We start from the raw sequence: 230,686 nt of genomic DNA on the forward strand, positions 1-230,686 counted from the left end.
TGACCATGCCCGGATCAATCATCGCAGTTGCGAATTCCCCTGGCGATTCTGATCCGAGCGGCCGGCGGGCCGCGACCTCGATGAGCCGCCCGTAGCGCGTGGGAGATCGCGGCGCTGCCTTCCGGTGGGGTGGACACGGAGTACGTCCCGCCCCGTGGGTTGATGCCGGACGGGGTCGGTTGTCCGTCAGGGGGACGTGTCACAGCAAGTCTGAAGAACGGAACCTCGCGTGGAGTGCCGGCCTTGAGCGATAAGGAGATTCATCGATGGCGGCCAGCAATCTGGTCCTCGTCCCCGGCGCCGGCGGCGTGGGCCGCGACGCCCTCGGCCAACTGCGCGCCTGGGATCTGCCGGTGCGTGCGTTGGTCCGACGCGACGACGAGCGTGCCGATGAGTTGCGCGGACTCGGTGTGGAGGTGGTCGTCGGCGATCTCACCCGGCCCGAGAGCGTGGCGGCCGCGCTCGAGGACGTCGGGCGGATGTACTTCGGTATGAGCGTGTCGCCGGATCATCTGCTGGCGACGACCGTGGTGGCCACGGTCGCCCGCGAGCTCGGAACGCTCGACGTCCTGGTGGACATGTCGCAGATGACGGTGTCGCAGATGACCGCTACCAGCACCGCGGAGTCGCACCATCAGCGGCTGCACTGGCTGGCGGAGCAGGTCTTCGACTGGTCGGGCCTGCCGGTGGTGCACGTGCGCCCGACGACGTTCCTCGACAACCCGCTCTTCACCACGCTGGCGGCGCGCACGATCCGGGAGAGCGGCACGCTCGCGTTGCCCTTCGGCACGGGGCGCACCTCGCCGGTCGCCGCGGCCGACGTCGCGCGGGTGGTGGCCACCGTGCTCCGCGACCCGGCACCGCACGTCGGTCACGTCTACGAGCTCACCGGACCCCGCACGCAGGACATGAACGGGGTGGCTGAGGAGTTCACGAGAGCACTGGGTCGGACGGTGTCGTATGTGGACGTTCCGGTGGACCGGTGGCTCGCCGACGAGCTCGCACAGGCCGGTCTGCCACCGCACACCGAGCAGCACATCGCGACCATGGCCCGGTTGCATCGGGAGAATCGCTACGACCGCGCGACCAACGATGTCGAGCGCGTGACCGGTGTGCCCGCCCAGACGGTCGAGGCGTTCGTCGCCGCGCGCCGGGACTTCTACCTCGGCTGAGACCGGTCCGGAAGTCGGCTGACCGGTCATCGGATCGTTGCGGTCGGTGTGGCTGACGCAGGAGGCGTATCGACGTGCTCCGACGCGCTCTCGCTGGTCGTTCGCAGATCGACGCGTCGCCCACTGTGCTTGATGCGGATCTGGGCGATGAGGCTGATGAGCGCGAGGACGACGGTCAACGCCGCGTACCCGGAGACGGTGGGCACCTGGCCGAGGGTCTCCGTGAGCTGGCCGGCGATGACGATCGGCACGCCGAACGCGATGTAGGAGACGACGTAGATCCCGGCGACGACCCCTGCACGCTGATGCGGCGCCGCGAGCGGGAAGATGAGGCGAAGGGCTGCGGTGAAGCATGCGCCGAAGCCGACGCCGGCGATCGCTTGGCCGATGAACATGATTGCCAGGCTTCCGGCGAACACGCCACCGATGATGCCGAGGGGTCCGACGATGGACGCGTAGATGCCGATGGTCATCGCGCGCCTGGGGTCGACCTTGGCGAACGCCAGGCCGATGACGGCCGATGTCGCGGGCGCGATGAACCCGGCCACGCCGTTGATGAGGCCGCTATCCACGAAGAAGACACTGCGGACCATGCTCGGGGCGAGACCGCCCGAGAGGCCTGCGAGCATCCAGCTTGCGGCGACCACGGGCGCTGCTGCGGCGAACTCCCGTCGAGTGGCCTGCGGGATGGCGACACGGGGGATCAGCGAGCGGAGCGCGCCCGGTGTACGGCCCACGCTCTCGGGAGACAAGGCGATGACGACGATCCCGAGAATCGTGATGATCGTGAGGACGATGAAGACGATGGCGTTCGCCGTGGCCGTGACCTGGATCGCGAGGCCGGCCAGCAAGGAGCCGCCGGCGAGGCCGCCGGTCACGCTGACGCTGCCGAGGATCGTGGCCAGTCTCTTCCGGTTCTGCGGGGCGACTTCGACGAGGGCTGCGGTCAACGCACTCGATGCCGCGCCGGTGGCGATGCCCTGCACGATACGGCCGGCGATCACCCAGCCGATGTCGGGCGCGACGAGGAACATGACGTTCGAGGCGAGCTGAATGATCAGGGCGCCGATGAGAACCGGGCGCCGGCCGATGTGGTCGGAGAGTGACCCCAGGGTGAGGAGAGCGGCGAGGAAGCCGATCGCGTAAACGGCGAACGCCAGCGTGAGAGACGCCGCTGGGAACTCCCACTGCTCTTTGTAGAGCACGAGCAGCGGCGTCAGTGCTCCCGCCGCGAGATACAGGCTCGTGAACGTGATCGCGCCACCCGTCAAAGCCAGTCCGGCTGGGAGGGTGAGCTTCCTGCGGCTCTTGCTTTCGTGTGCTTCATTCATTGTCATGCCCCAACGCTATGCGCGTGGGAGTGCTGGGATCTGGTCCATTGTTCCGGCGGATTCCCGGGCCAATTCTGCGGCGGTGCCGGGCACCACTGCGAGCGCGTGGTGCGGCCGGGGGCTCAGGTGCCGCGGCCGGGCGAATGCCAGCACGGCGACGAGCGCGATCAGCAGCACCGCAGCGGGTAGCACCAGCGATTGCGCCATCGCCGTGGCGAAACCGGCGCGCAGCGGCTCGGGCAGCCGCGCACCCCAGACCGGCGGGCTGCCGCCGCCGGGTGCCGCCGGGAGGTTCGCCGCGAGCCGTGACCCGATCAGCGCCGCGATGGCCGCGCTGCCCAGCCCCGCCCCGATCTGACGGGTGGTGCTGTAGATCCCGGCACCGCCGCCTGCGTTCGCAGGAGGGAGGTTCCGCATCGCCGTCGTGGCGATCGGGCCCCACGTGAACCCGTTGCCCACGCCCAGCAGCGCGACCGGCAGCAGCAACTGCCAGATCGGGGTGTCCGGCCCGATGATCGCCGCGAGCCACAGCAGCGCTGCGGGTAGCGAGACCATCCCGAACCCGGCGATCCAAGTCGGGTGGAAGCGGTCGGTCCAGCGGCCCACGAACGGCGCGAGCGCGCCGGAGACCACGGCCATCGGCACCAGCAGCAACGCCGAGCCCGTCGGGCTGAGCCCGAGGACTCCCTGGGCGTAGAAGATGATCGGGAACTGCATGGCGGTGACCGCGAAGGCCACCGGCGTGATCGCGATGTTGGCGAGGCTGAAGTTCCGGTCGCGGAACAGCGCCAGCGGCACCAGTGGCTCGCCGCGGTTGCGCGCCTGCCAGAACAGGAAGACCCCCATCACCACCAGCCCGGCGATGATCAGCGACCACACCGAGATCGGGCCGGTGATCGTCCCCCAGTCGTAGGCCTGCCCTTCCTGGATCCCGAAGATCAGCAGGAACATGCCGACGGCGCTGAGCGCCACACCGAGCAGGTCGAAGCGCCGGACATGGGTGGTCAGCTCGGGAACCAGCCGGGCTGCGAGCACGAAACCGACGACACCGATCGGCACGTTGACGATGAAGATCCACTCCCAGCCGAGGCCGTCGACGAGCACGCCACCCAGGATCGGACCGACGAGCGTGGCCACCCCGGCTGTCGCACCCCAGAGGCTCATCGCCTTGCCTCGGCTCTCGGCGGGCAACATCCGCGTGACGATGGCCGACGACTGGGGACTCATCAGCGACGCGCCGAGACCCTGAACGACCCGCGCCACGACGAGTTCGCCGATGCTGCCGGTCAGCCCGCACCACAGTGACGCCAGCGTGAACACCGCGAGCCCGGCGAGGTAGACGCGGCGCGGCCCGAACCGGTCGCCCAGCCTGCCGGTGACGAGCAGCGGCACCGCGTAGGCCAGCAGGTAGGCGCTCGTGACCCACACGACCGAGTCGACGTCGGCGCCGTGGTCGGCCATGATCGCAGGAGTCGCGACCGAGACGATCGTCGAGTCCACCAGGATCATGAAGAACCCGAGAACCAATGCCCACAGTGCGGGCCACGGGTTGAGTGGCCCCTCTCGATTCATGGATTCACGCTAAGCGGCCAGTGGGACCGGATCGTGGTGCACTTCCACGGAAGAATCGCGGGCCAATTTGGTTGACCGCCACACCCCACGGTAGCGGTCAACTGCGGCTTCTCGGGACTGGCGTCGAGCGCGAGCACGGAGCGTGGGCTAGGTGAACGAGCGGGCGGACATTCTGTCGGCGACCCAGATCAGCAATGCCAGCGCGCTGAGGCCGGCCCCGAGAATACAGACCGCGGCCCACCCGAATGCGCTGTACGCGGTGGTCGCCGCGATCGCGCCACCGCCGGTGCCGATGGCGTAGTAGACCACGTTGCCGCCGATGAGCCGGCTGCTGGCGTCGGGGTCGATGCTCAGGATCATGTGCTGGTTGGTGACCTGCATGGCCTGTCCCGCCAGGTTGAGAACGATGATCCCGAGGATCAGCGGGATCAGGGAGTGTGGCAGCCAGGCGATGGCTGCCCAGGAGGCGGTGAACAGGACGAGGGTGATGCCGGTGACCCATTGCCCCCGACCGCGGTCGGCCAGGGCGCCGGCCCGGGAGGCGCCGATGGCTCCCGCGGCGCCGGCGAGCCCGAACAGGCCCACCTCGGTGGTGGACAGGTGCCAGGGCGCGGCTGTCAGCGGCAGCGCGATGGATCCCCAGAGGGCACCGAAGCCGGCGAACATGAACAGCGTGATCAGGCTGCGGACGCGGAACACGCGCTCGTGCACCGTCAGCGTGACGACCGATGTGATCATGCGGCGGTAGGAGACGGAACTCCTGGTGGCGGTTTCCGATGGCAGTGCGCGGGCCAGTACGAGCGCGAGCCCGAGCATGAGGATCGCCGACACCACGTAGACCGAGCGCCAGCCGAGCGCATCGGCGAGCACCCCGGACACGGTCCGGGCGAGCAGGATGCCCATCACGACACCGCTGGTCACGATGCCGAGGATGCGCCCGCGCGTCTCCGGGGCGGCCAGCACGGCCGCGTAGGCGTTGATCACCTGCTGCACGACGGACACCAGTCCGACGACGCCGCTGGCGATGAGGAACATCAGCGGGCTCGGCGAGACGGCCACGGCGACCAGGGCCCCCGCGGCGATCACACTCCCGGCGACGATGAGGACCCGCCGGTTCATCAGGTCACCGACCGGCACGATCAGGACCAGGCCCAGGAGGTAGCCGACCTGCGTCACGGTCGTGACCAGGCCGAGGCCGGCCGGTCCGACTCCGAGGTCGTGGCCGATCTGTTCCAGCAGTGGCTGGGCGTAGTAGATGTTCGCGACTGCCACCCCGGACGCGATGGCCAGCAGGACCGCGAGCCTGGTGCTGATTCCCCGCGATGGTGGGCAGGGGGATTGCCGGACGGCAGGTGCACTCATGGATGGACCTTCAGCGGGACGCGAGCCACTAGAGGGACAGCAGGACATCGTTCGGGAGACCCAGTAGCGCCTTGCCGTAGACCTCGTAGCTCACGCCGGGCAGCAGCGACACATGTCGTGCTGCGACGTTCGCGTCCTGCCAGATCCGCTGCAGCGGGCTGGCATCGACGAGGCCGGCGGAACCGTGCACGTCGAGCAGGATGTTGATCGCCTCCGCCACCTGTCCCGCGGCCCGGCTCGCGTCCGCCCGCACCCGGGCCCGCACGGGAAAGGCCGGCGGCTCACCTCGCGCGGCGTGGTCGTCGAGGTCGTCGGCCGCCCGGCGGGCGTGCAGGTGCGCGGTGTCGATCAGGAGCGCGGCGTTGCCGAGTTGCATCTGGACGCCTGCGGAATCGGCCTGCCGGCTGAACACGGTGCCGGCCATCCGCTTCGTCCCCGCCGCGTCGCGCACGTGGTCGAGCGCCGCCCGCCCCAGCCCCAATAGCGGGCCGACGAGCCCCAGCGTGTGAGTCGCGTAGAAGCCGCTGCGGTAGGTGACCTCGTCCTTGCGCTCGGTCGGGTAGTCGCCCGCGTCCAGGCGTGCCCGCGGCACCACACGATGCCAGGGCACGAACACGTCCTCTGCGGTCAACGTATTGCTTCCCGACCCCCTCATCCCGGCGGTGAACCACGTGTCGGACACCGCGTAGTCCGCGGCCGGGACGGGCGCGATCGCGGCCTCGAGCACAGTCCCGTTCTCGTCGACGAGGGTGAACCCGAGCACTGCCCACCGGGCGTGCAGCGAGCCCGAGACGTAGCCCCAGCGGCCGGTCAGCCGCACTCCTCCCTCGGTCGCGACAGCGGTGCCCGCCGGCGCGAGAGCGCCACACACCAGGGTGTCGGGGTCAGTGCCGAACACGTCGTCCTGCACACGTGTCGGGCACAGGCCGATGTCCCATGCGGAGTGGTTCGCCAGCGACACCACCCAACCCGCGGCGCCGTCGCCGTGGGCGACGGCCGCCATCACGTCGAGACTCGTGCGGACGCCCGCCTCGAATCCGCCGTACCGCCTGGGCAGCATCACCTTGAACAGGCCGGCCTCCGTGAGCGCGGCGATGCTCGCGTCGGTCACCCGTCGGTCGGCGGCACCCTCCCGGGCGTTGTCTGCAAGAAGCGGCCGGAGACGTTCCGCGCGGGCAACCAGTAGCGATCGCTTGTCCAGCGATCGATCCATTGTCTCCGGAAAGGCCGTATTCATCGGGACCATCCTCTTCGTGAAATGTCAAGTCGGGTTCGGTTCCGGTCGTTCCGAACGTCGGAACTCAGGCGCGCAGTGCTGCCGCGAGCTCGCCGATCGCCTCGCTCGCGTACATCTGCATCTCCGGCCCGAACGTGATACGCGTCGCACCCAGCCGGGCCAGTTCGGCCACGGATTCCTTGTCCGGCGACGCATTCATGTTGAGCGGGCCCTCGATGCCCTTCCGCAGTTCCGGGAGCGCCTCGGACGGTGCCAGGAGCGGGTAGACGCAGTCGGCGCCGGCGGCGACGTACAGACGGGCGCGGGCCACGGCGTCGGCCGGGTCCCCCGACCCGTACAGGAAGGTGTCGACGCGCGCGTTGATGAAGAGAGCATCACCGGCCTCCGCGCGGACCTCGGCAAGCCAGTCCGCGTGCCGCCGAGGGTCCTTGAGCGTGGTGTGCCGCTCGGAGTCCTCCAGATTGCAGCCGACGACACCCGCATCCAGGAGCCACGCGACCAGCTCCCCGGGCGTGAGGCCGTATCCGCCCTCGACGTCGGCGGACACGGGCACGGAGACGGCCCGGACGATCCTGGCGACCGCGTCGAACATCTCGTCGGCCGGGGTCGAGCCGTCCTCGTAACCGAGCGAGGCGGCGATCCCGGCGCTCGGGGTGGCGAGCGCGGGGAAGCCGGCGTCGGCGAAGACCCGGGCGCTGGCGACGTCCCACGGCCCCGGCAGGACGAGCGGGTCGTCGCCGGCGCGGCCGTGGTGCAGGGAGCGGAAGGTGGCAGCGGTCATTTGCGCGGGCCGTGTTTCGGGAGGAATTCCCGGATTTGCGGCGGTTTGTTCGTTGTCACGTCCGCAACGCTACGGGCCGGCCGGGACCGCGATCTGGGCCATTTTCCGGAGAACTCCGTGGGCCAATTCCTGCGGCCGGGGGCATGCGAGGCTGCCGAGCGGGCCGGCCGCCCGGCACCTCAAGTGGCCCATCCGATCCGGCCGGAAATGACCCAGGTCGCGCGCCGCGCCGCTCCTAGGTTTGGTGCATGGCCGCTGAATCACCAGTAAACGCGGCCGGCAGGCACATCCGACGATGAACAGGAGAAAATCATGAGAGTATTTCTTGCCGGTGCATCCGGTGTGATCGGGCAGCGGCTGATCCCCCGGTTGGTCCAGGCCGGGCACGTGGTCGGCGGCATGACGCGCTCAGCCGGCAAGGTGGAGGTGCTGGGCCGCCTCGGCGCCGAACCGATCCTGTGTGATGTCTTCGATCGGCCGGCTCTCGTCCAGGCGGTTCGTGACTTCAACCCGGACATCGTGCTGAACGAGCTGACCGATCTCCCGGATGACGTGACGCAGATCGGGGCGCTCGCGGATCTGAACGCCCGCATCCGCACCGAGGGAACCCAGAACCTCCTCGAGGCCGCTCGCCAGAGCTCGTCGCCGAAGATCCTGGCTCAGAGCGTCGCCTGGAAGCTGCCTGATGGGCCCGATGCCGAAGCGGTCGCTGAACTGGAGCGTTCCGTTCTCGCCGAGGGCGGTGTCGTGCTGCGCTACGGGCAGTTCTACGGACCCGGTACCTACAACGAGAAGCAGCTTCCCGAGGAACCTCGGGTCAGCATCGACCGGGCTGCCGAACGGACGGTGGAGGCTCTGGACGAGCCGACCGGCGTCGTCGTCATCACCGACTGAGCTGCCACGTGCTGCCCACCGCACCGGCGGCGCTGCTCGGCGCCGCCGGTTCCGGGTTGGCCGGCGCTGCCGGGACGGTGGTCAGTGCGTCCCGACGGACTCCTCGAGATGGGCCAGCGCCCCAGCACCGTCGTCGGCGAAGAAGACCAATGCGGCCAGGGGGACCGGCAGGAAGCCCTCTGCGTCCATCCGCCGGAGCTGGAGAATCAACCCGTCGTAGAAACCCGCCGTGTTCAGCAGCACCACCGGCTTGTCGTGCAGCCTGTGCTTCTTCAGCTCCAGGATCTCGGTCGCCTCGTCCAGCGTGCCCAGCCCGCCGGCCAGCACCACCACCGCGTCCGCTCCGGCGAGCAGCCGCGCCTTCCGTTCCGCGAGATCCTCGGCGATGACCATCTCGTCGGCGTCCTTCCGGGCAAAGTCCCGGAGGAAGCTGACCGAGATCCCGACGAGCCGCCCCCCGGCCTCCCGCACTCCGTCGGCGACGACCTTCATCAGCCCGGTGTCGGATCCGCCCCACACCAGGGTGTGGCCGCCCTTTCCGATGAGCTCGCCGAACTCGCGGGCCGGCCGCGTGTAGCGCTCGTCGAGGTCGGCCCCGGAGAGGAAGACGCAGATGTTCATGGATCGATTTTAGGACTGAGCAGGGACACCGATTCGCAATGCGTTCCCGGAGTCGGCACCGACGTCAGACGGGGGGTGCGTGCGGCCGCACCACGGGTTCCGGTCGGGGCAGCACGCGGCACAGCACGTCCAGCGCGCCCGACCAGGCGCTGTCCGACGGGGTCGCGTAGCCGACGACCAGCGCGTCCCCGCGCCGCGCGGGTGCGCTCTCCCCGTCCGGTCCCGCGTCTCCGTCCGATGCCGGTGCGGCGGCCTCGTCCCCGTCCCGGACCGGCTCCCGCGTGCCGGTCGACGGATGGGCGAAGCTCCCGAGCCCCTCCAGGGCGAGACCCTGCGAGGCCGCCGAGGAGATCACCGACCGCTCGGTGCCCGGTGGGAGTTCGACGACGGCGTGCAGCCCCGCGGCGATGCCCGACACCCGGATGCCGGGCGCGCGCTCCGCGATCGCCGCGACCAGTTCGTCGCGGCGGCGCCGGTAGCGCAGCCGCATGGCCCGCACGTGCCGGTCGTACTCACCGGACGTGATGAACTCCGCGAGCGTCAGCTGGTCGAAGGCGCCGGGCGCCCAGTCCACGTGGCCCTTGGCCTCGATCACCTCCTGTGCCACCGACCGGGGCAGCACCATCCACCCGAGGCGCAGCCCCGGCGCGAGCGACTTGCTCGCAGTGCCGAAGTACACGACCCGCTCGGGGTCGAGTCCCTGCAGCGCACCGACGGGCTGGCGGTCGTAGCGGAACTCGCCGTCGTAGTCGTCCTCCAGGACCAGGCCGCCCGTGGCACGCGCCCAGTCGACGGCGGCGGCCCGCCGGTCGGCGCGCAGGGCCCCGCCGGTGGGGTACTGGTGCGCCGGCGTCAGCAGGACCGCGCCCACACCCCGGAGGGCGAGGTCCTCCGTACGTGTGCCGCCCTCGTCGAGTGCGAGGGCAGTGGTGCGCAGCCCGGCTTCGGTCAGCAGATCCTGGTACTGGGGGACGCCGTACGCCTCGACGGCGACGCGCCGTACGCGGCGCGCGCTCAGCACCGCGCCGATCAGGCGCAGCCCGTGGACGAAACCCGCGCAGATCATGATGCGGTCGGGGTCGGCGTACACACCGCGGGCTCGGGCGAGGTACGTGGCGAGGGCCGTGCGCAGTTCGATGCGCCCCCGCGGGTCGCCGTAGCCCAATGCCTCGTGGGGCGCGGCCGTCAGTGCGCGCCGGGCCGCCGCGAGCCACTGCGAACGCGGGAAGCTCGCGAGGTCCGGGTTGCCGGGCAGCAGGCTGTAGGTGGCGCCCGCCGTCCGGATCGGCGTGGGCCGCTGGGGCACGACGCGGGCCGAGCCGGTCGCCGGTGCCCTGCGGGGTACGGAGCGCTGGGCGACGCGGGTGCCCGAGCCCTGCTGGGCGGTGAGCCAGCCCTCGGCGACGAGTTCGGCGTAGGCGTCGGCGACGGTGTTGCGGGCGATGGACAGGTCAGCGGCGAGGGTGCGGGACGAGGGCAGCCGGACGCCGGGCGCGAGGCGTCCCGTTCGCACGGCGTCCCGCAGGGCACTCATGAGGGAGGCCCGCAGGCCGTGGCCCTGCAGGTCGAGACGGCCCAGGTGCAGATCGGCGCCGAGGCCCTCGGCAGACCTCGTTTCCCCCCGCGAATTGGGCCGCTCTCCTTTCATGGAAATGCACCTTACCCGGCACCACTGGCCACTTGGCGTGCGATCCATGACGACGAACCGACGCCTTCCGGAAAACGTTCCGATAATTGATCTCGCCCCAGGGTTCGCTCTGCCGGACCGGCGGCCGCAGCCGTGGCTGCCCGGCGGGCGCATCGCGTTCTGGGGCGGGTGGGGTGGCTCGACGGCCAGCGCCGACATCGACCGCCGGATGACCATCAGCTACGTCATGAACCGGATGGACGCCGACCTGCTCGGGTCGAGTCGCGCCGCCGCCTACGTCGGAGCCGTCTACGACGTCGTCCGGGTCTCCCGGTGAGCGGCGGCCCGTGATCGCATGCCCGCTGGTCAGGGCAGGAGCACGACCTTTCCGCCTGCGTGTCCGTCCGCGACGAGGCGGACAGCCGCCTCGGCGTCCGTGAGGGGGAAGGTCCGGGCCACGACCACGTGCAGCGTTCCTGCTGCCGCTGCCGGGAGGAGCTGCTGCCAGGCGTTGCGGCGGATCTCCGTGCCGGGGTCGGCTCCGGGGGCGCCGCCGATGAGCCTGATCCCGGTGTCGCCGCGCCCGAACGCCGCTATCGAGACGATGCGGGCGCGGTCGGCCACGAGTTCGAGCGAGACGTCCACCGCCTCCGCGGTGCCGACGGTGTCGACCGCGGCGTCCACTCCGGACGGTGCGACGTCGCGTACCCGGTCGGCCAGCCCCGGCCCGTAGCGCAGCGGGATCGCGCCGTAGCCGCGCAGCAGGTCGTCATGCTGTGCGCTCGCGGTGGTGACCACGGTGGCGCCTGCCTTGACCGCGAGCTGCACGGCGAGCTGGCCCACGCCTCCTGACCCGCCGTGGATCAGCACCGTGTCGCCTGCGGACACCCCGACGACGGTCAGTGCGTGCACCGCGGTGGCTCCGGTGAGCATGATCCCCGACGCCTCGGCCCACGGCACCTGCGCCGGCTTGTGCACCACATTCGCTGCCCGGAGCGTCACCGCGGCGGCGTACGCGCCGGGGGCGGGGTAGGCGATCACCTCGTCGCCGACGGCCAGTGCTGCGTCGCGCCCGGTGGCGCCCGGTCCGACGGCGGTCACCACCCCGGCGAGCTCGTTGCCCACGGGCAGCGGAAGCAGCGCCGGGTCGGCACCCATGGCTCCACTGAACCGCTTGTAGTCGACCGGGTTGATCCCCGCGGCTCTGACCTCGATGGTGACCTCCCCGTCGCCGGGTGCGGGCACGTCGGCATCGACTGCTGCGAGTACCTCCGGGCCGCCGAAGGCGGTGGCCACGATCCTGGTCGTCATGAGGGGATCAACCGGCCCGCGGTGGGGGTGATTCCGGATCGCCGGGGCGGCGGTCCTGGTGGACACGGCGCGTCCCCGCAGTGGCGCCACCTGCCGTCCGTCCGGTCGTCGCCGCCGGCACCGATCACGCGATCTACCGCATCGGCGACGAACTCGCCGCGCATTTTCCACGGCGAGCACGGGATCAGTGGGTAACCCTCTCCGGGGTCACCGATCGCGATCTTTCCGGCTTCATCGGCGCACTTCGCGCCACGGACAAGCAGGGCCGCACGTTCTCCGGAACCCACCGCGGCGGCGACCTGAAAGATCATGACGACTGGATACAGACGTGCTTCCGGAAGTCCGCCGGGTTGCTCGACGTCGAGCCGCTACGACGGTTGTGGAGCGAGTTCAGGCAGCTTCCTCGTGCCGGGGCCGACGTGATGTCCCACGGGGACCGCATCCCCGGCGACGTGTTGGTCGACGACGGGCGCCTCATAGGCGTCCTCGACGTCGGCGGGTTCGGGCCGGCCGATCCGGCTCTTGCTCTCGTGGCGGCCTGGCACCTGCTGGGTCACGGACCACGAACGGAACTGGGAAAGGCTCTGGGCTCTGGCGACGTCGAACGGTCCCGGGGCATGGCATGGGCGTTCCAGCAGGCCATGGGCCTGGTCTGGTACTACGCCACGTCGAGCCCGCCGCTGAGTCGCCTGGGGCGCCGCACTCTCGATCGGCTCATTCGTGAGATATGCGGCTTGCGTTCCTGCTGCTCCCGTGCCTCGCGCTGAGATGAAATGGCGCAAAACGCATCATCAACGTGATCCGCTGGCGCGGCGGCAAATAGGTACCATCCACCCGGACGCATATCGACTGATCGAACTGCGGACGGGCCGAATACGGTGGTTGTCATGGTGGTGGTGGTGTGAGCCTGATCGGCCGCGAGGAGGAGATTCGCCGACTCGGAGGGCTCCTGGAGGGGGTCGACGTCGGGGGCGGCGCGGTGCTGCTGCGGGGTGAGGCGGGGATCGGGAAGTCCGCGCTGCTCGCCGAGATGGGCGAACGAGCATCCGGTAGGGGTCTGCGGGTGTTGAGGACGGTCGGTATCGAGTCGGAGGCGCATCTGCAGTTCGCCGGCCTGCACCAGTTGCTGCGACCCGTCCGGCGGGACATCGACCTGCTCCCGCCACGTCAGCGTGACGCGCTGCGCGCCGCCCTCGGGCTCGGTCTCGGCGAGGACGCCGTTCCGGACGTCTTCCTCGTCGCCCTGGCCACGCTCGATCTGCTCTCCGAGATCGCCACCCGGGACGCCGTGCTCGTGGTTGCCGAGGACGCTCAGTGGCTCGACCGTTCCAGCGCGGACGTGATCGCCTTCCTCGGTCGCAGGCTGGCGTCCGAACCGATCGTGCTGGCCGCGGCGGTGCGCGAGGGCGTGCCGTCGCGATTCGACGACGCCGGGCTGCCCGAACTCGTCGTGCCGCCGCTGTCACGCGAGCACGCCGGGACGTTGCTGGACGCGCATGCCACCGGGCTCTCCGAGGGTCTGCGTCGGCGACTGCTCGGCGATGCGGCGGGCAACCCCCTCGCGCTGATCGAACTTCCCGTGGCCGCGCAGGGGACCGACCGGGACGCTGTCCTGACCGCCGCCCCCTGGCTCCCGCTGACCGAACGGCTGGAACGAGCCTTCACCGCGCGCGTCGCGTCGTTGCCCGAACTGACCGCGACGGCGCTGCTGGTCGCCGCGCTCGATGGTGGCGGCAGCGTGGCCGAGACGGTCCGGGCCACCCAGGTGCTGAGCGGGCGAAAGACGGGCTGCGTGGACCTCACGCCTGCCGTTGCCGCCGGCCTGATCGAGGTCGACGGCGATTCGCTCCGGTTCCGCCATCCCCTGATGCGCTCGGCGATTCACCAGCTCGCGACCACCGGGCGCCGGCAGGCAGCGCATGCCGCCCTGGCCGAGGTCCTGGCCGACGTACCGGAGCGCAGCGTCTGGCACCGGGCCGCCGCAACGGACCCGCCGGACGAGGTGGTGGCCACCGAACTCGAGACCGTCGCGCAGGAGTCGGTGCGCCGCGGGTCCGTCACCGGTGCCGTCACCGCCCTCGAGCACGCTGCCCGACTCAGCGCCGCCCCCGATCTCCGTGCCGACCGGCTGTTGCGGGCGGCGGACCTGGCGGTCGAACTCGGCAGGCAGGACGTCGTGGACCGGCTGCTGGCCGGCGCCTCCCGGCTCGATCTATCCCCACCGCGGCGCGCGCGGTTGGCCTGGACGCGGGCGTGCCTCGAGGACGGTCTGCGCGACGGCACTACGGACGCACTCACGCTGGTCCGGCTGGCCGAGTCCATGATGACCGACGGCCACGTCGACACGGCAGTGCGGATCCTGTGGAGCGCTGCGTTGCGCTGCTTCTGGACCGAGCCGGGCGGCGAGGCCCGCGATCGCATCGTCGCCGTGGCCGAGCGCCTCCCCATCGACGAGCACGATCCGCGGATGCTGGCGATCCTGGCCTACGCGGCGCCGATCGAGCGAGGCGCCGTGGTCATCGACCGGTCCCGCCGGCTCGCCGCACGTTCGATGCTCGACCCACCGGCGGAACGAATGCTCGGCAGCGCCGCGGTACTGCTCGGCACCTTCGATCTCGCGCAAGGCCGATCCGCCGCCTCGATCGCGGGCCTGCGCGCGGAAGGGCGTCTGCAGCTGCTCGCCCGGGCGCTCGCGGCCCAGGCCTGGAGCGCAGCGCACCTGGTCGACCTGACCACCGCGATTCCAGTCGCGGAGGAGGCGGGAGGACTGGCCCGGGAGACCGGCCAGCCCTACCTGCACGCGCTCGTCCAGGCCACCCAGGCCAAGATCGCCGCGCTGCGCGGCGACGGGGACGCCGCGGAAGCGTTGGCGGCCGCCGCGGTCCGGACGGGGATCTCGGTCGGTGCCCGCCCGGTGCTCGCCACGGCGCAGAACGCCCGTGCACTGGCAGCTCTGGCCGCAGGAGAGTTCGTCGAGGCTTTCGCCCGGTTCGCGTGCATGCACGACGTTGCCGACTCCTCGTATCAGCTCGCGCTGCGGTGCCACACCGTGGCCGAACTCGCCGACGCCGCGGTGCGCAGCGGCGAACAGCGCGCCGCAGCCGGGATCGTCGCCAACCTCGAACACGCGGCGATGGTGACCACCTCGCCGTCACTGCACGCGGGGCTGCGCCTGGCACGTGCCCTGCTGGCCGACGACGAGCAGGCCGAGTCCTGCTTCGCGCAGGCCCTCCAGGCGGCCCTCCACCCCCAGCCCTTCCTCCGCGCGTACACGGAACTAACGTTCGGCGAGTGGCTGCGCCGGCGACGCCGGGTTGCGGAGTCCCGGCAACCGCTGCGCTCGGCGCGTGACACCTTCGACGCACTGGGCGCACTGCCGTGGGGTGAGCGGGCGCGCCGGGAACTGCGGGCCGCGGGCGAACACAGCGGAACGCGCCAGAGCTCCGCAGCCGACCGGCTGACTCCGCAAGAGCTGCAGATCGCCCAGCTCGCCGCGACGGGGCTGACGAACCGGGAGATCGGCCAACGGCTGTATGTCTCGCACCGCACCGTCGGCGCGCACCTCGCGCAGGTGTACCCGAAGCTTCAGATCACCTCTCGGGCACAGCTGCACGGAATCCCCGGCCTCGTGGTCTGAGCCGGTCGGTCGGCACAACTGCTCGGCCGCCGTCCTCGGCTCAGCTCAGGGAACAGATCTACGCCGTTACGACAACAATGCCCGATCTTCCCGGTCGTACCCAGGTCGGTTGACCGATGACGGCGACCGGGCCTGCGATCACGCTCTGAAGACGGACCGGCGACGGCGCGTCTACGGAAGAAGGTGACGGTGGAGGGAGAAAGATGCCGTGTCCACATGATCGATCGGGACGGGAGATGTCATCTCGGGCAGTCGAGCGCTGTGAGGGGTCAGCGCTCCATTGCTCCTGATTATGGTGGCCGCACTGCCGGGACCTTGCCACCGCACCGATCCGGCTCGGTCCGCCGCCCAGCGTGACATGCATCACCCGATCCTGCGGAGCTTTAGATAAGGTAGATAATCTAAAGCTCCGGTCGCCAGAGGCCTCGACTTCGGCTGATGACAGGAGAGGGCACGCCCGGCTGTCGCTGTCAGCGCCCGGGCGGCTGTGGATTCACGTCTCGAGTACGGGCGAGGCGTGAGCCGCTCTCCAGGAGTTCTCTGGCAGGCATCTCGAAGGGAAGCCATGTATTTGACGCAAGGCCTGCACCGCGCTGTCCAGCGGACTCCGGCGCGGCCGGCAACGATCTTCGGCGATCGAGTGCGGACCTGGGCCGAGTCGGGAGAGCGGGTGGCACGTCTCGCTGCGGCACTCAAAGCGGTCGGAGTGCGGACCGATGACCGAATAGGAATGCTCGCCCACAATTCGGACATCTACCATGAGTACTTGTTGGCAGTGCCCTGGGCGGACGCGATCATGAATCCGGTGAACACCAGATGGAGTGTGGCGGAGATCGGCTATTCTCTGCGCGACTGCGACACCCAGGTGCTGCTGGTTGACGGCGCGTTCACCTCGATCGTCCCTCAGCTCCACGCTGCCGTGCCGATGCTGCGGACAGTTATCCACATCGATCCCGGGCCCGTCCCCGATGGCGCGTTGAGCATGGAGGCGCTCATTGCGAAGTACGATCCTGTGCCTGATGCGCGTCGTGGTGGAAATGCGCTGGCCGGGATCTTCTACACCGGCGGCACCACCGGCCGGTCGAAAGGCGTGATGCTCAGTCATGCCAACATGCTCGCGTCGGCCTTCGGGATGGAGGCGACCCGACGGCGGCAGCACAGCAACTCGGGGTCCGGTGGCCGCACTCTGCACGTCGCTCCGATGTTCCATATCGCCGGGTGTGCACCATGGACGGAAGCCATGACGCTGGGGCGAACGCACGTGTTCGTGCCCCGTTTCACTCCTGCTGGAGTAGCGAAAGCGATCGAACGGTTCGACATCACCGACACGCTGCTGGTCCCCACCATGATACAGATGCTGGTTGATTCCCCGGACACCGCGGATGTGGACTTGTCGAGCTTGGAGAAGCTGACCTACAGCGCGTCGCCAATGTCTGATTCGGTCCTCCAGCGGGCCATGAAACGGCTGCCCACCACGGAGTTCACCCAGGTGTACGCGATGACCGAACTGGGGCCGGTGATCACGATCCTGTCCCATGAGGACCATGCGGATGCGCGCCTGCGACGTTCGGTCGGCCGAGCGGCACCCCACTGCGAGGTGCTGGTGGTCGACAAGCAGGACCGAGAACTGCCACGAGGTGACGTCGGGCAGGTCATCTGCCGCGGCGCGAGCGTGATGCGGGGATACTGGGATCTCCGAGACATGACCGCCGATGCACTGCGCAATGACTGGATGCACACCGGCGACGCCGGTTACATGGACGAGGAAGGATACGTCTTCATCGTCGACCGGATCAAAGACATGATCATTTCTGGCGGCGAGAACATCTACTCCGCGGAGGTCGAGAACGCACTCAGCTCGCACCCGGCAGTAAGGTCCTGCGCGGTTGTCGGCGTGCCCGACGAAGCCTGGGGTGAGCGGGTGCACGCGGTTGTCGTGCCGGCTGGTGATGATCGGCCCGATGTCGAGGTGCTGCGGGAACACGTCAAACAGAGCATCGCCGGCTACAAGGCGCCCCGCACCGTGGCGTTCGTCGACGCGCTGCCATTGTCGGGCGCCGGCAAGATCCTCAAGAATGAGCTGCGCGCACGCTACTCGCCGCGGGAACCGTAGGAGTGCGACCAGCCTGCCTCGATTTCATCTCTTCCTACTCTCGAAGTGGAGTTGTCCGGTGAAACTCGGCACCTCTCTGCGATTCCTCTTTCCCGCGTCCTCGTCCACCTTCGCCAGATTCCGAGCGATGCTGGATGCACTGCCGCCGGGTGGCTTCATCGAGCGACCCATGGGGGCGGTCTCGACCGAGACGCAGGCCGCGAACCTGGTCGATGTGGCCGCCGCTGTCCGCGACGCGGATCTCGACATGTTGATCGTCGGAGATCACCATGCCGTGCCGCCGACCTATGCGAACTCCTTCTCGCCGGTTCCGACGCTGGGGCGTCTGATGGCGACGACGGGCTCGATGCCGCTGGGTGCGGTATTCCTCGCCCCCTTCTATCACCCGGTCCTGCTGGCCGAGCAGATCGGGACCTTGGCTGCCTTCGCGCAAGGGCCATTGGTTGCGACGCTGGCGCTCGGTCAGGACGAGCGCCAGTTCACGGCGTTCGGCATGGAAGAACGTAGTCGTGTCGTCCGCCTCGAGGAGACGGTGCGTGCTCTGCGCGGACTGCTTGCCGGTGAGGCCACGACGATCGAGGGGCGCTACCACCGGTTGGACGGCGTCCGGTCCGGCCCCTCGCCTCGCGTGCCGGTGTCGATCTGGCTTGCGGGCACCGTGCGCGCGGCGGCGGAACGGGCGGGCCGACTCGGGGACGGCTGGCTGACCGGACAGAACGTGCGTCGCGGCGAGCTCGTGGAACAGCTGGATACCTACCGGGAAGCCGCTGCCCGCCACGGTCGCCCGGCTCTCCCGGTTCTGCGTCGCGACATCTACGTGGGAGAGTCCGATCACGAGGCGGAGCAGGTGGTGTCCAAGATCCTCGCCGAAGGCTACCGCGGTGGTAGCCGGGACCAGCTGTTGGTGGGTTCTGCTAGTACGGTCACAGAACAACTCGAGGAATATCGAGCACTGGGTTTCGACCACGTTCTGGTGCGCCACGTAGTGGGCGATCATGAGCAGATGATTCAGTCGTTCACGCGCATCGGTGAGACGATCATTCCTCGCCTCCGCGCTCTTGCGCCCCTTGCGTAGTCCTCGACGGGTCCGGCCGCGGAAGGGGTGACGGTCGGGTGAACCGTCCATCTGTGCCGATCATGACGAGTATCGCCTGTGCCACACGATCGCGACAGCGAACCCAAGTAGATGATAATCATCATGTATGGTGTCGCGGGGAGAGGGGTTCTGATGGGTCGGGTGTCACGGGCCGTTGCGGATCAGCACCGGGAGCAGGTGGTGGCAGCCGCTGCCCGCCTGCTGCGGGAGCGCGGGCTCGAAGGTGTGAGCGTTGCCGAGATCATGGCCGAGGTGGGGCTGACAACAGGTGGCTTCTACCGCCACTTCGACTCGAAGGACTCGTTGGCGGCCGAAGCCATCAGCGAGGCGTTCGACGAGACGCTGGGAACGATCGCCCAGTTCGCCGAGCAGCACCACGACCATCGCGAGCGTGCCCGCCAGGAGCTCGCCGAGTTCTACCTATCGACCGAGTCCCGGGACTCTCCCGGCTCCAGCTGTCCCTCCACCGCGTTCGGCAGTGATGTGTCCCGAGAGGAACCGACGAGCGCGCTGCGAGCTGCCTACGTGGCGGGCGTTCGCCGGTTCATCGAGGTGCTCGGTGGGTTCTACGGTGACGACGACGCTCAGCGCCAGGACCACATTTCGACGCTGTGCACTCTCGTGGGGGCCCTGCACCTGGCTCGAGCCACCGCAGGTGACCCGCTGTCCGACGAGATTCTGGACAGTGCACGCGCCCACGTCCTGCGGACAGGACGATAAAGCAGGCTCTCGGCATCGCGAGCCGCTATCTGCCCGAGGATGAGGCTGTGCGCTGAGGCCTGGTCGCCGTTCGCGCAGTCGGAGCGGCTACCTAGCCCGACACGAGCACGAGGATGCCGGAGATGATCGCGAACCCGAGCACGAGCGTGCGCATGAGCGGTCCGTCGACACGGCGGTGGACGGTGCGGCTGAGCGCGGCGCCGATGGCGAGGGCGGGCAGGAGCAGGAGTGCCGTGCGGATCTGGTGAGCGTTCACCTTGCTGGTGGCGGCGAGCAGCCCGAGCGAGAGGACTTCGCCGATCACGAAGCAGATCGCGACGGTGGACCGCAGCACCGGCGCCGGCCGGTGCTGATGGACCAGTGCCAGCGGCGGACCCCCGACGCCGGTGGCCGTCTCGGTCACGCCGGTGACCGCCCCCACGGCGACCAGCGCTCCCCGGCCCGGCACGAACGACGGAACGAGCAGCGACACCAGCGCGGCGAGCACGGTGGACCCACCGATGAGCAGGCTCAGCCCGCTTGTCGACACGGCCGCCAGGACCCACAGGCCGGCCGCCGTGCCGGCGACACGTCCAGCGGTGATCCACCCCGCGCCGCGGAAGTCGATGGCGTGCCGTTCGCGGCAGGCGACGTACACGTTGAGCGGGATCATGAGGACGAGGAGCACCACCGGGAGCAGGGGCGGCTCGATCAGGCCGATCACCGGCGCGACGATCAGCGCGAAGCCGAACCCGGTGGCGCCCTGAACGAACGCGGCGAGCACGACCAGGAGCCCCGTGGCCACGAGAAGGCCCGTGGTCACCCGGAGTCCCTCACCCGGTGTGGCGCACAGCGGAGCCTGCGGACCGGCTCCCGTACGGGGTCCCACGACGGCACAGACACAACGACCAGTATGAGTGTCGCGCCACCCAGTAGGCACGATGCCGCGATCCCGTCCCGCCCCGGCGCCGGAACCCGCGCTCGTCACTGTGTGTCCCTGGCGGGTCGGAGGGATCAGGCGGGCGGATGCCCGTCCATCGTGATGGCCAGGGTGCTCCGGTAGGCGCTCCCGTCATCGGCGGAGGCGCTGTCAGCGGGAGGCTGCGCCGGCTGCCGTGGACGGACGTGGATGGCGCGGTAGGCGTAGCCGTCCTGCTGCGCGGACTCCCATTCCAGCTCGACGAGCTGCCCCGGCTCGAGGCTGCGGAACCCCGGGACCGCGATGTGGCTGAAATGCGTCCAGCACCCGCCGGGCGTCGATGCGGAGTCGACGACACCCCACCCCTTGCCGGCGTCCCAGGTCCGGACCGTCCCTTCGGTCGCCATGCCCGTCATCATGGCTGAGCTCCGACCTCCTCGGGGACTCTCAGAGACCGAACGCCCCGCCCTCGATGAGGATCGCCAGTCCGATCCCGATCAGGACCAGGGGAAGCACGATGTGCCCCCACCTGCTCTGTGCACGGGCGACGAGTGGCCGTGTCGCGAAGAACAGGCCCAGGGCGCACCAGGCCGCCACCAGGACGAGGAAGACGACGCAGTAGACGACCAGGGCGCCGTTGCCGGTGGCGGTGAGGACGGGGACGTAGACGCCGATGTTGTCGCCGCCGTTCGCCAGCGTGACCGCGGCGGCGGCGAGGATCGACGGCCCGCCCGCAGCGTCCGATGTCGGTTCGTCCTGCGGGTCGTCGCGGTGTCGCCAGGCCTGCCGGCCGGCGCGGATGCCGAGCAGAAGCGGCAGCAGCCCCAGGTAGGGGATGGCCGCGTCCGGGAGCAGGCCGGCCCCGAGGGCTCCCACGATCGACACCGCCAGGATCGCGGCGAAACCGAGGTACTGGCCGATCACCACGCGGGTCGCGCCGCCGCGGTGTCCGGCGGCCCGGCCGAAGAAGAGCGCCAGGACCAGGACGTCGTCGATGTTGGTGACGGCGAACATTCCTGCTGCCTGGCCTATCAGACCCAGCGCCACGGGATCCTCCGGCTCCTGGCGACCCTGCGGCACGGTAGCTGTGGGTGTGACTCGCGATGAGCAGCAGGCTGCCGTCGACGGAGCTGAGGAGCACGTCTCAGATGCGACATAGGCAAAGGCGGTACGCTTCCTTCGTTCTGACCGTGTGAGCCAGGTGATCAGGGAGTCAAGGCGATGCGTGCCATCCAGTACGACCGTTTCGGGAGCTACGACGTCCTCGAACTCGTGGAGGTGCCCGAGCCGGTCGCCTCCCCCGGGCGGGTGGTCGTACGCATGACCGTCGCGGGGGTCACTCCGCTGGACGAGACGGTGCGGTCGGGCAAGCTGGCCCCGACCCTGCACAAGCCGCTGCCGATCCGGGCCGGCGGCTCCGGCGTGGGGGTCGTGCAGGAGCCGGGCGTCGCCGGGCTCGCGGCGGGGACGCGGGTGGTGCTGAGCGGTGGCCGCTACGGCGTGAGCGACGACGGCGCCTGGGCCGACTTCGTCGCCGTCGACCCGGCCCACCTGGTCCCGGTCCCGGATGCGATCGACGACGTGACAGCGGCGGCGCTCACCACGGGCGCCGGGTATCTCACCGCCTACCTCGCCCTGACCGAGCTGGCCGGTTTCCGGGAGGGCCGGAGCGTCCTCGCTCCCGGAGTGGGAGGCGCAGTCGGCCAGGGGGGAGTGGAGGTCGCCCGCGTCCTCGGCGCCTCGCTCGCCATCACCACCGCCACCAGCACCGAGAAGGCCGAGCAGGGGCGGGCCGCGGGGTATGAGGTCATCGACCTCACCCGGGAGTCGCTGCGCGACGGCGTCGCCCGGCTCACCGACGGCAGGGGTGTGGACGTCGCCCTGGACGGCGTCGGGGGAGCGGTCACCGGGGAGGCGCTGGGCTCACTGGCCGTCGACGGCACACTGATCAGCATCGGCTACGCCGGCGGCATGCAGGCCACCGTGAACGTCACCGACCTGATCTGGAAGAACGCCCACATCCACGGCTTCCGCTTCGCCCTCTTCACGGCCGAGCAGGTCACCGCGGCCACCTCCGCCCTGCTCGACGTGCTCGCCCGAGGTGATCTGCACCCGGTGATCTCGCACGTCTTCCCGCTGGAGAAGGCGGCTGCGGCGCAGCGCGAGCTTGCGGAAGGCGGCCCCTTCGGCCGCGTCCTGCTCGCGCTCTGATTCCCGGCTCAAAAGGTAGGAGCCGTCATCCGGAGGCCTTCGACGAACCTCCGCGCCTCTCGGTCAAGGAACGATGAGCGCCTTCACCACGCGCTGTGCGGCGACGTCCTCGAGCGCGGTCTGGGCATCGTCGAGGGCGTACTCCCGGCTGATGAGCTCGGTCCAGGGGAACTGCTGCGCGTAGCGCGCCATCACCCGAACCGCGCGATAGACGTGCCCCACATCGCTGCCCCAGCATCCGCGGATGTCCAGGTGCTTCTGGTTGAGGTCCAGGTGGGGATTGAACCTGGCGTCGCCGGCGTCGGTGTACTGCCCGACGACGACGTACCGTCCGGCGTCGCGGGTGAGTCGCATTCCTTCGGGCACCGCTGCCGGCGCTCCGGTCGCCTCGATCGTGACATCCGCTCCGCGTCCCCCGGTCAGCTCCCGGATCGTCGCGAGCCGCTCCTCCGGGGTGGTCGAGCCGATGTCGATCACGGCATCGGCTCCGAACCGGGTCGCCGCGTCCAACCTGATCTCGGGGCCTCCGACGACGATCACGGACCCGGCACCGCGAAGTTGGGCGAGGACGGCGGCGCACAGGCCGACCGGTCCGGCGCCCTGGACGACGACGGTGTCCCCGAACGCGATCTCGCCGAGCGTCACCGCGTGTAGCGCGGTCGGCATTCCGCAGCCGCCTGCCAGGAATGCGCGCCAGTGCAACTCGGCAGGCAGGGGAACCACGTGCACGCCAGGTCGCAGATAGATGTACTCCGACCAGCCACCGAGCAGGCCGTCGTCGGCGGAGAGGGTCACGCCGTAGACCTTCCGTGACGGGCACCGTGTGGTGGCGTGCCCGACCGTGCAGTACCAGCACCGGCCGCACGTGCCGTACACGTCGAGGAACGTCACGACCTGTCCCACCGCCAGCGGCGCCCCCGACACATCAGTCGGGAGCGGCGCCGACGCGTCCGCGGGACCGATCTCGGCGATCTGACCGACGCTGACGTGCCCCGGGATGATCGGGTACGGCACACCCGCGAGTTGGCCCTTCCACAGGTGCGCATCCGTGCCGCAGACCTCACTGCCGAGCGTTCTCACCAGGACCCCGCCCGGTTCGGGCTCGGGCCGGTCGAACTCACGCAACTCGAGCGGCGCTCCGGGTCCGGGCATCACAACTGCGGAGATCACGGGTTCCTCTTCACGTCAGATCCGTCGTGGACGTGGCCTCATGCTAGGTCGGGGGCCACGGCATACCCGGGATCGGCCGGTACCCGCACTCCGTGCCGCGTCACGCCGCCTTCGCGTCCTGGAGCACGAGCCGCAAGGCGCGGAGCGCGTGGTAGGTCCGTGATTTCACGGTGCCGGGGGGAACTCCGAGCCGTCGTGCGGCCTCGGCGATCGAACTGTCCTGGTAGTAGATCGCCACGAGTACGTCGCGGTGTTTGCTGGTGAGTTTGCCGAGGGCGTCGAGGAGGGACCACCGCTGCAGGATCTGTTCGATCTCGTCGTTTGCGGGGACCGCCTCCAACACATGTTCGTTGGTGACGAGGACCGGCCGTGAGGCGTGTGCGCGCCAGGTGTCCGTGACGATGTTGCGGGCGACGGTGAACAGCCAGGCACGCAGGTTGTCCGGGCCGAGATCGATACTGCCGGCTCGGCGCCAGGCGCGTACCAGTGATTCTTGAACCACTTCTTCGGCGAGCGCGTGGTCTCGGGTCAGGCGCAGCACGAACGTGAACAATGGGCCGGTCACGCAGTCGTAGAGTGCTCGGGCGAAGATATCCGCCTCGTACGGGCAGAGCACTGGTTGTGCCGGCTCCTGGTAGCCACTCATGATGCGGTGTTCTCCCTTGGTGGTGTTCGAGATGGAGTGGTTTTTACTGCTCCGGCCCCGCGAGAGCAGTCCTGCTCTTTCCGGCCAGGAGCGCCGATATTTCCATAGGAGCATCGTACGTTTCGGATTGTATGGTGCAAAGGTGGTGCTGCCGCTAGTAGTAGCACTGCCAGGGGCCCTATTGTGCATGCTCCCTACTCTCTTCGGTCCGGGGTGACCGTTGTAGTGTCGGCGGATGGCCATGCTTCAGTTCGATGAGAACGGTGCTCGCGATATCGAGCGCACCTATGCCAGTCCGGAAGTCGTGGCCCAGCGGGAACAGGTGCTGTCATTACTGGCATTGCAACCGGGAGAGCGTGTCCTCGACATCGGATCCGGCCCGGGCTATCTGACGGCGTCCATGGGTGCGGCAGTGGGGCCGACGGGGGCTGTGCACGGGATCGATCCGAGTCCGGCCATGAATTCGCTCGCCGTCGCCCGGAGTGCGGACATGCCGTGGGTCCGTATCGACGACGGTGACGCCGTCGCTCTGCCCTACCGCGACGGCACGTTCGACGCGGCCGTGTCGACCCAGGTCTACGAGTACGTGGTGGACATGCCGCAGGCGCTCGGCGAACTGCGGCGGGTGCTGCGCCCGGGCGCGCGCGCGTTGATCCTCGACACGGACTGGGACTCGCTCGTGTGGCACACGGCCGACCGGGCGCTGCACCAGCGGGTCGTTGCGGCGTGGGAGGAGCATCTCGTGCACCCCCGGCTGCCCCGGACGCTGCCGGGACTGTTGCGCCGCGCTGGCTTCACGGTCACCGAACGGAAGGTGTTGGTGCTGTTCAACCCCCGGTTGGAAGCCCACTCGTTCAGCGCGAGCACGATGCCGACGATCGCCGGGTTCGTCGTCGGCAGGCAGGGCCTCACCGCGGCGGACGTCGAGTCGTGGCTCGCCGACCTCCACGCGCGCAGCGACGAGGGCGACTATCTCTTCAGCGTCAACCGCTACGTGTTTCTCGCGTCGACGCCCTGATCCTCGGCGCTACCGTCCGGCCATGGCCTGGACCCACCAGACGGAGATCGGTGACGGAGAGGTCGCGGCCCGGCCGCGGTGACCGTCTGCCGCATCACGGATCCTGGTTCACCCGGCCTGGTAGCCTCCGAACAGGTTGAGGTGGACCTGTGCATCGGGCCACACGTGATCGTGAAGCGGAGTTCGGCATGACAGGCGGAGAAGGCGACGACATCTCCGGGTGAGCCCGGAGTGTGACGCCATCGGCACCCGCGCACTGCGGTGCTGCTGCCGGCGGCTGTGCCCTTTGTCGAGCCTTCCTGCCCTCCGCCAGGTGTGCCGTCTGCATGCCTGCGCCGAACACGAAAGTCCTTTCATGTCCGACGTCATCGTCTGCTCGAACGTCACCTTCTCCTGGCCTGACGACACCCCGGTCTTCGACAACCTGTCCTTCAGCGTGGGCAGTGGACGCACCGGTCTGGTCGCGCCCAACGGCGCGGGCAAGAGCACGCTGCTCAAGCTGATCGCCGGCGAACACCGGCCCCTCGCCGGATCCATCTCCGTCGAGGGCGTGCTCGGTTACCTTCCGCAGACGCTTCCGCTGGCCGGCGACCTCAGCGTCGCCGAGGTGCTGGGAATCGCCCCGGTGCTGGAAGCGCTGCGCGCGATCGAGTCCGGCGACACCGGCGAGGAGCACTTCACCACCGTCGGCACCGACTGGGACATCGAGGAACGTGCCCTCGCCGAACTCGACCGGCTCGGTCTCGGCGATGTCGCGCTCGACCGCCGCCTGCGGACGCTCAGCGGCGGCCAGGCCATGTCACTCGGCCTGGCGGCGCAACTGCTCCGGCAGCCCGACGTCCTGCTCCTCGACGAGCCGACGAACAACCTCGACCTCGACGCGCGCCGCAAGCTCTACAACGTCCTCGAGGAGTGGAAGGGCCTGCTGCTCCTGGTCAGCCACGACCGCGCGCTGCTGGACCGGATGGACCGCATCGCCGAGCTCGACCGGGGGGAGATCCGTTTCCACGGCGGGAACTACACCGACTACGAGGAGGCGGTGCGGTCGGCCCGCGAGGTCGCGGAGAAGAACATCCGCAGCGCCGAACAGGGTCTGAAGCGGGAGAAGCGGGAGATGCAGACCGCCCGCGAACGCGCTGCCCGCCGGGCAGGCAACGCATCCCGCACCATCAAGTCCGCCGGCCTCTCCCGGCTCCACGCCGGGAACCACCAGCGCCGGGCGCAGGAGTCGGCCGGAAAGGCCAACGACCTGCACTCGCAACGGGTCAGCGACGCCAGGGCGAAGCTCGACGAGGCGGGCCTCGCCCTGCGCGACGAGCAGAAGATCGCGCTGGCACTGCCCGGCACCCACGTTCCCGCCGGGCGCACGGTGTTCGACGGCAGGGCGATGCAGGTCCGTTACGGCGACCGGGCGATCTTCGCGGGTGCCGGGGCCGACCTGACGATCCGGGGCCCGGAGCGGATCGGGCTGCTCGGTCCGAACGGCTCCGGCAAGTCCACGCTGCTCCGTGTCGTCGGCGGTGACATGGAGCCGGAGAGCGGTGACGTGCGGCGTGCGGACGGGCGGGTCGCCTACCTGTCGCAACGGCTGGACCTGCTCGACCCCGACCGCACGGTGGTGGAGAACCTCCGGGCGTTCGCCCCGGAGATGCCGGATGCCGAGCTCATGCACCTGCTGGCCCGGTTCCTGTTCCGGGGTTCCCGGATCCGCCTCCCGGCCCGGGTCCTGTCCGGTGGCGAGCGGCTGCGGGCCACTCTCGCCTGCATCCTCTACTCCGAGCCGGCGCCACAGCTGCTGCTGCTGGACGAGCCGACCAACAACCTCGACCTGCTCAGCGTGGGACAGTTGGAGAGCGCGCTCCACGCCTACGAGGGCGCACTCGTGGTGGTCAGCCACGACGAGCGGTTCCTCTCGCAGATCAGGGTCGACCGCTGGCTCCGGCTGTCCGAGGGGCGGTTGGCCGAGACGGGCGCACCCGCAGGCGGGTGAGCCGGGCGGTCGTCGACCGGCCCTGCACAGATGCGAGGGGAGGAGCCCGGATGCGTGAGCTCGCCGGACGGATACGTTCCGTGGATCCCGACGCCGGGGCGGCGCTCCAGGTGATCGCTCACTTCGACGCGCTCGTCGAGGCACGCGCCGGCCTGGAGGCGACGGTCCGGGCGGCCGCGGTGCTCGCCGGCTGTCCGGCCGGCATGGCCGACCGCGCACGGCGCCTGCGGATCCGGGTCCTTCCCGACGGACAGCGAGCCGACGGCGAGCCCACCGGTGTCGAACTGCCCGTGTCGTCCGACCGCGACGACGCCGTCGTCTGGCTGGAACGGTCCGGCGACCGGCCCGCGGCCGACGGCGCCGGCAAGGCCCGGATGGAGCTCGACAGGATCCTCGTCGAGCGGCTCGCCACCACGGTCCGGATCGTGCTGGACCGCACCTGGTCGGACGCGCCGACGGTCGACCCGGCTTCCGTCGAGCTGCTGGTGGACGCCGCCGTCGACGAGAGCGCCCGCGCCACCGCGGCCCGCCGCCTCGGACTGCCGCCGGACGGCATGTTCGTGGTGACGGTCGGCATCGGCGGCACGCCGGGGCGCCGGCGGGCACTCACGGCGCGGCTCGGCGACCTCGACGTCACCATCGAACCCGACGGCCGGCGCAGCGCACCTCTCGCGCGATGCTCCGCCACCGGGCCGCCCGTCGAGCTGCGGGACCTGCCGTCGTCCTACCAGCAGGCACGGCTCGCACTGCGGTTCACCTGCGCCGGCGTGGACGAACCCGGCCCCGCACACGTCGATGCCGCTGCCCTGGGCGGGCTGCTGGCGCTTGCGGACGGCTGTGACTCACCGGCCGCGATCGCCGAGACGGCCCTGCTCGACCGCGTCACCTCGGCGCACCCGTGGGCGCTGGCCACCCTCACCGCCGTGGCGGCCGAGGCCAGCCTCCGAGGTGCGGCGGCCACCCTCCACGTGCATCACTCCACGGTCCAGGGCCGGGTCGAGCTGCTCGACCGGGCACTGGGGTACCCGGTCGCCACCGCGCTCGGCCGGACGCGGCTCACCGTGGCCCTGGCGCTCCGGCGGCTGCGGCGTAACCGCTGGTAGAACCGGTGGTCCGCCAGACGGCGGGCAACAGCCGCCGCGCGACGGCTACGGGCCACGGCGTCCGGAGGCCTAACGTCCGGTCGATGAGGAGCTGGACATGACGAAGGTGCACCCGCCGTTCGACCCGGAGGTGGCCGCGGCGCTGGTGGCGGTCAACGGGGCACTGCCCTCGTCCATCACCCCGGATCTGATCGGCCTGCTGCGCGGGATGACCGCGGCCGGCTACACGATGGGCCTGGACGAGATCCGGCGGCACGTGCATGCCGACGAGCTGACGGTGCCGGGGCGCACCGGTGACCCCGACGTCGCGCTGCTCGTCCTGCGTCCGAAGGACAGCGACCCCGCTGTCGCTCTCCCCGGGCTGTACTTCATGCACGGCGGGGGGATGGTCGCCGGCACCCGCCGCACCGGCATCGACTGGGCGCTCGGGTGGATGGCGGCGATCCCGATGGTGGTGGTCAGCGTCGAGTACCGCCTCGCCCCGGAACACCCGCACCCGGCGCCCGTCGAGGACTGTTACGCCGGTCTGGCCTGGGTCGGTGAGCACGCCGTCGAGCTGGGGATCGACCCCGGCCGGGTGGTGATCGCCGGGGGCAGCGCGGGTGCAGGCCTCGCCGCCGCCACCGCCATGATCGCCCGGGACCGGGGCGGCCCCCGGCTGAGGGGGCAGATGCTGATCTGCCCGATGATCGACGACCGCGCCATCACCCCGTCGAGCACCGAACTCGTCGGCGAAGGCGTCTGGGACAGCGTCTCCAACGCCACCGGGTGGTCGTCGCTGCTCGGCCCCGCCGCGGGAGGACCGGACGTCTCCCCGTACGCCGCACCGGCACGTGCCACCGATCTCTCCGGGCTGCCGACAGCGTTCGTCGAAGCCGGCTCCGTCGAGACCTTCCGCGACGAGTCCGTCGACTACGCGTCCCGCATCTGGCAGGCGGGCGGCCAAGCCGAGCTGCACGTCTGGCCGGGTGGCTGCCACGGCTTCGACGAGGTGGTTCCGGAGGCCCCGATGTCGCGCGAGGCGCGCGCCGCCCGGGTGAACTGGCTCCGTCGCGTACTTGCCGTATGAATGGCCCTCACGCGCCCGACGCGGGTGGCAGGGGGATGGCGGCGAAGATTCCGTCCGGGTCGAAGTGGGCCTTGGCCGCCCGCAGCCGCGCAGCGTTGGAGCCGTAGGCGTGCGCGATCTGCTCGTCGGCGTCGGAGCCGAGCAGGCCCGCGTAGCCGCCGGGGAGAGCGTGCGGCGCCAGCGCGGCGGAGACCGAGTCGGCCCATGCCACGTGGCGGTGGGCGTCGGCGTCGTCCGGCGCCCACGACGCGATGATCTCGGTCATGAGGTGGTTGCGGCGGATGCCGAACGCGGTGCTGTCGAGGGGCACGCGCGCCGCGGCTCCGTGGAAGTGGTGGAGCAGGATGGCGGACATCGGCGAGGTCCGGGCCGCACCGGTCTCGAGGAGGGCCGAGATGACGTCCGGGCTGTAGCCGGCGACGGTGCGCGTGCGGATCGCGTAGTGGCTGCCGGGGATGATGAAGGGCTCCTGCAGCCCCAGGACTTCGCCGTAGGTCAAGGATGCGACCTGCGACATCAGGGGAGTGCCCAGCCGTTCCAGCTCGGCGATGACGTTCGCGCCCTGCGCCAGGTCGCCGCTCCAGGTCGGGGACAAGAGAGCTGTGGGGTTGCCGTCCGGGCCCGACAGGATCCCGCCCTGCACCGTGAGCTCGTCCGTGTCCGTGGCGAGCACCTCGTTCAGGCCGCGCAGCACGCTGTCGGCCTGTTCCCAGGGAAACACGATGAACCCCGCCAGCACCCGGTCGAGGGGGTGCAGCCGCACGCGCAGCGACGTCACGACGCCGAAGTTGCCCCCACCGCCGCGGAGCGCCCAGAACAGCTCCGGCTCGTGCTCGGCGTCGGTGGTGACCAACCGCCCGTCGGCGAGGACCACGTCCGCACCGAGCAGGTTGTCCAGCGCCAGGCCGGCCCGGCCGCACAACGGACCGTAGCCACCCCCGAGCGTCAGGCCGGCCATGCCGACCGCGCCGATACACGCGCCGGTGACGGCCGCCAGGCCGAAGGGAGCGGCGGCACTGGTGACGTCGCGTGCGTTGGCGCCGCCCGCCACGGTGGCGACCCGCGCGTCGGCGTCGATCGTGACCTCCCGCATGAGCGACAGGTCGATGACGAGGCCGTCGGGCCGCAGCGCCCGGCCGGCCCAGTCGTAGCCACCGCTGCGCACCGACAGTGGCAGGCCGTGATCTTGTGCGGACCGGACCGCGGCCTGTACCTCGGCGGGAGTCTCGGGCCGCACGATCAACGCCGGTTCAGCCGTCACGGCGAAGTTCCAGATCTCCCGGGCCTTGTCGTACGCGGGACCCGAGACGAGGACCCGGTCCGAGCCGAGCTGCCCTGACAGGTCCTTCACGGCGGACGCCGCCGGCTCGTTCGTGCTCATCGTTCCCCCTCGTACCGCCGCAGCGGTGTGCCGACGTGACGGCTCCGCGACGCGGTGGAGCCGCAGTCTCGTTCTCATAGCTGACATCTGTTGATCAGAGTAAGCCTCTGATGAGAAGAGCGGTAAGGTACCTCCGTGACGCAGACCACCGGGAGCGGCCGCCGGGTCACTCGCCGTGCGGAGTACGCCGAGACGACCAGGCGCGCGATCGTCGCTGCGGCGCGGACGCTCTTCAGCGAGAAGGGCTACTTCGCGACGAGGGTGGACGAGATCGCGGCCACCGCCCGCGTCGCGCCGGCCACGGTCTACGCCGTCACCGGCGGCAAGCAGGGGTTGCTCCGGACGCTCGTCGACGAGTGGTCCGACGCCCCCGTGGTCGCCGAGGCTCGCGCGGAGATCGCGAAGCTCGACGACCCGGCGGAACTCCTGCGCTTCCTCGCCGCGCTCACCCGGAGCATGCGGCAGGACTACGGCGACATCATGCGGCTCGTCATCGCGTCGGCCCCGCATGACGCCACCGCGGCGGAAGGCCTGGCCACGGGGACTGCGCGCTACCGCGACGGCATCTTGTTCGCGGCACAGCGCCTCGCCGATCTCGGAGCCCTGCGGGACGGGCTGACCGCCGAGGAGGCGTTGGACGTCCTGTGGTTCTACTTCGGGTACGCCGGGTTCTTCACCCTGGTCGACGACAACGGGTGGTCCTATCCGACGGCCGAAGAATGGCTGCGCGACGCCGCCTCCCGAGCGGTCCTGAAAGAGGTCGCCTCGGAATGAGGCGCTCGACCCGGCGTGGCGGCGATATCACCGCCGCACGTCGTAGACGCGGTTTGTGAGGCTTTCCACGGCAAGTTTCCAGCTGTGCAGCCCGGCGGCGTCGGCGATCCGGCGCATCGCTTCCTCGCCCGCGTGGTTGCCCAACGCCTCGGGGCCCTGCTGAGCCATCGCCGAGGGCAGGCACACGGCGACAGAGGTGGACATGAAGGACCGCCCGATCGGGTTGATGTTGTCGAGAACGTTCGCCGACACGTTCGGTTCGACGATCATGCAGGTGCCGTCCTCGGTCAGTGCCTGCGCGGCGCGGTGGAGAGCGCCACCGGGGTCGCCGAGATCGTGCAGGCAGTCGAAGAAGGTGACCAGGTCGTAGTTCTCACCCGGAAAGTCCTGGGCGGTGGCCACCTCGAAGCTCACCTGGTGGCCCAGTCCCTGCTCGGCCGCCAGTTGCCGAGCCGCTTCGACCGACGGGCCGTGGAAGTCGTAACCGACGAAGCGGGATGCGGGGAAAGCCTGGGCCATGAGCAGCGTGGAGTGGCCGTAGCCGCAGCCCACGTCGGCAACCGACGCGCCTCGCTGGAGCTTCTCCACCACGCCGTCCAGGGCCGGGAGCCACTCGGACACCAGCGCCGCCGCGTAGCCGGGACGGAAGAACGTGGCGACACCCTCGAACAACGCGGGGCCGTGCTGCTGCCAGCCCACGCCGTCGCCGGTGCGGAAGGCTTCCACAAGTGCGTCCTCGGTGCCGTAGAGCGCCTGGAGGATGAGGAAGGAGCCGATCGCGAACGTGGGTGACGTCGGGTCGGCCAGCACCGCGGCATGCTCGTCGGGCAGCGTGTAGGCGTCGGTGGCGGGGTCGTAGAGCACGTACTCCCCGGCCACCTGGGCGGCCAGCCATTCCCGCACGTACCGCTCGACCGAGCCGGTGCGGTCGGCCAGTTCCTGCGACGTCAGGGGCCCGGCGCCGGCCATTGCCGTATACAGCCCGAGCCGGGCGCCGATCGCGGTGGAAACTCCCGCGAATGCTGCAGCGCCGTCGGCGACCACCCGTCCGAGGAACTCCATTACCCGATCCTCATCGAGCATTCCGGCGGAATCTGTCACGATGTACCCTTCCTTGCCGCTATTTCGCGCTCGCGAATACGGGAGCGTCGAGTGGTTCACAGGCTACCCACAGCCGGTATCCCGATGGCAAGGATTGCAGGATCAACGATTTGACAAATCTTCGCAACCTGCATGGATTGTCATCTGCGGGCGCATACGTCGCTCCTCAGCGGGCGAATGCGGCGAAGGTCAGCACGTCGTTCTCGATCAGCCGTGCGGCGATCGCGGCCGGGGCGAGCGCTCCGGGAGTCCACACGCCGCCCGGTCTGTCGTGGAGGTCGTGGAGCACACAGCGGGCGGCCTCGAGGGCCATCGCGGCGGTCGCGTCGTAGCCGGGGTTGCCCTCCCCGGAGACGGTGGCCGTCATCCGGTGTCCCGCGGCGTCCGTGCCGAGCACCAGGATCTTGTAGGAGGGCGCCCCGCCGACCGCCGGACCGGCCTGGTCCACCGCCGGCGCACCGGCCACCCGGGGTGCCACGATCGCCGCCATCACGGCGGTGATCCCGTCGGCGATCTCCCGCCCCGCCTCCCCCGGGCCGGCGAGCATCATCTCGTCGTAGGTGAAGTCCTCGCCCCAGGCGTGCCCCTGCAGCGCGTTCGAGCGGTGCAGGTTCGCCGCGTTGATCGGGGCCATCACCCAGGGCGCGGCCCACATCCCCAGCCGGTCGTCGAACTCGGGCCGGGTCGGCCACGGCTGCTGCGGTCCCTGGAAGCCGCCTGCCAGCAGGAACGGGTCGGCCGCCAGCGCGCCGGTCGCGTGGTCGGCCCGCGCCGCGTCGGCGGACGCGACGAGGGTGGAGATGGTGCCTGCGGTGAACCCGCCGACGTCGGTGAACGCGATCCTGCTGCTCACCCGGGGGAGTGGGGCGTCCCACCGCTTCCGCGCCTGCGTCTCGAGCACGTGCACGCCCAGCTCGAAGGGCAGGGAGTCGAACCCGCAGGAGAAGACGATCCGGGCCCCCGTACGGCGGGCGTCGGGCTCGAAGCGGTCGATCATGTCGCGGACCCAGAGGGGCTCGTTGGTGATGTCGACGTAGTCGGTGCCGCTCGCCGCGCACAGTTCGACCAGCAGCGAGCCGTGCCGGAGGAAGGGGCCGACGGTGCTGAGCACCGCCCGGGTGCGCGACACCAGGGCGTGCAGGGAGTCGGCGTCGTGAGCGTCGGCGACGAGGAGCGGAGTGTCCGCAGGGGCACCGATCTTCTCGCGCAGGCGGTGCAACGCCTCCCCGTCGCGCCCGGCGAGGCCCCACCGGAGACCCTGGCCGTGGCTCATCAGGCGTTCGGCGACGAGCCGGCCGGTGAACCCGGTGGCTCCCCAGACGACGAGGTCGAGGTCGGCCTGACTGGACGCGTCGGCAGCAATCACGCCGAGGAGACTAGTAGTCGCAGGACGTGCGAATCCGGCAGCGGCGACGCCTCGTGCGGGAGGCAGGGGACGGGCGACTCGCGGGTCGGAAGTGGGCGACTCGCGGGTCCGGAGTGGGCGACTCGCGGGTCCGGAGTGGGCGACTCGCGGGGTGGGTGGGGTATGCCGGGCCACCGCTCCGCTCTGGCGGCGTCTGCTGATCACTATCGTTCCTCCGGTGACAGCCGAACCCCGCCGGGCTCGTGTCGGGGTCTCGGTGGTGTTCGCCGCCTGTGGTGCCGCCTTCGCGACGTGGGCGGCCCGCGTGCCCGCCGTGCAGGCGGACCTCGGGCTGGGGGCGGGCGGCCTCGCGGTGGGCCTGTTCGGGCTGGCCGCCGGTTCCGTCGCCACCCTGCTCGGCGCCGGACCGCTCATCACCATGATCGGCAGCCGCGCGGGAGCCCTCGTCGGAGCGACGATCCTGTGCGTCGGCCTGCCGCTGGTCGCGTTCGCGCCGAACCTGGTGGGGTTCGTCGCGGCGCTGGTCGTGCTGGGGATCGGCAACAGCCTGCTCGACGTCTCGATGAACGCCCACGCGGCCCGGGTGGAGCAGGCCTACGGCCGCCCGATCTTCGCGAGCTTCCACGCGTTCTGGAACATCGGGGGACTCGCCGGCTCCGGGGTCGCGGCGGTGCTGGCCGCACAGCGGGTGCCGGTGGCTGTGCACTTCCCCGTCGCGAGCGCGGTCCTGCTGCTGGTCGCGCTGGCCGCCACCACCCGGGGGTTCCTGTCCGGGCCGGACCAGGGCCAGGGGGAGTCGCCCTTCGCGCTGCCGGGCAAGGGCCTGATCCCGGTGGGGGTCATCGTGTTCTGCGGGTTCCTCGCCGAGGGCACGGTCAACGACTGGAGTGCCGTCTTCCTCACCACCGTCACCGACGCGTCGCACGCCGTCGCGTCCCTCGGCTTCTTCGCCTTCTCGATCGCCATGATCGCGGTCCGGCTCGTGGCCGATCGGCTCAGCGGGCGGATCGGGATCGTCGTCGTCATGCGCGGGGCGACACTCGTGGCCGTGCTGGGCTTCGGACTGGTCACCGCGGTCCCGGTGTCCGGGGTCGGGGTCCTCGGGTTCGGCGTGATCGGGCTCGGGCTCGCCGCGATCGTTCCCCTGGCCTGGAGCAGCGCCGCGCGGAAGCAGCCGGACAACCCGGGACGCGCCATCTCGGCCATCGCCACCTGCGGCTATCTCGGTTTCCTCGTCGGGCCCGTCCTCGTCGGCCCGCTCGCCGCGGCCTTCGGATACCGGCTGGCCCTGGCCTGTGCCGGTGCCCTCGTCGTCATCGTCCTCTTCCTGGCCCCGGCGCTGGACGACGCGGCCCCGGATCGGCGGTGACGCCGATCCGGGGGATCAGGCGGCGAGGAACGTCGCCAGCAGTTCGGCCACGCGCTCGGCCGCCTCGACGATGACCATGTGCGAGCCGCCGTCGGCGCCCTCGATGACCTCCAGCCGGGCCCCCGGGATGTGGTCGGCGACCCAGCGGGAACCGGCCCACGGGAGAGGGCTCTCGCGGCCGGCGATCACGAGGGTGGGCAGGGTGATCCGCCGGATCTCGCGACGCCAGTCCTGTCGGCTGAAGTCCGCGACGAGCGCCGCGGAGAAGGCCGCGCGGGGACGGCCGGTCACCACCAGCAGGTCGCGCATGGCCGCGTCGGAGAAGTTCGGGGTGACCATGCCCGAGAAGAACTGCTCGACCGCGCTCTCGTGCGTCGCCGGGTCACCGATGGCATGCGCGAGACCCGCGAGCTCCTCCTCGCTGATCACCGAACCGGTGCGGGCGCGGGCCTCCGCGTCCTCCTCGGGATCGTGGCAGATGGTCGGAGCCTGATCGACGAGCACCAGCTTCCGCAACCTCGCGGGGCCGAACAGCTCGTGGTAGGCCAGGTCACGGCGCAGCCCATCGAGTGGCCCACCAGTGTGACGTCGTGCAGGTCCAGGTGATCGAGGAGCTCGTGCAGGTCGAAGGCCAGCCGGTGCAGATGCCACCCGGCGGGCGCGTCAGCGGACGCACCGTGTCCCCGGTGGTCGTAGGCCACCCGCAGATGCCCGGGCAGGTGGGCGGCGATCGGCTCCCACAGCCGGGAGTCGAGCATCCAGCCGTGCACGAAGACGACGGGGTCCCCGGCTCCGTAGGTCGTGTAGCTCAGGGCTACGCCGTCGTTCGTCGTGAAGGATCCGTTCACGGGTGGCGGCTCCTCGGCAGTGCGATCAGTTGGAGCGCTCATCGTCTGCCGCCGCAGCGGAGCGCACAGCGGTGAAAGCACGACACTTCCTCCGCCGGAGCACCGGCACCGGCCGCAGGAGGCGGGTAGATCTACCGACCGGAGGCGTCGCGGACCCGTTCGGTGGCCGAGGTGAGCGCGAGCGCGGCGAGCTCGGTGCGGTTGGCGGTGCCGGTCTTCGCGCGCAGCCGCTCCACGTGCTTCTCGACGGTGCGCGGGGACAGGAACAGCTGGTCGGCGATCTGCTGGTTGGTCATCCCCCTGCTCACCAGGGACAGCACGTCCGACTCCCGGCTGGTCAGCTCCGGAAGGTCGGGGAAGGGCGCAGCCGGGCCCGCGAGTGCGGCCGCGCTGCCGGCCAGCCGGTGGTCGCCGGAGGCGATGAAGACCTTCGCCGCCTCGGCCAGCATCCCCTGCGGGTCCCCCCCACCGGTCCGACAGCGCCGCCTCGGCGGCATGGCGTCGGAAGACGGCGCGGATCCAGGGTGCGCCGGCGAGCTCCGCGTCACCGCGGGTGAAGAGCTGCTCGGCCCCGGCCGCGTCCCCGCGCCGGCCGGCCACGATCGCCCGGGCCACGGCGAAGCTGCCGGCCATGAAGCAGTCGTCGATGTCGACCCAGTCCCGCCCCACCACCAGTTCCTCGGCGCCGGATGCGGCCACGACAAGGGCGGCGACGGCGTGGAACATGCCCAGGTAGAACGGTTGGACGATCATGTCGTGCAGGGGCAGCAGCTCACGGGTCCGCTGCACCACCCCGAGTGCCGCGGCGAGGTCGTCGACGACGAGCGCGGACCACATCGTCGGTGCGCCCACGATCGCGGCCTCGACGTGCGGGCTGTGCTGCCGCTCGGCCAGCTCGGCCTCGACGCGCCGGGCGGCGTCCGCAGTGCGGCCCTGCATCGCCTCGACCGTGGCGAGCACGCCGGTGAGCACCGCCGACTGCCCGCCGAGCTGGTAGCGACGGGAGGCGGCGAGAGCGCGGTGGGCGCACTCCTCGGCGCCGTCGAGGCGGTGTGCGATGAGCGCGGAGATGGCACGCGCCTGCTCGAGGTCGACGGAGATGGTGAGGCCGTCGATCCGTTCGGCCAGCGCGGAGGCCTCATCGAGGCTCGCGCTGCCGCGCATCAGCGCGACGTCCAGGTGGGCCAGCTGGTTCAGCGCGCGGAGCTCGACGAGGTCCAGTCCCGCGCGGCGGGCGCGGCGCAGCTCATCCCCGAAGTACCGGCGTGCGCGGGTCAGCTCGTGGGCGACCAGCATGTGGTACCTGCCGAGCAGCTCCAGCGCGGAACAGGTGATCTCCGCGGACTCCAGGTGCTCGGCCTCTGCCAGCACGGCGTGTGCGTGCTGCACCGCCGTGTCGTGCTCCTGCGCGTCGAAGGCGATCTCGGCGAGCGTCAGGCGCAGGCGCAGCTCGAGCTCCCGGTCGAGATCCGCGGTGCGGAGTGCGGACTCGCAGAACCGCCGGGCGCCGTCGAGGTCCCAGCGCCCGGGCAGCGGCCCGGGCGAGCACCAGCTGCAGCTGCACGGCCCGGTAGGCGCCGTCGGGATACGCGGAGACGACCTCCAGGAGCTGCGTGCCCAGCCGTTCGACGGACGCGGTGTGGCCCGCCGCGTCGAGCGCCCGCACGAGCGTCCAGGTGGCCGAGACCCCCGCGGGGGTGCCGGGGTCGACGAGGTCCCGGGCGCGGCGGGCCGCGGTGAGCGCGGTGGACACGGCGCCGCTGGCAAGCGCCGACTCGGCCTGGGCGACGAGATGGCGGCCGGCCTCCTCCGGGCGGCCGGCGACGAGGGCGAGCTCGGCGCACTGGGCCACGCGGTCGGCAGTGACGGGATGGTGCAGGAGACGGTCGAGGAGGTGGGCCGCCAGCTCCACGAGCCGCGGGCGCGGCATCGTCGCCCGGATCGCCTCCCTCGTGAGGGCGTGCCGGAAACGGAGCCGGCCGGCGGTCGTCTCCTCGACGATCTGACACCTGATCGCCTGGCCCAGCGCATCGAGCACGACGCCGTCGGACAGGCCCGCGGCGTCCCGCACGAGTGACCAGTCGACGTCGCGGCCGAGCACCGACGCGGCCTGCAGGACGTCGACGGCCGGGCGGCTCAGCTCGGCGAGGCGGGTGGCCACACTGTGCGCGAAGGACAGCGGGACCGCCCCCGAGCCGGTGACCAGCAACTCCTCGACGAGGAACGGGATGCCGTCGCTGCGGGAGACGACCATCTCGACCACGTCGTCGGGCAGCTCCGGGTCGGGGGAGCAGGCCTTGACCAGCTGCCGAACGTCGGCGGGGCTCAGGCACCCCGGGGCCCGAGTCGAGCGCGCGGCTCAGACGCAGCAAGTTCTCGCCCACCAGCAGGGGCGACAGCGCTGCCCTCGGTCCCGCCACCAGGCCCGGCAGGAGCGCCGCCAACCCGGCCTGCATCGCGGCCCCACCGCTCCCGTCGAGCGGCTTGGTGCGCAGTGCCTGCGAGGCGCCCCGGCGAGGGGACGGTAGGCCTGCGCCCCGCTGCCGTGGACGGCGCGCCCGCGCAGAACCGCCACGCCGCGCTCCGCGGCCCGCTCCGCCAGGTCGGCGGCCAGCCGGGACTTGCCGATCCCGGCCTCCCCGGCCAGCACCAGCAGGCCGCCGCGCCCCTTCTCCAGCTGATCGAGCGCAGCCAGCCCCGACTGCCACTCCGCGTCCCGCCCGACCAGCTCACCGGATCGCAGGACGCTCACGCCGCGGCCGTGGCGGTCAGTTCGAGGTGGCGACCACGGAGTCGAGCGCGGAGTCCGGCCATCCCCGGGCAGAGTAGTCCGCAACGGGGACGGGGCCCCGCTCAGCTGGAGGTGGGGAAGCTGTAGCTGGCGCCCCTGCTCGTGTCGGCCTGCGGCCAGCGGGAGGTGACGACCTTGGCCCGGGTGTAGAACCGGACGCCTTCCGCGCCGTGCACGTGCATGTCGCCGAACAGCGAGTCCTTCCAGCCGCCGAACGAGTAGTACGCCATGGGCACCGGGATCGGCACGTTGACTCCGATCATGCCCACGGTCACCTCGCGCTGGAACCGGCGGGCGGCCTGCCCGCTGCCGGTGAAGACGGAGGTGCCGTTCCCGAACGGGTTGGCGTTGATCAGCGCGATCGCCTCGTCGAGGGTCTCGGCGCGCAGGACCACCAGCACCGGGCCGAAGACCTCGTTGCGGTAGACGTCCATCTCGGGCGTCACGTGGTCGACCACGGTGGGCCCGACGAAGTAGCCGTCCTGCAGGGCGGCGCCCTCGATCGACCGTCCGTCGACCACGAGGGTGGCGCCCTGGCGCTCCGCCGACGTGACGTACCCGATGATCCGGTCCTTGGCCTCCTGGGTGATCACCGGACCCATCTCGCTGGTCGGTTCGACGCCCGGGCCCACCTGCACCGCGGTGGCCTTCGCCCGCAGCGCCTCGATGAGGGCGTCGGCCGCGCTGCCGACGGCCACCGCCGCCGAGATCGCCATGCAGCGCTGGCCCGCGGAGCCGAAGCCCGCCGCGGACAGGTGCTCGGCGGCGAAGTCGATGTCGGCGTCCGGGAGCACCACGGCGTGGTTCTTCGCCCCGCCCAGTGCCTGCACGCGCTTGCCGGCGCGCGTCGCGCGCTCGTGCACGTAGCGGGCGATGGGGGTGGAGCCGACGAAGGACACCGCAGCGACGTCCGGGTGGTCGAGCAGTGCGTCGACCGCCGCCTTGTCGCCGTGCACCACGTTGAAGACGCCGTCGGGCAACCCGGCTTCCGACCACAGCTCGGCGAGGAGCACGGACGCCGACGGCACCCGCTCGCTCGGCTTGAGCACGAATGTGTTGCCGCAGGCGATGGCGATGGGGTTCATCCACATCGGGACCATCACCGGGAAGTTGAACGGCGTGATCCCCGCGACCACGCCGAGCGGCTGGCGGAACGAGAAGCTGTCGATGCCGGTGGAGACCTGGTCGGAGAACTCACCCTTGAGCAGCTGGGGGATCCCGCACGCGAACTCGACGACCTCGAGGCCGCGCTGTACCTCGCCGCGGGCGTCGGAGAGCACCTTGCCGTGCTCTGCGGTGATCAGCTCGGCGAGCTCGTCGGTGTGGGCGCGGACCAGCTCGCGGAAGGCGAACAGGATGGCGGTCCGCTTGCTCAGCGAGGTCTGCGACCACGAGGCGAACGCCTCGGACGCGGCCTGCACGGCGAGGTCGACGTCGCTGCCGTCGGCGAGCGCCACCTCGGCCTGCTGACGTCCCGTGGCCGGGTTGAACACCGCACCGACGCGCTGCGCGGTGCCTGCGGTCGGCTTGCCGCCGATCCAGTGATCGATGGTCTTCATGGTCGTAATCCTTCGCTGACGATGTTCGCGGCGACCCGCCCGTCGACCGAGGTCGTGGGGTCGTCGTTGTAGAGGAACCGGCCGTGGGTCTCGGGGGTGAACGCCAGGCCGATGAACGAGATGACGATCAGTCCGGAGACCGCGGTGGTGGCCAGGGCCAGGCTGCCGTGGAACCACTGCGTCGCGATGACGCCGGCGAGCAACGGGCCCGCCGCGGTGAACAGCCGGCCGATGCTGTTGGTGACGGCGAGCGCCGAGGCACGCACCGAGGCCCCGAACAGCTCGGGGAAGAACACGGCGCTGCCCGAGAGGACACCGAAGACGCCGAACCCGACGAAGGGCAGCAGCCACATGTACGTCGTGAACGTCGTGCCGAACGGGTAGAGCACGCCGACGGCGACGATGCCGATCACGAGGCTCATCGCGAACGTGGGCTTGCGCCCGATCTTGTCGGCGATGAAGCCCCAGCTGGCGTACCCGAGCAGGCCGCCGAGGTTGAGCATGGCCACGGCCCACGACACGTAGCTCACCGCGGCGTTGCCGGTGACGCCGTGCTCGCCGACCACGATCCGGACGATCTGCGGGGTCCACGTGGTGACGCCCCAGAAGGCGAACAACGCGCCGATGCAGATGATCGTGCAGGGCAACGTCCGCCGCAGCATCGGTGGTGTGAACAGCTGGGTGAGGACGAACCGGTCGGCCGCGATCTTGTGGGCGCCCGCCGCCCGCTCCTGCTTGCGCACCGCGCGTGCGGCCTTCACCTGCGCTGTCGAGTCGGGCTCGTGCACGTGGCTGCGGATGAACAGCACGAGCAGCGCCGGGACGATGCCGAAGGCCAGCGTGATCCGCCAGCCGAAGCCGCCGACGAAGTTGTAGACGATCGCGGCGAGGAACGAACCGATCGCGAGGCCGGACATCATGATCCCGCTGGCCTTCGCGCGGTGGCGGTTGTTCCACGCCTCGGCGACGAGCGCGGCGCCGATCGGCAGCTCCACCCCGGAACCGATCCCGGCGATGAAGCGCAGCACCGCGAACTGCCAGAACTCACCGGACAGCGTGGCCAGCGCGGTGAACACGGAGTACGTCAGCACTCCGATCATCAGCACCCGGACGCGTCCGACGTAGTCGGCCAGCGCGCCGAACGCCACCGCGCCCACCGCCCAGCCGAACAGGAACACGGTGACGGCGACGCCGCTGTAGAACGAGGACGCGTGGCCGAGCAGGTCGGTGGTCGCCGGGCCGGCGACCTGGGTGAAGAGGCTGGAATCGAAGCCGTCCAGCGCCCACCCCATGGTGGTGGCGACCAGAACGGCCCACTGGTATCGGCTGATCTCGTGACGCCAGGTGCGCGCGCCATGGGCAACTACTCGCAACATCGGCTCCTTTGCCAAGCCCTACGGGTTCAGGTGGTGCCGGGGAGCTGGCCGAGACGGCGCAGCGAGCCGACGACCAGACGGTCGACGCTCAGTTCGAGGGCCTGGTCCTCGTCGAGGCCCCGGCCGGCCTGCAACATCTCCCGGATCTCGGTGTGCAGGCGGGGATCGCGTTCGCGCAGCGCGGCCACGCGCTCGTCGACGTCCTTCGACAGGTCCTCCGGACTGCCGGCCACGGCGTTGAGCAGGCCGAGCTCGACAGCGCGCGCGGCGGTGATCTTCTCGCCGGTGGCGGTGAGCCAGAACGCCTGCCGCTCACCGACCACCTTGGGCAGCCAGGCCAGCACCAGGGCGGGCGCCAGACCGATGCCGATCTCGGGGAACGAGAACCGCGCCTCCGCCGCCGCGACCGCGACGTCGCACGCCGCGAGGAGACCGACGCCGAACCCGGCGGCGTCGCCCTGCACCTCGGCGACGGTCACCAGTGGGGTCCTGCGCAGCGCGCGCTGCAGACCCACCAGCACCTGCGTCTCGGCGTGCAGGTCGGCCGGGGTGGCACCGGCCCGCTCGCGCCCGAGGCAGAAGGCCGGGCCGTTGGCCCACAGCCGGAGCACGTGCGCTCCGGCCGGGGGGTGCAGCAGAAGCTCGGTGAGCTCCTCGCACATCGCGATGGTCAGGAGGTTGTCGGTGCCGTTGTCCAGCTCCACCTCCACGACGCCTTCGGCCGGGGAGGAGACGGTGAGGGCGCCGGACATCAGTTGAGCCTTTCCGTGGCGACGCCGCCGTACCAGTCGACGTCGTCAGGGGCCGTCCGCACGGTGATCGCGCGGACGTTGGTGAAGTCGTTGAAGGACTCCCAGCCACCCTCGCGGCCGACCCCGCTCTCGCGCAGGCCACCCCACGGGGACGACGGGTCGAGCCGGTGGTGGTCGTTGATCCAGACCATGCCCATCTCGAGCCGGCCGGCCACCCGGTGGGCCCGCGCGACGTCCCGCGTCCACACCGAGGAACCGAGCCCGAACGGCGAGTCGTTGGCCAGGGTGACGGCGTGGTCCTCGTCGTCGAAGGGGATGGCCACGACGACCGGCCCGAAGATCTCCTCGCGGGCGACCCGCATGTCGTTGGTGACGTCGGCGAGCACGGTGGGCTCGATGAAGAACCCGCCGGGGAGGCCGGGCACCTCGGCGGCGCGACCGCCTGCCGCGACCCGGGCTCCCTCGGCGCGGCCGATCTCGACGTAGTTGAGGATCCGGTCCTGCGCCCGCTTCGAGATGACCGGCCCGAGCTGGGTGCTCTCCAGTGCGGGGTCGCCGATGCGGATCGACCGGGCGACCTGCGACAGCGCCTCCACGACCTGGTCGTAGATGCTCCGCTGGATCAGCAGCCTGCTGCCGGCGATGCAGGTCTGGCCCGCTCCGATGAAGCCACCGAACGCTGCTCCGCGGGCAGCGACGTCGACGGGCGTGTCGTCGAAGATCAGGACGGGGGACTTGCCACCGAGCTCCAACGTCGCCTTGGCGAACCGCTTGGCCGTGGCGAGCGCGATCGCCCGGCCGGGCTCGGTGCCGCCGGTGAAGACGGCCTTCTTGACCAGCGGGTGCTCGGTCAGTGCCGCGCCCGCGGTCGGGCCGAGTCCGGGCACCACGTTGAGGACGCCGTCGGGGATCCCGGCCTCCTGGGCGATCTGGCCCAGCAGCAGCGCGGTGAGCGGGGTCTGCTCGGACGGCTTGAGGACCACGGTGTTGCCGGTGGCCAGCGCGGGAGCGAGGCTCTTCGACGCGATCATCATCGGGTGGTTGAAGGAGGACAGGATCCCGACCACGCCGAGCGGGAACCGGCTGGTGTACGCGTGGTAGTCACCGCGCAGCGGGACCACCGAGCCGCGGTCGGCCAGCAGCAGGGCCGCGTTGTACCGGTACCACTCCGCGAGCCGCGTGATCTGGGCCTTGGTCTCGGTGATCGGCCGGCCGTTGTTCATCGTCTCGAGCCGGTAGAGCTCGGTCATCCGGGCCTCGATGCCGTCGGCGAACCGGTTGACCAGGCGGGCGCGCTCGTGGATCGGGAGATCGCGCCACACCCCGGAGCGGAAGGTCCGGTCCGCGACACGGACGGCGTCGTCGATGTCCTCTTCGCTGGCGCCTGCAACGTGGGCGAAGACCTCGCCGGTGGCCGGGTTCGTGACGGGGATCGGTGCGGCGCGCCCGTCCACGACGCGGCCTCCGATGCGCAACCCGGTCGGCAGTCCCCCGATCGGATCCGTGTCCGCGGTGGACGGAGCGGTGATGGTCATCGTCGAACTCCTCAACTCGTATACGCCGTGCCGTTATCGGTATACGGGTTGACGCTAGCTCCGTGCTCTCGGGGTGACAAGCGGCACACAGAGGCGCGGATCTTGAGGATTTGGGCCCGGAGTGCATACTGGCCGCGGGGATGGCGGGAGGGTCATATGGCGGCCGAGTCGGCTGCAGGGCGGATTACGCGGGATCTGCGCCGCCGGGTTCTGAGCGGTGACCTGAAGCCCGGCACGGTGCTGTCGCAGGCCCGGCTCGCGGCGGAGTACGACGTCAGCCGGATGCCGGCCCGCGACGCGCTGCAGGTGCTGGCGAGCGAAGGACTGGTCGATCTCGGCCCGACCACGTCCGTCGTGCGGGAGCTGTCGATCGCCGAGCTGCAGGAGCTCTACGAGCTGCGCGAGGCCGTCGAGCCGGTGCTCACGCGGCTCGCCGTGCCCAACGTCGGCCGAGCCCAGATCGCGCAGATGGCGGCGCTGGTCGAGGTGATGGAGGCCGACCCGTCACCGGCCGAGTGGCTCGACGCCAACGCCCGGTTCCACGAGCACGTCTACACCTGCGCCGACCGGCCGCGGATGATCGAGCTGACCGAGCACCTCAGGCGGCTCACCGACCGCTACCTGTACCTCCACGTCGGCGTGATCGGCAAGGTCGACCATCTGTACGACGAGCACCGGCAGATCCTCGACGCGGTCCGGGCGGGCGACGCCCCCGCGGCCGCCGAGCTCACCCGCATGCACCTCGCGACGTCACACGAGTTCATCCTGCGCTACCTGCTCGAACACGAGCTGCTCGTGCCGTTCGCCCAGGGCAGCTGAACCGCTGCCCCGGGCGATGGCGGACGGCGCCGGTCGTTACCGCTACGCCGGGGCGCTCTGCACCCGACGCCCGCCGACGGCGGCCAGGAGCTGGGCTCGGGTCGGGCCGCCCGGCGGGTAGACAGGCCGGTCGACGTCGAGCGCCTCGATCTTGACACGCAGCGCGTCCGGCAGCGTGTCGGCGTCGAAAGGTTCGATGCGGTGGGCCGCCCGGAAGATGGCGCGCAACGCGGCAGGATCCTGCGAGAACATCATCTGGAGCGCCCGCTGGAGTCGCCAGCCCGCGCCGGCCGGCGGGTACGGCTCGCCGGCGATCTCCGCCTGGACCTCGGCCATCCGGTGCTGGTCCTGGTCGAGCGTGAACCGGTACATCGGGCCGACGGTCGCATCAACCGCCTCCCCGAAGCGGAGCGCCAGATCGTCGGGCCGATCGGGTGCCACCTCCCGGAGCACGTCTCGCAGCGTGCGCGCCTGCACGAGGCCCGTCGACGCGCCGCGCCCGAGCAGGGGGTTGGTCCTGACGGCGGAGTCGCCGACGGCGACCAGCCCGGTCACCACCGGCGCGCCGTCGACGAGGAGGGATCGGCGCCGGTCGCCGCCACCGTTCATCACCTGGATGTCGGTGATCGGTGTGGATACCGCACGCACCGGCGCGAAGTTCGGGAAGAGGGCCAGCGCGCGTTCCCAGGCGTCGACCTCCCGCAGGTCACGCATCTCGTGGTCGTTGCTCGCCACCGAGAAGACCAGGCAGTAGGTGTCGGCGTCGGCGGGGATGACGAGCAGTGTCATGCCCTCGTACGGGATGACCGCGCCCACCACGGGCATCGTCGCAGGCTCGTCGTTGCGGAAGTGCCGGCAGTAGTAGACGAAACCGAGGTCTTCCGCCTGCACCTCGGGTCCGCCCGCTCCGATCGCGTCGAGCATCCGGTCGAGCGTGGTGTTACGACCCATCGCGTCGACCACGAGGTCGGCGGTCAGCACCTCGCCGTCCTGGGTCACCACGCCCCCGACCTGCGGAACTCCGTCGGCTCCCGCGGTGGCCACGAGCGACTCGGCCTTCGTCCCGCGCCTGATCGACACGCCCGGCGTGCGCGCCGCGACCGTCGCCAGCGCCGCCTCCACGACCGGGCGGCGACCTATCAGGTTGCGCAGCTCCTCGTCACCCGGGCGGGGGCCGCCGGTGAGGGTGTCCGGCTGTATCGCGATCATGTTGACGTGGCTGCAGCCCAGCCGCACCACCTCGTCGAGGACCTCGGGCAGCTCCTGTTCCATCACCTTGTTCCAGGCGCCCAGCATGATGTGGGGAAGCCGGAACTGGCTGACGCCCGGCCGCTCCCACGTGCGCCACAGCTCGTCCGCGTCACCCTTCGGCTCCGCCACGTCGCGCTCCAGCACCGTGACGTCGTGACCGTCCCGGCCGAGCAGCGCTGCGGTGGCGAGGCCGGTCAACGCCCCGCCCAGTACGACTATCCGAGCCATATCCACCTCTCCCGTCAGCGGACGTCACAATCCGCCCACAGAGAGGAGACTCCGCGATCTTCCGGTCGGTTCACGGCCGCCGCGTGAGCCGCGTCACCACCGCGCACACCCCGTGGTCACCGCACACACGTCAGGACATGTGCGCGGTGGCCGGCCGGTGTGCGCGGTCACCCCGAAGTTGATGAACGACGTGGAGGTGGCGACGTCGATCGCGAGGGCGATCAGCCCGACCAGCGCGGTGATGGCGATGCACAGCGCGGGGGTGCGGAACCGGGGCTGCAGGTAGCCGAAGACGCGGTGGGGCAGCACCGAGTCCCGGCCCATCGCGTACATCAGGCGGGACGCCCCGGCCTGCGCGGCGAGGCCGGAGGCGAACTGGGCGAGCACCAGACCGGCGAGGAAGATCGAGGAGAACAGCCGCCGATGTCACGGGCGAGGGTGAACGCCGCGGAGGACTCGGCGTCGGGAGTGTCGAACACCCCTCCCGGCCGCACCAGCTGCGCCGCGTAGCCGACGACGATGAAGACCACGCCGCCGATGAGCGCGACGAGCAGGATGGTCTGCGGGATGGTTCCGGGTAGACCACCAGCCGGGTCGCCGGAAGGTCGGCTACCAGTTCCGACACCTCGGTGCCGAACGCGCCCCACGGCTCGTCGATCCGGTGGGGAGAGGCCTGGACCAGCGCGACGGAAGCGGTCGAGACATCGTCCCTCCTGACCCGGGGCCCGCTGCCCGGTGCGCGCAGGGTCGCCGATTCCGGGGCGCTGTGCTCAGCGAGAGGGGCGTTGGAGCCGGATAACCGGTTTGCCTGGCCCGCGCTCGGGCGAGTCGATGTAGCGGTGCGCGGCGGCGACGTCGTCGAAGTCGAAGATGCGGTCGACGACGGGCGCGAACGCACCCGTGGCGAGACCGGAGCGGACGAAGTGTTCGGCACGGCGCAGCGCTGCCGGGTCGGCGGTGATCTCGAATACGCGGTACCGGCGCAGCCACACCGGCGCGTACCCGCCGCCGGGCAGCGGCGTGGGCTGCCCGGACAGGCCGCCGTGCACGATCACCGTGGCGCCGGGGGCGCAGGCGGCCACGAGGTGCGCCACCTGCGGTCCGCCGACCGCGTCGAGCACCAGGTCGGCGCCGTGCCCGCCGGTAGCGGCGCGGACGGCCGCCGGCAGTTCGGCGGCGCCGTCGGGGTCGTCGTGGGCGCCGGTGACGACGACCACGGCGGCGCCCGCGTCGAGCAGGGCGGACCGCTGGTCTGCGCGCGGTGTGGTGGCCATCGGAATCGCGCCGAGGTGGCGCACGACCTGCAGTGCGGCCATGCCGATGCTGTTGGCCGCGGCCGTGACGAGCACGTGGTCTCCCGGCCGGACCCGGACGATCTCCTGCACCATCCCGTAGACGGTGACGTAGGGCATCCAGATCGCGGCGCCGGTGACCGCGTCCATGCCATCGGGGCGGGCGACGAGTGCCGCCGCCGGCACGACAGCCTCCTCGGCGTACACCGGGTAGTCGTTCTGGGAGAACGCCGGCACCACGCTCACGGCGTCGCCGGCCGTCCAGCGCTCGACGCCGGGCCCGACCTCCAGCACCTCGCCGGAGGCCTCGGTGCCCAGGCCGGCCGGGAGCGCGGGCTGTTCGAGGTAGGTACCGCGCCGGAAGTTGACCTCCGCGCGGTTGAGACCGATCGCGTCGACCCGGATGCGCACCTCACCCGGCCCTGGGGCACGGACCGGGAGGTCCTCGTAGCGCAGCACCTCGGGGCCGCCGGTCTCGTGGAACCGGATCGTCCGCACCATGCCGTGGAATCTACGGCTCCCGGCGGCGCTCAGGTCTTGTTGTGCACCACACCGGCGTTGGGGACCAGGTCCCGTTCCAGGAGCGCGTACGCCTCGGCGAGGTCGCGGATGCCCGCCGGGCTGTTGCCCACTGACGGAGCGGACTTGATGATCGCCCTGAGCACGGCCTCACGGGCCTGCTCACTCGGACTCTGATCGGCCATACCGGACGACGCTACGCGCGAAAGAGCCGCTCCGGGCGGTCGAGAGCATCGGCAGGTGCGCTGCACGGGACCGCCACCACGCACCCGGTCGGGGGCGCGCAGTGGCGGAGTCTCAGTGAGCCGGGTGTTCCGGTCGGGTCACTGCCCGGCCTTGACGCCCGGCTCGCCTGCCTCGTACTGGATCAGGTTGCGCGGGAGGGCGTCGGAGTCCGTCGCGGCCGCGTTGCGCTTGCCGACCGGCAGGACGGCGCGCTTGAAGGTGGCCTCGAGCATCAGCGCGCTGCCGACGTACCAGGCCAGGACGGCGGAGACGAGCAGCACGTAGGCGGCGATGATCTGCACCACCGGCAGGGCGCCCAGCAGGGCGACGGCGAGCAGGGCGGAGCCGATGGCCAAGGTACCCAGCACCGCGGTCAGCGCGGCGTTCTCCTGGCTCGCGGCGATCGCGCCCACCACGGTGATCGCGGCCAGCACCACGAACCAGAAGCCGAAGGCGCTTGCGGCCGTGGCGTTGGTGGCTGCGGCGGGCAGCACGCCCAGGGCGATGAGCAGGTTGTAGAGACCGTAGCCGATCCAGAACGAACCCCAGATGCCGTGCATCGCGGTGGCGACCGCGTCACGCGCCCGGTAGGACCACATGCCGGCGAGCAGTTGCGCGACACCGCCCGCGGCCAGCGCGAACGGGAAGAGGATCAGCGGGGTCGACGTGTTGCCGTACCAGCCCGCCAGGTTGGCGGCGACCATGAAGGTGGCCGCAGCGAAGCCGAACAGCCCCAGGATGGACGGTGCGGCGACCGGCGACAGCGCGATCGTGGTGTGCTCGCGCCAGAAGTTGTAGTCCTGTGCTTCAACGGCGGTGGTCGAACGGCTGTTGGTGTCGATGCTCATTCTTGCCTCCCAGGTCTCGCCGGGCCGCTCCGCCCGGCGGCCGTCCGGGTGCGAATCCCGAGGCGACTCCGTGAACTTCTGGCTCGTGAAGGAACCATCTCCCAGTGAACGCCGAAACCGCTGGTCGGAGGACCGGTACGGCTGTCTATCCCCTCACACGACAGTGACGTATCGGCAGAGATGACCGACTGCCACGGTGCGAATGGGACGTATTTCGGTTCCGAGCGCGGGAGGTGATGTCCCGGTCGCGGTGGGTGGTGGCGACGGTCCGTCGGGCGGCCCGGTCGGTGATCGCCGCGAGATCCTCGGATTCGCCCTGGCGGGGGCGAACAGCCGGATCTCGGAACGATCAGCGCGCGCGGGGGCCGGGGCAGGGGCCGGTGATCGTTCTGAGGTTCGTGGATCGGTCTCGGCGGGGGCGAACGGGCGCATCTCGGAACGATCAGCGCGGGCGTGGGCCCGTAGCTCGACGGCCGTCGCGTGGCCGGGGTGGCTCCGCGCAGCCTGTCGGCCGGCTCGGTGGCACGGGGGGCATGCGGAAATGGGGCACTCGCGTGCCCGGGTGGTGTGGGGGTCAGCGGGTGATGCGCCGTTTGAGCCGGGAGGCGAACCTGTTGTCGTGGCTCTTCGTGCGTAGTCGGCGGGCGAGCTTGCGGATCCGCTTGGGCTTGAGGTCCTGGAGCGCGCGCTCCAGGTCATCCTGACGCTTCTTCAGGTTCTTGAGCTGCTTCTTGACCGACGTCATCCGACGTCCTCCCCGCTCTCGTCCGGTTCGTGCCCTCGGCCCTAGGTCCCCGGGCCACCCGCCGCCGAAACGTCCTGGCCACCGACCATCAGGCCCGGCGGGCGGCCCCGGCGCAGGTCAGTCCTGTCGCGGCTGCAGCACCAGGGCGCCGTCCACCACGTCGACGACGATCCGCTGCCCCGGCCCGAGGTCGCCCGCGATGATCATGCGGGAGAGCTTGCGGTCGAGCTCGCGCGCGATGGTGCGCCGGAGCGGCCGGGCACCGAGCTCGGGCTGGTAACCGCGCTCGGCGAGCCAGTCGACCGCGCTCTCCGTGAGGTCCAGCGTGATGCCCTGCGCGTGCAGCCGCTCCCCGGTCTCGGCGAGCAGCAGGTGGGTGATGCGGCGCAGCTCGGCGCGGTCGAGGGCGTGGAACAGCACGATGTCGTCGATCCGGTTGAGGAACTCCGGACGGAAGTGGGCGCGCATCGCGGCGAGCACCGGGTCGCGCACCTCTTCGGCGGGCCGCCCCGCCTGCGCCGCGGCGAGGAGCCGGTCGGCGCCGAGGTTGCTGGTCATGATCACGACCGTGCTCGTGAAGTCGACGGCACGCCCGTGCGCGTCGGTGAGCCGACCCGCGTCGAGCACCTGGAGCAGGGTGGCGGTGACGTCCGGGTGGGCCTTCTCGATCTCGTCGAGGAGCAGCACCGCGTAGCGCGTGCGCCGGACGGCCTCGGTGAGCTGGCCCGCGTCGTCGTACCCGACGTGGCCCGGCGGGGCGCCCACCAGCCGCATCGCGCTGCCGCGGTCGGCGTACTCGCTCATGTCGAAACGCAGCAGCGCGTCGGCCGAGCCGAACAGGGCCTCCGCCAGCGCCCTCGCCAGCTCCGTCTTGCCCACACCGGTGGGGCCGAGGAACAGGAACGACCCGATCGGCCGGTCGGGATGCGCCAGCCCGGCCCGGCCCGCGCGCACCGCGTCGGCCACGGCCTCGACGGCGTCGTCCTGCCCGACCACGCGGCGGTGCAGGAGTGTCTCGAGGTCGAGCAGGCGGTCGCGTTCGGTGGTGGTGAGCCGGGCGACCGGGATGCCGGTGCTCTGCGCGAGCACCGCCGCGACGTCGTCGGCGGTGATCTCGACGGTGCCCGCCGTGGCACCGGACGCGGTCTCCGCGGCGTCGATCTCACGGGTGAGCGCGTGGGCACGCTCGAACTCCTCGGCGTCGACGGCGATGTCGCGGGCCCGGCGCAGCTGCTCGACCCGCTCGTCCACCGGCGGGTCGGCGTTCGGACGCCCGGCCTGGATCCGGGCGCGCGCGCTCGCCCGGTCGACGAGGTCGATGGCCTTGTCGGGCAGGAACCGGTCGGTGACGTAGCGGTGCGACAGCTCGGCGGCGGCCACCAGCGCGGCATCGCCGATCCGGACGTCGTGGTGCTCCTCGTAGCGCTGCCGCAGCCCGCGCAGGATCGCGATCGTCGTGGCGACGGTGGGCTCGGCGATCCGGACCGGCTCGAAGCGCCGCTCCAGCGCGGCGTCCTTCTCGATGTGCTTGCGGTACTCCTGCAGCGTCGTGGCGCCGATGAGCTGCAGCTCGCCGCGGGCGAGCGCCGGTTTGAGCAGGGTGCCGGCGTCCATCGCGCCGCCCTCGGCCGCTCCAGCACCCACCACGGCGTGCAACTCGTCGACGAACAGCACGATCGACCGCTCGGCCGCCACGACCTCGTCGATGACGCCGGTGAGCCGCTGCTCGAAGTCGCCGCGGTACCGCGTGCCGGCCACCATGCCCGCCAGGTCGAGAGAGACCACGCGCACGTCCTTCAGCGCCTCGGGCACTTCGCCGTCGGCCACCCGCTGCGCGATGCCCTCCACGATCGCCGTCTTGCCGACGCCGGGGTCGCCGACCAGTACCGGGTTGTTCTTGGTGCGGCGGGCCAGCACCTCGAGGACCTGCTCGACCTCCGCGTCCCGGCCGATGACCGGGTCGAGCCGCCCCTGCCCGGCCGCTGCGGTGAGATCCCGCCCGAACCGGTCGAGCCGCGGAGTGCGGGCATGGGTACCCGGCGGCCTCGGCCCGGCGTCGGGACGGGGCATGGCACTTCCGAGGGTGGTCTCCAGGTTGCCGATCAGGCGTTCGAACAGGTCGTCGAAGGGTCCGGATCCGGGGCGGTCCTGCGGCACGTCCACCTCCACGGGGGTCGTCGTCACCCATCGTCCTCCGTCCCGGCCCCGTTCGCCGGAAATGACCGCCCCGAGGTTGCGGCGGGAGGACCGGGGTAGTCCGTCGCCGCGACGGACGGGAGAACTGCGACATGCCGAGACCAGTGCCGGACCAGGTGGTCGTCATCGTGGGCGCTTCGAGCGGGATCGGGCGGGCGAGTGCGCTCGCGTTCGCCGCGCGCGGCGCGAAGGTCGTCTGCGCGGCCCGCGGGGTGCCGGCTCTGGACAGCCTCGTCGAGCAGATCACGAGCGCGGGGGGCACGGCCGTCGCGGTGCCGACCGACATCGCCGAGCCGGAGGCCGTGCGGGCCCTCGCCGTGGCCGCCGAAGATCGCTTCGGTCGCATCGACACCTGGGTCACCACGGCGGCCGTGGGGGTGTTCGGCCGCGTCGAGGACATCAGCTCCGGGGAGTTCGACCGGGTGATGCGGGTCAACTTCCTCGGCCACGTGCACGGCGTGCACGCGGCGCTGCCGGCCCTGCGTCGTGCCGGCGGCGGCGGGATCATCGGGGTCTCGTCGCTGGAGGGCGTGCGGTCGGTGCCGATGCAGAGCCCGTACACGGCGAGCAAGTGGGCGTTACGCGCGCTCTACGACACGCTGCGGATGGAGCTGGCGGCGGAGGGCGCCCCGATCGCCGTCAGCACCATCCTGCCCGCGGCGATCGACACGCCGTTCTTCGAGCACTCCCGCAGCAAGCTGGGGGCGATGCCGAAGCCCCCACCGCCGGTGTACGCGCCGGAGATCGTCGCCCAAACGATCGTCCACGCGGCCGAGCATCCCCGGCGTGAGGTGGCGGTCGGAGGCGTGGCCGTCGGCTTCGTCGCCGGGCAGCGGCTCTCTCCGGCGCTGGTGGACGCCGTGATGTCGATCCCGCGCTTCGCGGTGGACGAGATGAAGGCCGACCGCCCGGACAACGGGACGGACAACCTCGACGCGCCGCTCGACGAGCCGGGCCAGGTGCACGGCAGCTACTCCGGGAAGGTGCTCCGCCACAGCGTGGTCACCGACCTGCTCAAGCACGTGCCCCGGCCCGGTGACCTCCTCACCGGTGCCCTGTCCACGATCCGGCGCGCCCGGTCGAGAGCGGGATGAGCCGTACCGCTCACGCGGTGCGCATCAGCAACTGCTGCGAATGGGCCGTGACGTGGAGCGTGGCCCTGGCGCGCGCGGCATGCGGCACGACCGGGCCCGGGGCTCCGCGCTGCGGGTCGGCCGTGTCGAGGACCGCGGTCCACCCGGCTCCGTAGGCGGGCCCGGGCAGCGTGAACGCCACGACGTCCGATGTCGCGTTCACCAGCAGCAGGAACGAGTCGTCGCGCAGCTTGCGGCCGTGGCGGTCGGGCTCGGGGATCCCGTCGCCGTTGTAGAAGATGGCCAGCGCGTGCGTGCCGCCGTTTGTCCAGTGCCCCTCGTTCATCGGCAGGCCGGCCGGGGTGAGCCAGGCGAGGTCCTCGAGGCTCGTGCCCCGTACCGGCCTGCCCTGGAAGAACCGGCGGCGCCGGAAGACCGGGTGTTCACGGCGTAGCCGCACGAGCCGCGCGGTGAAGTCGGTGAGCGACCCGAACGTGGCCGCCCGTTTCCAGTCGACCCAGGAGATCCCGTTGTCCTGGCAGTACGCGTTGTTGTTGCCGCCCTGCGTGCGCCCCAGCTCGTCGCCGTGCAGCAGCATCGGGACACCCTGGGACAGGAACAGGGTGGTGAGCAGGTTGCGCTTCTGGCGTTCGCGCAGCTCCTGGATCCCCGGGTCGTCGGTGGGGCCCTCGGCGCCGCAGTTCCACGACCGGTTGTCGTCGGTGCCGTCGCGGTTGTCCTCGCCGTTGGCGGCGTTCTGCTTACCGTTGTAGGAGACCAGGTCGTGCAGCGTGAAGCCGTCGTGCGCGGTGACGAAGTTGATCGAGGCGTACGGCCGCCGACCGCTGGACTCGTACATGTCCGACGACCCGGTGAGCCGGGAGGCGAACTCCCCGACGGTGCCGGGGTTGCCGCGCCAGAAGTCGCGCACCGCGTCGCGGTAGCGCCCGTTCCACTCCGTCCACAGTGGAGGGAAGTTGCCGACCTGGTAGCCCCCCTCGCCGAGGTCCCACGGCTCGGCGATCAGCTTGACCTGCGACACGACCGGGTCCTGCTGGACCAGGTCGAAGAAGGCGGCGAGCCGGTCGACCTCGTAGAGCCCGCGGGCCAGCGCGGCGGCCAGGTCGAAGCGGAACCCGTCGACGTGCATGTCCAGCACCCAGTACCGCAGCGAGTCCATGATCATCTGCAGGGTGTGGGGATGGCGGACGTTGAGGGTGTTCCCGGTGCCGGTGTAGTCGGTGTAGTAGCGCCGGTCGTCGGCCAGCCGGTAGTAGGAGTGGTTGTCGATCCCGCGGAACGCGAGCGTCGGACCGAGGTGGTTGCCCTCCGCCGTGTGGTTGTAGACGACGTCGAGGATCACCTCGATGCCGGCCTCGTGCAGCGTCCGGACCATCGCCTTGAACTCGGTGACCTGGTTGCCGCGCCCGCCCCTGGCCGCGTAGCGGTGGTGCGGGGCGAAGTAGCCGACCGTGTTGTAGCCCCAGTAGTTCGCCAGCCCGGCCTGGACGAGGTGGTGGTCGTCGAGGAACTGGTGCACCGGCATCAGTTCGACGGCGGTCACGCCGAGGCGCTGCAGGTGCTCGACGACCGCCGGGTGGGCCAGGCCCGCGTACGTGCCCCGCAGCGCGGGCGGTACCTCGGGGTGCAGCACCGTCAGGCCGCGCACGTGCGCCTCGTAGATCACCGACTCGCTGTAGCGCGTGCGCGGCGGCCGATCGTTGCCCCAGTCGAAGAAGGGGCTGATCACCACCGCCCTGGTCTGGTGGGGCGCGGAGTCGTCGTCGTTGCGCTGCCACGGCTCGTTCCACCGGTAGTCGAAGAGCGACTCGTCCCAGTCGACCGGACCGTCGAACGCCTTGCCGTAGGGGTCGAGCAGGAGCTTCGCCGGGTCGCACCGCAGGCCGGCACCGGGATCGTGCGGGCCGTGCACCCGGAAGCCGTACCGCTGCCCCGACCCGGCGCCCGGCAGGTAGCAGTGCCAGATGGAACCGTCGACCTCCGTCAGCTCCACCCGGTGTTCGACGTCCTCGTCGTCGAACAGGCACAGCTCAACCCGGTGGGCGAGTTCGGAGAAGAGGGCGAAGTTGGTGCCCGCGCCGTTGAAGGTGGCTCCCAGGGGATATGCGTCCCCCGGCCAGACCTCCACCCCGACATCCTGCCCCGGACCGGACGGCAGCGCTGCCGTCCAGTCCGGTGATCGTCAGTGGAGTCAGCTCGCGGGGGCCTGCGCCTGTTGAGCACGGACGGCGATGGGCGCGCCCGCGAGGTCCTCCTCGTTGCAGAGGAGCTTCACGTCGTAGTACGGCCCGGCGTCACTGTCGTCGTAGTCCAGGTGCACGGCGATGACATCGAGGGGCTCGCCCAGCCAGTCCTGGGCACGGCGCAGCCAGGCTGCTGACCGTTCCAGCGCGGTGGGAAGGTCGTCATCGCGGAACTGCACGGGCCGGTAGGGAACCTGTTGGACGCCGTCCCGTGAATGCACGGGTTGCGGAAGGTCGGTTGCCACGCCGGTCTCGTCGAGATCGAGTTCGATCGCCTGCTCGGTCACGCCCCCAGGGTGGCCCGCGCAGCCGGTACGGGCAAGCCGGCGCCGTGCGACACGCCCATCGCAACCCGCTCCACCCGACCCTCACCGTGTCCAGAGGCGTCACCGGGCCGGGCGGTGCCTCGGTCTCCGCCGGGTGAAGCTGCGGCCGACGTGCTGTCCACCCTGCACGCCGCGTGATCAGATCTCCTCCGCGATCGTGATCACGCCACGGGAGGGCCGATGCGGGCACCACGGATCGGACGCACGCGCGAGGTGCTCGCTCTCCTCGCAACGGCCGTGCTGACGTTCGCACCCGCAACAGAGGTGCCGACGCCGCCCAGCCCGACGCCCGAGGGCGGTCCCGACCGGGTCCTCGGCGAAATCGGGCCGATGTCGCCCGTCGCTCTCGGGGTGACGCACCGGGACTTCGTCACCACCGCGGCGGGCGGCCGGGTCATGGGTGACGTCGTCGATGTCGACCTGACCCAGCCCGAGGTCCGGACCGACCTGCTCACGCCCGGCGCGGTGGCCGCGCGTGCCCCGGTCGCCGCGATGGCGAACCGCAGCGGTGCCGTCGCGGGCATCAACGGCGACTTCTTCGACATCGGCCGCACCAACGCGCCCGCGGGACCGGCCGTGACCAGGGGTCAGCCGCTCAAGGCCGCGGTGCCCCACGGCAGGCGGATGGGGCCGGCCGTGCCCGGCGCGGAGATCGACTACGTCTTCGCCGTCGGCGTCGACCGGGTCGGCCGGATCGACCGGCTGCGCCTGGAGGGCCAGGTGACCGGGCCGCGCGGGACGTTCCCGGTGCGGGCGCTCAACCAGTACGCGGTCCCCGTTGGCGGGGTGGGGGTCTTCACCCCGGACTGGGGTCTGGTCGACCGCGCGAGGACGCTCTGCGGGTCGGACGTCGATCGCGACGCGCCATGCGCGGCGGACCAGGCGGAGGTGCTGGTCCACGACGGTGCGGTGGCGCTCGCCGGCCCGCCGGTCGGCGGCCGGATACCGGACGGCGACGTCGTGCTGACCGGTCGCGACGAGGGCGCCGCCGCCGTGCGCTCACTCCGGGTCGGCGATCCCGTGAAGGTCGCGTACTCACTGGTGCCCGCCAGCGGGGTGCAGCCTCAGTTCGCCATCGGGGGCACACCCATCCTCGTCGACTCGGCGCTCGTGGCCGGGCTCGACGATCGCGCCCGCGCCCCGCGCAGCGCCGTGGGGATGAGCCGGGACGGCCGTGACATCGTCCTGGTCACGCTCGACGGGCGGCAGTCCGACAGCGTCGGGGCGACGCTCGCCGAGCTGGCCTCGCTCCTTCGGGAGATGGGCCTCGACGACGCCGTCAACCTCGACGGTGGGGGGTCGTCCACTCTGGTGCACCGCGCTCCGGGCGCATCGGAGGTCGCCGTCGTCAACGACCCGTCCGACCCGTCCGCGCGCCTCGTGCCCAACGGGATCGGCGTCTTCGCCGGCTGACCCTCCTCCCTCCGCCGTGCACGCGACCGGCCGGGCGGGCAGCGTGGGAGCCCCACGACCACGTCCCGAGGAGAGACCTGTGACGAGTGCCCAGCTGTTGACCGATGCCTTCAGCAGGATCCGTGAGGAGGTCCACGGCGCGGCCACAGGGCTGACCACCGAACAGTTGGCGTACCGCATCGACGGCAGCGCCAACTCGATCGGCTGGCTCGTGTGGCATCTGACTCGCGTGCAGGACGACCACATCGCCGACGTGGCGGGCGCCGAGCAGGTCTACACGGCGCAGGGCTGGGCGGAGCGGTTCGGGTTCCCCTTCTCCGCGACGGAGATCGGGTACGGCCACCGCTCGGCGGACGTCGACAGCGTGCGGGTCGACTCCGCGGATCTGCTTCTCGGCTACCACGACGCCGTCCACGCGCAGACCCTCCGCTTCCTGGAGAGGCTCGAGGAGGCAGAGCTCGCGCGGGTGGTCGACGAGAACTGGGATCCGCCGGTGACGCTCGCGGTGCGGCTGGTCAGCGTCGTGAGCGACGACCTGCAGCATGCCGGGCAGGCCGCGTTCGTCCGCGGTGTGGTGGAGCGCCGCGCACCGGGCGGGCTCTGACCCCTACGTCACGCGGCCCGGTGGTCCGGGTGTCCGGCAGCGGCGAACGGGCTCGCCCCGCTGATGTGGACCGGCTCCGGGGTGAACTCCTGGGCAGCCGCGTCGGGTTCGGTCGGTTCCGGTGCCGCCTGGAGCCCGCCGGACAGGGCGGGGTCAGGCGTACCGGACGGGCGGACGCCGCTGATCACGCGATCCTCCAGGTGTGCGAGCCAGAGCGGCGCGGCCAGCAACACGAGTGGGACGACGATGGCGGCTATCCACATCTTCCCGGGTACCCCGTCGGCCGGCTCGCCCAACGGCAACCACTCTGTCGGGCCCATTCCTCGGCGATCGGATGGCGGCAAGCGGGAGCGGCCTGCGGAGCGTCACGAGATGTGGTCCGCGAGGTCGTCCGAGCGGTGAGGACGGACGCAAGTTGTTGACACGACATCATCACGAGCCATAGTTTGTTGATGCGTCAGCAGAGTCCCGATCGGGGCTGAGTCCAGCACAGGAGCAGTAACCGTCATGACCAAGATCGCGATCATCCTCGGCAGCACGCGCCCCGGCCGTAACGGCGAGGCCGTCGCCCGTTGGGTCCTGGACATCGCCAAGCAGCGCAGCGATGCCGAGTACGAGCTCGTCGACCTCCTCGACTACAAGCTCCCCCACCTCGACGAGGCGATCCCGCCGTCGATGGGCCAGTACAGCCAGCCGCACACGAAGGTCTGGGCGGACAAGATCCGCTCCTTCGACGGCTTCGTGTTCGTCACGCCCGAGTACAACCACTCCACGTCCGGCGCGCTCAAGAACGCGATCGACTTTCTCTCCGCCGAGTGGAACAACAAGGCGGCAGGCTTCGTGAGCTACGGCGCGGTCGGTGGTGCCCGCGCCGTGGAGCACCTGCGCCTGGTGATGGGGGAGTTGCAGGTGGCCGACGTGCGCGCCCAGGTTGCCCTGTCGCTGTTCACCGACTTCACGAACTTCAGCGAGTTCACCCCCGGCGCCCACCAGGCCGAGCAGGTCACCGCCATGCTCGACCAGGTGGTCGCCTGGAGTGTCGCGCTCGCCCCACTTCGGGCAGCCTGACCGACGGCGAACAGCTCCCTTCGGTTGCGGGTCGAAGGGCGAACGTCCCGCACCCGTTCGGGTGCGGGACGTTCGCGTTCACGAGTACTTGCGTGGTGCGAGCTGGTGGACAGGGATCATGCCCAGCCTGCCGGCCCGGAAGTCCTCGAGCGCCTGGACGATCTCCCGCCGTGTGTTCATCACGAACGGGCCGTGGTGCGCCACCGGCTCGCAGATCGGCAGGCCACCCAGTAGGAGCACGTCGAACGGCTCGCTGCGCCCGTCGCCGGCCCCCAGCACGAGGTGGCCTCCCGGTCCGAAGACGGCGAGCTGGCCGGCTTCCACCGGCCGGCCCTCCGCGCCGGCGGTTCCTCGGCCGGTCAGCACGTAGGCGAACGCGCTGAACTCGGGCTGCCACGGAACGGCGATCTTCGCGCCGGGGGCCAGCGTCGCGTGGGCGTAGGTGATGGGGGTGTGCGTGGAGCCGGGCCCGGTGAAGCCGGCGATGTCACCCGCGATCAGCCGGATCAGCGCGCCCCCGTCGTCGGATGTGAGCAGACGCAGGGTGTCGCGCGTGATCGACTGGTAGCGCGGGTTGGTCATCTTGAGCGATGCGGGCAGGTTGACCCACAGCTGCACTCCGTGCATCGGGCCGCCCGCGCGGTACATCCGCTCGGTGGGCAGCTCGTCGTGCAGGATGCCGCTGCCCGCCGTCATCCACTGCGCTTCGCCCTCGCCGATCACTCCGCCGCCACCGTTGGTGTCGTGGTGGGAGATCTCGCCGTCGAGGAGGTAGGTGACCGTCTCGAAGCCCCGGTGGGGGTGCCACGGTGCGCCGGTCGTCTCCTCGGGCGCGTTCACCGTCGGACCGACGTGGTCGAGCAGCAGGAACGGGTCCGCCTCGGCCATCGTGAGGCCGCCCGGGAAGGGGCGGCTGATCTCTATCCCGGCGCCTTCGAGCTGGCGGTGCGAGGTGACGACCCGCCCGACCGGGCGTGCGACGGACGTGCCCGGGTCGGCACGTGGGATGCGGGGGAGGACGAGCAGGTTGTCGACGGTGATGGCCGGCATGGGATCAACTCCTTTTTGTTGATACGTCCACGATACGAGGTTTTAATGATGCGTCAACATCCCGGTAGACTGTGCGCGTGACCGAAGCGCGATGGCTCGACGAGCGGGAGGCGCGTCTCTGGCTGAGCTATCGCGGCCTCCGGGTGCGGCTGGACGGGGCACTGTGGCGCAGGCTCGTCCGTGACAGCGGGCTGTCCGGCCCCGAGTTCGAACTGCTGGTGCCGCTGTCGGAGGCCCCGGGCGGCCTGTTGCGGGCGCGCGATCTCGGGAAGCTGGTGGGCTGGGAGCGCAGCCGGATCTCCCACCAGGTCGGACGCATGGAGAAGCGCGGCCTCGTCGTGCGCGAGGAGTGCTTCGAGGACGCCAGGGGATCGATGGTGCGACTCACCGCAGAGGGCCGGGCGGCGATCGTCGCGGCCGCTCCGTCGCACGTCGAGTCCGTGCGGAGCCTCTTCTTCGACGTCCTCACCGACGACGAGCTGACCGTGCTCACTGCCGCCTTCGAACGCGTGCTCGCCGGGCTCCCGGCCCCTGACGACTGATCGCCGGAATACTGGTCAGGGGTATGCAGTTCCTCTCCTCGGAGGTGGTTTCGATGCAGGAGAACGAGAGGTACCGGCTGGCCGGGGCGTACCTGGATGCCGGAAAGCCCCTGGAGGCGCTGGACCTGCTGGAGCCGCTGGCGGAGGAACTGCGCGGGCAGGCCGCAGGGCAGCTGCTGCTGGGACGCGCGTACTACCACTCGGCACAGCTCGGTAAGGCCCAGGAGGCGCTGGAGAGCGCCGTGGCGCTGGCGCCGACCGACGCGTACGCCCGGTTCGCGCTGGGACGCACGTTGGAGCGGCGCAGCCGGCACCAGGAGGCGGGCGTCCACTTCCGTATCGCAGCGGCCATGGACGACCGGCCGGAGTTCTGTGAGCACCGCGATGCTCACGAGCGGGCGCTCACCGCCTGAGCGTCACCTGTTGCGGTGGTCCTTGAGACGCTGGAGCTTGCCGACCGAGCGCTCCAGCGTCTCGGGATCGACCACGTCGCAGCCGACCGTGACGCCGACGGTCTCCTTGACTGAGGTCATGAGCTCGCGCGCCGCGTCGAGCCTCCGCTCCGCCGGGGTGTCGGGGCGGGCCTCGACGCGCACGGTGAGAGCGTCCATCCGGCCCTCGGTGCTCAGCACGAGCTGGAAGTGCGGTGACAGGCCCGCGGTGCGGAGCACGATCTCCTCGACCTGGGTCGGGAAGAGGTTCACCCCGCGCAGGATGATCATGTCGTCGCTGCGCCCGGTGATCTTCTGCATCCGGCGCATCCCCGGCCGTGCCGTACCGGGCAGGAGTCGGGTGAGGTCACGGGTGCGGTACCGGATGATCGGCAGCGCCTCCTTGGTGAGCGAGGTGAACAGCAACTCGCCCTCCTCGCCGTCGGGCAGCGGCACGCCCTCGCTCGGCTCGAACGGGTCGACCACCTCAGGGTAGAAGTGGTCCTCCCAGATGTGCAGCCCGTCCTTCGTCTCCACGCACTCCTGCGACACGCCGGGGCCCATCACCTCGGACAGGCCGTAGATGTCGACCGCGTGGATGTCCATGCGCTCCTCGATCTCGGCGCGCATCTGCTCGGTCCACGGCTCCGCCCCGAAGATCCCGACCTGCAGCGACGAGGACCGCGGATCGATCCCCTGCTTCTCGAACTCGTCGACGATCGTGAGCATGTAGCTGGGCGTGAGCATGATGATGTCGGGCCGGAAGTCCTGGATGAGCTGGACCTGACGAGGGGTCATGCCGCCCGACACCGGGATGGCCGTGGCCCCGAGCTTCTCGATGCCGTAGTGCGCGCCCAGACCGCCGGTGAACAGCCCGTACCCGTAGGCGTTGTGCACCTTGTGCCCCGGGCGGCCGCCCGCCGCGCGGATCGAGCGAGCCATCACGGTGGCCCACGTGTCGATGTCGCGCTCGGTGTAGCCGACGACCGTGGGCCTGCCCGTGGTGCCGGACGAGGCGTGGATCCGCCGGACCTGATCCTGGGGCACCGCGAACATCCCGAACGGATAGTTCTCGCGCAGATCGGCCTTCGACGTCGTCGGGAACTTCGCGAGGTCCGAGAGCTCGCGGCAGTCCTCGGGACGCACGCCCGCCGCGTCGAAGCTCGCCCGGTAGTGCGGGACGTTCTCGTAGGCGTGCCGCAATGTCCACTGCAGACGCTCGAGCTGCAGGGCACGCAGCTCGTCGACCGACATGCGCTCCGCGGGGTCGAGCAGCTCGGCAGGCGGCGCGGCGCCGAACCTGCGGGTGGCGGATGCGGTCATCACGCGGTCTTCTTGTTCTTCTTCGCCACGAGCGTGAGCACGTCGTAGCGGGCCACGGACTCGCCGTCCTGCCGCGTCACGTCCGCGTCCCAGCGCACCTCTCCGTAGTCCGCCGAGTCGCGTGGGGTCACCTGCTTGCAGGTCAGCGTCACCGTCAGGGCGTCGCTGAACCGCACCGGGGTGAGGAAGCGCAGGCGGTCGACCCCGAAGTTGGCGAGCACCGGGCCAGGGTCGGGATCGACGAAGAGGCCGGCGGCGAGCGAGACCACCAGGTAGCCGTGGGCCACCCGTTCGCCGAAGAGCGGGTTGGCTGCGGCGGCCTCCGCGTCCATGTGCGCGTAGAAGGTGTCGCCCGTGAACTCCGCGAAGTGCTCCACGTCGTCCTGCGTGACGGTGCGTGGGCCCGCGACGATCGCGTCGCCGATCCGCAGCTCCTCGAGGTGCTTGCGGAAGGGGTGCACGTCGGTCTCGGTGCGCCGCGAACCCGCCACCCACCGGCCGGTGATGGCGGTCAGCGTGTCGGGGTCGGCCTGCACGGCGGTGCGCTGCATGTGGTGCAGCACCCCGCGGATGCCGCCCATCTCCTCCCCGCCCCCGGCCCGGCCGGGGCCGCCGTGCACGAGCTGCGGCATCGGCGAGCCGTGGCCCGTCGACTCCTTCGCGTCGGCCTGGGTGAGCACGAGCAGCCGGCCGTGCCACGGTGCGACGCCGAGCACGACGTCCCGGGCGAAGCCGGTGTCGCCGGTGACGACCGAGCCCACGAGGCTGCCCTGCCCGCGAGCGGCGTAGTCGATCAGCTGCTCGGTGGAGGAGTAGGGGAGCACGGTCGAGACCGGGCCGAACGCCTCCACCTCGTGCGGTTCGGCGCGGTCCGGGTCGCCCGTGAGCAGGATCGGGGAGATGAACGCGCCGCGCTCGGCGTCGGCGTCGACGACGTCGACCTTCTCCGGGTCGCCGAACACGATGCGCCCGGAGTCGGCGAGGGCCTTGACGCTGCGGCGCACCTCCTCGCGCTGTTCGAGGCTCGCCAGGGCTCCCATGCGGACGGCCTCCGCTGCGGGGTTGCCGACCACGATGGACGCCAGCCGGGCCGACACCGCCTCGACCACGGCGTCCACGTGCTCCGCCGGCACGAACGCGCGGCGGATGGCCGTGCACTTCTGCCCGGCCTTGACCGTCATCTCCTGCACCAGTTGCTTCACGTACAGATCGAACTCGGGCGTGCCCGGGCCGGCGTCCGGGCCCAGCACGGAGAGGTTCAGCGAGTCGGCCTCGGCGGAGAACCGCACGCTGCGCCCGACGATGCCCGGGTGGGTGCGCAGCTTGGCCGCGGTGGACGCCGACCCGGTGAATGAGACGAGATCCTGCTCGGTGAGGTGGTCGAACATGTCGCCGACCGAGCCGGCGACGAACTGCAGCGTGCCCTCGGGCAGCAGCCCCGACCCGACCACCAGCTCCACGAGCTTCGCCGTGAGGAACGCCGTGGGGCTCGCCGGCTTCACCACCGACGGCACGCCCGCGAGGAACGCGGGGGCGAACTTCTCCAACGGCCCCCACACCGGGAAGTTGAACGCGTTGACCTGCACCGCGACGCCACGCAGCGAGGTGGCGATGTGCTGGCCGGCGAACGTGCCGCCGCGCGAGAGCGGCTCGACGTCGCCCTCGACGTAGATCGTGTCGTTCGGCAGTTCGCGACGGCCCTTGCTCGCGTAGGCCTGCAGCACGCCGATGCCGCCGTCGATGTCGAACTTCGCGTCGAACGGCGTGCCGCCGGTGCGGGCGGACACCGCGTAGAGCTCCTCGCGGTGCTCGCGCAGGTGCCCGGCGAGGGCCTTCAGCAACCCCGCGCGCTGGTGGAAGGTCGGCTCCCGAAGGGCGGGCCCGCCCACCCGCCTGCCGTGGTCGAGCACCGCGGCCATGTCGATTCCGGACGAGGAGACGCGGGCGACCTCCTCGCCGGTGACGGCGTCGAACAGCGGGCGTCCCTCATCGGACGGGACATGCCATCCGCCACGGACGTAGCTGCCCAGCACCGGCGCCATAGCAAGCCTCCCGAAACGCTCTACCGACCGTTCGTTCGGGACGCTAGCACGGGGCACGAACCATGGACCAGGTCCAACATCCGCACCCTCCCCCGCTTCGCACTACGGAGCCGTACTGCTGTTCGGACGGCCCCACAACAGCAGTACGGCTCCGGAACGCGCCGCGCCCGCGCCCGCTCCGTGTTACGGGGTGGGGGCTGGGTCGGCGGCCAGGGGGAGGGTGGGGATGGCGGGTGGGGTGAAGTTCCAGACCTGTCCGTACAGCGACAGTTCGGCCTCCAGGCAGGTGATCATGGTGTCCTGGCGCCGGAAGCCGTGGCCTTCGCCCTCGAAGGTGAGGTAGGCGTGGGGGACGGCCCGGCCGGCCATCCGGTCCAGGAACCGCTCGCACTGGGCGGGCGGGCAGATCACGTCGGCCGTGCCCTGCAGGATCAGGAAGGGCACGGTGATGCGGTCCGGGTGGGAGGCGGGGGAGCGGTCCCGGTAGCGGTCGGGCACCTCCGCCAGTGGGCCGATCAGGGCTTCCAGGTAGCGGGACTCGAAGTCGTGGGTCTCACCCTTTGCGAAGTCGTGCAGGTCCAGGAGCGGGCACTGGATCGTGGCGCAGGCGTAGACGCCGGTCGACATCAGCGAGGCCGCTGCGGTGAAGCCGCCGGCGCTGCCGCCACGGATCGCCAGCTGCCCGGGGGCGGCCGATCCCTCGTCGGCGAGCGCCCGTGCGACCGCCGCGCAGTCCTCGACGTCCACCACGCCCCACTGCTCACGCAACCGCTCCCGGTAGGCGCGCCCGTACCCGGTGGAGCCGCCGTGGTTGACCTCGACCACCCCGATGCCGCGCGAGGTGAAGTAGGCGATCTCCAGGTTGAGCGCGAGCGGGGCCCGGGCGGTGGGGCCGCCGTGCACCCACACCACGTAGGGCGGCAGCTCGCCCTCCGGCGCGCGGAAGGCGGGGTTGCGCGGCGGATACACCTGCGCGTAAATCTGCTGCCCGTCCGCGGTGAAGACGCGCTCCACCGGTTCGGGGAGGACCTCGGGGTCCACGCCGTCGCGCTGCTCGCTGAGGGCCCTGCTCCGTCCGGTGGTCGCGTCGAACTCGACGACGGCATAGGCCTGCGACGGGCTCGCGGCGACGCCGACCACCCGGGTGCCCGATGCGGCCAGGAACGGCAGCCACTCGGACCGCTCCCCGGGGACCTCGGTGAGCTCACCGGTGGCCGGGTCGAGCACGGCAGGTCGCTGCGGGCCGACCCCGTGCAACACGGCGACCCGCCCATCCGGAAGTGGGACGAACCAGCGCACGCCGAGTCGTAGGGGCCCGGCGAACTCCTCCTCGGCCGGGTGCAGCGCCACCGCATCACCCGTGCCCGGGTCGACGCGGTAGAGGTTCCACCATCCGGTGCGCTCGCAGGCGACCAGCAGGTCACCGCCCGGCAGCCACTCGGCCTGGGCGACCGGATCACCCGGACCGCCGATCAGCGTGCGCTCCCGCTGCAGGCGGCCGTCCTCGGCGACGTCGGCGATCACGAGCTCGGCCGCGTCCCACGGCATGTACGGGTGGTCCCAGGCCAACCACACCGCGCGGGAGCCGTCCGGGGAGTACCGGGGGCCGGCGACGAACCGGCGGCTGTCGTCGCACAGCTCGCGGACGGCGGACCGGTCCTCGGCAGCCGCTCCGTCCAGCGGGACGGCGGCGAGCGCCCGGCGTACGTCCAGGGGGCCGTCGCCGGTGAACTCCTCCAGTACGCAGCGGACCTCGCCGAGAGCCAGGTCGATCTCGGGCTCGGCCCAGCGCAGCCCGCCCCCGACCGGGGAGAGCGGGGTCAGCGGCCGTGGCTCGGCGCCGCCGGCGTCGGGCTCGTAAGCGTACAGCCGCTGGTCGGTGAGGTTCACGAACACCGCGAGCACGCCCCGGTCACCGGCGGCGGCCGCCCACGGCAGCCCCCCGTACTCGATCACCCGGCTGCGCACGTCCCACGGCGCGGGCAGCAGCGACGGTGCGGGACCGTCCTGGCGGCTCCGCACGAGGACCATGCGTCCGTCCTCATCGGGGCGGGGCTCGACCCACCACACCTCCTCGCCGACCGTCCCGACGTAGGCGGGAGCACCGATCCGCCCGGCACTCATCCCCGCGGTGGCCACCGCGGCGGTGATCGGCGAGTCCCATTCGCCGAAGGGCGCGACAGTAGTTTCCGGAGAATTCAGGCGAATAGTCACAGCCACCGTTTCTGCCGACGCGGAGACGTCGAGTGGTCGCAGGAAAGTGTCGACGAAATCGTCGCATGTCGATCTCTGCCGCCGACCCGGCGCACGTCTCGAGGACGCGCCATGCGTCCCGCGGAGGAACGACACTGTCGACCGATCGTTCGGTCGGTCGTTAGCATGTCCCGATGCCCGACGACCCTGCTGTGCTCGTCACGCGCGACGACGCCGATCCGGCGGTCGCACTGCTCACGCTGAACCGTCCGGCGCGGTACAACGCGCTCACGGTCGAGCTGAAGTCGGCGCTGTTGGCTGCGGTGGAGGACCTTGCGAAGGCCGAGGACGTCCGTGCGCTCGTGCTGACGGGGGCGGGGAAGGCGTTCTGTGTCGGGCAGGACCTGGTGGAGCACGCCGAGGCGCTGCGCGCCGATCCGGCCACGGCCTTCGACACCGTCACCGAGCACTACAACCCGATCGTCGCGGGGCTGACCGCCTTGCCGTTCCCGGTGGTCGCCGCGATCAACGGGCCGTGCGTCGGCGCCGGTCTCGGGTTCGCGCTCGCCTGCGACCTCCGGATCGCCGCGGCAGGGCTCAAGTTCGCCACCGCTTTCACGGGGATCGGGCTCACCGCCGACTCCGGGCTCTCGGCGAGCCTCGCCCACGCCGTGGGTGTCTCCCGGGCCACCGAGTTGCTGCTGCTGGGGGAGCCGTTCACCGCGGAGGACGCGCAGGCGTGGGGGTTGGTGCGCGCGGTCGTGCCTGCCGATGAGGTGCTGGCCGCCGCCACGGATCTGGCCCGGCGCCTGGCTGCCGGGCCGACGAAGGCGTACGTCGAGGTCAAGCAGGCGGTGCGGCTGGGCGCCGTCGCCGCGCTGCCGGAGGTCCTCGCCGCGGAAGGCGCCGCCCAGGCGCGGCTGGCGGTCACGGCCGACCACGCAGGCGCCGTCGAGGCCTTCCTGGCCAAGCGCCGCCCCACGTTCGAGGGTCGATGACCACCGACACGGCAGGCCGTCGGGCTCGCCGGCCCAGCGGCGGGGCCGGCTCGCTGCTCGAGGTGGCCGTGGGGGAGTTCATCACCCGCGGCTACGACGCCACGAGCATGGAGGACCTCTCCCGGGCCGCGGGGATCACCAAGTCCTCCTTCTACCACCACTTCGCGGGCAAGGAGGCCCTGCTGCGGGCCGCGCTGGAGCGCGCGTTGAGCGGCCTGTTCGGGTTGCTCGACGAGCCCGGCGCCACCACCGGCACGCCGCTGGCCCGGCTGCGGCACATCGTCAGCGGGCAGGTGGCGCTGCTCCAGCGTGACCTCCCCTACGTCACGCTCCTGCTGCGCGTGCGCGGCAACACCGAGAGCGAGCGGTGGGCGCTGGAGCGCCGCCGCGCGTTCGACGCGCAGATCGCGGCGCTGGTGCGGGAGGCGGTCGAGGCGGGTGAGATCCGGCAGGGGGTCGAGCCGGCACTGGCTGCGCGGCTGCTGTCGGGCCTCGTGAACTCGGTGGTCGAGTGGTACCGCCCCGGGCGTCCCGGCGCGGCCACCCTCCCCGACGACGTGGCCCGCGCGGTGTTCGAGGGGATCCTGCCGGCGGCCGGGTGAGCGTCACCTCCTGGATCAGCCGGTGACCAGCGAGCCGCGCCTGGCTCGACGGGTGGAGAACAGCGCGCCGAGCACGCCACCCGCCGCGCACAGCCCGACCAGCGCGAGGTGGAGCGGAAGCGAGAAGCCGAACCACGGGGCGCCCGTGCCCGCCAGACTGACGGCGCCGAGCGAGACGACCGCGATCAGCGTGCCGACCAGTGCACCGGAACAGGTGGCGATCAGGGACTCCCAGCACAGAGCCCTGGCCAGTTGGCGGGGCGTGGCCCCGGTCGAACGCAGCAGCCGGAGTTCCGGCGCCCTGGTGCTCATCGACATGGCCGTGGAGTTCAGCACCGAGATCATCGTGTAGACCACCGCCGTACCGATGAGCAGGACGACGGCCCAGAACTGGACGCCGGCACGCTCTCTGCCGTCCGAGGTGTCGGCGATCGCGATCGAGAACACGAACGTGCAGGCCAGCGCGACCGTCAGCATGACGGGGGACGCCACCGCGGCCGCCCGCCGGGGCTGGGCGGTGACCGCGGCACGGGCCAGCGCGCCCGGGCCGGGGTCGAGCGCGCCGACCGGTGCCGCGAGCAGCCCACCCACCACGCGCAGCAGCACCGGTCCGAATGCCGAGCCCGCGACGCACAGAGCCATCGTGGCGACCACGCCCAGCGGCACGGCGTCCGTCACGGATGCGGTGGACGTGACGCGCAGAAGTACGCCTCCACCGGCCAGCGCCGCGGTGCCGACCGCGGCTCGCTGCCAGGGCAACGCCCGCGCCTGGGCGGCGGTGTCACGCAGCACCTCGAGCGGCCCCACCCGGGCTGCAGTTCTCGAGGCGGTCAGTGCCGCCAGCAGCGTGACGACGATCCCGACGGCTGTGCCCACGATGAACGGTGGCGCGGCGAGCACGATCTCGAACCCCTCGGGTGCGAGTCCCACCCGCGTGAGGAACGCTGCCGTGACGCTCGCCTGCGGCACGGCGAGCGCGCTCCCGGCGACGCAGGCCACGGCCGCAACGGTCAGGGCCTCGGCCACGACCAGCCGTCGCACCTGGCCCGGGGTCATCCCGACGGTGCGCAGCAGGCCCCAGGTGCGGCGCTGCTGCAGGACGTGCAGGCTCAGCGTCCCCGCCACGACGAAGATCGACACGAACCCCGACAGGCCGGCGGTCACCGCGAACAGCGACATCAGGTTGCGTAGCCGACCGTCGCCGCTGGCGCTGGTCAGGAGCAGCCCCGCCCCGGCGACGAGCATGACGGCCAGCGTGATGGCGGTGAAGGCGGCGACGAGGGAGGTCCGGTTGGAACGGACGTTGCTCCACGCGAGTGCCGTCGGCATCACGGCTGCCCGTCCGTCCGGCTCAGTCTCTCGGTCACCTGTCGTGCCGTCGGCCGGTCCAGCTCGTCGACCACCCGTCCGTCGGTCAGGATCAGCACCCGGTCCGCCCAGGTGGCTGCCTCCGGGTCATGGGTCACCATCACCACGGTCTGTCCGTGCTCGTCGACGGCCTGGCGCAGAAGTGCCAGCACCTCCTTTCCCGTGTTCCGGTCCAGCGCTCCGGTCGGCTCGTCCGCGAAGATCACCTCCGGCCGGCTGAGCAGGGCTCGGGCGATCGCCACCCGCTGCTGCTGGCCACCCGACAGCTCGGCCGGGCGACGTCGCTCCCGGCCGGTCAGTCCGACCTGGTCGAAGATCTCGCGCAGCCGGGTCCGCTCGGGACGGCGACGTCCCAGCCGCGCAGGGAGGAGCACGTTCTGCTCGGCGGTGAGCGAGGGCACCAGGTTGAAGGACTGGAACACCACCCCGACCCGGTCCCGGCGCAGCACGGCCAGCTGTGCCTGCGACAGGCCCGCGAGGTCGGCACCCCCGATCCACACCGAACCCGCGGTGGGCCGGTCGAGCCCGGCGCCGCAGTGCAGCAGCGTGCTCTTGCCCGATCCGGAGGGGCCCATCACGGCGGTGAAGCTTCCGCGCCGGAACTGCGGGCTCACCTCGCGCAGGGCCGCCACCCCCGTGGGACCGCTGCCGTACGTTCTGCTCACCCGGTCGAACCGCACCGCTGACCCACCATCGGCGTTCACCTCCCCACCTTCGCGGGCCGGGGCTGCAGCCTCATCAGGGATGACCCTGTGCTGCCCCTGGACCAGGACCAGCGGCGCGGCGGGCTCTTGCGTCGGACTGCGCGGTACGGCACGATGGAACCGAACGAACATTCGGTTGGGAGGAACGTCAGATGGACGCGCTCGAGGCCCGGTTCGAGGAGACGATCGCCGCCGACCAGCGGATCGAGCCGCGGGACTGGATGCCCGACGCCTACCGCCGGACCCTGATCCGCCAGATCGCCCAGCACGCGCACTCCGAGATCATCGGCATGCAGCCGGAGGGCAACTGGATCCTGCGCGCCCCGAGCCTCCGCCGGAAGGCGATCCTGCTGGCCAAGGTGCAGGACGAGGCCGGGCACGGCCTGTACCTGTACTCCGCGGCGGAGACGCTCGGCGTCGACCGCGAGGAGCTCACCGAGAAGCTGATCGAGTCGAAGCAGAAGTACTCCTCGATCTTCAACTACCCGACCCTGAGCTACGCCGACATCGGCGTGATCGGCTGGCTCGTCGACGGCGCCGCGATCTGCAACCAGGTGCCGCTGTGCCGCTGCTCCTACGGCCCCTACGCGCGGGCGATGGTGCGGATCTGCAAGGAGGAGTCGTTCCACCAGCGGCAGGGCTACGAGCTGTTGCTGGCGATGGTGCACGGCACCGAGGCCCAGCGGGAGATGGTGCAGGAGTCGGTCAACCGCTGGTGGTGGCCGTCGCTGATGATGTTCGGGCCGCCCGACGCCGACTCGCCGAACTCCGCGCAGTCGATGGCCTGGGGCATCAAGCGCCACACCAACGACGAGCTGCGCCAGCGCTTCGTCGACATGACCGTGCCGCAGGCCGCCGCGCTCGGCGTCACGCTGCCCGACCCCGACCTGCGGTGGAACGCCGACCGCGAGGCGCACGACTACACCCAGCCGGACTGGGACGAGTTCAAGGCCGTGCTGGCCGGTTCCGGCCCGTGCAACGCGCAGCGGCTGGCGCACCGGCGCCGGGCTCACGAGGACGGCGCCTGGGTGCGTGAGGCCGCCCAGGCCTACGCCGAGAAGCAGGCGGCCCGGACGCAGGAGGAGGCGGCGGCATGAGCGAGCTCGCGAGCGAATCCGCGTCGCAGTCCGAGTACACCGCGGAGGGCGGCCACGGCGCCGTCCCCACGACGGGCGTCGAGACCGGGTCGGGAGAGCCCAAGCGGCGCAGCTGGCCGCTCTACGAGGTGTTCGTCCGCGGCAAGCGCGGGCTCAACCACGTGCATGTCGGTTCGCTCCACGCGCCCGACGCCGAAATGGCCCTGCACAACGCCCGCGACCTCTACACCCGCCGCAACGAGGGCGTGAGCATCTGGGTGGTCCGCGCCGACGACATCACCGCGTCGAGCCCGTCGGAGAAGGACCCGTTCTTCGCGCCGGCAGGCGACAAGGTCTACCGGCACCCCACCTTCTACGCGATCCCCGAGGACGTGCCGCACCTGTGAACACGCACTCGCACACCGAGGAGCAGGACGCGACGAACGCCTACCAGTCGCTGGCCGAGACGGTCGGGCACGACGACCCGCGCTGGGCGTTCGGCTCGGGCGTGGAGGACGTGCAGGCCGAGATCACCTCGCCGGTGCCCGACGGTGTGGACGCCGGCGAGCTCGCGCAGTACTGCCTCATGCTCGGTGACGACGCCCTGATCTGCAGCCACCGCCTCTCGGAGTGGGTCAGCAACGCCCCCGAGTTGGAGGAGGACGTGGCGCTCGCCAACATCGCGCTCGACCTGCTCGGGCAGGCCCGCGTCCTGCTCGCCAGGGCGGGGCACGTCGAGGAGGGGCAGCGCGACGAGGACGCGCTGGCCTACCTGCGCACCGAGGCCGAGTTCCGCAACGTCGCGCTGGCGGAGCTGGGCGACGGGCTCGACTTCGCCCGGGCGATCGCCCGGCTGCTCCTGTTCTCCACCTGGCGCCTCGCGCTGCTGCACCGGCTGCTCGGCTCGCGTGACCAGGTGCTTGCGGCCGTGGCGGGCAAGGGCGTCAAGGAGGTGGTCTACCACCGTGACCACGCCGCCCGCTGGACGGTGCGCCTCGGCGACGGCACCCCCGAGTCGCACCGGCGCATGCAGGCGGCACTGGACGCCGTGTGGCCCTACGTCGAGGAGCTCTTCCGCACCTCCGACGTGGAACGCAGCCTGGCTGCCGCGGATGTCGCGGTCGACCCGGCCGACGTCCGCGAGGAGGTCGACGCCGTGCTCGACGAGGTGCTCGCGGCGGCCACGCTCACGCGTCCGCAGCGCCCGGCCATCGGCGGTCGCGGTGGTCGCCAGGGCCTGCACACCGAACAGCTGGGACACGTGCTCGCGGAGATGCAGAGCCTGGCCCGCCAGCACCCGGGGGCGACGTGGTGACCGGGGCCGAGGTCCGTGCGCGGGCGGCGGCCGCCGCGGTGGTGGACCCGGAGATGCCCATGCTCACGCTGGCGGACCTGGGCGTCATCCGCGACGTCGACGTGGTGGCCGACGCCGTCACCGTGACGATCACGCCCACCTACTCGGGCTGTCCCGCCATCGATGCCATGCGCGACGACCTGCGCGTCACGCTCGCCGAGGCCGGGTTCGCCCAGGTGCAGGTGCGCACCGTGCTCTCCCCGCCGTGGAGCACCGACTGGATCTCCGACGAGGGCAGGCGCAAGCTCATGGAGCACGGCATCGCGGCGCCCGGGCGCGCCGGGCTGCGGGCCGCCGGGCCGGTGCCGCTCACTCTGACCGCGCCGTCGGCCGCGGTGCGCTGCCCCCGGTGCGGGGCGCCGACCACCGAGGAGATCTCCCGGTTCGGGCCCACGGCGTGCACGGCGCTGCGCCGCTGCCCGGCGTGCCGGGAGCCGTTCGAGCACATGAAGGAGATCTGAGTGGTGCCGGCCGCCGAGATCGCCGCCCCCGACCGTGCCCCCGACCGTGCTGACGACGTCGTGTCGCCCGCGGCCGGCGGGTTCCGGCTCCTGCGTGTGGCCGCCGTCGAACGGCTCTGCTCCGACGCCGTGGCCGTCACGTTCGAGGTGCCCGAGCATCTCCGGGAGACCTTCGCGTTCCGCCCCGGCCAGTACCTGACGCTGCGCACGTTCGTGGACGGCGGCGAGGAGCGGCGCTCCTACTCGATCTGCGCGCCTGCCGGGGCGTCCCCGAAGGTCGGGGTGCGGCGGGTCGACACCGGGCTCTTCTCCGAGTGGCTGGTCGACCGTGTGCAGCCGGGTGACGAGATCGAGGTCGCGCCACCCGCGGGCTCGTTCACACCCGACCTGGAGCCCGGCTCCCACCACGGCCTGATCGCCGCCGGTTCGGGGATCACCCCCGTGCTGTCGATCGCGGCGTCCGTGCTGGCCGCCCACGACGACACCCGCGTCACGCTGTTCTACGGCAACCGCCGCACCGACACGGTGATGTTCACCGAGGAGCTTGCCGACCTCAAGAACGCCCACGGTCCCCGGCTGCAGCTCGTGCACGTGCTCTCCCGGGAGCCGATGGCCGCCGAGGTGTTCTCCGGACGCCTCGACGCCGCGCGGCTGCGGCTGCTGCTGGGCGCGCTCGTCGACGTGGCGGACGTCGACCACTGGTGGCTCTGCGGTCCGCTCGGGCTGACCACCGACGCCCAGTCGGTGCTCGTCGAGCTCGGCGTGCCCCGACAACGCGTGCACCGGGAGCTGTTCTACGTCGACGAGCCCCCGCCGGAACTGTCTCGCGCGGAGCCCGGTGCCGACGGCGAGACCAGCGACGTCACCGTCGTGCTCGACGGGCGGGCCACCACCCTGGCGCTGCCGCGGGCCGAGAGCATCCTCGACGCCGCGCAGAAGGTGCGCGGTGACCTGCCGTTCGCGTGCAAGGGCGGGGTCTGCGGCACGTGCCGGGCCCGCGTCACGGTGGGCGAGGTGACGATGCGGCGCAACTTCGCCCTCGAGGACGACGAGGTGGCGGCCGGGTTCGTCCTGACCTGCCAGTCGCGGCCCGTCACCGGCGACGTGACGGTCGACTTCGACAGCTGAGCCGACGCCGCCCGGTGCCGGTGATCACGCGACGGCGACGCTTCCCCCGCCGTCGACACGCAGGGTCTGACCGGTGATGAACCCGGCCTCCTCGGAGAGGAGGAAGAAGATCGCGGCCGCCATCTCGGACGGCCGGCCGAACCGGCCCATCGGGACACCGGAGAGGTAGCGGGCCTCACTCGCCGAGCCGGGCGGGTTGATGCCGCGGAACAGCTCGGTCTCGGTCGGGCCCGGTGCCACCGAGTTGACGGTGACCCCCGTGGTGGCGAGCTCACCGGCCCAGGCGCGGGAGCAGAACTCGAGCGCGGCCTTGGCGGCGCCGTAGGAGGTCCGGTCCGACTTCCCGACCGTGACCATGCTGGTGACGTTGATGATCCGGCCCCAGCCCTGGGCCGTCATGGCGGGCAGGGCGGCCTGGGTGACCTGCACGGCGACCCGGACGTTGACGTCGTAGACGTCGACCAGGTGGTCGAGGTCGACGGATCCGAGCATCGCCGGGCGGACGAGTGCGACGTTGTTGACCACGGCGTCGACGGCGCCGCCGCTCAGCACGTCGTCCAGGGCCGTTGCGGTGGCGGCGCGGTCGGCGAGGTCGAGGGTGTGGAACTCCCCGGGGAAGTCGGCGGGTGCGGTGCGCGCCATTCCGACCGGACGGTGGCCCGCCTCGGCGAGCCGCACGGCAAGGGCATGCCCGATCCCCTTCGACGCTCCGGTGATCAGCACTCTTCTGGAGGTCATGAGTCGCTCTCTGTTCGAGGTCCCTGCTTGCCTTAGTCATAACCGTACTGATCTAATAGACAGTCGTAAAATACCGTTCATGGTATGGTTGCTTATCAGCTTTGCTATGAAGTGTCAGGAGGCCCGACCATGACATTGCTGCAGCTCCGGGTGCTGCTCGCGGTCGCGGACCGGGGCGGGTTCACCCTTGCCGCTGAGCAGATCGGGATGTCCCAGCCCGCAGTCAGTCGGGCCGTCGCCACCCTCGAGGACGAGCTGGGCACATCGCTGTTCACCCGCCGCCGCGATGGGATCACCCTCACCGAAGCGGGGCACCGCGCGGTCATCCACGCCCGCGGCGCTCTGACGCACTTCGACCTGCTGCGCACCGAGGTGGCCGCGATCGGTGGACAGGTCACCGGCACCCTGCGCCTGGCCAGCCTGCCCAGCGCCACCGGCACGCTCGTCGCCGCCCAGCTGGGCACCTTCGCCGAGCGCTACCCCGAAGTTCAGGTGCGCCTGTTCGAAGGCGACGAACCCGAGGTCCGCACCTGGCTCGACCAGGGCGCCGCCGACGTCGGGGTGCTCTCCCTGCCTGCCCCCGGCTGGGAGGTCGCCGTGCTCGACACCCATGAGATGGTCGCCGCCCTGCCCGCCGATCATCCCCTCGCCGGGCTACCCCGCGTCAGCATCTCCGACCTCGCCGGGCAGCCGTTCATCCTGTCCACCGGCGGCTGCGGACCCCTGATCACGGCCGCCGCCCGCAACGCCGGGACGCGCCTGGACGTCGCTCACGAGGCCAGGGAGCTCCCCGCGATCATGCAGATGATCGGCACCGGCCTCGGCGTCAGCATCGTGCCGACCCTCGGCCTTCCCGCCGACTTCGACGGCGTCGTCATCCGCCCGCTGGAGCAGCGCCCCACGCGCACCCTGGCCATCGCGCTGGGGAGCGCCGAGTCCACGCCCGCGGCCCGCGCCTTCTTCGACCACGTCGCAGGGGCCGGGCAGCCGAGCGCCGCCTGAGCGGCGGCCCGCTGGGGGACACCCCCTAGCAGTCCTCGCGGAGGAACTCGCACGCCACCACGGACGGGCGCTCCACCGGGCGCCCCGCGTCGATGGACCAGGCCAGCCGCACGAGCTGGGCGTGCGACCACGTCAGCGGCGTGGCCGCGTACGTGCCCTCGCCCGTCGGGAAGTCCGGCGCTCCGGACGGTGCGTGCTGGTCCCAGACCTGCTCGGCGATCATCAGCCCGTCGTTCGCCGAGTCCGCCATCGCCTGCAGCCGGGCCGCGGGGTCGCCGTCACCGGCCAGCAGTTCGTACTCCCCACGCTCGCCCGCGAAGATCGGCCAGGCCCGGCCGGTGGTCTGCTGGCTGCCGGGGTCGGTCAGCCGCCAGGGTCCCCCGGCGGCGTCCTCGCCGTAGCCGTCGTCGGTGAAGCGGTGCCAGAACTGCCCGTTCGGCGTCTCCACCCCCAGCTCCCGGTCCACCACCGCCAGCGTGTTGCGGACGACCGGGTCGTCGGCCTTGCGGACACCCAGCCGGACGAGCTCGAGGAAGCTCGGGTCGACCACCGCACGCTGGTCGAGGTCGGCGCCGCCGTCACCGATGTTGTAGACGGTGGCGGCGTTCGGGTCGCCGTCCTTGGTCAGGCGCAGGTAGTAGGGCTCGGAGGACAGGGGACCGGTCGTGGTGACCGTCCAGCCCTCGATCCGTCCCGCCCAGTCCCGGGCCGTGGCCAGCCACCGGTCGGCGGACGCGGTGTCACCGGCCCGGCGGGCGAGGTCGGCCGCGCAGACCAGGCCCGCGACCTCCGCCGCGATGGTGCCCGGCGAGTAGCCGCTCTGGTTCTCCCAGCGCTCCTGCGGCGACCACGGTGCCGGGCGCTCACCGGCGTAGCCCAGCAGGAACTCGGCCGAGCGCCGAACCCGTTCATAGGTCAGCTGGTCGGTGCGGTCGAGCTGCCACGCCAGCACCAGCGGCAGGGCCACCTCGTCGAGCTGCAGGTTCTCCCAGACCGTGGCGCCCCTGACGTCGGAGTTCTGCGGGAAGGACCCGTCCGGGCGTTGCTGGCGCAGCAGGAGGAAGTCCAGCGCCCGCTCGGCGGCCGCCCGGTCACCGGCCGCCAGCAATGCGGTGGCGTGCTGGTAGAGGTCGCGCGACCAGACCAGGTGGTACGCCCCCGACGGCGACGACAGGTCGTCCACCTCGTGGCCCCACACCCACGGCATGCTCGGCGACGCCACGAACGCACCCGGGTTGCGCTTGTCCTCGGATGCGGCGTTCACCACCACGGAGGCCCAGTAGGCGTCGGCGATGCCCGTGGCGCTGCCGGGGGCGTCGTGCAGCCCGTCGACGTAGCGGTGCCAGCCGTCGGCGTAGGAAGCGGCGACGGGATCGAAGCCGTCGCGGAGACTGGCGGTGGCCGCGGTGCTCGCCGCGGCCGCGTCGGCGCCGAAACCCAGCGCGACCACGGCCTCCTGCGCGTCACCCACGCCGGTGACGCCGGCGAGCCGGCCCGCGAGCACGACGTTGCCCGGGCCTGCGGCGGCGTGGTGCGCGTCCAGGTCGCCGTCCGCGAGCAGGTCGGTGCGGGCGTCGCTGGTGCCGAGGTGACCGACCGTCCGGTCGTCGAGCCCGGTGTCGGCGGCCAGCGAGAGCGCCGCCGCGCCGTCCGAGGCGACCAGATCGGACTCCCCGACGGTGGCCCGGTCGTCGTCGCCCTCGTTGGACAGCGCCGGGTCGGCCACGGCGTGGACGGAGTACGGGCGCCCGTCGAGCGAGGTGAACCGGACGTCCACGAGCACCACGTCACGTCCGGGGTCGGTGACGTAGCTCCGGACCATCCGCCACCGGCCCGTCGGGGACTCGTCGACCTGCTCGTACGCCGGCACCCGCGCGTCCGCCGCCGTGGTGGAGCCCGCCGACTCCGAGGTGCGCTCCACGACGCCGGCCCCGTCGGTGACGACGAACTCGAGGCCGCGCAGGGCAGGGGTGCCGAGGTCGGGGTAGTACACCTCGCTCAGCTCGCCCGGCCGCAGCGTGAACCACACCTCGCTGTCGGGGGTGCGGGAGGTGCCGAACCCGTGCTTGTCGGCAGGGGCCCAGGTCGCCTTCTCACCGGGGGCGCCGGGCGCCACCGGTTCGGCGGCGCTCGCCTGTGGCGCGACCAGCAGGGCGGCCATCGCGGCGGCGCCGAGGAGGAGCGTTGCGGTCCGGGCAGCGGTCATCGTCGTCCTTTGCTCGGGTGATGGGATCTTGTTCCCGGCGAGGACGTCGATCGAAACTACTCTGAGTGGCTGACCTCAGCGTGAAGGGTGACCACGCAGGCGCACCCGTTCGGCTGTACCTCGCAGACGACCACGAGCTCGTGGCGCTCGCCCCCGAGCTCGAGACAGGTCAGGTCGGTGCACTCCACGGTGCCGTCCGCGTGCCGGACCAGCGTGCCGTGGCAGTGGTCGGCCTGTGCGGCGCAGTACGGGCACGCGGCGCTCATGACGCCTTCCGCCGCTTGGGCTGCGCCGCACCGGACGCCTTCGCCACCGCCTTCTCCAGCTCGGCGCGGTTCATCGACGAGCGGCCGGCGACGTCGAGGTCGCGCGCCATCGCGGTGAGGTCGGACTTGCTGAGCTCCGACAGGTCCGGCGCCTCGGGTTCGGCCTTCCGCGTCTTCCTGCCCGCCTTTCCACCCGACGTCCCGGCCTTCGTCCCCGCCGGTTTCCGGCCGCCGCGCGCCTCGGCCACGCTCGCCTCAAGCGCGGCGATCAGATCCGACATCGCCGTCGGCTCGGGTGGCTCCGCCTCGCTGACGATCTCGCGTCCGCGGCGCTTGTCCTCGATGAGCTTCTCCACGCGCTCGGTGAACGTGTCGCGGAAGTCCTCGGGGCGCCACGGGCCGCTCATCGACTCGATCAGCCCCGTCGCCATCTCCATCTCCTTGCCCTTGGCCTTCGACGTCCCCGGCAGCTCGTCCAGGCTCGACCGGTCGCGGATCTCGTCGGCGAAGAACAGGGTCTCCAGCGCCAGCACGTCATCGTCGGCGCGGACGGCGGTGAGGTACTCCTTGCCGCGCATGACGAACGTGGCGACGCCCGCGCGGTTGGTGCGGGCCATCGCGTCGCGCAGCAGCGCGTAGGGCCGGGCGTACTGCTCGGCGGTGGGAGCGAGCCAGTAGGTCTTCTGGAAGAAGATGGGGTCGATCTCGTCGAGGTCGACGAACGTGACGATGTCGATCGTGCGGGAGCGACCCGGGGCGATGTCGGCCAGCTCGTCGGGTTCGACGAGCACGTAGTCGCCGCCGCCGACGTCCTTCCCCTTCACGATGTCGGAGTACTCCACCTCCTTGCCGGTCCGCTCGTTGACCCGCTGGTAGCGGATGCGGTCGGCGGTGCCGCGCTCGAACTGGTTGAAGTGGATCGTGTGGTCCTCCGTCGCGCTGAACAGACCGACCGGTATCGACACCAGCCCGAAGCTGATGGACCCCGTCCAGATCGCCCGTGCCATGGCGCGCCTCCTGTCGTCCCCGGCCAGGTACCCCGTGGCGGGCCGCGTTAGTGCTGGAGCCTGCGCTCCAGGTCCCGCAGCCGCTGCTGCGCGTCGCGGGCGACGCGATCGGCGGTGTCGAGGTCGCGCTGCGCCGACCGGGCCCGCCTGCGGGTGTCGTGCTCGGCCTGCTCCGCGGCCTCGATGCGGCTCCGCAGCTCGCGCAGCGTCCCGGCCGCGTCGTCCGCGGCGCGTTCGGCGCCGGTCAGCTCGCCCTGCGCCTTCTCGCGTTCGGCGTCGGCGTCGGCGGCCGTGGAACGGGCCCGTTCGAGATCGCGGCGCAGCCGCTCGTCCCGGTCCGGCCCGGTGTCATCGCGCGCCGGCGGGGTCGCGGTCGCCGGCTCCGGCAGGCCACCTGCTTCGGCGGGGTCGAGCGCCGTGGTGAGCCTGCCACCGGCGACGGCCTGGGCGGCGGCGCTGCTGTTCACCGCTGCGGTGAACGTGTTCTCCAGGTCGCGCGTGACAGCGTCGCTCGCCGGATGCCCCGCTGACCGGGCCAGCGCCCTCGCCTGCCGGACGAGCCCGTGCACCACTTCGTGACGCTGCTGCGACAGCCGGCGCAGCGCCTCACCCTCCAGCTGGTCCTGCGCCGCGCGCAGCCCGTCCCCGCGCTCGACGAGCGCCGCGACCTCGTCGGGATGCTCGCGGGACAGCAGGTTCACCAGCCATGCCGCCGTCGACGGCCTGCGCAGCGCGCCGATCTGCTCGGCCAGCTCCTTGTCGTCCTGCTGCCGGGCGCGCTTCACGGCGGCATTGCGCGCCGCCGTGAACTCGTCGCGGGGCAGCGCGTAGAGCTCGTCGGCCACCTGGTCGAGATCCGCGGGCATGCCCGGGAGTGCCCCGCCGCACCGTCGGTGAACCGGCGGACATCAGGCCGGCGCGCGGACCAGCCCGGCGGCGCCGTCCACCGTCACCTGCTGCCCGGTCGTGATCCGGGTGGTGGCGTCGGCGACCCCGACGACCGCGGGGATGCCGTACTCGCGCGCGACGACGGCACCGTGCGAGTTCGGCCCGCCCATCTCCATCACCAGCCCACCCGCGGTGAGGAACAGCGGCGTCCACCCGGGGTCGGTCGACGGCGCGACCAGGATCTCGCCCGGCTCCAGGTGGGCGCCGACCGGATCGAGCACCACCCGCGCCGTCGCGGTGACGGTGCCCGCGGAGGCCGGGGTGCCGGTCAGCGCGCCCTCGACGTCGGCGGGCCGGGCGAGCGTCTCCGGCTCCGTGCCGTCGGAGAGCAGCACCCTGGGCACGTGCCGCCGCCGCACCTCCCGGTCGTACTCCTCCCGGCGCCTGACCACCGTGGTGCGGTGGTCGGCGCCCGCGAGCGCGGAGCGCGCCTCGGCGAGGTCGAGGAAGAACACGTCGGCCGGGTCGGTGAGCAGCCCGCGTGCCGCGAGCACCTCGCCCACCTCCTGGAGCTCCGCCCGCGCGTGCGCCAGCAGCCGGACCAGGAAGTCCTTGTGCGTCTCGCGCATCCCGGACAGCTCGCGTACCCGCCGCAGCGCGACCCGCACCGCGATTGCCCGGACGCGGGAGCGGCGCCGGACGCGCGCGACCACCGCTGCGACGGCGGCCTCGGCGCCCACCGCGCCGCGGGCGAACAGGGTGTCCGGGGCGAGCTCAGGGTCGTCGAGACGCAGGTAGTTGGCCAGCACACCCAGCACGTGCTTCGGGTCGTCGGACCAGCGGGGCATGCCGAGGTCGATCTCGGCGACCGCGCGGTGCCCGTGCCGGCGCAGGAACGCGCCGAGCCCGTCCTGCAGCACGGGCGGCAGTGCGCCCTCGCCGTACCGGGCCGCCAGCGCCGCCGCCGTCGCCGTCCGCAACGCCTCGGCGGAGTCGGTGTCGGCGCGCAGCCGCGTGGCGAGGCCCCACAGCTCGAGGTCCATCTCCGTGGTGGTGTTGTACGGCAGGGACCGCAGCACCTCGTGCGAGGTCGCCTCGTCGAGATCGGGGCCCGCGAGCTTCCGTGCCGCCGCGAGCATCGTCAGCCCGGCGAAGAACACCGGCGCGACTCCGGGGACCATCGTGAAGACGTGGGTCAGCACCCCCTGCACCTGGTGCAGCCGCTGTTCCGCGGTGGCGTCCACCGGCACCGCGGTGACCGTGGGCAGTCCGTGACCGATCCGGTCGACCCGCCGCCGCGCCGCGGCCGGACGCAGCAGGGACAGGACGAGGAGCGGCGGCACCCGATGGTGCACCAGCGCGCCCGCCGCCCGCCGGACGAACGGCCACCGCGACGTCGTGCGGACGGCGAGCGCGGGCTCGTCGAACAGCGCCCGGAGCACCACGGCAGAGCGGGCCTCCATGACGTCGAGGATCCGGGGGAGAACGGTGCGGCCGACCGCACTGCGCATGCCCGGCGTGATGTCGACGAACGCCCGTCCACCTGCAACGACGAACGCGGGCGGGCCGGCGACCGGGTCGGCGATCGGGATGCCGAACGCGCCGGCGGGGACGGAGGTGATCACCCGGAACGCCGAGAGGCCCATCGGCGTGATCGGCCGCGTGAGCCCTTGGGCCAGGCTGGCGCAGAGGTACACGCGCAGTCCCTCGCCTGCCGGATGCGGGAGCGGGTGCAGCGTGGTGATCGGCCGGGACTGGGTGAGCCACAGCGTGCCGTCGCCGTCGATGGCCCACTCGATGTCCTGCGGGGCGCGGTAGTGGGCCTCGACGCGCCGTCCGAGTGCGACGAGAGCGGCGATCTGCGCGTCCGTCAGGCTCGTTCGCGCCGTCCCGTCGGTGGTGACGACCTGTTCGGTGCCACCGCCCGCCAGCGGCCGCACCTCGACGGCCTTGTCGCCCCGGCGGTGCTCGACGATCCGGCTGTCGCCCTCGACGACGATGTGGTCGGGGTTCACCGCACCCGACACGACCGCCTCCCCGAGACCGGCGCTCGCGTCGATCACGCTGCGGGTCCGCCTGCCGGTCACCGGGTCGGCCGTGAAGAGCACACCGGCGACCTGGGCGTCCACCATCCGCTGGACGACGACGGCGAGTTGCACCGCGCGATGGTCGACGCCCGCATCGGTCCGGTAGCTCACGGCCCGGTCGGTCCACAATGAGGCCCAGCAGCGATGCACCGCGTCGAGCACGGCGTCGACCCCGACGACGTTGAGGTAGGTGTCCTGCTGTCCGGCGAAGCTCGCTGACGGCAGATCCTCCGCGGTGGCCGACGACCGGACGGCAACCGGAACGTCTGTCCCCAGAGCCAGGTACGCGCGGCACACGGCGTCGGCGACGCGGGCCGGCACGGGCGTGGCCAGCAGGGTGGCGCGGGCCCGCTCGCCCAGCTGTGCCGGATCCCCGTCGAGCTTCTGATCGAGGCCGGCGGCCTGTGCCACCTGGGCGTACGCCGCGGTGGTGACGGCGAAACCCGGCGGCACCGGGAACCCCACGCCGATGAGCTCACCGAGGTTCGCTGCCTTTCCTCCCACCTCGGCGAGCGCGCCCGAGTGGAGCCGGCGTAGATCGATGACAAAACCCGCGGCGGCCATGACAGACGGTAGCGCCGAACTCCAGAGAACTCAACATCCGTTGAATAGAACGGAACGGTCACTGGCCCTGCGCGGATACACCCGAGCGGGTCAGCGCCGTACCCGTACCGCGCTGAGCAGGCAGAATCGATGCGGTGGTGGACCAGGTAGGCGGCTTGGACGGGCACGGCGCCGCGGCGCGGCCCAGGGGGAGACTCCGTACGCCAGGGGAGCACCGGTGGCCCGTCGTGGTGGGGGTAATCCTCGCGATCGGCCTGCAACTGATGCTGCCCGATCAGGTGGCGCCCCGGGCCCGGTACGTCCTCCCGGCGCTCGAGTTCGTGGTGCTCGTCGGGCTGGTCGCGGTCAACCCGTTCCGCATCGACCGTGAGTCGTCCGCGCTGCGCATGGCAAGCCTCGGCCTGACCGGGCTCGTGGTGCTGGCGAACGCGTGGTCGGTGGTGCTGCTGGTCGGGGAACTGGTGAGCGGGCGATCGGCCCCTCCCGCCGAGTTGCTCCTCGGCGGCGGCGAGATCTGGGTGATCAACATGCTGGCGTTCGCGCTGGTCTACTGGGAGCTGGACCGGGGTGGCCCGGCGGCGCGGGCGCACGCCTCGGCCGACCTGCCCGACTTCCTGTTCCAGCAGATGCAGAGCCCCGCCTTCGCCCCCCGCGACTGGAAGCCCGCGTTCGTCGACTACGTCTACCTGTCCTTCACCAACGCCACGGCGTTCAGCCCCACCGACGTGATGCCGCTCTCGCGGTGGGCGAAGATGACGATGCTGCTGCAGGCCGCCGTCGCGCTGGTCATCGTGGTGCTCGTGGTCGCCCGCGCGATCAATGCTCTGTCCTGAGCGCCCGGAGCATCCGGTACTCGCGAATCACCAGGACGATGATCAGGATGTCGAGCACGGCCAGCAGCGGCAGCACCACCGAGCCGGTGTGCACGGCCCGGTACAGCTCGTAGACCACGAACACGCCGAGCACCACGGCCGCCACCGGGTACGCGGGTACCCACCGCCGCAGCAGCGCCGCCACCAGCGCGAGTTTCACGATGCCGTGCAGCGCGAGGTAGAGGACCACGAAGGTGCGGTTGCCGGAGGCGAACTCCGCCGTGCCGGCGACGAGGTGCCGAGCCAGGAAGCCGTCGGGTGCGCCGAGCAGGTCCCGGCTGATCACCTCGGCCACCAGATGCTGCACCGCAGCGCCGGGCACGAGGAGCAGCACGACGGCGCCGATCAGCTCGGCCGCGCCGTCCAGACCCTTGATGAGCATGGCCAGCTTGAACAGCCGTTCGGTGCTGCGCGCCGCCGGGACGTCAGCCACGGCGGCGCACCGGCGACCCCGCGATCAGCGACCACTTTGCCAGGTCGGGTCCCCCGAAGATCTCCATGTATCGCCTCGCTCCGATCGTGGCGCCCCACGAGGATGCTGCCGCGGGCCGCCGTCCAGCGTAGGTGTCCGACGAGCGGTGGCCCCGCCGCCGAGGTATCCGGGCAGCTCACAGCCCGTGCGCGCGCTGATGCACACGCCTGGTCGCCACGCTGACCTCGTGCCCGGCTGCCGGCCGGTCGGACAACGAGGAGGTCGACATGCCACTGGTCAGCGTGAAGGCGATCGAGGGAGTTTTCAGCCCGGAGCAGAAACAGCGGATCGTGCGCGATCTCACCGAGGCGATGGTCAAGATCGAAGGCGAGAACCTGCGGCCCATCACCTGGGTTATCGTCGAGGAGGTGGGTAGCGGCGACTGGGGGATCGGCGGCAGCCCACTCACCACCGAGGACGCGCTGGCGGTCGCCGCCGGTGAGTCCGTCGAGACCGTCGAGTAGCAACGGCGCACCAGCTTCCCCGGCCGATCGCCATGATCGGATAGGTCGGTTGCTGGGAAGCGCATCCACGGACTGGACCATGACGCTGCACATCCACCTGCTCGGCAAGCCGTACGCCGAGCTGGACGGCGCGGTCCTGGCCGTCCCGGTCCGGCGCAAGGGCTGGGCTCTGCTCGCGGTGTTGCTGCTGTCGGAGCGACCGCCCAGCCGCCGCGGTCTGGCCGAGCTGCTGTTCCCCGACGCCGACGAGCCGCTGCGTGCGCTGCGGTGGAGCCTGAGCCGGCTCCGGGGTGCGCTCGGCGATCAGGTGTCGATCGACGGCGATCCGGTCGTGACGGAGCTGGGGCCGGGCTGTCGGGTCGATGTTCTCGACGTGTTTCGTGACCACCGAGGGGTTGGCCGCGACGACGACCCCAGCGGCCTGCCCGAGACCTTCCTGGACGGTGCCGACGGCGTCGGCGGGCCGGATTTCGACCTGTGGTTGACGGCGGTGCGCCACCGGATCGACACGGCACGGGGAGCGTCGCTGCGCAGCGCGGCGGAACACGCCATGGCCGCGAGGCCGTCGGCCGTCGGCCGCCGTGTCCGCCGCCGCACGGGCCGTGGCCCTCGATCCGTCCGAGCTCACCGCCCGCGGAACGCTGGTCAGCTCGCTGGTCGCGGCGGGTGACCACTCGGCCGCCCTCGTCCAGCTCGCGGAGTGGAGTTCCTGGGTCCGCCAGGAGCTGCGCCTCGACCGGCTGACGTCCGCCGCCGGTGACCACGGGTGGCAAGCGAGCGACACCGACACGTTGTCCCGGATCGAGGCCGGGCAGGCGGCGATGGCGGCGGGGAGCGTCTCCGCAGGCCTCGACCACCTTCGGGACGCGGTGCGCCTCGCCGAGCGGCGTGACGACGACCCGCTGCGCGCCACGTCGATGTTCGCACTGGGCAGCAACGTCGTCCACGCCGTGGCGGCGCACGCAGCCGAGGGCAGGCGGGCGTTGCGCGGCGCGCTCACCTTCGCCCAGCGAACGGGGAACTCCGCCCTCGTCGCCGAGGCGCTCCGCGAGCTTGCGTACGTCGAGAACGCCGACGGCCGGGTGGAGACCACCGGCCGGCTGCTCCGAACAGCGGCGACCACCGCCGCAGGCGACGCGCACGCGACGAGCTCTGTTCGCGCGATCGAAGGGATGTTCCTCGCCGACCGGGGGCAGCACGGCCGCGCGCTGCACGCCCTGGACGACTCCGCGCGCCTGGCCGAGTCGACCGGACGGATGCGCCAGACCGCGTGGTCCCTCTCGATCGCCAGCCGGTCCCTGCTGCAGCGCGCCGAACTGGACACCGCACGTGACTACGCGGAACGGAGCGTCCGGCTCGCCACCGAGGCGCGCTGGACCGCGATGCTCCCGTGGATGGAGACGCTGCTCGCCGAGCTCGACCTGGCCGACGGCCGGGTGGACGACGCCGAGCGGACGCTGCGGCACGCCTGGTCGTTGAGCCAGGTCCTCGGCGACCAGTGCTGGCAGGGCATGGCGGCCCGTGGCCTCGGACTGGTGGGTTTCGCGCGCGGGAACCTCGCGGAGGCCCTGCACTGGCTGGACATGGCGGAGCGCTGCGCGCGCGAGGCGAACGACCGCTACGCGTGGATTCACGCCTGGGTCCAGGAGGCCGTGTGCCGCGTGACGGTCGCCGCTCACCTCCCTCGCGCCGCCGCCGACGTCACGCGGCTGGCCTCGATCGCGGCCCGGTCGCACCAGCCGGAGTTCCTGGTGCGTGCCGAGCTCCACCGCGCGGCCCTGGGAGAGGGATCGGCTCTCGACCGCGCCCGCGGGCTGGCTGCCGCCCGGATCGACAACCCGGCCCTGCTCGCCACCTGCTCCTGACCACCTCGACCCGCGCGGGCCCAGAACGGGCGACTCGCGAGCGCAGACCGGGCGACTCGCGGGCGCAGACCGGGCGACTCGCGGGCGGGGATCGGGCGACTCGCGGGGAGCCCCGCGAGTCGCCCGGTTCTGGTGCGCGAGTCGCCCGGTTCTGGTGCGCGAGTCGCCCGTTTCCGACGGCGCTCACGCCACATCGACCACCACCTTGACGGTGGCGGTGCCACTGCCCATCGCGGCGTGGGCGTCAGCCACGGTCTCGAGGGTGAACCGCCGGGGGTCGAGCACGGGCCGGAGCGATCCGGCGTCGACCAGCGCGGCGACGTCGCGCAGGATCTCGCCGTGGTGCTCGCGACCGCGTCCGGTCAGCATCGGCGCCAGCGTGAACACGCCGGAGTAGGTGGCGCCCCGCAGCGACAGCGGCGAGAGGTCGTGGGCGCCCCATCCCAGCACGCTCACCACGTGCCCGGTGTAGGTGCGGACCGCGGGGAACGACGCATCGATCGTCGTTCCGCCGAGGGTGTCGAGGATGACGTCGAACCCCTCACCGCCGGTGTACTGCGCGACGTACTCCTCCACCGAGGTGGTGGTGTAGTCGATCGGGGTGGCGCCGAGGCGCTCGATGATCTCCAGTTTCCCTGGCGAGCCGGTGGCGAAGACCTCGGCGCCGCGGGCCCGGGCAATCTGGACGGCCACGTGCCCGACGCCGCCTGCGCCGGCATGCACCAGCACCTTCTGGCCGGCGTGCACCTGCGCCCTGTCCACGAGGGCTTCCCACGAGGTGATTGCGACCAGGGGGAGCGCCGCCGACTCCCGCAGGCTCAACGACGCCGGTTTACGTGCCAGGAACGCGGCGTCCACGGCGGCGTACTCGGCGAGTGATCCCTGGAGGTCCCCGATGCCGCCGGTCAGCCCGAACACCTCGTCGCCGCGGGCGAAGCCGGTGACACCGGCGCCGATCTCCTCGACCACTCCCGCGAGGTCCATGCCGAGCACGGCGGGCAACCTGGTCGGGCGGCCCTGCGTCGCGCCGCCCCGGGCGGCCGTTGCGGCCGTGAGCTTCAGGTCCAGCGGGTTGACGCCGCTCGCCGCCACCCTCACCAGAACCTCGCCCGGACCGGCGGCCGGTTTCTCGATCTCGCCGAGGGTGAGCGGACTACCGAACTCTTCCAACAGTGCTGCGCGCATGGGCGCTACCTCATCTCGTGTCGTCGTGTCTGCTCGGTTCTGTCATGCGGTGTGGCCGGCGACGACCAGTCGCGCCGCGGCCTTCGCCTCGTCCACGACCGCGCGGTCCTGCAGCAGTCGGCCGGAGGCGAGGGCACCGTCGATCAGGAGCCCGATGTGCCGGGCGAGTGAGCCCGCGTCCTCGGCGCCTGCCGCTGCGCTGAGCTCGGTGAGCCAGGCCTGGCGGCGTTGCGTGTGCTGCACGGTGATCTCCCGCGCCTCCGATCCGAGCCCGGTCTCGACCGCGGCGCTGACGAACGGGCATCCGAAGAAGCCGTGCCGGTCGAAGGCGTCGAGGAGGGCGTCGAAGAGCCCGACGAGCTGATCTGCGGCATCGTCCCCGGCGCGCTGAGCAGCGGCTCGGAGCTGCGCCATCCAGGAGTCGTCCGTCCGACGCAGGTACCTCGCGACGAGCTCGTCCTTCGTGCGGAAGTGGACGTACAAGGTCGACTTGGCGACGCCGGACTCCGCGATCACCTGGTCGATGCCCACCCCGCGCAGTCCGTTGGCGTAGAAGAGCTCGGCCGCCGTCGCGAGGATCTTCTCCTCGGTGTTGGTCTTCCTGGTCCGCGTCACCATGGCGCACCTCCTTAATCGAACAGACTAGTACGTTCGATTAAGGGATGTGGGGTGACGGCCGTCGCCCGTCAGGGGTGGCAGGGCGACGGGTTGACCGTCAATCGAACATACGTTCTAATCGATCTCCATGACGACGAGCCGCATGCCGTGACGGAGGAGAAGGCGGCCACGACGGAAGTGGGCGACCGGCTCCCGACGCCGTACTGGCGCCTGTGGTGGGCCGGCGCGATCGACAACGTGGGTGACGGTGCTTTCGTCACGGCAGTGCCCCTGCTGGCGGTGCAGTTGGCCCATACCCCGGTGCTGGTGTCGGCGGTGTCGGCAGCCGCCTTCCTGCCGTGGCTGATCTTCTCCCTCCCCGTCGGAGCGCTGGTCGATCGACACGACCGGAAGCGACTGATGGTGTATTCGCAACTCGCGCAGGCAGCGGTCGTGACCGTCGCGGCGGTCCTCGTCGCCGTCGGCGAGATGCACATCGCCCTGCTCGCGGCAATGGCGTTCGTGCTCGGGGCGTGTGACGTCGTTTTCGGCAACGCCGCGCAGGCGATGCTGCCCGAGATCGTTCCGGGACCATTGCTGAACCGGGCCAATGGTTACCAGAACACGGTGACCAACACGGGGCAACAGTTCCTCGGCCCACCGGCGGGCAGCTTTCTGTTCGCTGTCACGGCCGCCGCGCCGTTCGCGCTGAACGCCGTGTCCTTCCTGGGCTCCGCCGCCCTGATCGCCACCCTGCCCCCGGGCAGGCGAGCAGCGGCCGGGCATCCGCCGATGCACGCCGCGATCAGGGACGGGCTGCGCTGGCTGCTGCGCCACCGTCAACTGCGCACCCTCGCGTTGCTCCTGGCCGTCAACACCTTCTGCTTCGCGATGGGCAACTCGACCCTGGTGCTGCTCGCCACGCAGACCCTGCACGTCACCGCGGGTGGCTATGGCGTGCTCCTGACCGCTGCGGCCGTCGGGGGCGCGATCGGGGGTGTGGTCAGTGAGCGCCTCGTGGCCTGGTTGGGCACATTGCCCACGTTGTTGACATCCCTGGCGGCGAACGTGGTGATCTTCGGAGCCACCGGCATCGCACCCGATCTCGTGGTCCTCGCCGTCCTGCTGGCGCTCGGCGGCTTCGCCACCACGATCTGGAGCGTGCTCACCCTGACCCTGCGCCAGCAGCAGGTACCCGGTGAGCTGCGCGGACGGGTCAACAGCGTCTACCGGATGATCGGCTGGGGCCTCATCCCGCTCGGAGCGCTGGCCGGTGGCCTGGTGGCCGAGAAGGTGGGACTGCGAGCCCCGTACCCCATTGCGGGCGCGATCCGCGGGCTCGCCCTTCTCGGCGCCCTCCCCGTTCTCGTCGCGACCATGAGAAGTCCGGCCCGTCGGAAACGAGACGAGCGCGGGTGAGGACCGACTGCTACCCCCGCGTCCGGAGCCGATAGACCGACACGTGGGAGCGGGACTCGGCCGTGAAATCCGATCCGTCCCAGTCCGCGTGGCGTGACTCCCGTTCGAACCCGGCGAGCTGGGCCATGAGGTCCAGTTCGCCGGGCCAGATGTAGCGGTGCGGGCTGCGGAACAGTTCCGCCTGCCGGCCGTCCGAGAACCGGAAGTGGTGCGACACGACGTGCTGGTTCAGGACGTCGTACGTGTCGAGACCGATGTAGCCGGGCTCGTTGTGCCAGACCGTCGCCTGCCGGCCTGAGGGGAGCGCCCGCAGGTCCGGCACCCAGAGTTCGATCACGAACCGGCCACCGGGCGTGAGGTGGCGGGCCGCGTTGCGGAAGCAGGCCACCTGCTCGGCCTGTGTGAGCAGGTTGGAGATCGTGTTGAACACGAGGTAGACCAGCGCGTAGGCGCCGGGGGCGCGTGCGGTGGCCATGTCGCCGATGACCACCGGGACCGTCGCCTCGTCCACCTTCGTCCGCAGGCGGTCGACCATGGGGCGGGACAGCTCGATCCCGGTGACGGGCACCCCCCGCTCGGCGAGCGGCACAGCCACGCGGCCGGTCCCGATCGCGAACTCCAGCGCCCGCCCACCACCTGCGAGCCCGGCGAGCCGGTCCACGGTCGGCCCCAGGACCTCCGGGGCGAACATGCCGGTTCCGGGGGTGTCGTAACGACGGGCGACCTCGTCGTCCCAGATGTCCTCGTGCACGGCGCCCACCATGACCACGGGGCTGCGGACCGTCCAGGGGATTTTCCGGCCGGGTCAGCGCTCGCCGATCACCGGGCAAGCGGCCGTGTCGTCGCTGCCGCGGCGAACGAGTTCCGAGGCGAGCTCGCTCTTGACCGCGATCGTCTCGAGGGTGCGGCCGAACACGTCGTGGAGGTCGCGCGAGATGCGCAGGCGTTCGTTCGCGAGCGCGAGGGCGGCGCGATCCTCCTGCGCTCGCTGCAACTCCCGCACGACCCGCAGCAACCACGCGCTCGACCAGGACGCCCACAGGATGACGCTGATCACCGCCGCCGCGACGACGAGGAGCGGGATGTTCGCGACGACGAGCGGGACGGCCAGGGCGATGATCGCCGCGTTGAGGAGAAGGGTGCGTCGCGCGTCGAGCACGGGCACGAGGCTCGCGGCGACCGACCCGATCGCCGCCGCGGCCGTCACACCCATCGCGGGGATCGGGATCAGGAGCGTCGTGGCGACGAGCGCCACGAGGGCGAGCCCCCAGGCGATGGCACCGGCAGCCCCGGACCGCCGGGCGCGGCCGCCGAGGACGTCGAAGCTCCACCGGCTGACGAGGACGTTCCCGGTGACGAGGGCGAGCGCGAGCCCGACGGCCACCACGAACACGACGAGGTGCGCCCCGACGGGTCCGTCGGCGCTGATCGCCCCACCGAGGAGGGTGATGATCGGGGTCGACACGGCGCCGTACGTCGACCAGTGCACATAGGTTTCGAACCGTCGCGCGCTGACCGCCGACCCATCACCCACGTACCCGATCTAACTTCTGGCCAGGGAGCGGGCGATCACCAGCCGCTGGATCTGGTTGGTGCCCTCGAAGATCTGCATGATCTTGGCTTCGCGCATGTAGCGCTCCACCGGGAAGTCGCGGGTGTAGCCGTAGCCGCCGAGCACCTGCACGGCGTCGGTGGTGACCTTCATGGCGGCGTCGGTGGCCACGAGCTTTGCGACGCTCGCCTGCCTGCTGTAGTCCCGCCCGGCGTCGCGGCGGCGGGCGGCGTCGAGGTAGGTGGCGCGGGCCGAATCGACGGCGGCAGCCATGTCGGCGAGCAGGAACCCGAGGCCCTGGTGGTCGATGATCTTCTTGCCGAACGTGGTGCGCTCGTTCGCGTAGGCCACGGCGGTGTCGAGGGCCGCTCTGGCGAGGCCGGTGGCGACTGCGGCGATCCCGAGCCGGCCCGAGTCGAGGGCCGCGAACGCGATCTGCAGACCGTTGCCCTCGGCTCCCACCAGCCGCTCGGCGTCGAGCACGGCGCCGTCCCAGTGGGCGGTGGTGGTGGGTATGGCGTGCAGGCCCATCTTCTCCTCCGGTCTGCCGAAGGAGAGGCCGTCCGCGGCTCCCGGCGCGAGGAAGCACGAGATCCCGCGAGGGCCGTCGGCGGTGCGGGCGAAGAGCGCGTAGAAGTCGGCCTTCCCGCCGTGGGTGATCCAGGCCTTCGTGCCGGTGATGCGGTAGCCGTTGTCGACCTTCTCCGCCCGGCAGGCGAGCGCGGCGGCGTCCGAGCCCGCCTGCGGCTCCGACAGGCTGTAGCCACCGATCATCTCTCCGGCGAGCATGTGCGGCAGCCAGCGCTCCTGCTGTGCGGGCGATCCGAAGGTGGCGAGCGGGAAGCAGGAGAGCCCGTGGACGCTCACCGCCACGGCGACGGCGGCCCACCGGGCCGCGAGCTCCTCCAGGACCTGCAGGTAGACCTCGTAGGGCTGGCCGCCCCCGCCGAGCTCCTCCGCGTAGGGCAACCCCAGCAGCCCGGCCTCGCCGAGGGTCGTGAACAGGCCGTCCGGGTAGGTCTCGGCGCGCTCGTGCTGCTCGACGCGGGTGGCGAGCTCCTTGTCGGCGATCTCGCGCGTGAGCGCGAGCAGGTCCTCGGCCTCCTGGGTGGGAAGCAGTCGGTCGACGGCCATCCGGGCTCCTAACGGTACTGAGTGGAAGACTTCAGTACCGTCTAGAGTAGCTGCCATGTCGACCCCCGTCCCCGTCCGACGCGGTGCCGCCCGCAGGGAGCAGCTGTTCGACGAGCTCGTGGGGCTGCTGCTGGCCGAGGGTTTCGCGCACCTGACACTCGACGACGTCGCCGCGCGCCTGCACTGCTCCAAGCGCACCCTCTACGCACTGGCCGGGAGCAAGGAGCAGTTGGTGCGGGCCGCGGTGGTGCACTTCTTCCGCGGCGCGACCGCCCGCGTCGAGGCCGCCGTCGCCGCGGAGGGCGACCCGAGCCGGCGTGTGGGCAGGTACCTCGGCGCGGTCGCCGTCGAGCTCGCCCCGGCGTCCGCGCGGTTCGTCGAGGACGTCGCCGGCTTCCCACCTGCCGCCGAGGTGTACGCGCGCAACACCCGCGCCGCCGCCCGCCGGGTGCAGCAGCTCGTCGACGAGGGTGTGGCGGCCGGGGCGTTCCGCAACGTGCACACCGGGTTCGTGGCGGACGTCGTCACGTCGGTGATGGTGCGCATCCAGCAGCGGCAGGTGGCCGCGGCCACCGGCCTGGACGACGCCGACGCCTACGCCCGCCTGTCCGAACTCCTGCTGCACGGCCTCGGCGTCCCCTGACGACGGCCGTTGCGCCCCGCCCTGGGCCGTCCTCGATGACCGCACACATCTGGTGGCCACCGTGCACATGGCGGGACGTGTGCTCGGTGGCCACCACGTGTGTGCCGTCGGAGCGACTCGCGGGCGGGAACCGGGCGACTCGCGGGCGGGAACCGGGCGACTCGCGGGCGGAAACCGGGCGACTCGCGGGCGGAAACCGGGCGACTCGCGCGCCGAAACCGGGCGACTCGCGGGCGCGGAAGCGGCGACTCGCGGGGCGGGGGCGGGGGGTCAGGAGCGGACGAGCCGGGCGATCGCGTCGGACGCCTCGCGCACCTTCTGGTCGGCCTCCTCGCCGCCGGCGGCGGCGGCCTGCACGACGCAGGTGGCGAGGTGTTCGTCGAGCAGTTCGAGCGAGAATGCCTGCAGGGCCTTGGTGGCCGCGGCGACCTGGGTGAGGACGTCGATGCAGTACTTGTCCTCCTCGACCATCCGCTGCAGCCCCCGGATCTGCCCCTCGATGCGGCGTAGCCGCTTGAGGTAGGCGTCCTTGTCGCTGCTGTAGCTGGCCATGTGCCGAGGTTAACACCCCCAGGGGGTACTGAACCAGGAGCGTGTCCGCGGCCGCGGAGCCCCCCTCGGTTCCGCGGCCGCCGACCCGCACTCTGTTCGTACCGCACCCGGTATGCCCACGTCACGGGTCTGGGCGTTGCAATATGAGACGGACCGTTTCGATTTTGGTTCCGTGGAGTGACGGCCCGCCCCGGGCGTCAGACCAGGAAGCGGTACGCGGTGCTGCCCGGCGCCACCAGCTGGATCTTCAGCGGGCTCGCCTCCATCCGCTTCCACAGGGACTCGTACCCGTCGCGTTCGGACAGCTCGATGCCGCAGAGCGCAGCGCCGGTCTCCCGGTTGTCGCGCTTGATGTACTCGAACAGGACGATGTCGTCGTCGGGGCCGAGCACCTCGTCGAGGAAGCGCCGCAGCGCGCCCGGCTCCTGCGGGAACTCGACGAGGAAGTAGTGCTTGAGCCCGCGGTGCACCAGCGAGCGCTCGACGACCTCGGAGTAGCGGCTCACGTCGTTGTTGCCGCCCGAGAGCAGGCAGACGACGGTGTCGTCGGGACGCAGGTCGAGCCCGTCGAGAGCGGCCGTGGCCAGCGCGCCCGCGGGCTCGGCGATGATGCCGTCGACCTGGTAGAGGTCGAGCATCTCCGTGCAGACCCGACCCTCGGCGATGCTCACGAACTCCGCCCCGGAGGCGCGCGCCAGCGGGAAGCTGACGTCCCCGACCCGGCGGACCGCGGCACCGTCGACGAACGTGTCCAGCTCGGGCAGTGTCGTGGGGCCTCCGGCGGCCAGCGCCGCCGCCATGCTCGCCGCGCCGGCGGGCTCGACGCCGACGATCCGGACCTCGGGGTGGTGGGCCGCGAACCAGCCACCGACCCCGGCGAGCAGCCCGCCGCCCCCCACGGGCACCACGAGGACCTCGGGTGCGCGGCCCAGCTGCGCCACGATCTCGATGCCGACGGTGCCCTGCCCGGCGATCGTGCGGACGTCGTCGAACGCCGGGACGACGGTGGCACCGGTACGGGCGGCGTGGTCGGCGGCGGCCGCCGCCGCCTCGTCGTAGGTCTCCCCACCCACCACCAGCTCCACGCTGTCGCCGCCGAGCGCGGCGATGCGCTCACGCTTCTGGCGCGGAGTGGTGCTCGGGACGTGCACCCGGCCGCGGATGCCCAGCTGCCGGCAGGCGTACGCCACCCCCTGCCCGTGGTTGCCCGCGCTGGCGCACACCGCGCCTGCGGCGCGCTCGGCGTCGTCGAGCTGGGCCAGGAGGTTGTACGCGCCGCGGAGCTTGTACGAGCGTCCTACCTGCAGGTCCTCGCGCTTGAGCCACACCTGGCAGCCGGTTGCGGCGGTCAGGCGTTCGTTGTGGTGCAGCGGGGTCTGGAGGGCGACGCCGGTGAGCCTGACGGCTGCGGCGTCGACGTCGGAAGCGGAGAACACCTGCTCGATACTCCACCTTCCGCGGGTGGCCGTGTTTTGCGGGGTCCGGCCTGCGACTGCCTCTGATCTTTTCGACCGGATTTGCAGGCTCGGCCGGATGGGCCCCATCGACGGCATCACGTGCGCACCGGATCTCGTTGTCGACCTACACTTCCTGGCGTTCGTTATCAATGCAAACGAGGAAAGCGGGGAACCGCGTGCGGCGTTTTCGACGGTCCTGGTGGTATGTCGGAATCATGGCCCTGGTCGTGTGCGGATCCACGGCGTGCGCGGCCACCAGCGGATCAGCGAATGCCGCCGCCGACTCGGACTCGGCCCACTCGGTGGCTTCGGCGACGCCGGTGACGCCGGTGACCTCGCTGACCCCACGGCAGGCCGCGGGCCAGCGCATCATCTATTCCTATCCCGGGCTCGTGCCGCCGCAGTCCCTGTTCGACAGGATCCGGGCGGGCGAGGCCGGTGGCGTGATCTTCTTCAGCGACAACGTCTCCACCCCGCAGCAGATCACCGGTGTCGTGCGCCGGATGCGGGACGCGGCCGCGCAGAGCCCATTGAAGGGACCGCTGCTGCTGATGACCGACCAGGAGGGCGGGAAGGTCCGGCGCCTCCCCGGCGGCCCCGCGGCGTCACTCAAGACCGTCGGGCAGTCCGCCGACCCGGACTCGGGAGCGACGGCGGACGGGCGCGATGCCGGCCAGGACCTCTCCGGCATGGGGCTGAACGTCAACCTGGCGCCGGTGCTGGACGTCTATCACGCACCGGGCGACCTGATGGACCAGGTGCAGCGGTCGTTCAGCCAGAACCCCGCCCTCGTCGGGCGGCTCGGCGCCGACTACGTGAAGGCGCAGCAGGCCGAGGGCGTCGCCGCCACCGTCAAGCACTTCCCGGGCCTCGGTCCCGCATCCGCGGCCGAGAACACCGACCTGCGGCCGGTCACCCTCCCCGTCTCGCTCGACACCCTGCGCAACGTGGACGAGGCGCCCTACCGGCAGTCGATCTCGGCAGGGGCGAAGCTCGTCATGCTGTCCTGGGCGGTCTACCCGGCGCTGGACCCCACGCGACCGGCCGGCCTGTCGCCCGTGGTGCAGCACGAGCTGCGCTCCCGCACCGGCTTCACGGGGGCGACGATCAGCGACGCGCTGGAGGCCGGTGCCCTGAAGAGCTACGGCGCCACCGGCAACCGTGCGGTGCTCGCCGCGCAGGCGGGCGCCGACCTGATCCTGACCGGGTCGCGCAACGTCGCGCAGGGCGACGACGCGGCGGCCGCCCTGGCCACCGCGCTGTCCGACGGGAAGCTCCAGCAGGGCGCCTTCCAGGACGCGCTGACCAGGATCGACGCGCTACGCGCCGGTCTCCGGTAGCTCCCTCGTCACAGCCGGGTGCGCGGGCGCAGCTCGAAGCCCGCCGCCTCGTAGCAGGCGTCGATCAGCTCGGCCGTCCTCACGGCGTCATCGGCGTCGGTGGGCAGCGGGGCCCCGTCGCGCACGGCCGCGGTGAACGCCTCGAGCTGATAGGCGTAGGACGGACGCCTGCCCAGCTCCTCCAGGCGCTCGGCGCCGTCGGCCGTGACCAGCACACGGTCGTCGCGGTGCGGGAGCACGAAGTTGAACGCGCTCACCTCGCCGCGGCTCCCGATGAGCCGGGCGGTCATTCGGTCGGCGTCGGCGGCCATCGAGCAGCGCATCGTGCCCGTGGCGCCCCCGGGGAACTCCAGTTCGGCGTCGACCCACTCGTCCACGCCGGGGTGCCCGGCGCGCTCCGCGCCGTCGGCGCCGGTGAGGTACGGCTCCCCGCCCGCCCACGGGGCGAGTGCGCGGTGCAGGTGCAGGCCGTAACAGCCGACGTCCATGAGCGCCCCACCCGCGAGTGGGAAGGACCAGCGCGGGTCGGTGTCGGCCGGCGCGGGGATCATCATGTCGACCTCCACCCGCTGCAGCTCGCCGATCTCACCGGACGCGAGCACCTCCAGCAGCCGGCGGGCGACCGGGTGGTAGAGGTAGTGGAACGCCTCCATCACGATCACTCCGGCACGTGCGGCGGCGTCCCGCACCTCCCGGGCCTCGTCGGCGTCGCTGGCCGAGGGCTTCTCGGTGAGGACGTGCTTGCCCGACGCCACCGCGGCGAGGTTCCACGGCCCGTGCAGACCGTTGGCGAGGGGGTTGTAGACGGCCTCGACCTCCGGGTCGGCGAGCACGTCGGCGTAGGAGTCGAGCACGCGCTCCACGTCGTGGGCGGCGGCGAACTCCTCGGCCCGGGAGCGGTCGCGCGCGGCAACGGCCACGAGGCGGGTGCCGGTGAGGCGGGAGGGGGCGACGATGGAGGCCTCGGCGATGCGCGCGGCACCGAGAACGCCGATCCGGAGAGGTTTCACGGCTAGATCCTGCCCCGGCAGTGGACCCGGCCGCCGACCCGGTTCCCCGCGCCCGGTTCAGGAAAGCCACGTTCAGGTCCGGAGCGGGCAGCAAAGTGGCTTTCCTGAACCTCCGGGAGCGGACCCGCCAGCTGCCGGCACCGGGTCCTCGGACCGACCCCGGTGGTGGCGTGACGCGGGCGGCTAGTGGATGTGCTGCCGCCAGTCCGCCGGGACGCGGTCGCGGGGGCCGGGGACCGTCTGGTCCACCGGACGGTGCTGGGGTTCGGGCAGGTCGGGGCCGTCGAGCATCTCGTCGCTGCGGTAGTCCCAGTACCAGGACTCGCCGGGCTCGAAGCTGCGGACGATCGGGTGCCCGGTGGCGCGGAAGTGCGCGGTGGCGTGCTGTTCGGGCGATGTGTCGCAGCACCCGACGTGGCCGCACTGGGCGCACCGGCGCAGGTGCACCCACCAGCCGCCGTCCTGGTCGCATTCCACACAGCTCGGTCCGCTGGGTGGAACGGCGGGGTCGATCCCGTTCGGTGCGGACATGCGCAACTCCTTCTCTATGGCCCGACGGGGCCCATCATGGACCGACACACGGTTCCCGTGCCGCCCGGAGCGGGGTAGCGTCCGAATGATCAAGGGTTTGATCGAAAGGGAGGCGTCAATGGCAACGAAGCCGTTCGCATCGTCCACGGACCTGTCCGCGAAGCAGCAGACCCTCGAGGTGCTCGCCGACGGCGTCTACGCGCTGACGGCGGAGGGCGACCCCAACATCGGTGCTGTCGAGGGCGAGGACTTCGTCGTCTGCTTCGAGGCACTCGCCACCCCCGTCGCCGCGCAGAAGTGGCTGGACCGCCTCCGCGAGCACACCGACAAGCCCGTGCGCTACCTCGTGCTCAGCCACTACCACGCCGTGCGGGTGCTCGGGGCGTCCGCGTTCGACGCCGAGGTGATCGTCGCGCACGAGAACACCCGGGCACTGGTGGCCGAGCGCGGCAAGGAGGACTGGGCGAGCGAGTTCGCCCGGATGCCGCGCCTGGCCGAGGGCGCCGACTCGGTGCCCGGCCTCACCTGGCCGACCCTGACCTTCTCCGACCGCATGACGATCGACCTGGGCGGTGACCGCGGCGACCTCGTGCTGCAGTACTGCGGCCGCGGGCACACCGAGGGCGACATCGTGGCGTGGCTGCCGCGGCACCGGATCCTGTTCGCAGGCGACCTGGTGGAGGCCGAGGCGGCGCTCTACACGGGCGACGCGTTCCACCGTGACTGGTCGACCACCACGCTCAACCGGGTCGCGGCCATCGGAGCCGACACCCTCATCGGCGGGCGGGGCGGGGTCAGCCGCGGCGCGTCCGCCGTCGGGTCGGCAATCGACCAGACGCGGTACTTCCTGCAGGTGATGATCCGCGAGGTCGGCGGCGTGCAGGAGCGCGGCGGCTCCCTCAAGGAGGCGTTCGAACGCACCCACACCGCGCTCGTCGACCAGTACGGGCACTGGCCGATCTTCGAGCACTGCCTCCCGTTCGACGTCTCACGCCTGTGGGACGAGCTCTCCGGTGTGGAGCGGCCGGTCATCTGGACGGCGGAGCGGGATCGCGAGGTCTGGGAGCAACTGCAGTCATGAAGCCGGTCGTCGTCATCGGGAACGGCCCGGTCGGCCAGACCGCCGCGCTGCTGCTCGCCCGCTGGGGCCTGCCGACGGTGGTGCTCGACGAGCGCCACTCCCGTGATCTCGTCGGGTCGAAGTCGATCTGCCAGCATCGCGACGTCCTCGACATCTGGGACTCCGTCGGGGCAGGCGCCCGGATCGCGGCCGAGGGCGTCACGTGGACCACCTCGCGGACGTTCCACCGCGGCACCGAGCTGTTCAACCACACCTTCGTCGACGCAGGCAGCTCGCCGTTCCCGCCGTTCGTGAACATCTCGCAGTCGCGCACCGAGGAGATCCTCGACGAGCACATCGGCGCGCAGGTGCTGATCGACGTGCGGTGGGGGAAGCGGGTCGTCGGGATCCGGCAGGACGCCGATGGTGTGACCCTCACGTGCGACGGCGGTGCGGACGTGGAGGCGTCGTTCGTCGTCATGTGCGCGGGTGCCCGGTCCGATGAGCTGCGCGCGCTGCTCGGCATCCGGTTCGAGGGCCATTCCTTCGACGACCGTTTCCTCATCTGCGACATCCGCGCGGAGCTGCCCGAGCAGGCCACCGAACGGCACTTCCACTTCGACCCCGAGTGGAACCCCGGCCGTCAGGTGCTGATGCACCCGTCGCCGGACTCGACGTTCCGGATCGACTGGCAGGTGCCGCCCGACTTCGACCTCGACGCCGAGACGCGCTCGGGGGCCCTGGACCGGCGCATCAGAGCCGTCATCGGCGACCGCCCGTACGAGATCCTGTGGCAGTCGGTGTACCGGTTCCACTCGCGCTGCGTCGACCGGATGCGCGCCGGGCGGGTGCTGCTGGCCGGGGACGCCGCGCACCTGGTGGCGCCGTTCGGGGCGCGCGGGCTCAACTCCGGGGTCCCCGACGCCGAGAACGCCGCATGGAAGGTCGCGTTCGTCGCCCGTGGCTGGGCACCACCGGCGCTGCTGGAGAGCTACCACGACGAGCGGCACGCCGCCGCACGCGAGAACCTCGCGGTCACCAGCGCGACGATGGACTTCCTCGTGCCCCAGACCCCCGAGCAGGCCAGGTATCGCCACGACGTGCTCTCGCGGGCCCGGGACGACCCCGCCGCCCGTGCCCTCGTCGACTCCGGGCGGCTGGTGGAGCCGTTCTGGTACACCGACTCGCCCCTGACCACGCCCAACCCCGGCCGCCCGGTCGGGGGCCGGCCGCCGACCGGTGCCCTGCAGGACCCCGGCCCCGGGATTCTGGCGCCCGACGCTCCGTGGGACGTCTCCCGCCGCTTCCGGGTGCTCGCCCGCGAAGGGTTCCTGCTGCTCCTGACCCCCGGCGCCGACGTATCGGCGGCGCGCTCGGCGGCGGAGCGCGTCTCCGCGCCGGTGCGTGTCGTGGAACTCGTGGACGGCGACCCCACCGGCGTGCTGGCCGGGGCGCTGGCCGTCCGTCCGGGTGAGGTCTGGGTCGTCCGACCGGATGCCTACGTCGCCGCCGTGCTGGAGCGGCCGACGTCGGCCACCATCGACGATGCGCTGCGTCGCGCGCTGGCCGGCGCCACCGCCCGGGAGGAGAACGAACATGGCGTACTACCGACGGTCGGGTGACGTGCCGCCCAAGCGGCACACCCAGCACCGGACGCCCGACGGCGGGCTCTACTACGAGGAGCTGATGGGGGAGGAGGGCTTCTCGTCGAACTCGTCCCTGCTCTACCACCGGGGCATCCCGTCGGCGATCGTCGATGCGACCCCGTGGGAGCTGCCGAACGTCGACACGACGGCGAACCACCCGCTCGTCCCGCGCCACCTGAAGCTGCACGGGCTGTTCCCCGGCGAGGACTGGAAGGCCGTCGACGCCGTCACCGGCCGGCGGCTCGTGCTCGGCAACGCCGACGTCCGGATCTCCTACGTCGTGGCGGGCGAGGCCTCACCGCTCTACCGCAACGCCATCGGGGACGAGTGCGTCTACGTCGAGTCGGGGGCGGCCACCGTCGAGACGGTGTTCGGCGCGCTCGACGCGCGACAGGGCGACTACGTGCTGCTGCCCCGCGGCGCGACCCACCGCTGGGTGCCGGTCGAATCGGGCGACGGCGCGCCGCTGCGGCTGTACGTGATCGAGGCGAACTCCCACATCAACCCGCCGAAGCGCTACCTGTCGCGCTTCGGTCAGCTGCTGGAGAACGCGCCCTACTGCGAGCGCGACCTGCACGGTCCGGCCGAACCGCTGCTCGTCGACGGCGCGGACGTCGAGGTGCTGGTCAAGCACCGCGGCAGCCGCGGGATCACCGGCACCCGCTACGTCGTCCCGACCCACCCCTTCGACGTGGTCGGCTGGGACGGCTGCATGTACCCCTACACGTTCAACGTCGCCGACTTCGAGCCGATCACCGGCCGGGTGCACCAGCCCCCGCCGGTGCACCAGGCCTTCGAGGGCGACGGCTTCGTGATCTGCAACTTCGTGCCGCGCAAGGTCGACTACCACCCGTTGTCGATCCCGGTGCCGTACTACCACTCCAATGTGGACTCCGACGAGGTGATGTTCTACTGCGGAGGGAGCTACGAGGCCCGCAAGGGGTCGGGCATCGGGCAGGGCTCGATCTCCCTGCACCCCGGCGGCCACAGCCACGGCCCGCAGCCCGGCGCCTACGAGCGCAGCATCGGGGTGCAGGAGGTCGACGAGCTCGCCGTCATGGTCGACACGTTCCGGCCGATGGAGCTGGGGGAGGGCGGCCGGGCCGCCGAGGACCCGGGCTACGCGTGGACCTGGTCGGGACGGGGGCCGGCCTCGTGATCGAGCTTCCGGTCAGCACGCTGTACGGCCCGGCGAACCTGCCCTACGGCGTGTTCTCCGTGCCGGGCGACCCCCGGCGCAGGATCGGTGTCGCGATCGGCGACCAGGTGCTCGACGTGGCGCCCCTCGCGGAGTCGGGCGGAGCCGCCGAGCTGGTGCCGCTGCTCGCCGCGCCCGTGCTCAACCCGCTGCTGGCCGCAGGCCGTCGCACGTGGACCGAGCTCCGCGAGCGTCTCGTCGAGTGGGTGCACGGACCGGCGGACGTGCTGCGGCCCCACCTCCTCGCGGCCGCCGACGTGCACCTGCACCTGCCCGTCGAGGTCGGGGACTACGTCGACTTCTACTCCAGCGAGCACCACACGAGGAACGTCGGACAGATCTTCCGGCCCGGTTCCGAGCCCCTCTCGCCGAACTGGAAGCACCTCCCCATCGGCTACCACGGGCGCACGGGCACGATCGTCGTGTCCGGCACCGACATCGTCCGGCCCAGCGGGCAGCGCCGCGGCGAGGACGGGCCGGAGTTCGGACCGTCCACCCGGCTCGACATCGAGGCCGAGGTCGGGTTCGTCGTCGGCACGGGCACGCGGATGGGCGAGGCCGTCGCGATCGGCGACGTCGCGGAGCACGTGTTCGGCCTGTTCCTGCTCAACGACTGGTCCGCCCGCGACATCCAGGCGTGGGAGTCCACGCCGCTCGGGCCGTTCCTCGGCAAGTCCTTCGCCACGTCCGTCTCGCCGTGGGTGGTGCCGTTGGACGCTCTCGAGGCGGCCCGCGTCGCCCCGCCGCCCCGCGACCCGCCGCTGCTGCCCTACCTGCGCGACGTCGACGACCGCGGCCTCGACCTGGAGCTGGAGGTGGCCCTGAACGGCCACGTCGTGTCGCGCCCGCCGTTCGCCACGATGTACTGGACGGCGGCGCAGCAGCTTGCGCACCTGACTGTCAACGGTGCGTCGCTGCGTCCGGGTGACGTCTTCGCGAGCGGCACCGTGTCGGGCCCGGGGAAGGAGCAACGCGGGTCGCTGCTGGAGCTGAGCTGGGGCGGCACGGAGCCGATCCCCCTCCTCGGCGACGCCAGCCGCACGTTCCTCGAGGACGGCGACGAGGTCGCGATCACGGCCACCGCGCCAGGGACGGGCGGGATCCGCATCGGCCTGGGCGAGGTCCGCGGCCGCATCCTCCCCGCCCGCCCCTGACCCGCCCCTGACCCGCCCCCCGCGAGTCGCCCATTCTGTCCCCGCGAGTCGCCCGTTCTGGCTGCGCGAGTCGCCCGTTCTGTCCCCGCGAGTCGCCCGTTCTGTCCCGCGAGTCGCCCGTTCTGGCTGCGCGAGTCGCCCGCTATGTCTCCGCGAGTCGCCCGTCCTGTCCGCGCGAGTCGCCCCGACCCCGCCCGTGATGTGCCCGGCCGCCCGGCGACTCGCGGGCGCGAATCGGGCGACTCGCGGGCGGGGAACGGGCGACTCGCGGGGGTCAGGTCAGCAGGGTGTGGGCCGTCCGCTTCCAGAGGGCCAGGTGGGGGTCGGTGCGGGGGTCGCGGTGATCCATCGCGTAGGCGAGCCCGACCCCACGCATGCTGGTGAACAGCAGGTCGCGGACCTCCGCATAGCGCGGGTGCGCGACGAGATCCGGCCCGTAGAACCGGTCGAGCCCCGCCTTGATGGCCGCGCCGATCTCCCGCTCGTGGACGAGCAACGCGGCACGCAGCTCCTTGTTCGTGCGCGCCGCCGTCCACAATTCGACGGCCGCCCAGAAATGCGGCTCGGAGTAGGCCTCCCACATCAGTTCGATGGCGCGGTCCAGCCGTTCGGCGCCCGTCAGTCCGCCGGCGAGGCTCTTGATGCGTTCACCGTTACGCCGGAGCCGTTCGGTGGCCAGGTGCCGGGACGCGGCGACGAGGAGCTGTTCGCGCGAGGGGAAGTGGTGCAACAGCCGGCCGCGCGAGACCCCGGCGCGGGCCTGGATCTGCAGGGTGGTGGCGCCGGCGTACCCGGACTCGACGAGACACGCGACCGCCGCGTCCAGGATGCGTGCGCGGCTCGTGGCCGTGCGCTCCTCACGACGCCCGCGCGGGGCGGCGGGGGAGGACGCATCGACGGGGGACGACATGCCAGCGAAGGATAGCGGGTGGCAGTCTGCGTGATCCTTTCCGCGGAGCCGACGTAACCCCGGGCACGTTCCCGCGCCGAGCGCCGCCGGTCCTCAGGACGGCGGCGGACCGCTCGTGGTGCCGATCCGCAGCGTGACGGGCAGCATCAGGTCCGGGGGGTGGCCGCCCGCGACGAGCTCCATCGCGGCCTGGGCGGCGGCGCGGCCCTTCTCGTCGCTCGGCTGCACCACCGTGGTGAGGCGCGTGGCGCCCAGCCAGGACAGGTCCGCCCCGTCGAACCCCGCGACGCTGACGTCCTCCGGCACCCGCAGCCCGAGGGCGGCCGCGGCCTGCAGGACACCGGCGGCGAGGACGTCGCTCTGGGCGATCACGGCGGTGGGGCGGCGGTGGGCCGGCACGTCGAGCAGGATCCGGCCGGCGGCGGCGCCCTCGGCGACGGCGTTGCTGGCGGTCTCGAACGCGGGCACCGGTCCGAAGACGTCCTCCACGCCCTCCAGCCGGTGGCGCACGTCGCGGTAGTGGGCGCGAGAGCGCCTGGCGGCGTCGACGAAGCCGCGGCGGCCGTCGAGGCGCAACGGCATCGTGAGTATCTCGACCCGGCGGTGGCCGAGGTCGTGCAGGTGCTGGGCGAGGTCACGGGTGCCGAGTCGGTCGTCGATGTCGACGAGCACGACGCCGTCCACCACCGGACCCTCGATGACGACGATGGGCACCCCGCGGGAGCGGAGCTGTTCGAGCGCGGGGTCGTCCTCGAGGCCGCAGGTGGCGAAGATCGCGGCGTCGAGGGGGATGCGGCCGATCTGTTCGGTGGAGGGGCGCCCGGTGTCGCCCGCGAGGAGCAGGAGCCCGACGCCGTGTGATCCGAGCACCTCGGTGATCCCGTCGAGGAGCTGGACGGCCACGGGGTCGCGGAAGGCGTAGAGCAGCCGCTCTCCGACGAACGCGCCGATCACCCCGCTACGGCCGCGACGCAGCGAGGCGGCGAGGGGGTCGGGTCCGGCGTAGCCCAGCTCGGCCGCGGCCGTCAGCACCCGTTCCCGCGTGCCGGCCGTGACCCGCGGGCTGCCGGAGAACGCCAGCGACGCCGTCGAGGGCGAGACCCCGGCGTGCGCCGCGACGGCTGCGAGCGTCGGGCGGGTGGACACGCTCGAACGGTAGCGGTGCCGCCGGATTACGGGTTGAGCCCCGCCGGGTCGACGCGTACCGTCAACGGCGATCGAATCGATTCGACGAGGAGCGCATGTTGACGACGACCGGGGTTCTGCCCGCCGCCGAGATCCTCCGTGCCCGCACGGCCGCCGTCATCGCGTTCGGCATGAACGGCCTCGCGTTCGCCTCGTTCATCTCCCGCACGCCGTCCATCCAGGGGGTGCTGGGCCTGTCCCTGGGGCAGCTCGGGCTGCTGCTGCTCTGCGTGTCCGGGGGTGCTGTCACCGGGCTCCCGCTCTCGGGGCCGATCGTGCACAAGCTCGGACCGGCTCGTGCCGTGCTCGCGGGTTCGCTGACGGTCAGCTCCGGGCTGGCCCTGCTGATCGTCGGCCTGTTCGCCGGGGCGGTCCCGCCGGCGGCGATCGGGCTGGTCCTCACGGGTCTGGGCGTCGGGGTCTGGGACGTCGCGATGAACGTCGAGGGCGCTGACGTCGAGCGCAGGCTCGGTCGTCCGCTCATGCCCCGGTTGCACGCGGCGTTCAGCCTCGGCACGGTGGCCGGCGCCGGGGTGGGTGCCGCGTCGGCCGCCACGGGCGTGCCGATCGAGGTCCAGCTGATCGTGGTCGCCGTGCTGATCCCCGTCGTGGTCACCGTCGCGACCCGCCGGTTCCTGCCCGTCCCGGTGTCCACCGAGGAGGAGAAGGCCGCGGGTTCCGGGGTGCTCGCGGCGTGGCGCGAGCCGCGAACGTTGCTGATCGGCCTGCTGGTGCTCGGCTTCGCGTTCACGGAGGGCTCGGCCAACGACTGGATCGCGCTGGCCCTGGTGAAGGGCTACGGCGCGAGCGAGGCGCTCGGGGCCGTTGCGTTCGGGTTCTTCGTCAGTGCGATGACGGTCGCGCGCTGGGTGGGGGTCCCGGTGCTGGAACGGTTCGGGCGGGTCGCCGTGCTGCGCGCCACCGCCGCATTCGCGCTCGTCGGCCTGTTGCTGGTGGTGTTCGGCGGGTCCACGCCGGTGGCGCTCTGCGGCGCCCTGCTCTGGGGGGTCGGGGCGTCGCTGGGCTTCCCCGTCGGGATGAGCGCCGCGGCGGACGACCCGGCCCGGGCCGCGGCCCGCGTCTCGGTGGTCAGCTCGATCGGCTACACGGCGTTCCTGGCAGGGCCCCCGCTGATCGGACTGCTCGGCGAGCACATCGGCATCCTGCGCGGGCTGTTGGTCGTGCTCGGGGCGTTGGTGCTGGGGCTGCTCGTCACGGGTGCCGCCAAGCCGCTGCCGGTCGCGGAGCCCGTCGACCGCTGAACGGCGCCCGGGCTGCCTCGAAGCCCAGGTTACGGTCGCTTTTCCGGGTCGATCCGGGTCTTGACGGCGGCCGATCTGGAGCGAACTCTGTTGCGAGTCGTGCACCACGTTCCGCACAGCGCTCCGGAGAACAGCATGATCCACGTCTGCGCGCTCGACGAGCTTCCCCGCGGCGGCGCCCGCCGCCTCCCACTCAGCCCGCCGGTCTCGGTGTTCCACACCGCGGACGGCGAGCTCTACGCCATCGACGATACGTGCACCCATCAGGACGCCTCGCTCGCCGACGGATGGCTCGAAGGTTGCGAGGTCGAATGCCCGCTGCACGCCGCGATCTTCGACCTGCGCACCGGTGAGCCCGACGGCCTGCTCGCCCGCGAGCCCGTCCGCACCCACCGGGTTGTCGTCGAGGCCGATGCCGTCTACGTCGTTCTATCCGGGGCCGGCGCCCTCGAAGCAGCGTCGTGAGCAGCCCCCGGGTCGTCGTCATCGGGGCCGGGGTGGTGGGAGCGGCCGTCGCCGACGAGCTCACCGCCCGCGGCTGGACCGACGTGACGGTCCTCGACCGGGGCGTCCTGCCGCTCCCGGGCGGGTCGTCGTCCCACGCTCCGGGTCTGGTGTTCCAGACCAACCCGTCGAAGACCATGGCCGGCTTCGCCCGCTACACGGTCGAGAAGCTGTCCGCGCTGGACGGGCCGTGGTGCTTCAACCCCGTCGGCGGCCTGGAGGTCGCGACGACGCCCGAGCGGCTCACCGACCTGCGTCGCCGTCACGGGTTGGCCACGAGCTGGGGCATCGACTCGCGGCTCGTCGATCCGGACGAGTGCGCGGCCCTGCACCCGCTGCTCGGCGCCGACCGGGTGCTGGGCGGGTTCCACACACCCACCGACGGGCTGGCCAAGGCGCCGCGGGCCGTCGCCGCGCAGCTCGCCAGGGCCACGGACCGCGGTGCCCGCGTGCTCGGCAACCACCGGGTGCTCGACGTGCTGTCGGAGAGGGGCCGGGTCACCGGCGTCCGCACCGACCACGGCGACGTGCCGGCCGATCTCGTCGTGTCGGCCACCGGGTTCTGGGGGCCGCAGACCGGCGCCATGGTCGACCTGACGATCCCGCTGCTGCCGATGGCCCACCAGTACGTGACGACCACGCCGGTGGCCGCGCTGGCCGGCCGCAACACCGACCTCGCCGAGGCGAGCGCGCCGATCCTGCGTCACCAGGACCGCGACCTGTACTTCCGCGAGCATGTCGACCGCGTCGGCATCGGCTCGTACGCGCACCGTCCGATGCCCGTCGACCTCGACGCGTTGCCGGTCGCAGGCATGCCCAGCGTGCTCGACTTCACCGCCGAGGACTTCGCGCCGTCCTGGGCCGATGCCCGCGAGCTGCTGCCGGCGCTGCGGGACGCCGGGATCGACACCGGTTTCAACGGCATCTTCTCCTTCACACCCGACGGGATGCCGCTCATCGGCGAGCATCCGGGGCTGGCCGGTTTCTGGGTGGCCGAGGCGGTCTGGGTGACCCACTCCTGCGGAGTCGGGCAGGCGCTCGCGCGCTGGCTGGTGGACGGCGAACCCGGCGTCGACGTGCACGAGTGCGACCTCAACCGGTTCGAGGAGGCGCAGCTCGCGCCGTCGTATGTGGAGACGCGCAGCGCGCAGAACTTCGTTGAGGTCTACGACATCCTGCATCCGCTGGAGCCGCCGGCGCAGCCGCGGCCGCTGCGGACGAGCCCGTTCCACGCCCGGCAGGTGGAGCTCGGGGCCGTCTTCCTGGAGGGCGCGGGCTGGGAGCGGCCGCACTGGTTCGAGGCCAACGCCGACCTGCCCGAGGTCGGACGGATCCCGGGGCGTGGGGAGTGGGCGTCGCGGTTCTGGTCGCCCATCGCGGGGGCGGAAGCTCTCGTCACGCGCGACCGGGTCGCCATGTACGACATGACCCCGCTCAAGCGCCTGGAGGTCACCGGGCCCGGCGCGCTGGATCTGCTGCAGCGGCTCACCACCAACAACCTGGACAAGAAGCCGGGCGCGGTCACCTACACCCTGCTGCTGGAACCGTCCGGTGGCATGCGCAGCGACCTCACCGTCGCGCGGCTGGGCGAGCAGCGGTTCCAGATCGGCGCCAACGGCAACCTGGACCTCGACCGGCTCACGCGCGAGGCGGCCGACGACGTCGTCATCCGCGACATCACCGGCGCCACCTGCTGCATCGGGCTCTGGGGACCGCGCGCCCGGGACGTGCTGGCCTCGGTCACCCGCGACGACGTGTCCCACGCCGGGTTCGGCTACTTCCGGGCCCGCCGGATCCATGCCGGCGGCGTGCCCGTCACGGCCATGCGGCTGTCGTACGTCGGTGAGCTGGGCTGGGAGCTGTACACGAGCGCCGAGCTGGGACTGCGGCTGTGGGACGTGCTGTGGGACGCCGGGCAGCGCCACGGTGTGATCGCCGCGGGCCGCAGCGCCTTCAACTCGCTGCGGCTGGAGAAGGGCTACCGCAGCGCAGGCACCGACATGACCACCGAACACGATCCGTACGAAGCCGGGCTGGGCTTCGCGGTGCGCCCCGGCTCCTACGTGGGGAGCGCGGCGATCGCCGGACGGGAGACGCCTGCCCGGCGGCTCGTCCCGCTGCTGCTCGACGACCCGGCCGACGTCGTCATGGGCAAGGAGCCGGTGTGGCACGCCGGTGAGCCCGCCGGGTACGTCACCAGCGCGGCCTACGGCTACACGATCGACGCGAGCATCGCCTACGCGTGGCTGCCTGCGGCCGTCGCCGAGCCCGGCACCCCGGTGCACGTGGAGTACTTCGGCGAGCGACTCGCGGCGGTGGTGGCCGCCGAGCCCCTCTTCGACCCCGAGATGAAGCGGATCAGGGCATGACCGCCCATGACGTGATCGTGGTCGGGCTGGGCGGGATGGGTTCGGCCGCGGCCCGGCACCTCGCGGCACGGGGGGTGCGGGTGCTCGGGCTCGAGCGGTTCACCCCGGCCCACGACCAGGGCTCCAGCCACGGGGGCTCGCGGATCATCCGGCAGTCGTACTTCGAGGACCCGGCCTACGTCCCGTTGCTGCTGCGGGCCTACGAGCTGTGGGCGGAGGCCGAGAAGGAGGCCGACGCCGACCTGCTCACCCTCACGGGCGGCCTCTACCTGGGACCGCCGGACAGCACGACCTTCTCCGGCAGCCTGCGAGCCGCCCAGGAGTGGGACCTGCCGCACGAGGTGCTTGAGCCCGACGCCGTGCGGGCCCGCTTCCCGACGTTCGACCCGGCCGCCGACGAGCTCGCCGTGTTCGAGGAGCGTGCGGGCTTCGTCCGTCCGGAGGCGGCCGTGGCCGCGCACCTGGAGCTCGCCGCCCGCGACGGGGCCGACCTGCGGTTCGGCCAGCAGGTGCTGTCCTGGGACTCGACGGGCGACGGCGTGTGCGTCCGCACCGCCCAGGGCGAGCACACGGCGGAACGGCTGGTGATCTCGCCGGGAGCGTGGGCGCCCAGCCTGCTCGCCGGGCTCGGGCTCCCGCTGCGCGTGGAACGTCAGGTGCAGTACTGGTTCGACCCGCCCGCCGGCGTCGAACCGTTCGCGGGCAACCCCGTGTACGTGGCGGAACAGGCCGGGGGAGCGCAGATCTACGGCTTCCCCGCCATGGACGGTCCAGGCGGCGGGGTGAAGGTCGCGTACTTCCGCCGTGGCCGCGACGCCGACCCGGACGCGCTCGACCGCGTGGTCACCGACGCCGAGGTCGAGGAGATGCGCACCCGCGTCGCCGACACCCTCCCCGGGCTGGCGGGGCCGGTCGTGAAGACGGTGCCGTGCATGTACACCACCACCCCCGACGAGCACTTCGTGATCGCCACCCACCCCGAGCACGCCAAGGTCACAGTGGCCTGCGGGTTCTCGGGGCACGGGTTCAAGTTCGTGCCGGTCGTCGGGGAGATCATCGCCGACCTGGCCACCACCGGGGCAACGGCGCACCCGATCTCCCTTTTCGACCCGAGGAGGTTCGCATGACCGCCGTGCAGACCAACCTGGACCGACCGTCCCTGCTCCGCACACTCCCGGGCTCGGCCTACACCGATCCGGCCGTGTTCGCCGCGGAGCAGGAGAAGATCTTCGAACGGCGCTGGACGTGTGTCGCGCTCGCCGCCGACCTCGCCGCGCCCGGCGCTTTCCGCACCGTGACCGTGGGCCGGGAGAGCGTGGTGCTCGTCCGCGGACGCGACGGCGCGGTGCGCGCGTTCCTCAACGTGTGCCGCCACCGCGGCGCCCGGCTGTGCACGGAGGAGACCGGGCAGCTGCGACGCAACCTGCAGTGCCCGTACCACGCGTGGACCTACGACCTCGCCGGGAAGCTCGTCGTCGCACCCAACCTGACCTCGATGCCCGACGTCGGCCGGGACGAGTACGGGCTGCTGGCCGTCCACCTGCGGGAGTGGCTGGGCTACGTGTGGATCTGCCTCGCCCCGGAGCCGCCCTCGTTCGAGACGGACGTGCTCGGCGAGGTCGTGACGCGCCTCGGGGACGTCACGGCGATCGACAGCTACGCCGTCGAGCGGCTCGCGCTGGGCCGCCGCATCACCTACGACGTGGCAGCGAACTGGAAGCTGATCGTCGAGAACTTCATGGAGTGCTACCACTGCGCGACGATCCACCCCGAGCTCACCGAGGTGCTGCCCGAGTTCGCCGACGGCTACGCGGCGCAGTACTACGTGGGGCACGGCGCGGAGTTCGGGGCGCAGATCAACGGCTTCACGGTCGACGGGAGCCCGGGCGCCGAGCGGCTCCCGGGCGTCACCGCCGACCAGGACCGGCGCTACTACGCGATCACGATCAAGCCGCAGGTCTTCGTCAACCTGGTGCCCGACCACGTGATCGTGCACCGCATGACCCCACTCGCCCCCGACCGCACGGTGGTGGAGTGCGACTGGCTCTTCGCCCCCGACGTGGTGGCGGCGGGCCGCGACCTCGGCCCGTCGGTCGAACTCTTCCACCGCGTCAACGCCCAGGACTTCGACGCGTGCGAGCGCACCCAGCCGGGAATGAGCAGCCGCGCCTACCGGGAGGGCGGCGTGCTCGTTCCCAGCGAGCACCACATCGGACGGTTCCACACCTGGGTGGTCGATCAGCTGGCGTGAGCCCGGCTGGTTGCAGGATCTGCGCTGCCCGCACCGCTGTCGTTCAGGGAGTCCACGCCGGGTTGCGTCCGGTCAGTGCGACGGTCCGGTCCAGGAGCGGGGCAGTTGCGGGCAGCGGCACCTCCGGACCGAACAGCCCCATCTCCCGCCCCTGCTCGGCCATGCCGACCGCCGCGTCGTGCGCCGCGCCCACTACCTCGGCGGGCCAGTCGGGCCGGGTGCCCGCGCTGCGGGCGAGGTCCCAGCCGTGCACCACGAGCTCGCCGAGCACCATGCCGCCGATCATCCCGGCCGGCATGGGGTCGGGTGCGCCCATCGAGGTCGTCCCTTCCCACGCCGCTGGATCGGACCAGGCCGCGGCCACGTCGACGCAGGCGGTCTCCAGCGCCGGGGACCAACCGGTGAGGTCGATGTCCTGCTCCCTGGCGGCGATCGGTACCGGCACTGCCCGGCGGCCCGCCGCCGCGAGGAACGGCGACCAGTGCAGCAGGTGTCGGACGAGGGCGCCGAGATCCCAGCCGGCGCAGGGGGTCGGCGTGTCCAGCGGGGTGGCCGCTGCCGTCCGGACGATCTCGGTGTACCCGGCGGCGGCCCGGACGAGTGCGTCCGCGGGGAGGAGTGCGATGCCCATGAGCGGGACGCTAGGGCCGGGCCGCTGCACAGTCTTGAAGGAACGCGACACTGGGGGCATGCCCGTCGCGGACTGTGACCCGCGCGAGCTCGACGGCGCGTGGAGCCGCCACCAGCGGCACACGTTCACCGAGCCCGCGCCCGGCCTCGCGCCGTTCGTCGAGCACTTCTGGGTCGTGGAGTGGAGCTACGCCACCCCGTATCGGCAGAAGGTGGTGCCGTACCCGCACGTACACGTCACGGTGCGGCCCGGTGGCAGGCCCGAGGTGGCGGGGGTGGCGAGCCGGCATGTCGTCAAGGAACTGGCCGGAACCGGCACCGTGGTGGGTGCGCAGTTCCGCCCCGGTGCCTTCCGGCCGCTGCTCGACGGCCCCGTGTCGGCGCTGACCGGCCGGATGGTGCCGGGCGCCGAGGTCCCTGGGCTCCGGCGGTGGGCGCCTCCCGAGCCGGTGGACGTCGCCGGGCTCGAGCGCTGGTTGCTGCAGGTGCTGCCGGAGCCGGACCCGGTCGGTCAGGAGGCGGCCGCCGTGGTGGCGCTCGTCGCCGCGGACCGGGACATCACCAGAGTCGACCAGCTCGCCGGTGTCACGGGCACGAGCGTGCGCGGGCTCCAGCGGCTGTTCGCGGAGTACGTGGGGGTCGGGCCCAAGTGGGTGATCCGCCGCTACCGACTCCACGAGGTGACCGGACGGATGGCGGCGGGCGCCCGGGTCGATTGGGCGGCCCTCGCCGCGGACCTGGGCTACGCCGACCAGGCCCACCTCAGCCGCGACTTCGCCGACGTCTTCGGGGAGCCGCTCACGCAGTACGCCCGCCGCTATCCCGCTAGTGCTTCGGGAGGGTCGCCGTCAGCGAGTACAGGCGGGTGATCTGGACGGGGTTCTCGTTGTCGTCACTGACCAGCAGCAGCTTCAGGCGGCCGCCCTCGTGCCGGGTGACGGCGATCCCCTCGATGTTGTCCAGCAGCGGGTTGGTCTGGGGCTGCTTGGCGGTCGCGCCGAGCGTCGGGCACTTCCCGATGTCGGCGAGCAGGGTCTTGCCGATGAGGTGGGCCTTCGTCTGCGGGGTGAGGTCCTGCACCGTGCTGACGTCCGTCGCGCCACGCGGGTCGGCGACGTAGAGGCGGACCGTGTTGCCGACGCCATCGGTGAAGCCCCGCTCCAGCACGAGCAGCCGGCCGTCCCCGGTCGCGGCGATGTCGGAGATGCCGAGACCGGGGTCGCCGCGATAGGCGTACTGGGCGCCGAGGGTGAAGTCCGCCTTCGGGTTCGGGCGGGTCCAGGTCTGGAAGCGGTGGAGGTCGGGATCGTCGCCGCTGAGCGGGCCCTCCATCGAGGCGATCAGGGTGCGATCGCCGGGCTGCAGGGTCAGCCCCTCGAAGGTCGAGTTCGTCGTGGCGCGCCCGGCCGGTGCCACCCGCAGGGCGTCGGGCACGGGGAGCCGGCCCAGGAGCTTGCCGTCCCGCGTGTAGTGGCGGATCGACGGCTCGACCTCGGACGTGATGAGCCGGGTGTCGTCGGGCTCGATCGCGATGCCCTCGGAGTCGAGCGGCTTCCCGTTCTCGTCCGCAAGGGGCACCACGTGCGTGGGCTTCTTCGTGCGCGGGTCGAGTGTGAAGAGCGCCGACCGGTCCGAGAGCGCGTCGATGCTGCCGTCCCGATCGACCGCGAGCGCCGAGAGGTTGCCGACGATCGTGTTGTCGAAGGTGGTCTTGTCGAGCTCGTCGGAGAACGAGTTGATGTCCACCGACGGCGAGCAGGCGTTACCGGTGTCCGGGGTGGCCGCGCTCGCCGGCGCGGCCGGTGCGGCGACGGTGCCGATGGCGACCGCCGCCAGTGCGGCGGTGAGGCTGAGTGCAGCGCGCGTGATCACGCGGCCACGCTAGAGGACCGTCACCCTGGGTGACGCGCCGTTGTGATCCACACCGCGGAACGGGAAGTTCGCGAGATGGACATCAGCGTTGTTCGACGCAGAAGAGACAACGCTGGTGTCCATCTCACGCTGGGAAATCCGCGAAACGCCTCGGGACTTCGAGGGCTCCGCGATGCTCCTGGCGTGGCGCTGCCCGATGTGTTCCGGGGGTCCGCCGCGGTGCGAGCCGGGATGGTGACCAAGGCTCAGCTGCGCGGCCCGAGATACGTCCGCCTCTTCCCCGACATCTACACCCCGGCCCGGGCGGAGCCTCCGGACCCGGTGCTGCGTTCCCGGGCCGCCTACCTGCTCGGCGGAGGTCGGGCAGTGGTGTCGGGGTACTCGGCGGCCGCGCTGCTCGGCGCCTCCTGCGGACCGCAGGGTGCACCCGCGGAACTGACGGTGCCCGGCGGCGGAACCCGGTCGCACCCCGGCCTGGTGCTGCACCGCGACCGGCTGGCCCGCGACGAGGTGCAGCGGTGCAACGGGGTACTGGTCACCACGCCCGTGCGGACGGCCTACGACCTGGCCAGGTGGCAGGAGCCGGTGGAGGCTGTCGTTGCCGTCGATGCCTTGGCCAACCGTGGCCGTTTCGCTCCCGAGCAGATCCTGCGGCTCGCCGCCCGGTATCCGCGGGCTCGTGGCCGCTCCGGCCTCCCGCGCGCCGTCTCGCTGTCGGACGCCCGCGCAGGCTCGCCGATGGAGACACGGTTGCGCCTGGTGCTCGTGCTGCGTGGGTTGCCCGTACCCGAGGTGCAGTACCCGGTGCTCGACGACCGCGCGCGCCGGGCGGTCTGGCTGGACATGGCTTACCCGGAGCAGCGGATCGGCATCGAGTACGAAGGCGCTGACCACGGGAGCCCCGAGCGCGTGCTGCGGGACGTGGGCCGGTACACGGCGCTGGTGGATCAGGGCTGGCGGATGTACCGCTTCGCGAAGTACGAGGTGTACGGCGAACCGGACGAGATCGCGGCGAAGATCGGCCGCGCGCTCGGGGCCTGAGATGGACACCAGCGCTGTCGGACCCCGGCCCGGCAGCGCTGGTGTCCATCTCACCGCCCGAACCAGCCCATCCTCCTGCTCATCTCGGCCGCAGCCAGGCAGAGCGGGGTCGTCATCTCCGACAGGCGGTCGTCGTCCATCCGGTAGGCCGGTCCGCTCACGCTCAGCGCCGCGATCAGCTCGCCGGAACGGTCGAAGACGGGGGCGGCCGCGGCGTTCAGCCCGACCTCGTACTCCTCGACGACCACCGCGACGCCGGCCTCGCGCACCCGGTCGAGTTCGGCATCGAGGGCTTCAGCGGAGGTGACCGTGCTCGGGGTGAGCGCCGGCATCCCGGACGCGGCGAGCAGCGCGGCCCGCCGGTCGGTGTCGAGATGGGCGAGCAGCACCTTCCCGCTCGAGGTGCAATGCAGCGGCGTGAGGCGCCCGATCCAGTTGTGGGTGGCGACGGTGGACGAGCCCATGGCCTGGTCGATGTTGACGGCCCAGTGCTCCTGCCGGACGGCCACGTTGATGGTCTCGCCCAGATCGGCGGCCAACTGCTCGTACACGGCGCGGCCCTGGCGCGTGACCTCCAGGCGGTCGGCGACCGCTCCGGCCAGCGGGATCAGGCCGAACCCGAGCCGGTACTTGCCGCGATCACCGGCCTGTTCGACGAGGCCGCGACCCTCCAGAGCGCCGAGGAGCCGGAAGGCGGTGGACTTGTGGACGTCGATCTCCGCGGCCAGTTCGCTGACCCCCGCCTCGCCCCGCCGGGCCAGGATCTCCAGCACGCTGATCGCCCGATCCACCGACTGAACTCCGCCGTCCCGACCCCCTGTGTTGCCCATAACGAAACTATATGCATCTATCTGACGTCCGCGCTTGACGTCCGGATCGTTCTGAGGACGATCTACGCGTGCCCAGCCAGCTAGTTGATGGATCATGGATCACGGGATCCGGCGGAACCGCCGAGGTGATCAACCCGTTCGACGCGAGCGTGCTCGAAACGGTCGATCAAGCCGGCCCTGACGACGTCGATCGGGCGGTGCTCGCGGCCCGGGCCGCGTTCGACACGGGGCCGTGGCGCCGTGTCCCGGCGGTCGAGCGCGGGGCGCTGCTGCGGCGCGTTGCCGACCTGCTCGCGCGGGACAAGGAGGAGATCGCCCGCACCGAGACGCTCGACACCGGCAAGACGCTCGTGGAGAGCCGCATCGACGTCGACGACGTCACGGCGGTCTTCCGCTACTACGCCGACCTCGCAGGCAAGGACGCGGGCCGCATCGTCGACACCGGGCAGGCGCACGTCCTGAGCCGGGTCGTGCCCGAGCCCATCGGCGTGTGCGTGCTCATCACCCCGTGGAACTACCCGCTGCTGCAGCTGTCGTGGAAGGTCGCGCCCGCGATCGCGGCAGGCAACACGATGGTGATCAAGCCGAGCGAGGTGACGCCACTGACGAGCGTGCTGCTGGTGCGGCTGCTCGAGGAGGCGGGCGTGCCGGCGGGCGTGGTCAACATCCTGCTCGGTGACGGCCGCAGCGTCGGCGCTCCCCTCACGGAGCATCCGGCCGTCGACATGGTCAGCTTCACCGGCGGCCTCACCACCGGTCAGGCGATCATCCGGGCGTCCGCGGCCACGGTGAAGCGGGTGGCCGTCGAGCTCGGCGGCAAGAACCCCAACATCGTCTTCGCCGACACCGACTTCGAGACCGCGGTCGACTACGCGCTCACTGCGGTGTTCCTCCACTCCGGACAGGTCTGCTCGGGGGGCGCCCGGCTGATCGTGCAGGACGAGATGCACGACGACCTGGTGGCCGAGGTCGGACGGCGCGCCGAGCTGATCCGGCTGGGCAACGGCCTGGACGAGGGCAGTGAGGTCGGTCCGCTGGTGTCGGCGGCCCACCGCGCCAAGATCGAGGACTACGTGGCGTCGGCACAGGCCGAGGGCGCCCGGCTGGTGACGGGCGGGCGCCGGCCGGAGGAGCCCGAACTGCAGAAGGGCTACTTCTACCGGCCCACCGTGTTCGCCGACGTGCACCGCCGGATGCGCGTGGTCCGCGAGGAGACCTTCGGCCCGATCCTCACCGTGGAGCGGTTCGCGGACGAGGAGGAGGCCATCGCGCTCGGCAACGACACCGAGTACGGCCTCGCGGGTGCGGTGTGGACGGCCGACATCGGCCGCGCCGAGCGGGTGGCGCGAGCCCTGCGGCACGGCACGGTGTGGATCAACGACTACCACCCGTACATCCCCGGTGCGGAGTGGGGCGGTTTCAAGCGTTCGGGGAACGGACGGGAACTCGGCCCGACGGGGCTGGCCGAGTACCAGGAACACAAGCACATCTGGCACAACACCGCGCCCAAGCCGGTGCGGTGGTTCACGCATTAATCCCCCATTCAGCAGGAGGTCCGCGGTGAGCGCTCCCCAGGACGACGGGCTCGCCGAATTCGGCTACAGCCAGTCGCTCGACCGCAGCATCGGAAAGTTCGCCAGCTTCGCTGCTGGTATCAGCTACATCTCGATCCTGACGGGCACGTTCCAGCTCTTCTACTTCGGTTACGCCTTCGGCGGCCCCGCCTACTGGTGGTCGTGGCCGCTGGTGTTCTTCGGCCAGGTCATGGTGGCGCTGTGCTTCGCGGAGCTGGCCGCGCGGTACCCCGTGGCCGGCTCGGTCTACAACTGGTCGAAGCGCCTCGCCGGCCCCACGACGTCCTGGCTCGCGGGCTGGATGATGTTCATGGCCTCGGTGGTCACGATCGCCGCGGTCGCACTCGGCTACCAGACCACGCTGCCGCAGATCTGGAGCGGCTTCCAGCTCATCGGGGACGGGTCGGGAGACACCGACTTCGCGGTCTCCGGCGTGCTCTGGGGCATCGTCCTCGTCGCCTTCACGACGATCGTCAACGCCATCGGCGTGAAGCTGATGTCCCGGATCAACAGCGTCGGGGTCTTCATCGAGCTCATCGCCGCCGTGATCCTGGTGGTGCTGCTCGCGATCAACATCATCAACCCGCCCACGGTGCTGCTCGACACCCAGGGCCTCGGCGCGGGAACGAACCTCGGCTACTTCGGGCCGTTCCTCATCGCCACGCTCGCCAGCGCCTACGTCATGTACGGCTTCGACACCGCCAGCTCGCTCGGTGAGGAGACCGTCGACCCGCGACGCACGGCGCCCTCGGCGATCCTGCGTGCCGTGATCGCGTCGTTCATCATCGGCGGGCTGATCCTGCTCTTCGCCATCCTCGCCGCTCCTGACCTCTCCGACCCGGCGATCGCGGAGAACGGCCTGCAGTACATCGTCCTGGCCGTGCTCGGTGGTCCCACCGGCACCGTCCTGCTCTTCGCGGTGATCATCGCGATCACGGTCTGCGCGCTCGCCGTGCACACCGCGGCGATCCGGCTCATGTTCGCGATGGCCCGTGACAACGCGCTCCCGGGCGCCGTGCGGCTCGCCCACCTCGACCCCAAACGCAAGACCCCCCTCGTCCCGGCGGTGCTGATCGGCGTGGCCGCGGTGCTGATCCTCGTGGTCAACATCGGCTCCCGGGAGATCTTCACGGCGGTCACCAGCGTCGCGATCATCATGATCTACATCGCGTACCTGCTGGTGACGGCGCCGATGCTGGTCAAGCGGTTCCGCGGCGAGTGGCCGGGGCCGTCGGCAGGGAGGGACGGCTACTTCTCGCTCGGACGCTGGGGCCTGCCGGTCAACATCATCGCCGTGCTGTGGGGCGGGCTGATGGCCCTCAACCTCGCCTGGCCCCGCCCGGAGGTCTACGGCGAGGGCGTGCTGGCCTGGACCGCGTTCATCTTCATCGGCGCGGTGGTCGTCATCGGGCTGGGCTGGTTCCTGCTGCGCGGCCGGCACCAGGCCGGCACCCTCCCCGAGCACCTCGCGAAGCAGCTAGACGTCGACCCGGCGCCCCGGCGCGCCGACCAGTTCCCGGAGGGGAGCCAGGCGTGAGCGACGTGTTCGACTACGTGATCGTCGGCGGCGGCTCGTCGGGCTGCGCTCTCGCCGCCCGGCTGTCCGAGGACCCGGACGTGACGGTGTGCCTGCTCGAAGCGGGTCCGTCCGATGTGGACGACCCGGTGATCCTCAAGCTCACCGACTGGATGGCGCTGCTCGACTCCGGCTACGACTGGGACTACCTCGTCGAGCCGCAGGAGCACGGCAACAGCTTCCTGCGCCACGCGCGGGGGAAGGTGCTCGGCGGGTGCTCGTCGCACAACTCGTGCATCGCGTTCTGGACGCCGCGCGAGGACCTCGACGAATGGGCGTCGATGGGCTGCGATGGCTGGAGCGCCGACGAGTGCTGGCCGCTGATCGAGCGCCTCGAGACCAACGACGGGCCCTGGTCGGGGCACGGCCGCTCGGGACCCGTCACGATCATGCAGGTCGAGCCGGACGACCCGTGCGGCGTGGCGGTGCTGGAGGCGGCCGCGGCCGTCGGGCTGCCGACCGTGCGGTTCAACGACGGCTCCACGGTCTGTGAGGGCGCCGGGTTCTTCCAGATCAACCGGGAGCCCGACGGCACGCGCGCGTCATCGTCGCGGGCGTACCTGCACCCGATCATGGGCTCGCGCCCGAACCTGGAGATCCGCACGGGCGCCTGGGCGTCACGGGTGCTGTTCGAGGGCAACCGCGCCACCGGCGTCGAGTACCAGCAGGACATCGGCCCCGGCCGGCGCGCGGTCACGGCGCGCCGGGAGGTGGTGCTGTCGGCCGGGTCGATCGACACGCCGAAGCTGCTGATGCTCTCCGGGATCGGACCGGCCGAGCACCTGCGCGAGTTCGGCATCGACGTGCTGGTGGACGCGCCGGGCGTCGGGTCCAATCTGGACGACCACGTCGAGGGCCTCGTGATGTGGGAGGCGGCCAAGCCGATGGTCACCCGGTCCACCCAGTGGTGGGAGATCGGGCTGTTCACACGTACCGAGCCCGGCCTCGACCGGCCGGACCTGATGATGCACTACGGCTCGGTGCCGTTCGACCTGAACACCGTGCGTTGGGGCTACCCGACCACCGACAACGGGTTCTGCCTCACCCCGAACGTCACGCGGGGCCGGTCGCGGGGCACCGTGCGGCTGCGCACGCGCGACTTCCGGGACCGGCCCAAGGTCGACCCGCGCTACTTCACCGACCCCGAGGGCCACGACATGGCCGTGATGCTCGCCGGGTTGAAGCTCGCTCGCCGTATCGGCGAACAGCAGCCGCTCGAGGGGTGGGTGGCGCGCGAGCTGGCGCCCGGACCGGACGTGGTCACCGACGACGAGCTGATGGACTACGTCACCAAGACGCACAACACCGTCTACCACCCGGCGTGCACCGCGAAGATGGGGCCGGCCGGCGACCCGATGGCCGTGGTGGACCCGCAGTTGCGGGTGCGCGGGGTGGACGGGCTGCGAGTGGCGGACGCGTCGATCCTGCCGTTCCTGCCGGCGATCAACCCCAACATCACATGCATGATGATCGGGGAGAAAGCGAGCGAACTGCTCCGGCGATGATGTGACGTCCGGTGGTGGCGATGATGCGGTGGAGCGCATGTCAGAACAGCCGAACTGGGCCGACGGCGACCGGTTCGTCGTCTTCGCGAGCGACCGGGGCGCACCGCGGCACCCTGACTGGTTCCATAACGTGGTCGCGAGCTCGTCCGTGCAGGTGGAGGTCGGTGACGAGACGCTTCCCGCCGTCGCGACGGTGGCGGAGGAGCCGGAGCGCAGCGAGCTGTTCGCCCGGCAGGCGGCCACCCTGCCCCGGTTCGGGGAGTGCCAGGAGAAGACGAGCCGGACCATTCCGGTGGTGATCCTCACCCCGGCCCCGCGCCGGTGAGCTACTGAAAGGAGACGAAGACCGGTGCTTCGGGCCCGACCGCCATTGTCTGGGCAGGAGTGAACATCGGGCGGTCCTCGTCGTAGAAGTTCTTCCAGCCCCAGTGAATTCCGGACGGCTCGGCCTCGTGCAGCGTGGCCCACGTCTGGAGCTTCAGGTCGGGAGTGCCGAATCCGTCGGCGTGCAGGATGACGCCCAGTTCGTCGCGCGAGGTGTCGAGCTTCTCCCGTCCGCTGATCATGCTGAGCCGGAACTGGTGCACCATGAGCAGCTTCTGCGGGAGCACGCGGTCGCGGGTGAGGTCGGCGAGCCAGGTGATCACGGAGTTGACCTCGTCGACGCCGACCGAACCGATCTGGGTGCGGTGGTGCTGCTGCGGGGCGAGCCGCCACTCGGGGTCCAGCGCCAGCCCCACGTGCGGCTGCGCGAGCAACTCCTCGTAGCGCCGGGCCTGGCTGAGGAAGTCGCTGCGACCCGGCTGCAGGTCGAGCACGACGTAGACACCGGCTCCGCGTGCAGCGTCCACCCACGGGCGGAGTTCCTCCACCGACGACTCTGCGGAGTAGTCGCCGTCCGGGCCCGGCCCGGAGTCGGCGACAGTGGTGATCATCTCGAACGCCGGCACGACCGGTTCGCCCACCAGCGGCTGGTACTCGGCCGCGAGGGCCTGCGCACGCGTCACCGACTCCTCGACGCCCTGCTCGCCGAGCACACCGAGCGCCGGCGCTCCGGGATGGCCGTAGAGGGCGACCATGCGCCGTCCGGGAAACAGCACCTGGCCGCCCCCGGGAAGCTGCACCCCGGTGGCGGCGACGGCGAGCCGCCGGTTGAGCACCTCGGCCGTACCGAACGCGGTACCGAGGGCGAGCACACGCTCGGGACGCCGCGGCGGTTCGGACGCGATGCGGGGGTCGGCGCCGGGCACGACGACCACCTCGGCACCGGAGGCGCGTGCAGTGGCGGTCGCGGCGGCCTGAGCAGGGGAGTCCTGGGCCAGCACCAGCACCGACGGCCGCCGCGGCGGTGCGGTGACCGCCGGCAGCGCCGCCTCGTCGGTGACGATCTCTGTGGAGCCGTCGGTGGCCGACGCCCAGTCGGCGGCCCCGTCGCCGACGGCCAGCAGGGTCCGCGCACCGAGCCGGGACAGCTCGGCGCGCACCCCGGCCGCGTCCCCGTCGGCGGGGGTCAACAACAGCGGCGCCCCGATCCGCTCCGCGACCGCGGGCGCCTGCCCGGCCTCGTCACCCGCCGCGGTGAGCACCACCACCGGTGCGGTCGCGTAGAGCGCGGCGCTGGTGGCCACAGCGAGCGCGGCGGGATCGTCGGTGGGGAGAACGGTGGTGGCCGCGACCGGCGCCGTGACCTGCGGGGCGAGCGGAACGGGCGGTGCGGGCGGCGCGGGCGCGGTGCAGGCGCCGATCAGCAGGAAGGCCACGAGGACGGCCACGACGGCCACCCAACGGTGCCGGGACGAGCCGCCGTCCGGCGCAGGACGGCGCGTCCGATCGCGGTACCGCCCGGAGCGTTCAGCGCATCCCCCCACCGTGTCGGACGGTAGCTGACTGTGCGCCCCCGATCATGCTGAAACGACGCGCGAACGGGCGAATCCCCGGGGCCGCCACCCCGCCGCCGCGAGCAACGCCGTGATCCGGCGAGATGATCATTCTGAGATCCGGGTGTCGGCCCTGGGGAGGGCGGATCGGTGAATCTCGCAGCGTTGCTGGGCGACTCGGGCGCCAGAAGTGGGCGACTCGCGGGCACGGATCGGGCGACTCGCGGAGTAGGGGCGCGCGGCGGATCTCATGGGTGATCGATCCGAGGTCTGGCTGTTGGCCCTCGGGAGGGCGGATCGGTGGGTCTCGCAGCGGTTACTGGGTGGCGCGGGCGCGGTTGTGGGGCGACTCGCGGGCGGGGATCGGGCGGCTCGCGGGTGGGGAGGGGGAGGTGGTGGGGTGGGGGGTGGTGTCCTGCACGAGCTCGTCCGGCTGTGCGGCGGCTCCCCGCTCGAACTCCCTGGCGAAGGCCTCGTGGCCCAACTGCCGGCTCGCCGTGGCCGTGATCCGGTTGACGTCGTCGCGTTCGGCCTCGGGGAGGGGCGCCCCGACCGCTTCCCGCGCCGCGGCGGCCGCACCGAGCAGCCGGGCCGCCCGCGCGTGTTCGCCGGCGAGGGCGAGAGCGCCGGCCAGACCTTCCATGGCCAGGGCGACCGCCCGGGGGTCGTCGAGGCGACGCGCGGCGGCGAAGCCCTCGAGCTGCAGCCGCGTGGCTGTGGCCACATCGCCGCGCAGTTCGGCCACGAAGCCGAGCTCGGCGAGGAGAAGGGCGTTGCCCGGGTCGGCGCCCTGGGCGGGGGCGACCCTGCTGTGCCACCCGAGGAGGGTGTGGAGGTGCTCCTCGGCGGCATCGAGGTCGCCTGCCCGGCGCGCGCCCAGAGCGAGACCCGTCTCGGCGTAGATCCGACCCGGGGTGAAGCCGTGCTCGACGGCCATCCGCACCGCCTGCTCGTGCAGCTGCCTGCCCTCCGCGAGCCGCCCGGTGAGGAGGGCGATCCGCCCGAGCCACGACAGCTGGTAGGAGACCTCGGCCCACAGGCCCAGCTTCTCGGCCATCCGCAGCCCGCCGCGGTGCTGGTGGGCGGCCCGTTCGTAGTCGCCCGCGATGGAGGCGAGGGTGCCGACGGCGAAGGACGCCTGCACCTGTCCCCAGCGGTCGCCGACCTCGCCGAACAGATCCGCGGCGCGGTCGGCGGCGTGCCCGGCGCCTACAAGGTCGCCCCTCGCCATGGCCTGGCTCATGCGGTCGACGAGCGCGGCGGCGACGCCCCAGCGGTGGTCGAGCGCGCGGAATGCCGTGAGCGCGGACTCCGTGAACTGCTCGCCCCGCACGTGGCCGACGGTGGTGAGCGCGTAGCCGACGAACCACTGCGCCCTCGCGCGGGGCGCCGGATCGGGCAGGTCGGGCAGGTCGAGCACCGGGTCGAGAGCGGAATCCACCGCCCGCTCCCCGTCGAGCACACCCATTCCGAGCTCCCACGCCATGACGACGGCCCGCAGGTCGGCAGATGCGGCTCCCGGCGCCGCGAGCGCCCGGCGCAGCGACCGGCGAGCCTCCCCGACCCTGCCCCGCAGCAGCCAGTACCACGAGAGCGCCGAGACCAGGCGCAACGCGGGCTCCGCGCCGTCGGGCTGCCGGCATGCGTGCTCGAACGCGGCGCGCAGGTTGGCCGACTCCGTGTCGAGCCGCTCGAGCCACGTCGCCTGCTCGGGGCCGCGCAGCAGCGGTTCGGCATGCTCGGCGAGCTCGAGGTAGTGGTGGGTGTGCCGCAGGCGCAGGGACTCCGCCTCATCCGCCTCGGCGACGCGTTCGAGGCAGTAGGCGGCGACGGTCTCCAGCAGCCGGAACCGGGGCTCGCCCGCAGGACCCGGCTGGGCGACGACGAGCGAGCGGTCGACGAGCCGGGTGAGCAGGGAGAGGACGTGGCCCGCCGGTACGGCGTCGTCGGCGCACACGTGCTCGGCAGCCGGTAGCCCGCAGCTCTCCGCGTGGACCGCCAGGCGGCGCAGCACGATCTGCTCCGGCGGGGTGAGCAGCTCCCAGCTCCAGTCGATCATCGACCGGAGCGTCTGCTGACGGGCAGGTGCGCCGCGGGCGCCGGTGGACAGCAGCCCGAACCGGTCGTCGAGGCGGCGGAGCAGCTCGTGCACCCCGAGGGCCCGCACCCGGGTGGCGGCGAGCTCCAGGGCGAGCGGGATCCCGTCGAGCTGCCGGCAGATGGCGGCGACGGCGGGTGCCGTGGTGTGGTCGAGGGTGAACCCGGGCGCGACCTCGGCGGCGCGAGCGACGAACAGCTGGACGGCCGGGGCCTCCCGCACCGAGGCGAGGTGGCCGTCCGTGCCGCGCTCGGGCAGCTCCAGCGGCAGGACGTTCCACAGCGCCTCGCCGGTGACGCCGAGCGGCTCACGGCTGGTGGTGAGGATGCGGAGACCGGGCGCGAGGTGGAGCAGGCGTTGAGCCAGTGCGGCGGCCTGCTCGACGACCTGTTCGCAGTTGTCCAGTACGAGCAGTGCCTCCTGAGCGCGCAACGCCTCGGCGAGCCGGTCGACCAGGGCTGCGGCACCCGTGGCCGCAGCGCCCGGGGCGTCGCGCACGCCGACCGCCGCCGCCACCACCTCCACCAGCCGCTCCTCCACGGGGCAGTGCGCCTCCGCGCCGACCTGACGGTCGATGCCGGCGAGCTCGACCAGCCATGCGCCGCCGGCCGCATCGGCCTGCCGGCGCGCCGTCTCCACCGCGAGGCTCGTCTTGCCGACGCCGCCCGGCCCCGTGAGCGTGACCAGCCGGGCGTGGGCGAGCAGCGCGTGCACCTCCGCCACCGCGGCGCCCCTGCCGACCAGTTCGGTGATCCGGGCGGGGAGGTTGGTGGGGGCACGTGCCGGCTCGGGAGGACCGGCCAGCGCCGGATCCTGCGCCAGGACCGCCTGCTGCAGGGCAGAGAGCTCGGGCCCGGGTTCGAGCCCGAGCTCGTCGACCAGCCGTCGTCGCAGCCCGGCGAAACTCGTGAGCGCCTCGGTGGGGCGCCCCGCGCGGTGGAGCGCGCGCATGTGCACGGCGCGCAGCCGCTCCCGCAACGGATGCCGGGCGACCAGCTCCTCCAGCTCGCCGAGCAGCGCGCCGTCGACGGGCCCGGCCATGGCGAGCAGCGCTTCGGCCCGCTCCTCCACCGCGACCAGCCGCTCCTCCTCCAGCGCGCGGATGGCCGGAACGGCGAACGGCTCGTGGGCGACGTCGGCCAGCACGGGCCCGCGGAAGAGGGCCAGCGCCTCGGACAGCTGGGCGGCACGCGCCCGCGGCTCGGCGCTCGCCCCGGCACGGGCGGTGAGCGCGCGGAACTGCTGGGCATCGACGGAGCAGGCCTCGCTCAGCAGCCGGTAGCCCGGCGGCTGATGGACGACGAGCTCGCGGCCGCCGGGCTCGGCGTCCTCCAACGCCTTGCGCAGCTGCGACACCTTCGTCTGCAGCGTGTTGCCCGGGTGGCCCGGCAGCTGCTCACCCCACAGGTCGTGGAGCAGGCGTTCGGTGGAGACCGGCCGCCCGTCGTGGACGAGCAGATCGGCCAGGAGCGCACGGACCTTCCGCTCGGGGATGCGCACGGGACGGCCTTCCGACGTCCACACGGCCAGCGGGCCGAGCACTCCGAAGCGCACGAACCGACCGTAACCGGCGGCACCGACGAAAAGGGGCCACGCGCCGTGCGGGAACCACCAGCGAACCGTGCGCGGCCCTCGCCAGGCTGACGCCATGAACGACGACGACAAGGGAGTGACGGTGCTCGGCCTCGGCGCCATGGGCAGTGCGCTGGCCCGGGCGTTCCTCGCCGGCGGGCGACCGGTCACGGTGTGGAACCGCACACCGGAGAAGGCGGCGGCGCTCGTCGCCGCGGGCGCCGCCACCACCAGGACGGCCGCGGCGGCCGTCGCGGCGAACCGGCTGGTGGTGGTGTGCCTGCAGGACCACCGTTCGGTGCACGAGGTCCTCGACCCGGTGGGCGACGCGCTCACCGGCCGGGTCCTGGTCAACCTCACCACGGGCACCCCGGCGCAGGCCCGGGAGCTGGACGCCTGGGCCCGGAAGTGGGGAGCCGAGCATCTGGACGGCGGGATCATGGCGGTCCCGCCGATGATCGGAAAGCCCGGGGCGTTCGTGCTCTACAGCGGACCGCGTGGTGTGTTCGACGCCCACCGCGCGACCCTGGACGCCCTCGGCGGGAGCCACTTCGTCGGCGATGACCCCGGCGCGGCGTCCCTGCAGGACCTTGCCCTGCTCAGCGGGATGTACGGGATGTTCGGGGGTGCCCTGCAGGCTTTCGCGCTGGTCCGCTCGGCCGGCGGCTCGGCGACGGAGTTCGCCCCCCTGCTCCGCGAGTGGCTGGGCAGCATGAGCGACTTCGTCACCGGCTCGGCGGAGCAGATCGACACGGGCGACTACGCGACCGGTGTGGACGCCACTCTCGCCATGCAGGCCGGCAGCTACGTCCACCTCGTCGAGATCGCCGAGGCCCAGGGGGTCGGCACGGAGCTGCTCCTGCCGCTGGCCGGGCTCATGGACCGCCGGGTCGCCGCGGGGCACGGCCACGAGGACATCACGAGCGTGATCGAGCTGCTGGTGGGGCAGCGATGACCGGAACGAATCGAACGACAGGGGGACTGATGGGTGAGATCGAGCCGGTGACGGTGATCGGCCTGGGCCCGATGGGCCAGGCGATGGTGCGCAGGTTCCTGGCAGCCGGGCACCGCACCACCGTGTGGAACCGCACGCCCGGCCGGGCGGACGCCCTCGTGGACGCCGGTGCGGTACGGGCGGCCACGGTGGCGCAGGCGGTGGCCGCGAACCGGCTGGTTCTCCTGAGCCTCACCGACTACGCGGCGATGTACGACGTGCTGGGGCAGGCGGAAGCCGAGCTGTCCGGCCGGGTGGTCGTCAACCTGAGCTCCGACACCCCGGATCGGACGCGGGACGCCGCGGCGTGGCTGGCCGAGCGCGGAGCGGAGCTGCTCACGGGCGGGATCATGGCGCCGGAGGAGCTGGTGGGCACCGAGGCGGCCTACGTCTTCTACAGCGGCCCGCGGGCGACGTTCGACGCCCACGAGCCGACGCTGCGGGTAATCGGACGGCCCGACCACCGTGGTGAGGACCCAGGCCTGGCGCAGCTGTACTACCAGGCCCAGCTGTCGCTGTTCCTCACGTCGCTGGCGGCATACCTGTACGCGACCGCGCTGGTGGGCTCGGCCGGTGTGTCCGCGACGGAGTTCCTGCCCTACGCGGTGGACAACGCGAACTCGCTGTCCATGTACCTGGCCGATGCCGCCCGGGAGATCGACGCCGGCCGGTACCCCGGCGACCAGGCGAACGTCACGATGATGGGCGCGTCGGCGGACCACATCGTGGGCACCGCGCGGAGTACCGGTATCGAGGCCGGCCTGCCGGTGGCGGTCAAGGAGCTGTACGACCACGCCATCGCGGCAGGCCACGGCAAGGACGGCTGGCCGAGCCTGTACGAGGTGATCAGGAAGGCGTAGCGGTCCGGTTCGGGGCGCCCGCGCCGGAGCCGACGATCTCGGCGACGACGCTGCGGGTGACCGGCGCACCGTCGGGGGCGGAGCGCAGCACCGGACCGGCGATGGCGTCGAGCTCCAGGACGGCTCCGGCCAGCGCGTCCTTGAGCATCGAGGACTGCATGGTCCCCGGCAGGGAGGCGAGCCGCTGCTCCACCGCGGCCGGGTCGATCCGGGCGCCGTCGGCCGCCGCGGCGGCCGCGGTCTCGGTGACCAGCCCGTGGAGCACGTCGGGCCGGCCCTCCCGGGCCGGTCCGAGCGGGCTGCGCGTGCTCGTGGTGATCAGTGCGTGGGGGCAGAGGAAGGAGAGCTTTCGCCACAGCAGGGTGGCCTCGTCGGGCGCCGAGTCATCCACGTCGAGACCTGCCTCCCGCAGCACGGATCCGGGGTCGATCCCGCCGTCGTGGCCACCGGCGGTGACCGCGTAGTCGGCGAACGGCGAGAGGTGCTCGATGACGCCCGGGCGGATGCGGGTGGCCTCCACTCCCACGGTCATGGGCACCACTGCGGCGCCGGGGAGGACGGCGCGCAGCAGCGGCACGTGGTCGGTGCCGTTGAGCAGCGGGACCACGGCGGCTCCGGACACCAGCGAGGGCGGCACTCTCGTCAGTGCATCGAGCAGGGCCGGGGCCTTGACCGTGAGGAAGACGAGGTCGACCGGCGCCGTGAGCCAAGGCCGCGCCGGGACCCGCACGTCGATGTCGCCGTACCGGCCGCTGCGCAGGCTCAGCCCGTTGGTGTTGATCGCGGTGCTGGTGCGGTCGGTGGCCAGCATGGTGACCTCGTGGCCGGTCTTGGCCAGGAGCGCGCCCAGCATGCCCCCGACGGCTCCGGCTCCGAGGATCGCGACGCGATGGGTGGTGCCGTGCACCAGGTCCTCCTCGCCGCCGTCGCCGGCGTCAGGGCGGACCGGACGCGGCACGTCAGTCCACCGGTTTGAGCGGGTCGTGCCCGAGCGACATCAGCTTATGTCGCCATGCGGCCTGGCCGGCGGTGGGTTCGAGGTCGTCGCGGCGCTGCTCGTGCACCCGGTCGACCACGCGGCGCATCACGTGCACGTCTTCTCGGGTGACGTCGTGGCGCCGTTTGCCGAGGATCGCCAGCACCTCGCGCCCGGTCGGGGAGCCCGCCCGGTCCGGGATCTGTTCGGCGTCCTCGCCCGCGTCGCGGGTGAGCAGCCAGTCCCTCAGCTCGTGCGAGGTCATGTTCACCACGCGGTGGAACTCGTCCCACAGCTCGTCGTCGACATCAACCATGACTGCGGCCTACCCCGATCGCACGCGCCCGATGCGTCAGCGCCTGCGGCGGGGCGTGCGAGCCGGTGGGTCGAGCTGGTCCTGCACCTCCTGCGCCACCGCGCAGGGGTCGTCGGTGGCGGCGGCGGTGCGGGTGGCGACCCGGCCCAGAAGGCCGCGCAGTACGTCCTGCTCCGCGGGGTCGAGCGGGTCGAGCAGTTCGTCCTCGGCGGCGCGCAGCCGGCGTTCGAGCTCGCAGAGCTTCTCGGTGCCTGCGTCGGTGAGCACGATGCGCCGGGCCCGGCGGTCGGCCGGGTCGGGCCTGCGCTCGACGAGCCCTGCGCTCTCCAGATCGTCGAGCAGGTAGGTCATCACGGTGCGGTCCACGCCGAGGTGCTGGGCCAGCGCGAGCTGGCTGCGCTGCTCGCCGACGTGGGCCATGGAGAGCACCTGGTAGCCGCGCGGGCCACCGGGCACGGCGCCGACGGCGTCGTGCGCCGCCCGCAGGTAGGACCGCATGACGGCGCCGAGCGCCCAGCCGAGGTCGGACTCGACAGCCGCCGGTGTGGTCACCCTCTCATCCTAGCGGTCCGGAATAGGGACTCACCGATGTTCGGTTGACACGATCGTCTCGGTGGCAGACGATCTGCCGGACAGCGAAGTAATTCTGAAGGAGTTCTGATGACCTTGTTCCGCATCGACGCCAGCATCCGTCGGGACGGATCGGTGAGCCGCGAGGTGGCCGACACGTGGCAGCGCGCATGGTCCGAGCATCACCCGCACGACACCGTGGTCTACCGCGACCTGACGGCGCCGGTCCTGTCTCCCGAGGTGTGGCTCCAGGCGGCCCCTGCGATGGTCATGCCCGAGGACGCTCGGACGCCGGAACAGAAGGCCGCACTGAACCTGGCGTCGCTCCTCGCCGACGAGCTGCTCTCCGCCGACGCCGCGGTGATCGCGGCCCCGCTCTACAACTACGGGGTGCCGCAGCACCTCAAGAACTGGATCGACCTCCTGATCACCGACCAGCGCTTCCAGACGAAGCCCCTCGCCGGCAAGCCGGTGACGCTGGTGATCGCCCGCGGTGGTGGCTACGGCCCGGGCGCTCCGCGGGAGGGCTGGGACCACGCCACGCCGTATCTGGCGCGCATCTTCGGCGAGTACTTCGGTGCCGACGTCACGATCGTCGCGGCCGAGCTGACCCTCGCCGACGTGAACCCGGCCATGGCCGAGCTGCGCGGCGCTGCGGCCGTGTCCAAGGCCGAGGCACTGCAGCTGGCCGAGACCACCGGACGGGCCCACGCGCAGCTCGTGGCCGCGAAGCGGGCCGAGGGCGCCCTCGAGGGCGTGGCCTGAGCGGGAGGCGGCGCGTCCGGGATCGAGGGGTCCGGCCGCGCCGCCCGCCCGATGGTGCCGCGGCGTAGGTCGCGACGTGCGGGGGTACCCGCCCGACGACCTGTCCACGGACGAGAGGGATGTCATGGTCGCCTTCGGCTACTCCTTGCTGTGCGAGCAGCGCGGGCCGCGAGAGCTCGTCGCCGACGCGGTCGCCGCCGAGGAGGCGGGGTTCGACTTCGAGGTGATCAGCGACCACTACTTCCCGTGGCTCGACTCGCAGGGCCACGCGCCCAACGCCTGGGCCGTGCTCGGGGCGGTCGCCGCCGCCACCGAACGGGTGTCACTGATGACCTACGTGACCTGCCCGATCATGCGCTACCACCCGGCCGTGGTGGCGCAGCAGGCGGCGACCGTGGCCCTCCTGGCAGGCGAGGGCCGTTTCACCCTCGGGCTCGGGGCGGGGGAGAACCTGAACGAGCACGTCATCGGCAGGGGCTGGCCACCGGCGAACGTGCGGCACGAGATGCTCGGCGAGGCCGTCGAGATCATCGGTGAGCTGTTCGCGGGCGGTTACGTCAACCGCAGCGGCACCCACTACCGCGTCGACTCGGCGAAGCTGTGGGACGTCCCGGAGGGCGGCGTCCCGATCGCGGTGGCGGTCTCGGGCAAGCAGTCGATCGAGGCGTTCGCCCCGGTGGCGGACGCGATGGTCGCCGTCGAGCCGCTTCCCGAGCTGGTTCGGGGCTTCGACGCGGCCACCGGCGTGTCCCTGCCCAAAGTCGGACAGCAGCCGATCAGCTGGGGTGCCGACCGCGACGAGGCGGTAGCCCGGGCCCACGACCAGTTCCGCTGGTTCGGCGGGGGCTGGAAGGTCAACGCCGAGCTGCCCGGCACGGCGGCGTTCGCCGCCGCCACCCAGTTCGTGCGCCCGCACGACGTGGCCGATGCGCTGCCCTGCGGCCCCGACGTGGCGGCGCACGTGGAGGCGGTGCGCCCCTTCGTCGACGCCGGGTTCACGCACGTCGCACTCGTGCAGGTGGGCGGGGAGTCGCAGACGGACTTCATCGCGTTCGCCGAGCACGAGCTGCTGCCCGCACTGCGCGAGGAGTACGGCAAGCCCGAGAACCCCCGGATCAGGGTGCGCTGAGCCCCCGCTCCGGCCAGGGGCGGCCGGAGCGGAGACGGGTCAGGTGCGGCGGGCGTAGCTCGACTTCGGCAGGTTGTAGGCCAGGTCGACCGCCGTCTCCAGGGCCTCGTCCAGGCCCAGGCGGTGCTCGGCCACCAACCTGGCGAGGTGCCCGGCGTCCACCCGGCGGGCGAGGTCGTGCCGCGCGGGGATCGAGACGAACGCGCGCGTGTCGTCCACGAACCCGGTGGTGTTGTAGAAGCCCGCGGTGTCGGTGATTGCCTCACGGAAGCGGCGCATCCCGTCCGGGGTGTCGAGGAACCACCACGGTGCGCCGAGCCGCATGGCCGGGTACACGCCGGCGAGCGGGGCGAGCTCGCGCGAGTAGGTGGTCTCGTCCACGGTGAACACGACGATCCGGAACCGCGGGTCGCGGCCGAACGACTCCAGCAGCGGCCGCAGGCCTCGGGTGAACTCGGTGGCCACCGGGATGTCGAAGCCCTGGTCCGGGCCGTGCAGGGCCCGTGCGGCGCGGTCGTGGTCGCGCAGCACGCCAGGGTGCAGCTGCATCACCAGCCCGTCCTCGCAGCTCATCCGGGCCATCTCGTGGAGCATGTGGCCTGCGAACGCGGCGGCGTCGGCGGGGTCTACCTGCCCTGCCCTCGCGGCGGCGTACACCCGCCCGGCCTCGGTGGGGGACAGCGGCGTGGTGTCGGTGCCGAGGTGGCCGTGGTCGGTGGCCATCGCACCGGCTTCCACGAACACCCGCCGCCGCGCGCGCAGCGCCTCGCCGAACCCGTCGTAGGTGCCGGTGTCGATGCCGGCCAGCTCGGCCAGCCGGTCGACGTCGGCGACCCAGGCCGGCCGGTCGACGTACAGCAGGGCGTCCGGGCGGAACGTCGGCACCACCTTCTCGCCCCACCCCTGATCCCGCAGGGTGGCGTGGTCGGGCAGCGTCGACAGCGGTGAGTCGGTGGTGGCCAGCACCTCGATGCCGAACCGCTCGAACAGCGCCCGCGGCCGGAAGTCGGGCTTGGCCAGCTGGTCGGCGAGGTGGTCGTAGAGGGCGTCGGCGGTGTCCTCACCGGGCTGGGTGGTCACCCCGAAGACCTCGTGCAGCTCGTGTTCGAGCCAGTACCGGGTGGGCGTGCCGCGGAACAGGTGCCATCCCGCGCAGAACCGCCGCCAGATCTCCCGGGGGTCGGTCTCCACGGTGCCGCCGTCGGTGGTGGCCACGCCCAGGTCGCGCAGGTCGGCCCCCTGCGACACGAGCATCCGCAGCAGGTAATGGTCCGGCACGACGAACAGGCTCGCCGGGTCGGAGAAGGGGCGGTCCTGAGCCAGGACGGCTGCGTCGACATGGCCGTGCATGCAGACCAGCGGGAGGTCACGGGTCGCGCCGTAGACCTCTCGTGCGACGGCTCGCGTCGCGGGGTCGGCCGGCAGGGCCCGGTCGTCATCGAGCAGCAGTGGACGCATGCGACCTCCAAATCGGTTTGCAAAGGATTGCAACATCTCGCATCGATTGGCAAGGATGCTCACAGATCCGGCCTTGACGGAGGCAACAAACGGTTTCAGACTCTCCCGCACGCGACACGATCCAATGCTGGGGGGACGCCGTGGCCGCCACGATCCGGGACGTTGCCACGGCGGCAGGCGTCTCGCAGTCCACCGTGTCCCGTGCCCTGTCGATGCCCGACCTGGTGAACCCGGCCACCCGGGCACGGGTACTGGCCGCGGCCCGGCGGCTCGGCTACCAGCCCAACCGTGCCGCCCGCGGGCTGATCACCGGGCGCACCGGCAACCTCGGACTGATCGTGCCGGATCTGTCCAACCCTTTCTTCTCCTCCGTGGTCAAGGGCGTGCAGGCGGCGGCACGGGCAGCGGACTACTCGCTGTTCATCGCCGACACCGACGAGGAGGCCACCGCCGAGGTCGACCTGCTGCTGGCGCTCACCCGCCAGGTCGACGGGATCGTCCTGTGCTCGCCCCGCACCCCCGACGCCGAGTTGGCGCGCGTCGGAGTCGAGAGCGCCGTCGTCCTCATGAACCGCCGCATCGAGGGCCGGCCGAGCGTCACCGTGGACAACGCCGACGGGATGCGGCAGGCGGTGGAGCACCTGGCGGCGCTGGGCCACGAGCGGATCGCGTACGTCGCCGGGCCGCGCACGTCGTGGTCCAACGGCCAGCGCGAGCAGGGCCTGCACCGGAGTGCGGAGGACACCGGCACCGACCTCGTGCACCTCGGTCACTTCCCGCCCCGGTTCGAGGGTGGGGTCGCCGCCGCTGACCTGGCACTGGCCTCGGGCGCCACGGCGGTGATCGCCTACAACGACGTGGTCGCGCTCGGCCTGCTGAGCCGCCTCGGCGCGCGCGGGGTGGCGGTGCCCGACCAGATCAGCGTCCTGGGGTGCGACGACATCAGCATGTCGGCGATGACGCACCCCGCGCTCACCACCGTCTCCATCCCCAAACGGGAGGCAGGCCGGGCCGGGGTGGCGCTGCTGCTGTCCCTGCTGGCCGACACCGCAGTGGCGGCCGAGGGGGCCCCGGCACCGAACCGGGAGCTCCACGCCCAGCTCATCGTGCGCGCCACCACCGGCGTCGCCCCCCACCCCGACCGCCGGACGGCGGGCGGTCACTCCATGAAGGGAACCACCCGATGACGATGCGATGGCGCACCGCTCTGACCGCAGGTGGGGTCTGCGCGCTGCTGCTCATGACGGCCTGTGGCGCGCCGAGTGGACGACCGGGGGCGGAGGTGCCTGCCGGTGAGGTGCCCGACCGCCCGAGCGAGCCGGTGACGCTCAACGTGCTCGACATCGCGGGCAACCTCCAGCTCACGCAGGGCATGATCGACGAGTTCGTGGCGCAGAACCCGGACGTCGTCTCCCGCGTCACCTACGAGAAGGCGGCCGCGCCCGAGATGGCCGGCAAGATCAAGGCGCAGCAGGACGCCGGCCGCATCAACATCGACCTCGTGCTCACCGGCACCGACGGGCTCTCCGCGGGTGCCGAGCAGGGCCTGTTCACCCCGCTGCTCCCGCAGTTCGAGAGCAGGCTGACGGGGATGCGGGACTACCTCGAACCGGCTGCCGCCATGCAGGAGCTGGCCGGTGACCAGGGCGTCGTCGTCACCTACTACCCGTCGGGCCCGCTCCTGGAGTACGCCCCCGACCGGGTGCCGGACCCGCCGAACACCGCCGACGAGCTGCTCGCCTACGCCGCCGCTCACCCCGGCAAGGTCGGCTACGCCCGCCCGTCCAACTCCGGGCCCGGCCGCACGTTCCTGATGGGGCTGCCCTACATCCTCGGCGACTCCGACCCGAAGGACCCGATCAACGGCTGGTCGAAGACCTGGGCCTACCTCGCGGAGCTGGACAAGCACATCGAGTCCTACCCGTCGGGCACGGCGGACACGATGAAGAACCTGGCCAACGGCACCTACGACATCGTCGTCAGCACCACCGGCTGGGACATCAACCCCCGCGCGCTGGGCACCGTGCCCGCCGACTACAAGGTGACCGCGCTCGACGGGTTCACCTGGGTGACCGACGCCCACTACGCCGCGATCCCCAAGGGCGTGTCGGCCGACAAGCAGTCCGCCGTGCTCGCGCTGCTGGCGTTCATGCTGACCCCGCAGCAGCAGGCCAAGGCCTACGACACCGGCTACTTCTACCCGGGCCCCGCGATCAAGGGCGTCACGCTCGACATGGCACCGCAGCAGAGCCGCGACGTGATCGCCCAGTTCGGCCGTCCCGAGTACGACGCCCTGATCCGCGACCACCCCACCGCCACCCCGCTCGCCACGAAGGACATGGTCGCCGCCTTCGACCGCTGGGACCGCGAGATCGGCGGTGGGGGGCAGTGACGGAGGGGGCGTTCACCGAGCTCCGGCTCGACGGTGTGGGGCGCCGCTTCGCCGGTAAGGACGCGCTGGTCGACCTCGACCTGACGATCCGGGCGGGCGAGTTCATCGCGCTGCTCGGGCCGTCCGGCTGCGGCAAGTCGACCGCGCTGAACTGCCTGGCGGGGCTCCTGCCCCTCACCGCGGGGAGCATCTGGCAGCAGGGCCCGGACGGCGAGAGCCGGATCGACACGCTGCCTCCGGAGAAGCGCGGGTTCGGCATGGTCTTCCAGAGCTACGCCCTCTTCCCGCACATGTCGGTGCGCCGCAACATCTCCTTCGGGCTGCAGATGCGCCGGCTGGCCCGCGCGGAGGTCGCGCGCCGCACCACGGAGGCGATCCGCCTCGTCCAGCTGGAGGAGCACGCCGACAAGCTGCCCGGCCAGCTCTCGGGTGGCCAGCAGCAGCGGGTGGCGATCGCGCGGGCGGTGGTGCTCGAACCGTCGCTGGTGCTGATGGACGAGCCGCTGTCCAACCTCGACGCGAAGCTGCGGCTGGAGATGCGCTCGGAGATCCGCAGGCTGCACCAGTCGCTCGGGCTCACCACGGTCTACGTGACGCACGACCAGGAGGAGGCGCTGTCGCTCGCCGACCGCCTCGTCGTGCTGCGCCAGGGCCGGGTGCAACAGATCGGCACCTCCGAGGAGCTGCACACCCGGCCGGCGAACTGGCACGTGGCCGACTTCATGGGCTTCCGCAACATCGTGGAGGTCGAGGCCACTCAGGTGGACGGCGCCGACGTCGTGGTGCAGGGCGAGGGGCTCCGGCTGCGCGGCACGGCGACGGCGCCCACGGCCGTCGGGGACCGGGTGGTGGCCGCCGTGCGTCCCGAGGACGTGCTGGTCGGCGCAGCGGCTGACGGGGCCGACGGGCCCAACGCGACGCCGGCCACCGTCGAGGTCGTGGGGTATCAGGGCCGCGAGCTCGCCGTCGAGGTCCGCACCGCGGCAGGCCGGGCGCTGCACCTGCGCACCGAGCAGCGGCTCGCGCCGGGCGACGCCGTCACGCTGACCGTCGACCCGGAGCGGTTGCTCGTCTACCCGCTGGCGGCGGGCGAGCACGTCCCCGCACCGCTGGTCGCCGCGGTGTCGTCGTGAGGGGGCCGTCGTGAGCCTCACCGTGGAGCGCGTGGCGGGCGAGGCCCGCCTGGCGCAGGATCCCGGGCTGCGTCACCGGCTGGCCGAGCGCGGCATCGACCGGCAGCTGTTGCTGCTGGTGCCGGCCATTCTGTTCGTGGTGCTGCTGTTCCTCTACCCGTTCTTCTACGGGCTGCAGCTGTCCTTCGCCCCCGACGAGGGCGGCTTCCTGGCCAGCTACCAGGCGTTCTTCTCCGACCCGTACCAGAGCGGCACGATCTGGATCACGCTCAAGCTGGCGCTGCCCGCCGCGCTGATCAACGTGCTGGCCTCGGTGCCCATCGCGTACCGGATGCGCGGCAGCTTTCGCGGCAAGCGACTGCTGACGATCGTCCTCGTCGTGCCGATCACGCTCGGCACCGTGCTCACCGCGCAGGGGCTGCTGAACTACCTCGGGCCGGCCGGCTGGTTCAACAAGATCCTGATGACGCTCGGGCTGATCGACGACCCCGTGCGCCTGGTGAACAACTACTGGGGCGTGTTCTTCTCCCTGGTCATCACCGGTTTCCCGTTCGCGTTCCTGCTGATCCTGTCGTACCTGTCGGGCATCGACCCCACCCTGGAGCGGGCGGCGGCCACACTGGGTGCCGACTGGCGTCAGCGGTTCCGGCACATCACGCTGCCGCTGCTCGCGCCCGGCCTCGCCACCACGTTCTGCCTGGCCTTCGTGCTGGCGTTCAGCGTGTTCCCGTCGGCCGTGCTGGTTGGCAACCCGGCGGGGGAGACGCGCGTGCTCGCCCTCGCCGCCTACCAGGCCGCGTACGAGCAGTACGACTACTCGCTGGCCTCGGCCATCGCGATGGTGATGGGGGCCGTCGAGCTGATCGTCATCGGCGTGGTGCTGCTGTGGCGCTCGCGCCTCTACACCGGCACGACGGGAGGCAAGGGCTGATGGCCACCACGGTGGCGCCCCGCGCGCGGCGCCGTATCGTCGGCAGCCCGAGCAGCTGGCTGATCTGGGGTGCGGTCGCGTTCTTCCTCGTGAACCTCGCCGGCGTGATCGGTGCGGTGCTCGTCAGCTCGTTCGGCACCCAGTGGTTCGGCACCTGGTTCCCCAACGGCTTCACCACCAGCTGGTACGCCACGGCCTGGCGGGAGTTCGGGCTCCTCGACGTCGTCGGCGTCACGCTGCAGGTGTCGCTGCTCGTGGTGGTGATCTCGGTGCTGATCGGGGTGCCTGCGGCCTACGTGCTGGCCCGGCGCACCTTCCCCGGCAAGAAGATCGTCTACTTCGCGTTCCTGCTGCCGATCCTGATGCCGCCGATCACCTACGGCATCCCGCTCGCGACCGTGCTCTACAAGTTCGGCTTCGCGGGCAACGCCTCGGGTGTGGTGCTGGCCAACCTGGTGCCGTCGGTGCCGTTCGTGATCCTCACGATGACGCCGTTCATCGAGCAGATCAACCCGAGCATCGAGTCGGCGGCGCGGATGTGCGGCGCCACCACACGGGCGCTGTTCCTCCGGGTGCTCGGCCCGCTGCTCGTGCCCGGGATGCTCGCGGCCGCGATCCTCGTGCTGGTGCGCACGGTGGGCATGTTCGAGCTCACCTTCCTCACGGCCGGGCCCGACTCGCAGACCCTCGTGGTCGCCCTGTACTACTCGATGTCGGCGGCCGGGATCAGGGCGCAGCAGTCCGTCGACGCGATGGCTGTGATCTACACGTCGACGATGCTGGTCCTTCTCGTCGTCGCGCTGCGGTTCGTCAACCCGACGCAGCTGGTGGCCAGGGTCAAGGAGACTCCCGAACCGTGAGCATGGACGTGCCCCGCCTCGCAACCTCGACGCTGCACCGGATCACCCCCGGCGTGCCCGTGGGCGTCCGCCGCCCGGACGCCGCGATCGGCATCGTCCACCTCGGCATCGGCGCGTTCCACCGGGCGCACCAGGCGGTGTTCACCGAGGAGGCGATGGCGGCCGAGGGCGTCGGACGCTGGGGCATCTGTGGGGTGACGCAGCGCTCGCGCGGCGTCGTCGACCAGTTGGCCCCGCAGGACGGCCTGTACGGCGTGCTCGAGCGCAGCGACCGTGAGGTCTCCGTGCGGGTGGTCGGGTCCGTGCTCGAGGTGGTGTCGGCCGCCGAACAGCCGGACCTTGTGCAGTCGCGGATCGCCGACCCCGCCGTCGGCGTGGTGACGCTGACCGTCACGGAGAAGGGATACCGGCGCGAACCCGGCGGCCGGCTCGACCTGCGCGACGCGGCCGTTCAGGCGGACCTGGCGGGCACCGCGGCGCCGGAGACGGCGATCGGCCGGTTGACCCGCGGCCTGCAGCGACGCCGGGAGGAGAACGGCGCCCCCCTCACCGTGCTCTCCTGCGACAACCTCGTGGGCAACGGCGAGGTCGTCCGCACACTGGTGGCGGACTTCTGCGCCGCACTGCCGGCAGCGGAGGGCGAGCCGCTGTGGGAGTGGGTGGCGTCGTCGGTGTCGTTCCCGAGCAGCATGGTCGACCGGATCGTGCCCGCCACCACCGACGACGATCGGGAGCAGGCCCAGCACCTGCTGGGCCTGCGGGACGCCGGGCTGGTGGTGGCCGAACCGTTCCGCCAGTGGGTGATCGAGGACCACTTCGCGGGCCCCGTCCCCGCCTGGCACCGGGTCGGCGCGACGCTCACCGCTGACGTGGCCCCGTACGAGGCGGTGAAGCTGCGGCTGCTCAACGCCACCCACTCGCTGCTGGCCTACACGGGAGCGCTCGCCGGCTACGAGACGATCGCCGAGGCCGTCCGGGACGATACCCTGGCCGCGGCGGCCGCGTCGCTGATGGCGGAGGACGCGCTGCCCACGCTGCGCCGTCCCGACGACCTGGACCTGGACGACTACCAGCGCTCGGTACTGGACCGCTTCGCCAACCCCGCCCTGCGTCACCGCACCACGCAGGTGGCGATGGACGGCTCGATGAAGCTGCCGGTGCGCCTGCTCGGCACGGTCCGCGACCGCCTGCGCGCCGGTGCCGAACCGCGCTGGGCGGCCATGGCCGTGGCGGCGTGGATGGTCTACGTGGCCAAGGGTCGCGACGCCGCCGGCCGGGCACTGCCGCTCGACGACCCGCTGGCCGACCGGCTGCGCGCGGCCGCGGCCGGCCCGGACGGCGGGCTGGTCGAGCGCATGCTCGCCGTCGACGAGGTCTTCGACCCGGAACTGCGCGACTCTCCGGTGCTGCGTTCCCTGCTCGCCGAGCGCGTCGAGGAACTGCTGGTCACGCGCTGAGCAGCGGCGGTAGTTCGCGGGCCGCCGCGGCCAGGCTGGGGCCGTACCAGGTGAGCAGCCTGCCGCTCACCAGCACCGCGGGCACGCCGGGGAACGCCTCCGGGCCGTCGTCGGCCGTGAAGAGGTACGGCTCGTCGGGCAGCACCACGAGGTCGTGCTCCGGCAGCGCCGCGGGGTCGAACCGCGGGTAGCGCTCGGCGTGGTCGGCCAGGACGTTGTCCACGCCGAGCCGGGCCAGCACGGCGCCGGTGAACGTGTCGCGCCCGACCGCCATCCACGGCTTGCGCCAGATCGGCACCACGGCGCGCCGGCGGTGGGTCGGCTCGGGCAGCGCCGCCCATGCGGCCTCGGCGTCGTCGAGCCAGCCGGGCCGGTCGAGCCCGCAGGCCCCCAGCATTCGGCCCAGCGACACGAAGGCGCCGTCGACCGTGCGGATGTCGGTGACGTGCACGGGCACGCCCGCGTCGCGCAGCGCGTCGAGGTCGGGGAGGCGGTTCTCCTCCTGGTTGGCCACCACGAGGTCGGGCGCAAGGTCGACGATCGCCGCGACGTCGGGGTTCTTGGTGCCCTTGACCCGTCGGACGTCGAGGTCGGCGGGATGGGTGCACCAGTCGGTGGCCCCGACCAGCAGACCGGGGGCCGTCGCGGCCACCGCCTCGGTGAGCGACGGGACGATCGACACCACCCGCCGGACGTGGGCGGACACCGGCACCGTCCGCCCCTCGTCGTCGACCACCACGCCCCGACCCTATCCGCCGCGCGGGACCTCGCGGGCCGACTCGTGCACGCCCGGCGGGCGACTCGCGCCCGCGCGCCGGGCGACTCGCGGACGCGCAGCGGGCGACTCGCGCACGCCCGGCGGCCGCCTGTCCGCGAGTCGCCCGAATCCGCCCCGCGAGTCGCCCCGTTCTGGTGCGCGAGTCGCCCGGTTAACCGCCGGTCAGCCGCCCCGGCGGCGGGACCGTTGATCGTTGCGAGATTCGCGTTTCCGCCCCCCGGAGGGCTGAAAGGAGTGTCTCGGAGTGATCAACCCCCGTTCTGGGGCAGGCAGGGGCGACTCGCGGGGCTGGAGTGGGCGACTCGCGCACGTTTTGTGGGCGACTCGCGGGTGTGCGGCGGCGCGTGTCCGCGAGTCGCCCGGTTTCGGTCCGCGAGTCGCCCGCCACCGGCGCCGACCAGCTGAGCCTCGTCCGAGGTCACGCCCGGAACGGGAACGGTTTGCTCCGCGAAGTGGTTCTTCCCCTCGTGGTGGAACACGTCCTGGACAACGCCGTGTGGGCTGCGCTCACCGGGGTGCACGCCGACCTTGCAGAACGACGGGGCCGTGCGGCCCGCTACCGGCCGGACGTGTCGCCGTTCGCCGCCTTGCCCGACGAGCCGGACGAGGGGGACTGGGCCGATCTCGCCGCCCTCGCCGGGCCCGGCGGGGAGGTCGTGATCACCGGCCGCCCGCGCACGCCGCCGTCCGACTGGGAGGTCCTCGGAGCGGGCGAGGGAGTGCAGATGGAGGGTTCCGCGCTGGAGGTCCGGCGCGATCCCGGCGCCGTCGTGCTCGGTGCCGCCGACGTGCCGGAGATGCTGGACCTGGTGGCCCGCACACGTCCCGGCCCGTTCGAACCGAACACCCGCCTGATGGGCACCTACCTGGGCATTCGCGACGGTGGCGCACTCGTCGCGATGGCCGGCGAGCGGGTGCGCCCGCCGGGCTGGTCGGAGATCAGCGCGGTGTGCACCGATCCGGCCTACCGCGGGCAGGGGCTGGCGTCCCGGCTCCTCCGAGCGGTCGGCGCGGTGATCCGGGAGCGGGGCGATGTGCCGTTCCTGCACGCCGCGGGGAGCAACACCACGGCGATCCGGCTCTACGAGCACCTGGGCTTCACGCTGCGCCGCCGGGTGCAGTTCGCGGCTCTGCGGGCGCCGGCCTCCGTTGCAGCAAAGCCACTTTCACGCAACGAGGTTGCATGAAAGTGGCTTTGCTGCAATCCGGGGGGCGCCTCACCGCGGGAGCGGGAGCGGGAGCGGAGGGCCGGGCGGGAGCAGGGGTCTGCTGCGCAGGAAGTCCTGCAGCACCCGCACCGGCGGGGTGAGCGGGCGGTCCCGGACCCGCACGAGGCCGATCGTCCGGGTCGTCCGGGGCTCGGTGACCGGTAGCTCCACCACCCCGGGGGTGGCGGGGTGAACCGCCACCGGTAGCAGCGCCACGCCCAGGCCGGCGCCGACGAGCCCGCGCAGGGTCTCGACGTCCCCGCCCTCGAACGCCACCCGCGGCACGAACCCGGCCTCCCGGCACCAGGCGTCCACGGTGCCGCGCATGCCGAAGCCGGGCAGGAAGCCGACGAACGGGTCCCGGGCGGCCTCGGCGAGGGCGACGCCGTCGGTGTGCGCCGCGAGGGGGTGGTCGGCGGGGACCGCGAGCCGCAGTTCCTCCTCGCCGAGCGGCTCCGTCTCCAGCCCGGGCTCGTCCGGCAGGGGTGAGGTGAGGGCCAGGTCGGCGTCTCCCGCCCGGAGCCGTTCGAGCAGCAGTGCGTGGGGACCCTGCACCAGGTCGAAGCGGATGCCGGGATGGGACGCCCGGAAGTCGCGCAGGAGCCGGGGGACGGCCGCGGCGCCCAGCGTGGACAGGAACGCGAGGCCGACCCGGCCGCGCAGCTCGTCGGCGTCGCCCCGGATCTCCCGGACGGCCACGGCGATCTCGCCCAGCGCGCGCTCCGCGTGCCGCAGCAGGGTGCGGCCTTCCCGGGTGAGGCGCACCGTGCGACCGGTCCGGACGAACAGCCCGACGCCGAGATCGGCCTCCAGCCGGGCGATGCTGCGGCTGAGCGTCGACTGCGGGACGCCGATCTCGTCCGCCGCGTGGGTCATGTGCTCGGCTCGCGCGACGGCGACGAACTGGCTCAGCCGGGGCGCGATGGCGAGGGCACCGATCTCATCCATATCCGCATCATGGCCTAACCGAAGATGCATTGGACGCATCGGTCTCGTCGTCCTAACGTCGATAGCGATGACAACGATCTCTGCTGATGCCGCTCCCGCCGCCACCGCCGGCCACGAGCGGGGCACGCCCGGCTACCGCCGGCTCGGCGCGGCGATGTGGTGCGCGGGGCTCGCCACGTTCGTGCTGGTCTACTGCGTGCAAGGGCTGCTGCCGACGCTGGCCGACCAGTTCCACCTCTCGTCGTCGACGTCCAGCCTGGCGCTGTCCGCGACGACGGGAGCACTCGCCATCGCCGTCGTGCCGCTCGCCACGCTGGCCGAGTCGTGGGGCCGGGTGCGGGTGATGACGATCGCACTGGCGACCACGGCCGTGCTGGGTGTGCTCGCCCCACTGGCGCCGAACTTCCCGGCGCTCGTGGGGATCCGGGCGCTGCAGGGGGTGGCGATCGCCGCGCTCCCGGCGCTCGCGATGTCCCACATGACGCGCGAGGTGGCACCGCGGTGGCTCGGCAGCGCCGTGGGGCTCCTGATCGCGGGGAACACCCTCGGTGGGCTCTCCGGCCGGCTGATCGCCGGGGCCGTGGCCGACGTCGCGGGCTGGCGGATCGGCCTCGGTGTGATCGGCGTGCTCTCGATCATCTGCACCGTGGTGTTCCGGTTGCTGCTGCCCCCGGCGCAAGCCCCGGCGCCCATGCAGGTGCGGCTCGGCGAGCTGGGCCCACTCGTGCGCGTGCACCTGCGCGACCCCGGTCTGGTGTGCCTGTTCGGCATCGGGTTCCTGCTGATGGGCGCGTTCGTGACCGTCTACAACTACCTGGGGTTCCGGCTGCTCGCCCCGCCGTTCGACCTGCCGCCCCAGCTCGTCGGCCTGATCTTCCTCGGCTACATCGCCGGCACCTGGGCCTCGACGACCGCTGGGCGCCTCGGTGACCGGCTCGGGCGGCGCAAGGTGATGTGGGGTGCGGTGCTCGTCGGTGTGCTGGGTGCGTGGGTGACGGTGCCGGACCACCTGCTCGCGGTGCTGGCCGGACTCCTGCTCGTCACCGTCGGGTTCTTCGGCGCCCACTCCCTGGCGAGCAGCTGGGTCGGCAGGCGAGCGACGCTCCTGCCCGGGGGATCGCCGGGTGTGGCGTCCTCGCTGTACCTGTGCACGTACTACCTGGGCAGCAGCATCGGCGGGGCCGTCGGCGGCATCGCCTACGACGAGGCCGGCTGGCTGGGTGTGGTGGTCTACGTGAGCGGGCTGCTGGCGGCGGCGCTGGCACTGGCCCTGTGGCTGCGCAGGGTTCCGGCCCCGCAGCAGGTCGCCGCTACGGCGTGATCGAGTCGAGGAAGCCGAGCAGCGCGCGGTTCACCTGGTCCGGCTCCTCCTGCTGCACCCAGTGGCCCGCCCCGTCGACGAGCACCGTGCCGCGGTGGTCGTCGAGCCAGCCGTCCTGCGCGCCGGGCGGGATCATCACCAGCACCGGGTCGAGTGCGCCGCCGATGAAGAAGCTGGGCACCGCGACGTGCGCGCCTGCGAGCTGTGGGGTGAGCTCCCAGTTGCGGTCGAAGTTGCGGTACCAGTTCAGGCCGCCGGTGAAGCCCGTGCGCCGGAACTCCTGCACGTAGTGCTCCAGCTCGGCCGGCTGCAGCCAGCTCGGCAGCTCCTTCGGCTCCGGGAAGCGGTCGACGAAGCCGCGGCCGTCGTCGGCGGACCGCAGGATCCCCTCGGCGCCCGGCTCGGTCCGGGTGGCGGCGAGCAGCCGTCGCATCGTCCGCGCGGGGTCGGCGCCCAGCTCGGCATCGGCGACGCCGGGCTCCTGGAAGTAGAGGATGTAGAAGAACGAGCCGTCCATCGCGACGCGCCAGAGCTCCGTGGGGGGCCGCTGGCCCCGCGGCACGAACGGCACGCTCATGCCGCACACACCGGCGACGCGGTCGGGGTGCAGCAGGGCGGTCTGCCAGACGACCATCGAGCCCCAGTCGTGGCCCACGAACACGGCCTTCTCCTCGCCGAGCTCGTCGAGCAGGGCGATGAGATCATCGCTGAGATGCAGGATGTCGTACTGGTCGATGCCCTCCGGGGCCGACGTCCGACCGTATCCCCGCTGGTCGGGGGCGATCGCCCGGTAGCCGGCCGCGGCGACCGCGGGGATCTGGTGGCGCCAGGAGTAGGCGAGCTCGGGGAACCCGTGGGAGAAGATCACCGGTGGCCCGCTGCCTTCCTCCACCACGTGCATCTCGATGCCGTTGACGGCGACGGTGCGCTCGGTCATGGCGCGGGCTCCTTGCTGAGCATCGTGGCAACGGGCGCTGCCGGATCCAGGGTCGTGTGCGGTGCCGCCCCACGATCAGATCACGAGAGCGGCAGAATCACCGAGATGATCGTGACCACCAGGAGGCCGGATTGACCCCCGCAGCACGCGCACTGGCAGGAGCCCTCGAGCCCGTGACCGGGCAGGTGTACTTCGCACCGGAGTGCCACGACGCCTATGCGGCGCTCGGGTTCGGCGGCAGCCCGGCGACCAACAAGGGTGTGGCCGCGCCCGACGGGCCCGCGTACTTCTGCAGCCGTGGGTCGCTGCTGGGCCAGGTGCCGGGCGAGGTGGTGGCCGCAGCATTCGGGGTGTTCAACCCCGACGTCGTGGTCAAGGCCGTGGGATACGGCTGGACACTCACCGACTCCACCACGATCTCCGATGCACGCACGCGCGGTGCCACGGCGCACCTCGTCCGGATCCTGGGGGAGAGCCCCGAGCGCATCGACGAGGCGCGGCCCCTGCTCGAGCGGGCCGTCGAGCCGCTGCGACCCGAGGGCAGGCCGCTGTTCAGCGGGCTCCGGTCGATGGGTCTGCCCGGTGATCCGGTCGGCGATGTCTGGCGCCTCGGCGACATGCTGCGCGAGTACCGGGGCGACGCGCACATCGCGTCATGGACGGCGGCGGGCTTCGACGCCACGGAGATCGGCCTGCTCAGCGAGGCCTACTGGGGGCTGCCGATGCGTACCTACATCCGTTCGCGGGCGTGGACCGACGCGCACCTCGACGCGGCGTACGAGCGGCTGGCGAGTCGCGGGCTCGTGGCCGACGGCGCGCTGACCGAGGAGGGCCGCGCCCGGCGCGAGGCCGTCGAGGAGGCCACCGACAGGCAGTGCCGCCCGATCGTCGACGCCCTCGGTGACGATCTCCCGACGCTCGTGGAGATCCTCCGGCCCTGGGGCACGGCGATCCGCGACGCCCACGGCTACCCGGCATTGGGCATGCACGAGCGGGCCGCCGCCCGGCGCTGACCGTCTCGGCGAACACCGGGTGGTTCAGCTGATCCTCGTCGTAGTGGCGGCGGTGGCCGGGGACGGTGGGTTCTCGGTGAGGCTGTTCCCGCTCGTCTCCGCGAGCAGCACGACGCACACCACGGTGAGCAGGCAGAACCCGGCGATGATCAGCGAGATCGTCATCGTCGAGCCGCCGCCGGCGAGGACGGAGGCGAACAGCACAGGCGCGAGCCCGGCACCCAACCCGGACAGCTGGTAGCCCAGCGACGCGCCGGTGTATCGGCTGCGGGTACTGAACAGCTCCGTGCACAACGCGGCGAGCGGCCCGTACATCGCCGGCTGGATCACGGCCTGGCCGACCACCAGCGCGACCACGAGCAATACGACGTCACCGCTGTCGACCATCGGGAACAGCAGGAAGCTGAACACCGCCATCACCACCGCCCCGGCAAGGACGACGGGCCGGCGTCCCAGTCGATCCGACAGCGCCGAGAAGCCGATGATGCCGAACACGGCGAGCACCGAGGACAATGTGAGGCCGTTCAGCACGGTCTGGCGGCTGTAGCCGACCTCCACCCCGTAGGCGATGAGGAACGTGGTCAGCGTGCCCTGCGCCACGAACGCGGCCAGCCCGATCCCCACGGCGAGCAGCAGGTTGCGGGGGTGGTTGCGCAGCACGTCGAACAGCGGGACGCGTGCGGTCTTCCCGGCCGCCGCGAAGACCGGCGTCTCCTCGACCTTGAGCCGGATGAACAGGCCGATCCCGAGGAGCAGGATGCTGAGCAGGAAGGGCACCCGCCACCCCCAGACGAGGAACGCCTCCTCGCCGGCGATCGCCGCGGTCGCCGTGAGCGCGACGGTCGAGAGCACCATGCCGCAGGGCGCACCGGCGTTGGTGAAGCTCGCCCACAGCCCCCGCCGGGATGTGGCGTGCTCGGCCGACATCAGCACCGCGCCGCCCCATTCGCCGCCGACGGCCACGCCCTGCAGGATGCGCAGCGTGACGAGAATGATCGGCGCCCAGATGCCGATCTGCCCGTAGGTCGGGAGCGCACCGATCAGGAAGCTCACCACGCCCATCAGCGTCATGGTCGTGACCAGCATCTTCTTCCGGCCGATGCGGTCGCCGAAGTGGCCGAACAGGATCCCGCCGAGCGGCCGGGCGAGATAGCCCGCCGCGAACGTCCCGAAGCTCGCCACGGTTGCCGTCAACGGATCGAGCGTGGAGAAGAACACCTTCCCGAAGACCACCGCGGAGGCGGTGGCATAGAGCAGGAAGTCGTAGTACTCGATCACGCTCCCGACGAAGCTGGATGCGACCGCACGTCGGAGCTGGACGGTGGAGTGGGTGGTGGCTGCCGGGTTCGCCATGGTGGACATCCCTACGTTGGGCGCGGGCGAGGGGTTACTCGTAGTGCCGGAACAGCGCCTGTTCGAATGCGGCGAGACGTTAGGCGCAATGGTGACGGCCGTCAACGTGGTGCCCAGCGTTGGCTCCGGGCTACCCTCGCCGGGTGCCGAGTCGAGACGACGAGACGGGCGTGGCGAGCGCTCGCCCGCAGTCGCTCATGCTCACCTTCCTCGGCATCTACGTGCGCGGACGCGACACCGCGGTCTACTCGGGCAGCGTCATCGAGGTCTTCGAGCGGATGGGTGTCTCCGAGGAGGCCGTGCGTTCGACGCTGACACGAATGGCCACGCGTGACCTCCTCGCCCGGCACCGGCGTGGCCGGAAGGTGTACCTCGCGCTCACGCCGCGCGCCGTGGCCGTCCTCGAGGACGGGTACCGGCGGATCTGGCAGACCGGTGCGGTCAACCGCGACTGGAACGGCAGCTGGACGCTCGTCGGCTTCTCGCTGCCGGACTCACGCCGCAGCGAACGCCACGACCTGCGATCCCAGCTGGTATGGGCGGGATTCGGACCGCTCCAGAACGGCCTGTGGATCGCGGCGGGCGAGGTCGACGTCATCCGGATCGTCGAGGATCTCGGGCTCGCGGACGCCGTCACGGTGCTGACCGCACGGGCCACGAAACCGACCGAGTCGGCCGATCTCGTGGGCAAGGCGTTCGACCTGCCGACGATCGCCGCGCGCTACCAGGCGTTCCTGAGCCGCTGGGATGTCCCCGCTCCGGCCGTCGAGGCCCGTGACGACCTGGCCCGGCAGCTCCTGCTGCACACCGACTGGCTCCAGCTCGTGCGCCAGGACCCCCACCTGCCCGCCGAGCATCTCCCGGTCGGTTGGCCTGCTGTCCGCGCGGAGAAGGTGTTCCGCACGCTGGCCGCCCGCTACGACCCGGCGGCGGCCGGGATCGCGGCAAAGCTGCTCGACGAGATCGCCATCCCGCCCGCCGCAGCAGGGTCGTGATCGCGACCTACATGTTGCGCCGGTACTGACCGCCCACCTCGAAGAACGCATCCGTCAGCTGACCGAGCGAGCAGACGCGGGCCGCCCTCATCAGCTCGTCGAAGACGTTGCCGCCACCCGTCGCCACGTCCTGCAAGCGCCGGAGCGTGGCCTGTGCGTCGCCCGTGTGCCGGGTGCGGAAGTCGGCGAGCCGGTCGAGCTGGCTCTTCTTCTCCGCCTCGGTGGCGCGGGCGAGCTCGATCTCGTGCGGCGCCTCCGAACCCTCCCGCACGAACGTGTTGACGCCGATGATCGGCAGCGTGCCGTCGTGCTTGCGGTGCTCGTAGAGCATCGACTCGTCCTGGATCCGCCCCCGCTGGTACCCGGTCTCCATGGCGCCGAGCACCCCGCCGCGCTCGGAGATCCGGTCGAACTCGGCCAGTACGGCCTCCTCGACGAGATCGGTGAGCTCGTCGATGACGAAGGAACCCTGCAACGGGTTCTCGTTCATCGACAGGCCCCATTCGCGGTTGATGATCAGCTGGATCGCCATCGCGCGCCGGACCGACGACTCCGTCGGCGTGGTCACCGCCTCGTCGAACGCGTTGGTGTGCAGCGAGTTCGCGTTGTCGTAGAGCGCGCAGAGCGCCTGCAGCGTGGTGCGGATGTCGTTGAAGTCCATCTCCTGCGCGTGCAGCGACCGCCCGGAGGTCTGCACGTGGTACTTGAGCTTCTGCGACCGCTCGTTCGCGCCGTACCTCTCGCGCATGGCGACGGCCCAGATCCGCCGCGCCACCCGGCCGATCACCGAGTACTCCGCGTCCATCCCGTTGGAGAAGAAGAACGACAGGTTCGGGGCGAAGTCGTCGATGTCCATCCCGCGGGCGAGGTAGCTCTCGACGAACGTGAACCCGTTGGCGAGGGTGAACGCGAGCTGGCTGATGGGGTTGGCCCCGGCCTCGGCGATGTGATAGCCGGAGATGGAGACCGAGTAGAAGTTCCGCACCTTGTGCTGGATGAACCACTCCTGGATGTCGGCCATCATCCGCAGCGAGAACTCGGTGGAGAAGATGCAGGTGTTCTGGCCCTGGTCCTCCTTGAGGATGTCGGCCTGCACCGTGCCGCGGACGTTCTGCAGGGCGAACGCCGTGAGCTCCGTGTGCTCCTGCGCCGAGGGCTCCCGCCCGTGCTCGGCGCGGAACCTCTCGACCTGCTGGTCGATCGCGGTGTTGAGGTAGAAGGCGAGGATCGTCGGCGCCGGGCCGTTGATCGTCATCGACACCGAGGTGGTCGGCGAGGTGAGGTCGAACCCGTCGTAGAGCGCCTTCATGTCCTCGAGCGTCGCGATCGAGACGCCGGAGGTGCCGACCTTGCCGTAGACGTCCGGGCGCGTGTCGGGCTCGCGTCCGTAGAGCGTGACGGAGTCGAACGCCGTGGAGAGCCGTTTGGCCTCCGAGTCGGCCGACAGGAGCTTGAAGCGCCGGTTGGTCCGGAACGCGTCGCCCTCGCCCGCGAACATCCGCGCCGGGTCCTCGCCCTCGCGCTTGAACGCGAACACGCCCGCGGTGAACGGGAACTTCCCGGGCAGGTTCTCCTTGCGCAGGAACCGCAGCAGCTCCGCGTCCTCGGTGTAGCGGGGCAGCGCCACCCGCCGCACCTTGTTGCCCGAGAGAGTCTCGCGGGTGAGCCGGGTGCGCAGTTCCTTGTCGCGGACCTGCACCACCATCTCGTCGCCGGAGTAGGCCTCGACGACCTCCGGCCACGAGTCGAGCAGCTGGGCGGCCTCCGCGGGGAGGGCCTTCTCCGCCTGTTCCAGCACACCGGCCAGACCGCCCTCGTCAGCACCGGCCGCCTGCAGCGCCGCGCGCGCGGTGCGGAGGTGCTGGCGCTGCCGGGCGGCGTCGACGGCCGCTGCCGTGCCCGCGTGGAAGTCGCGGACGGTGGTGGTGATGTCGGAGAGGTACCGCGTGCGGTGGGACGGGATGACCGCGGTGTGCTCCGACGAGGTCTTCCGGTCGGTGTGCGGGAGCCTGCCCTCGCCGGTGACCAGCCCGTTCTCGCCGAGCAACGGGACGAGGTGCTGGTAGAGCGCCGTGACACCGTCATCGTTGAAGGTGGCGGCGCTCGTGCCGAAGACCGGCATGTCCTCCCACGACGCGCCGAACGCCTCGCGGTTGCGCACGAGCTGGCGGCCGACGTCGCGGCGGGCGTCCTCGGCGCCGCGACGCTCGAACTTGTTGATCGCGACGACGTCGGCGAAGTCCAGCATGTCGATCTTCTCGAGCTGGGACGCCGCCCCGAACTCGGGCGTCATCACGTACAGCGAGCGGTCGGCGAACGGCACGATGCCGGCGTCGCCCTGCCCGATGCCCGGCGTCTCGACGATCACCAGGTCGAACGCCGCGGCCTTGAGAACGGCGATCACGTCACCGAGCCGTTCCGGGAGCGAGGCCTCGCTCCCGCGGGTGGCCATCGAGCGGAAGAAGATCTGGTCACCGCTGAGTGAGTTCATCCGGATCCGGTCACCGAGCAGCGCGCCTCCGCCCCGGCGGCGGGTCGGGTCGACGGCGAGCACGGCGATGCGGAGCTTGTCCTCCTGGTCGAGCCGGAACCGGCGCACCAGTTCGTCGGTGAGGCTCGACTTGCCCGACCCTCCGGTGCCGGTGACTCCGAGTACGGGAACCGGATGGCGGGGCTCGAGGTCGAGACCCGCCGGCAGCCGGCCGGCCTCGGCGAGGGTGAGCGTGCGGGCGAGCGTGGTGTGCTCGCCGGCGAACAGACCGTCGAACGACGGCGGTGGCTGCTCCGCGAGGTCGACGTCGCACTCGCGGATCATCAGGTTGATCATCCCGGGCAGGCCGAGCCGCTGGCCGTCCTCGGGGGAGAAGATGCGGGAGACGCCGCGCGAGTGCAGCAGCTCGATCTCGGCGGGCACGATCACGCCGCCGCCCCCGCCGTAGACCTTCACGTGCCCGGCGCCGCGCTCGCGCAGCAGCTCGACGAGGTAGGTGAAGTACTCGACGTGCCCGCCCTGGTACGAGCTGATGGCCACGCCCTGGGCGTCCTCCTGGATCGCCGCGGCGACCACCTCGTCGACGGAGCGGTTGTGCCCCAGGTGGATCACCTCGGCGCCCTGGCGCTGCAGGATCCGCCGCATGATGTTGATGGCGGCGTCGTGGCCGTCGAAGAGGCTGGCAGCGGTGACGAACCGGACCGGGTGGGTGGGCACGTGCAGCTCGGCCACGACACTCCTCCTCAGGCAGGACCAGATACTTGGATATCCTACTATCGGAAGTGCGAGTGTTGAACCGGCTGGACGGGATCACCCGTCGCGGATTCCGTTCGGAAAAGGCGGCGATGCCGGCACGAGCGGTGTGCCGGCGGTCGCGTAGTGGGTCGTGGTCAGGCCACCCGGCGGGTCGGCGAGATCTCGATGGTGGGCATCTCGATCTCGATGGTGGGCGGATCCTGAGCGGGCGGCTCCACCACAGGGGCGCTGACGACGGGCCGCCGTAGCCGCTTGCCCACCAGGGGGGTCACGGCGCCGAGGGCCACCAGGGCCACGCCGGCCGCCGCGATCGAGGTTGCCGCGGCCTCTGGAGCGACCATGACCAGCACAAATGCCGTTGCCGGCCACCACATCAATGCCCGCAGCGGGGCGGGGACCGTCCATTCCCGTGCGTCGCGCGCCATGGCAATTTCCTACCCGATCCGGGTATCACCCATGCGGGCGCCCCCCGATGCGTACGCGGCGTCACAGGTAGGGGCCGGATGGAGGGTCTACGGTCACGGACGTGGAGCACATGGACGCGCTGATCGAGCAGAACCGGTTGCTCGCCGAGCTCATCGCCAAGGCCGACCCGGCCCTCGAGGTGCCGAGCTGCCCCGGCTGGACCGTGCGCCAGCTCCTCACCCATGTGGGGCGCGGGGACCGGTGGGCCGCCATGATCGTGCGCGAGCGGGCCGATGCTCCCGTCGAGATGCGATCGGTGCCCGACGGGAAGCCGCCCGCCGAGCTGCCCGCCGCCCTCGCCTGGCTCACCGGCAGCGCCGGCCTGCTCCTCGACGCCGTCGCGGCCACCGGAGCGGACGTGCCCGTGTGGACGTTCCTCGGACCGCGCCCCGCGGCCTGGTGGGCCCGGCGGCGGATGCACGAGGCGGTCGTCCACCGCGCCGACGTGGCCATCGCCCTGGGCGTCCCGTACACCGTGGAGCCCGAGGTGGCGGCGGACGGCGTCTCCGAGTGGCTGGACCTGCTGGCCGCGCGCCCGGCGTCCGGCGAGGCACCGCCGCTCGCCCCGGGGGCCACATTGCACCTGCACGCCACCGACGACGGGCTCGGGGCGGACGGGGAGTGGATGGTGCGCGGTGGCGGGACCGGGCTCGTCTGGGAGCACGGCCACGGGAAGGGCACCGCTGCCGTCCGTGGCACTGCCGCCGACCTCCTGCTGGCGCTCATGCGGCGCATCGAGGCCGACGCCCCCGGCCTGCAGGTGATCGGTGACGAGTCCACCTGGACGGGCTGGCGGGACCGCACCGCCTTCTGACCCGCGTCACCGCCGGTCGAGCTGCGTGATGTGCGAGAGCAGGGCAGCGGGGCCGCCTCCTGGCCCTCACCGCGTCCTCGCAGCGGGGCTGGGCTCTTCGCAGATGCCGTGGGCCCTGCGAGGAACACGCTCGCTCTGCGAAGACGACCCACGCCCCGCGAGTCGATCCGCGGCAGGGGAGTACTAGCGCAGGTCGTCCTGGAGCAGGTCCATCAACAGCCCGTCGTGCCACCGGCCGTCGCCCGAGCGCTCGTAGCTGCGCAGCACCCCCACCCGTCGGAAGCCGGCGCGCTCGCAGCTGCGGATGGCCCGCTCGTTGTGCGCAGCCGGGTCGATCACGACGCGATGGTGTTCCCTGTGCCGGAACAGGAAGCGGGCCATGGCCCGCATCGCGTCGCAGCCCAGGCCCTGACTCTGGTGGTCGGGGTGCAGGGCGAGGTCGATGGCGGCATGGCGGTGGTCCGGATCCAGCTCCTCGCGGTAGATGATCAGCCCGATCACCTCACGCGCGAGTTCGATGGCGTAGCAGTGCGGGCCGAGCAGCTCGCGCCGCACCCGTTCCAGGTCGTAGCCGCCCCACCATCTCGCGATCTCCGGATGTCCGAGGATCTCCAGGAAGGCCGGGACGTGTGCCGCGGTGGTGGGCCGGAGCACCACGGTCTGGCCGGCGATGGCGTTGATCCGCCGCGCCGTCGCTTCGCTTGTCAGACCGGTCATGAGGTGAGCTCCACCCGCGCCTTCTCTTCCAGAGTGGCCGCCGTGCGCGGCTGCTCGAAGACCACCGCGGCGCTCGCGCCGTCGATGTCGAGGGTGGCGATCATGTTGCCGAACAGCGGCCCTGTCAACCGGCTCCACGACAGCGGCATGGGCGGTGCCCCGGCCCGGGCTGCCCAGCGGCTCGCGAGGCGACCCACGGTGCGCGACCAGCCGAGCCGGAACCCCGGCTTGATCATCCAGCTCATCGTGTTGTGCACGGGCGAGCACGTGAGCTGGTGCACCCGGGCGCTCGCACCCGACGGGAGTTCGGCCCGGGCGGCGTAGCTGTGGTGGACGTCCCCGGACAGGACGCTGACGGTGGTGGGGCCGCCCGCCGCCGCCTTGTCGATCATCGCGGTGAGCCGGTCGAACGATGCGCGGAAGGCCGCCCAGTGCTCCAGGTCGGCGGCCTGCCGGATCTGCTCGGCCAACCGGCCCCGCCAGCCGGGCCGGCCCGAGGCGATCTCGTTGACCGTCTCGAGCTCGCCGATGGCGTGCGGCAGCAGCCAGGGGATCGACGTACCGATGACCAGGTGCTCCACCGGCCCCGGAGCGGCGACCTGCTCCTCGATCCAGTCGAACTCGGTGTCGCCGAGCATGAGGTGCTCGCCGTTCTCGAGGATGCGTCCGTTGCGCGAGTCGATCATGATGAAGCGGCTGTGGCCGAGGTCCCAGCGGAAGCTGAACCGCAGTCCCTTCACACCGGCGGTCTCGGCGTCGGCGCGGTCGGCGAGCTCGACGAGCAACGGCCAGGTGTCGCCGTCGTGCTCGACGACCTTGCGGTAGTCGGAGTCGGAGACGAGGTCCTCGGGACGGAGGTTGCCGATGTGCTGGTACACCCAGTACGAGGCGAGCCCCGCGCGGATGCGGTCGCGCCACCACGGCGTGCTGCGCATCTCGTCGCGCCACGCCGCGGAGGTGTTCCAGTCGTCGCGCACGTCGTGGTCGTCGAAGATCATCGCGGTCGGCACCGTGGACATCAGCCACCGGATCTCCGGGTCGGTCCAGGAGTCCCGGTAGAGCCCCACGTACTCGTCGAAGCCGACGATCTCCTCGTCGGGCCAGTCCGGGTGACGGTCGCGCCGCCCGGCGATGCGGCGCCGGTTCCGGGGGGTCAGCTCGTCGGCGTACACCTGGTCGCCGAGCAGCAGCAGCACGTCGGGCCACTCCTCCGGCGACTGCGTCGTCATCCGGGCCGCATAGGCGTCGAGCGCGTCGATGCCCAGGCTCGCGGCGATCGCGGGATCGGCCACCTTCGGGTAGCGGCAGGACCCGAAGATGATCCGGTTGTTGCGGTCGGACTCCGGGCCGCGGGTGCGGATCAGGCTCGGCGGGAACGGGCTCGTGGACGGCGGCCACACCTGCTCGCCGTCGACCTCCACCCGGTAGGGGGTTCGGCTGTCCGGCGCGAGACCGGTGACGGGGACGAGCGCGTAGTGGTGCCCGGCCACCTCGAAGGTGCGCGCTTCGCAGCCGAGCACCGATACGGTGGCCGCGTGTTCGGTCTGCACCCAGACCGACGCGGTGGTCTCGCCGACATGGCGCAGGACGGGACCCAGTACGAGTGACACGTACTCACCCTAGTGTCGTGCAAACACGACACCGGTAACGCGCGTCAGACATGCTCCAGGGCGAGCAGTGCGGCCCCGATCTTGCCTGCGTCCCCGCCGAACGTCGCCGCGACGACGGGGGCGATGCCGCGCGCGGTGGGCGCGTACGCGAACTCCCGCGCGGTGGCGCGGGCCGGGGCCAGCAGCAGCTCCCCGGTCTCGACGAGACCACCCCCGACCACAACGGCGTCGACCTCGAAGATGTTGGCCAGCGACGCGATACCGATCCCGAGCCACCGACCCAGCCGGGCGAAGACCGCCTTTGCGATCTCGTCGCCCTGCTCCACGGCCTTGACGACGGTGTGTCCGGTGACCTCGCCGTCCTCGGCGCCGAGGCGCGCGATGAGGCCGCCGGGGTCGTCGTCGGCGGCGTCGCGGGCCATCCGGGTGAGCGCGGTGCCCGACGCGTAGGCCTCGAAGCAGCCGTGGTTGCCACACCCGCACCGCGGGCCGTCGGGGTTGAGGATGATGTGGCCGAGCTCGGCACCGAGCCCGGTGGGGCCGCGGTAGATGTGGCCGTCGAGCACGAGGCCGCCGCCGATGCCCGTGCCGACCGTCACGAGCACCATGTTGGGGTACGGCTCGCCGAGACGGGCCTCGGCGAGCGCGGCGACGTTGGCGTCGTTGTCGACGATGACGGGCAGGCTGGTGGCCTTCTCCAACTGCTCGCGCACGGGCCAGTCGCGGTAGGCGTTGTTGGGCGCCCAGAGCATGATTCCGGCGGGCCACGAGACGATCCCGGCGGCGCCGACGCCGATGGTGGCGACACTGTGGCCTGAGCGGAAGCGCTCGATCATCGAGAGCAGCACTTCGGTGACGGCCTCGCCGCTCGACTCCTCCGGCGTCGGCTCGACATGCTCGGCCACCACCGTGCCACGCGCGTCGACCACCGCTCCCGCGATCTTCGTGCCGCCGATGTCGAGTCCGATGGCGAGCCTCGTGTCCGTCACCCGGGCATCTTGGCATCTGGCGCTGGTCCGCAGCGTTTGGTCCGGGTCGATGTGGGGAACGGCTCGACATGCTTCTTCGACGTGTTGCCCGACCTATGCTCGCCGCCTTGTTCATACACGGCGGCATCCAGGTCCTCCGGTCGCCGCAGGGTCACGCGCAAGCAGCGAAACCCGTGCTCGACGCGGTCGCGCCGGCGGTCGACAAGGCGATCGAGATCGCTCCCATGGAGGAGCGCCCCGACGACGTGACACTCATCAAGATCGACGGCGGAGTGAAGGTCGTCGCCGGCACGATGCTGGCGCTCGGGAAGTTCCCCCGCCTGTCGTCGGCCGCCCTCGCCGCGTCGCTGATCCCGACCACGCTGGCCGCCCACCGGTTCTGGGAGGAGACCGACGAGCAGAAGAAGCAGGACCAGCGCATCCACTTCCTGAAGAACATGGGCATGCTCGGTGGCCTCCTGATCGCCGCGGCCGACACCGAGGGCAAGCCCTCGCTCACCTGGCGCGGGCGCAAGGCCGCGAAGCTCGCCGCTGCTGCTGCCGGTGCCCAGGCGGCGTCGATCTCCGGTGGCGCGTCCGACGTCTCCGGCAGGTTCTCGGGCGTGGCCCACGAGGTCAGCGGCAAGCTCTCCGGCACCGCCTCCGACGCCACGGGCGCGGTCGCGGGGATTGCCGCCGGGCTGGCCGGCATCGCGCCGGGCGCCGGTGCCGCCGTGTCCGCCCGCGCCGCCCGCGCGAGCTCCGACCTGACCACGCGGGCCGGTGACCTCTCGGCCGACTGGGCCAAGCGCGCCGCCAAGGCGAGGAAGCGGGCCGAGAAGCGCGGGGCGAAGCTGCAGAAGGTCGCGGAGAAGCGAGGCGTCGAGCTGCAGAAGCGGGCGGCCAAGCGCACCGCGGAGCTGCAGAAGGCGGCAGGTAAGAAGCGTGCCGCGCTGGAGAAGAGGACCACCGCCAATGTCCTCGACCAGGCCTCCAAGCTCGGTCAGGACGTGGCCGCGCGGGCGTCCGCACTCGGGGCCGAGGCCGCGCACCAGGCCGGGGGCGTCGCGAAGGACGCGAAGAAGCGGGCCCACGCGCTCACGCACTAGAACTGTCCGCGAAACACAACCGGCCCGGCTCCGTGGGAGCCGGGCCGGTGTCGTTCCTAGGTGAGGTCGTCGAGGCGGAACCCGACCTTGAGTGTCACCTGGAAGTGCTTGATCTCGCCGTCCTCCAGGTGCCCACGGATCTCGGTGGTCTCGAACCAGTCGAGGTTGCGCAAGGTGCGCGCCGAGCGCCGGATCGCCGTGCGGATGGCGTCGTCGACGCTCTCCGTGGATGTCCCGACGATCTCGGTGACGTGGTACACGTTGTCGCCCACTCTTGAACTCCTTCCGTTGCACCGCCTTACCAGCGGAAACTGTTCAATCGCAGCGGTCCCGCGATCGTCGTGGGGCGCCATGGCGCTGCCCTTGAACCGTCTTCCCGGCCCGGGTGGCTCATGAAACCCTCCCCCGGCGTCAGGTCGATGGCACGGTGTCCCACCGCAGTGACCTCAGTTCGTCGCAATCACGGTGACTGGCTCAGACCTTGTCCGCCCAGATCTCCCGGGACGCCGACACCGGGTCGGCAACCACCGAGGCGGGCACGTCCCAGATCCGCGTGAGCGCCTCACCCTTCCGGTACTGCGGCCAGCCGGGGTCGCCGGTGGCGGCGAAGGCCGTCAACGACGTGCGGACCTCCTGCGCCAGGCCGACAGCCTCCGGCGGGACCGAGTCGCCGAACAGCATGGCCGCCGTCGGACCGTGGAAGTTGCCGAACGTCAGCGGCACGTCGAGCAGGTGGCAGGCGCCGAGCGCCCCACCGAACACGGGGGTCGGCCAGACCAGCTCGTAGCACCAGCTGCGGCCGGGGTGCTCCTCGGCGCACCACGTCGACGGGATGCGGAAGAACGCGTCGGACTGGATGAGGATGTACAAGTCGGCGTCGGAGGCGCCGGGATACGCGGCTCGGTAGGCGTCGAGAGGAACGGCGTGCGCCGCCGCGACAGCGGAGACGTCAACGGCGGACAGATCCTCGTTCATCGCCATGGCGAAGAACCGGTACTCGTCACGGGTGAACCCGGTCATCAGGTCGACCTCCCCACGCAGGCCGCGCCAGGGCTGGTCACGCACCACATCCCCGTCCAGCACCGGTCCGTAGGGAGTGACCTCGCCCTCCTTCGACTGCACGGCGTGGATCGCCTCGGCCGCCACGCCCGAGAAGGCCTCGGAAGTGAGCGGCACACCGAGCGCCGCCGCGATCCGCTCTGCCGTGCCGCGCGCCTGTTCCTCGGACAGAAAAGCCGCTGTGACGCTCTGCCCGATGGCCCGGCGAAAAAGCCCGCGGCCGGCCTGGGCGGCCGTCAGCGCCGCCACCGCGCTGCCTCCCGCTGACTGCCCGAAGATCGTCACATTGCCCGGGTCGCCGCCGAAACGCGCGATGTTTTCCTGCACCCAGCGCAGGGCCGCGAGCTGGTCGAGTAGCGCCCGGTTCTGCGGCGCGTCGGGCAGCCAGCCCAAGCCCTCGAAGCCTGTGCGGTAGTTCAAGGTCACCAGCACGACGCCAGAGCCGGCCAGGTTCGCGCCGTCGAACTCGGGCTGGCTCGCGGAACCGAAGATGAACGCCCCGCCGTAAAGCCAGACCATCACCGGGAGACCGCCTGCCAGGGCATCGGGCGTCCAGACATTGACGGTGAGGCAGTCGACATCGTCCCCCGGGTGCCACAGCGCAGGCAAGGGACGCATCTGGGCCTGCGGTGGCGAGGCGCTGAAATCGGTACCGTCGCGGACACCGTCCCACGGCTGTGGCTGCTGCGGCGCCTGGAATCGCCGGGGGCCATCGAGGGGCGCGGCGTACGGGATGCCCTTGAAAACGCTGACACTATTGTTCGTTATGCCTCGTACGGCACCCTGTGTCGTCTGCACGATGATCTCTCGCATGGCATCACTCAACACCACCGGCATTCCGATGATCGAAACGGATCCTCCGAAGGATTGACGACAGCGCGAAAGACGCCAGGTCCCCAACCGGTAAGGGTCGCACAGCAATACCGCCGGTTAATTTCATCCAACGAGTAGCCCGCAGCGAGAGCTCACTGTGATTTCACGGCTCCGCGGTCGCGGTCAGCTCACGTCCAGCACGGCCTTGCCCGCGATCCTGCGGGCGAACAGGTCCTCTGCCGCCCCGCCGACGTCCTTCCAAGCGGCACGCCGGCCGATCTGGGGGTCCAGCTTCCCTCGTTCGAGCAGACCGACGAGCGTGGCCAGGTCGTCGGCCAGCCGGTCGCCCATCCTGAACGACTGGAGGCTCCGCAGCTCGCCGACCGTCGAGTAGGGCGGGAACACCGTCGGCTCGCCGGACGTCGCTCCGATGGACTGCACCGAGCCACCCACGGCGAGCAGTGCGAACGCCTCGGCCAGCTGCGGGCCGCCGACATTGTCCAGCACGCCGTGCAGACCGGGCTCGACGCCCTTCAGTCCGACGACGACCTCGTCGGCGCCCAGTTCGGCGAGACCCTCGCCCCGCGCCGCGCTGCCGACCGACGCGATCACGTGGGCACCCGCGATGGCGGCGAGCTGCACCGCGAAGCGGCCCACCCCGCCGGACGCGCCCGTGACGAGCACCCGGCGGCCGGCCAGGAAACCGAGCCTGCGCAGCGCTCGCAGCGCGGTGACCCCGGCGACGGGGAGGGCTGCGGCCGCACCGAGGTCCACGCCGTCGGGAACCACGGCGAGCTCGGGGACGGGCACGGCTCGCAGCTGCGCCCACCCGCCGGCCGGCCCGAACGTGACGACCCGCGTGCCCGCCTGCGGCCCGGAACCGTCGGCTGCGGCTGTCCGCACGACTCCCGCCGCGTCCCAGCCCGGCACGAAACCTGGCGGCTGACTCGCCACGCCGCGCAGCTCGCCGTGGTTCAGCGAGATCGCGTGCACCTCGACGAGCGCCTCGTCCGGCGCGGGGACGGGGTCGGCGGCGGTCTCGCCGAGCCGCAGCCCGGCGGCAGAGTCGTGGTCCACCAGCAGAGCCAGCACAGCGGTCTCCCGACGATCGATGGGGGCGGTCCCACGATCGCCCCCTGTCTCGCGGCAACCGCGGTGCACGGGAGGTTGTTCCTCCGCCGGGATGCCGCGGATGACAGGGTGGGCGGATGACGGAGCAGGCAGAGGCGAACCGGCCAGGGGTCGGCGCGCTCCTGCGGAGCCTCGACGAGGCGCCCCCCACGGAGCTGGTCGACGTCTGCTCGAGCTGGCTGGTGCGCCACGTCGGGGCCCGGGCGTGCGTCCTGCTGTTGTCCGACTACGCCGAGGCCAGCCTGGAACCGGTCGCCCGGGGCCGGGGTGCGGCCGGGCTCCGCTCCCAGGACCTGGTCGACAGTGCTGCCGGGGAGGCCTACCGCGAGCAGCACATCGTCGCGATGGCCGTGGATCATCCGGGCGACGTCCCCGCGGCCGGGGCCGTGGCAGGCGGGGTGGGGGGACCGGCGCTGGTCGTGTACCTCCCGGTGTCGGTGCGTGCCGAGCGCCTCGGCGTCCTCGCGATCACGCTGCCGGGTGCCGGTCTGGACCCGGAGGTGGCGCAGGTCCTCGAGGACGTGGCGCGGGTGCTGGGACACGTGCTCACCGGGGCCCGCCGGTACACCGACCGGTTCGAGAAGCTGCGGCGCCGACGCGAGCTCGGGCTGGCCGCGGAGATCCAGTGGGAGCTCCTGCCCAGCCTGGCGTTCGAGCTTCCCGATTTCTCCATCGCCGGCACGGTCGAGCCCGCGTACGAGATCGGCGGGGACAACTTCGACTACGCGATCAGCGCCCACCGGCTGACCGTGGGGGTCAGCGACGCGGCGGGCCACGGGTTGCGGGCCGCCCTGCTCGCCAGCCTCTCGTGCACCGCGATGCGCAACGCGCGCCGGGCCAACTGCACGATCGTCGAGCAGGCGGGCGCGGCCAACGAGCATCTGGTCGAGCAGTTCCCCGGGTCCGACTTCGTCACCGGCCTCCTGCTCGACCTCGACGTCGACACCGGTGTCGGGACGATCCTGAACGCCGGCCACCCACCTCCGTTGCTGGTGCGCGACGGGGCGGTCAGCGAGCTGGTGCTGGCCGCCGGGTACCCGCTGGGGCTGATGACGCCGGTCGAGTACCCCTTGCACCCGATCCGGCTGCAGCCCGACGACCGGCTGCTGTTGTTCACCGACGGCATCACCGAGGCACACCGGCCGGGGCATCGGGAGTTCGGCTACCGCCGCCTCGCCGCGATGCTCGCCGAACACCGGCACCTGCCGCCCGCCGAGCTCGTCCGGCGGATCACCCACGCCGTCACCGAGTCCTGCCACGGCGAGCTCAACGACGACGCCACCGCCGTCTGCCTCGACTGGCACCCCTCGTCGGCCGACCCGGGGTGACGGTCACCGCTCGGTGAGCGCCGCCGCGATCGCGTCGACGGAGCGGTCGACGTCGGCCTCGGTGGTGAGCCAGCTCGACACCGAGATGCGCATCAGCCGCATCCCGTGCCACACCGTGCCGCCCATCCAGCACTCCCCGGAGCCCTGGACGGCGTCGATCACCCGGCTGGTCCGCTCGTCGTCGCCGAAGCGGACGAGCACCTGGTTGAGCACGACGTCGTTGACGACCGTCACCCCGTCGAGGCGGGCGAGGCGGTCGGCGAACCGGCGGGCGAGCGCGCAGCAGCGCTCCACGAGGTCCGCCACGCCGTCCCGGCCGAGCTCCCGCAGGGCGGCCCAGGTGGTGAAGCCGCGGGCGCGGCGCGAGGACTCCAGGACGTACGCGCCGGGTGAGCGGAACGCGTCGGCGCCCGTCCCGGTGAGGTAGGGGGCGCTGTAGGACGTGGCCGCCACGTGCGCGGCCGGGTGGGCGCAGAACGCGTAGCCGGCGTCGTAGGGGACGTTGAGCCACTTGTGGCCGTCGGTCGACCACGAGTCGGCCTGCTCGATCCCGGCCACCAGGTGGCGGGTGCCGGGGGCGGCGGCGGCCCACAGGCCGAAGGCCCCGTCGACGTGGACCCAGGCGCCGTGGTGGTGCGCCGCCGCGATCGCGGCGGGGAAGTCGTCGAACGCGCCGGTGTTCACCTCACCGGCCTGCAGGCAGACGATGGTGGGGTCGGTGCTCGTGTCGGCGAGCGCCCGCGCGAGGTCGTCGAGGTCGATCGATCCCTGCAGACCGGTCTGCACCGGGACGACGGCGTCGGTTCCCAGGCCGAGCAGGCGCAGGGCCCGGTCGACGGTGGCGTGGCGCCCCGTGCCGGCCACGACCCGGACCGGCGGAGCCCCGTGCAGGCCCTGGCGTTCGACGTCCCACCCCGCGTCCGCGAGCACGCCGTGCCGGGCGGCGGCGAGGCAGACGGTGTTGCCGCCCTGCCCACCGGTCACGAAGCCGAACGAGGCGTCGGCCGGCAGGCCGAGCAGGTCCTTGAGCCAGGCACCGGCCACGTCCTCGACCACGGCGGCGACGGGGGAGGTCAACGGGTTCCACGCGTTCTGGTCCCACGCGGTGGTCAGCACGTCGGCCGCCGTCGGAGCGTCGAGCGCCCCGCCGGTCACGAACCCGAAGTAGCGGGGGCCGGTGTTGGCCACCAGTGCCGGCTCGACCGCGTCCGCCAGCCGGTCGACCACGTCCGCGGCCGGGGTGGGGCCGTCGGGCAGTGCACCGAGTGCGGCGCGGACGGCGTCGACGTCGGCGGCTGACGGGAAGGCCGGGCCGTCACCGACCCGCTCCCGGTAGCCGGCGCCGCGGGCGGCCGCGTACAGCAGGAGGTCGCGCAGGTCGCTGCCGGTCCTCGCGGTGACGGTGTGGTCGGCGCTGGAGTCGTTCATCCCCCGACAATGCCGGACCGCTCGGTCAGCTTGCTGCGTGTGTGGAGGAGGCCACGGCGGCCGGCCGGGTGGCCTCCGCCTCGGTCATCCCACCGTCGGGCAGCTCTGCCGGCTCCTGCTCCGTCTCGGCCGTCTCGGCCGGCGTCGATCGTTCGAGGAACCGGAGCAGCTCGACGGGGAAGGGCAGCACGAGGGTGGAGTTCTTCTCGGCGGCCACCTCGACGACGGTCTGCAGCAGCCGCAGCTGGAGCGCTGCCGGGTGCTCGGTCATCACCTCGGCGGCCTGGGCCAGCTTCTGGGACGCCTGCAGCTCGCCGTCGGCCGTGATCACCCGGGAGCGTCGTTCCCGTTCCGCCTCGGCCTGGCGCGACATCGAGCGCTTCATCGAGTCGGGCAGTGCGACGTCCTTGATCTCGACGCGGTCGATGTGCACGCCCCAGTCGAGAGCGGGACTGTCGATCATCAGTTCCAGGCCCTGGTTGAGCCGTTCGCGGTTGGACAGCAGGTCGTCCAGGTCACTCTTGCCGATGATCGAACGCAGGGAGGCCTGGGCGACCTGGCCGATGGCGTAGTCGTAGTTCTGCACCCCGACGACCACCCGGACGGGGTCGACGACCCGGTAGTACACGACGGCGTCGACCTTGACGGTCACGTTGTCGCGCGTGATGCCGTCCTGGGCGGGGATCGCCATGGTGACGATCTGCATGTTGACCTTGTGCAGCCGGTCGGCCATCGGGGCGATCAGCGCGAGCCCCGGCCCGCGGGTCGTCTCGCGCAGCCTGCCGAAGCGCATGATGACGCCGCGTTCGTACTGGTTGATGACCCGGACGCTGGACCCGAGCAGCAGCACGCCGAGGGTCAGGATCGTGATGAGCAGGACGATGGTGATCATCTAGCCCTCCGTTTCCGGGCGGAGCGGCGCCACATCCCCCAGACCACTGCGGTCGCCCCCGCCCACAGCACGGCACCACCCACCGACCCGGCGGCGAGCATCAGGCCGACCAGCAGGAGCGCGACCACGATCGCGATGGCGGTCCCGAGCCGGTAGCTGCGCCTCCGCAGATCCGACTGGCGTGCCTGGAACCCGTTGACGAACTCGGGGTCCTCGGCCAGGAGGCAGCGCTCCACCTCGCGCAGCGTCTCTTGCTCGTTGTCGTCGAGCACAGCCCACCACCTCCCCGAGGCGGCTCGCGCGCCTGGCATTCCGTGGTGCCAGCGGACAGTTTTATCGTAACACGATACAGTTGATCGGTGGCAGATCGTGAGGACGGACAGGCACCCGTGGAGCCCCTGACGAAACAGGACTTCGAGGCGCTGGCCCGGTTCCGGTTCGGAATCCGGCGCTACCTGCGCTTCAGCGAGGAGACGGTGCGCAGGCACGGTTTCACCCCGCAGCAGTACCACCTGCTGCTGGCACTCAAGGGCTTCCCCGGACGGGAGTGGGCGACGGTGCGGGAGCTCGCGGATCGGCTCCAGCTGCGCCACCACAGCGTGGTCGAGCTGGTCAACCGGGCACAGGCGGAGGTGCTCGTGGAGCGGGCGGCCCACCCGGAGGACGCACGTGCCGTGCGCGTGGTGTTGACCGCCCACGGCGAGCGGATCCTGAGCCTCCTCAGCACCGTGCACCGCGACGAGCTGCGCCGGATGCAGGACGCGCTGGTGCTGCCGGCCTGGCACGACGAGCCGGACGGCGTCGCTCCGAAGCCCTGACCGGACGACCGGGCCCCGCGCGGTCGTCGACCGCGCGGGGCCCGTTTCAGACCGGTCAGGATCAGGTGAGCAGTTCGACGACCGTGCCCGCTCCGACGGTCCGGCCGCCCTCGCGGACGGCGAAGCCGAGTCCCTCGGTCATCGCGACGGACCTGCCGAGCTCGACCGTCATCTCGACGGCGTCGCCGGGCAGCGCCGTGGCGGTCGCGCCGAGCGCCACGACGCCGACCACGTCCGTCGTCCGGAAGTGGAACTGCGGGCGGTACCCGGTGGCGAACGGCCTGCTGCGGCCTCCCTCCGCCGCGGTGAGCACGCGGACCACCGCACGGAACCGCGTGTGCGGCCGGATCGCGCCCGGGGTGCTGATCACCTGCCCGCGCCGGACGTCGCTGCGTTGCACGCCGCGCAGCAGCATGGCCGTGTTGTCACCGGCCTCGGCGACGTCCATGGCCCGGCCGAACGTCTCCAGCCCGGTCACGACCACACCGCGCAGTCCGTCGTCCAGCCCGACCACGTCGACCTCGTCGCGCAGCCGGATCGCGCCCTGCGCCACCACGCCCGTCACCACCGTGCCGCGGCCCGTGATGGTCAGGACGTTCTCGATCGGCATCAGGAACGGCGCGTCGACCACCCGCGCCGGAACCGGCACGTACGCGTCGATCGCGGCGAGCAGGTCGTCGATCCGCGCGACCCACCGCGGGTCGCCGTCGAGTGCCCGCAGCGCCGACACCCTGACCACCGGGATCTCCTCGGCGGGGAACCCGTACTCCGCCAGCAGGTCCCGCAGCTCCAGCTCCACGAGGTCGAGCAGTTCGGGGTCGTCGATCATGTCGGACTTGTTCAGCGCGACCACGATGTGCTCGACGCCCACCTGGCGGGCCAGCACCACGTGCTCGCGCGTCTGGGGCATCGCCCCGTCCTGCGCGGAGACCACCAGCACCGCCCCGTCGATCTGGGCGGCGCCGGTGATCATGTTCTTCACGTAGTCGGCGTGGCCCGGCATGTCGATGTGGGCGTAGTGCCGGGTGGCGGTCTCGTACTCGACGTGGGCGATGTTGATGGTGATGCCGCGGTCGCGCTCCTCGGGAGCCCGGTCGATGCCGTCGAACGGGACGGCCCTGGCCAGCCCCCGGTCGGCGAGCACGCGGGTGATCGCGGCGGTGAGGGTGGTCTTGCCGTGGTCGACGTGACCCATCGTTCCGATGTTGAGGTGCGGCTTGCGGTGCTGGCTGACGTGCTCGGTCATGACTTTCGTCCTCTGTGGACAGTGACGGCGAGAACCGCGCGTACGCGTGAGCCACCCCCCTCCGCTGGTTCTCCGGAGGTGGGACGGAGAGGGGTCAGCGTCGGGTGCCTGCTGCTGCAGCCGAGGAGAGGACGGCCGGCACCGGCAGAGCAGCGGGCTCTGCGACGAGGAGGGTGCCGGCGGACATGTGCAGGAGAGTAAGGAGCGCACCGGGCGGAAGCGATCGATTTCCGGCGGCGCCGCGCGCCGCGCCGTCAGGCTCCGTCGAGCCAGTTGGTGGCGGTCTGGCGCGAGATCCCGAGTGCGCGCGACATCGCGAGCACCTCGAGGCCCTGCCGCTTGCCCGTGGCGAGCAGTTCGCGCTGCCGGGTCCGCAGTTCCTCGATCCGCTCGGCGACCTCGCGCATCTCCGCCAGCAACGCCTCCGCCTCCGGACCCGCGCCGGAGCGGGACCGCCCGACGCCGGGGCGGGGGAACCGCCGGACCTCATCGGCGTCCCAGCGCCGCCTGCCCTGCTCGTCGTACCCGTCGAGGGGCTGCGGTGCCTGCCCGCGGGAGACGTATCCCGACCAGGTCGCCGTCTTCACGCCCCAGGCCTGCGCGCACTCGTCACTGGTCCAGGTCTCGGTGCCGCTGATCGTCCCACCCCTTCGGATCGACGAACGCAGCGTAGTCGCTCGGGTGTGTGCGGTGGGGAGGGCGGCGCGGCCGGAACGGGCGCGGCTGCTGCGCTACGGTCTGGCGTCGCGAGGGGTGCCCGGAGAAAAAGCTTGCCCCGAGCGGCATGCCGAAGCAGGGGCGACCCGGGGCTTACGTGAAGAATGCTAGCACGGCACGCAGTGCCGAACCGGAAAGCGGGAGGACGCGCTGAGCAGCGAACCTCCTGCCTGGGTCGACGCGGTTCTGTCACGACAGAGGTTCACGCCGTACCTGGCCGCCACCAGCGGCGACGCCGGTGCAGCGGTCGAACTGGAGTGGTGGAACCTCGAGGTGGCGGCCGCGTTCGTGGTGCCGCTCAACCGGCTCGAACTGGCATTGCGCAATGCACTGCACCCCGTTCTCTGCGCGATGTTCCGCCGGTCGGACTGGTGGTATTCGGCGCCTCTCGACGACAACGGCAGGCGGAAGGTCGCGGAGGCGAAACGGGCGCTGGTCCGGCTCCAGGGCAGGCCGGAGGTCGCGGACGATCTCGTGGCGCAACTGACGTTCGGGTTCTGGATCTCGTTGGTCAGCAGCACCTACCACCGGACGCTGTGGGTGCCGGCCCTCCATCGCGTGTTCCCCGGGGCGGCTCGCCGCGACCTGCACGAGGATCTGCGGAACGTCCTCGTGCTGCGCAACCGGATCATGCATCACGAGCCGATCCATCATCGCCATCTCGACGCCGACCACGCCACGGTCTACCGGCTGCTGGAACGCCTGTCCCCGGCGATCGTCGGGGAGCTGACCGGCCGTGATCGCGTACCAGCGATCCTGGCCGGCCGCGGGAGCGCATGATGACCGGCGACGGCCCTCAGGGCAGCTCGCCCGCCACGTAGGGCACGGTCTGCGGCCCCTCGGGCAGCACGCACAGCCGGGCCGCGGAGCCGGCCTCCCGCATGGCCTTCTCGACCGTGGCGACGATGTCGTCGGTCTGCTCGAGGTGGGCCGCGGCGAGGTCGGCGTCGGACAGGTACGAGGTGTGCATGACCACGCGCGAGTCGGACTGGATCCGGGCCTGGATCTGGATCTGCCACTGGTCGGGGATCGTGTGGTCGCGGCCGGCGATCTCCGCCAGCATCTGCTCCGGCGACGCGCCCGACGTCAGGGACTCGCGGTAGGAACCGTGGTCGGGGAAGCCGTCGCGGCACTCCGCGGCGCAGACGATCATCCCGCCGTGGCGGACCACCTGGTACGCGGCCGACATGCCCTTCACCGACTGGTACAGGTTCTGGTCGAGGGGGTAGCCCGAGCCGGTCGTCACCACCACGTCGAACCGGCCGTCCACCGGCTGCATGGCGACGTCCTTGGCGAATGCGGTGGCCGCCTCGTGCATCGGGAGGATGTCGCCGCCGAACGCCTCGACGATCGCCTGCTCGTCGTTGAGCACGACGTCCAGCGCGAACGTCACGCCGGTGGCCTCGGCGATGGTGCGCACGTCGTCGTGCACGGGGTTGCCGTGGGTGATCCCCCAGGTGGCGCGGGGGTCGCCGATGCGGGTGGCGTCGTGGAGGACGAGCACCGTGTCGAGTGCCGCGAGCCCCGGAGCCACGAGCTTCGGGCCACCCGAGAAGCCGGCGAAGAAGTGCGGCTCGACGAACCCCGTGGTGATCCGGACGTCCGCCTCGGTCCACTCGCGGTTGAGCCAGACGGGCACGTCGCGCCCGAACGTCCCGCGCCACACCATCGTGTCCATGGCCCGGGAGTCGTGGTTGACGATCCGGACGGAGTCGACGACCTCGTCGCCGAACATCGCCCGCAGCTCGTCGGGGGTGTTGGCGCGGTGAGTGCCGGTGGCGACGAGGACGACGACGTCGTCGAGGTCGATGATCCCGTCCATCTCCTCGAGCAGTGCGGGGATCATCAGGTGCCGCGGCTGCGGGCGGGTGATGTCGCACGCGGAGATGGCCACCGTCTGGCCGGGGGAGACGCGCTCCCGCAGCGGAGGCCCGGCCACCGGCTTGCGCAGCGCCGTGCGGAGCGTCTCCCGCGGGTCGGCGGCCGCCTGCTTCTGGCTCGGGGTGACCACCGTGGCCCCGTCGGGCAGGTCCAGCCGGAGGCCGGCGTCGCCGTAGGCCACTCGGGTCTGCATCGTTCCCCCTCTGTCCCAACCTCGGGCATCTCTCGGCGGCGAGCCTACCTGCGGCGGCGTGGTCCGGCCGCCCCCGTGAGGCGCCCCACGGAGGTCGGAATCTAGACACGGTTGCGTAGCTACGGAGTTGTAGCTATCTTGCTCGCATGGCAAGAGGGGGCGCAGCGGACCGGAGCCGCCGTACCGCCGAGCAGCTGGTTCTGGACTGTCATGCCGCGGTGCTGGCCGAGATCACCGAGACGGGCCTCGGCCGGCTCGCCGTGGAAGGCGTCGCCCGGCGCGCCGGGGTCGCGAAGACGTCGCTGTACCGGCACTGGCCCTCCGTCGAGGACCTGCTGCTCGACGCATTGAGCCACGCCCATCCCGTCGAGGTGCCGACCCCGGCCGGCGGGAACCTGCGGGCCGATCTGCTGCGGGCGCTGGAGCAGCTCACCGGGTGGCTCGGCGGCCCGACCGCACCCGCGGTGGCGGCCATCCTCGCCGAGCGCAGGCGCAGGCCCGATCTCGTCGAGGCCCTGTACAGCCGCGTCTTCGACACCCACGGCGGGCGGTTCACCCGCACCGTCCTCGAGCACTACGCCGCACGAGGCGAGCTCGACGGCCGTCTCATCACGTCGGTCGTCGCCGACATCGGCGAGGCGCTCGTGATCAAGCACCAGATCGACACCGGCGAGCTGCCCGACGAACGGATCCGGGAGGCGATCGTCGACCAGGCGATCCTGCCGGCGGTCGGCCGCGGTCCCCGCCAGCCCGAGGAGAGATGACATGACGACCGACCAGGTAACCGGCGCGCCGCCCGTCGCGGTGCACGTCGACTGGGAGTCGATCACGGGAACGTCGCGGACGACCCTGACCACGCACCTGTGGACCGCGCCGCCGCTGCGCCGTGGCTCACCGATCCACGACAAGGCGTTCGAGGCGCTCCGGACGCTGGAGGCCGATCTCGTCCGCTTCCTCCCCTGGTACTCCCACCCGCACGTCGCGGTGCCCGCCCCCACCCCGCCGACCGCCACCGGCACGTCGTGGAACTTCACGTTGCTCGACCCGGTCGTCGAGGACTTCATGGACGCCGCTGGGGGACGACCGGTCGTGGCGAACTTCGCCACGATCCCCGCCTGGATGTTCGTCACCCCGGACCAGGTGCCCGTGCCGGACCCCGACGCGATCCAGTGGGACTACGAGCAGGGCACCGAGCTGCGGGATCCCTCTCTCACCGAGGTGGCGGACTACTTCTACCGCCTCGCCTCCTGGTACATCGCGGGCGGATTCGTCGACGAGCACGGCGTCCGGCACGAGTCGGGCCACCGGTACCGCTTCGCCTACTGGGAGGTGCTGTGTGAGCCCGACCTCGGTCACCGGATGTCGCCGGAGCTGTACACGAAGCTCTATGACGCGATCGTGGAACGGATCCGGCCACTCGATCCCGAGATGCGGTTCGTCGGGCTGTCGCTGAGCCACGTGCACCACGAGCCCGAGTACTTCTGGAGCTTCCTCGACCCGGCCAACCATGCGGACGGCATCCCGCTGGACGCGTTCTCCTACCACTTCTACGCCTCGCCCGAGATCCTCAACCCGTTCTCCGACGCGGGCAACGCGCCCTACGCGCACTGGCGCGACATCTTCTTCGCACAGGCGGAGTGGTTCCTCGACCATGTGCGGTTCATCGAGTCGATCCGCCGCAGGCTCGCTCCCCACACCAGGACGTTCGTCAATGAGCTGGGCAGCTTTCCCGCCGACATCATGAACCCGGTGCCCGACATTCCCGAGGAGTACTGGGCCCTCAGCGCGTCGCTCCAGTCGTACCTCTGGGCCCGACTGGTGGCCTTGAATGTCGATCTCGTCGGCATCGCCGAGTTCATGGACTACCCGGGCATGATCCCCGGAACGACCCTGATCGACTGGGAGAGCGGCGCACCGAACGCCCGCTACCGGGCACTCGCATTGCTGCTCGCCCATTTCGCCCCGGGCGACTCGCTCGTCGCCACCGACGCGGGCATGCCCGGCTTCCCCGACCCGAGGATCCACGCGCAGGGCTTCCTCACCGCGGGCGGCGCCCGCAAGCTTCTGCTGGTGAACAAGACCGCCACCCCGGTCACCGTCGCGATGGGCGATGAATCGCAGGGTCAGGTCGATCAGGTCAGCGCGACGACCGGCGCCGGCGAACCGTCGAGTTCCCGGTTCGCCGGCGCGGAGATCACGGTCGACGCCTACGCCACGGCGGTCGTCTCGTTCTGATCCACGACCGCCCACGGGCTCACCAGATGCGTACCCGCTGGTCCGGGGGCGTGTACAGGGCGTCGGACTCCTGCACGTCGAACGCCTCGTGGAAGGCGTCGAGGTTGGTGACGACGGCGTTGCAGCGCAGGTCCGGCGGGGAGTGCGGGTCGATGGCCAGCCGGCGGACGGCCTCCGCCTCGCGGGTGACCGCCCGCCACACCTGAGCCCAGCCGATCAGCACGCGCTGCAGGCCCGTGAGGCCGTCGAGCACGGGGGCCTCCTTGCCGTCGAGCGCGATCTTGTAGGCCTTCACCGCGATCGTGAGGCCGCCGAGGTCGCCGATGTTCTCGCCGACGGTGAGCGCGCCGTTGACCTTGTGGTCGGTCAGCCCGATCGGCGACAGCGCGCTGTACTGCGCGATCAGGGCCTCGGAGCGGCGCTCGAACTCGGTGCGGTCGGCGGGCTCCCACCAGTCGGTCATGTTGCCGTCGCCGTCGTACTTCGAGCCCTGGTCGTCGAAGCCGTGGCCGATCTCGTGGCCGATCACCGCGCCGATGCCGCCGTAGTTCGCGGCGTCGTCGGCTTCGGGGTCGAAGAACGGCGGCTGCAGGATCGCGGCCGGGAAGACGATCTCGTTCATGCGCGGGTGGTAGTAGGCGTTGACCGTCTGTGGCGTCATGAACCACTCCTTGCGGTCCACCGGCCTGCCGATCTTCGCGAGCTCGAAGTCGGTGCCCCAGGCGCCGGCCCGCAGGACGTTGCCGAGCAGGTCGTCGGCCGCGATCTCCAGGGCCGAGTAGTCCTTCCACTCGTCCGGGTAGCCGATCTTCGGCGTGAAGCGCTCCAGCTTCGCCAGCGCGCGCTCACGGGTGGCGGGGCTCATCCAGTCGAGCTCGCTGATGCTCTGCCGGTAGGCCTCCACGAGGTTCGCGACGAGCGTGACCATCCGCTCCTTCGCCGACGCCGGGAAGTGCCGCTCGACGTAGAGCCTGCCCACGGCCTCGCCGAGCGCGCCCTCCACGAGCCCGACCCCGCGCTTCCACCGCTCGCGCAGCTGGGGCGTGCCCGAGAGGGTGCGGCCGTAGAAGGCGAAGTCCTCCTCGACGACGGCCTCGTTCAGGTAGTCGGCGCAGGCCGACGCGGTGCGGATCGCGAGCCACGCCTGCCACTGCTCCAGCGGGCGCTCCGCCCAGAGCTGCGCGGCAGCGGCGAGGAAGCTCGGCTGGCGGACCACCACCTCGTCGAACGTCCCCGCGGGCGCGCCGAGTGCGTCGAGCCACGGGTCCCAGTCGAAGTCGGGCGCGTGCTCGCGCAGCTGCGCGAACGTCATCAGGGTGTAGGTCTTCTCTGCGTCGCGGTTGGTGACGCGGTCCCAGGAGACCGCCGCGATCGCCGTCTCCAGCTCCATCACCGTGGCCGCGAGCGCGGCGGGATCGGGCAGGCCGACCAGCTCCGCGAGCCGGGCGAGGTGCTCGACGTACGCGGTGCGGATCTCGGCGTAGGAGTCCTCGCGGTAGTACGCCTCGTCGGGCAGGCCGAGTCCGGACTGCGACAGGTGCACGAGGTAGCGCGACGAGTCCTTGGCGTCGGTGCTCACGAACGACCCGAACAGCGACACGCGCCCCTCGCGCTGCCGCCGCCCGAGAACGGCCGCCAACGCCGCGCGGTCCGCCGCACCCGCCACCTCGTCGAGCAACGGGCGCAGCGGCTCGACCCCGGCAGCCTCGATGCGGTCGACGTCCATGAACGAGGCGTAGAGATCGGCGATCTTGCGGGCGTCGCCGCCCGGCAGCGTCCCCGCGTCCTCGACGATGGCCCGCACATCCTCCTCGGCGCGGTCACGCAGCGCGTAGAACGCGCCGTCCTGTGACCGGTCGTCGGGTATCTCGTGGGTGCGGAGCCACTGGCCGTTGACGTGCTGGAACAGGTCATCCTGAGGGCGGGTTCCCGCGTCGACCCAGTCGAGATCGAGGCCGGTGCGCGTCGGTCGCGTCGAGGTGGTCACACCACATCCTGCCCCGAGGTCGGGCGAAAGGGCCACGCTCCGCCACGCCGTGTCGCCGGCTCGCTACCCGACCGGCTGCGTGAGGTTGATCGCGTTGCCGTCCGGATCCTTCACGTGCGCAACGCGCTGCCCCCACGGCATGTCGTTGGCCGGCCCGAGAACCTGCCCCCCGAGCTCCTCCACGCGTTCCAACAGCTTCTCCACGTCGTCGACGTCGATGCTGAGCAGCAGGCGCTGCGGGACGGTCGTGTCGACGGCGGCGTCGGACACGAGGCCGAGATGGGAGTCCCCGATCCGCAGACCGACGAAGAACACCGCCCCCTCCTCGGGGTAGCGCTCGGCCTGCTCGGCGCCGAACAGGCCGGTGTAGAAGCGGAGCAGCGGTTCGACGTCGGGTGTGACGATCATGGGCGAGATGGTGCTCAACAGTCCTCCAGGAATCGGCGTACGCACCTCCGACCACCCCCCGCCCCCAAACTCATCGCCCGCCCCACAAGCCCCCCGCCCCGCCCGGCGAGTCGCCCGTTCCGCCCCCGCGAGTCGCTCGCCCCGGGTGCGCGAGTCGCCCGCCCCGGCCCCGCGAGTCGCCCGTTTCCGGCCCGCGAGTCGCCCGTTCGGTGTGCGGCTCCAGACGCCCCGCCTGCGCCGTTCCGCCCAGGCGTTCCTCGCAGAGGGCGTGGGCTCGTCGCAGATGCTGTGGGCGCTGCGAGGAGCACACCCGGTCTGCGAGGACGCTCCGCGCCCCGCGAGTCGCCCGATTTGTGTGCGCGAGTCGCCCGACTCTGCTTCGTCAGCGCGGAACGGGGCCGCGCCAGCGCGAGCCGCGCACGCCTCCGGGAGCCTCGCCCGCGCTGCGCGGGGCCCCGGCGCTCTTCGCAGAGGGCGTGGGCTCGTCGCAGGTGCTGTGGGCTCTGCGAGGAGCACACCCGGTCTGCGAGGACGCCCGACACCCGGGCGAGTCGCCGATTTGCCGGCGTGTTCTGCCTCGTCAGCGCCAGGAGGCCGTGTCGTTCGACGCCCGATCCGGGCGCGTGGCCAGCCGAACAGCGGCGGATGCGCTAGAACGATCGCATGGCGCAGGCGTACGTGATCGGCACCTTCGACACAAAGGGCGCGGAGCTTCAGTACGCCGCCGAACGGCTACGGGCCGCCGGGGCGGAAGCGGTCACCGTCGACGTGTCGACCCAGCGCGGTGGGTCGGCGGCAGACGTCTCCGCAGAGGAGGTGGCGACCCATCACCCCGGCGGTGCCGGGGCCGTCTTCACCGGTGACCGCGGCACGGCCGTCAGCGCCATGGCGGAGGCGCTGGTGCGGTTCATCGGCTCGCGTTCCGACGTGGCCGGCGTGCTCGGCCTCGGCGGGTCCGGTGGGACGGCGCTGATCACCCCCGCGATGCAGGCGTTGCCGGTCGGGGTCGGGAAGATCATGGTGTCGACGGTGGCGTCGGGGAACGTCGCTCCGTACGTCGGCGCCTCCGACATCGCGATGTGGTACTCCGTCACCGACGTCGCGGGCCTCAACCACATCTCCCGCCGCGTCATCGGCAACGCTGCGCACGCGCTCGCCGGCATCGTCTCGAACGAGATCCCCGAAGCCGAGGACCGGCCTGCGGTCGGGCTGACGATGTTCGGCGTCACCACCCCGTGCGTCACAGCCGTGATCGAACGGCTCGGAGACGCCGTCGACCCGCTCGTCTTCCACGCCACCGGCACCGGCGGGCGCGCCATGGAGAAGTTGGTGGCCGACGGGCTCGTCAGTTCGGTACTCGACATCAGCACCACGGAGGTGTGCGATCTGATCGTGGGCGGGGTGATGGCGGCGACGGAGGACCGGCTCGACGCGATCGCGCGCACCCGCGTCCCGTACGTCGGCTCGTGCGGGGCGCTCGACATGGTCAACTTCGGTGCTCCCTCCAGCGTCCCGGAGCAGTTCGCCGACCGCACCTTCTACGAGCACAACCCGCAGGTCACGCTCATGCGGACCACGCCGGAGGAGTGTGTCGAGATCGCCCGGTTCCTGGCACGAAAGCTCAACGCGTGCGAGGGGCCGGTGCGGTTCCTGCTGCCGACCGGCGGGGTCTCCGCGCTCGACGCGCCGACGCTGCCGTTCTGGAACCCCGAGGCCGACGAGGCGCTGTTCGCCACGCTCGAGGCCGAGGTGAAGCAGACCGACCAGCGGCGGCTCGTCCGCCTGAAGTACCACATCAACGACCCCGAGTTCGCCGACGCGCTGGTCAGCGCGTGGCAGGAGGTGCAGCGGTGACCCGCTTCGTCCGTGCGGAGCTCGTCGAGAAGTTCCAGGACATGGCCCGGCGCGGCGAGCCGATCGTCGGCGGCGGGGCGGGCACCGGACTCTCGGCGAAGTGCGAGGAGGCCGGCGGCATCGACCTCATCGTCATCTACAACTCCGGCCGCTACCGCATGGCAGGCCGCGGTTCCCTCGCCGGCCTGCTCGCCTACGGCAACGCCAACGAGATCGTGGTCGAGATGGCAGCGGAGGTGCTGCCCGTCGTCGAGCACACCCCGGTGCTCGCGGGCGTCAACGGCACCGACCCGTTCATGATCACCGACCGGTTCCTGCGCGAGTTGACCGACCTCGGCTTCGCCGGGATCCAGAACTTCCCGACCGTCGGGCTCATCGACGGGGTGTTCCGCGCGAACCTCGAGGAGACGGGGATGGGCTACGGCCTGGAGGTCGACCTCGTCGCCGCCGCCCGTGCCGCCGACCTGCTCACCACGCCCTACGTCTTCTCCGCCGACGACGCCCGCGCCATGACCCGCGCCGGCGCCGACATCATCGTCTGCCACATGGGCCTCACCACCGGCGGTTCGATCGGCGCAGAGACCGCGAAGTCACTGGACGACTGCGTGGAGCTGATCGACGAGTGGGCCGCCGCGGCCCGCGAGGTGCGCGAGGATGTGCTGGTGCTCTGCCACGGCGGCCCGATCGCGATGCCCGACGACGCCGCCCACGTCCTCGACCAGACGTTGCACTGCCACGGCTTCTACGGCGCCTCGTCCATGGAACGACTGCCCACCGAGAAAGCCCTCACCGACCAGACCCGCGCGTTCAAGACCCGTCTCACACGCTAGGAGACCCTCATGCCCCGCCCGTACGCCAGTGGTGTCGTCCCCGCCTCCGTCGAGGAGGTCTGGGCTCTGATCCGCGACTTCAGCGGGATGCCTTCCTGGCACTCCGGCATCGAGAAGAGCTCCCTGGACTCCGGCGCGTCCGGCACCGAGGTGGGAGCTGTGCGCCGCCTGACGCTGGGTGGCGGGGGAGAGGTCGTCGAGAAGCTCGTGACCCTCGACGACGGCGACCACACCTTCACCTACCAGATCCTCGAGAGCCCGTTCGCGGTGCGCCGGTACATCTCGACCGCGCGCCTGGCACCGGTGACCGACACCGGCCAGACCTTTGTGGAGTGGTGGTCGGAGTACGACGCCGAGGGGGCGGACGAGGAAGGGCTCACCAAGACCTTCGCCGGTGGGGTGTACGCGGGCGGGATCAAGGCGCTGCAGGAGCATTTCGGGAGCTGAGCGGCGACCGTCGTCGGTTCCGTGAATGCCGCTGACGCGGCTGCCCTCCGTCACGGAACCGACGGCCGTCGAGCCGCACCCCACGGTGAACACCTGAGGCTGATCGGGACCTCATGTGGGCTCTCGCTGTCCACTTGATCGGGTATGACAGGGTTTTCCTCCCGCGGCACGAGCGTGCCTTCGAAGAGGAGCCCCATGAACGCGACGAGCGGTGCGGACCTTGCCGCCGCTGAGCACATGCACCGCGATCTGCTGGCTCTCGCGAAGTGGCGCTTCATCCGGGGGCGGGCCGACGAGCCGCTGTTCCACGTGGAGATCGAGGACGGCAGCTCGGAGGACACGCAGGAGGCGGCCTCCCGTCTGAACAGTCTCACCGCCCGCGACCTGCTGCCCGAGATCACCATCTCCGACCCCGTGGACGAGTTGGCTGCGGTCATCGCAGGCCTCGACGACCGGCAGACCGCCTTGCTGCGAGATCGCCATCTGGCCGACAAGCCGTCGACCCTCGACGAGCTGGGCTCCCGGTACGGCGTCACCCGCGAGCGGATCCGGCAGATCGAGAAGAAGCTCAAGGACCACCTCGCCACCGCCTTCGGCCCGGACACGAGCGTCAGCGCATTCATGGCCGCCATGCGTGTGGAGATCCAGCCGATCGCTCCGTTGGAACGCCTCCGCGAACGCATGCCCGAGCTCGACCGCACCGTGCCCGGAACGGACCAGCCGCTGTGGCTGGTGCTCGACAAGCTCGACGACGCCTTCGAGGTGGTCGACGGATGGGCGGCAGCGCCGGACGTCCGGACCGCGAAGGCTCGCACGCTCGCCGCCCTGGACGACCTCGTGGACGACCACGGCGTGGTCGAGCTGACGGCGGTCACCGCCGTGCTGACACTGCCGGTGTCGGAGCTCGAGGCGTGGCTGAAGTGGTGCGGAGTCGTCCTCGCCGACGGGTGGGTCCTGACCCGGACCCGCTCCATGGACGACCACGCGGCCGCAGTGCTCTCGATCGCAGGTGAACCGCTCGGACTCGAGGAGATCGCCTCGCGAACAGAGCGGGAACTCAACATCCGCAGCCTCGCGAACCGCCTCAACGAGGACGACCGGTTCGTCCGCACCGACAAGGCGGCCTGGGCGCTGGCCGGCTGGGGGCACGCGCAGTACAGCGGCCTCCGAGCCGAGATCGCACGCGTGCTGCAGAAGGCCGGCGGCGAGATCGAGTTGCAGGCACTCGTCGACGATCTGTGCGCCCGGTTCGACGTCTCCCCGAACAGCGTGCAGACCTACGCCTCGAGCGGCGAGTACGAACTGCGCGCGGGAATGGTCAGGAAGCGCGCGACCCGTGCTGTTCCGCGCAAGCGGCCGGAAGACACGAAGCGGCTGTATCGCGTCGGGAAGTCGTGGTTCTTCCGTCTGGTCGTCAATCACGATCATCTGCGCGGCGCAGGACTTTCGGTACCCAACGGGGTCGCGACGGTGGCCGGTTGCGTCCCGGGCGAGACGGTCACACTCGACTCCCGTCTGGGCCCGCAGGCCGTGCGCTGGACCGGGACGCAGCCGGGCCTCGCGACGATCCGCCGATTCCTGGAGAAACTGGGCGCGGACGAAGGCGACACCGTGTTTCTCCGATTCGGCCCGGACGGTGACTTCGACGTCGTCCCGGCACCCGTGACCGGCAGCGATCCGATCCGTGGGGCGCTCCGGCTCGTCGGCGCCGGGCCGGTGATGGGGGACGCCACCCCGATCCTCGCCGAAGCGGCCGGTCTGGACGGCGAGGCCAAGCCGCGTCGGATCCTCAGTGCGTTCAGGAGGCGCGGGGACGAGGAGGTTGTCGCGCTCCTCGAGGAGGCGTGGCTGCGGGGACCGGGGAGCTGATCAGGCCGGGTCGGCGCAGGGGACCGGGCCTGCCGGGCGATCCGCTCAACGCCTGTCGGATCACGGCGTCACTTCAGGCGAGCGGCCGTGCCAAGCCGGTCACTCGCCCGTTCGTGTGATCAGGAGCCGGCCGTGTGACGACGCGAGCGCAGCAGTCGATGAATCGGACGGGCCATACGGTGGTCCGTCCGAGGGGGGAACGCAGTGGCGCTGGAGCGGGATCCGCTCGATGCCGCCGGTACGCGTCCGATCCCCGAGCGGGAGCGTGTGTGACGGTAGGTACTGATCCGTCGAAGTACAGCAGTGAGCAAGGAGCGAGGGTGACCTCAGGACAGCCAGCACAACCGATCTCCATCACCCTCGAAGCCCGGTCGGTCCTCAGCTACGCGATGGCCCACAACGAGATCCCGGTGATCTCCCGCCTGGTCATCGACCACGTCCCCACCGACGTCCAGGCCGCCCGGCTCACGCTGGCGGTTGCCGATGCCACCGGGCCGATCGGTGACGCCCAGGAGATCCTGCTCGATCTGCAGGCCGGTCGGCCCACGGTCCTGACCGACATCACGCTGCTGCTCGAGCCGGCCGCGATGTTGCAGGTGGAGGAGCAGCGGCCGGCCACCATCTGGGCCCACCTCGCGATCGATGGCGAGGTGCGCGCCGAGCAGGTCTTCCGCACGTGGGTGCTGGCCGCCCAGCAGTGGCTCGCCGCCCCGCCCGCGCTCGCGCTGGAGATGCTCGCTGCGCACGTCATGCCGAACCACCCGGCGGTTACGGCCCTGATGCAGGACGTCGCCGAGCATCTGCAGGCCGGTACGGGCAGCCCGTCTCTCGAGGGCTACCAGGCCGGTTCGGAGCGCGTGGACCAGATCGTGGCCGCGGTGTACACGGCGATGCAGGCGCGCGGCATCCGCTATGCCGAGCCCGCCGCGAGCTGGGCCGACATCGGGCAGAAGGTGCGGACTCCGGGCGAGGTGCTCGACGACCGCGTCGGGACCTGCCTGGACCTCGTGGTCGTGATGGCCGCTGCACTGGAGCAGGCCGGCGTGCGGCCGCTCATCTGGGTGGTCGACGGCCATGCCTTCCTCGGCTACTGGCGCGAGGCGACGTCCCTCGGCACGGTGGCGGAGTTCGACACGGCCGGTGTGGTCAACCGGATCGACCTGGGGCAGATCGGCCTCGTCGAGACCACGGCGCTCACGCTGCGCCCCGACGCCGTCCCGTTCGCCGAGGCGCAGCAGACGCCGTACGGGGCCCACCTGGCCGGCGATCTCGGGAACGTCATCGGCGTCGTCGACGTCCACCAGGCGCGGGTCGACCGCATCGTTCCGCTGCCGGCGCGCACCCGTGACGACGACGGGCAGGTGGTCGTCACCACGTACGTCCCCGCGGCGGTGAGCGCCGCCGGATCCGCACCGGACGCCGGTCCGGGCCGGGTGGTGCCCGGGCGGGTCCGCGAACCCGGGCGGGTCACCACCTGGAAGAACGCCCTGCTCGATCTCAGCCTGCGCAACCGCCTCATCAACTTCACCCCGCGCTCGGCGTTGTCGCTGGCCGTGCCGGACCGGCGGCTCGGGCTGGTCGAGGACCTCCTCAACCGGGACACCTCGATCACCCTGCGCCCGGCGGACGATCTCGCGGCAGTCGATCGGGAGCGGGGCGTTCGCCACGGACGCGACCTGCCGCAGGCGCAGCTTGTCGACCTGCTGGAGGAGAAACGAACCGTCCACGTCGACGTCACCGACGCCGCATACGCGTCGCGCCTGCGCAGCCTGGCCTACAAGGCGCGGACGGTCATCGAGGAGACCGGCGCCAACAACCTCTACCTGGCTCTCGGCTCACTCGTGTGGGACCTGGACGGGCGCACGCTTCGCTCCCCGCTGATCCTGGTGCCGGTCGTGCTCACGCCGGCCGGCCGCGGCGGACGCTACCGGCTCTCCGTCGACGAGGCGGGCTCGTCGACCCCGAACTACTGCCTCGTGGAGAAGCTGCGGCAGGTGCACGGGCTCGACATCCCCGGGCTCGCGGATCCGGTCGCGGACGACTCGGGCATCGACGTCGAGGCCGCGTTCCGGGCGACGCGCCGTGCGATCGACGCACGCGGGCTGCGGTTCCGCGTCGAGCCGACGGCAGACCTCGCCGTGCTGCAGTTCGCCAAGTTCCGGCTGTGGAAGGACCTCGACGAGAACTGGGCGACGTTCGAGGAGAACCCGCTCGTCGCGCACCTGATGCGGACGCCGACCGATGCGTTCGTCGACCCCGTGGATGCGTCGGTCGCCCACGACCTCGACGGTCTCGACGAGCTTTGCCCCGTTCCCGCCGACGCCTCTCAGCTGCGGGCGATCGCGGAAGCCACGGCCGGCCGCACGTTCGTCCTGGAAGGGCCGCCCGGCACCGGCAAGTCGCAGACCATCACGAACCTGCTGACGCATGCGGTCGCGGAGGGCAAGCGCGTCCTGTTCGTCGCGGAGAAGCGGGCGGCGCTCGACGTCGTGCAGAAGCGGCTCGACGCGGTCGGCATGGGACCGTTGTCGCTCGACCTGCACGACAAGGGCAGCAAGCCGGCAGCCGTTCGCGAACAGATCAAGAAAGCGCTCGACCACGTGGTCGACGCGGATACCCAGGACCACTCCATCAAGGTCGAGGAGCTACGTTCCGCGCGCCGCGGCCTCACGCGCTACGCCTACCGGCTGCATGAGCGCAACGGCGCCGGCCTGGCCCTGTACGAGGCGCGCGGCGCAGAGCTCGCGATCGGTGACGACGTCGCGCCGATGCCGGTGCCCGAGTCCGTGCTGGCCGGAGGTGCTCCGGACGCCGTGGCGCGGCTGCGGCAGCTGTTCAGCACCCTGCCCGACCTCGCGGACGCTGCACGGCCCCGGCCTGAGCACCCGTGGGCGTTCATCGACTCCGTGGCGGGGATCGACGTCACCGCGGTTCACGTCGCCGCCCGACGGTTCGATGCAGCCGTACTCGCGCTGCCCGGCGTCCTCGATCCGGCGTCGGCAGCGGTCCGGGTGCCGGCGGATCTCGCCGTTCTCGCCGAACTGGTCGACCTCGCGCTCCCGCTGCAGGTGCTCGACGCGTCGCGCTCACGCACATGGGCAGATCCGGTCGTCGCGATCGTGAACGAGGTCGCAGAATTCGCTGCGGCGCCTCATCCGGGACTGGACGTCGTCACTCCCGACGTCCTCGGCCTGCCGATCACCGAGATCGACGCGGAGGCCAGGGCGGCAGCTGCATCCGGCTTCTTCGGCCGGAAGAAGCGCCTCGTCTCCGTGCGCGACCGGCTCGTCCCGGTGCTGCGCCCCGGCGCGGTCCTCAAACCGAAACGACTCACCGAGCTGACCGGCAAGCTCGTCGATCTCGAACGAGCCGTTCAGGCGCTGGCCGCGAAGATCGACGCGATCCCGGGTCTGCAGCTTCCGGCCGCCTGGAGCCCCTTCACCGAGCTGGGGCGCGTCGCGCTCACGGCTCGGATCGACCGGGTGCGCCGGGCCGGCCACCTGGTCGATCCGGCGGAGTCCACCCCGGAACGGGCGCTGTTCGTCCAGGCGCTGCGGGAGGTTCTCGACGGCGGGGTCGACGCCGATCCGCGACCCGTTCACGAGGCCGCCGCAGCCGCGGAGGTGCTGCTGCAGGTCTGCTGCAGCACACCGTCTGCGGTTGCCGAGTGGGCAGGCCTGCCTGGTCTGCTGGGTCGTTGGCAGCTCACGGCGGCGGAACGCGGCCTCGCCGACCCGCAGCTCGGTTCGCTGCGGTGCTGGCTCGACCTGCTCGCCCACCTCGAGCCGCTGCGGGCGCAGCACCTCGGCGAAGCCCGGGCTGCGGTGCTCGCCGGATCGCTCGACCCGGACGACGCACGGCGGTCGTTCGAGCTGGGGCTGGCTCGGGCCTCGATCGCCGAACGGCTCCGGACGACGGGGCTCGAGAGCTTCGACGCCGGAGCCCACGAACGTTCGATCGCGCGGTTCGTCACCGCGTCCCGCGCAGTGCGGAACCACCTCGCCACCGTCGTCCCGCGGCAGGTGCTCTCGACCCGAGGCTTCAACCCTCAGGCCGCCGGTGGCCAGGTCGGCCAGCTGCAGCGTCAGCTGACCACCAGGCGCGGCGGGATGAAGGTGCGCGAGCTGATGAGCACCTTCGGCGAGGTGATCACCCGCGCACTGCCCTGCGTGCTGGTGAGTCCGGATTCCCTCTCCCGGTTCTTCCCCGCGACCGCGGGCCTGTTCGACATCGTGGTGTTCGACGAGGCCTCGCAGGTGCGCGTCGCCGATGCCATCGGTGCCATGGGGCGAGCCCGGTCGGTGGTGATCGTCGGCGACAGCATGCAGATGCCACCGACGTCGTTCGCGGAGAGCAGCTTCGGCTCGGACGACCTCGACGGCGAGAGCTCCACAGATGTGGTGGAGGACGAGGAGTCGATCCTCAGCGAATGCGTTCAGGCGCGGGTGGAGCGCCAGAGGTTGTCGTGGCACTACCGCAGCCAGGACGAGTCACTCATCGCGTTCAGCAACCACCACTACTACGACGGTGGGCTCTCCTCGTTCCCGGCGCCGGCGACGGGTGATACCGGCATCTCGCTGAGACGGGTGGACGGCCACTTCCACCGTTCGGGCCCCCGCGCGACGTTGCGGACCAACCCGGTCGAGGCCGAAGCGGTCGTCACGGAGATCTGGCAACGCTTCGCCGCATCACCGGACGCGTCGCCCTCCCTCGGCGTGGTGACGTTCAACCAGCAGCAGCGCACGCTCATCGAGGGTCTGCTGCGGGACACCGGCGACCAGCGGGTGATCGACGCGCTGGAGGACCCGGACGGTCTCTTCGTCAAGAACCTCGAGAACGTGCAGGGCGACGAGCGGGACGTGATCCTCTTCTCGACCGCGTTCAGCGTCAACGACAAGGGCGTGCTGCCGCTGAACTTCGGCCCGCTCAACCGGGCAGGCGGCGAGCGTCGCCTGAACGTCGCGGTGTCCCGCGCCCGCCGCCAGGTGATCGTCTTCTCGAGCTTCGCTCCCGGGCAGCTACGCACGGAGGAGACGTCGTCGGTCGGCCTGAGGCACCTGCGCACCTACCTCGAGATGGCGGCGCACGGTCCGTCGGTGCTGCCACGGAGCGCGCAGCGCGCCACCGTTCCCGACCGGCACCGCGAGGAGATCGCCTCCCGGCTGCGGGAGCGAGGCGTGGAGGTGCGGACGAACGTCGGGCTGTCGGAGTTCGCGATCGATCTCGTGCTGGGCGACCCGGACAAGCCACGCGTCGCCGTCCTGCTCGACGGACGCGCGTGGTCCCAGCGCCTCACCGTGCGCGACCGCGACGCGCTCCCGCGTGAGGTCCTGACCGACGTGCTGCGCTGGCCGTCCGTCGAGCGGGTGTGGCTACCGACGTGGCTCGCCGTTCCGGACGCGGTGATCGACCGGCTCGTGGCCGCTGCCCTGGAGGCGGAGCGACCCGCGGCGCCGGTCGGCGAGATGCAGCCACCGGTGGTACCGGTCCAGGTCGACGAGTCGCCGGCTGTGCCGCTCATCGCCTCCGCTGTGACCGTGGAGCCCCCGCGCGTCGATGTCGCATGGCCCACAGCGCCCGAGGTGTTCGTCCCGTGGCGGGTGCGCCACCTCGGGAGCGTCGACGTCCTGGATGCTCTTCCCGAGCGCTCGGCGGCGTTGGCGGTTTCCGCGGCCCTCACAGCGGTCGTGGACGCGGAGGGGCCGATCCACACGGACAGGCTGGCGCAGCTCGTGGCGAACGGGTTCGGGCTCAGGCGCGTCGCGGAGACACGGAAGACAGCGATCCTGCGCCACCTGCCGCGAGCACTGCGGCGGGACAGCGTGGAGTCCGTCATCTGGCCCGACGCCCGGGTGCCGGAGGAGTGGGAGGGGTTCCGCACCACCCCCGAGGGGGTGGACCGCCCGCTCGAACACGTGCCGCTGCGCGAGATCGTCAACGCGATGGTGCCGGTGACGAGAGCTGCGGCCGGGATGCCGCGCGAGGAGTTGCACCGCGAGGTGCTGGCCGTGTTCGGGTGGCGGAGGCGGACCCGCGGGGCGACCGAACGCATGGACGCCGCACTGGAACTGGGGGTCCGGTCCGGTCGGTTGCGGTTCGACGGGGCGATGGTCACTCCGGGCTGACCGGCCCGGAGTTCGACGCGCACGGTTCCGCGCTGCCCGTCGACCGCCCGATTGCAGGGCGCGCGTCCGCTGAGCCGCTGTTAGCTTCCGAAGCTCGAACGGCGACCTCGGGGGGATACAAGGGGCGGTGGGGCATGACCGCGACCGGAAGCACCCTGCGCCAGACCGCGCCGTTCCTGCCCGTCGGGGCGGCGCTGTTCTGCGTCCAGCTCGACTTCTTCTCTCTCACTCTGGCCCTGCCCACCATCGCCGACGACCTCGGCACGACGGTCACCGACCTGCAGTGGCTCCTGAGCGGCTACATGATCGCGTTGGGCTCGCTGCTCATCCCCGGCGGCCGGGCCGGTGACGTCCTGGGTCGGCGCACGGTGCTGCTGCTCGGCGTCGGGCTCTTCGGGCTGACGTCGCTGGTCTGCGGGCTCGCGTCCTCGGTTCCGGTGCTGATCGCCGCCCGCATCGCCCAGGGCGCGGGTGCGGCCATGATCATGCCCACGGCATTCGCGCTGGTCACCAACGCCACGAGTGAGGAAGTTCGGCCGCGCGTCACGGGGGCGCTGCTGGGGATCGCGGGTGTCGGCACCGCGCTGGGGCCGGTGGTGGGCGGGGTGCTCGCCTCGACCGCCGGGTGGCGCTGGGTGTTCCTGCTCAACGTGCCCATCGCGGCGTTGGCGATTTGGGGTGGTGTGCGGCTCACCAACTCCCGGGACGAGGCGGGGCCGCGGACGCTTGCCGGGCTCGACTGGTGGGGTGCCGCCACGGTCGTCGGGGGGCTGGCTCTCGTGAGCATCGCGATCGATGATGTCGGGACGCAGGGGTGGACGAGCGCGGTGACCCTCGTTCCGCTGGTCGTCGGGGTGGCGCTCCTGCTGGCGTTCGGGATGGTGGAGGCGAGGGCCGCGAGCCCGCTCGTCCGGCCGTCGCTCATGAACAACCAGCTGTTCGTGGTGCTCACCGTGGCCGGGACGCTCGCGAACGTCGGCGCAGTCGTCTACGTCGTCAGTGCCACGCTGGAGCTGCAGGACGTGCGCGGGCTTTCCGCCGCCGCTGCGGGGCTGTTCTTCGTGGTGTCCTCGATCGGGCTCGCCTCGTGCGGGCCACTGGCCGGCCGGCTGAGCAGCCGCTGTCCCGCCGGGATCGTGATGGGTGTGGCGGTGCTGCTCTGCGCGCCCGCACTCGTGCTGCTGGCGGTTGTCGGGCCGTTGCCGCTCTACGTCGTCGCGCTCGGGCTCTGCGGCGTCACCACGGGCATGGGCTACTCGCTCGGCCAGATCGCCGTGCAGAACGTGCTTCCTGCCCGGCGCTCCGCCGAGGGCTCGGGGGTGTTGTTGACCGTGATGATCTGCGTCGGCGGCATCGGTGTGGTCGCCGCGACCGCGCTGATCGAGGCGGTCGGCAACGGTCGGCCGACGGAGGCCGGCATCGCGCTCGTGCTGGTCGCGGTGGCCGGAGTGCTGCTGGTGGCGGGGATCGTGACCCTGACCCTGGAATCGGCGCGGCTGAGGGCAGTGCGTTCGGGAGCCCCGGCGGGGTAGGCGAATCCCCATGGGCGACGATCCGGGGCACGCTGCGTTGTGTCGAATCGCTCGTACGGGCATGAATTGCCCGGCCGTGGGGAACGGTCCGGTGTGCCCGAGAAGGATGCGTACACCGTCGAGCCCTGGTGCGTGCGGGAGCCGGAGCTGCGGCTCGATGTGCTCGCCGACACCGAGACCGTCTTCGCGCTGTCCAACGGCTGTCTCGGACTGCGCGGCACGCTTGACGAGGGTGAGCCCGTCGCGCAGCGAGGGAGCTACCTCGCCGGGTTCTACGAGGCTCGCACGTTCGAGTTCCCCGAGACGGGCGCGGGGGACCCCGAGTCGACGCAGACGCTCGTCAACACGATCGACGGCACCTTCGTGCGGTTGCTCGTCGACGGCCACCCGTTCGACGTGCGGAGCGGGGAGCTGCTCGACCACGAGCGGGTGCTCGATCTCCGGGCCGGGACGCTGCGGCGGCGAGCGCGGTGGCGCACCCCGGACGACCGGGTCGTGGAGATCGAGTCCGAGCGGCTCGTGTCGTTCACGCACCGCGGCGGGGCGGCGATCCGCTACAGCGTCCGGGCCGTCGACGCGCCGGTGGAAGTTGTCCTGCAGTCGGGTCTCGTCGCGAACGCCCAGCTGCCCGACCTGCCGCCCGTCCCGAGTCCTGATGATCTCCTGAACCACCCGCTGGTCGGATGCGCGCACCGGGCGTCCGGGACCCGGCTCACCCTGGTGCACCGCGCGCGCCGGTCCGGTCTTCTCGTCGGCGCTGCTGCCGACCACGAGCTCGACGCCCCGCAGGACTTCGAGGTGCACGCGGAGAGCGAGGAGGACGCGGCCCGCTTCACCGTGACCGGGCGGCTCGAGGACGGCGACGCGATCACCCTGGTCAAGTACCTGGGCTACGCCTGGTCCGAGGATCGCTCGCTCTCGGCCGTGCGGGACGAGGTGGCGGCGGCGGTCACGGGGGTGCGGCACGCGGGCTGGGACGAGCTGGTCGCGGCGCAGCGGCGCACGCTCGACGAGTTCTGGGAGTCGGCCGACGTCGAGATCGACGGTGACGACGAGCTGCAGCAGGCCGTCCGGTTCGCGCTGTGGCACCTGCTGCAGGCCACGGTCCGTGCGGAGGGCCGGGCGATCGCCGGCAAGGCGCTCACCGGCACCGGGTACGAGGGCCATGCGTTCTGGGACACCGAGACCTTCGTGCTGCAGGTGATGACCGCCGTCCGGCCCGAGGTCACCCGGCACGCTCTGGGGTGGCGCCACGCCATCCTCGACAAGGCCCGTGCCCGCGCCCGTCAGCTCGACCTGCACGGAGCCGCGTTCCCGTGGCGCACCATCGCCGGCGAGGAGTGCTCGGGTTACTGGCCGGCGGGCACCGCCGCGTTCCACGTGAACGCCGACATCGCCGACGCGGTGATCCGCTACGTCGACTCCACGGAGGACGAGGAGTTCTCGCGGACGACCGGGCTGGATCTGCTGGTGGAGACGGCGCGGCTGTGGATGTCGCTGGGACACCACAGCCGTGACGGGGCGTTCCACATCTACGGGGTGACGGGCCCGGACGAGTACAGCGCCCTGAGCGACGACAACGTCTACACGAACCTGATGGCGCAGCGGAACCTGCGCGGTGCCGCGAACTGGTCGCAGAAGCACCGTGACGCCGCCGAGGTTCTCGACGTCGGGGACGACGAGATCGCGTCGTGGCTCGACGCCGCCGACGCGATGTTCGTGCCCTATGACCAGGATCTGGGCGTGCACCCGCAGGCCGCCGGGTTCACCGACCAGCCCCGATGGGACTTCGCCGGGACCCCGGAGGACCACTACCCGCTGCACTCGCACTACCCGTACTTCCAGCTGTACCGCAAGCAGGTCGTGAAGCAGGCCGACCTCGTGCTCGCGATGTTCCTGCGGGGGGACGCCTTCACCGACGAGGAGAAGGCCCGGAACATGGACTACTACGAGCAGCTGACGGTGCGCGACTCCTCGTTGTCCGCGAGCAACCAGGCCGTGCTCGCCGCCGAGGTCGGCTACCTCGACCTCGCGCACGACTACATCGCCGAGTCGGCGTTGGCGGACCTGCGCGACCTCGAGCACAGCACAGCCGACGGCCTGCACCTCGCGGCGCTGGCCGGCACCTGGATCGCGATCGTCGCGGGCTTCGGCGGCCTGAGGCAGGTCGACGCCGTGTTGAACTTCCGGCCCGCACTGCCGAGCAGGTTGCGCCGGCTGTGTTTCCGCATGTGCTTCCGAGGGCGCCTGCTCCGGGTGAGCGTGGAGGCGGGAACGGCCACCTACGAGGTGCTACGCGGCGAGCCACTGGTCGTGCTGCACGAAGGCGACGAGGTGGAGCTGACCGCGGGCGTGCCCGTGGAGCGGCCACTGACCCCGCGGGAGGAGCGCACCCCACCGCGCCAACCGGAGACCCGCGCCCTCGGCCGGCGAGCCCGCCCGCCCGAAGCCGGCTGAGCGGTGTGGCCTCCTGTTGACGGTGGTTCGCAGCCGGGGATCGAGGGGTGGGCCGGCCGACAGCCGGGCCACGTGGCGCAGTGCGTGCTCGTGCGCCGGGTGTGATGGACCCGTGCCCGCTGGTCGGATTCTGCGTTCGGTAGCCGGTGCACACGCCCTTGTCATCCCGTGACATGTGCAAATAATGGGATGGGCGTTGCGGTGGACTGCTGCTGCCCGGCGTGGAGGTACAGGATGGGCGCAGCCCGGGGTCTGGCCGCCGCGACCGTGCGCGAGAGTGCCCGTACGCGCATCACCCGGCTGCCCTGGACCGGCCGCACCGTCATCCTGAAGGAGCCACTCGGGCCGGACGCCGAGGCCCGGCTTCGGCACGAGACGGCCATCCTCCAGCGGCTGGGCGGTGTCGAGGGAGTTGCGCAACTCGCTGACGAGCCTCGCTTTGCCGGCTCGATCACGCTGGTGGACGCCGGCGCCACTATCCTGGCGGAACTGCAGAAACCGGTGCCCGTCGACGACCTTGCCGGGCTCGCGCTGCGGGTGGCTCGGGCGGTGGCGCGCCTGCACCGCCACGAGGTGGTCCACCGCGACGTCAGCCCCGCCAACATCGTGATCGCGGCGAACGGGGACACCACCCTGGTGGACTTCGCGCTGGCCGCCTCGTTCGCGCAGATCCGCCCGGAGTTCATCCATCACAGCGAGATCCCGGGGACGCTGGCGTACCTGGCGCCGGAGCAGACGGGCCGGACCGGCCGGGCGGTGGACCAGCGTGCCGACCTGTACGCGCTGGGCGCGGTCCTGTACGAACTTGCCACCGGTGAGCCGCCGTTCGGCGTCGGTGACCCGTTGCGGCTCATTCACGATCACCTGGCCCGGCTGCCGGCCCCGCCGGCCGAGGTCAATCCAGCCGTGCCCGAACAATTGTCGAAGATCATCCTGCACCTGCTGGAGAAGGAACCGGACAACCGGTACCAGTCGGCTGATGGCCTCGTCTACGACCTGGGGCGGTTGTCGGCGTCGCGTGAGACCGATCTGCCGGTCGGTGAGCGTGATTTCCCGATCCGGCTGCTGCCGCCGTCACGGCTGGTGGGCCGCGACGAGCAGGTGACGGCGCTGAAGGAGGCGTTCGCGGACGCGCTGGCGGGACGGTGCGCGGGGGTGCTCATCAGCGGCGTGGCCGGGGTGGGCAAGACAGCGCTCGTCGACGAGCTGCGGCCGGTGGTGACCGCCAATGACGGCTGGTTCGTGGCGGGCAAGTTCGACGAGTACCGGAGGGATCAGGAGTTCAACGCGGTCCAGCAGGCCTTCACTGCGTTCGGAAGGCTGCTGCTGGCCGAGCCCGAGGACGAGGTGGCCCCGATCCGGGTCCGGATGCTCCGGGTGCTCGGCGCGAACGCGGGCCTGCTCGCCACGGTGGTGCCGGAGTTCGCCACGCTGCTGGGGCCGGGCGATCTCGGTGACCCGCTGACCGCGGCGGTCCGGGCACAGCTCGTGGCCGTGGGGGCGCTGCGCGCGGTGGCGTCGAGGAGACGCCCGCTCGTGGTATTCATCGACGACCTGCAGTGGGGCGCAGGCGTCCCGCTCGGCTTCGTGGACATGGTGCTGAGCAGTGAGGGGTCCGAGGGCCTGCTGCTGGTGGGGACGTACCGGGAAGGCCACCTCGACCCCTCGCACCCGCTGGCCGCCCTGCTGTCCCGGTGGAGCGAGGCCGCCGTGCCGCACCTGCGGCTGGGCAACCTCACCAGCTCCGACCTCGTCGCCTTGGTGGGTGAAGTGCTGCACGTGACCCCCGACGCGGCGGCGGAACTGGGCGCGGTGCTCGAGCCGCGCTGTCAGGGAAACCCCTATGAGATCGTGGAGTTGCTCAACGCGCTGCGCCGGGACGGCGTACTGACCGCCGCGTCGGACGGGTGGCGGTGGGAGACGGCGGCTGTGCGGGCGCACCTGAGCCGGGCGGAGGCAGGCGGGTCGTCGGCAGCTCAGGTCGCGGCCATGCCGGAGCAGTCCCGGCGGGCGGTGGAGGCGATGGCCTGCCTCGGCGGGCGCGCCAAGCTGAGCGTGCTCGGAATCGCGGCCGGCGTATCGGGCAGCGTGCCGGACATCCTGGAACCGGCCCTTCGGGACGGCGTCCTGGTGATGGAGTCCGGGGCCGAGGAGGCGGTGCGGTTCCGGCACGACCGGATCCGGGAGGACGTGCTGACCGAGCTGGGGCCGGACCGGCGAGCTGTGCTGCATCTCGCCATGGCGCGGCGGCTCGCGGTGGTGCCGGACCTCTTCGCGGTCGCGGCGGAGCAGTACCTGCCGGTTGCGGACGCGGTCACCGACGCGGACGAGCGCCGTGCGGTCGCCGGGCTGCTGAGACGCGCCGCCGACGAGGTGACGCAGATCGGCGAGTACACGCTGGTGCACGCGCTGCTGACGGCTGCGCTCGCGCTGGCCGACCAGACCAACACGGATGCCCTCATCGAGTTGCGCACCATCCATCACGCCGCGCTGTTCAGCTTGGGGCGGATGGAGGAGGCGGACGAGGACTACCGCGCGCTCGAGGCGCTGACCGCAACCGTGCTGGACCGCGCGACCGCGACCGCTTTGCAGGTGAAGGGCCTGACGGACCGGGGTCATTTCCCCGAGGCCATCGATCTGGTGATCAGGTCGCTGCGCGAGTGCGGCATCGATGTTCCCGACGCTGAATGCATGCCTGCAGCACTCGACCAGCAGTTCGCCCGGCTGAACGAGTGGCTGGACCACACCGATGCCACCGATGACATGGCCCGCGCCGACCTCACCGATCCGGCGCTGCTGGCCGCGGGCAGCCTGCTCAGCGCGATGCTCTCGCCGGTCTACTTCGTCGGCGACCAAGCCATGTTCTCCTGGGTGGGCCAGGAGGCGCTGCGGATCTGGACCGAGCACGGACCAGGCCACACCCTGGTCGGGTCGGCCGCCAACGCCGCCTTCCACGCCATCACTCAGCGAGGCGACTACGCCGCGGCGTACCGGGCGGCACGGCGGATCCTCGCGCTGGGCGAGGCACGGTCCTATGAGCCGGAGACCTCGCATGCCCGCCTGGTCGTGTCGCTGCTGGACTCGTGGTTCGAGCCACTGGAGACCAGCATCCAGGAGAGTCTGCGCGCCCGCGAGGGGCTGCTCGCGGGTGGTGACCTGGCGAACGCCGGCTACACCTACCACCAGACCGTCGTAGGGCTGCTGGACTGCGGGCCGACCCTGGATGCCTGCATGGCTCAGGTGCACGCGGCGCAGGCCTTCGCGCGGCGGACCGGTACCGGGCAGACCTCGCAATGGCTGGAGAGCTACGAGTGGCTGGCCGACGTGCTGCGCCGTGAGGGCGGAGCGGTGGCCGCCGAAGTAATTCCCGTCGACCGGTACGCGGGCAACCCGCTGGTGGTGATACACGTCCACCTGTGCCGGGCGATCGCCGCGGCCATCTTCGACGACCCGGCTGAGGTGGCGCGGCAGGGGGCGGCGGCGGTGCGACTGCTGCCCGTCGTCACCGGGCTCTCCATGAGCGCCCTGGCTCACCCGCTCTACGGGCTCGGCCTGGCCGGGCAGGCCCGGTCCGCCGAGGGAGACGAGCGCGCCACCCTGCTGGCCGAGCTGGACGATGTGCTGCGCTGGCTGGGCGCCCGCGCCGCGGACGCGCCGGACAACTTCCTGCACCTGCTGCGGCTCGTCGAGGCCGAGCGCGCGTGGACGGTGGGCGACTTTCGCGCTGCGGCTGTCGCTTTCGACGCCGCCCGGCGGGAGGTCGCCGGCCGGCAGCGCCCGTGGCACCGGGCACTGATCACGGAGCGCGCGGGCCGTTTCTACCTGGCCCATGGCCTCGAGCACGAGGGCTACGAGTTCCTCGCCCTGGCCCGTGAGCAGTACCTCGCCTGGGGTGCCGTCGCGAAGGCCGAGCAGATGGACTGGGCCTACCCGGGCCTGAGCCCGTCGGCCGACGCCATCGTGGGCGAGACCACCGTCGGCGAGGCTGGAGTGGGCACGATCGGCGTCGGTGAGGCCGGTCAGGCCGTGGACCATCCGCGCCGCGGCGCTGTCACTGCCGGGACCATCGACCTGCTCGGCATCCTGTCCGCGTCGCGGGCCCTGAGCTCCGAGACGAGCGTCGAACGACTGCACGCCCGCGTGGTGGAGGTGCTGAGCGCGATGACCGGTGCCACCGGCGTGCACCTGGTGCTGTGGGACGAGGTTCGGAAGGACTGGGTTCTCCCTGCGCCGGCGGGCAGCCGTGGCGGCGGACCGGCCGGTGGCGCCGGCCGCGAACCCACCGCGCCCGTGTCGGTCCTGCGCTACCTGGGTCGGACTCAGCAGCCGCTGGCGGTGAGCGACGCCACCAGTGACGACCGGTTCGCGCGCGACCCGTACTTCGCCGGCGTCACCTGCTGCTCTCTGCTGGCGGTGCCGGTCCTCGGCCGCGGCGCGCTGCGGGCGGTGCTGTTGCTGGAGAATCGCTTCATCCGCGGCGCCTTCACCACCGGGCGGCTGGAAGCTGTCGGGCTCATCGCCGGGCAGCTCGCGGTCTCCCTGGACAACGCCCAGTTGTACGCGGGGTACCGGCGGATGGCCGACGAGCAGGCGGCATTGCGCCGGGTGGCGACCCTGGTGGCCCAGGCCGCACCGCCGGACGCGGTCTTCGCCGCTGTGGCCGCGGAGGCCGGGCAACTCCTCGCGGTCGACTTCGCGGGCCTGGTCCGGTTCGACGAGCCCGAGATGATCGAGATCGCCGGCGTGTGGGCTACCACGGAGGGCGGTCCCACACCGGTGGGAACCCGGCTGCCGCTCGGGGGGGAGAACGTGAGCACCCTGGTCCATCGCACGCGCCGCGCGGCGCGAACCCACCGCGCCGACGCCACGGGCACGATCGGCCAGGTCGCCACTCGCGAGTGGGGCCTCCAGTCGACGGTGGGCGTGCCGGTCAGCACCTCGAGCCGACTGTGGGGCGTCCTGCTGGTGGGATGCATCAGCGATGACGTGCTGCCGTCGGACACCGAGGCGCGGCTGTCCGGGTTCGCCGAACTGGTGTCGAGCGCGATCGCGAACGCCGAGGCACGTGCCGAGGTGGCCGCCTCGCGTGCGCGGATCATCGCCGCCGCCGACCAGGCCCGCCAGCGCATCGAGCGCGACCTGCACGACGGCGCCCAGCAGCGACTGGTCTCTCTGGCGCTGTGGCTGCAGGAGGTGCAGGTGGCTGTTCCGCCCGAACTGCGTGAGCTGCGTGCCAAGCTCGACAGCGCCATGGCCGGGCTCAACGACGCGATGGATGAGGTGCGCGAGGTCGCGCGAGGCATCCACCCGGCGGTGCTGGCCGACGGTGGCCTGCGCCCAGCGCTGCGGGCGCTCGCCCGGCGCTCCGCGGTGCCGGTGGCGCTGAACGTTCGCGCCGGGCAGCGGTTTTCCGAGTACGTCGAGGTCAGCGCGTACTACGTGGTCGCCGAGGCTCTGACGAACGCGGCCAAGCACGCGCGCGCTTCGGCTGTCAGCATCGACGTGGAGGTGGAAGGCGCTGTGCTGCGCGTTGCGGTTTGCGACGACGGCGTCGGAGGCGCGGCCGTCGGCGGCGGCACCGGCCTGCTGGGGATCAAGGACCGCGTCGAGGCGCTCGGCGGCCGTGTCCAGCTCGACAGCCCGTCCGGTGCGGGAACGCGGCTGACCGTGTTGCTGCCGATCACGGCGACCATCGAAACGGCCTGACGAGGACCGGGCGAGGGACCGAGGTGGGGTGACTCGGCCCGGTCCTTGATTCCGACGAGGCCGGTTCCGCCGCGGGCGAGAACCTTGATGGCGGTGAAGCGAGGCGCCGCCCAGCCACCCGGTCCTAGCCCTGGGGCGACACGTCGATGTCGTCCCGGCGGACCGGCAGGGGGTGCGCCGCGGTGTCCGGGTCGAGGAAGAAACTCGGGTGCGGAGCCATGTTGTAGACGGTGTTCTGCGACGCCACCTGGTTGCGGTACTGCGGGTCGTGCATGAGGGTGCGCAGCTTGTGCGCCGTCGGGATGGTCGTCGTGTAGAGCCGCAGCCGGTCGTCGCCCACCTTCCACACGATCTCCTCCCGCCAGTCCCCGAGGAGGTCGGCCGACAGCAGCGGGCTGTTGCGCCCGCCGTCGCGGTTGAAGCCGACGCCCTCGGCGGTGAGCAGGGCGGTGCTGCCCACGGACGCGGGACGTTCGGTGTAGGTGGTGGTCGCCTTCGAGACCGTCCCGGCGTCGAGCAGCTCGCGGGTGAGGTCGCCGTCCCAGTAGACGAGGAAGTTCATGGGGTTGTCGGTGGCGTAGAGGCGCTCCCCGGTGACCGCGCTGTAGACGTACCCGTGCGTCCAGTACTCGGCGCCCGGGCTGTTCGGGTCGATGTTCTCCGCCACGCCCTTCTCGTTGTCACCGCCGGTGTAGACGCCGGCGCGCACCTCGCCCGTGATCGGGTCGTAGACGGCGGCGCCCGGCCGGTACCCGAGGCCCTCGGCACCGTCGCGGTCGACGGTGTGCAGGTCGGCGGGCTGCTCCTGGACGATGAAGACCTCCGGTCCCGGCCGGGCGGGGTCGAAGTCACCGACGTGGAACGCGTCGCCGTGCACGAGGTGGGCGAACCGGTCGTCGGCGTCCGGGGCGTGCATCGCCGCCGTCAGGTCGACGTCGGGAGCCGGGACGGGGAACGGGAACCAGGTGCCGGCGACGGTCTTCACCGTGAGGTCGTCGTCGAGGATCATGGCACCGTAGACGATCTCGTCGCGGCCGTCGAGGTCGACGTCGGCGCTCATCATCGAGTGCACACCGCGCTCCTCCCCGAGATCCGGGTCGGGCAGCTCGGCGGAGTCGAAGGTCGGGCCGAGGCGGAGCTTCCCCTCCTCGAGCGTGTAGGCCGCCACGGTGCTGCGCGCGTAGTAGCCCCGCGCCATGATCGCGCTGGGCCGCTGCCCGTCGAGGTAGGCGACCCCGCCGAGGAAGCGGTTGGCCCGGTTGCCCTGGTGGTCGCCCCACGGGAAGTAGCCCCAGCGAGTCGCCGGGTCCGACCAGTAGGGGTCGGGGATGTCCTTCGGGTCGAGGGGCACCTGACCGCCGGGCTCGGTCTCGCTGTCGGCGACGGCTGCCTCGAAGTTGGCCCCACGGTGGTCGACCGGCGCCACGCCCCAGTTCGGGTCCCCGTACGGGAAGGCGTAGTCGGTGGTGTCGATGATCCGGCCCGTCACGCCGTCGAAGGCGGTGAGGTACTCCTCGCTCGTCCCGATCGGCCCGTAGGTGTAGACCTTGCCCCACTGCCGCACGTTCTGCTCCGGCGGCGTGTTCCCGCCCGGCAGGATCCAGCTGACGGCGTAGGTGTTGAGTGCGTCCCAGTTCCGTTCGAGCGTGTCGACGTCGCCGCCCGCGACGTAACCCGCCATCCGCTCCGAGGTCGCCGCCGGGTCGCCCACGACGTCGCGAACCTCGAACTTCCCGGCGGCGTCGACCCCGCCGGACGCCGTGCCGTTCGCGGACTTGACGATCAGCTCGGCCCGGCCGTCACCGTCGAAGTCCTGCACGACGAGCTGCGTGTCGTGGGCTCCGGCGCGGATGTTCCAGCCCATGTCGACGCGCCACAGCAGCCTGCCGTCGAGCTCGTAGGCGTCGATGATCGTGGGCGCCGTGTAGCCGTACTGCGAGGAGTCCTTGGCGTTGTCGGGGTTCCACTTCACGACGAGCTCGTAGCTGCCGTCGCCGTCCAGGTCGCCGGGGACGGCCTCGGCCTGGGTGTAGGCGCTGGTGGCCGTGGCGAGTGAGCCGTCGGGGTTGCGGACGTAGTCCAGCCGCGGGCCGCGGTCGAGCTTGTCGACGTAGCGGCGGAACGTCTCGTCCAGCTCGGCGAAGAGCTCGTCGCTGATGCGGTAGCGGTCGCCCTCGACCTTCGTGGCGTCCGTCGCGAACGGCGAGCGCGGCGCCCAGCCTGGCTCCTGCAGGTAGGCCGGGAGCGGCGCGATGAGCTGCGCGAACTCGCCCTCGGTGAGACCGGCGGGAACGGCGTGCGCGTCCCGGATCCGCCGCAGCAGGTTCATGTCGACCGGCTCGAACTGCTTCCCGCTCACCGTCGTCTCGAACGTCTGCGCGACCGGCACCACGGCAGGTGCGGGACGCTGCAGCGGGATGTCCATGGCCTGGTTCGCCAGCGGCCGCACCGGTGCGGACCGGGGGAGAGGGCTGTCGCCGACCACCGCCTCGACCTCGTAGGAGGACGTGGCAGTGCCGGCCGGATCCGTCCAGTTGGTGCTGTCGGTGACCGTCGCGACCAGCTGCCCGTCGCGATGGATGCGGAAGGCGACGTCGTCGGGCTCGTCGCCGAGGAAGCGCCAGCTCAGGTACACGCCGTCGGCCACCTTGACGGCAACGACACCGCGGTCGAGGTGCTCCATCTGACGGACTTCGGGGGGCGGCGTCGCGGCGCTGGCCTGCGGGGTGATCAGCCCTGCCGCGAGGACGGGCGCGAGCGTCAGCGCCGCGACGGCGAGACGTAGGGCGGGTCTTCTCGGCACTGAGAGATCCTCCTGGCGTTAGGTAAGCGTTTTCCGACTCCGGACAGCTACGCTAGGTATCGATCGAGTGATGGTCAAGAAGGTGGCCTTGCGGTCCGCGTCGAGGCCGCGGTGATCCACTTCCGGCGGGGGCGCAACCGTGTGATCTGCTCACTCGCCGCCCAGGCAGGCGGGACCGCATCTCGCCGCCGTGTTGAGACCGGATCTGCGCCCGTTCGCGTAACGAGATGGACGGCCCGACGATCCACAGTGGGCGCTGCGAATCACAGGAGTCGATGCGCGGCAGCAGCCTCGGCGAGTGGAGTATTCGATGATCGTGACCTGTCCCCGTTGCTTCACCGCTGATGACGTCACCTTCCGGCGTCTGCCGGACAAGATGGTCCAGTACCACTGCGCGGCAGGGCATGCGGGCGACGGTGAGCATTCTTGGCTGACGTCTCTGAGCTCAGCGAGTTGGACGTCAGAAAGCGCTGACGGGGTTACCGACGAGCTGCTCGATCCGATGTTCCGCTCCGTTCTGCCCGGTGAGCCGTTCGTCGAATACGGCGTTGTCGAGTACCGGTTCCGCCTCGCCTATCCAGACCTGTTCGCGGCCCATGTGCGCGATCGCGGTCACGTGATGATCGCTCCGAGTCAGGCGACCGCGTCGAGCGTCAGGTTCGCCGCGACCCTCGGGCGGCTGGCACGGAGGGGCGAGCTCGTGTCCGTCTACGGCCGCGCCACCGGTGCCTGGAGCTACAACACCCAGGTGACGTACTGGGCGAGGCCTCCGGCGCCGGCGGGTGCCCACATCAGCTGGTCGGCCTTCTGCTCGCGGCTCGGCAGGCCCGACTACTGGACGACGGAGGAACGAGCAGAGGTCTCCCGTCTCAGGTAGACCGCATCCCGGCCTGAGCATGGTCGTCCCGGCACGACCGCGCTCCGCTCGTGCCCCGCCGCAGCGCGTAACACCGGCTGATCGACTACCGATCTGTGTTTGGCGCGCACGAGGGGGACGGCATGGCGAAGTTGAGCACGATCTTGGACCAGATCGACGCGGGGTCGATGCTCCTCCCGGAGTTCCAGCGCGGGTACGTGTGGAACCGCGACCAGGTCCGTGGCCTGATGCGCTCGCTCTACAAGGGCTATCCCGTCGGGGCGCTGCTGGTGTGGGAGACCGAGTCCGGATCGCAGGCGGTGCGCGGAGGCTCCGCGGTCACCGCCGGGACGAAGTCGATGCTGCTCGACGGCCAGCAGCGCGTCACCACGCTGTACGGAATCGTCCGCGGCCGCCCGCCGTCGTTCTTCGAGGGTGACCCGGACACGTTCCGCGGCTTGCGGTTCAACGTCGAGACCGAGGCCTTCGAGTTCTACGGCCCCGTGAAGATGAAGGACGACCCGCGCTGGGTCGACGTGACGTCGTTGTTCGTCGACGGCCCCAACGCGACGTACGCAATGCTCAGTGCCAATCCCGACACGCAGGAACGATTCGCCGAGTACGTCGACCGGGTCCAACTCCTGCGCAACATCCTCGAGCGTGTCTTCCACATCGAGGCGATCACCGGCACGGACAAGACCGTCGACACCGTCGTCGACATCTTCAACCGCGTCAACTCCGGCGGTACGAAGCTCTCCAAGGGTGATCTGGCGCTCGCGCGCATCTGTTCGGAGTGGGGTGACGCCCGTCCGACCATGCGGCGCAACCTCGATCGCTGGCGCGACGTCGGCTACCAATTCACCCCGGACTGGCTGCTGCGCAACGTCAACGCGGTGGCCACCGGGCGGGCGCCGTTCTCCACGCTGGAGGATGTCACTGCATCCGAGTTCGAGCACGCGCTCAACGAGGCGCTGCATCACGTGGATCATTTCCTGTCCGATCTCGCGGTGGGACGCCTCGGCCTCGACCACGACCGCGTGCTCATGGGGCGCTACGCGATCCCGGTGATCTCGCGCCACCTGCACAACCGCGGCGGCCGGTTCATAGACGGCGCCGAGGCGGACAAGGCCCTCTACTGGTACGTCCACGCGGCGCTCCGCGGCCGGTTCGCCGGCTCGACGGAGACCTTCCTTGCCAAAGACCTGGAGACCGTCGACAAGAACGGGATCGACGGTGTCATCGCGGCGTTGGCCCGCACCCGCAAGGGCAACCTGTCCATCGACGCGCAGGACTTCGAGGGCGTCGGGAAGGGCTCGCGCTCCTACCCGCTGCACTACATGTTGGCTCGTGTGACCGACGCCCGTGACCTCGCCACGGGGCGTCCCCTCGGCCTGGACGCCTCTGCTGTGCAGGTCCATGAGATCTTCCCGAAGCAGGCGCTGTCGAGGGCCGGTTACTCGCGCGCCGAGGTCAACGCCATCGCGAACTTCGCGTTCCTGACGCCGTCCTCGGCGATGGGGTTGGCGGGGCTCGATCCGGCCGGCTACCTGGGCTCGCTCGATCAGGCCGCACTCCACTCGCAGTGGATCCCGGACGACCCGCGCCTGTGGCGCATCGAGAACTACCGCGAGTTTCTCGCCGCCCGGCGCGAGCTGCTCGCTGCGGCGGCAAACGAGTTCCTCGACGAGCTGCTCGCCGGCACGCGCCCGTGGGCGAGGCTCGAGCCCATCGCCGTGTCTCCGGACGACGACGAGTCCGACGCCCGCGCAGTGCAGATCCGGTCGCTGGTGGACGAGCTGGTCGGTATGGGTTACGCGAAGCCGGCACTGGACGCCGAGATCGCGGATCCGGAGACAGGCCGGCCTCTTGCGGTGGCGGAGGCGTTCTGGCCGGACGGTCTGCAGCCGGGCCAGGGCTCACCGGTCATGCTGGAGATGGACCCCGACGAGGCAGACCTCCCGCGCCTTGCTGAGCTCGGCTACGAGGTCTTCACCTCCGTTGACGCTCTGCGGGGTTTCGTCGATCGGCGCAATGCAGTGGCGTCCGGAGAACGCGAGGCTGGGCTCGGTGCAACCGGCTATGCCGAGCCGGTCGACGTGGAGACTCCGGAAGAGGGTGCCTTCGATCACGCGCTTTTCGAACTGATCGAGACGTGCAAGACCGAGCTTCGCTACATGCCGAATGTTCTGCGCGAGATGGCGCATCAGCACGGGGCGCTCGGGGCTGTCCGGATCCTCCTTGCGTCGCCGACCGTCAGTGACGGATTTGTGCGACTCTGGAGCGAGGATCGCCTGGATCTGACTGTCGAAGCGCTCGTGTTGGACCCACAGTTCGCTTCGCTCTTCATCGACGACGAGCTCGAGACGGCGCGGCAGCGTCTTGCCCCGTTGGGACACCCTGCTGAGATCGCGTAATGTTTGATTCGACTCTACTTATGGCGTGAGCAATCTGTCTCCTTGGTTCTCCAGGAGTTAGTGCGTGGCTTCTCGCCGCCACTCGGAAATCAACGGAACCGTCGCTTGAGTCCAGTTGTAGTAGTCCGCGATACCAATTGAAGGGGCAGGGTGACGCAGGCGCAGGCCGCTGAAGAAGGTGGGCGACGAGCTGATCGGGTTCGTCACGCCGTGACCGCTTCGCGGAACCACACCAGGTGCTCGACGAGCGCGTCCCTGTTCGCCTGCGATCCCAGCACAGCCAGCGGGAAGCTCGGCCGCAACTCGATCTTGACGGCCGGTAGGTCGATACCGTCGATGGTGTTGAGCCGTTGCCGCAACTGCTCCCGCAACGCCGGGTTGTCGAACGGTACGCGGCGGGCGAGGTGCTGGAACACGACCTCGCAGCGCCCGCTGGGGTAGATCGTCGCAGGCCAGATGGTGTGGTGGGGCCCCTCTCCGCTCGTCAGGTTGAGGAAACACGACGCCTCGTCGCCCGAGCCATAGGCGAGGTGACCACCGATCTGGGTCCATCGCGACAGAATCTGGCGCACTCCGTCGACGATCGCCGGCGGCTGGAACTCATCCAGATGCGCAAGGAACTTCTCCTCGCGCTGTATGTCCTTCGCGGGTGACGGGGTAGGCAGCTCATCGGACTCGATCGCAAGAAGCTGTGCAAGCTCGACCGTCCTCATCCGCTGATTCGGGTTCGCCCGGTCGTGCTCGTCGAAGGTGACGCCCTCGTCGCGGAGCATCGCAATCGGGTCGCTGGTGTCTGCTGGATTCAGCCACCGGAATCCCGGGGACAGAGTGCCGTCGGACCGCAGAACCCGGTGAGGGTTCGGCACCGCGTGGTTCGCGAGGCGATCGCCAACGGGCACGGCATGGCTGCCGATCAACGCCGCGACGTCGCCATAGCTCGTCCAGGCGCCGGCAGGAAGTTCCATGAGTGCCCGGTCGAGCAGGTCCCATCGAGTGGAGGATGGTCTCTGCGGTTGTGAACGCATCGGCCCTGGCCAGATTGTGATCACGCGTTCAGCAAGCCGAGCGGCGCGCTCCTGGATCTGAGCGCGACCCCAATGGTCGAGTTCTGCGATCTCCTGGTTCATCGCGACGCCGCTGCTGGCCAGCTTCGAGCGCTTCGAGGCGAAGTCACCGTTGCTCAACTCCGAGTTGTACCCGGTCAGCGTGAGGTTGCCGAGCGTGTGCACGAGTGACTCGTACACCTCGTCGAGGTTCTCGTCAGGAGACAGCTCGACCTGGAGCGCGGCGTTCCAGGCTGCGGTAGGGGTCTGCGGGAGGACGTGCTCGATCGTCATTTTCGCCGGGTCGACCGGCTCCTTGCTGCCGTACGACTCCTCCAGCCACTGCAGCACGAGCGAGCGCTGATTCGGGCGCCCGTTCAAGTAGTAGGGCACCGCTGCTACCCCGGTGCGGATCTCGTCATCGGACGCGTAGTACTTCCGGCCGGTGGAGAGAAAGACTCGGACGGCCTCGTCCACCGGCTGGTTCGCGTCGATCTCGGTCACGACCGACAGCAGGATTCGGTTGATGTTGGCGGTGGCGCGACCGATGAGCAGCCGGCGTACGAAGAAGCTCTCGACGTACAGCATCGCGGTCGCGATCTGTTCGGACGTCGCGGTTCCCTGCGCCCGACGCTCGAACAGGTGCAGCAGCAGGGGATAGACGGTGGTCGTGCCCCAGCTGTTGAGGCGCTGCAGGCGCCGGCGGACCTGATGGTTGCGTTCGCGCGACGGGTTCAGGATCGTTGCCAAGAGCATGCCGAGGTCGGCGAATCGGGCGACCTCGGTCTCAATCTCCTGTTCGGTCTCCAGCCTGTCCAGCCGCGCCTGCTGACCGGTGTAAATCTCCGACTGCTTGATCCGCGTATCCCGCTGCACGAGATCCAGCCAGAACAGCATTTCGAGATCGGCAGCCTTCAGCGTCTGCTGGAGTGGCAGCCATAGGGAGTGGTACACCGCTTCTGCGCGATTGGGAAGCCGCATGAACAGGTAGTTGCGCAGCAGGTCACCCTGTGTAAGCCGGAGTCCGGTGTTGTTTAGTGACTCGAAGATCCGATGCGCGTTGTCGCCCTGCTGGGCGGTTACCGAGACGAGCGACAGCCCGGCGATAACCGCGTCCTCGATCCGTTCGATGTCCGCCGGGTCGTCGGGGTCGTCGAGGTCGATCAGTCGCGCCGAGAAGAAGCGATAGGCGACCCCGATCGGGTCGCTGCTCCCGGCATGTGCTGTTGCGTCCACGCATGCGCGATAGGAGTCGCGGTCGGCCTGCGTGGGCAGCAGCTTCAGCCTCTGCTTCTCGGGCTTCCAGCGGTTGGTCAGGTACTGCTGGTCGATGCGCTCGCGGTGCTCGGGGCTCTCGGTCTTTGCGCGATGGTCACGGATGGCGCACAGCAGGATCGACAGCGTCGTCAGCCGCTGCTGGCCGTCGACCACGAGATACTCAGCCACTCCGGCCGGCCCGTTGGATGGGCTCGGCGCGAGCACTAGCGACCCGATGAAATGAGTCAGTGCCGGCCGCTCGACCCGATCCGCCGCGAGTTGCGTGACGTCGTCCCACAACCGGGCGAGCTGCGGCTTCGTCCACGAGTACGTGCGTTGGTAGAGCGGAACCTGATATTGCTTCGAGCCTTCGAGGAGTTCCTGCAGTGTCGTTTCACGCGCGGCGACCATGTCACACCTTGGGAATCAGGGCGACGAACGTACTTCGCCGCTCGGAGCGGGGACTTGTTCTACAGCTGATCGATTCTGGCGCTAACTGTGTCCCGCGGCGGAAGGTCGGTTCTCAGCAATGGCAGCAACCTGGTGGATCGCGTCCAGACGGGTTCTGATCGTCGAGCCGAGCTTGCGGATCCCGTACACCGCGATCGTCCCGCGGAAGAGCTCGGTCCGGTCCTCCCAACCGAACGCCGCTGCTACGTGTCCCATGACCAGGGCGAGTTCGCCAGGCGGGATCTGATCGAACGTCCGTGGCCCGAGCTCGCGGGCGATCGCGGCGGGCTGGTTGGGCAGCCGGAACGTGCGGGGCTTGATGCCGGACTCGCCCAAAGGATCGTCCTGGACGAGCAGGCCCCGACGTATCGCCGACGTCACCGCGGAGTTGAGGGTCTTCGCGATCTGAGAGCCGACCTTGTGTCCGTTCGCGGCACGGACGTAGGCACTGTGTAGCCGGTGTCCGAGTACCGGACCCTCGACCGCGACGATCGCGACGAGCCCGTCGACGATGTCGTCGCGCGTGGCGGTGGCGATGGGCACAAGCGAGCCAGCGAAACCCTCGTATGGCACGAGCGGGCCGATGCCGAGGTCTGTCCCGTACCTCGCGGCCGGAGTGTCGAGCGTAGTCACGGGAGCCGTCTCCACCAGAACGTCCTCCCCGGCCGCGGTGATCGGGGAGTTCGGAGCACTGATCGTCGCCCCGTCGTCGGATTCCGCGACCTCGTCCTCATCGTGTCGGGCGTTGTCCCAACCCGCGTCGGCCTCGATGTCATCGTCTGGTCCGACGGCTGGTTCGGCGGACTGCTCACCGGTGAGATGCTCCGAAGCGGCCCATCCCGAGGGATGAATTTCCAGATCGGCCAGCTGGTCCCACAGCGGAGCCAGCGCCTTGACCGGGTCCAGGTAGAACTCGGATTCGAGTACGCGGAAGAAGTGCCAGCCGCAGCGTTCCAACTCGCGCTGGCGCGCCATGTCCCGCTGGTAGGCGTCCGGGCCGTGCCAGTGATCGCCATCGCACTCGACGGCCAACCGCGTCTTCGCACCAATGACGACGAGATCGAGGCTGTAGCCGAGCGCGGGGAACTGAGGGATCACGCTGTAGCCACGGTCGAGCAGTCTGTTGCACACGCGCTGCTCGAAGAGCGACTGGAACGGTAGGACCGGCACGTCCTCGGGAACCGTCGTTCCAACGATCCGGTCGTCCTCCGACGAGGACCGTCGCTGTACGCCATAGCAGTAGTCGAGGAGCTGGAAGCGCATGTCCTCCGTATTGCCGAGGTCCTCCAGCCGGACCGAGTGGAACACCCACATCTGGTCCTTCGCCCGGGACGCAGCCACGTTGTAGCGCTGGACGTATAGGTTAGCCGTGAGCGCGGCGATCCGCCGTCCCTCCTGCGGTGCGGCGACCATGGAGAGGAACATGACGTTCCGCTCCGACCCCTGGAAGTCCGCTGCGTCTCCACATCGGAGGTCGCGGGCGGTCCACTCCTCCGGCGAGATCCGGTCGAGCAGCTTCTTCTCGATCGCCTTGGCCTGTGCCGCCCCGAGCAACGAGATGACTCCGAAGGTGAGCCCGTCGTATCGCGGATCGACGATGCACTTCTCGATCTGGTCGACGATCGCATCGACTTCCGGTTGGTTGATCCGGCTGCTCGACGAGCCGCGCTCGTAGCCGTCCTCGACGAGCACCGTACGGATGGGCTCCAGCCGTTCGGCTCCGAACTGTCGTACTGGGATCAGTCGGACTCCGTCGGGCTCGTAGGCGATGCGGTTCGAGAAACCGATGATCTCGGGGACGCAGCGGCGGTGCTCGACGAGGGTGAGCATGCCGCTGAAGCGCATCTTCGCTTCGTCGAAGAGGCTCCGCTGCGGGTCCTGCCACGTCGCGCGGAACTGGTCGTCGTAGAGGTACTGATTGCCCAGGTCCCGCAGCTGCTGCTGGTCGACGCCGACGGCAGAGGGGGAGACCTGCTTGTCGTCACCAATCACGACGATGCGCGGAGCGAGGTACTGGAGGAACGAGGATTCCAGCCCGGCCTGCGATGCCTCGTCGACGATGACGACGTCGAACATGCCTGGCTCGATCCGCAGTTGGTCCGCGATCCGGTAGAGAGGCATGATCCAGACGGGAACGGCGGGCCGACAGCGGTCCATCGCGTCGCGGATCTCCGCCTTGCGCTGCTCTCGGTACTGGCCACCGGTCTTGCCGAATCGGCGGACCAGGGACGCGTACTGCTCCAAGCTCGCCCGGGAGCCGCGGGACAGCCTCGTCGGGCCGACGGCGTGACTCCACGCGCGGATTGCCGAGAGCTGCTGGACGTGCTCGCGGATGCCGTTCTCGATGCTGATGATCCCGATCTGAACGGCGTTGACGTCCGCGTTCGCCTGCTCCGCGATCCACGTGCCCGCAACGGCCCAGTTCCATGACTCGGCGAAGACAGGGAGCCGGGTGTCCCATCCGCTGGCGCCCGGATCGGCCAGGACGGCGGCAGCGAGTTCAGGAGCAACTGCCGCGAGCGCGACCCGCATCTCGTCGCGCTGAAGCACTTGAGCCCTGACCAGGTGAAGCTGGCCGAGACGCTCGTGTGCAGCGGCGTAAGAGGCGTGGTCCCGCCGTCGCACGGCATCGAGCAGGTGCGTGACGACCGGCTCGGCGTCGGGCCACCGTTCCTCGTCGGAGATCAGACGGGTCAGCTTGTCGAGTGGACGTGCCGCGTCGGCGGCAGCCTCGGCGGTCGCCGCCGCCTCGGGCAGCGCGATGTAGGCCCGGAGCTCACGAGGGTCGTTCCAGTTGGGCCGGGGCAGCCCGACCGCGCTGAGGCGCTGCTCCTCACGGTGCAGTTCGGCCCCCAGCGCGAGAACCCGGTCAAGCAGCGCCACTTCGGTGATGTGCCACTGGAGGCGCTCCTGCAGCGTGTCCTCGGGCGGGATCATCACTCCCGCAGGCCAGGCCCGATCCAGCGCCGCGAGCAGCCGGTCGCCGTCGATCCAGGTGAGGAACGCCCGGACCTGTGCTGTCGTGCAGGGCGCCGACCCATTGACCCGCACCCGTTCGAAGACCGGAGCAGCCTGCTTGAGCGGGCGTGCGGCAAAGGTGCCCACGCGCGGAAGGCCATCGGTGCCCAGCTTGATCTTGCCGCCACTGTCCAAGTACTCGGCGAGTGCCGCCGCCAGCACGTCGAGTCCGGCGGTGTCGCCCTGGACGCGTACGTCGGTGACCGGGCCGAGAGCCGCCAGCACCGGGATGGCGCGTTCGATGAGCTGGCCTATCTCCGCTCGCCTCGCGCCCCAGATCGGACTGCGTCCAATGCGCACGTCGTCAAGGGCTTCACGCACCCAGGGCTCACGTCGCTGCATGAGCTCGTGCATGTCCATCGACAGACGGCGCAGACGATCGGCGAGGGCTGCCCGTTCGTCGCTCATCATGTGTTGCACGGCCGGGTAGGCGGGATGGCCGCGCAGCTCGTCGAAACGTGCAGCGTGCTTCAGCGCGCGCTCCTCGGCCGCAGCGAGATCGGCGAGTCGTCGCGGATCGACCACACCATCGATCCCGACCAGGCGCTTGCGGGCGTGGGGCTCATCGGCAATGAGGGCGCCGTCCAGCATCTGGTTGCGCCAGGTGATGACAGCCTCGCTTGTCAGCGGCGGCGTACCGGTGGGGTTCTCGACGTACTCACTGATCCAGCCGTACGAGGGCAGTTGTTGATCCCGCAGCTGGGCGATCGCTGCGAGTGTCCCGCTGTAACCGGCAACGTCGTGCGTCCCTACTTCACGCTCCCGAGCGTCCAGGAGACGGTGCTGCAGGGACGCCCGCCGCCGGCGCAGCTCGTCGATCGCGGCGAGGTGCCCGGCAATGGCTCGCTGCGCTTCGTCCGGATTGTGCTCGGCTGCATTCACAGCGATGCGCTCGACCGCCACCCGCAGGTCGGACATGTCCTCGCGCGAAGCTCCGACGACCGCCACTGCGAGTGGCCGGATCGCCTCCGGCAGCTTCTCGCGCACCTCCTTGAGCGCTCGGTCGGTCTGCGCGGTGACGAGTACGCGCTTTCCTTGTGCGAGTAGGTGGGAGATGAGCACCGCTGCGGTGTGCGTCTTGCCGGTGCCGGGCGGCCCCTGGATGAGGGTCTGGGCGTGGGAATCCACCTGACGCAGGATGCGCAGCTGCATGTCGTTGACGGGCAGGGGAAGGAACGGCTCATCGTCGACGCGGACGAGCGCGCCGTCGGTGCGCTCGCCGACCGCGACCTGCGGTGTGTGCTCCGGGTCGACGAGGGGAAGGATGCCGTCGGGGACGGTCCCTTGTGCTGTTATTTGGTCGACGACTCGGCGAAAGATGTCGACCAAGCCCTGCTGCGAGCGCTTTCGCAGAAGCAACGCAGGTGCGAACGACGCAACCGGTCTGCTGGTCGGCGTAGTGGGGACGTTGTCGTTGTCGTCGTGGTACTCGGCTTCGGACGACAGAACGTGCACGAGGCGCCTGGCCAGTTCGCCCATGCGGTCGCGATCGAGGGGATGAATCTGCTCCGACCGAGCGCGGTCGCGCACGGCGTTCACGTGCTGTGGATTGCCGACCAGGCGCGGGTCGAGCATCTCGAGTTCCAGCCGGGTACCACTGCCGGCAGTCTCGTCGACCGCGACGGTCAGACGGCCGGTGTCGTCGTCGAAGAGGATTTTCACCTCGACGGTCAGCATGTGCCGACGCACCTTGGGGTGCGCGTCCGGGCTCCATGCCAGCAGCCCGGCACCGATTACGAGCTCGAGCTCCTCGGAATGCCCGTTCGCTGCTACGTAGGTGGAGAAGAGGGCGCCGTAGAACGACCGCACCGGCTCGTCGCGAAGATCCTGCTCTGCCCAGGAGCGCAACTCGTGCTGGAAGCGCTCGAATTCCTCGACTACCTCGGGTCGCTGGTCAATTGTGACCCGCCGCTGGGTGGGTGGGCCGGCGGGATCCGAAGTCGCCGAGGACGGCTCCGCGAGGTACAGCTCGTCGCGCAGCACGGGCTCGTGATGTGGATCATTGGTGGGACCGTCGAGCCATAGGGCTAGTGCATCGCCTGGCGTCGGTGGCTCGAGGCGAGGGACACGGTCGACCGTAAGAACGGCATCGGCCAGTGACGGCGTGCCGCCCCGGAGCGCGGTGTGGACTGCTGCGTGGACTGGCAGGTCGTGGAGCCAGTGGACCGCTCCGTCCCGACGGTAGGAGTCAAGGTCGGACACGCTGGGGTTCTTCAGCTGCTGGGCCTGGCCCAGAAACGAGAAGAGCCGAATAGCTCGATCGAGGAGAGGATCTGGGGCAGTGGTCCTGCCGTGAGCGGCGTCGATCAAGTTCCGTCCTACCCGTCCACTTGCTCGGGCGCAGCCGCAGCTGTCGCGCTTCAATCCACTCGTACCTAGGAGCCGATCGGTCCACGGGACAGCACCGGACGATCTCCAGGTCTGACCCCAGATCGCTCACTGCGGCAGCATAGTTACGCCGCGAAGCGGACCATGAGCGCCGTCGGGCCGACGGGCAACGCCTCGCCCTGCCACCGTGATCCATATGCGCTGATCTACCCGCGATGCGACTGGTGCGATGACGAGGGAAGAGGGGTGAGCACCCCGCCGGGCGGCTCACGATCCACCTGGCTCGACTGGCGGCCGCAGGTGTTGCCAGACGCGACGACCATCGTCTGGTATTCGTCCAACATGGACTGAGCGGGCAGTCTCTTGGCGTCAGGTTCGTCGAAGACCGGGTGCAGGAATGCCGACGTGCGTATCTCGTCCGGATTGGATGCTCATCCCGCTCCTGACTCTGGCAGTCTGTTCGATGGAGAGGGTAGCCGTCCGAGTTGCAGGGGGGTCCGCTTCGACGAGCGAACGCACCGCCTCCGCGAGCTCGGGATCCGAGCGGAGTTGCACGCGCAATGCCCCACGCCACTCGGCCTCGAGCTCCGAGACGAGCTGCTCGCGGCGGTCGGGAGCGGCAGCAGCAAGCGTGCTCGCCGACTCGTCCAGCTGGCCTGCCACCGCCTCCTCCTGATCGCGGTCGCCGCGTCCCAGCACGTGTGACCACCGACCCCGGACCGCCTGCCACGCCGCGGTGCCCATCGCTCTGACGATCACGCCGGCGGCGGCGGTCGCGAGAATGCGGAAGAGCTCTTCTTCCATGTTCGCTCCTTTCAGAAATCGAATCAGGCGCCGTCGAGACGGCCGTCCGGCGGGATGTGGGGTTCGTCCCGCGGTAGATCAGCTCGTCCGTTCGTATGCTGGTACGCGTACTCACCGTTGCCGGCCTCGGGCGTGGACTGGTCCGTGAGCCGTCGGAAGAGCTCGTCGGCGAGATGACGCCGGTCAATCGGTGCGCGCTTGGCGCCGTCACCATTGATCCATGCCTGAACTTGCTCCATGAGCCGCTGCGTCTGGAGATCGCGCTCCTGGAACTGGCGGTGAGCGGCCTGCTGGGTGGTCGTCTCCTTGCGGGCGATTGCAGTGGCTTCGGCCCGTTGTGGCGACCGAAGTAGCTCCTCGGTGTGCGCAACCCGCTTGAGCTCGAACTTTTCGCGCAATTCCTCCTCCTCCCTCAACCAGGCGGTATTGCGGAGTTCGGCACGGTGCCTACGCAGCTCACGCGGTGTGTGAACGTGCACTCCCTCGAACGTGATGTCCATCCCCTCAACGGTCGGTGGCCGTGCTCGATAAGCCGTGCTCAGGCTCGCGGTGACGCGCCTGCGCACCTCGTCGATGTGCTTGATGTCGAACCGGTGCTGGAGCGCTATGAGGAGTTCCTCGTGGCTGACCCGAATGCCGAGGTCTCCGTGAAGGTCCGTCAGCCCCTGCTCGGCCACGGTGTGCGGCTGTGCCACCTTGCACCCGAACGCCACTTGAACGACGAAGTCGCTGGCCAGATCCGTGGAGGGCACAAAGGCCGTCGCTGTGATCCGGCGGTAGCGGACGTTCACCAGACTCACCCATGTTGCTCTGACAACCTCGGGTTCTGTGCCTTGCAGGTGGCCGGGGGTGAGGCACTCCGTGTACTTGCCGTCAACTGCGAATACGTAGACGCACCCCGGCGGTAGGACCGGCAGCTGCGCGGGATCGCGCCATGTGCTCAACATCCACCGCCGTTCGGGGCGTAGGAGTGCGCGTTCGTCTACCACCGGGAAGCGGTCGCGGTTCATGCCGCAACCTCGGGGTGCCTAGTCGGTTTCCACGCTTCAAGGGCGAGGTCACGGCAAACCCACTGCCACTCGGCAGGCGCGAGGCGTTGCTGAACTGTCTCTCCCAGGGTGGCGAACTCAACCACCCCTTCGGAATCCAGAGCGTCATGTGTGGCTTGTAGGTGAGACAAAGCGGAGTCGCGGTGCTCCCAGCTACGCATAACTTCCGCCCAAAGCGATCCGACGCGGCGGATCTGGTCCGGGAGGCGGCGTAGGACGTGCTGTGTCAACGACTCCTCGTTCGGGAGGTCGACCGATAGAACCGCGGATACGGTGTCCAGCGCCTTGCTGATCAATCGCTCGTCGTGCGCCTGATCCAGCAGGACCTGCTCCAGCTGCCAATCGACGATCGAGAGTGCGCGTCGTATCCGGTCGTCGTCCCGGGAGGCGGCGCGAACGAGCGCAGCGAACTGGTTCCGCGCTGGCCGCGACACGGGTTGCTCGCGGAGAGCGAGATACCACAAATAGCTCATCGACTGGACAGGGAAGACTCTGCCCAGAGTTTGACCGAAGGAGAGGGCGGCGGTGACTTTCCTCCGTCGGGCTCCGCCGGCCCACCGAACGGCGTGGCGGAGCGCATCGGCAACTGTGGTCTCGTGCATGCAGAGGGCTGAGACTGTCGCGGCGGCTGCCCACTGGCCCGCGAGCGACTCGTCCTGTGCCCAGGCGTCCAAAACGCTGTAGGCGCCGGAGGGGTCCACTCGGGCGAGGGTCGCCGTCCCGGTCGCCAGTGCTTGCTCGTCGCCGAGCTCGATGATCTCTTTGGGTCGCTCGAGCAACCACTCGTGCACCGGCCTCCACAGCTCTCGCCCGTAGTGCTTTCGCAGCTCCGCCAACAGCAACTCGCCGGTACCGGTGCCGCTGAGCTCTACGATGCGTTCCCCCGATATAGAGGGATGAGATCGCGAAGTAACCCACTCCGCCCGGCGTTGACGTGACTGCTCGAGGGCCTCCGTGTAGTCCCGGGTTGACGGATCTCGGCGAGCATGTTCGTCGACGAGTTCGCGGAGCCGGTCTAGGTGAGCCTCGTAGTTCCTCTCGATGGCGCCGGGGAGGAATGCTGCGGCTACGAGGGTTAGCAGCGTGGGCGCACAGGGCTTATTAGAAATCAACTCGCGTAGGTCGTTCTGGGTGCCATCCTGGAAATGCTGCTCGACTGCCTCGGGCCCCGACCTCTCTAGAAGCTTGAAGAACTCCGGCATCTCACTCGGGCAGCGGTGGGCGGCGATGTCGCGCAGATCCGACACCATCGCCCCGTCATAGCTGTGGTCGCGGCCTTGCAGGTACGCGTCGAGCACATCGCGGCAGTCGACGGCGTTCCACGCCACGGCGAAGTGGTGGAACGTGGCGGGAGGCGCGTTACTCGTCGCTACGACGAAGGAGCTTGCGTCGGCAAGACGCCGGTGCAGCTGGCCCAAGTCGAAGCGAATCTGCTCGCTTGTGACGTCGCCCGGCAAGTAGTCGGTAAGGACATAGCGGCCGCCCGGCTCGAAGGAATAGCTGAGCAACTGTGCCGTCGTGCCACCGGGTGTTAGCTCGACGATTGGCCCACGGATACCGGCACCTGCCGGTGCTGACTGCGCGAGCAAAGCCAGTGCGCCGCATCTTCGGCCGGTCTTGGCGCTCCCGCTCAGAACGACGATGTGGTGCCGGTCGAGAATTGTGGCGGCAACGTCGTAGGCAGGCGGGGTCGCGAAGGATTCGAGGGAGGCCTGGACGTCCGCGTCGTTGATGGTCGCCGTCCTGAGGTCCTGGCTGTCGGGCGCACTTCCGCCGATCCCGAAGGCCCCGGCGTGGACCGGACCGAAGAATGTTGTGTAGTACCGGTCGGTCCTCTGCTGCATGTCCACAAGCTGAGGCTCTGGAGCGGATTCTTGATCGTCTTTCAGGACGGCCGGCGTCTGCTTTTCCCCGTCGGCAGTTTGTTCGTCATCAGGACCGTCATGGACTTCGTCCGGTTTCGGTTCCCTGTCTCGGGCTTCGGACTGCTTGTCCAGCAGAGGGCGGTGTTCTCGTTCGTTGTCAGCCATGCCTTGGCCCGATGTGGAGCGTCCCGGTCTGGACGGGGGAGTTGAAGTCGGTGTTGTAGACGTTGCTGTTCGGCCCGATCGCGCTGTGGGTGGTGTCCTGGCCGGACTGGCTGACAACTGAGTGTGTCGCGTCGACGTGCTGGTTCACCTGACCTGACGGGGCCTCCTCCGCCTGCTCATCCACCGGAATCCGGCCGGGTGCGATACCGAGCACGCTGATCCACGCCGTCCCTCCGATTCGGGGGACAGACACCATTCGGAACTGGTCAGAACCCATCTTGGTGTGTCCCTGCTCCACGATGTCCCGGTACAGGGCGGCGGACAGGGCGAGTACGACGTGTGCCTCCGGGATCGACGCCAGCGCCTTTCGCACCGTCGGCGCGTCCGCGATCCGTACGACATCGACCGGGCCATATCCCGAGAACCCAAGAGCCGAGGGCTTGACCGCGCCGTAGTTGATCGCTAGTCGCACTCTGAGGAACAGGCCTGCGCGCTGGTGAAGGTTCCGCAGTCGGGCGTCGAGGGCCACCGGGAACGCCCCGACGGCGAGCGGCTCACTTTCCTCTGGCGGGAGCACTGCGAGCTCCCCGTCCCCGCCGTCCTGTCGATGCCAGCGCAGCCGCTTCAGCCCTGCCTCGGCAGCCGCCGTGTCGAGTGCCTCTGCGAGACCGAACTGTGCGGCGTGCTGCGTGGGGGCGTCGAGGCCGCTGTAGTTCTCCAGGTCGACTGTCAGACATGTCCGGCGGACCGGGCCGAGATTAGGGGACTCGCTCATGGGTAGATCCTCTTCAAAGTTCGTGCGGAGAAACCCGGAGATTTACGGGTTGTCGGGATCCCGGTCGGCGAAGGTCGCGAGTGCCGGGAGGTCGATGACGAGCACCGCTCGATACCGCCGGTCGATGAGCTCTGCCTCTGCCAGGCTGCGCAGCGCAAGCTCCGCCGTGTTCAGAGCGATACCGACCAGCGACGCGAGCTCGCGCTGGGTGAGCTCGACTCGGATAGGTCCGCCGGCGACCCCATCGTCCTCGCGTGCGAGGTCCACCAACGCCCTCGCCACGCGAACTGTGGCTCTGCGCGACGCGAAGTCAATGCGTCGCCGGTTCGCCCACTCCAGGCGACGGGCTTGAGTTCGTATCACTTCGCGAGCTGCCTGCGGGTGAACCGTCAAGAAGTCGATCAAGGCGTCCCCGAGGATCACCCCTGCCGACACCGGAGTGACTGCGACGACCGTGGCGGTCCTCGGCTCGTCGGTGAGCGCAGCCAGCTCACCGACGAGGTCACCACGACGACGGATCGCCAGGACTGCGTCGAAACCGCTGCTGTCCACCACATGGACCTTGACCTCGCCGTCGATCAGTACGATGGCGTGACGATCGGTCGCGCCCTGACGAAGCAGCAGCTGACCAGGAGCGAAGCGAGTGGTGCGGCACCTCGTGAGGAGTTCCTCTCGGAGCGAGGGTTGTAGCCGCGCGAGCAGGCTTCCGGCTGGCCAGCGACGGCCGAGTCCACGCGACAGTTCATCGTGCACAGGGCGCGCTCATGTCGATCTGACGCATAGATCTCGGATAGTCACGTACGCGCACGGAGGCACTGCAAGCTGCATATCGAGGCACTGGCTCACCGTGGCACCCCGCTGGACCTTCCGGTAGGTAGTTCGACGGTCGCTCGGCGATCACGAGCGAGGGGGCCTTTGGAACCATGCTGCCCAATGGCTTACCAGTCACGCGCGTCCTCAGCCACGTGAGCGCGTTGTTCTGGGCAACCCGTGCGGCACCAGGGGTGATGCCCAGGAACTGCGCGGTTTCCTGCAGAGACATTCCCAGGAAGATCCGGAGGACGAGGAGGTCGCGTTGCCTCGCGGGGCGGCACTGAATCTCGCTGCCGTGGTGCGCCACGTCCTGCTCGGCACCGGACCTGATCGTCTATAGCTATTGATCGAGTTCGGACTCACTCGTGTAGCCCTGGCGGCCGCGGCCTGGCGTTACGTCCAGACGGTCGGGCTTCACGGGCACCTCCATCAGCCGCCAAGGGAGGAGACGCGTACGCCGTCGGAGAACATCGAGTCGTTCAGCTCAATAGCTGCGGGCGCCACCCCCTCAGGAAGGTCGAACACGAGCACGCCGTTCACGCGGTTGCCCGGGTTGATGTTGTTCAGGAACGACTCGCTGTTGGGCACGGACATCACCGCTGCCCCGCTGTCGGCGTCGAACTCCCGGCCCTGCGCGTCGATCAGCTTCTGGTTCGAGCCGCTGAACATCTGCGCCTCGTCGCCGATGTTGGTGACCGTCACCCGCACGAGCACGTAGGCCCCTTGTGGATCCGAGGCCAGAACCCCTTTCCCGAGCCTCTCGATTCCGGTCTCGACCTTGGTCACGACAAATGCGAAAGAGCCGTCGCGGACCTCATCTCCGATCCCAGCGGTCACGGTCTGCGCCGGCGCCTGCCGGGCAGCACCGGTCCCGTTAACCGGTGCTGAGGCTGTACTGGGCTGACGGGCGGTGTCCGAGACAGCGGCGCTGAAGGCCGAGGCGTAGATGATGCAGAGCAGCAGTCCGACCACGGAACAGGCGATGCCTGCGATCGCGAGACCCCTGTTGGTTGCGCGGCCCTGTCGAGCGCGAGCAAGTCCGACGCCTGCCAGCACCAGTCCGAGCAGCACAAGCGGCCAGGCGATGATGCCGATCAGTGGGATGAAGGAGAACAGCAGGCCGAGCAGTCCGAGCACGAAGCCGGCGGTACCGAGTCCGTTCTGCGGCGCGGGCCGTGGCGGGTAGAAGGCCGGAGCGGGCTGCGGGAAACGGGGGTCGTACTGGTTCATCGCGTGCCTTCCAAATGGTTGAGCGTCCGCATAGGACAGACGCCGGAGTCGTGCTGCGTCAGGGGGCGTCGACAAGGCGCAAGCAGATGGTCCTCGCGTCGGCGAGCCAACCCCGCAGTTCGAATACGGTGGGAGCGAGTTCGTAGTGGTGGTGGTGTGCGGCGCGGCTGAGCGTGTTCCAGAGCTCCGTGGTGCGCTGCTGGATATGGATATCGACGACAACGCCGAGTGCCAGCAGCTGCGAGCGCCTCGTGCATTCAGCCAGTTCGGGGCGGCGCCGTTCCCACAGGGTGTCGAGTGCGTGCTCCAGGGCGAGCCGGATCATCCACACAGCGCATCGCGGCCACACCCCACCCAGGTAGTCGCCGTGAAGCATTCGCTGGGCCTGATCCAGCCGCATCCGGGCGGCCTCGTTCACTGCAACACCCACTTTGCGAGCTTTCGCGTCTTGCTCACGAGATCGGCGAGGTCCCCCTGGTAGGTGCGGTGCGCGCCTTGCTTGCAGATGCGGAGCACGTCGCCCGCCCAACGCCCCACCTTGTCGTTCAGGTGGGGATACAGCTGCCCCCCTCGTGACGGGTCGTCGAACACCGCCAAGGTCACCTTGTCGTGAGTCTTGAAGGCTTTGGCCAATGCGCTCTCGACATCCAGATGCGCATCGCCCCGGCTGAGCCGGATCTTGCGCACCTTTGCGTGCGCCGCAACTTCCAGGGCTCCACGGCAGCAGTTGGCGACGATCTCCCGGCGCAGGTCCTCGGGCATGGCGTCGTCGTTGATCACGGCGGTTGCATCCGAAAGGTAGCGACTGATCGGATCGGAGTTGGAGACCAGCGTGATCTGGGACTGTTCGCGGCGCTGCACCTCGTACACGTGCGCCGAGCCAGGAAGCCGGCGCACTGCTTCGGACAGCCGGTCGTCATGGCTGAAGACGACGACCTGCCGGGACTTCGCGATCTCGAACAGCACACGCGCCAGTCCGTCGACCTTCGCCGGGTCCATCGCCTGGACCGGGTCGTCGATCAGGAGGAAGCGGAACGGGCTCTCGTCCCGGGTGGCGCGGGGCAGGAAGAGGGAGAGCCCCAACGCGTGCAGCTCGCCCTGGCTCATCACGCTCAGCGCCGCCGTCTCGCTGCCATCGACGGTCACGTCAAGGAGGACCTTGCGCTGGTTGCCGCTCCCGGCCAGCGTGATCCCGCCGAGATCGACGTTGCTCTCCTGCCGCAGCTGCCGCCAGATCTGCTGTGACTGCGCGGCGAAGGGCTTCATCCGCTCGTTGCTCAGATCGACCGCGGCGGCCTTCAACCACGTCTCCGCCTTGCGGAGGTCAGCGATTTTCGCGACGTCGCCAGCGACGGCCATCGCTTCGTCGTGCCAGGCCAGCAGACGGGCCGACACGGGGCGCCAGATCCCATCGAGTCGCGCGAGTTCGTCCTTCGCGGCGGCCTGCATGGTCGCGAGAGCGGTGACGAGCTCAGAGTGCGCGAGGAGAAGGGCCTCGGGCAGACGCTCCGGATCGGTGTGGCGGACACCGTCCCACGTAGACCATGCAGCCAGCACTCCGGTGGCGTCCACACCCCCCGTTGTCCTCCGGAGCGCCCCAGGCACGACTGTGACGAGCCGACGCGCCGACTCGATGGCCTCGCTCTGCTCGGCCAGCGCATTCCGCAGATTCGCCGCCTCATGCCGCAACCGCTCGATCTCCGAGGTCGTTCGCTCGCGCCAGGCTGCATCGAGAGTGCCCGTCCGGCAGACGGGGCACTGCTCATCGCCGTGGGCGGTGTGGTGGTCAAGAGCGGCCTGGAGGAGCGTCAGGACGGCATTGGCCGACCCGGCGTTCGTCGTACTCGCCGCGGCGAGGTGACGCGCCGCGTCCCGAGTTCTGTCGACGGCCGCCGTCACCTCGTCCGCGCTCGGCACGGTGATCGCCACCAACTCACGCAGGGCGCTGATCACTTCTGCGTCGGCGTCGTCACCGAGGATCAGATCCCCGAGGCTGTCGAGGTCCGGCTTCGTCGCACTCAGCAGTCCCTCGGTGCGCCGTGCTCGCTCATCGTCGACTGTCGCGAGCTCTACGAGGAGGGCCTGCTTCGACTGCTTGAGGTCCTTGGCCCGGGCGTCGAGGGGAGCCCGTGCCGCTTTCAGGCGGTCCCGCGCATCGTCGAGCAGACCGAGGCCGAGCAGGCTGTGCAGCATGGCGTGCAGCTCGGTGGGGCGCTTGTCGACCAGCGCACCCAGTTCCCCGTAGGACAGGAACGGGCGGTAGAGCACCAGACCAGGGAGCCCCCCGTGGGTCATGGGCTCGCGCTTCTCCTGGTGCCGCTGAAGGGTCCACGTGTCCTCGCCGAGTTCCTGCCCGTCGTCCCAGCTCATCTGGACCTTTGTCGGGCCGGTCTGGTCTGCGGCGAAGAGTTCGACCGCGATCTCGGTCGGGCCAACCGCGTGGAGGTTTCGCCAGCCCTGGACCCAGACCGCCTTGTTGGTCTGCTTCCCGCTCCACCGCGAGTTGTCGCCGGTCAGCACGAGCTCGGCCGCCTCGGCGAAGCTCGACTTGCCCGAGCCGTTGCGGCCGGTGACCACCGTGAGGCCCGGGCCCGGAGACAGATCGAGCGTGACAGCCGGTCCGACTCCCCGGAATCCCCTGGCGCGAATCGAGCGCAGGTAGATCCCGTTCATCCCGTCAGGCCGCGTCTGTCGGGCGTCGGCAGCAACACCCGGCGCGGCCCCTCCCTCGAGCGCGGACTGCAGTGCTTCGTCGCCCTCAACTGCTGCGACGACCAGGTCAGCAGACCGTCCACTGAGGGCCGGGTCGGCTACTACGCGTTCGAACAGCAGCTCGTGCAATCCGATGCCGGTGTCATCCATGTCGTGCCCCTCTCGCCGATCTGACGCGCACATACGACCATCGTCTGTTAGCGATGTCAACAGAGAGATTGACCGGAAGCGTGAGGTTGACGTTGACGGCGAGCAGGCGGGTGGCTCGAGTCGACGGACGCGGCTACGGGGAAGTCGGTGGCACCTGCGGCGATCGGGGCGGTGCTGGGTCGGAGTGCGGGGATTGGTCGCTGCTGCACGACCCGTCGGGCGGAGCGGTCGTGGGCAAGAGGCTGACCCTGGCCCCGGCCTGTCGGAGCCGGACGGTCGATGCCTACGCGCCGGCGGACCTGTCCTCGTTGACGAAGTCAACGTGTTTCACCCTGCCGACAGGCGGCATGGCGTGTACGTTGGGCGAATGAGTGCCGATCGTCGTGCCGCCGCCGACACGTTGATGACGGCTGTGGAGATCGCCAGACTTGCCGAGGTGACTCGGGCCGCCGTCTCCAACTGGCGCAGGCGGTACCCGGACTTTCCGGCGCCCGCTGGCGGCACCGACCGAAACCCGTTGTTCGCTCTCACCGAGGTCGATGCTTGGCTGGCCCGGCATGACAAGAGGAATGAGCTCTCGTCGGAAGTGATTGTCTGGCAAGCGCTGCGCGGGGAGTATGGCGATGACGTCATTCGCGGTCTTGCTGACATCTCCGAACTGCTCATCACGGGTTCTTCTGGCAACCTCGATCCTGGTCTTGGTTCGCTGGTGCTGGATCTGGCCAAGCAGAGCACGCCGGCCGAAGTGGTCGCGGGGCTTGCCGAACGGCTCCTCGGTTCGGCGGGTCGAGCAGGTTCTGAGCAGGTATCGACACCTCAGCTCGTTTGCGCAGTTCGCCACTTTGCAGGTCCGGTGACAGGAACCGTGTTCGATCCCGCCTGCGGGATCGGGTCCCTGCTCCTTGCCTTCCGGGAGAACCCCGACGTTGCCTTGGCAGGCCAGGAGATCAATCCTTCCGCTGCAAGGCTCGCGTCGGCGCGCGCGGAACTGGAGGAAATCGCCGACGCCACGATCAAGGCGGGCGACTCGTTACGGGATGATCAATGGACGGAGCTTCGTGCAGCGCTCGTCGTGTGCAACCCCCCGGTCAATGTGACCGACTGGGGCCGCGACGATCTGCTCCTCGACACTCGCTGGGAGTTCGGCGTACCGACTCGCGCGGAAGGCGAGCTGGCGTGGCTACAGCACAGCTATGCCCACGTGGCTCCGGGTGGCCGGGCCATCGTGGTGATGCCGGCGTCCGTCGCTTATCGGAAGGCGGGCCGCCGGATCCGTGCCGAACTTGTGCGGCGGGGCGTCCTCACTCAGGTCGTTGCGTTGCCTGCGGGTATGGCCGCGTCCCACCCGCAGGCAGTGCATCTGTGGTTCCTGGCGCGTCCGGCTGAGGCGAATCATGGCGGCAGCGACGTCCACATGGTGGATCTCACGGAGAACGATCCGGCGGGGCCGTTCGAACCGGTTCCGAGTCAATCGGTGGACGTGCCGCTGATCGACCTGCTCGACGATGAGGTCGACCTGACTCCTGCGCGGTACGTCAGCGCGTCCCCTACAGATCACCTTGCCGAGTACACAGCAGCTTGCGAAGCGACGGTGAACAGGCTCCGGGGCTTGCGCGAGCTGCTGCCGCAACTCACTGCAGGTCCTGGCGCGCTCGACGGCGCCACGGTCAGGATGGGTGAGCTGGCCCGAGCCGGACTCGTCGAGCTCACAGACGGAGCCGCGGTCTCCACGAGTGACCAGCTCGACACCGACTACCTGCAGGGATTCCTCCGCAGCTCGGCGAACGTCAGGCGCGCGACCAGCGGCAGCGGGAGCTTCCGCACCGATGTGCGGGGTTCGCGCGTTCCACAGATGGGCATCAACGAACAGCGACGGTACGGCGCCGCATTCCGTGCACTCGACGAGTTCGAACGGCATCTGGCGGACCTGGCAAAGCTGGGTGAGCGTGCGGCGTCGCTGGCACGTGACGGGCTTACCCAGGGCGCCCTTCGACCCGACCGGAAGAGCTCCGAGTAGGGGTGGGGAGGAACGGGCTCGGCGTCCCGCTCCAGGAGACGGCGAGGGCTTCACGTGCTCGTGTGCACGCGACGAACAGCAGACAGCGCTCTTTCAGCATGTCGCTCTCATGCTGCTGGCGGTCTACCTCGGCGGGTGTGATCTCCTTCGCGAACGGCACGGCTCCGGCGGTGACGCCCGCGACCGCGACACAGCGGAACTCCAACCCCTTCATGGCGTGCATGCTTGCCAGGCGCACCCCGTTGACCTCCGAACCTGGACGATCCCTGACCCGCACGACAGGGATGCCTTCGACCTTCAGCCGGTCGTGGACTTTGTCCAGCAGGATGTTGAACCGCGTGCACACGGCGATCTCGCTGGGGAGGACACCCTGGCTGACCCAGTCACGCACCCGATCGATCAGTACCGTGATCTCCGCGTGCTCGGTGGGATGCCCCGAGGCATCCGGCCGGGTCCCGTGTAGAAGCGAGCGGTAGCCGATCAGGGTGTCCCTGCCGTCACCGCCCAGATCCGCGACCGGAGACCCGTCGATCACTTTCGTCGACCACTCGAGGATCTCGGCGGTGCTGCGGTAGTTGATCCGCAGCCGGGTGCTCCGACCCGCAACGGAGATACCAAGAGCGCGGAGCGACACGCGCGAGTCGTAGATCCGCTGGTGCGGGTCACCGGTGACGAACAGGTCGTCCGGACCGTCGGCAACGGCAGCGCGCACCACTCGCCACTGGGCGGGATGCAGATCCTGGGCTTCGTCGACGACCACGTGGTCGAAGCGGTGGTCGGCGGCATGCGTGCCGAGCAGGTCCGCCGCATGGGCGCAGACCTGCAGGTGCGTTGTCTTTCCGGCTGCACGCAGCTCGGCCGAGAACATCTCGACGGCGTGCCAGAGCTGCTCGCGCTGCCGTTCCCGCAGCGCCGAACCCCGACCGCGCCGCTCGACCCGGAGGTAGTCCTCCTTGCTGGTGATCCGTTGGGCGAGAATGACGTGCCGGTACTCGTGTGCCAGGAACTGTTCGGACCAGGGCAGGTCGAGCCGGCGGCAGAGCCGCCGCCAGATCTGCCGCTCGTCGGCGTCGGTGATCAACGACAAGGGGCGCCCGGTCACGTCTCGGACGACCTGGTTCGCGAACGCATCGATGGTGGTGACGTGAACGCGGGCGAGCTGCTCCTCGTCGTCGAGCAACAGCGAGAGGTTCTCGTGCAACGTCCCGGCGAGCGCGTTGGTGAACGTGGTGAGCAGCACGCGGCTGTGCGGTGAGCGGGACAGCAGGTGCTTGACTCGGTGCAGGGCTACCACCGTCTTGCCGGTGCCCGGACCTCCAGTCACCTGCGCCGGCCCACTGAAGGAGATTCGGTAGGCGACGCGGCGCTGGGAGGGGTGCAGGAACACCCGCCACGCCGCGAACGGCTTGTCGAGGATGTCGGCCAGCTCGTCGGGGCTCGTGACGAGCGTGATGCGACTCGTCGTGTTGATGATGGCCATCTCGAGGCTGTCGCCGTCGCCGGATGTGACAGTTGCGGGCCGGCGCTGGGCCACGACGTCTCGGTAGACCTCCTCGGGTGAGAAGCCCTCGGCGAGGTACTGCAGCACCTCGAACTGGTCCTCCGGCAGCAGGCTGGCGAATGCCTCCAGCTGGGCCTTGTCACTGATCGCCCGGGCGGCGCGCAACACCTGGTCGTCGATGCCGAGCTCGCGCAGTGCGGTGTCGGAGAAAGAGGCGAACAGAAGCGATGGCGCATTCGCCGCCGCCTCCTCCAACGGAGGCGTGAGCTGCTCGATCGCGACGACGTTGCGCACTTCCAGCCCTCGGGTGGCGGTGTTGATGGTGTAGAGCCGCTTGGCTGCGAAGTTGTAGGCGTCGTCGTGGGGCACGACCCGGATTAGCAGGAAGACGTCGCTTCCGTCGTCGGGGGCGAGGACGACTCCGCGCCAGAAGTCGGTGATGCGGATGGTCCGCATCCGAGGGTCACGCGCCTTGTCCACCGACTCCAGGTGCAAGCCCTTGTCCGCGTGCAGCTCGGCGACCGAGAGCTGCTGGAACTTCGTCATCGCCTTCCGCACGCCAGCCTTGACCTGCCTCTCCAACAGGTCGTAGCTCTCCCAGAAGCTGTTTGCGAAGGCGAGCTGAGGCATGGGTGATCAGGCTCTGGCTGCGGGGTGGCGGGGACCGTGGCCAGGGGGCGGGGTGAGGGTGGAAGTATAGTTTCCCCCGTCGACGAGCGGGGTATTTAGGTCCACCCCGGCGGCCGCCATGCGGTCGTACTCGGCGAGGATCAGATCCTTCGTGCGGTACGCACCGTACTTGGACTCATCCTTGCGCTTGACGATGGGGAAGGTGTCGAGAATGTAGGCGACGTCCGCGCGGCCGATTCCGTAGAGGTGAAAGAAGAGGGCTTCCAGTTCCGCGCGGATTACGGCACGCCGTTCATTGTTCCATCGGAAGGGGGCTCCGCTGTCGCCCAATTCTCTGGAGAACTGTTCTATATCGGTGGCTGTGTACGTCAGTTCAAGGGTGCGCCTTCGGATGAACTCGCGTTGACCTTGCAGGTCTCTGGGAGTAGGGACGGGCATCTGCTGGAAATAATTAAAAGTGAGATTGATTCCGCCCAGCTTCTGTCGAAGACTGTAGTCGCAGGCGAATGACGTGATCGCTGCCTGCAGGAAGGCGCCATCATCGGCAATCAATAACGGGGCGCTATGACCGACTCCAACTCGGCTGAAAATGCTGTCGATCAGCGTGCGTTCATCTGTGCTTCGGCAGACATTGCGAAAGCCGAGAAGCCAATTGTGGTCCCAGCCCTTGTTGGTGAGGCGGGTAGTGACGCCGGCCTCCATGATCTCGCTCCCATTTTTGTTGAACCTCCCGGTCGGCACGTCGTCCTCGGGTACCCAGTAGCGAGGGAGGACGACTAGGGTGGGGTCCTGCTTCTCCGCTAGGGTGAGGTCCTGGGTGTCGCCGTTCTCGTCGTAAGTCGCCCAGCGATGGTCGAAGTGGTGGAGCATCTTCGCCTCGTACAGTGGCAGCATTCGTCTGGTGTCCCTGGTGAAGACGTTTCCGGAAAGAGTCCAGCTATCGGCTTCGAGGTCTTCGCGAGTATGGAACAGGTGGGAGTCGTTCGACATGTGGAACATTGTCATGAAGGAGACTCCCCACGGGTTGCTGCCACCGCGGCCCTGCATGTCAGGCTCCTTGATCAGGACGGGAACGCGGCGGTAGATACCGAGGGTGATCTCGGCGTCGCGGCGGGAGCGGAACACCGGGCAGGTTCCGGTATTCGGGTTAAGAAGCGTGATCTCCTCAGGGGTAAGTGTGAACGCTTTGTCGGCGTCGTCGAGTTCGGCTGGGTCGTGGAGGAAGAAGGCGAAGCTGGCGGCCGGTTCTCGCAGCTTCCTACCGGCGAGTGACAGGATGCTGAACTTGAACGAACGATGCACGCCTGGAAAGAGCGGCGCGGCGTTCTCGAAGTCGTAGAGCGCGGCGAGCGAACCGTGCTCGACCAGTTCCTTAAAAAAGTACTGCGTCGTTGCGTCGGTGGCGATACCGGTCGGGACGATCACGCCCATGCGGCCGTGTGGCCCGGTTAGCGTGCGGGCGACCTCCGAGAAGACCGCGTAGGTATTGATGTCACCGCGACCCGTCAGTGGGTAGCGGTCGCCGTTGCGGAGGAAATGGCTTTCTCCTTCCGCCTTGCGCTTTGCTGCTTCGAAGTCCTCGTACAGAGCGCGGCGGTCAGGATTTTGATTGAGCGCTGCGATGAGATCCTTGCGTGCGGCGGCGTTCCTTGCGGTAGCAATCTCCTGATCGGACTGCGCGAAGAACTCCTGTTCCTGGAGTTTGATGCGCTCCCAGGGGGGATTTCCCAAAACGCAGTCGAATCCCCCTGTCCAGCCGCTCACCTCGTCGGCATCCACGCCGATTTCGAGAACGGTGAACACGTCGGGAAACTCCAAGTGCCAGTGGAAGAAGCGGTATTGGTCCTGGAGTCGGGCGACCTCCTCGTGCGTGCGCTGGGGCGCCGCATCGGCTTGCGGGTCCTGGAGGTCGCGGAAGACCTCCTCAGTGATCGCGCGCGGCGCATTGGGGGTCTTGCGCCAGAGGAACGCGGCACACCAGGAATCGGCCACATGCAGTGCGCGCACGTAATCGTCCGACTCGACAAACTCGCGATAGGCGGACTCCTGCCGCCGCACGTCTGCAAGGGTGTCCGAGGACGCGCCTGCGATCCGGCGCAAGCCGGTGGCGAACGCGGTGTTCGTCACCTTCGGTTCGATGTCGAGATCGAACAGCCCGCGCTGACCGTTGCGCTCGTCCTTGTTCTGCCGCTCAAGCGCCTTGGCGTACTTCTTGTCGTCGCCCGCGATCGGCTTGAACGCCTCGTCTCGGATTCCGCCGCGCAGCAGCGCCGGGGTCGCGCCTATCAACGCGTTGCCGCACTTGATGTGCGCGTCGAGGAAGCCCAGCGGCTTGCCTGGTTCGAGCGCTTCTAGCCAAAGGGAGACCTTGGCCAGCTCGACGGCCATCGGGTTGAGGTCGACGCCGTAGATGCAGCGAGCGATTACCTCGTGCAGTGCGTGGCGAACGGCGTCCAGCGTCGGTTCCGGGTTGCGTTCCCGTACCGCTGCCACGCGCTTCGCGATGCGGCGTGCGGCGGCGACGAGGAAGTGACCGGAGCCGCAGGCCGGATCGCAGACCGCCAGGGACAGCAACTCGCCGGCGATCGAGTCCGTTGGGTCGACCTCGCCGGCGGCAGAGGCCATCAGCTCCCCGCGCTTGACCGCGTCGTCGATCACGGGGTCCAACGTGGTGTTTAGCAGGCACTCGATCAGCGATGCTGGCGTATAGTAGGAGCCGGTTGTCTTCCGGGTGTTGCCCGCCAACAGGACGAGGTCGAACGTCCGGTCCACCGCGCTGTGCTTTGGAACCAGCTCCAGCAGGGACTCGTAGATGGATCCCAGCTCCTCGGCGTCTAGGTGGCGGTAGTCGACCGAGCGCACGCGGCGGGAAGCCGCGTCCCGAACCTGGGAGAGATGGCGCACCGCCGTCAGCAAGTACTCGTTGGACAGCGACATGTCGTGCAGCGGGGCGTCGGCATCAGTGTCGTCGAAGATGCCGCCGAGTCCGGGAAGGCCGAGCTCGGGACGCCCGTTCTCGTCGCCGAGGGCGTCCAGGACGACCCGAAGTGCTTGGTAGAGGTCGTTATGGGCGGTGCCGCGGCGGCGCCGCGCGTGGGCGCGCAGCTTGGCCGTCGAGAAGTACGCGGCGTACCGCTCCCGAGCCTGCTCGCTCGCGTCCGGATCGTGCAGGGCGTCGCGGTCCTCCGCGACGAAGACGAACAGCAGGCGATACACCAGCCGCAGCAGCGCGTTGTGAAACGACTCGACGTCGACGTTCTCTCGCAACCGGGAGTTGGCTGGGTGCTTGAGGAACCCGGTGCCCAGCGTGGTGATCGCGTTCTGCACACCGTTGCGAAGCTGGTCGAGTGCGCGAGTGCCGGACGCGATCGCCTCGACGCGCCACCGTTCCAGCCAGCATGCCGACGGGCTCGCGCCCTCGGCGATCGCGAAGCGCGACACGTGAAGCAGCCGGTACAGCAGGACGAACTCGCTGAACAGCTCGCCGTCGAAGATCGCCTCCAGGTCGAACTCGATGTAGGAGGCGGTGGCCAGCGCATTGGAGTCGCGCAGCAGCCGCAGCTGGCGTCCGTTGGTGATCACACCCCACAGGTGGGCGTCGGTGCGGTTCAGGAACTCCTGCACCAGCGACTGCGGCGGCACGGTGCCCGCTCCGCCCGGCCGCCTGTCCAGTTCGGCGTTCCAGCCGATCAGGTGCACGGGTAGGTGGTTCCAGCGGTGGCTGATCGCAAATGTCTTGCTCCCGTCGTCAGACGAGATGCCCGACGTCCCGATCGCGCTGAGCTCGCCAAAGCCGAGCTCGGCGAACAGCGGTGCGAGCCACTGCGTGATCGCCAGCCCGGTGGGGTCTGCCGGGGTGTCGGCCGCCGAGGCGACGGGGAGCTTCTGCCTCAGCTCGGTCCACACCGACCGGAGGTAGTCCCAATGGCGTTCCGCTGCGTCAGGAACGGACCGTGAACCGATGACGCGGTAGTCGGCGGGCAGGCAGCCGCTGACGTCCTTGCCGTCGGAGATGCGCACCAGCATGTCGGCGGGTAGCAGGCCACCGACGGTGTGGACGGCCGAGAAGACCTGGTTGCGAGCGATGGCGGACATCAGGCAGCCCCTCCGGACACCGGCAGGTAGACGTAGGCGCCGAGCACGTCGGCGGGCTTCTGTGCGGTCACGTTCACGCCGCGGACGATCTCGCCGGAGGCGCTGCGGACCCGGCGGTGCGAGGCGAGTAGCTCGGCAGCGAGCTCGTCGCCGTAGGACTCCAGGTACGGGTTCGTCGCGGAGAGCGCGTCCAGCACCCGTTGCATGGTGCGTTCACCGAACGTCGGATCGGTGTTCTCGTCCGCGGTCAGCTCCACCAGGCGAAGTGCATCCTCGGCGGGCAGCCATGTCGCACTGGCCGGTGCGCCCTGGAAGGCGAGCAGCCGGGCGTCCTCGGCGACCAGCTGCCGCTCGCCCGTCCTCGATGGTAGTGCGAGATGGAAGCGGTAGCGGACTAACAGGAGCGTGGTGCGGGTCTCGACGCTCCGCGTGCGGATCACCCCGCAGCGCCGGGCCGGTCGGGGCCCGCTGGCCTTGCCGTCGAGGGCGGCGTTGAGGACGTACCCGGCGAGCGCGCCGACGACCGGGTCGGTACGGACCAGGGCGACCTCCCCGCGCGCCGCCGCGGCCGTAGCGCGGAACGGCACCAGCTTTCCCGTTTCGACGGCGTCACCACCGAGCAGCGGTGCGAGGGTGTCGCGCAGCCCGGCGGGTGTGCCGGAGAGATCCGCGGTGAAGCCACCCGCCCGGTCGTCACGCAGCACGGCTTCAAGCGAGGCCAGAGCCTGCCGCGTAAAGTCGGAGGATTCGGCCGCCCGGCCCAAGGTGTCCCGCACCGCGGTGATCTCCCGGGCGACCTCCTCGGGGTGGATGGCGCGCTGAGCGAACCGCGAACGGGAGGTCCTCTCCCGCTCGGCAGCCGACTTCCACTTCAGTTCGAGCGCCTCGGTCGTCTTGGTGACCTGATCGAGCTCGAACAGGCCCTCTTGCTCGGGGCGCCCGCCACGCAGCAGCAGCCATTCGACGATCGCGTCCGTCACGGCGGAGGACGCGGAGTCAGGAATCGACACCGAGATACCCAGGTCCTTCTGGATCTGGCGGTGCTTCTTGATGAGGACCTCGAGCACCTTGCCGTCGATGCCGTTGTCGCTGCCGTACAGAGTGATGACCTTGACGATGTCCCGCTTCTGGCCGTAGCGGTCGACGCGGCCCTCGCGCTGGTCGTGCCGGGTGGGGTTCCAGGCCAGGTCGTAGTGGATCACGGCGTCGAAGTGATGCTGGAGGTTCACTCCCTCGGAGAGGCAGTCGGTGGCGATCAGCACGCGGTGGGCGTCCTGGCCCGCCTCCTCGGCCAGTTCCTCGATCCGCTGCAGGCGTTGCTGTGGGGACAGCGTGCCGGTCACCGAGCGGACCACCACTTTCCGGCCGAGCTTGCCGTCCAGATGCTCCGCGACGTAGTCGGCGGTGGGGATGTAGCGGCAGAAGACGATTGGGTGGTAGCCCTCAGCGAGAAGTGCCTTGACGTGCTTGATCAGCGCCGCCAGCTTCCGATCCTCGGTCGGACCCTCCATTCGGGCCGCTCGGTCGGCGAGCTCGGCGAGTCGGGCGCCCGCGCCCTCGGTCTCCGCGCCGGGGGCCACGTCGAGGCCCTCCAGCGCGTCGCTGTCGGAGGAGTCGCGGGTCAGCGGGGCGCCGAGCTGGTCGGCCTCTTCCGCGGTAGCGGCGATCGCCGACGCTGAGCGGGTGCGCAGCGTCTGCGCGGCGGCCCTCGGCGAGGAGACCAGTGAACGCAGCAGCGCGATCGCTGACCACCACGCGATGCGGGCTTCGCGCTTGCCCTGGTCGCCGGCGGCCGTGACGCGCTCGCTCGCGTAGGCGATGGCATCGTCGAGAAGCGCGCGGTAGGCAGGGGAAAGCCGGTAGGTCTCGTCCTTGAAGAACCTGTCCGACGGGAATGCGGTGTCCTCGCGCAGGCTGTCGTCCGCCAGCCCGTCATGCACGGTGAGGAACTGGCGCACGTCGGCGCGCTTGCGCTGCACGAAATGCGCTGCGAGCAGCCGGCGGCCCGCGTCGGAATCGAGGTCGGCCGTGGCCAGTTCCGGCCGGACCAGACCGAGCAGCGCGCGGAACGCGCTCTCCTTGCCGCTATGTGGAGTCGCGGTCACCAGCATCAGGTGACGGTCGGGGTCGGCGGCAACGCGCCGCAGCAGCTCGAAACGCAGCTGGCTCTGCACGGAGGACGTGTCGTCGGCGGCGACACAGGTATGGGCCTCGTCCACGATGACCAGGTCGGGACAGTGCTTGACGAAGTCGTCCCGATGGCGGGTGGACTTGATGAAGTCCGTGGAGACCACCACGTTTGGATGCTTGTCGAACAGTGACTGCCCGAGGTCGAGCCCGCGTTCCAGCCTGCGAACCGTGGAGGCCAGGACCAGCTCGGCGTCGATACCGAACTTGGCCCGCAGCTCGTCCTGCCACTGCTCGGCCAGCGCCGGCGCACACAGCACGGCCATCTGTCGCGCGCTTCCCTGAGCGAGGAGCTCACTCGCGATGAGGCCGGCCTCGACGGTTTTGCCGATGCCGACGTCGTCGGAGATCAGCATGCGCACTGTCCGTTGCCGCAGGGCCATCATCAGCGGCACGAGTTGGTAGGCCCGGGGCTCGACGGCGATGCCGGCGAGCGAGCGGAACGGTCCGGCTCCGGAGCGGAAACCGATGCGCAGGGCAGAGCGCAGCAGTCCCGCGGCGAGAGAGTCGCCGAGGTCATCCGCCGACGGCCGCTCGAACTCGGCGTGGCGAACCTGTTCGAATCCTGGGAAGACGGCCGCGACGTCGTCGTCGGCGCCACCGAGCGGGCGCAGGACGAGCATCTCGTCGGCGCTTTCCGGCAGCACGACCCAGTCGCGTCCGCGCGCGGACACCAGGGAACCCACGGTGAAGGTGGTGGTCATTTCTTTTCTATCTCTTTCGTCGTCAGACGCGCGCGCTGGGTCCGAAGTAGTGCTGGAACTGTTCGGCGATGGCTGACCAGTCAGAATCGTGTGGGAACCGAACCACGTCCCAGCCTCTGTCCAATAGGCGTTCTGACGCTTCGAGATCCCGGTCGGCGACCGACGCGTATTCGTGGACGGGGCCGTCGACGAAGACCGCGACATTCGCACCTGGAAGGCGATAGATGTAGTCGGGTCGCGCGAGCGCCTCCGCAACGAAGGTCTGTGCCTCGTCGGGAAGGCGCAGACCGCGCTCCTTGAGCCAGGTGATGAGCCGCTCTTCCAACTTCGTGTCGGACTGCTCGGCAAGCCGCGACAGTTGCTCCGTGCGGGACTCGCCCCTTCCCGCGGCGAGAGCTTGCGCACCGGCCAAGCGCAGCAACAGGTCCCGGACCGCATGCCGATCGATCGCGCCGTGGTTGATCTGGTTGCCGTAGGTGAGCAGGCACTCGTAGCAGCCCCGCGCGCACGGGCGGTCCGGGTGCGGACCACCCCGGTCGGTGCCGTCGGGTTCGAAGTGGCAGATCTCCAATGCCGCGGCCGCGGCTTGCCTGAGCGCGTCCGGATCCGACTGCATCAGCCGCAGCACTCCCGCACCGCCTTCGGCGGCCTCGGTTAAGAGCATCCGGTCGCGGTCGCCCTCGGCGGGCGGCAGGAGCTCCCCGGCCAGCTCGGCGTCCTCCAGCTCGAAGGCGGCTTCGATACCGCGTTCCAGCGCGTACATCAGCGACAGAGCGACTTCCACCGGCAGCGGTTCGGCCAGCTTCAGGACGAGGATGTTGCGGCGGTCCTCGACGAAGGGGATCACCCGCTTCTTGCGGCGCTTCTCGTTGCCGTCGGCATCGATGACGGGCATCTCGCCGGAGTCGCCGGATGACTCCGCGGCGTCGCGTTCGTTCATCCAGCGGCCGTCCGCAGGGTCGAGCCAGAAGCCGTCTGGCTCGTTGTCGGCTGCGCGCAAC

General features: G+C 70.9%; 187 protein-coding genes (1 of these 187 running past the window's edge). 83 read left to right on the top strand and 104 right to left on the bottom strand.

The genetic code is table 11. The features are described from left to right. Positions 1-266: 266 nt before the first annotated feature. Positions 267-1,172 carry an NmrA family NAD(P)-binding protein gene (locus tag AC5L35_RS17905; protein ID WP_495060779.1) on the top strand — a complete coding sequence of 302 codons (906 nt, stop codon included), beginning with the start codon at positions 267-269 and terminating at the stop codon, positions 1,170-1,172. Positions 1,173-1,198: 26 nt separating this feature from the next. On the opposite strand, the gene AC5L35_RS17910 is transcribed toward AC5L35_RS17905, so the two are convergent. From AC5L35_RS17910 to AC5L35_RS17930, 5 genes are all read right to left on the bottom strand, one after another. Then, positions 1,199-2,509 carry an MFS transporter gene (locus AC5L35_RS17910; RefSeq protein ID WP_495060780.1) on the bottom strand — a complete coding sequence of 437 codons (1,311 nt, stop codon included), beginning with the start codon at positions 2,507-2,509 and terminating at the stop codon, positions 1,199-1,201. A 9-nt stretch (positions 2,510-2,518) separates the two neighbouring features. Further along, the gene (locus AC5L35_RS17915; protein WP_495060781.1) at positions 2,519-4,075 is read right to left on the bottom strand and encodes a DHA2 family efflux MFS transporter permease subunit; all 1,557 of its coding nucleotides are present in this window, start codon (positions 4,073-4,075) and stop codon (positions 2,519-2,521) included. 147 nt (positions 4,076-4,222) lie between these two features. Continuing rightward, complete coding sequence (locus AC5L35_RS17920; RefSeq protein WP_495060782.1) at positions 4,223-5,437, bottom strand: MFS transporter; 1,215 nt, start codon at positions 5,435-5,437, stop codon at positions 4,223-4,225. 28 nt (positions 5,438-5,465) lie between these two features. Continuing rightward, positions 5,466-6,683 (bottom strand): acyl-CoA dehydrogenase family protein, encoded by a 1,218-nt coding sequence (locus tag AC5L35_RS17925; RefSeq protein ID WP_495060783.1) that lies wholly within the window; start codon positions 6,681-6,683, stop codon positions 5,466-5,468. Between the two features lie 55 nt (positions 6,684-6,738). Beyond that, complete coding sequence (locus AC5L35_RS17930; RefSeq protein WP_495060784.1) at positions 6,739-7,455, bottom strand: isocitrate lyase/PEP mutase family protein; 717 nt, start codon at positions 7,453-7,455, stop codon at positions 6,739-6,741. Between the two features lie 312 nt (positions 7,456-7,767). Here AC5L35_RS17930 and AC5L35_RS17935 point away from each other — a divergent pair, with 312 nt between their 5' ends. Continuing rightward, a complete protein-coding gene (locus AC5L35_RS17935) occupies positions 7,768-8,349 on the top strand; it encodes an NAD-dependent epimerase/dehydratase family protein (protein WP_495060785.1) in 582 nt (193 codons plus the stop codon). A gap of 81 nt (positions 8,350-8,430) precedes the next feature. Here AC5L35_RS17935 and AC5L35_RS17940 read toward each other — a convergent pair whose 3' ends face one another. The 3 genes from AC5L35_RS17940 to AC5L35_RS17950 form a co-directional block, all read right to left on the bottom strand. Then, complete coding sequence (locus AC5L35_RS17940) at positions 8,431-8,970, bottom strand: LOG family protein (protein ID WP_495060786.1); 540 nt, start codon at positions 8,968-8,970, stop codon at positions 8,431-8,433. 64 nt (positions 8,971-9,034) lie between these two features. Beyond that, entirely contained in the window at positions 9,035-10,618 is a 1,584-nt protein-coding gene (gene pdxR / locus AC5L35_RS17945; protein WP_495060787.1) for a MocR-like pyridoxine biosynthesis transcription factor PdxR, read from the bottom strand. A gap of 345 nt (positions 10,619-10,963) precedes the next feature. Then, positions 10,964-11,908: a quinone oxidoreductase family protein gene (locus AC5L35_RS17950; protein ID WP_495060788.1), complete on the bottom strand. Its 945-nt coding sequence runs from the start codon at positions 11,906-11,908 to the stop codon at positions 10,964-10,966. An 80-nt stretch (positions 11,909-11,988) separates the two neighbouring features. Between AC5L35_RS17950 and AC5L35_RS17955 the strand changes: the two genes are divergently transcribed. The 5 genes from AC5L35_RS17955 (at position 11,989) to AC5L35_RS17975 (ending at position 19,474) form a co-directional block, all read left to right on the top strand. Next, positions 11,989-12,675, top strand: a complete 687-nt coding sequence (locus tag AC5L35_RS17955) for a phosphotransferase (protein ID WP_495060789.1) — start codon at positions 11,989-11,991, stop codon at positions 12,673-12,675. 134 nt (positions 12,676-12,809) lie between these two features. Next, positions 12,810-15,545 (top strand): ATP-binding protein, encoded by a 2,736-nt coding sequence (locus AC5L35_RS17960; RefSeq protein WP_495060790.1) that lies wholly within the window; start codon positions 12,810-12,812, stop codon positions 15,543-15,545. Between the two features lie 565 nt (positions 15,546-16,110). Continuing rightward, positions 16,111-17,658 (top strand): long-chain-fatty-acid--CoA ligase, encoded by a 1,548-nt coding sequence (locus tag AC5L35_RS17965; protein ID WP_495060791.1) that lies wholly within the window; start codon positions 16,111-16,113, stop codon positions 17,656-17,658. 58 nt (positions 17,659-17,716) lie between these two features. Beyond that, a complete protein-coding gene (locus AC5L35_RS17970) occupies positions 17,717-18,733 on the top strand; it encodes an LLM class flavin-dependent oxidoreductase (protein ID WP_495060792.1) in 1,017 nt (338 codons plus the stop codon). A gap of 153 nt (positions 18,734-18,886) precedes the next feature. Continuing rightward, entirely contained in the window at positions 18,887-19,474 is a 588-nt protein-coding gene (locus tag AC5L35_RS17975; RefSeq protein ID WP_495060793.1) for a TetR/AcrR family transcriptional regulator, read from the top strand. A 91-nt stretch (positions 19,475-19,565) separates the two neighbouring features. On the opposite strand, the gene AC5L35_RS17980 is transcribed toward AC5L35_RS17975, so the two are convergent. The 3 genes from AC5L35_RS17980 to AC5L35_RS17990 form a co-directional block, all read right to left on the bottom strand. After that, positions 19,566-20,276: a sulfite exporter TauE/SafE family protein gene (locus tag AC5L35_RS17980; protein ID WP_495060794.1), complete on the bottom strand. Its 711-nt coding sequence runs from the start codon at positions 20,274-20,276 to the stop codon at positions 19,566-19,568. Positions 20,277-20,467: 191 nt separating this feature from the next. Beyond that, entirely contained in the window at positions 20,468-20,779 is a 312-nt protein-coding gene (locus tag AC5L35_RS17985) for a cold-shock protein (RefSeq protein ID WP_495060795.1), read from the bottom strand. A 40-nt stretch (positions 20,780-20,819) separates the two neighbouring features. Beyond that, a complete protein-coding gene (locus AC5L35_RS17990) occupies positions 20,820-21,419 on the bottom strand; it encodes a cadmium resistance transporter (protein ID WP_495060796.1) in 600 nt (199 codons plus the stop codon). Between the two features lie 174 nt (positions 21,420-21,593). Here AC5L35_RS17990 and AC5L35_RS17995 point away from each other — a divergent pair, with 174 nt between their 5' ends. Further along, the gene (locus AC5L35_RS17995; protein WP_495060797.1) at positions 21,594-22,583 is read left to right on the top strand and encodes a quinone oxidoreductase family protein; all 990 of its coding nucleotides are present in this window, start codon (positions 21,594-21,596) and stop codon (positions 22,581-22,583) included. 63 nt (positions 22,584-22,646) lie between these two features. On the opposite strand, the gene AC5L35_RS18000 is transcribed toward AC5L35_RS17995, so the two are convergent. Both AC5L35_RS18000 and AC5L35_RS18005 read right to left on the bottom strand, forming a co-directional pair. Further along, complete coding sequence (locus AC5L35_RS18000) at positions 22,647-23,753, bottom strand: zinc-binding dehydrogenase (RefSeq protein ID WP_495060798.1); 1,107 nt, start codon at positions 23,751-23,753, stop codon at positions 22,647-22,649. Between the two features lie 100 nt (positions 23,754-23,853). Next, entirely contained in the window at positions 23,854-24,399 is a 546-nt protein-coding gene (locus tag AC5L35_RS18005) for a sigma-70 family RNA polymerase sigma factor (RefSeq protein ID WP_495060799.1), read from the bottom strand. 235 nt (positions 24,400-24,634) lie between these two features. Between AC5L35_RS18005 and AC5L35_RS18010 the strand changes: the two genes are divergently transcribed. The 4 genes from AC5L35_RS18010 to AC5L35_RS18025 all read left to right on the top strand — a co-directional run bounded on the left by AC5L35_RS18010 (position 24,635) and on the right by AC5L35_RS18025 (position 29,579). Then, positions 24,635-25,417: a methyltransferase domain-containing protein gene (locus AC5L35_RS18010; protein WP_495060800.1), complete on the top strand. Its 783-nt coding sequence runs from the start codon at positions 24,635-24,637 to the stop codon at positions 25,415-25,417. A 355-nt stretch (positions 25,418-25,772) separates the two neighbouring features. After that, complete coding sequence (gene abc-f / locus AC5L35_RS18015) at positions 25,773-27,407, top strand: ribosomal protection-like ABC-F family protein (protein ID WP_495060801.1); 1,635 nt, start codon at positions 25,773-25,775, stop codon at positions 27,405-27,407. 50 nt (positions 27,408-27,457) lie between these two features. Further along, the gene (locus AC5L35_RS18020) at positions 27,458-28,510 is read left to right on the top strand and encodes a helix-turn-helix domain-containing protein (RefSeq protein WP_495060802.1); all 1,053 of its coding nucleotides are present in this window, start codon (positions 27,458-27,460) and stop codon (positions 28,508-28,510) included. 97 nt (positions 28,511-28,607) lie between these two features. Next, positions 28,608-29,579, top strand: coding sequence for an alpha/beta hydrolase (locus AC5L35_RS18025; RefSeq protein WP_495060803.1), 972 nt, complete (start codon positions 28,608-28,610; stop codon positions 29,577-29,579). A 7-nt stretch (positions 29,580-29,586) separates the two neighbouring features. Here the strand turns inward: AC5L35_RS18025 and AC5L35_RS18030 are convergent, their stop codons facing one another. Further along, positions 29,587-30,960: an FAD-binding oxidoreductase gene (locus AC5L35_RS18030; protein WP_495060804.1), complete on the bottom strand. Its 1,374-nt coding sequence runs from the start codon at positions 30,958-30,960 to the stop codon at positions 29,587-29,589. A 135-nt stretch (positions 30,961-31,095) separates the two neighbouring features. Between AC5L35_RS18030 and AC5L35_RS18035 the strand changes: the two genes are divergently transcribed. Beyond that, positions 31,096-31,734 carry a TetR/AcrR family transcriptional regulator gene (locus AC5L35_RS18035; RefSeq protein WP_495060805.1) on the top strand — a complete coding sequence of 213 codons (639 nt, stop codon included), beginning with the start codon at positions 31,096-31,098 and terminating at the stop codon, positions 31,732-31,734. Positions 31,735-31,761: 27 nt separating this feature from the next. On the opposite strand, the gene AC5L35_RS18040 is transcribed toward AC5L35_RS18035, so the two are convergent. Both AC5L35_RS18040 and AC5L35_RS18045 read right to left on the bottom strand, forming a co-directional pair. Beyond that, complete coding sequence (locus tag AC5L35_RS18040) at positions 31,762-32,796, bottom strand: class I SAM-dependent methyltransferase (protein WP_495060806.1); 1,035 nt, start codon at positions 32,794-32,796, stop codon at positions 31,762-31,764. 205 nt (positions 32,797-33,001) lie between these two features. Further along, positions 33,002-34,201 carry a saccharopine dehydrogenase family protein gene (locus AC5L35_RS18045; RefSeq protein WP_495060807.1) on the bottom strand — a complete coding sequence of 400 codons (1,200 nt, stop codon included), beginning with the start codon at positions 34,199-34,201 and terminating at the stop codon, positions 33,002-33,004. A 217-nt stretch (positions 34,202-34,418) separates the two neighbouring features. Between AC5L35_RS18045 and AC5L35_RS18050 the strand changes: the two genes are divergently transcribed. Beyond that, positions 34,419-35,570, top strand: coding sequence for an MFS transporter (locus tag AC5L35_RS18050; RefSeq protein ID WP_495060808.1), 1,152 nt, complete (start codon positions 34,419-34,421; stop codon positions 35,568-35,570). A 15-nt stretch (positions 35,571-35,585) separates the two neighbouring features. Here AC5L35_RS18050 and AC5L35_RS18055 read toward each other — a convergent pair whose 3' ends face one another. The 9 genes from AC5L35_RS18055 to AC5L35_RS18095 all read right to left on the bottom strand — a co-directional run bounded on the left by AC5L35_RS18055 (position 35,586) and on the right by AC5L35_RS18095 (position 44,431). Beyond that, positions 35,586-36,074 carry an alpha/beta fold hydrolase gene (locus AC5L35_RS18055; protein ID WP_495060809.1) on the bottom strand — a complete coding sequence of 163 codons (489 nt, stop codon included), beginning with the start codon at positions 36,072-36,074 and terminating at the stop codon, positions 35,586-35,588. Then, entirely contained in the window at positions 35,996-36,460 is a 465-nt protein-coding gene (locus tag AC5L35_RS18060; protein WP_495060810.1) for an alpha/beta fold hydrolase, read from the bottom strand. Before AC5L35_RS18060 ends, AC5L35_RS18055 begins: the two co-directional genes overlap by 79 nt. Before the next feature lie 89 nt (positions 36,461-36,549). Continuing rightward, positions 36,550-36,915: a response regulator transcription factor gene (locus tag AC5L35_RS18065; protein ID WP_495060811.1), complete on the bottom strand. Its 366-nt coding sequence runs from the start codon at positions 36,913-36,915 to the stop codon at positions 36,550-36,552. Between the two features lie 749 nt (positions 36,916-37,664). After that, entirely contained in the window at positions 37,665-38,681 is a 1,017-nt protein-coding gene (locus AC5L35_RS18070) for a hypothetical protein (RefSeq protein WP_495060812.1), read from the bottom strand. Between the two features lie 96 nt (positions 38,682-38,777). After that, positions 38,778-39,170, bottom strand: a complete 393-nt coding sequence (locus AC5L35_RS18075; protein WP_495060813.1) for an ATP-binding protein — start codon at positions 39,168-39,170, stop codon at positions 38,778-38,780. A gap of 101 nt (positions 39,171-39,271) precedes the next feature. Further along, positions 39,272-40,768 (bottom strand): CoA-acylating methylmalonate-semialdehyde dehydrogenase, encoded by a 1,497-nt coding sequence (locus AC5L35_RS18080; RefSeq protein WP_495060814.1) that lies wholly within the window; start codon positions 40,766-40,768, stop codon positions 39,272-39,274. Next, positions 40,765-42,144 (bottom strand): MFS transporter, encoded by a 1,380-nt coding sequence (locus tag AC5L35_RS18085; RefSeq protein WP_495060815.1) that lies wholly within the window; start codon positions 42,142-42,144, stop codon positions 40,765-40,767. Before AC5L35_RS18085 ends, AC5L35_RS18080 begins: the two co-directional genes overlap by 4 nt. Positions 42,145-42,170: 26 nt before the next feature. Next, the gene (locus AC5L35_RS18090) at positions 42,171-42,896 is read right to left on the bottom strand and encodes an enoyl-CoA hydratase/isomerase family protein (RefSeq protein WP_495060816.1); all 726 of its coding nucleotides are present in this window, start codon (positions 42,894-42,896) and stop codon (positions 42,171-42,173) included. Beyond that, entirely contained in the window at positions 42,896-44,431 is a 1,536-nt protein-coding gene (locus tag AC5L35_RS18095) for an aldehyde dehydrogenase (protein WP_495060817.1), read from the bottom strand. Before AC5L35_RS18095 ends, AC5L35_RS18090 begins: the two co-directional genes overlap by 1 nt. Positions 44,432-44,587: 156 nt before the next feature. Between AC5L35_RS18095 and AC5L35_RS18100 the strand changes: the two genes are divergently transcribed. Further along, positions 44,588-45,250 carry a GntR family transcriptional regulator gene (locus AC5L35_RS18100; protein ID WP_495060818.1) on the top strand — a complete coding sequence of 221 codons (663 nt, stop codon included), beginning with the start codon at positions 44,588-44,590 and terminating at the stop codon, positions 45,248-45,250. Positions 45,251-45,292: 42 nt separating this feature from the next. Here AC5L35_RS18100 and AC5L35_RS18105 read toward each other — a convergent pair whose 3' ends face one another. The 7 genes from AC5L35_RS18105 to AC5L35_RS18135 form a co-directional block, all read right to left on the bottom strand. Further along, positions 45,293-46,729, bottom strand: coding sequence for an FAD-dependent oxidoreductase (locus tag AC5L35_RS18105; protein WP_495060819.1), 1,437 nt, complete (start codon positions 46,727-46,729; stop codon positions 45,293-45,295). A 93-nt stretch (positions 46,730-46,822) separates the two neighbouring features. Next, positions 46,823-47,146 carry an amino acid permease gene (locus tag AC5L35_RS18110; protein WP_495060992.1) on the bottom strand — a complete coding sequence of 108 codons (324 nt, stop codon included), beginning with the start codon at positions 47,144-47,146 and terminating at the stop codon, positions 46,823-46,825. Between the two features lie 353 nt (positions 47,147-47,499). Beyond that, a complete protein-coding gene (locus AC5L35_RS18115; protein WP_495060820.1) occupies positions 47,500-48,522 on the bottom strand; it encodes a zinc-dependent alcohol dehydrogenase family protein in 1,023 nt (340 codons plus the stop codon). A gap of 29 nt (positions 48,523-48,551) precedes the next feature. After that, complete coding sequence (locus AC5L35_RS18120; RefSeq protein ID WP_495060821.1) at positions 48,552-48,725, bottom strand: hypothetical protein; 174 nt, start codon at positions 48,723-48,725, stop codon at positions 48,552-48,554. Positions 48,726-48,863: 138 nt separating this feature from the next. Next, positions 48,864-49,613 carry an acetate uptake transporter gene (locus AC5L35_RS18125; protein WP_495060822.1) on the bottom strand — a complete coding sequence of 250 codons (750 nt, stop codon included), beginning with the start codon at positions 49,611-49,613 and terminating at the stop codon, positions 48,864-48,866. A 574-nt stretch (positions 49,614-50,187) separates the two neighbouring features. After that, on the bottom strand, positions 50,188-50,358 hold the full coding sequence (locus tag AC5L35_RS18130; RefSeq protein WP_495060823.1) for a hypothetical protein: 171 nt from the start codon (positions 50,356-50,358) through the stop codon (positions 50,188-50,190). Between the two features lie 117 nt (positions 50,359-50,475). Then, positions 50,476-52,542, bottom strand: coding sequence for an ATP-dependent Clp protease ATP-binding subunit (locus AC5L35_RS18135; RefSeq protein WP_495060824.1), 2,067 nt, complete (start codon positions 52,540-52,542; stop codon positions 50,476-50,478). Positions 52,543-52,646: 104 nt separating this feature from the next. Between AC5L35_RS18135 and AC5L35_RS18140 the strand changes: the two genes are divergently transcribed. Beyond that, positions 52,647-53,648 (top strand): SDR family oxidoreductase, encoded by a 1,002-nt coding sequence (locus AC5L35_RS18140; RefSeq protein ID WP_495060825.1) that lies wholly within the window; start codon positions 52,647-52,649, stop codon positions 53,646-53,648. Between the two features lie 10 nt (positions 53,649-53,658). Here the strand turns inward: AC5L35_RS18140 and glgX are convergent, their stop codons facing one another. Continuing rightward, complete coding sequence (gene glgX, locus AC5L35_RS18145; protein ID WP_495060826.1) at positions 53,659-55,776, bottom strand: glycogen debranching protein GlgX; 2,118 nt, start codon at positions 55,774-55,776, stop codon at positions 53,659-53,661. A 63-nt stretch (positions 55,777-55,839) separates the two neighbouring features. Then, complete coding sequence (locus AC5L35_RS18150) at positions 55,840-56,178, bottom strand: hypothetical protein (protein ID WP_433274882.1); 339 nt, start codon at positions 56,176-56,178, stop codon at positions 55,840-55,842. Positions 56,179-56,397: 219 nt separating this feature from the next. Between AC5L35_RS18150 and AC5L35_RS18155 the strand changes: the two genes are divergently transcribed. Both AC5L35_RS18155 and AC5L35_RS18160 read left to right on the top strand, forming a co-directional pair. Then, the gene (locus tag AC5L35_RS18155) at positions 56,398-57,630 is read left to right on the top strand and encodes a phosphodiester glycosidase family protein (RefSeq protein WP_495060827.1); all 1,233 of its coding nucleotides are present in this window, start codon (positions 56,398-56,400) and stop codon (positions 57,628-57,630) included. Positions 57,631-57,709: 79 nt separating this feature from the next. Continuing rightward, positions 57,710-58,234, top strand: coding sequence for a mycothiol transferase (locus AC5L35_RS18160; protein WP_495060828.1), 525 nt, complete (start codon positions 57,710-57,712; stop codon positions 58,232-58,234). Positions 58,235-58,242: 8 nt separating this feature from the next. Here AC5L35_RS18160 and AC5L35_RS18165 read toward each other — a convergent pair whose 3' ends face one another. Further along, positions 58,243-58,530 carry a hypothetical protein gene (locus tag AC5L35_RS18165; protein ID WP_495060829.1) on the bottom strand — a complete coding sequence of 96 codons (288 nt, stop codon included), beginning with the start codon at positions 58,528-58,530 and terminating at the stop codon, positions 58,243-58,245. 211 nt (positions 58,531-58,741) lie between these two features. On the opposite strand from AC5L35_RS18165, the gene AC5L35_RS18170 reads away from it, so the two are divergent. Beyond that, positions 58,742-59,302: an NADPH-dependent FMN reductase gene (locus tag AC5L35_RS18170; RefSeq protein ID WP_495060830.1), complete on the top strand. Its 561-nt coding sequence runs from the start codon at positions 58,742-58,744 to the stop codon at positions 59,300-59,302. A 78-nt stretch (positions 59,303-59,380) separates the two neighbouring features. On the opposite strand, the gene AC5L35_RS18175 is transcribed toward AC5L35_RS18170, so the two are convergent. Further along, a complete protein-coding gene (locus AC5L35_RS18175) occupies positions 59,381-60,352 on the bottom strand; it encodes a pirin family protein (protein ID WP_495060831.1) in 972 nt (323 codons plus the stop codon). A 77-nt stretch (positions 60,353-60,429) separates the two neighbouring features. On the opposite strand from AC5L35_RS18175, the gene AC5L35_RS18180 reads away from it, so the two are divergent. Continuing rightward, positions 60,430-60,894: a MarR family winged helix-turn-helix transcriptional regulator gene (locus AC5L35_RS18180; RefSeq protein WP_495060832.1), complete on the top strand. Its 465-nt coding sequence runs from the start codon at positions 60,430-60,432 to the stop codon at positions 60,892-60,894. A 53-nt stretch (positions 60,895-60,947) separates the two neighbouring features. Beyond that, a complete protein-coding gene (locus AC5L35_RS18185; protein WP_495060833.1) occupies positions 60,948-61,307 on the top strand; it encodes a tetratricopeptide repeat protein in 360 nt (119 codons plus the stop codon). A gap of 3 nt (positions 61,308-61,310) precedes the next feature. Here AC5L35_RS18185 and paaK read toward each other — a convergent pair whose 3' ends face one another. The 3 genes from paaK to AC5L35_RS18200 form a co-directional block, all read right to left on the bottom strand. Beyond that, a complete protein-coding gene (gene paaK, locus AC5L35_RS18190) occupies positions 61,311-62,648 on the bottom strand; it encodes a phenylacetate--CoA ligase PaaK (protein ID WP_495060993.1) in 1,338 nt (445 codons plus the stop codon). Then, positions 62,648-64,690 (bottom strand): phenylacetic acid degradation bifunctional protein PaaZ, encoded by a 2,043-nt coding sequence (gene paaZ / locus AC5L35_RS18195; protein WP_495060834.1) that lies wholly within the window; start codon positions 64,688-64,690, stop codon positions 62,648-62,650. The genes paaK and paaZ overlap by 1 nt, the downstream gene beginning before the upstream one ends. Positions 64,691-64,873: 183 nt before the next feature. Then, positions 64,874-66,904: a S9 family peptidase gene (locus tag AC5L35_RS18200; protein ID WP_495060835.1), complete on the bottom strand. Its 2,031-nt coding sequence runs from the start codon at positions 66,902-66,904 to the stop codon at positions 64,874-64,876. Between the two features lie 173 nt (positions 66,905-67,077). On the opposite strand from AC5L35_RS18200, the gene AC5L35_RS18205 reads away from it, so the two are divergent. Together AC5L35_RS18205 and AC5L35_RS18210 are read left to right on the top strand one after the other, a co-directional pair. Beyond that, positions 67,078-67,881: an enoyl-CoA hydratase/isomerase family protein gene (locus AC5L35_RS18205; RefSeq protein ID WP_495060836.1), complete on the top strand. Its 804-nt coding sequence runs from the start codon at positions 67,078-67,080 to the stop codon at positions 67,879-67,881. Beyond that, positions 67,878-68,483 carry a TetR/AcrR family transcriptional regulator gene (locus AC5L35_RS18210; protein WP_495060837.1) on the top strand — a complete coding sequence of 202 codons (606 nt, stop codon included), beginning with the start codon at positions 67,878-67,880 and terminating at the stop codon, positions 68,481-68,483. Before AC5L35_RS18205 ends, AC5L35_RS18210 begins: the two co-directional genes overlap by 4 nt. 15 nt (positions 68,484-68,498) lie before the next feature. Here the strand turns inward: AC5L35_RS18210 and AC5L35_RS18215 are convergent, their stop codons facing one another. Beyond that, entirely contained in the window at positions 68,499-69,812 is a 1,314-nt protein-coding gene (locus AC5L35_RS18215) for an FtsX-like permease family protein (protein WP_495060838.1), read from the bottom strand. After that, positions 69,812-70,555: an ABC transporter ATP-binding protein gene (locus AC5L35_RS18220; RefSeq protein WP_495060839.1), complete on the bottom strand. Its 744-nt coding sequence runs from the start codon at positions 70,553-70,555 to the stop codon at positions 69,812-69,814. Before AC5L35_RS18220 ends, AC5L35_RS18215 begins: the two co-directional genes overlap by 1 nt. A 152-nt stretch (positions 70,556-70,707) precedes the next feature. On the opposite strand from AC5L35_RS18220, the gene paaA reads away from it, so the two are divergent. From paaA to paaE, 5 genes are read left to right on the top strand one after another with little or no spacing between them, the layout of a single operon-like run. After that, a complete protein-coding gene (gene paaA / locus AC5L35_RS18225; protein ID WP_495060840.1) occupies positions 70,708-71,652 on the top strand; it encodes a 1,2-phenylacetyl-CoA epoxidase subunit PaaA in 945 nt (314 codons plus the stop codon). Beyond that, complete coding sequence (gene paaB, locus AC5L35_RS18230) at positions 71,649-72,038, top strand: 1,2-phenylacetyl-CoA epoxidase subunit PaaB (protein ID WP_495060841.1); 390 nt, start codon at positions 71,649-71,651, stop codon at positions 72,036-72,038. Before paaA ends, paaB begins: the two co-directional genes overlap by 4 nt. Then, positions 72,035-72,946, top strand: a complete 912-nt coding sequence (gene paaC / locus AC5L35_RS18235) for a 1,2-phenylacetyl-CoA epoxidase subunit PaaC (RefSeq protein ID WP_495060842.1) — start codon at positions 72,035-72,037, stop codon at positions 72,944-72,946. The genes paaB and paaC overlap by 4 nt, the downstream gene beginning before the upstream one ends. Beyond that, positions 72,940-73,446: a 1,2-phenylacetyl-CoA epoxidase subunit PaaD gene (paaD, locus tag AC5L35_RS18240; protein WP_495060843.1), complete on the top strand. Its 507-nt coding sequence runs from the start codon at positions 72,940-72,942 to the stop codon at positions 73,444-73,446. Before paaC ends, paaD begins: the two co-directional genes overlap by 7 nt. Before the next feature lie 60 nt (positions 73,447-73,506). Beyond that, the gene (gene paaE / locus AC5L35_RS18245) at positions 73,507-74,574 is read left to right on the top strand and encodes a 1,2-phenylacetyl-CoA epoxidase subunit PaaE (RefSeq protein WP_495060994.1); all 1,068 of its coding nucleotides are present in this window, start codon (positions 73,507-73,509) and stop codon (positions 74,572-74,574) included. Between the two features lie 24 nt (positions 74,575-74,598). Here paaE and AC5L35_RS18250 read toward each other — a convergent pair whose 3' ends face one another. After that, entirely contained in the window at positions 74,599-75,312 is a 714-nt protein-coding gene (locus AC5L35_RS18250) for an SDR family oxidoreductase (protein ID WP_495060844.1), read from the bottom strand. Between the two features lie 129 nt (positions 75,313-75,441). On the opposite strand from AC5L35_RS18250, the gene AC5L35_RS18255 reads away from it, so the two are divergent. Then, positions 75,442-76,314 (top strand): LysR family transcriptional regulator, encoded by an 873-nt coding sequence (locus tag AC5L35_RS18255; protein ID WP_495060845.1) that lies wholly within the window; start codon positions 75,442-75,444, stop codon positions 76,312-76,314. A gap of 25 nt (positions 76,315-76,339) precedes the next feature. Here AC5L35_RS18255 and AC5L35_RS18260 read toward each other — a convergent pair whose 3' ends face one another. Genes AC5L35_RS18260 through AC5L35_RS18280 form a run of 5 tightly spaced genes read right to left on the bottom strand, consistent with a single transcriptional unit; the run spans position 76,340 to position 83,332 of the window. After that, entirely contained in the window at positions 76,340-78,520 is a 2,181-nt protein-coding gene (locus AC5L35_RS18260) for a glycoside hydrolase family 15 protein (RefSeq protein ID WP_495060846.1), read from the bottom strand. 56 nt (positions 78,521-78,576) lie between these two features. After that, positions 78,577-78,786, bottom strand: coding sequence for a hypothetical protein (locus tag AC5L35_RS18265; protein ID WP_495060847.1), 210 nt, complete (start codon positions 78,784-78,786; stop codon positions 78,577-78,579). After that, entirely contained in the window at positions 78,783-79,793 is a 1,011-nt protein-coding gene (gene ku, locus AC5L35_RS18270; RefSeq protein WP_495060848.1) for a non-homologous end joining protein Ku, read from the bottom strand. The genes AC5L35_RS18265 and ku overlap by 4 nt, the downstream gene beginning before the upstream one ends. A 47-nt stretch (positions 79,794-79,840) precedes the next feature. After that, positions 79,841-80,659 carry a hypothetical protein gene (locus AC5L35_RS18275; RefSeq protein WP_495060849.1) on the bottom strand — a complete coding sequence of 273 codons (819 nt, stop codon included), beginning with the start codon at positions 80,657-80,659 and terminating at the stop codon, positions 79,841-79,843. A gap of 42 nt (positions 80,660-80,701) precedes the next feature. Beyond that, positions 80,702-83,332 carry a PEP/pyruvate-binding domain-containing protein gene (locus tag AC5L35_RS18280; protein ID WP_495060850.1) on the bottom strand — a complete coding sequence of 877 codons (2,631 nt, stop codon included), beginning with the start codon at positions 83,330-83,332 and terminating at the stop codon, positions 80,702-80,704. A gap of 227 nt (positions 83,333-83,559) precedes the next feature. Between AC5L35_RS18280 and AC5L35_RS18285 the strand changes: the two genes are divergently transcribed. After that, positions 83,560-84,165 (top strand): hypothetical protein, encoded by a 606-nt coding sequence (locus AC5L35_RS18285; protein WP_495060851.1) that lies wholly within the window; start codon positions 83,560-83,562, stop codon positions 84,163-84,165. On the opposite strand, the gene AC5L35_RS18290 is transcribed toward AC5L35_RS18285, so the two are convergent. Continuing rightward, on the bottom strand, positions 84,149-84,637 hold the full coding sequence (locus AC5L35_RS18290) for a DUF2127 domain-containing protein (RefSeq protein WP_495060852.1): 489 nt from the start codon (positions 84,635-84,637) through the stop codon (positions 84,149-84,151). The two genes, AC5L35_RS18285 and AC5L35_RS18290, sit on opposite strands and share 17 nt — an antisense overlap. Positions 84,638-84,903: 266 nt before the next feature. Between AC5L35_RS18290 and AC5L35_RS18295 the strand changes: the two genes are divergently transcribed. From AC5L35_RS18295 to AC5L35_RS18305, 3 genes are all read left to right on the top strand, one after another. Next, positions 84,904-85,140: a tautomerase family protein gene (locus AC5L35_RS18295; protein ID WP_495060853.1), complete on the top strand. Its 237-nt coding sequence runs from the start codon at positions 84,904-84,906 to the stop codon at positions 85,138-85,140. A gap of 79 nt (positions 85,141-85,219) precedes the next feature. Beyond that, the gene (locus AC5L35_RS18300) at positions 85,220-85,810 is read left to right on the top strand and encodes an AfsR/SARP family transcriptional regulator (protein ID WP_495060854.1); all 591 of its coding nucleotides are present in this window, start codon (positions 85,220-85,222) and stop codon (positions 85,808-85,810) included. Next, on the top strand, positions 85,722-87,005 hold the full coding sequence (locus AC5L35_RS18305) for a tetratricopeptide repeat protein (RefSeq protein WP_495060855.1): 1,284 nt from the start codon (positions 85,722-85,724) through the stop codon (positions 87,003-87,005). The genes AC5L35_RS18300 and AC5L35_RS18305 overlap by 89 nt, the downstream gene beginning before the upstream one ends. Before the next feature lie 183 nt (positions 87,006-87,188). On the opposite strand, the gene AC5L35_RS18310 is transcribed toward AC5L35_RS18305, so the two are convergent. Together AC5L35_RS18310 and AC5L35_RS18315 are read right to left on the bottom strand one after the other, a co-directional pair. Further along, positions 87,189-88,190: a zinc-dependent alcohol dehydrogenase family protein gene (locus tag AC5L35_RS18310; RefSeq protein WP_495060856.1), complete on the bottom strand. Its 1,002-nt coding sequence runs from the start codon at positions 88,188-88,190 to the stop codon at positions 87,189-87,191. A gap of 42 nt (positions 88,191-88,232) precedes the next feature. Then, positions 88,233-88,808 (bottom strand): TetR/AcrR family transcriptional regulator, encoded by a 576-nt coding sequence (locus AC5L35_RS18315; RefSeq protein ID WP_495060857.1) that lies wholly within the window; start codon positions 88,806-88,808, stop codon positions 88,233-88,235. 51 nt (positions 88,809-88,859) lie between these two features. Between AC5L35_RS18315 and AC5L35_RS18320 the strand changes: the two genes are divergently transcribed. Further along, positions 88,860-90,206, top strand: a complete 1,347-nt coding sequence (locus tag AC5L35_RS18320) for an MFS transporter (protein WP_495060858.1) — start codon at positions 88,860-88,862, stop codon at positions 90,204-90,206. A 10-nt stretch (positions 90,207-90,216) separates the two neighbouring features. Here the strand turns inward: AC5L35_RS18320 and AC5L35_RS18325 are convergent, their stop codons facing one another. The 3 genes from AC5L35_RS18325 to AC5L35_RS18335 form a co-directional block, all read right to left on the bottom strand. Then, positions 90,217-90,957: a class I SAM-dependent DNA methyltransferase gene (locus tag AC5L35_RS18325; protein WP_495060859.1), complete on the bottom strand. Its 741-nt coding sequence runs from the start codon at positions 90,955-90,957 to the stop codon at positions 90,217-90,219. Between the two features lie 54 nt (positions 90,958-91,011). Beyond that, positions 91,012-91,671, bottom strand: a complete 660-nt coding sequence (locus AC5L35_RS18330) for a histidine kinase (protein ID WP_495060860.1) — start codon at positions 91,669-91,671, stop codon at positions 91,012-91,014. A 78-nt stretch (positions 91,672-91,749) separates the two neighbouring features. Next, positions 91,750-92,892, bottom strand: coding sequence for an acyl-CoA dehydrogenase family protein (locus AC5L35_RS18335; protein WP_495060861.1), 1,143 nt, complete (start codon positions 92,890-92,892; stop codon positions 91,750-91,752). A gap of 55 nt (positions 92,893-92,947) precedes the next feature. On the opposite strand from AC5L35_RS18335, the gene AC5L35_RS18340 reads away from it, so the two are divergent. Next, positions 92,948-93,535, top strand: coding sequence for a TetR/AcrR family transcriptional regulator (locus AC5L35_RS18340; protein ID WP_495060862.1), 588 nt, complete (start codon positions 92,948-92,950; stop codon positions 93,533-93,535). A 270-nt stretch (positions 93,536-93,805) separates the two neighbouring features. Here AC5L35_RS18340 and AC5L35_RS18345 read toward each other — a convergent pair whose 3' ends face one another. Next, the gene (locus AC5L35_RS18345) at positions 93,806-94,087 is read right to left on the bottom strand and encodes a metal-sensitive transcriptional regulator (protein ID WP_344015138.1); all 282 of its coding nucleotides are present in this window, start codon (positions 94,085-94,087) and stop codon (positions 93,806-93,808) included. Between the two features lie 197 nt (positions 94,088-94,284). Next, on the bottom strand, positions 94,285-95,523 hold the full coding sequence (gene ilvA / locus AC5L35_RS18350; RefSeq protein ID WP_495060863.1) for a threonine ammonia-lyase IlvA: 1,239 nt from the start codon (positions 95,521-95,523) through the stop codon (positions 94,285-94,287). Between the two features lie 350 nt (positions 95,524-95,873). Between ilvA and AC5L35_RS18355 the strand changes: the two genes are divergently transcribed. Further along, a complete protein-coding gene (locus AC5L35_RS18355; protein WP_495060864.1) occupies positions 95,874-96,884 on the top strand; it encodes a glycoside hydrolase family 3 N-terminal domain-containing protein in 1,011 nt (336 codons plus the stop codon). An 8-nt stretch (positions 96,885-96,892) separates the two neighbouring features. Here AC5L35_RS18355 and AC5L35_RS18360 read toward each other — a convergent pair whose 3' ends face one another. Then, positions 96,893-97,894, bottom strand: coding sequence for a Gfo/Idh/MocA family protein (locus AC5L35_RS18360; RefSeq protein ID WP_495060865.1), 1,002 nt, complete (start codon positions 97,892-97,894; stop codon positions 96,893-96,895). Positions 97,895-98,077: 183 nt separating this feature from the next. Continuing rightward, positions 98,078-98,425 (bottom strand): UBP-type zinc finger domain-containing protein, encoded by a 348-nt coding sequence (locus AC5L35_RS18365; RefSeq protein WP_495060866.1) that lies wholly within the window; start codon positions 98,423-98,425, stop codon positions 98,078-98,080. Between the two features lie 118 nt (positions 98,426-98,543). Here AC5L35_RS18365 and AC5L35_RS18370 point away from each other — a divergent pair, with 118 nt between their 5' ends. From AC5L35_RS18370 to fahA, 4 genes are read left to right on the top strand one after another with little or no spacing between them, the layout of a single operon-like run. Next, positions 98,544-99,506, top strand: a complete 963-nt coding sequence (locus tag AC5L35_RS18370; protein WP_495060867.1) for an MBL fold metallo-hydrolase — start codon at positions 98,544-98,546, stop codon at positions 99,504-99,506. Further along, positions 99,503-101,107: an FAD-dependent monooxygenase gene (locus AC5L35_RS18375; RefSeq protein ID WP_495060868.1), complete on the top strand. Its 1,605-nt coding sequence runs from the start codon at positions 99,503-99,505 to the stop codon at positions 101,105-101,107. Before AC5L35_RS18370 ends, AC5L35_RS18375 begins: the two co-directional genes overlap by 4 nt. Then, entirely contained in the window at positions 101,082-102,290 is a 1,209-nt protein-coding gene (locus tag AC5L35_RS18380; RefSeq protein ID WP_495060869.1) for a homogentisate 1,2-dioxygenase, read from the top strand. Before AC5L35_RS18375 ends, AC5L35_RS18380 begins: the two co-directional genes overlap by 26 nt. After that, complete coding sequence (fahA, locus tag AC5L35_RS18385; RefSeq protein ID WP_495060870.1) at positions 102,257-103,483, top strand: fumarylacetoacetase; 1,227 nt, start codon at positions 102,257-102,259, stop codon at positions 103,481-103,483. The genes AC5L35_RS18380 and fahA overlap by 34 nt, the downstream gene beginning before the upstream one ends. A gap of 274 nt (positions 103,484-103,757) precedes the next feature. Here fahA and AC5L35_RS18390 read toward each other — a convergent pair whose 3' ends face one another. Both AC5L35_RS18390 and AC5L35_RS18395 read right to left on the bottom strand, forming a co-directional pair. Further along, on the bottom strand, positions 103,758-104,393 hold the full coding sequence (locus AC5L35_RS18390; RefSeq protein WP_495060871.1) for a TetR/AcrR family transcriptional regulator: 636 nt from the start codon (positions 104,391-104,393) through the stop codon (positions 103,758-103,760). Positions 104,394-104,486: 93 nt separating this feature from the next. Next, positions 104,487-105,539 (bottom strand): LacI family DNA-binding transcriptional regulator, encoded by a 1,053-nt coding sequence (locus tag AC5L35_RS18395; protein ID WP_495060872.1) that lies wholly within the window; start codon positions 105,537-105,539, stop codon positions 104,487-104,489. 95 nt (positions 105,540-105,634) lie between these two features. Between AC5L35_RS18395 and AC5L35_RS18400 the strand changes: the two genes are divergently transcribed. The 5 genes from AC5L35_RS18400 (at position 105,635) to AC5L35_RS18420 (ending at position 111,964) form a co-directional block, all read left to right on the top strand. Further along, positions 105,635-106,840, top strand: a complete 1,206-nt coding sequence (locus AC5L35_RS18400) for an MFS transporter (RefSeq protein WP_495060873.1) — start codon at positions 105,635-105,637, stop codon at positions 106,838-106,840. A 135-nt stretch (positions 106,841-106,975) separates the two neighbouring features. Then, positions 106,976-107,305: a bifunctional 3-phenylpropionate/cinnamic acid dioxygenase ferredoxin subunit gene (locus AC5L35_RS18405; protein ID WP_495060874.1), complete on the top strand. Its 330-nt coding sequence runs from the start codon at positions 106,976-106,978 to the stop codon at positions 107,303-107,305. After that, the gene (locus tag AC5L35_RS18410) at positions 107,302-109,713 is read left to right on the top strand and encodes a GcvT family protein (RefSeq protein ID WP_495060875.1); all 2,412 of its coding nucleotides are present in this window, start codon (positions 107,302-107,304) and stop codon (positions 109,711-109,713) included. Before AC5L35_RS18405 ends, AC5L35_RS18410 begins: the two co-directional genes overlap by 4 nt. Then, positions 109,710-110,840 carry an N-methyl-L-tryptophan oxidase gene (gene solA / locus AC5L35_RS18415; protein WP_495060876.1) on the top strand — a complete coding sequence of 377 codons (1,131 nt, stop codon included), beginning with the start codon at positions 109,710-109,712 and terminating at the stop codon, positions 110,838-110,840. Before AC5L35_RS18410 ends, solA begins: the two co-directional genes overlap by 4 nt. Continuing rightward, on the top strand, positions 110,837-111,964 hold the full coding sequence (locus AC5L35_RS18420; protein ID WP_495060877.1) for an aromatic ring-hydroxylating oxygenase subunit alpha: 1,128 nt from the start codon (positions 110,837-110,839) through the stop codon (positions 111,962-111,964). Before solA ends, AC5L35_RS18420 begins: the two co-directional genes overlap by 4 nt. 43 nt (positions 111,965-112,007) lie before the next feature. Here the strand turns inward: AC5L35_RS18420 and AC5L35_RS18425 are convergent, their stop codons facing one another. After that, on the bottom strand, positions 112,008-112,595 hold the full coding sequence (locus AC5L35_RS18425) for a TIGR03086 family metal-binding protein (protein ID WP_495060878.1): 588 nt from the start codon (positions 112,593-112,595) through the stop codon (positions 112,008-112,010). Positions 112,596-112,653: 58 nt separating this feature from the next. Here AC5L35_RS18425 and AC5L35_RS18430 point away from each other — a divergent pair, with 58 nt between their 5' ends. Continuing rightward, positions 112,654-113,463, top strand: coding sequence for a DUF6597 domain-containing transcriptional factor (locus AC5L35_RS18430; protein WP_495060879.1), 810 nt, complete (start codon positions 112,654-112,656; stop codon positions 113,461-113,463). Here AC5L35_RS18430 and AC5L35_RS18435 read toward each other — a convergent pair. After that, entirely contained in the window at positions 113,420-114,466 is a 1,047-nt protein-coding gene (locus AC5L35_RS18435; protein WP_495060880.1) for an esterase-like activity of phytase family protein, read from the bottom strand. The genes AC5L35_RS18430 and AC5L35_RS18435 overlap by 44 nt on opposite strands. Before the next feature lie 183 nt (positions 114,467-114,649). Between AC5L35_RS18435 and AC5L35_RS18440 the strand changes: the two genes are divergently transcribed. Then, positions 114,650-115,507 carry an endonuclease domain-containing protein gene (locus AC5L35_RS18440; protein ID WP_495060881.1) on the top strand — a complete coding sequence of 286 codons (858 nt, stop codon included), beginning with the start codon at positions 114,650-114,652 and terminating at the stop codon, positions 115,505-115,507. A 50-nt stretch (positions 115,508-115,557) separates the two neighbouring features. Here the strand turns inward: AC5L35_RS18440 and AC5L35_RS18445 are convergent, their stop codons facing one another. After that, positions 115,558-116,337, bottom strand: a complete 780-nt coding sequence (locus AC5L35_RS18445) for an IclR family transcriptional regulator (protein WP_495060882.1) — start codon at positions 116,335-116,337, stop codon at positions 115,558-115,560. Positions 116,338-116,405: 68 nt separating this feature from the next. Here AC5L35_RS18445 and AC5L35_RS18450 point away from each other — a divergent pair, with 68 nt between their 5' ends. Genes AC5L35_RS18450 through AC5L35_RS18465 form a run of 4 tightly spaced genes read left to right on the top strand, consistent with a single transcriptional unit; the run spans position 116,406 to position 121,317 of the window. Beyond that, positions 116,406-117,872, top strand: a complete 1,467-nt coding sequence (locus tag AC5L35_RS18450) for an aldehyde dehydrogenase family protein (protein ID WP_495060883.1) — start codon at positions 116,406-116,408, stop codon at positions 117,870-117,872. Positions 117,873-117,897: 25 nt separating this feature from the next. Continuing rightward, positions 117,898-119,448, top strand: coding sequence for an APC family permease (locus tag AC5L35_RS18455; protein ID WP_495060884.1), 1,551 nt, complete (start codon positions 117,898-117,900; stop codon positions 119,446-119,448). After that, positions 119,445-120,992: a GMC family oxidoreductase gene (locus AC5L35_RS18460; RefSeq protein WP_495060885.1), complete on the top strand. Its 1,548-nt coding sequence runs from the start codon at positions 119,445-119,447 to the stop codon at positions 120,990-120,992. Before AC5L35_RS18455 ends, AC5L35_RS18460 begins: the two co-directional genes overlap by 4 nt. A 37-nt stretch (positions 120,993-121,029) precedes the next feature. Continuing rightward, on the top strand, positions 121,030-121,317 hold the full coding sequence (locus AC5L35_RS18465) for a nitroreductase/quinone reductase family protein (protein ID WP_495060886.1): 288 nt from the start codon (positions 121,030-121,032) through the stop codon (positions 121,315-121,317). A gap of 1 nt (position 121,318) precedes the next feature. On the opposite strand, the gene AC5L35_RS18470 is transcribed toward AC5L35_RS18465, so the two are convergent. Further along, positions 121,319-122,764: a hypothetical protein gene (locus AC5L35_RS18470; protein ID WP_495060887.1), complete on the bottom strand. Its 1,446-nt coding sequence runs from the start codon at positions 122,762-122,764 to the stop codon at positions 121,319-121,321. 421 nt (positions 122,765-123,185) lie between these two features. After that, positions 123,186-126,521 carry an AfsR/SARP family transcriptional regulator gene (locus tag AC5L35_RS18475; RefSeq protein ID WP_495060888.1) on the bottom strand — a complete coding sequence of 1,112 codons (3,336 nt, stop codon included), beginning with the start codon at positions 126,519-126,521 and terminating at the stop codon, positions 123,186-123,188. A gap of 94 nt (positions 126,522-126,615) precedes the next feature. Here AC5L35_RS18475 and AC5L35_RS18480 point away from each other — a divergent pair, with 94 nt between their 5' ends. Then, entirely contained in the window at positions 126,616-127,494 is an 879-nt protein-coding gene (locus AC5L35_RS18480) for an NAD(P)-dependent oxidoreductase (RefSeq protein WP_495060889.1), read from the top strand. 29 nt (positions 127,495-127,523) lie between these two features. Next, positions 127,524-128,393, top strand: a complete 870-nt coding sequence (locus AC5L35_RS18485; protein ID WP_495060890.1) for an NAD(P)-dependent oxidoreductase — start codon at positions 127,524-127,526, stop codon at positions 128,391-128,393. Here AC5L35_RS18485 and AC5L35_RS18490 read toward each other — a convergent pair. The 3 genes from AC5L35_RS18490 to AC5L35_RS18500 are packed head-to-tail and all read right to left on the bottom strand — an operon-like array spanning position 128,380 to position 130,237. Next, positions 128,380-129,351, bottom strand: a complete 972-nt coding sequence (locus AC5L35_RS18490) for a ketopantoate reductase family protein (RefSeq protein WP_495060891.1) — start codon at positions 129,349-129,351, stop codon at positions 128,380-128,382. The genes AC5L35_RS18485 and AC5L35_RS18490 overlap by 14 nt on opposite strands. Before the next feature lies 1 nt (position 129,352). Then, the gene (locus tag AC5L35_RS18495; RefSeq protein ID WP_495060892.1) at positions 129,353-129,685 is read right to left on the bottom strand and encodes a DUF3140 domain-containing protein; all 333 of its coding nucleotides are present in this window, start codon (positions 129,683-129,685) and stop codon (positions 129,353-129,355) included. Between the two features lie 36 nt (positions 129,686-129,721). Next, the gene (locus AC5L35_RS18500) at positions 129,722-130,237 is read right to left on the bottom strand and encodes a MarR family winged helix-turn-helix transcriptional regulator (protein WP_495060893.1); all 516 of its coding nucleotides are present in this window, start codon (positions 130,235-130,237) and stop codon (positions 129,722-129,724) included. A gap of 108 nt (positions 130,238-130,345) precedes the next feature. Here AC5L35_RS18500 and AC5L35_RS18505 point away from each other — a divergent pair, with 108 nt between their 5' ends. Next, positions 130,346-131,020 carry an FMN-dependent NADH-azoreductase gene (locus AC5L35_RS18505; protein ID WP_495060894.1) on the top strand — a complete coding sequence of 225 codons (675 nt, stop codon included), beginning with the start codon at positions 130,346-130,348 and terminating at the stop codon, positions 131,018-131,020. A 124-nt stretch (positions 131,021-131,144) separates the two neighbouring features. Continuing rightward, entirely contained in the window at positions 131,145-132,149 is a 1,005-nt protein-coding gene (locus tag AC5L35_RS18510; protein WP_495060995.1) for a TIGR03557 family F420-dependent LLM class oxidoreductase, read from the top strand. A 39-nt stretch (positions 132,150-132,188) separates the two neighbouring features. Here AC5L35_RS18510 and uxaC read toward each other — a convergent pair whose 3' ends face one another. Next, positions 132,189-133,607: a glucuronate isomerase gene (gene uxaC, locus AC5L35_RS18515; protein WP_495060895.1), complete on the bottom strand. Its 1,419-nt coding sequence runs from the start codon at positions 133,605-133,607 to the stop codon at positions 132,189-132,191. Positions 133,608-133,747: 140 nt separating this feature from the next. Between uxaC and AC5L35_RS18520 the strand changes: the two genes are divergently transcribed. The 6 genes from AC5L35_RS18520 to AC5L35_RS18545 are packed head-to-tail and all read left to right on the top strand — an operon-like array spanning position 133,748 to position 140,380. Then, positions 133,748-134,794: a LacI family DNA-binding transcriptional regulator gene (locus AC5L35_RS18520; protein WP_495060896.1), complete on the top strand. Its 1,047-nt coding sequence runs from the start codon at positions 133,748-133,750 to the stop codon at positions 134,792-134,794. Continuing rightward, on the top strand, positions 134,791-135,999 hold the full coding sequence (locus AC5L35_RS18525) for an ABC transporter substrate-binding protein (RefSeq protein WP_495060897.1): 1,209 nt from the start codon (positions 134,791-134,793) through the stop codon (positions 135,997-135,999). Before AC5L35_RS18520 ends, AC5L35_RS18525 begins: the two co-directional genes overlap by 4 nt. After that, complete coding sequence (locus tag AC5L35_RS18530; protein WP_495060898.1) at positions 135,996-137,132, top strand: ABC transporter ATP-binding protein; 1,137 nt, start codon at positions 135,996-135,998, stop codon at positions 137,130-137,132. Before AC5L35_RS18525 ends, AC5L35_RS18530 begins: the two co-directional genes overlap by 4 nt. Positions 137,133-137,142: 10 nt before the next feature. Continuing rightward, positions 137,143-138,063: an ABC transporter permease gene (locus AC5L35_RS18535; RefSeq protein WP_495060899.1), complete on the top strand. Its 921-nt coding sequence runs from the start codon at positions 137,143-137,145 to the stop codon at positions 138,061-138,063. Continuing rightward, positions 138,063-138,923 carry an ABC transporter permease gene (locus tag AC5L35_RS18540; RefSeq protein WP_495060900.1) on the top strand — a complete coding sequence of 287 codons (861 nt, stop codon included), beginning with the start codon at positions 138,063-138,065 and terminating at the stop codon, positions 138,921-138,923. The genes AC5L35_RS18535 and AC5L35_RS18540 overlap by 1 nt, the downstream gene beginning before the upstream one ends. 2 nt (positions 138,924-138,925) lie before the next feature. Continuing rightward, positions 138,926-140,380 (top strand): mannitol dehydrogenase family protein, encoded by a 1,455-nt coding sequence (locus AC5L35_RS18545; protein WP_495060996.1) that lies wholly within the window; start codon positions 138,926-138,928, stop codon positions 140,378-140,380. On the opposite strand, the gene AC5L35_RS18550 is transcribed toward AC5L35_RS18545, so the two are convergent. Beyond that, the gene (locus AC5L35_RS18550) at positions 140,370-141,116 is read right to left on the bottom strand and encodes a helical backbone metal receptor (RefSeq protein WP_495060997.1); all 747 of its coding nucleotides are present in this window, start codon (positions 141,114-141,116) and stop codon (positions 140,370-140,372) included. The genes AC5L35_RS18545 and AC5L35_RS18550 overlap by 11 nt on opposite strands. 494 nt (positions 141,117-141,610) lie before the next feature. On the opposite strand from AC5L35_RS18550, the gene AC5L35_RS18555 reads away from it, so the two are divergent. Next, positions 141,611-142,345, top strand: a complete 735-nt coding sequence (locus AC5L35_RS18555; RefSeq protein ID WP_495060901.1) for a GNAT family N-acetyltransferase — start codon at positions 141,611-141,613, stop codon at positions 142,343-142,345. 30 nt (positions 142,346-142,375) lie between these two features. On the opposite strand, the gene AC5L35_RS18560 is transcribed toward AC5L35_RS18555, so the two are convergent. After that, positions 142,376-143,314, bottom strand: coding sequence for a LysR family transcriptional regulator (locus tag AC5L35_RS18560; protein WP_495060902.1), 939 nt, complete (start codon positions 143,312-143,314; stop codon positions 142,376-142,378). A gap of 67 nt (positions 143,315-143,381) precedes the next feature. On the opposite strand from AC5L35_RS18560, the gene AC5L35_RS18565 reads away from it, so the two are divergent. Further along, positions 143,382-144,635, top strand: coding sequence for an MFS transporter (locus AC5L35_RS18565; protein ID WP_495060903.1), 1,254 nt, complete (start codon positions 143,382-143,384; stop codon positions 144,633-144,635). On the opposite strand, the gene AC5L35_RS18570 is transcribed toward AC5L35_RS18565, so the two are convergent. Continuing rightward, positions 144,625-145,572, bottom strand: coding sequence for an alpha/beta fold hydrolase (locus tag AC5L35_RS18570; protein WP_495060904.1), 948 nt, complete (start codon positions 145,570-145,572; stop codon positions 144,625-144,627). The two genes, AC5L35_RS18565 and AC5L35_RS18570, sit on opposite strands and share 11 nt — an antisense overlap. A gap of 131 nt (positions 145,573-145,703) precedes the next feature. Between AC5L35_RS18570 and AC5L35_RS18575 the strand changes: the two genes are divergently transcribed. Beyond that, a complete protein-coding gene (locus AC5L35_RS18575) occupies positions 145,704-146,585 on the top strand; it encodes an SCO6745 family protein (protein WP_495060905.1) in 882 nt (293 codons plus the stop codon). 24 nt (positions 146,586-146,609) lie between these two features. On the opposite strand, the gene AC5L35_RS18580 is transcribed toward AC5L35_RS18575, so the two are convergent. Further along, positions 146,610-147,938 (bottom strand): MFS transporter, encoded by a 1,329-nt coding sequence (locus tag AC5L35_RS18580; RefSeq protein WP_495060906.1) that lies wholly within the window; start codon positions 147,936-147,938, stop codon positions 146,610-146,612. A 143-nt stretch (positions 147,939-148,081) separates the two neighbouring features. Here AC5L35_RS18580 and AC5L35_RS18585 point away from each other — a divergent pair, with 143 nt between their 5' ends. Beyond that, a complete protein-coding gene (locus tag AC5L35_RS18585) occupies positions 148,082-148,933 on the top strand; it encodes a PaaX family transcriptional regulator (protein ID WP_495060907.1) in 852 nt (283 codons plus the stop codon). Between the two features lie 7 nt (positions 148,934-148,940). Here the strand turns inward: AC5L35_RS18585 and icmF are convergent, their stop codons facing one another. Both icmF and AC5L35_RS18595 read right to left on the bottom strand, forming a co-directional pair. Next, entirely contained in the window at positions 148,941-152,156 is a 3,216-nt protein-coding gene (icmF, locus tag AC5L35_RS18590) for a fused isobutyryl-CoA mutase/GTPase IcmF (protein ID WP_495060908.1), read from the bottom strand. Positions 152,157-152,314: 158 nt separating this feature from the next. Beyond that, the gene (locus tag AC5L35_RS18595) at positions 152,315-152,605 is read right to left on the bottom strand and encodes a hypothetical protein (RefSeq protein ID WP_495060909.1); all 291 of its coding nucleotides are present in this window, start codon (positions 152,603-152,605) and stop codon (positions 152,315-152,317) included. A 110-nt stretch (positions 152,606-152,715) separates the two neighbouring features. On the opposite strand from AC5L35_RS18595, the gene AC5L35_RS18600 reads away from it, so the two are divergent. Then, positions 152,716-153,459, top strand: a complete 744-nt coding sequence (locus tag AC5L35_RS18600; protein ID WP_495060998.1) for a maleylpyruvate isomerase family mycothiol-dependent enzyme — start codon at positions 152,716-152,718, stop codon at positions 153,457-153,459. A gap of 183 nt (positions 153,460-153,642) precedes the next feature. Here AC5L35_RS18600 and AC5L35_RS18605 read toward each other — a convergent pair whose 3' ends face one another. Genes AC5L35_RS18605 through AC5L35_RS18615 form a run of 3 tightly spaced genes read right to left on the bottom strand, consistent with a single transcriptional unit; the run spans position 153,643 to position 156,775 of the window. Next, a complete protein-coding gene (locus AC5L35_RS18605) occupies positions 153,643-154,176 on the bottom strand; it encodes a GNAT family N-acetyltransferase (protein WP_495060910.1) in 534 nt (177 codons plus the stop codon). Continuing rightward, positions 154,173-155,786 (bottom strand): alkaline phosphatase D family protein, encoded by a 1,614-nt coding sequence (locus tag AC5L35_RS18610; protein ID WP_495060911.1) that lies wholly within the window; start codon positions 155,784-155,786, stop codon positions 154,173-154,175. Before AC5L35_RS18610 ends, AC5L35_RS18605 begins: the two co-directional genes overlap by 4 nt. A gap of 44 nt (positions 155,787-155,830) precedes the next feature. Next, the gene (locus AC5L35_RS18615) at positions 155,831-156,775 is read right to left on the bottom strand and encodes an ROK family protein (RefSeq protein ID WP_495060912.1); all 945 of its coding nucleotides are present in this window, start codon (positions 156,773-156,775) and stop codon (positions 155,831-155,833) included. Between the two features lie 95 nt (positions 156,776-156,870). Between AC5L35_RS18615 and AC5L35_RS18620 the strand changes: the two genes are divergently transcribed. After that, entirely contained in the window at positions 156,871-157,863 is a 993-nt protein-coding gene (locus AC5L35_RS18620) for a hypothetical protein (protein ID WP_495060913.1), read from the top strand. Between the two features lie 56 nt (positions 157,864-157,919). Here the strand turns inward: AC5L35_RS18620 and AC5L35_RS18625 are convergent, their stop codons facing one another. The 3 genes from AC5L35_RS18625 to AC5L35_RS18635 form a co-directional block, all read right to left on the bottom strand. After that, positions 157,920-158,135, bottom strand: coding sequence for a dodecin (locus AC5L35_RS18625; protein WP_495060914.1), 216 nt, complete (start codon positions 158,133-158,135; stop codon positions 157,920-157,922). 202 nt (positions 158,136-158,337) lie between these two features. Beyond that, positions 158,338-159,759 (bottom strand): carboxylesterase/lipase family protein, encoded by a 1,422-nt coding sequence (locus AC5L35_RS18630; protein ID WP_495060915.1) that lies wholly within the window; start codon positions 159,757-159,759, stop codon positions 158,338-158,340. Between the two features lie 159 nt (positions 159,760-159,918). After that, the gene (locus tag AC5L35_RS18635) at positions 159,919-160,827 is read right to left on the bottom strand and encodes a zinc-binding dehydrogenase (RefSeq protein WP_495060916.1); all 909 of its coding nucleotides are present in this window, start codon (positions 160,825-160,827) and stop codon (positions 159,919-159,921) included. A 116-nt stretch (positions 160,828-160,943) separates the two neighbouring features. On the opposite strand from AC5L35_RS18635, the gene AC5L35_RS18640 reads away from it, so the two are divergent. Continuing rightward, the gene (locus AC5L35_RS18640; protein ID WP_495060917.1) at positions 160,944-162,194 is read left to right on the top strand and encodes a PP2C family protein-serine/threonine phosphatase; all 1,251 of its coding nucleotides are present in this window, start codon (positions 160,944-160,946) and stop codon (positions 162,192-162,194) included. Between the two features lie 3 nt (positions 162,195-162,197). Here the strand turns inward: AC5L35_RS18640 and AC5L35_RS18645 are convergent, their stop codons facing one another. The 3 genes from AC5L35_RS18645 to AC5L35_RS18655 are packed head-to-tail and all read right to left on the bottom strand — an operon-like array spanning position 162,198 to position 164,786. Beyond that, the gene (locus AC5L35_RS18645; protein WP_495060918.1) at positions 162,198-163,622 is read right to left on the bottom strand and encodes a pyridoxal phosphate-dependent decarboxylase family protein; all 1,425 of its coding nucleotides are present in this window, start codon (positions 163,620-163,622) and stop codon (positions 162,198-162,200) included. Between the two features lie 25 nt (positions 163,623-163,647). Beyond that, complete coding sequence (locus tag AC5L35_RS18650; protein WP_495060919.1) at positions 163,648-164,514, bottom strand: slipin family protein; 867 nt, start codon at positions 164,512-164,514, stop codon at positions 163,648-163,650. Next, a complete protein-coding gene (locus tag AC5L35_RS18655) occupies positions 164,511-164,786 on the bottom strand; it encodes a DUF3040 domain-containing protein (protein ID WP_495060920.1) in 276 nt (91 codons plus the stop codon). Before AC5L35_RS18655 ends, AC5L35_RS18650 begins: the two co-directional genes overlap by 4 nt. Positions 164,787-164,873: 87 nt before the next feature. On the opposite strand from AC5L35_RS18655, the gene AC5L35_RS18660 reads away from it, so the two are divergent. Next, positions 164,874-165,332, top strand: coding sequence for a MarR family winged helix-turn-helix transcriptional regulator (locus tag AC5L35_RS18660; RefSeq protein WP_495060921.1), 459 nt, complete (start codon positions 164,874-164,876; stop codon positions 165,330-165,332). 61 nt (positions 165,333-165,393) lie between these two features. On the opposite strand, the gene tuf is transcribed toward AC5L35_RS18660, so the two are convergent. Together tuf and AC5L35_RS18670 are read right to left on the bottom strand one after the other, a co-directional pair. Then, positions 165,394-166,578 (bottom strand): elongation factor Tu, encoded by a 1,185-nt coding sequence (gene tuf / locus AC5L35_RS18665; protein WP_495060922.1) that lies wholly within the window; start codon positions 166,576-166,578, stop codon positions 165,394-165,396. 254 nt (positions 166,579-166,832) lie between these two features. Next, positions 166,833-167,165 (bottom strand): hypothetical protein, encoded by a 333-nt coding sequence (locus AC5L35_RS18670; protein WP_495060923.1) that lies wholly within the window; start codon positions 167,163-167,165, stop codon positions 166,833-166,835. 403 nt (positions 167,166-167,568) lie between these two features. On the opposite strand from AC5L35_RS18670, the gene AC5L35_RS18675 reads away from it, so the two are divergent. Next, a complete protein-coding gene (locus tag AC5L35_RS18675; protein WP_495060924.1) occupies positions 167,569-168,075 on the top strand; it encodes a hypothetical protein in 507 nt (168 codons plus the stop codon). Positions 168,076-168,091: 16 nt separating this feature from the next. Here AC5L35_RS18675 and larA read toward each other — a convergent pair whose 3' ends face one another. Then, positions 168,092-169,369: a nickel-dependent lactate racemase gene (gene larA / locus AC5L35_RS18680; protein WP_495060925.1), complete on the bottom strand. Its 1,278-nt coding sequence runs from the start codon at positions 169,367-169,369 to the stop codon at positions 168,092-168,094. Positions 169,370-169,515: 146 nt separating this feature from the next. Between larA and AC5L35_RS18685 the strand changes: the two genes are divergently transcribed. Both AC5L35_RS18685 and AC5L35_RS18690 read left to right on the top strand, forming a co-directional pair. Then, positions 169,516-170,133 (top strand): TetR/AcrR family transcriptional regulator, encoded by a 618-nt coding sequence (locus AC5L35_RS18685; RefSeq protein ID WP_495060926.1) that lies wholly within the window; start codon positions 169,516-169,518, stop codon positions 170,131-170,133. Between the two features lies 1 nt (position 170,134). Continuing rightward, complete coding sequence (locus tag AC5L35_RS18690) at positions 170,135-171,604, top strand: hypothetical protein (RefSeq protein WP_495060927.1); 1,470 nt, start codon at positions 170,135-170,137, stop codon at positions 171,602-171,604. A 19-nt stretch (positions 171,605-171,623) separates the two neighbouring features. Here AC5L35_RS18690 and AC5L35_RS18695 read toward each other — a convergent pair whose 3' ends face one another. Together AC5L35_RS18695 and AC5L35_RS18700 are read right to left on the bottom strand one after the other, a co-directional pair. Continuing rightward, the gene (locus AC5L35_RS18695) at positions 171,624-173,591 is read right to left on the bottom strand and encodes a M13 family metallopeptidase (RefSeq protein WP_495060928.1); all 1,968 of its coding nucleotides are present in this window, start codon (positions 173,589-173,591) and stop codon (positions 171,624-171,626) included. A 63-nt stretch (positions 173,592-173,654) separates the two neighbouring features. Next, positions 173,655-173,999 carry a VOC family protein gene (locus AC5L35_RS18700; protein ID WP_495060929.1) on the bottom strand — a complete coding sequence of 115 codons (345 nt, stop codon included), beginning with the start codon at positions 173,997-173,999 and terminating at the stop codon, positions 173,655-173,657. 663 nt (positions 174,000-174,662) lie between these two features. Between AC5L35_RS18700 and AC5L35_RS18705 the strand changes: the two genes are divergently transcribed. From AC5L35_RS18705 to AC5L35_RS18740, 8 genes are all read left to right on the top strand, one after another. Continuing rightward, positions 174,663-175,853, top strand: coding sequence for a Tm-1-like ATP-binding domain-containing protein (locus tag AC5L35_RS18705; protein ID WP_495060930.1), 1,191 nt, complete (start codon positions 174,663-174,665; stop codon positions 175,851-175,853). Continuing rightward, positions 175,850-176,683 carry a phosphoenolpyruvate hydrolase family protein gene (locus tag AC5L35_RS18710; RefSeq protein ID WP_495060931.1) on the top strand — a complete coding sequence of 278 codons (834 nt, stop codon included), beginning with the start codon at positions 175,850-175,852 and terminating at the stop codon, positions 176,681-176,683. Before AC5L35_RS18705 ends, AC5L35_RS18710 begins: the two co-directional genes overlap by 4 nt. Positions 176,684-176,692: 9 nt before the next feature. After that, positions 176,693-177,130 (top strand): SRPBCC family protein, encoded by a 438-nt coding sequence (locus AC5L35_RS18715; RefSeq protein WP_495060932.1) that lies wholly within the window; start codon positions 176,693-176,695, stop codon positions 177,128-177,130. 195 nt (positions 177,131-177,325) lie between these two features. Continuing rightward, positions 177,326-178,999 carry a sigma factor-like helix-turn-helix DNA-binding protein gene (locus AC5L35_RS18720; RefSeq protein ID WP_495060933.1) on the top strand — a complete coding sequence of 558 codons (1,674 nt, stop codon included), beginning with the start codon at positions 177,326-177,328 and terminating at the stop codon, positions 178,997-178,999. Between the two features lie 320 nt (positions 179,000-179,319). Continuing rightward, a complete protein-coding gene (gene proA / locus AC5L35_RS18725; protein ID WP_495060934.1) occupies positions 179,320-185,124 on the top strand; it encodes an anti-phage protein ProA in 5,805 nt (1,934 codons plus the stop codon). Between the two features lie 134 nt (positions 185,125-185,258). Next, on the top strand, positions 185,259-186,656 hold the full coding sequence (locus AC5L35_RS18730) for an MFS transporter (protein ID WP_495060935.1): 1,398 nt from the start codon (positions 185,259-185,261) through the stop codon (positions 186,654-186,656). A 93-nt stretch (positions 186,657-186,749) separates the two neighbouring features. Next, on the top strand, positions 186,750-189,113 hold the full coding sequence (locus AC5L35_RS18735; protein ID WP_495060936.1) for a glycoside hydrolase family 65 protein: 2,364 nt from the start codon (positions 186,750-186,752) through the stop codon (positions 189,111-189,113). 234 nt (positions 189,114-189,347) lie between these two features. Beyond that, positions 189,348-194,819 carry an AAA family ATPase gene (locus AC5L35_RS18740; protein ID WP_495060937.1) on the top strand — a complete coding sequence of 1,824 codons (5,472 nt, stop codon included), beginning with the start codon at positions 189,348-189,350 and terminating at the stop codon, positions 194,817-194,819. A gap of 124 nt (positions 194,820-194,943) precedes the next feature. On the opposite strand, the gene AC5L35_RS18745 is transcribed toward AC5L35_RS18740, so the two are convergent. Continuing rightward, positions 194,944-197,622: a rhamnogalacturonan lyase family protein gene (locus AC5L35_RS18745; RefSeq protein ID WP_495060938.1), complete on the bottom strand. Its 2,679-nt coding sequence runs from the start codon at positions 197,620-197,622 to the stop codon at positions 194,944-194,946. Between the two features lie 298 nt (positions 197,623-197,920). On the opposite strand from AC5L35_RS18745, the gene AC5L35_RS18750 reads away from it, so the two are divergent. Then, complete coding sequence (locus AC5L35_RS18750) at positions 197,921-198,499, top strand: hypothetical protein (protein WP_495060939.1); 579 nt, start codon at positions 197,921-197,923, stop codon at positions 198,497-198,499. A 122-nt stretch (positions 198,500-198,621) separates the two neighbouring features. After that, positions 198,622-200,892, top strand: coding sequence for a GmrSD restriction endonuclease domain-containing protein (locus AC5L35_RS18755; protein WP_495060940.1), 2,271 nt, complete (start codon positions 198,622-198,624; stop codon positions 200,890-200,892). A gap of 203 nt (positions 200,893-201,095) precedes the next feature. On the opposite strand, the gene AC5L35_RS18760 is transcribed toward AC5L35_RS18755, so the two are convergent. The 11 genes from AC5L35_RS18760 to AC5L35_RS18810 form a co-directional block, all read right to left on the bottom strand. Next, positions 201,096-203,603, bottom strand: a complete 2,508-nt coding sequence (locus tag AC5L35_RS18760) for a GmrSD restriction endonuclease domain-containing protein (RefSeq protein WP_495060941.1) — start codon at positions 203,601-203,603, stop codon at positions 201,096-201,098. Positions 203,604-203,684: 81 nt separating this feature from the next. Beyond that, positions 203,685-208,643, bottom strand: a complete 4,959-nt coding sequence (locus tag AC5L35_RS18765; RefSeq protein WP_495060942.1) for a PDDEXK-like endonuclease domain-containing protein — start codon at positions 208,641-208,643, stop codon at positions 203,685-203,687. Positions 208,644-209,357: 714 nt separating this feature from the next. Continuing rightward, a complete protein-coding gene (locus AC5L35_RS18770) occupies positions 209,358-209,792 on the bottom strand; it encodes a hypothetical protein (protein WP_495060943.1) in 435 nt (144 codons plus the stop codon). Between the two features lie 23 nt (positions 209,793-209,815). Then, on the bottom strand, positions 209,816-210,802 hold the full coding sequence (locus AC5L35_RS18775) for a hypothetical protein (protein WP_495060944.1): 987 nt from the start codon (positions 210,800-210,802) through the stop codon (positions 209,816-209,818). Then, a complete protein-coding gene (locus tag AC5L35_RS18780; RefSeq protein ID WP_495060945.1) occupies positions 210,799-212,871 on the bottom strand; it encodes a hypothetical protein in 2,073 nt (690 codons plus the stop codon). The genes AC5L35_RS18775 and AC5L35_RS18780 overlap by 4 nt, the downstream gene beginning before the upstream one ends. Next, positions 212,864-213,646 carry a hypothetical protein gene (locus tag AC5L35_RS18785; protein ID WP_495060946.1) on the bottom strand — a complete coding sequence of 261 codons (783 nt, stop codon included), beginning with the start codon at positions 213,644-213,646 and terminating at the stop codon, positions 212,864-212,866. The genes AC5L35_RS18780 and AC5L35_RS18785 overlap by 8 nt, the downstream gene beginning before the upstream one ends. Before the next feature lie 42 nt (positions 213,647-213,688). Beyond that, complete coding sequence (locus tag AC5L35_RS18790) at positions 213,689-214,399, bottom strand: Crp/Fnr family transcriptional regulator (RefSeq protein ID WP_495060947.1); 711 nt, start codon at positions 214,397-214,399, stop codon at positions 213,689-213,691. Beyond that, complete coding sequence (locus AC5L35_RS18795) at positions 214,389-214,766, bottom strand: sigma factor-like helix-turn-helix DNA-binding protein (RefSeq protein WP_495060948.1); 378 nt, start codon at positions 214,764-214,766, stop codon at positions 214,389-214,391. The genes AC5L35_RS18790 and AC5L35_RS18795 overlap by 11 nt, the downstream gene beginning before the upstream one ends. Before the next feature lie 122 nt (positions 214,767-214,888). Then, positions 214,889-215,689, bottom strand: a complete 801-nt coding sequence (locus AC5L35_RS18800; RefSeq protein ID WP_495060949.1) for a DUF4352 domain-containing protein — start codon at positions 215,687-215,689, stop codon at positions 214,889-214,891. Between the two features lie 58 nt (positions 215,690-215,747). Next, on the bottom strand, positions 215,748-216,107 hold the full coding sequence (locus AC5L35_RS18805) for a hypothetical protein (protein ID WP_495060950.1): 360 nt from the start codon (positions 216,105-216,107) through the stop codon (positions 215,748-215,750). After that, on the bottom strand, positions 216,104-218,551 hold the full coding sequence (locus AC5L35_RS18810) for an AAA family ATPase (protein WP_495060951.1): 2,448 nt from the start codon (positions 218,549-218,551) through the stop codon (positions 216,104-216,106). The genes AC5L35_RS18805 and AC5L35_RS18810 overlap by 4 nt, the downstream gene beginning before the upstream one ends. 367 nt (positions 218,552-218,918) lie before the next feature. On the opposite strand from AC5L35_RS18810, the gene AC5L35_RS18815 reads away from it, so the two are divergent. Next, positions 218,919-220,568 (top strand): N-6 DNA methylase, encoded by a 1,650-nt coding sequence (locus AC5L35_RS18815; protein ID WP_495060952.1) that lies wholly within the window; start codon positions 218,919-218,921, stop codon positions 220,566-220,568. Here AC5L35_RS18815 and AC5L35_RS18820 read toward each other — a convergent pair. The 4 genes in view from AC5L35_RS18820 to AC5L35_RS18835 are tightly spaced (at most 22 nt apart) and all read right to left on the bottom strand, a layout consistent with a single transcriptional unit that may run on beyond the window. Continuing rightward, on the bottom strand, positions 220,525-222,699 hold the full coding sequence (locus tag AC5L35_RS18820) for a UvrD-helicase domain-containing protein (protein WP_495060953.1): 2,175 nt from the start codon (positions 222,697-222,699) through the stop codon (positions 220,525-220,527). The genes AC5L35_RS18815 and AC5L35_RS18820 overlap by 44 nt on opposite strands. A gap of 6 nt (positions 222,700-222,705) precedes the next feature. After that, on the bottom strand, positions 222,706-226,794 hold the full coding sequence (locus AC5L35_RS18825) for an Eco57I restriction-modification methylase domain-containing protein (RefSeq protein ID WP_495060954.1): 4,089 nt from the start codon (positions 226,792-226,794) through the stop codon (positions 222,706-222,708). Then, on the bottom strand, positions 226,794-229,685 hold the full coding sequence (locus AC5L35_RS18830) for a DEAD/DEAH box helicase (protein ID WP_495060955.1): 2,892 nt from the start codon (positions 229,683-229,685) through the stop codon (positions 226,794-226,796). Before AC5L35_RS18830 ends, AC5L35_RS18825 begins: the two co-directional genes overlap by 1 nt. 22 nt (positions 229,686-229,707) lie before the next feature. After that, positions 229,708-230,686, bottom strand: the 3' portion of a protein-coding gene (locus tag AC5L35_RS18835; RefSeq protein WP_495060999.1) for a protein kinase domain-containing protein. It continues 5,189 nt past the right edge of the window; only the last 979 of its 6,168 coding nucleotides appear in the window; the start codon falls outside the window, past its right edge; it ends in the stop codon at positions 229,708-229,710.

This window comes from Pseudonocardia sp. OZ21, assembly GCF_059359135.1.

What these genes read in the sequence shown, in the direction of transcription:
- AC5L35_RS17905 (WP_495060779.1), top strand. Translation starts at nt 267, where the DNA reads ATGGCGGCCAGCAATCTGGTCCTCGTCCCCGGCGCCGGCGGCGTGGGC.
- AC5L35_RS17910 (WP_495060780.1), bottom strand. Translation starts at nt 2,509, where the DNA reads ATGACAATGAATGAAGCACACGAAAGCAAGAGCCGCAGGAAGCTCACC.
- AC5L35_RS17915 (WP_495060781.1), bottom strand. Translation starts at nt 4,075, where the DNA reads ATGAATCGAGAGGGGCCACTCAACCCGTGGCCCGCACTGTGGGCATTG.
- AC5L35_RS17920 (WP_495060782.1), bottom strand. Translation starts at nt 5,437, where the DNA reads ATGAGTGCACCTGCCGTCCGGCAATCCCCCTGCCCACCATCGCGGGGA.
- AC5L35_RS17925 (WP_495060783.1), bottom strand. Translation starts at nt 6,683, where the DNA reads ATGGTCCCGATGAATACGGCCTTTCCGGAGACAATGGATCGATCGCTG.
- AC5L35_RS17930 (WP_495060784.1), bottom strand. Translation starts at nt 7,455, where the DNA reads ATGACCGCTGCCACCTTCCGCTCCCTGCACCACGGCCGCGCCGGCGAC.
- AC5L35_RS17935 (WP_495060785.1), top strand. Translation starts at nt 7,768, where the DNA reads ATGAGAGTATTTCTTGCCGGTGCATCCGGTGTGATCGGGCAGCGGCTG.
- AC5L35_RS17940 (WP_495060786.1), bottom strand. Translation starts at nt 8,970, where the DNA reads ATGAACATCTGCGTCTTCCTCTCCGGGGCCGACCTCGACGAGCGCTAC.
- pdxR (WP_495060787.1), bottom strand. Translation starts at nt 10,618, where the DNA reads ATGAAAGGAGAGCGGCCCAATTCGCGGGGGGAAACGAGGTCTGCCGAG.
- AC5L35_RS17950 (WP_495060788.1), bottom strand. Translation starts at nt 11,908, where the DNA reads ATGACGACCAGGATCGTGGCCACCGCCTTCGGCGGCCCGGAGGTACTC.
- AC5L35_RS17965 (WP_495060791.1), top strand. Translation starts at nt 16,111, where the DNA reads ATGTATTTGACGCAAGGCCTGCACCGCGCTGTCCAGCGGACTCCGGCG.
- AC5L35_RS17975 (WP_495060793.1), top strand. Translation starts at nt 18,887, where the DNA reads ATGGGTCGGGTGTCACGGGCCGTTGCGGATCAGCACCGGGAGCAGGTG.
- AC5L35_RS17985 (WP_495060795.1), bottom strand. Translation starts at nt 20,779, where the DNA reads ATGGCGACCGAAGGGACGGTCCGGACCTGGGACGCCGGCAAGGGGTGG.
- AC5L35_RS17995 (WP_495060797.1), top strand. Translation starts at nt 21,594, where the DNA reads ATGCGTGCCATCCAGTACGACCGTTTCGGGAGCTACGACGTCCTCGAA.
- AC5L35_RS18005 (WP_495060799.1), bottom strand. Translation starts at nt 24,399, where the DNA reads ATGAGTGGCTACCAGGAGCCGGCACAACCAGTGCTCTGCCCGTACGAG.
- AC5L35_RS18010 (WP_495060800.1), top strand. Translation starts at nt 24,635, where the DNA reads ATGGCCATGCTTCAGTTCGATGAGAACGGTGCTCGCGATATCGAGCGC.
- abc-f (WP_495060801.1), top strand. Translation starts at nt 25,773, where the DNA reads ATGTCCGACGTCATCGTCTGCTCGAACGTCACCTTCTCCTGGCCTGAC.
- AC5L35_RS18020 (WP_495060802.1), top strand. Translation starts at nt 27,458, where the DNA reads ATGCGTGAGCTCGCCGGACGGATACGTTCCGTGGATCCCGACGCCGGG.
- AC5L35_RS18025 (WP_495060803.1), top strand. Translation starts at nt 28,608, where the DNA reads ATGACGAAGGTGCACCCGCCGTTCGACCCGGAGGTGGCCGCGGCGCTG.
- AC5L35_RS18030 (WP_495060804.1), bottom strand. Translation starts at nt 30,960, where the DNA reads ATGAGCACGAACGAGCCGGCGGCGTCCGCCGTGAAGGACCTGTCAGGG.
- AC5L35_RS18040 (WP_495060806.1), bottom strand. Translation starts at nt 32,796, where the DNA reads ATGGAGTTCCTCGGACGGGTGGTCGCCGACGGCGCTGCAGCATTCGCG.
- AC5L35_RS18060 (WP_495060810.1), bottom strand. Translation starts at nt 36,460, where the DNA reads ATGAGCGCTCCAACTGATCGCACTGCCGAGGAGCCGCCACCCGTGAAC.
- AC5L35_RS18065 (WP_495060811.1), bottom strand. Translation starts at nt 36,915, where the DNA reads ATGCCGCCGAGGCGGCGCTGTCGGACCGGTGGGGGGGACCCGCAGGGG.
- AC5L35_RS18080 (WP_495060814.1), bottom strand. Translation starts at nt 40,768, where the DNA reads ATGAAGACCATCGATCACTGGATCGGCGGCAAGCCGACCGCAGGCACC.
- AC5L35_RS18085 (WP_495060815.1), bottom strand. Translation starts at nt 42,144, where the DNA reads ATGTTGCGAGTAGTTGCCCATGGCGCGCGCACCTGGCGTCACGAGATC.
- AC5L35_RS18090 (WP_495060816.1), bottom strand. Translation starts at nt 42,896, where the DNA reads ATGTCCGGCGCCCTCACCGTCTCCTCCCCGGCCGAAGGCGTCGTGGAG.
- AC5L35_RS18095 (WP_495060817.1), bottom strand. Translation starts at nt 44,431, where the DNA reads ATGACCATCACCGCTCCGTCCACCGCGGACACGGATCCGATCGGGGGA.
- AC5L35_RS18100 (WP_495060818.1), top strand. Translation starts at nt 44,588, where the DNA reads ATGGCGGCCGAGTCGGCTGCAGGGCGGATTACGCGGGATCTGCGCCGC.
- AC5L35_RS18105 (WP_495060819.1), bottom strand. Translation starts at nt 46,729, where the DNA reads ATGGCTCGGATAGTCGTACTGGGCGGGGCGTTGACCGGCCTCGCCACC.
- AC5L35_RS18115 (WP_495060820.1), bottom strand. Translation starts at nt 48,522, where the DNA reads ATGGTGCGGACGATCCGGTTCCACGAGACCGGCGGCCCCGAGGTGCTG.
- AC5L35_RS18120 (WP_495060821.1), bottom strand. Translation starts at nt 48,725, where the DNA reads ATGGCCGATCAGAGTCCGAGTGAGCAGGCCCGTGAGGCCGTGCTCAGG.
- AC5L35_RS18125 (WP_495060822.1), bottom strand. Translation starts at nt 49,613, where the DNA reads ATGAGCATCGACACCAACAGCCGTTCGACCACCGCCGTTGAAGCACAG.
- AC5L35_RS18130 (WP_495060823.1), bottom strand. Translation starts at nt 50,358, where the DNA reads ATGACGTCGGTCAAGAAGCAGCTCAAGAACCTGAAGAAGCGTCAGGAT.
- AC5L35_RS18140 (WP_495060825.1), top strand. Translation starts at nt 52,647, where the DNA reads ATGCCGAGACCAGTGCCGGACCAGGTGGTCGTCATCGTGGGCGCTTCG.
- AC5L35_RS18155 (WP_495060827.1), top strand. Translation starts at nt 56,398, where the DNA reads ATGCGGGCACCACGGATCGGACGCACGCGCGAGGTGCTCGCTCTCCTC.
- AC5L35_RS18170 (WP_495060830.1), top strand. Translation starts at nt 58,742, where the DNA reads ATGACCAAGATCGCGATCATCCTCGGCAGCACGCGCCCCGGCCGTAAC.
- AC5L35_RS18175 (WP_495060831.1), bottom strand. Translation starts at nt 60,352, where the DNA reads ATGCCGGCCATCACCGTCGACAACCTGCTCGTCCTCCCCCGCATCCCA.
- AC5L35_RS18185 (WP_495060833.1), top strand. Translation starts at nt 60,948, where the DNA reads ATGCAGGAGAACGAGAGGTACCGGCTGGCCGGGGCGTACCTGGATGCC.
- paaK (WP_495060993.1), bottom strand. Translation starts at nt 62,648, where the DNA reads ATGACCGCATCCGCCACCCGCAGGTTCGGCGCCGCGCCGCCTGCCGAG.
- paaZ (WP_495060834.1), bottom strand. Translation starts at nt 64,690, where the DNA reads ATGGCGCCGGTGCTGGGCAGCTACGTCCGTGGCGGATGGCATGTCCCG.
- AC5L35_RS18205 (WP_495060836.1), top strand. Translation starts at nt 67,078, where the DNA reads ATGCCCGACGACCCTGCTGTGCTCGTCACGCGCGACGACGCCGATCCG.
- AC5L35_RS18210 (WP_495060837.1), top strand. Translation starts at nt 67,878, where the DNA reads ATGACCACCGACACGGCAGGCCGTCGGGCTCGCCGGCCCAGCGGCGGG.
- AC5L35_RS18215 (WP_495060838.1), bottom strand. Translation starts at nt 69,812, where the DNA reads ATGCCGACGGCACTCGCGTGGAGCAACGTCCGTTCCAACCGGACCTCC.
- paaA (WP_495060840.1), top strand. Translation starts at nt 70,708, where the DNA reads ATGGACGCGCTCGAGGCCCGGTTCGAGGAGACGATCGCCGCCGACCAG.
- paaB (WP_495060841.1), top strand. Translation starts at nt 71,649, where the DNA reads ATGAGCGAGCTCGCGAGCGAATCCGCGTCGCAGTCCGAGTACACCGCG.
- AC5L35_RS18250 (WP_495060844.1), bottom strand. Translation starts at nt 75,312, where the DNA reads ATGACCTCCAGAAGAGTGCTGATCACCGGAGCGTCGAAGGGGATCGGG.
- AC5L35_RS18255 (WP_495060845.1), top strand. Translation starts at nt 75,442, where the DNA reads ATGACATTGCTGCAGCTCCGGGTGCTGCTCGCGGTCGCGGACCGGGGC.
- AC5L35_RS18260 (WP_495060846.1), bottom strand. Translation starts at nt 78,520, where the DNA reads ATGACCGCTGCCCGGACCGCAACGCTCCTCCTCGGCGCCGCCGCGATG.
- AC5L35_RS18265 (WP_495060847.1), bottom strand. Translation starts at nt 78,786, where the DNA reads ATGAGCGCCGCGTGCCCGTACTGCGCCGCACAGGCCGACCACTGCCAC.
- ku (WP_495060848.1), bottom strand. Translation starts at nt 79,793, where the DNA reads ATGGCACGGGCGATCTGGACGGGGTCCATCAGCTTCGGGCTGGTGTCG.
- AC5L35_RS18275 (WP_495060849.1), bottom strand. Translation starts at nt 80,659, where the DNA reads ATGCCCGCGGATCTCGACCAGGTGGCCGACGAGCTCTACGCGCTGCCC.
- AC5L35_RS18280 (WP_495060850.1), bottom strand. Translation starts at nt 83,332, where the DNA reads ATGGCCGCCGCGGGTTTTGTCATCGATCTACGCCGGCTCCACTCGGGC.
- AC5L35_RS18295 (WP_495060853.1), top strand. Translation starts at nt 84,904, where the DNA reads ATGCCACTGGTCAGCGTGAAGGCGATCGAGGGAGTTTTCAGCCCGGAG.
- AC5L35_RS18300 (WP_495060854.1), top strand. Translation starts at nt 85,220, where the DNA reads ATGACGCTGCACATCCACCTGCTCGGCAAGCCGTACGCCGAGCTGGAC.
- AC5L35_RS18310 (WP_495060856.1), bottom strand. Translation starts at nt 88,190, where the DNA reads ATGCGCGCAGCACTGTTGGAAGAGTTCGGTAGTCCGCTCACCCTCGGC.
- AC5L35_RS18315 (WP_495060857.1), bottom strand. Translation starts at nt 88,808, where the DNA reads ATGGTGACGCGGACCAGGAAGACCAACACCGAGGAGAAGATCCTCGCG.
- AC5L35_RS18335 (WP_495060861.1), bottom strand. Translation starts at nt 92,892, where the DNA reads ATGGCCGTCGACCGACTGCTTCCCACCCAGGAGGCCGAGGACCTGCTC.
- AC5L35_RS18340 (WP_495060862.1), top strand. Translation starts at nt 92,948, where the DNA reads ATGTCGACCCCCGTCCCCGTCCGACGCGGTGCCGCCCGCAGGGAGCAG.
- AC5L35_RS18345 (WP_344015138.1), bottom strand. Translation starts at nt 94,087, where the DNA reads ATGGCCAGCTACAGCAGCGACAAGGACGCCTACCTCAAGCGGCTACGC.
- AC5L35_RS18365 (WP_495060866.1), bottom strand. Translation starts at nt 98,425, where the DNA reads ATGTCCGCACCGAACGGGATCGACCCCGCCGTTCCACCCAGCGGACCG.
- AC5L35_RS18370 (WP_495060867.1), top strand. Translation starts at nt 98,544, where the DNA reads ATGGCAACGAAGCCGTTCGCATCGTCCACGGACCTGTCCGCGAAGCAG.
- AC5L35_RS18375 (WP_495060868.1), top strand. Translation starts at nt 99,503, where the DNA reads ATGAAGCCGGTCGTCGTCATCGGGAACGGCCCGGTCGGCCAGACCGCC.
- AC5L35_RS18380 (WP_495060869.1), top strand. Translation starts at nt 101,082, where the DNA reads ATGGCGTACTACCGACGGTCGGGTGACGTGCCGCCCAAGCGGCACACC.
- AC5L35_RS18390 (WP_495060871.1), bottom strand. Translation starts at nt 104,393, where the DNA reads ATGTCGTCCCCCGTCGATGCGTCCTCCCCCGCCGCCCCGCGCGGGCGT.
- AC5L35_RS18400 (WP_495060873.1), top strand. Translation starts at nt 105,635, where the DNA reads ATGTTGACGACGACCGGGGTTCTGCCCGCCGCCGAGATCCTCCGTGCC.
- AC5L35_RS18405 (WP_495060874.1), top strand. Translation starts at nt 106,976, where the DNA reads ATGATCCACGTCTGCGCGCTCGACGAGCTTCCCCGCGGCGGCGCCCGC.
- solA (WP_495060876.1), top strand. Translation starts at nt 109,710, where the DNA reads ATGACCGCCCATGACGTGATCGTGGTCGGGCTGGGCGGGATGGGTTCG.
- AC5L35_RS18420 (WP_495060877.1), top strand. Translation starts at nt 110,837, where the DNA reads ATGACCGCCGTGCAGACCAACCTGGACCGACCGTCCCTGCTCCGCACA.
- AC5L35_RS18425 (WP_495060878.1), bottom strand. Translation starts at nt 112,595, where the DNA reads ATGGGCATCGCACTCCTCCCCGCGGACGCACTCGTCCGGGCCGCCGCC.
- AC5L35_RS18430 (WP_495060879.1), top strand. Translation starts at nt 112,654, where the DNA reads ATGCCCGTCGCGGACTGTGACCCGCGCGAGCTCGACGGCGCGTGGAGC.
- AC5L35_RS18445 (WP_495060882.1), bottom strand. Translation starts at nt 116,337, where the DNA reads ATGGGCAACACAGGGGGTCGGGACGGCGGAGTTCAGTCGGTGGATCGG.
- AC5L35_RS18465 (WP_495060886.1), top strand. Translation starts at nt 121,030, where the DNA reads ATGTCAGAACAGCCGAACTGGGCCGACGGCGACCGGTTCGTCGTCTTC.
- AC5L35_RS18480 (WP_495060889.1), top strand. Translation starts at nt 126,616, where the DNA reads ATGAACGACGACGACAAGGGAGTGACGGTGCTCGGCCTCGGCGCCATG.
- AC5L35_RS18485 (WP_495060890.1), top strand. Translation starts at nt 127,524, where the DNA reads ATGGGTGAGATCGAGCCGGTGACGGTGATCGGCCTGGGCCCGATGGGC.
- AC5L35_RS18495 (WP_495060892.1), bottom strand. Translation starts at nt 129,685, where the DNA reads ATGGTTGATGTCGACGACGAGCTGTGGGACGAGTTCCACCGCGTGGTG.
- AC5L35_RS18505 (WP_495060894.1), top strand. Translation starts at nt 130,346, where the DNA reads ATGACCTTGTTCCGCATCGACGCCAGCATCCGTCGGGACGGATCGGTG.
- AC5L35_RS18510 (WP_495060995.1), top strand. Translation starts at nt 131,145, where the DNA reads ATGGTCGCCTTCGGCTACTCCTTGCTGTGCGAGCAGCGCGGGCCGCGA.
- uxaC (WP_495060895.1), bottom strand. Translation starts at nt 133,607, where the DNA reads ATGCGTCCACTGCTGCTCGATGACGACCGGGCCCTGCCGGCCGACCCC.
- AC5L35_RS18525 (WP_495060897.1), top strand. Translation starts at nt 134,791, where the DNA reads ATGACGATGCGATGGCGCACCGCTCTGACCGCAGGTGGGGTCTGCGCG.
- AC5L35_RS18540 (WP_495060900.1), top strand. Translation starts at nt 138,063, where the DNA reads ATGGCCACCACGGTGGCGCCCCGCGCGCGGCGCCGTATCGTCGGCAGC.
- AC5L35_RS18545 (WP_495060996.1), top strand. Translation starts at nt 138,926, where the DNA reads ATGGACGTGCCCCGCCTCGCAACCTCGACGCTGCACCGGATCACCCCC.
- AC5L35_RS18560 (WP_495060902.1), bottom strand. Translation starts at nt 143,314, where the DNA reads ATGGATGAGATCGGTGCCCTCGCCATCGCGCCCCGGCTGAGCCAGTTC.
- AC5L35_RS18565 (WP_495060903.1), top strand. Translation starts at nt 143,382, where the DNA reads ATGACAACGATCTCTGCTGATGCCGCTCCCGCCGCCACCGCCGGCCAC.
- AC5L35_RS18570 (WP_495060904.1), bottom strand. Translation starts at nt 145,572, where the DNA reads ATGACCGAGCGCACCGTCGCCGTCAACGGCATCGAGATGCACGTGGTG.
- AC5L35_RS18580 (WP_495060906.1), bottom strand. Translation starts at nt 147,938, where the DNA reads ATGGCGAACCCGGCAGCCACCACCCACTCCACCGTCCAGCTCCGACGT.
- AC5L35_RS18595 (WP_495060909.1), bottom strand. Translation starts at nt 152,605, where the DNA reads ATGGCGCGCGACGCACGGGAATGGACGGTCCCCGCCCCGCTGCGGGCA.
- AC5L35_RS18600 (WP_495060998.1), top strand. Translation starts at nt 152,716, where the DNA reads ATGGACGCGCTGATCGAGCAGAACCGGTTGCTCGCCGAGCTCATCGCC.
- AC5L35_RS18605 (WP_495060910.1), bottom strand. Translation starts at nt 154,176, where the DNA reads ATGACCGGTCTGACAAGCGAAGCGACGGCGCGGCGGATCAACGCCATC.
- AC5L35_RS18620 (WP_495060913.1), top strand. Translation starts at nt 156,871, where the DNA reads ATGCTCGCCGCCTTGTTCATACACGGCGGCATCCAGGTCCTCCGGTCG.
- AC5L35_RS18630 (WP_495060915.1), bottom strand. Translation starts at nt 159,759, where the DNA reads ATGCCGGTGGTGTTGAGTGATGCCATGCGAGAGATCATCGTGCAGACG.
- AC5L35_RS18640 (WP_495060917.1), top strand. Translation starts at nt 160,944, where the DNA reads ATGACGGAGCAGGCAGAGGCGAACCGGCCAGGGGTCGGCGCGCTCCTG.
- AC5L35_RS18645 (WP_495060918.1), bottom strand. Translation starts at nt 163,622, where the DNA reads ATGAACGACTCCAGCGCCGACCACACCGTCACCGCGAGGACCGGCAGC.
- AC5L35_RS18650 (WP_495060919.1), bottom strand. Translation starts at nt 164,514, where the DNA reads ATGATCACCATCGTCCTGCTCATCACGATCCTGACCCTCGGCGTGCTG.
- tuf (WP_495060922.1), bottom strand. Translation starts at nt 166,578, where the DNA reads ATGACCGAGCACGTCAGCCAGCACCGCAAGCCGCACCTCAACATCGGA.
- larA (WP_495060925.1), bottom strand. Translation starts at nt 169,369, where the DNA reads ATGCAGACCCGAGTGGCCTACGGCGACGCCGGCCTCCGGCTGGACCTG.
- AC5L35_RS18685 (WP_495060926.1), top strand. Translation starts at nt 169,516, where the DNA reads ATGGCAAGAGGGGGCGCAGCGGACCGGAGCCGCCGTACCGCCGAGCAG.
- AC5L35_RS18690 (WP_495060927.1), top strand. Translation starts at nt 170,135, where the DNA reads ATGACGACCGACCAGGTAACCGGCGCGCCGCCCGTCGCGGTGCACGTC.
- AC5L35_RS18700 (WP_495060929.1), bottom strand. Translation starts at nt 173,999, where the DNA reads ATGATCGTCACACCCGACGTCGAACCGCTGCTCCGCTTCTACACCGGC.
- AC5L35_RS18705 (WP_495060930.1), top strand. Translation starts at nt 174,663, where the DNA reads ATGGCGCAGGCGTACGTGATCGGCACCTTCGACACAAAGGGCGCGGAG.
- AC5L35_RS18715 (WP_495060932.1), top strand. Translation starts at nt 176,693, where the DNA reads ATGCCCCGCCCGTACGCCAGTGGTGTCGTCCCCGCCTCCGTCGAGGAG.
- AC5L35_RS18720 (WP_495060933.1), top strand. Translation starts at nt 177,326, where the DNA reads ATGAACGCGACGAGCGGTGCGGACCTTGCCGCCGCTGAGCACATGCAC.
- AC5L35_RS18730 (WP_495060935.1), top strand. Translation starts at nt 185,259, where the DNA reads ATGACCGCGACCGGAAGCACCCTGCGCCAGACCGCGCCGTTCCTGCCC.
- AC5L35_RS18740 (WP_495060937.1), top strand. Translation starts at nt 189,348, where the DNA reads ATGGGCGCAGCCCGGGGTCTGGCCGCCGCGACCGTGCGCGAGAGTGCC.
- AC5L35_RS18755 (WP_495060940.1), top strand. Translation starts at nt 198,622, where the DNA reads ATGGCGAAGTTGAGCACGATCTTGGACCAGATCGACGCGGGGTCGATG.
- AC5L35_RS18760 (WP_495060941.1), bottom strand. Translation starts at nt 203,603, where the DNA reads ATGGTCGCCGCGCGTGAAACGACACTGCAGGAACTCCTCGAAGGCTCG.
- AC5L35_RS18770 (WP_495060943.1), bottom strand. Translation starts at nt 209,792, where the DNA reads ATGGAAGAAGAGCTCTTCCGCATTCTCGCGACCGCCGCCGCCGGCGTG.
- AC5L35_RS18775 (WP_495060944.1), bottom strand. Translation starts at nt 210,802, where the DNA reads ATGAACCGCGACCGCTTCCCGGTGGTAGACGAACGCGCACTCCTACGC.
- AC5L35_RS18780 (WP_495060945.1), bottom strand. Translation starts at nt 212,871, where the DNA reads ATGGCTGACAACGAACGAGAACACCGCCCTCTGCTGGACAAGCAGTCC.
- AC5L35_RS18785 (WP_495060946.1), bottom strand. Translation starts at nt 213,646, where the DNA reads ATGAGCGAGTCCCCTAATCTCGGCCCGGTCCGCCGGACATGTCTGACA.
- AC5L35_RS18800 (WP_495060949.1), bottom strand. Translation starts at nt 215,689, where the DNA reads ATGAACCAGTACGACCCCCGTTTCCCGCAGCCCGCTCCGGCCTTCTAC.
- AC5L35_RS18810 (WP_495060951.1), bottom strand. Translation starts at nt 218,551, where the DNA reads ATGGATGACACCGGCATCGGATTGCACGAGCTGCTGTTCGAACGCGTA.
- AC5L35_RS18815 (WP_495060952.1), top strand. Translation starts at nt 218,919, where the DNA reads ATGAGTGCCGATCGTCGTGCCGCCGCCGACACGTTGATGACGGCTGTG.
- AC5L35_RS18820 (WP_495060953.1), bottom strand. Translation starts at nt 222,699, where the DNA reads ATGCCTCAGCTCGCCTTCGCAAACAGCTTCTGGGAGAGCTACGACCTG.
- AC5L35_RS18825 (WP_495060954.1), bottom strand. Translation starts at nt 226,794, where the DNA reads ATGTCCGCCATCGCTCGCAACCAGGTCTTCTCGGCCGTCCACACCGTC.
- AC5L35_RS18830 (WP_495060955.1), bottom strand. Translation starts at nt 229,685, where the DNA reads ATGACCACCACCTTCACCGTGGGTTCCCTGGTGTCCGCGCGCGGACGC.